Origin of the sequence: Alteromonas gilva, assembly GCF_028595265.1 — a bacterium.
GTDB classification, from domain to species: domain Bacteria; phylum Pseudomonadota; class Gammaproteobacteria; order Enterobacterales; family Alteromonadaceae; genus Alteromonas; species Alteromonas gilva.
Genome location: NZ_JAQQXP010000001.1, coordinates 1,095,215 through 1,325,900 on the forward strand (window position 1 = coordinate 1,095,215; position 230,686 = coordinate 1,325,900).

187 protein-coding genes, 1 tRNA gene, 1 other RNA gene and 3 pseudogenes (1 of these 192 only partly in view) are annotated in these 230,686 nt (G+C 48.8%); 96 read left to right on the top strand and 96 right to left on the bottom strand.

The annotated features are described in order from the left end of the window. From epd to OIK42_RS04885, 4 genes are all read left to right on the top strand, one after another. Window positions 1-594: the 3' portion of an erythrose-4-phosphate dehydrogenase gene (epd, locus tag OIK42_RS04870; RefSeq protein ID WP_273638824.1), read on the top strand. Its footprint begins 423 nt before the window's first position; 594 of the gene's 1,017 nt are visible here — the last part of the coding sequence; its start codon lies off the left edge, out of view; its stop codon occupies window positions 592-594. Window positions 595-629: 35 nt separating this feature from the next. Beyond that, window positions 630-1,805, top strand: coding sequence for a phosphoglycerate kinase (locus OIK42_RS04875; RefSeq protein ID WP_273638825.1), 1,176 nt, complete (start codon window positions 630-632; stop codon window positions 1,803-1,805). A gap of 209 nt (window positions 1,806-2,014) precedes the next feature. Further along, a complete protein-coding gene (locus OIK42_RS04880; RefSeq protein WP_273638827.1) occupies window positions 2,015-2,911 on the top strand; it encodes a fructose bisphosphate aldolase in 897 nt (298 codons plus the stop codon). 473 nt (window positions 2,912-3,384) lie between these two features. Then, window positions 3,385-4,536, top strand: a complete 1,152-nt coding sequence (locus tag OIK42_RS04885) for a GGDEF domain-containing protein (RefSeq protein WP_273638828.1) — start codon at window positions 3,385-3,387, stop codon at window positions 4,534-4,536. Window positions 4,537-4,562: 26 nt separating this feature from the next. On the opposite strand, the gene ppx is transcribed toward OIK42_RS04885, so the two are convergent. From ppx to OIK42_RS04900, 3 genes are all read right to left on the bottom strand, one after another. Beyond that, window positions 4,563-6,095, bottom strand: coding sequence for an exopolyphosphatase (gene ppx, locus OIK42_RS04890; RefSeq protein WP_273638830.1), 1,533 nt, complete (start codon window positions 6,093-6,095; stop codon window positions 4,563-4,565). After that, entirely contained in the window at window positions 6,092-8,164 is a 2,073-nt protein-coding gene (gene ppk1, locus OIK42_RS04895; RefSeq protein ID WP_273638831.1) for a polyphosphate kinase 1, read from the bottom strand. The genes ppx and ppk1 overlap by 4 nt, the downstream gene beginning before the upstream one ends. 108 nt (window positions 8,165-8,272) lie before the next feature. After that, window positions 8,273-8,779, bottom strand: coding sequence for a glycine cleavage system transcriptional repressor (locus tag OIK42_RS04900; RefSeq protein ID WP_273638833.1), 507 nt, complete (start codon window positions 8,777-8,779; stop codon window positions 8,273-8,275). A 152-nt stretch (window positions 8,780-8,931) separates the two neighbouring features. Between OIK42_RS04900 and OIK42_RS04905 the strand changes: the two genes are divergently transcribed. The 6 genes from OIK42_RS04905 to OIK42_RS04930 all read left to right on the top strand — a co-directional run bounded on the left by OIK42_RS04905 (window position 8,932) and on the right by OIK42_RS04930 (window position 17,351). Beyond that, entirely contained in the window at window positions 8,932-11,082 is a 2,151-nt protein-coding gene (locus tag OIK42_RS04905; protein ID WP_273638835.1) for an ABC transporter permease subunit, read from the top strand. Further along, window positions 11,075-12,661 carry a phosphate ABC transporter permease PstA gene (pstA, locus tag OIK42_RS04910; RefSeq protein ID WP_273638837.1) on the top strand — a complete coding sequence of 529 codons (1,587 nt, stop codon included), beginning with the start codon at window positions 11,075-11,077 and terminating at the stop codon, window positions 12,659-12,661. The genes OIK42_RS04905 and pstA overlap by 8 nt, the downstream gene beginning before the upstream one ends. Window positions 12,662-12,665: 4 nt before the next feature. Next, on the top strand, window positions 12,666-13,472 hold the full coding sequence (pstB, locus tag OIK42_RS04915; RefSeq protein WP_273638839.1) for a phosphate ABC transporter ATP-binding protein PstB: 807 nt from the start codon (window positions 12,666-12,668) through the stop codon (window positions 13,470-13,472). Window positions 13,473-13,494: 22 nt separating this feature from the next. Beyond that, the gene (gene phoU / locus OIK42_RS04920; RefSeq protein WP_273638841.1) at window positions 13,495-14,211 is read left to right on the top strand and encodes a phosphate signaling complex protein PhoU; all 717 of its coding nucleotides are present in this window, start codon (window positions 13,495-13,497) and stop codon (window positions 14,209-14,211) included. Between the two features lie 303 nt (window positions 14,212-14,514). Further along, the gene (locus OIK42_RS04925) at window positions 14,515-15,783 is read left to right on the top strand and encodes an inorganic phosphate transporter (RefSeq protein WP_273638843.1); all 1,269 of its coding nucleotides are present in this window, start codon (window positions 14,515-14,517) and stop codon (window positions 15,781-15,783) included. Window positions 15,784-16,145: 362 nt separating this feature from the next. After that, window positions 16,146-17,351, top strand: coding sequence for a porin (locus OIK42_RS04930; protein ID WP_273638844.1), 1,206 nt, complete (start codon window positions 16,146-16,148; stop codon window positions 17,349-17,351). Window positions 17,352-18,086: 735 nt separating this feature from the next. On the opposite strand, the gene OIK42_RS04935 is transcribed toward OIK42_RS04930, so the two are convergent. The 5 genes from OIK42_RS04935 to OIK42_RS04955 form a co-directional block, all read right to left on the bottom strand. Next, window positions 18,087-19,034 carry a cell envelope integrity protein TolA gene (locus tag OIK42_RS04935; RefSeq protein WP_273638845.1) on the bottom strand — a complete coding sequence of 316 codons (948 nt, stop codon included), beginning with the start codon at window positions 19,032-19,034 and terminating at the stop codon, window positions 18,087-18,089. A 22-nt stretch (window positions 19,035-19,056) separates the two neighbouring features. Next, window positions 19,057-19,719 carry a hypothetical protein gene (locus OIK42_RS04940; RefSeq protein ID WP_273638847.1) on the bottom strand — a complete coding sequence of 221 codons (663 nt, stop codon included), beginning with the start codon at window positions 19,717-19,719 and terminating at the stop codon, window positions 19,057-19,059. Then, entirely contained in the window at window positions 19,712-20,254 is a 543-nt protein-coding gene (locus OIK42_RS04945) for an RNA polymerase sigma factor (RefSeq protein WP_273638849.1), read from the bottom strand. Before OIK42_RS04945 ends, OIK42_RS04940 begins: the two co-directional genes overlap by 8 nt. 75 nt (window positions 20,255-20,329) lie before the next feature. Continuing rightward, complete coding sequence (locus OIK42_RS04950; RefSeq protein ID WP_273638851.1) at window positions 20,330-21,238, bottom strand: hydrogen peroxide-inducible genes activator; 909 nt, start codon at window positions 21,236-21,238, stop codon at window positions 20,330-20,332. A gap of 331 nt (window positions 21,239-21,569) precedes the next feature. Continuing rightward, a complete protein-coding gene (locus OIK42_RS04955) occupies window positions 21,570-21,995 on the bottom strand; it encodes an organic hydroperoxide resistance protein (protein WP_273638853.1) in 426 nt (141 codons plus the stop codon). A gap of 111 nt (window positions 21,996-22,106) precedes the next feature. Here OIK42_RS04955 and OIK42_RS04960 point away from each other — a divergent pair, with 111 nt between their 5' ends. Next, window positions 22,107-22,559, top strand: a complete 453-nt coding sequence (locus OIK42_RS04960) for a MarR family winged helix-turn-helix transcriptional regulator (protein ID WP_273638855.1) — start codon at window positions 22,107-22,109, stop codon at window positions 22,557-22,559. Between the two features lie 5 nt (window positions 22,560-22,564). Here OIK42_RS04960 and OIK42_RS04965 read toward each other — a convergent pair whose 3' ends face one another. Both OIK42_RS04965 and trhA (OIK42_RS04970) read right to left on the bottom strand, forming a co-directional pair. Continuing rightward, complete coding sequence (locus OIK42_RS04965; protein ID WP_273638857.1) at window positions 22,565-23,035, bottom strand: protein-tyrosine phosphatase family protein; 471 nt, start codon at window positions 23,033-23,035, stop codon at window positions 22,565-22,567. A 25-nt stretch (window positions 23,036-23,060) separates the two neighbouring features. Further along, window positions 23,061-23,705 (bottom strand): PAQR family membrane homeostasis protein TrhA, encoded by a 645-nt coding sequence (gene trhA / locus OIK42_RS04970; protein WP_273638859.1) that lies wholly within the window; start codon window positions 23,703-23,705, stop codon window positions 23,061-23,063. A 242-nt stretch (window positions 23,706-23,947) separates the two neighbouring features. Between trhA (OIK42_RS04970) and OIK42_RS04975 the strand changes: the two genes are divergently transcribed. Then, window positions 23,948-24,622: an RHS repeat-associated core domain-containing protein gene (locus OIK42_RS04975; RefSeq protein WP_273638861.1), complete on the top strand. Its 675-nt coding sequence runs from the start codon at window positions 23,948-23,950 to the stop codon at window positions 24,620-24,622. 312 nt (window positions 24,623-24,934) lie between these two features. On the opposite strand, the gene OIK42_RS04980 is transcribed toward OIK42_RS04975, so the two are convergent. The 4 genes and pseudogenes from OIK42_RS04980 to OIK42_RS04995 all read right to left on the bottom strand — a co-directional run. After that, window positions 24,935-25,132 carry a hypothetical protein gene (locus OIK42_RS04980; RefSeq protein ID WP_273638862.1) on the bottom strand — a complete coding sequence of 66 codons (198 nt, stop codon included), beginning with the start codon at window positions 25,130-25,132 and terminating at the stop codon, window positions 24,935-24,937. Window positions 25,133-25,251: 119 nt separating this feature from the next. Continuing rightward, complete coding sequence (locus tag OIK42_RS04985) at window positions 25,252-25,632, bottom strand: DUF4168 domain-containing protein (protein WP_273638864.1); 381 nt, start codon at window positions 25,630-25,632, stop codon at window positions 25,252-25,254. 737 nt (window positions 25,633-26,369) lie between these two features. Continuing rightward, the gene (gene istB, locus OIK42_RS04990; protein WP_273638866.1) at window positions 26,370-27,146 is read right to left on the bottom strand and encodes an IS21-like element helper ATPase IstB; all 777 of its coding nucleotides are present in this window, start codon (window positions 27,144-27,146) and stop codon (window positions 26,370-26,372) included. After that, window positions 27,130-27,522 (bottom strand): annotated as a pseudogene (locus OIK42_RS04995) (IS21 family transposase); the annotation flags it as partial. The pseudogene OIK42_RS04995 and the gene istB, both read right to left, overlap by 17 nt. A 61-nt stretch (window positions 27,523-27,583) precedes the next feature. Between OIK42_RS04995 and OIK42_RS05000 the strand changes: the two are divergent. Further along, window positions 27,584-28,506: pseudogene (locus OIK42_RS05000) on the top strand (IS256 family transposase). 127 nt (window positions 28,507-28,633) lie between these two features. Here the strand turns inward: OIK42_RS05000 and nhaC are convergent. From nhaC to OIK42_RS05055, 11 genes are all read right to left on the bottom strand, one after another. Beyond that, complete coding sequence (gene nhaC, locus OIK42_RS05005; protein ID WP_273638868.1) at window positions 28,634-30,121, bottom strand: Na+/H+ antiporter NhaC; 1,488 nt, start codon at window positions 30,119-30,121, stop codon at window positions 28,634-28,636. 212 nt (window positions 30,122-30,333) lie between these two features. After that, entirely contained in the window at window positions 30,334-30,948 is a 615-nt protein-coding gene (locus OIK42_RS05010; RefSeq protein WP_273638870.1) for a YigZ family protein, read from the bottom strand. 104 nt (window positions 30,949-31,052) lie between these two features. Then, complete coding sequence (locus OIK42_RS05015; RefSeq protein WP_273641407.1) at window positions 31,053-31,481, bottom strand: RidA family protein; 429 nt, start codon at window positions 31,479-31,481, stop codon at window positions 31,053-31,055. A 204-nt stretch (window positions 31,482-31,685) separates the two neighbouring features. Next, window positions 31,686-33,383, bottom strand: coding sequence for a M1 family metallopeptidase (locus OIK42_RS05020; RefSeq protein ID WP_273638871.1), 1,698 nt, complete (start codon window positions 33,381-33,383; stop codon window positions 31,686-31,688). 162 nt (window positions 33,384-33,545) lie between these two features. Continuing rightward, window positions 33,546-34,190: a GntR family transcriptional regulator gene (locus OIK42_RS05025; RefSeq protein WP_273638873.1), complete on the bottom strand. Its 645-nt coding sequence runs from the start codon at window positions 34,188-34,190 to the stop codon at window positions 33,546-33,548. Between the two features lie 250 nt (window positions 34,191-34,440). After that, window positions 34,441-35,127, bottom strand: coding sequence for a cupin domain-containing protein (locus OIK42_RS05030; RefSeq protein ID WP_273638875.1), 687 nt, complete (start codon window positions 35,125-35,127; stop codon window positions 34,441-34,443). 927 nt (window positions 35,128-36,054) lie between these two features. Further along, window positions 36,055-37,422 (bottom strand): AAA family ATPase, encoded by a 1,368-nt coding sequence (locus tag OIK42_RS05035; protein ID WP_273638877.1) that lies wholly within the window; start codon window positions 37,420-37,422, stop codon window positions 36,055-36,057. Between the two features lies 1 nt (window position 37,423). Then, window positions 37,424-38,404, bottom strand: a complete 981-nt coding sequence (locus tag OIK42_RS05040; protein WP_273638879.1) for a reverse transcriptase family protein — start codon at window positions 38,402-38,404, stop codon at window positions 37,424-37,426. Between the two features lie 740 nt (window positions 38,405-39,144). Next, on the bottom strand, window positions 39,145-40,212 hold the full coding sequence (locus OIK42_RS05045) for a phosphotransferase family protein (RefSeq protein WP_273638881.1): 1,068 nt from the start codon (window positions 40,210-40,212) through the stop codon (window positions 39,145-39,147). Window positions 40,213-40,220: 8 nt separating this feature from the next. After that, the gene (locus OIK42_RS05050; protein ID WP_273638884.1) at window positions 40,221-40,985 is read right to left on the bottom strand and encodes an SDR family NAD(P)-dependent oxidoreductase; all 765 of its coding nucleotides are present in this window, start codon (window positions 40,983-40,985) and stop codon (window positions 40,221-40,223) included. A 21-nt stretch (window positions 40,986-41,006) separates the two neighbouring features. Further along, on the bottom strand, window positions 41,007-41,459 hold the full coding sequence (locus tag OIK42_RS05055; RefSeq protein WP_273638886.1) for a MaoC family dehydratase: 453 nt from the start codon (window positions 41,457-41,459) through the stop codon (window positions 41,007-41,009). A gap of 112 nt (window positions 41,460-41,571) precedes the next feature. Between OIK42_RS05055 and OIK42_RS05060 the strand changes: the two genes are divergently transcribed. Genes OIK42_RS05060 through OIK42_RS05080 form a run of 5 tightly spaced genes read left to right on the top strand, consistent with a single transcriptional unit; the run spans window position 41,572 to window position 46,974 of the window. After that, the gene (locus tag OIK42_RS05060) at window positions 41,572-42,363 is read left to right on the top strand and encodes an SDR family NAD(P)-dependent oxidoreductase (RefSeq protein WP_273638888.1); all 792 of its coding nucleotides are present in this window, start codon (window positions 41,572-41,574) and stop codon (window positions 42,361-42,363) included. Beyond that, a complete protein-coding gene (gene surE / locus OIK42_RS05065; RefSeq protein WP_273638890.1) occupies window positions 42,360-43,193 on the top strand; it encodes a 5'/3'-nucleotidase SurE in 834 nt (277 codons plus the stop codon). Before OIK42_RS05060 ends, surE begins: the two co-directional genes overlap by 4 nt. Then, window positions 43,186-45,075, top strand: a complete 1,890-nt coding sequence (locus OIK42_RS05070) for an AMP-binding protein (RefSeq protein ID WP_273638891.1) — start codon at window positions 43,186-43,188, stop codon at window positions 45,073-45,075. The genes surE and OIK42_RS05070 overlap by 8 nt, the downstream gene beginning before the upstream one ends. Before the next feature lie 17 nt (window positions 45,076-45,092). Next, window positions 45,093-46,538, top strand: a complete 1,446-nt coding sequence (locus OIK42_RS05075) for an aldehyde dehydrogenase family protein (protein ID WP_273638892.1) — start codon at window positions 45,093-45,095, stop codon at window positions 46,536-46,538. After that, window positions 46,528-46,974: a PaaI family thioesterase gene (locus OIK42_RS05080; protein ID WP_273638893.1), complete on the top strand. Its 447-nt coding sequence runs from the start codon at window positions 46,528-46,530 to the stop codon at window positions 46,972-46,974. The genes OIK42_RS05075 and OIK42_RS05080 overlap by 11 nt, the downstream gene beginning before the upstream one ends. Before the next feature lie 179 nt (window positions 46,975-47,153). On the opposite strand, the gene gloA is transcribed toward OIK42_RS05080, so the two are convergent. The 17 genes from gloA to OIK42_RS05170 form a co-directional block, all read right to left on the bottom strand. Then, window positions 47,154-47,684, bottom strand: a complete 531-nt coding sequence (gloA, locus tag OIK42_RS05085) for a lactoylglutathione lyase (protein ID WP_273638894.1) — start codon at window positions 47,682-47,684, stop codon at window positions 47,154-47,156. Between the two features lie 181 nt (window positions 47,685-47,865). After that, window positions 47,866-49,965, bottom strand: coding sequence for a hypothetical protein (locus OIK42_RS05090; protein ID WP_273638895.1), 2,100 nt, complete (start codon window positions 49,963-49,965; stop codon window positions 47,866-47,868). A 178-nt stretch (window positions 49,966-50,143) separates the two neighbouring features. Then, on the bottom strand, window positions 50,144-51,433 hold the full coding sequence (locus OIK42_RS05095) for a TRAP transporter large permease (protein ID WP_273638896.1): 1,290 nt from the start codon (window positions 51,431-51,433) through the stop codon (window positions 50,144-50,146). After that, complete coding sequence (locus tag OIK42_RS05100; RefSeq protein WP_273638897.1) at window positions 51,433-51,933, bottom strand: TRAP transporter small permease; 501 nt, start codon at window positions 51,931-51,933, stop codon at window positions 51,433-51,435. Before OIK42_RS05100 ends, OIK42_RS05095 begins: the two co-directional genes overlap by 1 nt. 4 nt (window positions 51,934-51,937) lie before the next feature. Continuing rightward, on the bottom strand, window positions 51,938-52,963 hold the full coding sequence (locus OIK42_RS05105) for a TRAP transporter substrate-binding protein (RefSeq protein WP_273638898.1): 1,026 nt from the start codon (window positions 52,961-52,963) through the stop codon (window positions 51,938-51,940). 397 nt (window positions 52,964-53,360) lie between these two features. Continuing rightward, on the bottom strand, window positions 53,361-53,837 hold the full coding sequence (locus OIK42_RS05110) for a hypothetical protein (RefSeq protein ID WP_273638899.1): 477 nt from the start codon (window positions 53,835-53,837) through the stop codon (window positions 53,361-53,363). Between the two features lie 521 nt (window positions 53,838-54,358). Next, window positions 54,359-55,153, bottom strand: coding sequence for an IclR family transcriptional regulator (locus tag OIK42_RS05120; protein ID WP_273638900.1), 795 nt, complete (start codon window positions 55,151-55,153; stop codon window positions 54,359-54,361). Window positions 55,154-55,321: 168 nt separating this feature from the next. Next, complete coding sequence (locus OIK42_RS05125; RefSeq protein ID WP_273638901.1) at window positions 55,322-56,524, bottom strand: 3-oxoadipyl-CoA thiolase; 1,203 nt, start codon at window positions 56,522-56,524, stop codon at window positions 55,322-55,324. Between the two features lie 11 nt (window positions 56,525-56,535). Continuing rightward, complete coding sequence (locus OIK42_RS05130) at window positions 56,536-58,047, bottom strand: 3-hydroxyacyl-CoA dehydrogenase (RefSeq protein WP_273638902.1); 1,512 nt, start codon at window positions 58,045-58,047, stop codon at window positions 56,536-56,538. Between the two features lie 9 nt (window positions 58,048-58,056). Further along, window positions 58,057-59,688 carry an electron transfer flavoprotein-ubiquinone oxidoreductase gene (locus OIK42_RS05135; RefSeq protein ID WP_273641408.1) on the bottom strand — a complete coding sequence of 544 codons (1,632 nt, stop codon included), beginning with the start codon at window positions 59,686-59,688 and terminating at the stop codon, window positions 58,057-58,059. Between the two features lie 118 nt (window positions 59,689-59,806). Beyond that, a complete protein-coding gene (locus OIK42_RS05140; protein WP_273638903.1) occupies window positions 59,807-60,733 on the bottom strand; it encodes an electron transfer flavoprotein subunit alpha/FixB family protein in 927 nt (308 codons plus the stop codon). 1 nt (window position 60,734) lies between these two features. After that, complete coding sequence (locus OIK42_RS05145) at window positions 60,735-61,484, bottom strand: electron transfer flavoprotein subunit beta/FixA family protein (RefSeq protein WP_273638904.1); 750 nt, start codon at window positions 61,482-61,484, stop codon at window positions 60,735-60,737. A gap of 9 nt (window positions 61,485-61,493) precedes the next feature. Beyond that, window positions 61,494-62,609 (bottom strand): acyl-CoA dehydrogenase family protein, encoded by a 1,116-nt coding sequence (locus OIK42_RS05150; protein ID WP_273638905.1) that lies wholly within the window; start codon window positions 62,607-62,609, stop codon window positions 61,494-61,496. Window positions 62,610-62,621: 12 nt separating this feature from the next. After that, on the bottom strand, window positions 62,622-63,818 hold the full coding sequence (locus tag OIK42_RS05155) for an acyl-CoA dehydrogenase family protein (protein WP_273638906.1): 1,197 nt from the start codon (window positions 63,816-63,818) through the stop codon (window positions 62,622-62,624). 94 nt (window positions 63,819-63,912) lie between these two features. Next, window positions 63,913-65,175 (bottom strand): acyl-CoA dehydrogenase family protein, encoded by a 1,263-nt coding sequence (locus tag OIK42_RS05160; RefSeq protein WP_273638907.1) that lies wholly within the window; start codon window positions 65,173-65,175, stop codon window positions 63,913-63,915. A gap of 39 nt (window positions 65,176-65,214) precedes the next feature. Beyond that, window positions 65,215-66,192: an NADPH:quinone oxidoreductase family protein gene (locus tag OIK42_RS05165; RefSeq protein ID WP_273638908.1), complete on the bottom strand. Its 978-nt coding sequence runs from the start codon at window positions 66,190-66,192 to the stop codon at window positions 65,215-65,217. A gap of 3 nt (window positions 66,193-66,195) precedes the next feature. Continuing rightward, window positions 66,196-67,257, bottom strand: a complete 1,062-nt coding sequence (locus OIK42_RS05170) for an alcohol dehydrogenase (RefSeq protein ID WP_273638909.1) — start codon at window positions 67,255-67,257, stop codon at window positions 66,196-66,198. A gap of 266 nt (window positions 67,258-67,523) precedes the next feature. On the opposite strand from OIK42_RS05170, the gene OIK42_RS05175 reads away from it, so the two are divergent. From OIK42_RS05175 to OIK42_RS05190, 4 genes are all read left to right on the top strand, one after another. Beyond that, complete coding sequence (locus OIK42_RS05175) at window positions 67,524-69,617, top strand: 3-hydroxyacyl-CoA dehydrogenase NAD-binding domain-containing protein (protein ID WP_273638910.1); 2,094 nt, start codon at window positions 67,524-67,526, stop codon at window positions 69,615-69,617. Window positions 69,618-69,635: 18 nt separating this feature from the next. Beyond that, window positions 69,636-70,820 (top strand): acetyl-CoA C-acyltransferase, encoded by a 1,185-nt coding sequence (locus tag OIK42_RS05180; RefSeq protein WP_273638911.1) that lies wholly within the window; start codon window positions 69,636-69,638, stop codon window positions 70,818-70,820. Window positions 70,821-70,871: 51 nt separating this feature from the next. Further along, a complete protein-coding gene (locus OIK42_RS05185) occupies window positions 70,872-72,065 on the top strand; it encodes an MFS transporter (RefSeq protein ID WP_273638912.1) in 1,194 nt (397 codons plus the stop codon). Window positions 72,066-72,222: 157 nt separating this feature from the next. After that, a complete protein-coding gene (locus OIK42_RS05190) occupies window positions 72,223-74,586 on the top strand; it encodes a TonB-dependent receptor (protein WP_273638913.1) in 2,364 nt (787 codons plus the stop codon). A gap of 329 nt (window positions 74,587-74,915) precedes the next feature. Here OIK42_RS05190 and trhA (OIK42_RS05195) read toward each other — a convergent pair whose 3' ends face one another. Then, window positions 74,916-75,791, bottom strand: coding sequence for a PAQR family membrane homeostasis protein TrhA (gene trhA, locus OIK42_RS05195; RefSeq protein WP_273638914.1), 876 nt, complete (start codon window positions 75,789-75,791; stop codon window positions 74,916-74,918). A gap of 194 nt (window positions 75,792-75,985) precedes the next feature. Between trhA (OIK42_RS05195) and OIK42_RS05200 the strand changes: the two genes are divergently transcribed. Continuing rightward, window positions 75,986-77,026: an extracellular catalytic domain type 1 short-chain-length polyhydroxyalkanoate depolymerase gene (locus OIK42_RS05200; RefSeq protein ID WP_273638915.1), complete on the top strand. Its 1,041-nt coding sequence runs from the start codon at window positions 75,986-75,988 to the stop codon at window positions 77,024-77,026. A gap of 162 nt (window positions 77,027-77,188) precedes the next feature. Here OIK42_RS05200 and OIK42_RS05205 read toward each other — a convergent pair whose 3' ends face one another. Both OIK42_RS05205 and OIK42_RS05210 read right to left on the bottom strand, forming a co-directional pair. Beyond that, entirely contained in the window at window positions 77,189-78,220 is a 1,032-nt protein-coding gene (locus tag OIK42_RS05205) for a zinc-binding alcohol dehydrogenase family protein (RefSeq protein ID WP_273638916.1), read from the bottom strand. Window positions 78,221-78,594: 374 nt separating this feature from the next. Next, window positions 78,595-78,671: transfer RNA gene (locus OIK42_RS05210), tRNA-Ile, on the bottom strand. Window positions 78,672-78,937: 266 nt separating this feature from the next. On the opposite strand from OIK42_RS05210, the gene OIK42_RS05215 reads away from it, so the two are divergent. Further along, on the top strand, window positions 78,938-79,267 hold the full coding sequence (locus OIK42_RS05215; RefSeq protein ID WP_273638917.1) for a hypothetical protein: 330 nt from the start codon (window positions 78,938-78,940) through the stop codon (window positions 79,265-79,267). A gap of 95 nt (window positions 79,268-79,362) precedes the next feature. Here the strand turns inward: OIK42_RS05215 and OIK42_RS05220 are convergent, their stop codons facing one another. Continuing rightward, window positions 79,363-80,025, bottom strand: coding sequence for a hypothetical protein (locus tag OIK42_RS05220; RefSeq protein ID WP_273638918.1), 663 nt, complete (start codon window positions 80,023-80,025; stop codon window positions 79,363-79,365). 310 nt (window positions 80,026-80,335) lie between these two features. Between OIK42_RS05220 and OIK42_RS05225 the strand changes: the two genes are divergently transcribed. The 7 genes from OIK42_RS05225 (at window position 80,336) to OIK42_RS05255 (ending at window position 85,448) form a co-directional block, all read left to right on the top strand. Further along, window positions 80,336-80,680, top strand: coding sequence for a DUF3718 domain-containing protein (locus OIK42_RS05225; protein ID WP_273638919.1), 345 nt, complete (start codon window positions 80,336-80,338; stop codon window positions 80,678-80,680). A gap of 63 nt (window positions 80,681-80,743) precedes the next feature. Then, window positions 80,744-81,625, top strand: a complete 882-nt coding sequence (locus tag OIK42_RS05230) for a LytR/AlgR family response regulator transcription factor (protein ID WP_273638920.1) — start codon at window positions 80,744-80,746, stop codon at window positions 81,623-81,625. A 121-nt stretch (window positions 81,626-81,746) separates the two neighbouring features. Then, window positions 81,747-82,112, top strand: a complete 366-nt coding sequence (locus OIK42_RS05235) for a CidA/LrgA family protein (protein ID WP_273638921.1) — start codon at window positions 81,747-81,749, stop codon at window positions 82,110-82,112. Then, window positions 82,112-82,852, top strand: a complete 741-nt coding sequence (locus OIK42_RS05240; RefSeq protein WP_273638922.1) for an LrgB family protein — start codon at window positions 82,112-82,114, stop codon at window positions 82,850-82,852. Before OIK42_RS05235 ends, OIK42_RS05240 begins: the two co-directional genes overlap by 1 nt. A gap of 129 nt (window positions 82,853-82,981) precedes the next feature. Further along, on the top strand, window positions 82,982-83,980 hold the full coding sequence (locus OIK42_RS05245; RefSeq protein WP_273638923.1) for a response regulator: 999 nt from the start codon (window positions 82,982-82,984) through the stop codon (window positions 83,978-83,980). Next, window positions 83,980-84,474: a PAS domain-containing protein gene (locus OIK42_RS05250; protein ID WP_273638924.1), complete on the top strand. Its 495-nt coding sequence runs from the start codon at window positions 83,980-83,982 to the stop codon at window positions 84,472-84,474. Before OIK42_RS05245 ends, OIK42_RS05250 begins: the two co-directional genes overlap by 1 nt. 176 nt (window positions 84,475-84,650) lie before the next feature. Continuing rightward, the gene (locus OIK42_RS05255; protein ID WP_273638925.1) at window positions 84,651-85,448 is read left to right on the top strand and encodes a DUF2884 family protein; all 798 of its coding nucleotides are present in this window, start codon (window positions 84,651-84,653) and stop codon (window positions 85,446-85,448) included. Between the two features lie 14 nt (window positions 85,449-85,462). Here OIK42_RS05255 and OIK42_RS20455 read toward each other — a convergent pair whose 3' ends face one another. From OIK42_RS20455 to zapD, 5 genes and pseudogenes are all read right to left on the bottom strand, one after another. Further along, window positions 85,463-85,870, bottom strand: a complete 408-nt coding sequence (locus tag OIK42_RS20455; RefSeq protein ID WP_510166950.1) for a methyl-accepting chemotaxis protein — start codon at window positions 85,868-85,870, stop codon at window positions 85,463-85,465. 123 nt (window positions 85,871-85,993) lie between these two features. Next, window positions 85,994-86,767: pseudogene (locus tag OIK42_RS20460) on the bottom strand (PAS domain-containing protein); the annotation flags it as partial. A 422-nt stretch (window positions 86,768-87,189) separates the two neighbouring features. Beyond that, window positions 87,190-88,053, bottom strand: coding sequence for an aspartoacylase (locus tag OIK42_RS05265; RefSeq protein WP_273638927.1), 864 nt, complete (start codon window positions 88,051-88,053; stop codon window positions 87,190-87,192). A gap of 13 nt (window positions 88,054-88,066) precedes the next feature. Then, window positions 88,067-88,294 carry a DNA gyrase inhibitor YacG gene (gene yacG / locus OIK42_RS05270; protein WP_273638928.1) on the bottom strand — a complete coding sequence of 76 codons (228 nt, stop codon included), beginning with the start codon at window positions 88,292-88,294 and terminating at the stop codon, window positions 88,067-88,069. A gap of 2 nt (window positions 88,295-88,296) precedes the next feature. After that, on the bottom strand, window positions 88,297-89,052 hold the full coding sequence (gene zapD, locus OIK42_RS05275) for a cell division protein ZapD (protein ID WP_273638929.1): 756 nt from the start codon (window positions 89,050-89,052) through the stop codon (window positions 88,297-88,299). Between the two features lie 299 nt (window positions 89,053-89,351). On the opposite strand from zapD, the gene OIK42_RS05280 reads away from it, so the two are divergent. From OIK42_RS05280 to OIK42_RS05290, 3 genes are all read left to right on the top strand, one after another. Continuing rightward, on the top strand, window positions 89,352-89,657 hold the full coding sequence (locus OIK42_RS05280) for a DUF883 domain-containing protein (protein ID WP_273638930.1): 306 nt from the start codon (window positions 89,352-89,354) through the stop codon (window positions 89,655-89,657). 15 nt (window positions 89,658-89,672) lie between these two features. Next, window positions 89,673-90,323: a hypothetical protein gene (locus OIK42_RS05285; RefSeq protein WP_273638931.1), complete on the top strand. Its 651-nt coding sequence runs from the start codon at window positions 89,673-89,675 to the stop codon at window positions 90,321-90,323. A 93-nt stretch (window positions 90,324-90,416) separates the two neighbouring features. Then, window positions 90,417-90,683 carry a hypothetical protein gene (locus OIK42_RS05290; protein WP_273638932.1) on the top strand — a complete coding sequence of 89 codons (267 nt, stop codon included), beginning with the start codon at window positions 90,417-90,419 and terminating at the stop codon, window positions 90,681-90,683. Between the two features lie 11 nt (window positions 90,684-90,694). Here the strand turns inward: OIK42_RS05290 and coaE are convergent, their stop codons facing one another. From coaE to OIK42_RS05320, 6 genes are all read right to left on the bottom strand, one after another. After that, the gene (gene coaE, locus OIK42_RS05295; RefSeq protein WP_273638933.1) at window positions 90,695-91,306 is read right to left on the bottom strand and encodes a dephospho-CoA kinase; all 612 of its coding nucleotides are present in this window, start codon (window positions 91,304-91,306) and stop codon (window positions 90,695-90,697) included. Between the two features lie 6 nt (window positions 91,307-91,312). Further along, window positions 91,313-92,188 carry a prepilin peptidase gene (locus tag OIK42_RS05300; protein WP_273638934.1) on the bottom strand — a complete coding sequence of 292 codons (876 nt, stop codon included), beginning with the start codon at window positions 92,186-92,188 and terminating at the stop codon, window positions 91,313-91,315. Window positions 92,189-92,238: 50 nt separating this feature from the next. After that, the gene (locus tag OIK42_RS05305) at window positions 92,239-93,456 is read right to left on the bottom strand and encodes a type II secretion system F family protein (protein ID WP_273638935.1); all 1,218 of its coding nucleotides are present in this window, start codon (window positions 93,454-93,456) and stop codon (window positions 92,239-92,241) included. A 67-nt stretch (window positions 93,457-93,523) separates the two neighbouring features. Beyond that, the gene (locus tag OIK42_RS05310) at window positions 93,524-93,943 is read right to left on the bottom strand and encodes a pilin (protein WP_273638936.1); all 420 of its coding nucleotides are present in this window, start codon (window positions 93,941-93,943) and stop codon (window positions 93,524-93,526) included. 231 nt (window positions 93,944-94,174) lie between these two features. Further along, entirely contained in the window at window positions 94,175-95,035 is an 861-nt protein-coding gene (gene nadC / locus OIK42_RS05315; RefSeq protein ID WP_273638937.1) for a carboxylating nicotinate-nucleotide diphosphorylase, read from the bottom strand. Window positions 95,036-95,048: 13 nt separating this feature from the next. Further along, window positions 95,049-95,567 carry a retropepsin-like aspartic protease family protein gene (locus OIK42_RS05320; RefSeq protein ID WP_273638938.1) on the bottom strand — a complete coding sequence of 173 codons (519 nt, stop codon included), beginning with the start codon at window positions 95,565-95,567 and terminating at the stop codon, window positions 95,049-95,051. An 88-nt stretch (window positions 95,568-95,655) separates the two neighbouring features. Between OIK42_RS05320 and ampD the strand changes: the two genes are divergently transcribed. From ampD to OIK42_RS05375, 11 genes are all read left to right on the top strand, one after another. Next, window positions 95,656-96,225: a 1,6-anhydro-N-acetylmuramyl-L-alanine amidase AmpD gene (gene ampD / locus OIK42_RS05325; RefSeq protein WP_273638939.1), complete on the top strand. Its 570-nt coding sequence runs from the start codon at window positions 95,656-95,658 to the stop codon at window positions 96,223-96,225. Then, complete coding sequence (ampE, locus tag OIK42_RS05330; RefSeq protein ID WP_273638940.1) at window positions 96,222-97,082, top strand: beta-lactamase regulator AmpE; 861 nt, start codon at window positions 96,222-96,224, stop codon at window positions 97,080-97,082. The genes ampD and ampE overlap by 4 nt, the downstream gene beginning before the upstream one ends. A 539-nt stretch (window positions 97,083-97,621) precedes the next feature. Next, window positions 97,622-98,374 carry a GntR family transcriptional regulator gene (locus OIK42_RS05335; protein WP_273638941.1) on the top strand — a complete coding sequence of 251 codons (753 nt, stop codon included), beginning with the start codon at window positions 97,622-97,624 and terminating at the stop codon, window positions 98,372-98,374. A gap of 176 nt (window positions 98,375-98,550) precedes the next feature. Then, window positions 98,551-101,223 (top strand): pyruvate dehydrogenase (acetyl-transferring), homodimeric type, encoded by a 2,673-nt coding sequence (aceE, locus tag OIK42_RS05340; RefSeq protein ID WP_273638942.1) that lies wholly within the window; start codon window positions 98,551-98,553, stop codon window positions 101,221-101,223. 20 nt (window positions 101,224-101,243) lie between these two features. Continuing rightward, window positions 101,244-103,238 carry a pyruvate dehydrogenase complex dihydrolipoyllysine-residue acetyltransferase gene (aceF, locus tag OIK42_RS05345; protein ID WP_273638943.1) on the top strand — a complete coding sequence of 665 codons (1,995 nt, stop codon included), beginning with the start codon at window positions 101,244-101,246 and terminating at the stop codon, window positions 103,236-103,238. Window positions 103,239-103,373: 135 nt separating this feature from the next. Next, complete coding sequence (lpdA, locus tag OIK42_RS05350; protein WP_273638944.1) at window positions 103,374-104,792, top strand: dihydrolipoyl dehydrogenase; 1,419 nt, start codon at window positions 103,374-103,376, stop codon at window positions 104,790-104,792. Window positions 104,793-105,026: 234 nt separating this feature from the next. Next, window positions 105,027-106,040 (top strand): alpha/beta hydrolase, encoded by a 1,014-nt coding sequence (locus OIK42_RS05355; protein WP_273638945.1) that lies wholly within the window; start codon window positions 105,027-105,029, stop codon window positions 106,038-106,040. Window positions 106,041-106,287: 247 nt separating this feature from the next. Then, a complete protein-coding gene (locus OIK42_RS05360; RefSeq protein WP_273638946.1) occupies window positions 106,288-106,998 on the top strand; it encodes an SIMPL domain-containing protein in 711 nt (236 codons plus the stop codon). Window positions 106,999-107,063: 65 nt separating this feature from the next. Beyond that, window positions 107,064-107,345: a DUF1289 domain-containing protein gene (locus tag OIK42_RS05365; protein ID WP_273638947.1), complete on the top strand. Its 282-nt coding sequence runs from the start codon at window positions 107,064-107,066 to the stop codon at window positions 107,343-107,345. 60 nt (window positions 107,346-107,405) lie between these two features. Then, window positions 107,406-108,224 (top strand): HDOD domain-containing protein, encoded by an 819-nt coding sequence (locus OIK42_RS05370; RefSeq protein WP_273638948.1) that lies wholly within the window; start codon window positions 107,406-107,408, stop codon window positions 108,222-108,224. Between the two features lie 419 nt (window positions 108,225-108,643). Further along, window positions 108,644-109,393 (top strand): DUF481 domain-containing protein, encoded by a 750-nt coding sequence (locus tag OIK42_RS05375; protein WP_273638949.1) that lies wholly within the window; start codon window positions 108,644-108,646, stop codon window positions 109,391-109,393. Here OIK42_RS05375 and OIK42_RS05380 read toward each other — a convergent pair. Continuing rightward, window positions 109,378-109,611, bottom strand: coding sequence for a hypothetical protein (locus tag OIK42_RS05380; RefSeq protein ID WP_273638950.1), 234 nt, complete (start codon window positions 109,609-109,611; stop codon window positions 109,378-109,380). The two genes, OIK42_RS05375 and OIK42_RS05380, sit on opposite strands and share 16 nt — an antisense overlap. Here OIK42_RS05380 and OIK42_RS05385 point away from each other — a divergent pair. Further along, window positions 109,610-110,347: a DUF481 domain-containing protein gene (locus OIK42_RS05385; protein ID WP_273638951.1), complete on the top strand. Its 738-nt coding sequence runs from the start codon at window positions 109,610-109,612 to the stop codon at window positions 110,345-110,347. The two genes, OIK42_RS05380 and OIK42_RS05385, sit on opposite strands and share 2 nt — an antisense overlap. 133 nt (window positions 110,348-110,480) lie before the next feature. On the opposite strand, the gene OIK42_RS05390 is transcribed toward OIK42_RS05385, so the two are convergent. From OIK42_RS05390 to OIK42_RS05400, 3 genes are read right to left on the bottom strand one after another with little or no spacing between them, the layout of a single operon-like run. Then, on the bottom strand, window positions 110,481-111,383 hold the full coding sequence (locus OIK42_RS05390) for a sugar phosphate isomerase/epimerase family protein (RefSeq protein WP_273638952.1): 903 nt from the start codon (window positions 111,381-111,383) through the stop codon (window positions 110,481-110,483). Beyond that, complete coding sequence (locus OIK42_RS05395) at window positions 111,383-113,110, bottom strand: GMC oxidoreductase (RefSeq protein WP_273638953.1); 1,728 nt, start codon at window positions 113,108-113,110, stop codon at window positions 111,383-111,385. The genes OIK42_RS05390 and OIK42_RS05395 overlap by 1 nt, the downstream gene beginning before the upstream one ends. 15 nt (window positions 113,111-113,125) lie before the next feature. Then, on the bottom strand, window positions 113,126-113,713 hold the full coding sequence (locus OIK42_RS05400; RefSeq protein ID WP_273638954.1) for a gluconate 2-dehydrogenase subunit 3 family protein: 588 nt from the start codon (window positions 113,711-113,713) through the stop codon (window positions 113,126-113,128). Between the two features lie 750 nt (window positions 113,714-114,463). On the opposite strand from OIK42_RS05400, the gene OIK42_RS05405 reads away from it, so the two are divergent. From OIK42_RS05405 to OIK42_RS05425, 5 genes are all read left to right on the top strand, one after another. Then, on the top strand, window positions 114,464-117,484 hold the full coding sequence (locus tag OIK42_RS05405) for a TonB-dependent receptor (RefSeq protein WP_273638955.1): 3,021 nt from the start codon (window positions 114,464-114,466) through the stop codon (window positions 117,482-117,484). A 147-nt stretch (window positions 117,485-117,631) separates the two neighbouring features. Next, the gene (locus OIK42_RS05410; protein ID WP_273638956.1) at window positions 117,632-118,624 is read left to right on the top strand and encodes a LacI family DNA-binding transcriptional regulator; all 993 of its coding nucleotides are present in this window, start codon (window positions 117,632-117,634) and stop codon (window positions 118,622-118,624) included. A gap of 74 nt (window positions 118,625-118,698) precedes the next feature. Beyond that, window positions 118,699-120,624 carry a sialate O-acetylesterase gene (locus tag OIK42_RS05415; protein ID WP_273638957.1) on the top strand — a complete coding sequence of 642 codons (1,926 nt, stop codon included), beginning with the start codon at window positions 118,699-118,701 and terminating at the stop codon, window positions 120,622-120,624. A gap of 132 nt (window positions 120,625-120,756) precedes the next feature. Continuing rightward, window positions 120,757-122,559, top strand: coding sequence for a sodium:solute symporter family protein (locus OIK42_RS05420; RefSeq protein ID WP_273638958.1), 1,803 nt, complete (start codon window positions 120,757-120,759; stop codon window positions 122,557-122,559). 128 nt (window positions 122,560-122,687) lie between these two features. Continuing rightward, window positions 122,688-123,695 (top strand): MBL fold metallo-hydrolase, encoded by a 1,008-nt coding sequence (locus OIK42_RS05425; protein WP_273638959.1) that lies wholly within the window; start codon window positions 122,688-122,690, stop codon window positions 123,693-123,695. A 214-nt stretch (window positions 123,696-123,909) separates the two neighbouring features. Here OIK42_RS05425 and serA read toward each other — a convergent pair whose 3' ends face one another. The 6 genes from serA to ssrS form a co-directional block, all read right to left on the bottom strand. After that, window positions 123,910-125,139, bottom strand: coding sequence for a phosphoglycerate dehydrogenase (gene serA, locus OIK42_RS05430; RefSeq protein WP_273638960.1), 1,230 nt, complete (start codon window positions 125,137-125,139; stop codon window positions 123,910-123,912). A 171-nt stretch (window positions 125,140-125,310) separates the two neighbouring features. Next, the gene (gene rpiA, locus OIK42_RS05435) at window positions 125,311-125,964 is read right to left on the bottom strand and encodes a ribose-5-phosphate isomerase RpiA (protein ID WP_273638961.1); all 654 of its coding nucleotides are present in this window, start codon (window positions 125,962-125,964) and stop codon (window positions 125,311-125,313) included. A gap of 105 nt (window positions 125,965-126,069) precedes the next feature. Further along, on the bottom strand, window positions 126,070-126,687 hold the full coding sequence (locus OIK42_RS05440; protein ID WP_273638962.1) for a 5-formyltetrahydrofolate cyclo-ligase: 618 nt from the start codon (window positions 126,685-126,687) through the stop codon (window positions 126,070-126,072). A gap of 44 nt (window positions 126,688-126,731) precedes the next feature. Further along, on the bottom strand, window positions 126,732-127,676 hold the full coding sequence (locus OIK42_RS05445; RefSeq protein WP_273638963.1) for a nucleoside hydrolase: 945 nt from the start codon (window positions 127,674-127,676) through the stop codon (window positions 126,732-126,734). 46 nt (window positions 127,677-127,722) lie between these two features. Beyond that, the gene (locus tag OIK42_RS05450; protein ID WP_273638964.1) at window positions 127,723-128,619 is read right to left on the bottom strand and encodes a ribokinase; all 897 of its coding nucleotides are present in this window, start codon (window positions 128,617-128,619) and stop codon (window positions 127,723-127,725) included. Window positions 128,620-128,639: 20 nt separating this feature from the next. Further along, window positions 128,640-128,821, bottom strand: a non-coding RNA gene (gene ssrS / locus OIK42_RS05455) — 6S RNA. Between the two features lie 251 nt (window positions 128,822-129,072). On the opposite strand from ssrS, the gene OIK42_RS05460 reads away from it, so the two are divergent. From OIK42_RS05460 to OIK42_RS05485, 6 genes are all read left to right on the top strand, one after another. Continuing rightward, window positions 129,073-129,633: a UPF0149 family protein gene (locus OIK42_RS05460; protein WP_273641410.1), complete on the top strand. Its 561-nt coding sequence runs from the start codon at window positions 129,073-129,075 to the stop codon at window positions 129,631-129,633. A gap of 79 nt (window positions 129,634-129,712) precedes the next feature. Then, complete coding sequence (pepP, locus tag OIK42_RS05465) at window positions 129,713-131,032, top strand: Xaa-Pro aminopeptidase (RefSeq protein WP_273638965.1); 1,320 nt, start codon at window positions 129,713-129,715, stop codon at window positions 131,030-131,032. A 50-nt stretch (window positions 131,033-131,082) separates the two neighbouring features. Then, a complete protein-coding gene (gene ubiH / locus OIK42_RS05470; protein ID WP_273638966.1) occupies window positions 131,083-132,294 on the top strand; it encodes a 2-octaprenyl-6-methoxyphenyl hydroxylase in 1,212 nt (403 codons plus the stop codon). A gap of 13 nt (window positions 132,295-132,307) precedes the next feature. After that, entirely contained in the window at window positions 132,308-133,483 is a 1,176-nt protein-coding gene (locus OIK42_RS05475; protein ID WP_273638967.1) for an FAD-dependent monooxygenase, read from the top strand. Between the two features lie 135 nt (window positions 133,484-133,618). Then, window positions 133,619-134,986: a M24 family metallopeptidase gene (locus tag OIK42_RS05480; RefSeq protein ID WP_273638968.1), complete on the top strand. Its 1,368-nt coding sequence runs from the start codon at window positions 133,619-133,621 to the stop codon at window positions 134,984-134,986. A gap of 23 nt (window positions 134,987-135,009) precedes the next feature. Beyond that, window positions 135,010-136,290: a M24 family metallopeptidase gene (locus OIK42_RS05485; protein WP_273638969.1), complete on the top strand. Its 1,281-nt coding sequence runs from the start codon at window positions 135,010-135,012 to the stop codon at window positions 136,288-136,290. A gap of 111 nt (window positions 136,291-136,401) precedes the next feature. On the opposite strand, the gene OIK42_RS05490 is transcribed toward OIK42_RS05485, so the two are convergent. The 3 genes from OIK42_RS05490 to OIK42_RS05500 form a co-directional block, all read right to left on the bottom strand. Then, complete coding sequence (locus tag OIK42_RS05490) at window positions 136,402-136,569, bottom strand: hypothetical protein (protein WP_273638970.1); 168 nt, start codon at window positions 136,567-136,569, stop codon at window positions 136,402-136,404. Between the two features lie 189 nt (window positions 136,570-136,758). After that, window positions 136,759-139,551, bottom strand: a complete 2,793-nt coding sequence (locus OIK42_RS05495; protein WP_273638971.1) for an ATP-binding protein — start codon at window positions 139,549-139,551, stop codon at window positions 136,759-136,761. 122 nt (window positions 139,552-139,673) lie between these two features. Next, window positions 139,674-140,525, bottom strand: coding sequence for a LysR family transcriptional regulator (locus tag OIK42_RS05500; protein ID WP_273638972.1), 852 nt, complete (start codon window positions 140,523-140,525; stop codon window positions 139,674-139,676). 136 nt (window positions 140,526-140,661) lie between these two features. On the opposite strand from OIK42_RS05500, the gene gcvT reads away from it, so the two are divergent. The 5 genes from gcvT to OIK42_RS20465 all read left to right on the top strand — a co-directional run bounded on the left by gcvT (window position 140,662) and on the right by OIK42_RS20465 (window position 147,117). Beyond that, window positions 140,662-141,756, top strand: a complete 1,095-nt coding sequence (gene gcvT, locus OIK42_RS05505) for a glycine cleavage system aminomethyltransferase GcvT (protein WP_273638973.1) — start codon at window positions 140,662-140,664, stop codon at window positions 141,754-141,756. A gap of 26 nt (window positions 141,757-141,782) precedes the next feature. Next, entirely contained in the window at window positions 141,783-142,175 is a 393-nt protein-coding gene (gene gcvH, locus OIK42_RS05510) for a glycine cleavage system protein GcvH (RefSeq protein ID WP_273638974.1), read from the top strand. Between the two features lie 91 nt (window positions 142,176-142,266). Continuing rightward, on the top strand, window positions 142,267-145,164 hold the full coding sequence (gcvP, locus tag OIK42_RS05515; RefSeq protein WP_273638975.1) for an aminomethyl-transferring glycine dehydrogenase: 2,898 nt from the start codon (window positions 142,267-142,269) through the stop codon (window positions 145,162-145,164). A gap of 215 nt (window positions 145,165-145,379) precedes the next feature. Next, window positions 145,380-145,487 (top strand): glycoside hydrolase family 97 C-terminal domain-containing protein, encoded by a 108-nt coding sequence (locus OIK42_RS05520; RefSeq protein ID WP_273638976.1) that lies wholly within the window; start codon window positions 145,380-145,382, stop codon window positions 145,485-145,487. Between the two features lie 337 nt (window positions 145,488-145,824). Further along, on the top strand, window positions 145,825-147,117 hold the full coding sequence (locus OIK42_RS20465; RefSeq protein WP_273638977.1) for a PAS domain-containing methyl-accepting chemotaxis protein: 1,293 nt from the start codon (window positions 145,825-145,827) through the stop codon (window positions 147,115-147,117). 545 nt (window positions 147,118-147,662) lie between these two features. Here OIK42_RS20465 and OIK42_RS05530 read toward each other — a convergent pair. Beyond that, window positions 147,663-148,976 (bottom strand): porin family protein, encoded by a 1,314-nt coding sequence (locus OIK42_RS05530; protein ID WP_273638978.1) that lies wholly within the window; start codon window positions 148,974-148,976, stop codon window positions 147,663-147,665. Between the two features lie 122 nt (window positions 148,977-149,098). On the opposite strand from OIK42_RS05530, the gene OIK42_RS05535 reads away from it, so the two are divergent. Then, the gene (locus OIK42_RS05535; protein ID WP_273638979.1) at window positions 149,099-151,222 is read left to right on the top strand and encodes a methyl-accepting chemotaxis protein; all 2,124 of its coding nucleotides are present in this window, start codon (window positions 149,099-149,101) and stop codon (window positions 151,220-151,222) included. Between the two features lie 629 nt (window positions 151,223-151,851). On the opposite strand, the gene OIK42_RS05540 is transcribed toward OIK42_RS05535, so the two are convergent. From OIK42_RS05540 to OIK42_RS05570, 7 genes are all read right to left on the bottom strand, one after another. Then, entirely contained in the window at window positions 151,852-152,754 is a 903-nt protein-coding gene (locus tag OIK42_RS05540; protein ID WP_273638980.1) for an aspartyl protease family protein, read from the bottom strand. Window positions 152,755-152,818: 64 nt separating this feature from the next. After that, window positions 152,819-158,578 (bottom strand): tetratricopeptide repeat protein, encoded by a 5,760-nt coding sequence (locus OIK42_RS05545; RefSeq protein ID WP_273638981.1) that lies wholly within the window; start codon window positions 158,576-158,578, stop codon window positions 152,819-152,821. Between the two features lie 11 nt (window positions 158,579-158,589). Continuing rightward, on the bottom strand, window positions 158,590-160,878 hold the full coding sequence (locus tag OIK42_RS05550) for a VWA domain-containing protein (protein WP_273638982.1): 2,289 nt from the start codon (window positions 160,876-160,878) through the stop codon (window positions 158,590-158,592). Window positions 160,879-161,043: 165 nt separating this feature from the next. Then, complete coding sequence (locus OIK42_RS05555; protein WP_273638983.1) at window positions 161,044-162,693, bottom strand: BatA domain-containing protein; 1,650 nt, start codon at window positions 162,691-162,693, stop codon at window positions 161,044-161,046. After that, window positions 162,693-163,592, bottom strand: coding sequence for a DUF58 domain-containing protein (locus OIK42_RS05560; protein WP_273638984.1), 900 nt, complete (start codon window positions 163,590-163,592; stop codon window positions 162,693-162,695). The genes OIK42_RS05555 and OIK42_RS05560 overlap by 1 nt, the downstream gene beginning before the upstream one ends. Before the next feature lie 2 nt (window positions 163,593-163,594). Further along, window positions 163,595-164,602: an AAA family ATPase gene (locus tag OIK42_RS05565; protein WP_273638985.1), complete on the bottom strand. Its 1,008-nt coding sequence runs from the start codon at window positions 164,600-164,602 to the stop codon at window positions 163,595-163,597. After that, window positions 164,592-166,103 carry a hypothetical protein gene (locus OIK42_RS05570; protein WP_273638986.1) on the bottom strand — a complete coding sequence of 504 codons (1,512 nt, stop codon included), beginning with the start codon at window positions 166,101-166,103 and terminating at the stop codon, window positions 164,592-164,594. The genes OIK42_RS05565 and OIK42_RS05570 overlap by 11 nt, the downstream gene beginning before the upstream one ends. Before the next feature lie 157 nt (window positions 166,104-166,260). Here OIK42_RS05570 and OIK42_RS05575 point away from each other — a divergent pair, with 157 nt between their 5' ends. Further along, window positions 166,261-169,020 (top strand): M16 family metallopeptidase, encoded by a 2,760-nt coding sequence (locus OIK42_RS05575; RefSeq protein WP_273638987.1) that lies wholly within the window; start codon window positions 166,261-166,263, stop codon window positions 169,018-169,020. A 262-nt stretch (window positions 169,021-169,282) separates the two neighbouring features. On the opposite strand, the gene OIK42_RS05580 is transcribed toward OIK42_RS05575, so the two are convergent. The 4 genes from OIK42_RS05580 to OIK42_RS05595 are packed head-to-tail and all read right to left on the bottom strand — an operon-like array spanning window position 169,283 to window position 175,531. Continuing rightward, window positions 169,283-170,707, bottom strand: coding sequence for a sensor histidine kinase (locus tag OIK42_RS05580; RefSeq protein WP_273638988.1), 1,425 nt, complete (start codon window positions 170,705-170,707; stop codon window positions 169,283-169,285). Window positions 170,708-170,765: 58 nt separating this feature from the next. Further along, a complete protein-coding gene (locus OIK42_RS05585; protein WP_273638989.1) occupies window positions 170,766-171,788 on the bottom strand; it encodes an AAA family ATPase in 1,023 nt (340 codons plus the stop codon). An 11-nt stretch (window positions 171,789-171,799) separates the two neighbouring features. Further along, the gene (locus OIK42_RS05590; RefSeq protein WP_273638990.1) at window positions 171,800-172,471 is read right to left on the bottom strand and encodes a response regulator transcription factor; all 672 of its coding nucleotides are present in this window, start codon (window positions 172,469-172,471) and stop codon (window positions 171,800-171,802) included. Between the two features lie 54 nt (window positions 172,472-172,525). Further along, window positions 172,526-175,531 carry a TonB-dependent receptor domain-containing protein gene (locus tag OIK42_RS05595; RefSeq protein ID WP_273638991.1) on the bottom strand — a complete coding sequence of 1,002 codons (3,006 nt, stop codon included), beginning with the start codon at window positions 175,529-175,531 and terminating at the stop codon, window positions 172,526-172,528. A gap of 346 nt (window positions 175,532-175,877) precedes the next feature. On the opposite strand from OIK42_RS05595, the gene OIK42_RS05600 reads away from it, so the two are divergent. From OIK42_RS05600 to OIK42_RS05640, 9 genes are all read left to right on the top strand, one after another. Beyond that, complete coding sequence (locus OIK42_RS05600) at window positions 175,878-176,882, top strand: proteasome-type protease (RefSeq protein WP_273638992.1); 1,005 nt, start codon at window positions 175,878-175,880, stop codon at window positions 176,880-176,882. A 95-nt stretch (window positions 176,883-176,977) separates the two neighbouring features. Continuing rightward, window positions 176,978-177,784 (top strand): transglutaminase domain-containing protein, encoded by an 807-nt coding sequence (locus OIK42_RS05605; RefSeq protein WP_273638993.1) that lies wholly within the window; start codon window positions 176,978-176,980, stop codon window positions 177,782-177,784. Between the two features lie 238 nt (window positions 177,785-178,022). After that, window positions 178,023-178,244: a hypothetical protein gene (locus OIK42_RS05610; RefSeq protein WP_273638994.1), complete on the top strand. Its 222-nt coding sequence runs from the start codon at window positions 178,023-178,025 to the stop codon at window positions 178,242-178,244. 22 nt (window positions 178,245-178,266) lie between these two features. Beyond that, window positions 178,267-178,488, top strand: coding sequence for a hypothetical protein (locus tag OIK42_RS05615; protein WP_273638995.1), 222 nt, complete (start codon window positions 178,267-178,269; stop codon window positions 178,486-178,488). 22 nt (window positions 178,489-178,510) lie between these two features. Then, the gene (locus OIK42_RS05620; protein ID WP_273638996.1) at window positions 178,511-178,675 is read left to right on the top strand and encodes a hypothetical protein; all 165 of its coding nucleotides are present in this window, start codon (window positions 178,511-178,513) and stop codon (window positions 178,673-178,675) included. A gap of 245 nt (window positions 178,676-178,920) precedes the next feature. Then, window positions 178,921-180,096 carry a PQQ-dependent sugar dehydrogenase gene (locus OIK42_RS05625; protein ID WP_273638997.1) on the top strand — a complete coding sequence of 392 codons (1,176 nt, stop codon included), beginning with the start codon at window positions 178,921-178,923 and terminating at the stop codon, window positions 180,094-180,096. Between the two features lie 341 nt (window positions 180,097-180,437). Continuing rightward, window positions 180,438-182,534 (top strand): diguanylate cyclase, encoded by a 2,097-nt coding sequence (locus OIK42_RS05630; RefSeq protein ID WP_273638998.1) that lies wholly within the window; start codon window positions 180,438-180,440, stop codon window positions 182,532-182,534. A gap of 134 nt (window positions 182,535-182,668) precedes the next feature. Next, window positions 182,669-182,851, top strand: a complete 183-nt coding sequence (locus tag OIK42_RS05635; RefSeq protein ID WP_273638999.1) for a hypothetical protein — start codon at window positions 182,669-182,671, stop codon at window positions 182,849-182,851. Window positions 182,852-182,853: 2 nt separating this feature from the next. Then, window positions 182,854-183,258: a VanZ family protein gene (locus OIK42_RS05640; RefSeq protein ID WP_273639000.1), complete on the top strand. Its 405-nt coding sequence runs from the start codon at window positions 182,854-182,856 to the stop codon at window positions 183,256-183,258. A gap of 68 nt (window positions 183,259-183,326) precedes the next feature. On the opposite strand, the gene OIK42_RS05645 is transcribed toward OIK42_RS05640, so the two are convergent. Beyond that, entirely contained in the window at window positions 183,327-185,294 is a 1,968-nt protein-coding gene (locus OIK42_RS05645; protein ID WP_273639001.1) for a RecQ family ATP-dependent DNA helicase, read from the bottom strand. Window positions 185,295-185,825: 531 nt separating this feature from the next. On the opposite strand from OIK42_RS05645, the gene OIK42_RS05650 reads away from it, so the two are divergent. From OIK42_RS05650 to OIK42_RS05665, 4 genes are all read left to right on the top strand, one after another. Then, a complete protein-coding gene (locus OIK42_RS05650) occupies window positions 185,826-186,803 on the top strand; it encodes a DUF1852 domain-containing protein (protein ID WP_273639002.1) in 978 nt (325 codons plus the stop codon). Between the two features lie 28 nt (window positions 186,804-186,831). Beyond that, on the top strand, window positions 186,832-187,863 hold the full coding sequence (locus OIK42_RS05655) for a methionine synthase (protein WP_273639003.1): 1,032 nt from the start codon (window positions 186,832-186,834) through the stop codon (window positions 187,861-187,863). A gap of 200 nt (window positions 187,864-188,063) precedes the next feature. Further along, window positions 188,064-189,413, top strand: a complete 1,350-nt coding sequence (locus tag OIK42_RS05660) for an MATE family efflux transporter (RefSeq protein WP_273639004.1) — start codon at window positions 188,064-188,066, stop codon at window positions 189,411-189,413. Between the two features lie 160 nt (window positions 189,414-189,573). Next, complete coding sequence (locus OIK42_RS05665) at window positions 189,574-190,128, top strand: sugar O-acetyltransferase (protein WP_273639005.1); 555 nt, start codon at window positions 189,574-189,576, stop codon at window positions 190,126-190,128. A 39-nt stretch (window positions 190,129-190,167) separates the two neighbouring features. Here OIK42_RS05665 and OIK42_RS05670 read toward each other — a convergent pair whose 3' ends face one another. The 4 genes from OIK42_RS05670 to OIK42_RS05685 form a co-directional block, all read right to left on the bottom strand. Then, window positions 190,168-190,701, bottom strand: coding sequence for a DUF3237 domain-containing protein (locus tag OIK42_RS05670; protein WP_273639006.1), 534 nt, complete (start codon window positions 190,699-190,701; stop codon window positions 190,168-190,170). Window positions 190,702-190,951: 250 nt separating this feature from the next. Beyond that, on the bottom strand, window positions 190,952-192,709 hold the full coding sequence (locus tag OIK42_RS05675; protein ID WP_273639007.1) for an amidohydrolase: 1,758 nt from the start codon (window positions 192,707-192,709) through the stop codon (window positions 190,952-190,954). A gap of 23 nt (window positions 192,710-192,732) precedes the next feature. Then, window positions 192,733-194,430: an amidohydrolase gene (locus tag OIK42_RS05680; protein WP_273639008.1), complete on the bottom strand. Its 1,698-nt coding sequence runs from the start codon at window positions 194,428-194,430 to the stop codon at window positions 192,733-192,735. Window positions 194,431-194,487: 57 nt separating this feature from the next. After that, window positions 194,488-196,887 carry a TonB-dependent receptor gene (locus OIK42_RS05685; protein WP_273639009.1) on the bottom strand — a complete coding sequence of 800 codons (2,400 nt, stop codon included), beginning with the start codon at window positions 196,885-196,887 and terminating at the stop codon, window positions 194,488-194,490. Between the two features lie 1,270 nt (window positions 196,888-198,157). On the opposite strand from OIK42_RS05685, the gene OIK42_RS05690 reads away from it, so the two are divergent. The 5 genes from OIK42_RS05690 (at window position 198,158) to OIK42_RS05710 (ending at window position 204,210) form a co-directional block, all read left to right on the top strand. After that, entirely contained in the window at window positions 198,158-199,210 is a 1,053-nt protein-coding gene (locus OIK42_RS05690) for an AraC family transcriptional regulator (RefSeq protein ID WP_273639010.1), read from the top strand. A gap of 540 nt (window positions 199,211-199,750) precedes the next feature. Further along, window positions 199,751-200,890 carry an ornithine cyclodeaminase family protein gene (locus OIK42_RS05695; protein ID WP_273639011.1) on the top strand — a complete coding sequence of 380 codons (1,140 nt, stop codon included), beginning with the start codon at window positions 199,751-199,753 and terminating at the stop codon, window positions 200,888-200,890. Window positions 200,891-201,049: 159 nt separating this feature from the next. Then, window positions 201,050-201,475, top strand: coding sequence for a Rid family hydrolase (locus OIK42_RS05700; RefSeq protein WP_273639012.1), 426 nt, complete (start codon window positions 201,050-201,052; stop codon window positions 201,473-201,475). 20 nt (window positions 201,476-201,495) lie between these two features. Continuing rightward, the gene (locus OIK42_RS05705; RefSeq protein WP_273639013.1) at window positions 201,496-202,788 is read left to right on the top strand and encodes an NAD(P)/FAD-dependent oxidoreductase; all 1,293 of its coding nucleotides are present in this window, start codon (window positions 201,496-201,498) and stop codon (window positions 202,786-202,788) included. A 42-nt stretch (window positions 202,789-202,830) separates the two neighbouring features. After that, window positions 202,831-204,210: an APC family permease gene (locus OIK42_RS05710; RefSeq protein WP_273639014.1), complete on the top strand. Its 1,380-nt coding sequence runs from the start codon at window positions 202,831-202,833 to the stop codon at window positions 204,208-204,210. A gap of 84 nt (window positions 204,211-204,294) precedes the next feature. Here the strand turns inward: OIK42_RS05710 and OIK42_RS05715 are convergent, their stop codons facing one another. Beyond that, window positions 204,295-205,239: a helix-turn-helix domain-containing protein gene (locus OIK42_RS05715; RefSeq protein WP_273639015.1), complete on the bottom strand. Its 945-nt coding sequence runs from the start codon at window positions 205,237-205,239 to the stop codon at window positions 204,295-204,297. A 624-nt stretch (window positions 205,240-205,863) separates the two neighbouring features. Further along, window positions 205,864-206,772 (bottom strand): 4-hydroxyphenylacetate catabolism regulatory protein HpaA, encoded by a 909-nt coding sequence (gene hpaA, locus OIK42_RS05720; RefSeq protein ID WP_273639016.1) that lies wholly within the window; start codon window positions 206,770-206,772, stop codon window positions 205,864-205,866. Between the two features lie 230 nt (window positions 206,773-207,002). Between hpaA and OIK42_RS05725 the strand changes: the two genes are divergently transcribed. From OIK42_RS05725 to OIK42_RS05755, 7 genes are all read left to right on the top strand, one after another. Further along, on the top strand, window positions 207,003-208,721 hold the full coding sequence (locus OIK42_RS05725; protein WP_273639017.1) for an FAD-dependent oxidoreductase: 1,719 nt from the start codon (window positions 207,003-207,005) through the stop codon (window positions 208,719-208,721). Beyond that, the gene (locus OIK42_RS05730; RefSeq protein WP_273639018.1) at window positions 208,718-208,936 is read left to right on the top strand and encodes a DUF2783 domain-containing protein; all 219 of its coding nucleotides are present in this window, start codon (window positions 208,718-208,720) and stop codon (window positions 208,934-208,936) included. The genes OIK42_RS05725 and OIK42_RS05730 overlap by 4 nt, the downstream gene beginning before the upstream one ends. A gap of 38 nt (window positions 208,937-208,974) precedes the next feature. Then, a complete protein-coding gene (locus OIK42_RS05735) occupies window positions 208,975-209,937 on the top strand; it encodes an MBL fold metallo-hydrolase (protein WP_273639019.1) in 963 nt (320 codons plus the stop codon). A gap of 37 nt (window positions 209,938-209,974) precedes the next feature. Beyond that, on the top strand, window positions 209,975-211,297 hold the full coding sequence (gene fahA, locus OIK42_RS05740) for a fumarylacetoacetase (protein WP_273639020.1): 1,323 nt from the start codon (window positions 209,975-209,977) through the stop codon (window positions 211,295-211,297). Window positions 211,298-211,332: 35 nt separating this feature from the next. Further along, complete coding sequence (locus tag OIK42_RS05745; RefSeq protein WP_273639021.1) at window positions 211,333-211,887, top strand: VOC family protein; 555 nt, start codon at window positions 211,333-211,335, stop codon at window positions 211,885-211,887. 29 nt (window positions 211,888-211,916) lie between these two features. Continuing rightward, window positions 211,917-212,546 carry a maleylacetoacetate isomerase gene (gene maiA / locus OIK42_RS05750; protein ID WP_273641412.1) on the top strand — a complete coding sequence of 210 codons (630 nt, stop codon included), beginning with the start codon at window positions 211,917-211,919 and terminating at the stop codon, window positions 212,544-212,546. Window positions 212,547-212,618: 72 nt separating this feature from the next. Then, window positions 212,619-214,040 carry an aldehyde dehydrogenase family protein gene (locus OIK42_RS05755; RefSeq protein ID WP_273639022.1) on the top strand — a complete coding sequence of 474 codons (1,422 nt, stop codon included), beginning with the start codon at window positions 212,619-212,621 and terminating at the stop codon, window positions 214,038-214,040. Window positions 214,041-214,084: 44 nt separating this feature from the next. On the opposite strand, the gene OIK42_RS05760 is transcribed toward OIK42_RS05755, so the two are convergent. Continuing rightward, entirely contained in the window at window positions 214,085-214,780 is a 696-nt protein-coding gene (locus OIK42_RS05760; protein WP_273639023.1) for a helix-turn-helix transcriptional regulator, read from the bottom strand. A 128-nt stretch (window positions 214,781-214,908) separates the two neighbouring features. Between OIK42_RS05760 and OIK42_RS05765 the strand changes: the two genes are divergently transcribed. Beyond that, window positions 214,909-216,207: an aspartate aminotransferase family protein gene (locus tag OIK42_RS05765; protein ID WP_273639024.1), complete on the top strand. Its 1,299-nt coding sequence runs from the start codon at window positions 214,909-214,911 to the stop codon at window positions 216,205-216,207. Window positions 216,208-216,212: 5 nt separating this feature from the next. Beyond that, window positions 216,213-217,238, top strand: coding sequence for a phosphotransferase enzyme family protein (locus OIK42_RS05770; protein ID WP_273639025.1), 1,026 nt, complete (start codon window positions 216,213-216,215; stop codon window positions 217,236-217,238). Window positions 217,239-217,449: 211 nt separating this feature from the next. On the opposite strand, the gene OIK42_RS05775 is transcribed toward OIK42_RS05770, so the two are convergent. After that, complete coding sequence (locus OIK42_RS05775; RefSeq protein ID WP_273639026.1) at window positions 217,450-217,692, bottom strand: YidH family protein; 243 nt, start codon at window positions 217,690-217,692, stop codon at window positions 217,450-217,452. A gap of 525 nt (window positions 217,693-218,217) precedes the next feature. On the opposite strand from OIK42_RS05775, the gene OIK42_RS05780 reads away from it, so the two are divergent. The 3 genes from OIK42_RS05780 to OIK42_RS05790 all read left to right on the top strand — a co-directional run bounded on the left by OIK42_RS05780 (window position 218,218) and on the right by OIK42_RS05790 (window position 222,390). Then, window positions 218,218-219,396: a pectate lyase gene (locus OIK42_RS05780; RefSeq protein WP_273639027.1), complete on the top strand. Its 1,179-nt coding sequence runs from the start codon at window positions 218,218-218,220 to the stop codon at window positions 219,394-219,396. 354 nt (window positions 219,397-219,750) lie between these two features. Further along, a complete protein-coding gene (locus OIK42_RS05785; protein ID WP_273639028.1) occupies window positions 219,751-220,143 on the top strand; it encodes a YybH family protein in 393 nt (130 codons plus the stop codon). Between the two features lie 267 nt (window positions 220,144-220,410). Further along, complete coding sequence (locus tag OIK42_RS05790) at window positions 220,411-222,390, top strand: class I adenylate cyclase domain-containing protein (RefSeq protein WP_273639029.1); 1,980 nt, start codon at window positions 220,411-220,413, stop codon at window positions 222,388-222,390. Window positions 222,391-222,457: 67 nt separating this feature from the next. On the opposite strand, the gene OIK42_RS05795 is transcribed toward OIK42_RS05790, so the two are convergent. Then, window positions 222,458-223,420, bottom strand: coding sequence for a carbohydrate kinase family protein (locus OIK42_RS05795; protein WP_273639030.1), 963 nt, complete (start codon window positions 223,418-223,420; stop codon window positions 222,458-222,460). A 201-nt stretch (window positions 223,421-223,621) separates the two neighbouring features. Then, window positions 223,622-224,821 (bottom strand): ROK family transcriptional regulator, encoded by a 1,200-nt coding sequence (locus OIK42_RS05800; protein ID WP_273639031.1) that lies wholly within the window; start codon window positions 224,819-224,821, stop codon window positions 223,622-223,624. 261 nt (window positions 224,822-225,082) lie between these two features. Here OIK42_RS05800 and OIK42_RS05805 point away from each other — a divergent pair, with 261 nt between their 5' ends. Beyond that, entirely contained in the window at window positions 225,083-225,424 is a 342-nt protein-coding gene (locus OIK42_RS05805; protein WP_273639032.1) for a Fis family transcriptional regulator, read from the top strand. 81 nt (window positions 225,425-225,505) lie between these two features. Here the strand turns inward: OIK42_RS05805 and OIK42_RS05810 are convergent, their stop codons facing one another. The 3 genes from OIK42_RS05810 to OIK42_RS05820 form a co-directional block, all read right to left on the bottom strand. After that, window positions 225,506-226,033, bottom strand: coding sequence for a hypothetical protein (locus tag OIK42_RS05810; RefSeq protein WP_273639033.1), 528 nt, complete (start codon window positions 226,031-226,033; stop codon window positions 225,506-225,508). A 171-nt stretch (window positions 226,034-226,204) separates the two neighbouring features. Further along, window positions 226,205-228,070 (bottom strand): GGDEF domain-containing protein, encoded by a 1,866-nt coding sequence (locus OIK42_RS05815; protein ID WP_273639034.1) that lies wholly within the window; start codon window positions 228,068-228,070, stop codon window positions 226,205-226,207. Window positions 228,071-228,238: 168 nt separating this feature from the next. Continuing rightward, complete coding sequence (locus OIK42_RS05820) at window positions 228,239-229,222, bottom strand: DUF4382 domain-containing protein (protein ID WP_273639035.1); 984 nt, start codon at window positions 229,220-229,222, stop codon at window positions 228,239-228,241. Window positions 229,223-229,571: 349 nt separating this feature from the next. On the opposite strand from OIK42_RS05820, the gene OIK42_RS05825 reads away from it, so the two are divergent. Beyond that, window positions 229,572-230,606: a GGDEF domain-containing protein gene (locus tag OIK42_RS05825; protein WP_273639036.1), complete on the top strand. Its 1,035-nt coding sequence runs from the start codon at window positions 229,572-229,574 to the stop codon at window positions 230,604-230,606. Window positions 230,607-230,686 lie beyond the last annotated feature (80 nt).

Consider the following 230,686-nt stretch of genomic DNA (forward strand, 5'->3'; position numbering starts at 1 on the left):
CTGTTGCCGGAGCACACCGTGGTGTCGAACGGTTCATGTACTACCAACTGTATTGTGCCGGTAATTCAGGTGCTCGATGAAGCCTTTGGTGTTGAGAGCGGCACGATTACCACCATTCATTCCTCAATGCACGATCAGCAGGTGATCGACGCGTACCATCCGGATTTACGTCGTACCCGTGCAGCAAGCCAGTCAATTATACCGGTCGATACGCGTTTAGCGCGCGGTATTGAGCGTATATTGCCGAAATTTGCCGGTAAGTTCGAAGCTATCGCGGTGCGCGTACCGACCATTAACGTTAGCGCCATGGATTTGAGCGTTACCCTGGCAACGCAAGTGACCATAGAGCAGGTAAATCAAGCCCTCAGTAGTGCTCGTACCGGGCGACTTGCCGGTGTACTCGACTATACCGAAGAGCCCTTGGTGTCGGTAGATTTTAACCACGATCCGCATTCGTGTATTGTAGATGGTACACAGACCAGAGTGAGCCACCGTCAATTGGTGAAAACTCTGGTATGGTGCGACAACGAATGGGGTTTTGCACATCGAATGTTAGATACCGCGCTGGCTATGTACCAGACAGGAACCAAATAATTTTTTGAATTTAACGAAAATGAGAAGGAAACGCTATGTCAATCCCAAGCATGTCTGATATTGATTTGTCAGGAAAACGTGTATTGATTCGTCAGGATCTCAATGTGCCGGTAAAAGACGGCAAAGTGACCTCGGATGCGCGAATTAAAGCGTCGCTGCCGACCATCAAGGCAGCCCTGGAAGGTGGCGCTGCGGTTATGGTGATGTCACACCTTGGTCGCCCCACAGAAGGCGAACCAGCCGACGAGTTCTCATTACAACCGGTGGTTGATTACCTTAATGATGTGCTCGATACCGACGTATCCTTAGTAAAAGATTACCTCGACGGCGTAAACATTGCGCCGGGTCAATGCGTGATCCTCGAAAACGTGCGATTTAATAAGGGCGAGAAAAACGACGACGAAACATTGGCCAAACAATACGCAGCGTTATGTGATGTGTTCGTTATGGATGCATTTGGCACAGCGCACCGTGCGCAGGCCTCCACCCATGGGGTGGCTAAGTTTGCGCCTCAAGCTGTTGCCGGGCCGTTACTGGCCGGCGAACTCGCGGCATTAACCAAAGCGTTAGATAACCCGGCGCGTCCCATGGTAGCTATTGTGGGCGGCTCTAAAGTATCCACCAAGCTGACAGTGCTTAAGTCGTTGGCGGAAAAAGTCGACCAGTTAATTGTGGGTGGCGGTATCGCCAACACATTTATTGCGGCCCAGGGGCACAACGTCGGGAAGTCGCTGGTGGAGATGGATTTAGTTGACGAAGCCAAACGTCTTATTAAACAAGCGCAGGATAATGGCGGTGATATTCCGGTACCGACTGACGTGGTTACCGGTAAAGCCTTTGCAGAAGATGCCGCGGCCGAACTTAAAGGCGTTTCTGACGTCGCTGATGACGATATGATATTCGATATTGGCCCCGACAGTTCAGCCGCTTTAGAAGATATTCTCAAGAATGCAGGTACCATTGTATGGAATGGTCCGGTGGGGGTTTTTGAGTTTGATCAGTTCGCTAATGGAACAAAAGCGTTATCACAGGCTATTGCAGAGAGTGATGCGTTTTCAATTGCTGGTGGTGGTGATACGCTAGCAGCAGTAGATAAATACGGAATTGCTGACAAAGTGTCTTACATCTCAACCGGTGGTGGCGCTTTTCTGGAATTCCTGGAAGGGAAAACCTTACCTGCAGTAGCGATATTAGAAGAAAAAAACCGCTAACAGAGTAAGACGTACCCCACAGCGGTATGCACAATAACAATAATAATATGCCGCTGTGACCTGCACAAGGATAACGCAGGATTTGTCCCGCAACAGCATTTGTCACCCCAGATGAATCGCGGCAGACGGGACAAACATGCCTATTGAAAAAAGCTTTCTCTAAACCCTACAACCGTTATAAAACGGTATAAAAATAAGGAGTGTTGCCAATGGCTTCACAGGCTCAGCAAGCTATGCTGGATAAAATTCACACCCAAAAAGGCTTTATTGCTGCATTGGATCAAAGTGGCGGTAGTACCCCAAAAGCGTTGAAGTTATACGGCATCGAAGCGTCAGAATATTCTGGCGATGATGAAATGTTCGATATGGTGCATGCCATGCGTACCCGTATTGTTACTTGTAACGCTTTTTCCGGTGAGCGCGTTGTTGGCGCAATCTTGTTTGAGGATACGCTGGATCGCGATATCGAAGGGCTGTCATCGGCTCGCTATTTATGGCAAAAAAAGCGTGTTATTCCTTTTTTAAAAGTCGATAAAGGTCTCGAAGCTGAAGCCGATGGCGTGCAGCTGATGAAACCCATCCCGCAACTTGATGAGCTGTTGGCTAAAGCGAATGCGCAGGATGTGTTCGGCACTAAAATGCGCTCAGTGGTAAAGCTGGCTAATCATGACGGCATAAAAGCCATCGTAGAACAGCAGTTTGCCATTGGTAAACAAATTCTGGCTGCTGGTCTTGTGCCTATTATCGAGCCTGAGGTGGATATTAACAGCCCCGAAAAAGCGGCTGCCGAGGCCCTACTGAAGCTGGAAATTCTGACGCAGTTGAATTTGCTTGACGATCAAAAGGTCATGCTAAAACTGACGTTACCTGAACAGGCCAATTTTTATAAGGAATTGGTGGATCACCCTAACGTAATAAAAGTGGTGGCACTTTCAGGCGGCTACTCCCGTGATGAAGCTAACGCAAAACTCGCCCACAATCAGGGCGTGATAGCCAGTTTTTCCCGTGCTCTTACAGAGGGAGTTTCGGCGCAGCAAAGCGACGATGAGTTTGAGAAGAGTCTGAACGATGCTATTGAGAGTATTTACCAGGCATCGCTAACTTAATACCTGCCTAACCATGCTTCACCGACTACTAACCACTGTTAGTGGTCGGTTTTTGCTGACGTTAACAGCCCAAAAATAATCCAGCGATTGCTGCAATCACCGCGACTGCCCTGATGGTACTATTTCGTCAGTCTCAACTTGCTTTCAACCTGCTTTACTGCCGAGCACAACAGCAGACAACGCTTTCTGCCAGAACCGCCTCGCGCTTGGTTATGTGCAGTGGTTACTGTCTAAAATTATTTTGTGATTTTTACGGTCTGTTTTAAAACGTCTTACGTATTAAGCGCTATTCATAACCTGACGAAGTGTTTTTATTTCTTCATATTTCGCTGTCAATTTAAGAATACGATTTTAGCGAAACAAGCAATAGATAAAGTACAAATAATGGTCTATATTCTGTTATTCAAAATTAACAAGGCTTTTTATGTTTTGGTTAATGCGCAACTAAACATCAGGCAAGGACGCACAGTTTAATGCAGTACACACAAACGTTCATCCAGGTAGGATTGCTTGCTGTCGTAGCCTTTATTGGCATCGGCTTTACGTTTGCTTTACCTACTCCCCGTCATCATCTTAAAGCGAAATCAGTTGTTTACGCGCGATGGTTTTTGTTTTCATCCTGGTTAGTTGTGGCGTTTCAAGGGCTCGCTCAAAATGGTTATGGCAATATTGGTTTGCCCGGAGTGTATGGCGCGGCGACGCTGAGCGCGTATTTGCTGCTGATGTCGGTCAATAAACGTTATGGCCATGAAATTGCGCGCATTAAGAAATATGCGGCGGCGCTGCACATTGTTATCCTGATAGGCGTCACTCTGGTCCTGAAGTTTGCGCAGTATCAACCCTGGCTCGCGCACGCGCTGGCGCTAAGCAGCATTGCGTTTCCTGTTTGGCTGGCCCAAAAACGGGTACAGCAATCGCTCAATAAAGAAACCTTCGGATCGCGACTTTTATACAGCGTTTTGTGGCTCGTATTGTTGATGGTGTTGGTGGCGGTACCGGTTTACCTGGGCAACATTGCCCCGCAAAGTCCCTATCATCTTACGGCGACCTTTGCGTTGATTCTGGTTATTATGCTGACATTTATGCTGTCCTTTGCCGCCAACATTTTGCAGTCCCTGTTGGTCAAGTTACATTCTCTGGTGCATACCGACCCGCTGACGGGAGCTAAAAATCGCTACTTCTTTTACGAAACCGCGCCGAAATTAAGCGCACATGCCCGGCGTAATAACGAAGTGCTATCGGTGGTTGCATGTGACATCGATCACTTTAAATCAGTCAATGACGAGCATGGCCACGTAGTGGGCGACATTGCCCTCAAACGCTTTTGTGAAATCATTCAGGAGCAATTACGGTTGGAAGACACCCTGATAAGGATGGGCGGCGAGGAGTTCTTAATTTTATCGCCGCAGTGTGACGGTGAGCAGGCCAGGCTCATGGCCGAACGCCTGCGCGAAACAATTAGCGAAACCAAAATTACGGCGCGTGATGTGACTATTTCACTCACTGCGTCCTTTGGGGTGATTGAAATGCCGGATAACGCAGATTTGTTAAGTGCAGTAAAACACGCCGATCTAGCCCTTTTCGATGCCAAAGCGAAAGGCCGCAATCAGGTTATTATGGTATAGCCTGATTGGCTGGGCAGAGTTGTTTATTAGCTCACTGTTAGCGTAACGTTGACGGCCTTCAAATAGTGACTTTCACGTTCCAGATCTGCAGCCATAATCGGCTTTGAGGCCAGCCAGTCCTCTGGAAATGTTAAGGTCAGGCTGTGCTTATCGGCGTCGACACTAAACTCGGGTAAAAAGCTTTCCTGGCGTTTAATATTGAGTAATACACTGACACGTAACACTGCAATTAAACGGCCAATTTCCTCATTACTGTATTGGGTAAAAGCAGCCACATCCGGAAGCCGAATTTTTTTACGGTGGAAACGTACCAGTGTTGCAAGTAATTCCTGTTGGGCCTGGTTAAACCCGGGCATGTCTATATTTTGTAGTATGTACGCCGAGTGGCGTTGTACGCCCCGGGTGTTAATCTGTAAGCCCACTTCATGCAGCAACGCCGCCCAGCCGAGAATTGCCGGGTAGTCACTATGATTGAGCTTCCATGGCTGTTGAACAGCACTGAATAAGCGTTTGGTTGTACCGAGCACCAGGTTAGCCTGGGTAGTATCGACATCGTACCTGACCGCCAGACTCGCCGCCGTCCGGCCGCGAATATCATTGTTGTGCAGTTCATCTTCCATCTGGTAAAGCACGCCTTCTCGCAGCGCCGCTGGCGAGTATTCAAGTTCCTCGATTTTTAGCGCTTTGAATATTGCGATGAGCACGCATAATCCGGCGGGAATCACTTTTCGGCGATCCTCACTGATGGCGGGGTGAGTAAGATTATCGATATGACCGGCGTCAATAAACTGCTTCATAACCTGCTTAAGGGCTTTTAAGGTCACAGGCACTTGCATGCCAGATTCGTTGTCAGTTTTTTGTACCAGATTGTACAGGGTTTTAATGGTGCCAGAGGTGCCTAAACAATGCTGCCAGGCTAAACGGCGGTAACGCTCTTCTATGGGCTCCATTTGTTGTTCGGCAGCGGTGATTGCCCGCTCAAACGCTTTTGCTTTGAGTTCGCCGTTGGCGAAAAACCGCTGCGTAAAGCTCACGCAACCCATTTGCAAACTACGGCATAGTTTTGATGTGAGTCCCTCACCGATTATAAATTCGGTTGAGCCACCACCGATATCCACGACCAATCGTTGACCGTTGTCATGATTGGTATGCGCCACCCCCGAGTAAATCAGGCGGGCTTCCTCAGGCCCGGAAATCACTTCAATCGGGTAGGGCATGATTTCCAGCGCAGCAGAAATAAACCGATTGGCATTAACGGCTTTACGCAGCGTGTAGGTAGCTACAATACGCACCGAGTCAGGCTCGAAACCCTCCAGGCTTGCGGCAATAATACGCAGGGTTTCAAGGCCTCGCTCCATGGCTTCGTCAGACAATACATTTTTGCTGTCCAAACCTTCTGCAAGTCTCACTTTTTGTTTAACGCGGTGCAGTATTTGCACCGAGCCTGCGACAATACGGGCCACCACCAGGTGAAAACTGTTAGAGCCAATATCCAACGCGGCAACTTTGCTGGATTCGCGGCTGTCTACACTATCGAGTGACTCATGCTGGGTTGTCATTTATCTGTTTCAGCCTGTTTTAAATATGAATATATCTCTTCCTGAGAACGCAGCTTTTTGCGATTTCCACGCTTAACATAGAGGTTTAGGTGGTCTTTGTCGATAACCCGCGCTTTGAGGGTATCCTTAAACTGAATTTCCATAATATCAACAATCCGTTGCTGTAGAGCAGGATCGTATATTGGCGCGCCTACCTCAATACGATTATCCATGTTGCGGGTCATCCAGTCAGCCGAGGAGATAAATACCTTTCGGTTGCCACCGCCATTAAAAATCATCACGCGGGGGTGCTCAAGGAAACGGTCAACAATTGAGGTGATGGTAATGTTTTCACTCAGGCCCGGAATCCCCGGCCGCAGACAGCACATACCGCGCACAATGCCGCGAATTTTAATACCGGCCTGACTGGCGCGGTATAAATCATCAATCAGCTCTTTGTCTTCCAGGTTGTTAATTTTAAATGTGATGGCCGCTTCGTGGCCTTCCTTCAAAAACTGTATTTCCTGGCGAATGAGGGATTGTATTTTGGTCCGTGCGTTTAACGGTGAAATTTGCAGGTGCTGAAATTTATAGCGGCGATACGGGTAGTTGATTAAGTCAAATACCGCATTCCCTTCTTCGGCCATTTCCTGATTCTTGGTAAACAGGCTGAAGTCAGTATAAATCTTGGCAGTTTTCTCGTTAAAGTTACCCGTACCGAAGTGCGCATAGTGCATTAATTTGCCGCGTTCCTCGCGTGACACTATACATAATTTAGAGTGGATCTTTAGCGAAGGTACGCCCAACACAACCCGTATACCGGCGTCAGTCATGCGTTTAGACCATTCAATATTGGCCTCTTCATCAAAACGGGCGCGCAGTTCTACCACCACGGTCACTTTTTTACCGTTATCAACCGCATCAATTAATGAACTGACAATGCGCGATTGACTGGCTACCCGGTAGATGTTCAGACGGATGGATTTAACATTAGGGTCAAACGCCGCCTGACGCACAAACTCAGTAAAGTGTAAAAAACGATGATAGGGGTAATACAACAGGATATCGTGGGCTGAAATGGCATCAAATACCGTGTTGTAACGGGAAAAGTCACGGCTATCAATCGCCGGTAGTTTACTGTTTTCGAGATAATCACGCCCAACATTGGGGAAGCCAATAAAGTCTTTAAAATTACGATAGTTGCCCGCGGCATTGAGGGTATCAAGCTTGGTTACCTTAAGCCGCTTCTGCAGATCCTCGACCATGTCCTGGGGCATATCCTGATCGTGGATAACCCGCACGGGCTCAGCGATGAGGCGCTGTTTCATACTTTCGGACATTTTTTCTACGTAACTTTCGTCAATCTCGTCGTTAATTGAGTATTCGGAGTCGCGGGTCATTTTAAATGAATACGATTCGAGCGTATCAAACTTTACAAATCCGCGAAACACGTCTTCAATCGACAGCTGGATCATGTCATCGAGCAGTATTATATGTTTGTTTTTACGGCTTTTTTCTGGCGGAATAAGGTGAAAACGCGAAATCTCTGAAGTAGGGATCTGCAGCGCAGCAAAGCGCGGGTTACGACCTTCACGTCGCAAAGCGACATATAAGTACACGGCTGTGCCATTTAAGCGGCTGAGCAGGTCGGTTTTTTTATCGATTAGAACCGGTGCAATATGGCGCAGTACTTTATTGACAAAATAGTTACGCACCCAGTTACGCTGGTAGTCGTTAAGCTGGTGCTTTTGCAATATATGAATATTGTAGCGGGCCAGATTTTTAACTACCTGGTTATGGATCTTGTCGAATTTTTTAGACAGCTCACTGACTTTCTTTTGTATTTCGAACATCAACTGACGCTGACGCCGGCCTTCTTCTTCGTTATCTTCATTGTGAGCAATAAGAATGAGCCGTTTAACATCGGCTACCCGGACCCGGAAAAACTCGTCCAGATTATTCGAATAAATACCTAAAAATCGCAGGCGCTCTACGGCTGGGTTATTTTCGTCGGCGGCTTCCTGCAGCACACGCTCGTTAAATGACAGCCAGCTGAGTTCCTTGGGGTAGTATAAATCGGTTGGTTCCATATTAATAAATCGCTATTTCTACAGAGATAAAAAGGCGTTAATGTGCCAGCCAAGTGTGACAGGCTGTTGACGATATAAAGGCCTTGTAAGGCCCTGGTTATTTTTGCGTCAAAGAGTGGTAGTAATATCGACCACCAAATCGTTAGCCACTGCCTCAAGGGCATCTTTAACGTCATCCTGATTTACCTCTGCCGGTACTTTAACCTGCAGGCGGGCTTTAAACATTTCACTGCCCCAGTTAGGCGCACTTTCGCAGGTGGAATCAAAGTGCATAATGTTAAGGCTGAACCGGTGCAATACGCTGGTGATCTCCTGCACAATGCCAGGCTGGTCATTCCCCATGACCTCAATAGTGAGCAAATCATGAGCGGTATCGCTGGTTTCGGACACCGACTGCGACTGAACCTGTAATCCCTCCAGGGCGTTTAACGCTGTAATTAAGTCCTGATGCTTATCACCTGGTACCCGAGCTTCAACAAAGCCGGCAAACTGACCGGCCATATGGGCAAAGCTGCTGCCTTGCCAGTTACCGCCATATTCGTATACTTTCTTAGCAACGGCATCCACCAGACCGGGCCGGTCTTTACCGATAATCGTGAAGATGACAGGCTTCATCCTCTTACTCCTTTGTTATTGCTTCCTGCGTGATAAAGCGCGGCTTTAGGTACAGGAATTTAATAGAATTGGTGCAACTTTCACTTGATCTTAAAATATCACAACTTACACTGCTGGGCAGTGCAATTTCACGTAAATCGTGGTTCTAAATCATGAATGTAGCAGCTCAACAGGCAAGTATCCTCAAAAAGCGCTATCGCCGCGATAAAATCGCCCGGTATGTGATCACCGCTTTTGGGTTTGTTGTGCTGCTGACCATGGTAATTCTTATATGGCATTTGTTTACTCAGGCTTCCGGGGTTATAAAGACCCCCAGTGTTAAAGCACAACATCAGGTTGCCGCGCCCGAACAAGGGAAGTTTTTATACGTTGGCGATGTCAGCAATGGCCAGGCGGCGTTAGTTGCCGGCCAGGAATGCGGGATTTGGTTGGCGCGAATGCACGACAACCAGTTGACTGCGCGCGACTCGGTTCGTCGTCCCTGCTCTCATACATTAGGTGCAGTCACGTCATACGGGCAAGCATATGTGACTGATGTTTCTGCATCAGGTCAGGTAAGACTGCTTCCTGTGCCACCCGCTAACAGGCCTTTGCAGCACAACAGAGTTGTTGAGCCTGCTGTGGCCAGCGAAATTTCTTTTGCACTGCCCGCAGGACTCTGGGAGCGGCAGCTAGGCTGGCAGTTAACAATGGGCAAACGCTGGATTGTCATGCAGGTAGAGACAGCTGACAGCCAAATTATCCAGTGGATCAACCGCGATAATCCTGCGCAAATTATCCGTCACGAGTATGCGGCAACGCAGCGTATAGTCATGTTGCCCGATACCAGCCAAATTGTATTAATTAACGGCGCAACGCTCACATTTGTGGATCAGTATGACCAGCGTTTAGATCAGGTAACGCTTGAGCACGATATTACCTGGGCAGACACCATCGTTAAAAATCGCTCGCTGTATGTAGGGTTGTCCGATAATACCCTGATGCGGCTCAGTGTTTACAACCAGGCCGGTGTTTTGCGCTATCAGCCTACCTATACGCTTTCGTTGCAAGCTGGCGAACGTCCGCTGGCGATGGCCTCTCATGCCAGTACCAATGGCCTGGCCTTAGTTACTGACCAGCATCAGCTATTGCTTATAAACCGGGTCAGCGGCGACATCGTTCAACGCATCCCGCTGGCAATCCAGCCCACTGGCGTAAGCTGGTTCGACTCGCGGTTATATGTCTATGGCGGTAATAATTATCTGCAAATGAACATTAATGATATGGGCGGCCTGACCACGTTTAACAGTTTGTTCGCGCCACAAGTTTACGAGGGGTATCCCAACGCCGATCAGATCTGGCAAACCAGCAGCGCCACCGACTACCAGGAAACTAAAATGAGTTTGATGCCGTTGCTGATTGGCAGTTTAAAAGCCTCGTCACTGGCATTGTTGATTGCTATTCCGCTGGCTTTTGGTGCGGCTGTCTATACGGCTTATTTTGCCCAGTCGCGGGTGCGTGACAGTTTGAAACCCACCATTGAGATGCTCGAAGCCGTGCCCTCGGTGTTGATTGGCTTTATTGCCGCCATCTGGCTGGCACCGCTGGCAGAACGGTTTTTATTTTCGTTTGCAGTGTTTCTGGTCACCTTGCCCGTGATGTTATTACTGATTGCGTTGGTACAGCACCGCATTGCCGAAAGCTTAAGTGGCAAATTGCAAACCTTTGCCGAAGTGTTGTTTCCAACGCTCGGCATTTTGTTATTTGGTTATGTCTGTGTGGTGTGGGCGCCGGAATTGCTTTTATTGTGGCTGGGCCTGGATGATTTCACCTTCTTTGCGAATGCCTTTGAGGTGCCGGTAGGTAAAACAACTATTTTGGTAGCCATTGCGCTGGGTCTGGCTATTTCGCCGAGCATTTATTCGCTGGCTGAAGATGCCATAAGTGGAGTGCCAGCGAGTTTAAAGCAAGCGTCTTATGCCCTTGGTGCGACGCGTTTACAAACCTTGCGTCGGGTAGTATTGCACGTGGCATTACCCGGCATTGTTGCTGCTGTGATGTTAGGCTTTGGACGCGCGTTTGGCGAGACCATGATTGTACTGATGGTGACAGGCAACACGCCTATTGCCGATTGGGATTTGCTCGCCGGGTTGCGGGCACTCACTGCTAACCTGGCCATTGAACTCCCCGAAGCCGAAGTGGGTAACATTCATTATCAGGTGTTATTTTTAACTGCTTGTATTCTTTTCAGCTTTACGTTTGTGGTGAATACACTTGCTGAACTGCTGCGGCAGCGGTTGCGTAAGGTTGCTAATTATGGGTAAGTGGTCAATTCGTCAGCTGCTCAGTCATCGTCAACAGCAATCGTATGTCATTAATCTGGGGGCGTTCTGCGCCGCCTTGTTAGTGGTTGCACTGGTTTGTCTTTTGGGGCTCATTACGCTGCGGGGCGTTGATTACTTCTGGCCCCGGCCGGTAGAGAGCATTACCTTTACGTCCCCGACCGGCGAAGTGAAAAACGTTTACGCACAAATTGGCGAGCGCCATATCAATAGTGCTCAGCAAAACGCAACTGCCGAAGTGCTGTTTCAGTATTCTGATCAACACCACCCCTATGGTCGTCAGGTATTAATTGAAAGCCATAATATGGGGCAGGTGAGTAGCGCGCCGCTGGCGGCCAATATTTTGCTGACCGACGGTACCCGGGTGTTTAGCCAGCCAATTGATATTTTGCTGCCGAACGGCGAGAAAGCATCATTGCAACGCTTTCAGGAAGTGCGTGATACCGTCGGTCATATTCGTCAGCAAATAGAATCCTTGCGAGAAACAAGACTCGCGCCCATTCACCGTAATCTGGCGCAGCTCGACTTAAAAGAGGTCGAAGCCAATGCGCCGGCCCGCTTGCGGCTTTATGAGTCGTTTGACCACTGGCAGCAGGAAGTGTTGCGTTTTGAGACTCAGCTTCGTGAATACCAGCTTCATACACGGTTTAGTGATGGCGCCGAATTTGTGATACCCATCGACAGTATTGCCCGGCTCAGCTATCCGGGGCAGCTGGATGTGCTGGGCAAACTCAAGTTGGTCTGGTCGGGGGTTGGTGACTTTCTTACCCAGGCACCCAAACAAGCCAATACCGCCGGCGGCGTATTTCCGGCCCTGTTTGGTACCGTCCTGATGATATTTGTGATGACCATTCTGGTAACCCCTTTTGGGGTGTTGGCCGCGGTATATCTGGTTGAATATGCGCCCAATAACCACTTTACCTCAGTGATCCGTATTTGCGTCAGCAATATGGCCGGTGTGCCATCCATTGTCTACGGCGTTTTTGGCCTGGGCTTTTTTGTGTATTCCGTGGGTGGCAGTATTGATGAGCTGTTTTTTAGTGACTCGCTGCCAGCGCCTACCATGGGGACTCCGGGCGTATTTTGGGCGTCACTGACGATGGCTATTCTTACCCTGCCAGTGGTGATTGTGGCAACCGAAGAAGGGCTTAAACGCGTGCCAGAAGGTTTACGGGCCGGCAGCTACGCGTTAGGGGCAACCAAACTGGAAACCATCTGGCATACTGTACTGCCCATGGCCAGCCCGGGGATTATGACCGGCGTTATACTCGCCATTGCAAGAGCTGCAGGAGAAGTCGCGCCACTGATGATGGTCGGTGCGGTTAAGTTTGCGCCGAATCTGCCTTTTGATAGTGAGTTTCCGTATTTTCACCTCGATCGGCAGTTTATGCATTTAGGGGTATTAATTTACGACGGCGCGTTTCACAGTCAAACAGACGTGCGCAGCGCTTCACTTATGTTTGCCAGCTGTTTATTGTTACTGTTAGTGGTATTTGTATTAAACATCGTCACGGTTATTTTGCGCCGACGTTTGCGTAAACGCTATTTGAGAGGTTATTAGCACGATGCTGAAACTGTTCGAACGGGAACAACTGGACTTAGCCAGGTTGTCACCTGAGCAATCTGCTATGGATGTGCGTGACTTGAATTTACGCTTTGGCCAAAAGCATGTGCTGCACAATATTACCATGCGTATTCCGAAACACCGTATCACTGCTTTTATAGGGCAGTCGGGGTGTGGCAAGTCGTCGCTGTTAAGCTGTTTTAATCGTATGAACGATCTTATTGATACCAGCAAAACTGAGGGTGAAATTATTATCGACGGGCGTGATATCAACAGCAAAAAAGAGAACCTCTCGTTGCTGCGCTCGCAGGTGGGTATGGTATTTCAGCGGCCTAATCCCTTCCCCATGAGTGTGTATGAAAATGTGTGTTACGGCTTGCGTTTACAAGGGGTTAAGCAACGCCGCCAGCTTGATGATGCGGTGGAACAAGCCCTTATCGAAGCAGCACTGTGGGATGAAGTAAAAGATCGTCTTTTTGAACCGGCAACGACCTTGTCAGGCGGACAACAACAGCGCCTGGTGATTGCCCGGGCGCTGGCATTAAAACCATCGATACTGTTGCTCGATGAACCTACGTCTGCGCTCGATCCGCTCACCACCCTGATCATCGAAGAACTCATGGCAGAGCTTAAAAAACGCTGCACCATTGTGATTGTCACCCATAATATGCAGCAGGCCGCGCGGGTATCCGATTACACTGCCTTCCTGCACCAGGGCGAGCTGATTGAGTACAGCGACAGCGATACGCTGTTTACCATGCCCGATAAAAAACAAACCGAAGACTACATTACCGGCCGTTACGGTTAATGCGGAGCACAGGAACCCAATAATGCGACAGGTTGAACTTAACACTCATATTTCAGGCCGGTTTAATATTGAACTGGAGAATCTGCGTAATTCGGTTATGGCCATGGGCGGCGAGGTAGAGCAGCAGTTGACCGACACGTTAAAAGCCATCAACACCAATAATCCCGGCCTGGCCGAAACGGTCATTGTTAACGATCTGAAAGTAAATTCCATGGAAATTCAGATTGACGAGGAGTGTTTACGGATCATCGCCAAGCGCCATCCCACGGCCAGCGATCTACGCCTTATCATGACCATTTCTAAAGCCATTACCGATATTGAACGTATGGGCGACGAAATTGAACGTATTGCCAAGCTGGTTACCCGTAATAAGATCCCCGCATCGGCATCCATCAAAAGCAGCATGCTACAAATTGGTCAGCAGGTGAAGGCGATGATGAGCGGTACCTTTGACGCCTTTGCGCGCCAGGACGAAGAGGCTGCTTTGAGTGTTTATGAGCAGGATAATCAAATAGATAGCGAATATAAAGCGCTGCTGAATTTCACTACGCTGGAAATGGCGCGCTCCAATGATGACATGGAGGACTGGCTGGAGGTGTTGTGGGCATTGCGTTCGTTGGAGAGAATTGGCGATCGCTGTAAAAATATCTGCGAGTACATCGTGTCGTTAACGCGGGGCCGCGACGTGCGGCACATGCCGCTGGAAAACTTGCAACAGAAACTCGATGATCTAAGCTAGATAGCGGCAAATTATCAGCCGGTTGTCATAAAACTGAAACATTTGGTGCAAAAATGGCCAAACAGTACGAGTGTGTCCTTAAATTACCGCTAATCGTTAAATTTACCCTTTGGCTGGGCGGCACTTTACGCTATGATTCGCCGCAACCGAAAATAGTAGTATAAAAATCAACCGAAAATGATGCTTATAGTAACACCGCTGCCAATGCACAGCAGAACAGCAATTTCTGCACAGCCGCAATTGGTACAGTTCGAAACACGACAATTAACGTCAAATAGCTAAGCACAACGGGAGCAACTGTCAGTGGATATTATTCAAAGTTATGGCATGGTTCTGATTATCATGGCCGCCGTTGTTGGCTTCGTCATGGCCTGGGGCATTGGTGCAAACGATGTTGCCAACGCAATGGGCACCTCTGTTGGTTCTAAAGCCCTGACCATCAAGCAAGCTATCTTCATTGCGATGATATTTGAATTTGCCGGGGCGTATCTGGCAGGGGGAGAAGTCACCTCAACCATTCGCAAAGGCATTATTGACAGCGCCTATTTTATTGATATTCCTGAGTACCTGGTACTGGGGATGATCTCTGCGCTATTTGCCGCCGGGATATGGCTGGCGGTCGCTTCATACCTTGGTTGGCCGGTATCAACCACCCATTCGATTATTGGTGCCATTGTCGGCTTTACCGCCGTTGGTGTCAGCGTTGATGCGGTTGCCTGGGGTAAAGTGGGCGGAATTGTCGGCAGCTGGATTGTTACCCCGGCCATCTCAGGGGTGATTGCCTATCTTATTTTTATGAGCGCCCACAAGCTCATTTTTGCCACCGAAACGCCGTTTGCTAATGCACGCCGGTATGTACCCATATATATGGGCTTTGCCGGCTTTGTTATGGCGCTGGTGACCATTAAGAAAGGCTTAAAGCATGTCGGTTTGGAATTGTCTTCTACATCGGGTTACGTGGTAGCCATTGGTATTGGGGTATTGATTGCACTGATTGGTAAATGGCTCATTAACCGACAACACTACAGCCACTCGGCGAATGTTGAAACGCAACGTGCTAACGTTGAGAAAGTGTTTGCATTACTGATGATAGTCACCGCTTGCTGTATGGCGTTTGCGCACGGTTCAAACGATGTGGCCAATGCCATTGGTCCTTTGGCTGCAGTCGTAAGTGTGGTCTCCTCTGGCGGAGAAATTGCCTCAAGTGCTAAATTAGCCCCCTGGGTACTGCCATTGGGTGGTTTTGGTATTGTGGCTGGCCTGGCACTGTTTGGTCACCGCGTTATTGCCACCATTGGTGAAGGGATCACGCATCTGACACCCAGTCGCGGCTTTGCGGCAGAAATGGCCGCAGCCTGCACCGTGGTAATCGCCTCTGGTACCGGCTTACCTATTTCTACCACACAAACGCTGGTCGGTGCCGTATTAGGGGTGGGCCTGGCGCGTGGTGTGTCAGCGTTAAACCTCGGTATCGTGCGCAACATTGCGATATCCTGGATTGTAACCCTGCCTGCCGGTGCATTGCTGTCGATTATTTGTTTCTTCTTCCTGAAAGCAGTCTTCGGCGTATAGCAGCACAGTCTGCCTTGCAAAGGCATTTACGTTTTTAACGCGTGGCTCATATTGGTCCACGCGTTTTACTTTGCAGCCCTCTTCGATTTGCCCCCATCTTTTTTGCGTAGAGTCTCTCACGTTTGTCACGCTGCGTTCACAGCCGTTAGTTGGGGCGTTCATGCCTTTGCATACCAGCAGCTGTGGCGCGCTAACAACTTAGTCCAATGGCGCGAACCGTAGCTCCGTAGAGTTCAAACTGGATAAACCACCAAAATATGACACTTTAGTTAAAATTTTATGAATTTTATTTGACAATGCCGGGCCAATCCTTAGACTCCGGTTCCTTATTAGTCACTGTATGTTAATAAGAGTTGGATGTTGTGATTGCCGAGAAGAAAATACGATATTTTTATTATCCGCTTTTAGCCGTTTTGCTGGTTGGTCAGAGTGTTTGTGCCGAACCACTGGATGCATCGGTTTCTTACCAAAAAAATGGTTTTACTTTTGAAACCGCAGACAACAACTTTAAAATGCAAATACAAGGGCGTATCCAATCACGTTTCGCAACGCCTTCTGACAGCCAGCCGACCGCACTGGATGATTACACCAGTTACTCGTCGGGCGGCGATGAGTTTGGCATTAACCGTGCGCGTTTAAAAATTAAAGGCCACGCTTACCGACCATGGCTTAAATTTGCCATTGAGCATGACTTCGTCAACAGTCGACTGCTTACTTACACTGTGAATGTTGAAAAATATGACTGGCTTAAATTTAAGGCCGGGCAGTGGAAGTTTGAGTATTCCAGAGAGCGCAGTATCAGTAGTGGCGGCCAGCAGCTGCTCGACCGTTCCATTATAAATCGCATTTTTACCATCGACCGTCAGCAGGGCGCAGCGATATATGGCGATCTGGGCGGCCAGGATATGACCAGCTTTAGTTATTGGCTGGGTATTGGTACGGGCAATGGTTTAGGCAGCAACCGTAACGATGGCGGCGCGCCGCTGTACTATGGCCGGTTACAATGGAATATTACCGGTAAAAACTTTGGCTTCAAAGCCAGCGATCTGCAATTTAGCCAGTCGTTAAAGGCCAATGTCGCCGTGGCGTACTCGTCTAATGAAAGTGCCTTTACGCGCTTTTCATCGTCGGCAGGTGGTCAACTGGAAGGGTTTGATGCCGGGATTGCCAATCAGTATAAGATCGATCAGTACAACATTGATTTTGCGCTCAAGTACCGTGGCCTGAACGCGCAGGGTGAGTACCACGAGAAAACCATCACCGACAGCGCACAGCAGGATGCTGAAACAGATTACCGTGGCTTCTATGTGCAGGCCGGTTACTTTGGACATGCCGCCTTTGAGTGGTGGCCTAAACCGTTAGAGCTGGCCCTGCGTTACGCCACTTACCACGAAACAGACAACCTGCTTGATGAGAAGCACTTTGAACGCGCAGTGGCGGCTAACTGGTTCTTTAACGGGCATAATAACAAACTCACTGCCGACATTACCCAGTTTGATATCGAACAAGTCGCACTGGGTTCGGTAGATGAAGTGCGTTACCGCCTGCAGTGGGATTTGTCTTTTTAAGCCGGCAACTTCGACGCCAGGGTGGGTAGGTACTCAGTCGAGGAGCATTACTCAACAAGCAAGCTCACACAATGTCAGGCGTGATGCTTGCTGATAACCGGTGCTTAATACCACCGGTAGGGCGTAACACGGCGCATCTTTCATCGCCAGGTGTATAAATGAGTAAATGCGGGACATAAAAAAATCCGATGACATGATATCATCGGATTTTCTCTACAGCTGAATGACATTTGTAATGCCAAATGCCATCACTCCTTTACGGAGCCATATGCTAGTGCTAGTCGTGTGCCAGAAGCTTCGACTTTTTCTCGATTTTACAATCCAGAATACGTTGTGCATTTTTGCGCCCAACGTAGGCGGCGACTGCGTATGGGTGCTTGCGTTTAAAAATTTTTGTGAATGCCTTTAGCATGGTAAGCCCCCTTTGTTAGTTCTTCACTCTTTAAATTTACAATATTACAGTTATGTGATCAAGTTTATTTTGCCGCGTAAGGGCTTTATTTAGCATCATTTAAGGTCAGCTTTGCGGTAGGGTTATGAAATTTATGATTTATTTTTATTTTTGTGGCGTTTGATTTTATTTTAAAGACAGCCGTTATTTAACGCATCGTCGCTGTTACACGTGCTTTTGAGGGGGTGATGTACCGGCATAAGACCGGTACAAGGGGTAAATACGGCGAGATGCGATACCAACCATTCCGCGAGCATCGCATTCCCGGCTCTGTTACAAGTCCGTTAAAAGGAATATACCTGCGCGTTAGCCAGAATGTCACTGGGGGATATATCTTCGGTAACGCAACGTTTGACGTCTTTTTTGCTAAAGATATACACCTTGTCTTCGGTTTTGCCTTCGTTATTCATGGCAAAATTATCCAGTACAAAGGTAATGTTTTCGTTATCGGGTAATTCTCGTAGCCCGGCACCAAAACTACAAAGCGTGTCACCAATGCTGGCCTCAAAATTAGCCAGGAAGGTTTTATAAGCTTCTTCCTCAGCTTGTTTTTGTTTTGCCATCTCAGCCTTTTTCTCGGCCGCCAGTGCCTGCGCTTTTTCGGTGATTTGCTTTTCTTTGCTTTGCAGCATGGCAAACTCTTTTTCCACTTCCTTTATTTCGGCTTCTACTTCTTTGCGGCGCTCGTTATCGGCCGTACGCAATTCAAACTCTAAGTCGCGATTGCGTCGTTCCAGCTCACGCATTTCCCACTCAAGTTCGCGGTGGTCACTGCGAAACTCGCGCAGGCGATCGTCGGTATCGTTAATAATACGCTCGACTTTGCTTATCACGCGCTCTGCGGTTTCTGCCCAGTCGGTCTCGGTGATAAACTCAAAGTTGTCGCTTCTGATCACATGTACTGACTCAGAGTGTGCCTCAGAATGCGGTGCGTCAGGAGCCGGTGGTGGCGGTGGCATACTACTCACGAATTGGCCGAAACTGAATCCCCGTCCCTTGATGCCGGTATTAATGGTAAATACCACACCTTGTTTGGCCAGATAGGTGGCATCAATACTGCGGTATCGCACGGTATTTTTGCGTGTGTCCTGCTTTAACGCGGTCTCGATAACACCCGACATAATCGTTAGCTGACGGTCGAGTTCATTTAAATCTTGCGCCTGTGTTACAGGGCTAATGAGCGTACTACTGATTATTGAGCCAAGTAGCGCGGCTTTTGCAAATGTTGTCATACCAGATTCCTGTAATGTCGGGTTATTCGGTAACAGTTGAGTAGCTATCGTCGATAGAATTAATTTCACGCTGTAGTTGGGTTAACTGCCGCGCGTAATAGCGCTGATCATCGTTGCGCTGGTCGTTAATAAACTGCACTAGCTCAGCGAAGTCCTCGCGGCGCTCTTGCCGGCTGGAGGTAAGCAAGTACTGGGCAAGTTGAGTGCTGCTTTCCTGTTGCTGTTGTTGCAATGCATTAACGTACTGGGTAAACATGGCCTGGTTCGACTGTTGATAGTCATTGAGTCTATCGTTAACCAGCGCGGCGACTTCTGCTTCGGTGGGGCCCTGGGGGGCTATTTGACCAAAGCTCATTGTCACCCGGCCATTATCTACCTGTACGGAGAAGCCGCTGATCACCATGACCATTGCCGCAACCGACATCGCCATACTGACCGCCGGTAATCCCTGCCACTGCCACCACCGGGGTTTATCTGGCGCGATAAACGTCGCGTTTTTATCCCAGGCTGGCATGGCGGGCGCACTAAATTGTTCAGCTGCTACGTGCAGCGCAGTGGCAGCTTCAACGCGTTTGGCAAACTCAGTATCGTGTATACACAGCGCTTCAAACTCGGCGCGTTCATCTTGTGTCAGGCTGTTTTCGAGCCATTGAGCAAATAAATACTCAGGGTTTGAATTAACCATGTTCTACCTCCAAATCCAGCTTTAACTTTGATAAGGCGCTGTACAACCGGGACTTTACGGTATTGCTCGATAAGCCCAGCTGATCGGCGATTTCATCAAAGGTAAACTGACCAAAAAATTTCAGTTCAATAACAGCACGTTGTGCCAGCGGCAAACGTTGCATGGCAGTGGTTAACGACTGACTGGTTGTGTCAGTGACTAACTTATGCTCGGGTGTAGGCCGGTCACAGCTGAGCTCTTCAGTATCGTCCAGCGGTGAATCCGGGCGTTTACGCCGGTAAAATTCTATACATCGAAAGTGAGCAATACGAAACAACCAGGCCTTAAAGCTGCCGTCGCCACGAAAGTTCGACAAACTTTTAAACACAGCAATAAAAATATCCTGCATTAAGTCGGCGGCATCATGAGGGTTGCCGGTCATGCGCACGCCGTACTGGTAAATCGCTGACTCGTAACGTTTGATTAGCGTGAACCAGGCCTTTTTATGCCCTTTTAATGCTTGTTCTATGAGTTGTTCATCACGCTTTTCAAACACCGGTTATTCCCATTTTTATGATTGTGTTGTGGGTATAGTCGGGGGGCAGGGCAAAAAAGTTTGCCCTGATACAAATTATTTTAAGATAGGCACTGGTAAGAGGGGCGAAATGATTTCGCCAACCCGGCGGAACAAGCGCATGCGGGTAGTCCCTGAACGCCACACCAAACCAATTTCGCGGTACGCGTTGTCTTCGGCTGCGAACGAGGTTAAGTCGGTGTTTTGCAGTATTTTTTGATTAATGGCTAGCTCGGGTAAAAATGTATAGCCTAATTTGCTGTTGGCCAATTGCACCAGGGTATAAAGCGAGCTGGCCGCCAGCGAGCTTATTTGGTCGGTGTGCTGCAAATTACAGGCACTGACAGCGTGACCGGTCATGCAGTGTTCCTGTTGCAATAAAAAGATACTTTTTTTGGGCAGGTTGGCAATATCGAGCGGGGTTGGTAGTTTGTTCGCTAATTCTTTGTGGGCAATCAGGTGGAACGGATCATGACCCAGCACCATTTGTTTGCAACCCGGCGTTGCCATAGGCAATGCCAGCACCAGTAAGTCCAGGCTTCCATCAGTAAGTTGTTGCAGCAGGTTGGCGGTGGTGTCTTCCTGCAGCTCCAGCTGAATATCGGGTAAAAAAGCATTAAACGCGCCGAGCATGGCTTCGAATAAAAAGGGCGCGATGGTTGGAATAACCCCCAATTTTAATTTGCCGCGCTGCCAGTTGCCTGCGTTTTGTGCATGCTCTACCAGCTCACCGGCTTCTTGCAAAATTACCTGAGCGCGCTCCACCACATCGATGCCCAGCGAGGTAAACACAAAGGTTTTATGCTCACGCTCTAATAACTGACTGCCAAAGTGCTCTTCGAGGTTTTGAATCGCCGTACTCAACGTCGACTGGCTCACGTTACAACGCTGTGCGGCGCGGTGAAAATGCTGTTCCTGATAGAGTGTTACCAGGTAATGCAGGTGTTTTAGGTTTGGCCATTTCATAGTTGTATTGTCGATTATTATTCTTTGTTTTAATCTATTATATAGATAAGGGCGCGAATTGCCAGTGACAACGCTAAGCCGCAGGACTTAAAGAAAAGGGTAAGCTAGGGGGCGGTGAGCCATTGACCAAACGTTCTTAAACGTACCGCAGAGAGGTATTGTTCGGTTGAGTAAAGTGCGCGACGCGCTGAGTAGAGGAAGTCATAAAATAGCGTGGTAAATGCCGTGGCAACAACAACCTGTTGCCACCACGGCCTGCACTCATGCGCGGAGCAATTACGCCAGGCAAACCAGGCATTGGTTGCGAAGCGAGTGCAATAAAATTGGCGTGTTATACGATATCGAATTCAACTTCGATATTGCCACGAGTGGCATTCGAGTAAGGACAAACAACGTGGGCTTTTTCAACCAACGCGGCTTTGTCGGTATCCACATCGCCAAGATCAACCGTCAGTTTTACTTTAATAGCAAAACCGGTCGCAATAGGACCAATACCCACTTCACCGGTCACTTTTACATCTTTAGGAAGCTTTACTTTTTCTTGTCCGGCAACAAAACCTAACGCACCTATGAAACACGCAGCATAACCGGCAGCAAACATTTGCTCTGGGTTTGTGCCCTTGCCATCATCACCACCTAAACCTTTAGGTACAGACAAGCCGGCTTCTAGACGACCGTCGTCTGATGCAATTTTGCCGTCGCGACCACCTGTTGCAGTGGCTACGCCTGTATACAGAACTTCATCTAATTTATGCATAATTGTTTCCTCTGGGTTGTGAATTATTTTGTATGCAAAATAAATGTAGCAAACTATAGGTTGCCTGACAACTACTTTGCATGCAAAATAGTTGTCAGAGGTAACCTAATAATGACCGAAGATGATTTGCTAAAGCTGGATAATCAGCTTTGCCACCGCTTTTATGCTGTGTCGAACGCTTTTACCCGCGCATACCGACCACTGTTAAAAGAGCTGGATATAACCTACCCACAGTACCTGGTGATGCTGGCCTTATGGGAAACGCAACCGTTGGCAATTTCCGCATTGGTTGATAAATGCAGAATTGATGCAGGCGCGTTAACCCTTATTCTTAAAAAGTTACAGCAAAAAAACTTAATAGCCATTATACCAAGCGATAATGACAGGCGTGTTAAGCAGGTAATGCTGACTGAGACAGGCGTTTCAGCGAAGGCGCAGGCCGTCGCGATTCCCAAACAATTGCTTTGCCAGATACAAAATCTGAATATGTCAGAAATTCAACAACTCACCACTCTTATTGATAAGTTGTACTGTGAATTAACGGCAGACAACAATAAAACCTAGCTAGATTAACTAACAATGGCGGCGGCTTGTTGTAATTCCCGGCGCGATAACTGATTGGCTTTATCGCCGCCAAAACTGTGCACGACGTTGTAGGCGCTGCCAGCGGGGATGCGCTGGTGGATGCACAGCGCATACAAAAATAACCGGCAGCGTTCGCAGTTGCCATCGCAGTGTAAATAAACGCTGCCTCCCTCACGAAGTGTTTGCGCGACCTCTGCCAGATACTGTTGTAAAAAGGCTTTTTCAGTGTCGTTACTGACAAACATATCGGCAACGTTAAAAGGCAACCAGAGCCACTTAAGGCCTTTGCTTTCGACATCCGTTTTGAGTTGAGGTTTGTTTTCATCAGAGGTTTGAATGGAAGCAATATGAGAAATCCCCTGATCACGCAATTTTTCAAGGTAGTCTGGCGTTGGCCGCGCGCCTAGCGTGAGGCGGCCATTACCTAATGTAAACCAGGTCAGGTTAGTGCTCATAGCTCAGTTATCGGGTTGGTTGCTGTTACAGCACATAATAGTAAATTGAAAAGTAATGGCAACTGCAACCACCAATCACAAACAAATGCCAGATGGCATGGGTGTATCTTTTAGATTTGGCAACGTAAAAAAATACGCCAATACTAAAACACAATCCGCCCGCCACTATTAACCATAGCCCTGCGTGTGGCAACGCCTGATAAAGCGGGTAAATAATGCCTACTGCGAACCATCCCATCACTAAATAGGTGAGCACCGACACTTTAGGAAAACGATGCCGGGCGATAAGCTTAAAGGTGACGCCGGCAATAGCCAGCAGCCAGATGAATACGGTAGCGGCGATGCCCAGACTGCCGCCGATGGCAACCAGCGTCAGTGGGGTATAGGTACCAGCAATCAGTAAGTAGATTGAACTGTGATCAAACAGTTTTAGCAAGCCTTTGGCATTGGAGTGCGTCACACCATGATAAATGGTCGATGTCAGAAACATAAAAACCAGTGTGGTGCCGTAAATAGCCGACGCGGTGATGCTAACCGAAGTTTCAGCGCGCAGTAGCATAAATACCAGGCCCACAATGGCTGCGATAAAGCCCAGGCCATGGCTGATGCTGTTGAGCCATTCTTCTGCCACTGAATAGGCACGCTGAGTAACATTAGCGACTGTTGTCATAGAACTCCCTGATCAAATGAATACCCAGTGTAATATTTCAGCGAACACTTGTACACTGAAGGTTTGAGCTGTTGGTAGATATTGAGCGCTGATATTTGAGAGATTTAGGTTCAGTGAGCTTTCGTTCAAACGCGTGAACCCCTCGCCATACTTGGTCTTCGCAGCTAAGTGAGAAGTATTCTGTTTGAATTGTGATACTAAAATTGGAGAAGTTTAGGGGACTTTAGGAGCGGTCTCCAACAATGTACTACAAAGCACGGATTTATCATCCAAAGCTCGGGCGCTTCCTTCAGACTGACCCTGTGGGTTATGGGGATGGAATGAATTGGTACACTTACGTTGGCAATGATCCTGTGAATTTGATTGATCCTATGGGTACAAGTTCATGCAATCCACAAGAAACCGAGTGCATTGAAGTTCTTGGCCAAAGAATGCCTACACTAGCAGGTATAACCGAGAAAATTACTTTAACTGGTGACGCTGCCCAAAGAGCAATGAGTAGCATAAGAAAGCAAATTAATGAAGATTTAAAAGAGATTGAAAAGAACATAAAGTCAGAAATTGGGCGTATTGAAGGTAGGATTGAAAATATTGACCAATGCTTAGCAGATAACTATGGTGCTTCTTATGATGTGGCTAGGGCCACAGCAATATTGAGTGTACCTACTTCGTCTCAAATAATAGCTACAGCAGTTGCTAACAGAACTCAAAGGATAGCAAGCATTAAAGGTACGTCAATGTTGAATTATGAACCTGAATACTGGAGAAGCGGCTCTCCGAGGACGGGAGGAAGAATACTTGGCCTAAATTCAATACTAAAAGGCGCAGGAAATGGCATAAAAGCTGTAGGATTTTTTTCACAAGGCTATGTTTTTGGGGCAAATATCAACTGTGGATTAGGAATTACGGTACAATGACAAGCGAAAACGCTAATAATACCTCATCAAAGATACGTAAATTAATTTTTAATATATTAGGCTTTATCCTAGGATTCGCATTTATAACCGAGGGTATTGTAATGTTCATTATACAAGATGAGATGCTGTACCTAATTTCTAATATTTCAGCAGTGATTTTTGGGGTGTCAATAATTGTCTTGGTTTTAAAAAAGTGAGGTTCGGCATACTACGTGACTGTTAAGAAATATATAGGGTAGAAATCTGACTATTTACCTAATAAAAAACTATAGAGCTTTGAATCCAAAGCCTCGCTCGTGCGGGGCTTTGTTTTTACAGAAGGCTGATGACTTGTTGAAATTCTCCATTGCGCCAATGGCCGAGAGATTTCTTGCCATCGGGCGTGATGCGTTCGAGGTAATCTGGGAAGTCTATATTTTTTCCATAAAGCGTTTGTCCCTGAGCTAGCAAATCACAGCTTAATTTCCCGGATTGGCTATCACGTGCAACCGCTTCAGATAAAGTAAGCATTCGGCGGGAAGGACACACTCGTGCCCTTCATAAACTGCATTCATAAATCGTTGACATTTACCCCATGCCGGGGGCTGGCTGAACCCCCCTTGAGCAACGCGGTGCCGGTGCTAATCTGGTTAGCTATTGTCCTGGGCATTTGCATTGGCAATATCAATAATCCGTTGGCGCAGGGTTTCGTCACTGCGTAGTAGTTGTGCGATGGTGGTGTAGGTTTTGACCTTTATGCCAGCATCCTGAATTTCCGTGACGATTTCTTGTTTAGCTGTTTGCTGGATTTGCTTTTGTTTTTCAGGGGCTTGCTCTTCCTTTAACTGCACCTGATATTTGTTGGCGACTTTCTGGACTGCGGTCATCGCTACCGTAAACTTTTCAAGCGTGACATCATCGAAGCGCACGGTCTGAGCTGTGGATTGCTCAGCTTGTTGTGCCTGAGCGGGCATGGCTGATAGTCCAGCGACAGCGAGTGATAGTGCGAATGTTTTAGCTAAAATTGTCATAGCGTTACTCCAGTTGGATAAAAATACCTCATTGCAGGAGCGTTATCTGTGATAACGCTCCTGCAATGCCAACATATCGGCCATAAAAGATCAATGATTGTGCGTATGCCGCGGTCGCCGATAGCTTTGACGTAACGCTCAGGAGATTGTGCTCGTTGAGCTGGTGTGGCTGTCAGTTCTGATTGAATTCGACCATGCAAATGCAGGTAACAAATTGGACAAAAAAAACAAATAGGACAAAAGCAAATAGGACAGTCACAGTCTTCATTATGAGTAGGATTGACGCAAGTCTAAAAGGCAAGGTGCCGAAACTGACTGTGGAAGCGGCAGTACTTGGAGCGGGTAGTGTAAATAGCAACTTTTACGATAAGGTCGAATTGACACCTGTAAAGCCTGAAGAAAACGATGAATAAAGGATGTCAGTTTATGATTCAGATGTTGAAATCCAGCTCAAAACGACGTTTTATTGAGCTGATTATTTTGTTAGCAATTTCAATGTCGTTTTTGTTCTTCTACGTCAAAAATAAATTGTCAGAAGTTGAAGTTGAGAATGGAGTTTTGTTTGACCATTCTTGTAAACTTACCAACGACACTGCGAATATTTACCTTCATGAAGTATATTTAGAATCTGGAGCTAAATTTAGCATTAGGACAAAGAGTTATGATTGTGTCAACGGCAGTTTAAATTTGACCCCCTTTGGAGTTAATTCGGCAATATAATTCTGACCCCCTTGGGATTAAATTTCACCGAGTATCGGTGCAATGCCTATCTTCTTTTTTTCCTTCAACCGATAGCTTTCACCACTGATTTGAATCACATGGCAATGGTGCAACAGGCGGTCTAACATCGCAGCTGTTAATGTCGTATCGTTGGCGAATGCAGCGGCCCACTGACTAAATGGTAAGTTGCTGGTCAGTAATGTGCTGCCGCGTTCATAGCGTTTTGCTACCACGTTAAAGAAAAAATTGGCTTCCTCACGGCCGAACGGTAAGTAACCGATTTCATCGATGATGAGCAACTTTGGACTCATTACAACGCGCTGTAGGTACGTTTTTAGCTTGCCTTGATTATGCGCTGTCGCCAGTTGCAGCATCAGATCTGCGGCGGTGATAAAGCGCACTTTCGTGCTGGCCATGATGGCCTTATACCCAAGCGCAATGGCCAGGTGCGTTTTACCAACGCCACTGGGTCCGAGCATGACTACGTTCTCATGCCGCTCTATGAAGCTCAGGCCAGACAGCTCTGTCAGCTGTGCTTTAGGTACGCCGCTGGCGAAGTTAAAATCATACTCTTCAAGCGTTTTTATGTTGGGTAAGCCAGCGAACTTGAGCAGGGTTGCCTTGGTGCGTTGTGTTTTGGCTTTAAGCTCTTCAGCTAAGAGCTTCTCGATGAAGTCCGCATACGAGCCTTCCTGAGCGATGTGATGCTCAGCTATTGATGGCCAGGCTTCAGGCAACGCGTATAAACCAAGTTGCCGGCAAGCATCGGCAATGCGCTCAGACTGTAAGTTCATGCGCACCTCGCAACATCTGGTCATAGACACTAAGTGGGTGCTGCAAGCTCTCGTAAGGTGTTGGCACACGACACGATGCGTGTGGCTGGTATGCACTGCCGATCTTCATCGGCAACGGCAATAACGCCTCTTGCTCCGTTATTAAACGCTGGTTTGGCACCTCTCCGGTCGTACCATGAACCCGTGCATTCGCCACCTGCGTAAGCCAGCGTCCGACATAGCCGTTCGCGGTTTGAACATCCAAGCGTAAGCTTGAGGTTCTTAACGTTGCTTGCAACGGTATGACGAAGCTGGATTTAAGGTAACGGTTAAAGCGCTCAACCTTGCCCTTAGTTTTAGCCCGGTAAGGCCGACAAACGCGTGGGTTAAAACCGAAGTCGAGAGTGTAAAAATATCTGTGTAAGTGGCATTCTTAACCTGTTGAGAGGAAATACAGAATGCCAATATCAGACAAACTGATCGATCAGCTTCTTGAAGGCTGTAACTCCCCTGACGATATTCTCGGCGAAGCCGGATTACTTAAGCAACTGACCAGGAAGGTTGCTGAGCGAGCGTTGAGCGCTGAGATGGAACAACACCTTGGCTACGCCAAACATGCACCGGAGGGTAAAAACTCCGGCAATTCCCGTAACGGTAAATCCAGTAAGAAGGTGCGCTCTGTGCACGGTGAAATCGAGCTGGATATTCCACGTGACCGCAATGGCAGTTTTGAGCCGCAGCTGGTCAAGAAAGGCGACAAGCAGCTCAATGGTTTCGATGACCGCATCATCTCGTTGTATGCGCGAGGCATGACAACCCGCGATATCCAGGCCCATTTCGAGGAATCCTACGGCGTAGAAGTCTCACCAACCTTTATCTCTCAAGTTACCAATGAAGTGATGGATGAAGTAAAGCAATGGCAACAGCGGCCACTGGACGCGCTGTATCCTGTGGTTTACTTAGATTGCCTGGTGGTACGTAGCCGGGATTCGGGCGCGGTACAGAACAAATCGGTTTACCTGGCGCAGCTACACTGGCTGAAGCGGAGTTGGCCCTGGCAGAGTTCGCTGAAAAATGGGATGACCAACATCCAACGATTAGTCTGTCCTGGCGCAATAACTGGGAACGTCTGAGCGTCTTCTTCGACTATCCGCCAGAAATCCGTAAGGTCATTTACACCACCAATGCCATCGAATCTCTGAACGCTAGTTTACGGAAAATTACCAAGACCAGACGGTCGTTCCCGACTTACGATTCAGTGATGAAAATACTGTATCTGGAGCTCCACCAGATATCGAAGAGGTGGACAATGCCAATTAGAGATTGGAAAGCGGCCATGAGTCAGTTTATGATTATGTACAGTGACCGCGTATCACTATGATAAACAGCCACTTACACAGAAGATCTTACAGTCTCTGCTGTGAGTTCAATCGGACTGTACGACTAAGTTGGACAATGTCAGTTTTTCGCTCTTAGTTGAATTTGAACCAGTCCGATTTCATAACACCCTAACTTGCCACCGGCGTGCCATCATCATTAAACTTTGCAATATCAGCCCCTGACGACTCCCATTCTTCGCGTTCCTCGTCAGTTGCTTTGGGTGAGTACCAGCCTGCGAAGGCATAAAATATGCCTATGATTGGCGCTGTCCAGCAAGCAAAAGCCAGTGGTATGTAGAGTAAGTTTTCCAGGTTAGCGCCGGAAATTCCAAGGCCAAGGGCAGAGATAACAAACGCACCGCCGGCATTCCAGGGGATAAGGGGTGACATGAGCGTACCGCCTTCCTCAATGCCTCGCGACAAGTTCAGCGTTGAATATCCCATGCCGCGATAAACAGGTGAAAACATGCGCCCGGGTAATGCCACCGACAAGTAAGGGTCGCCTGCCACCAGATTGGTTGAAAACGCGGTGCCTACCGCTGCAACCTGTGTACCGGCAAAGGTTTTTACCTTGCCCTTTATAGTATTAATAATGCTTCTTAAACAGCCGGTGGTTTCCAGTGCACCACCAAAACTTAAGGCAATCAGCACCAGTGATATTGTCCACATCATCGATTGCACGCCACCACGATTAAGCAAGTTGTCTATTTCGCTGATATTCGTTTGAATGCTGTAGCCGTTATTGGCGTAGTCAAACACCGACTGCAGGCTTTGCCCTTGCATAATCATGGCAAATGCGCCGCCCACGACAACCCCTGCAAATAGCGACGGGAGTGGCGGGAACTTCTTAAGCGCCAGTACCATTACCACTAAAGCAGGCAGTAACGCCCATGCAGAGATATAAAAATTGTCCTCTAATGCGGCAGTGATACCTTCTATTTTTTCAAACGATACGCTTTGTGTATCAATAACAAAGTAACCCACCCCAACATAAATCAGAAAAGCAATAACCATGGCCGGAATGGTGGTGGCCATCATATTTTTAATGTGAGAGAACACATCTGTGCCGGTTACTGCGGGGGCGAGGTTAGTGGTATCAGAAAGGGGCGATACCTTATCACCGAAAAACGCGCCAGACACCACCGCGCCGGCAGTCCAGTACATGGGAATATCGAACCCGTCACCGATACCCATTAAAGCCAAACCAACGGTGCCTACACTTCCCCAGCTCGTGCCGAGCGACACGGCGACCACCGCACATATCACCATGCCTGCGGCAAGGAAGATCTCGGGGGAAAGCGTTTTTAATCCGTAGTAAATAATGGTGGGTACTGTGCCGCTGGCAATCCATATGCCGATGATCATACCCACTACAATAAGTACGCTGACGGATGGCAACGCCACATGTATCACATTGAAAATACCTGCCCGAATATCTTCCCATGTCAGACCAAGGTAGATACCCACAAAGCTGGCCAGTGCCACACCGATAGCCAGGGGGATATGGGGTTCAAATACACCAAAATAAAATATCTGTGTACCCAATATTATGAGTGTCAATACAACAGGCGTTAGTGCAAGCAATAGACCTGGCGTAGCGTTCTGCTTCTCTTTCATACTGCTTCCTTACAATTTGACGCTGGTGACGTGAGTGAGCCTCCAGGCAAAAAACCATACGGGGGAGGTTTATCAGTTAGACTCGTAAATTTTGTACACTAAAAGCATGCATACGGCGCTTAGCGCGGAATAGATCGGTAAAGTGTGCGCTGTGCCTGCGACCACCTGAGGAAGGTAAAAGGAGCTACCCCTTGTTTTACGCTTGTACTCCCTTAAACCTCTTGTGCCACCTTATCAGTCACGATATGTATACCCTGATTGCGGCACATGGCTTTAAATTCTTCTACGGCAGGTGCGGGCAGGGCGACCTGGATGGTGACTTCATGGGTATACTGGCAATCGCTTACTTCGCCCTGTTGTTGGGTTACCCAGTGGCGAATAAACTGCTCGTGTTTAAAATCAGCCTGAACGACTAACTCTGATAAAGCAATATGTTGCACAACGCTGAGCTGCTCCATAACTTGTTGCGCCGCGCCTGAATAGGCCCGCACCAGGCCGCCAGCGCCCAGTTTTATGCCGCCGAAATAGCGGGTAACAATGAGCATAATGTCGCCCACATCTTTGTGTTGCAGTACATTTAATATAGGTTTGCCGGCAGTACCACTGGGTTCGCCGTCATCGGCGCAAGCTACGCTCACAGGCATGGCTGGGTTGCCTAATAAATAGGCCCAGCAATGATGGCGGGCATCGGGGTATTCGGCTTTCTTGTTGGCAAGTAATTGCATGGCCGCATCACGCGTTGGTGCTGCTGCGGCAAAAGCAAAAAATTTACTCTTTTTTACTTCAAAGAGTATTTCGAGTGGGGTATCTGGCGTTTGGTATGACATCGGTGCGTAGTGTAACCGAAATTTGGGGTAACCAACATCGTTGTACGAACAAAGCGGCGCATCGCATTGAATGCACCGCAAAGATAAACAATGGTTGATTGGTTCTACATGCGTCGCTTATGTGCCATGCATTCTACTTCTACCATCGCGCCCATGGGTAAACCATCCACACCAAACGCACTGCGCGCCGGGAGTTGACCGCGACTAAAATAAGTAACGTATACGGCATTAAAATCAGGCCACTGCTGAATATCGTCAATCATGACCGTACATTTGAAAATATCTTCCATGGCCAGGCCAATGTCCGATAGTGTGCGTTTAATGTTTTTCATTACCTGATGTGACTGCGCGGTTATCGTCTCTGGCATATTACCATTTTCATCGAGCGGTACCTGGCCCGATAAATACACAATGTTATCTACCTGAGTGGCTAATGAATAGGGTGCGCTGTCGTCTGGATGAGGATAGTTTTTTACCTTAGCCACAGTGGGCAGGCTTAATCCTGCAAGCATTACAATCAGGGTTAACTTCATTAAGTTCACCGCTAGCTCCTGTCTGTCGTTGTATTATTTTTATATAAAAGTATTGCAGCGTAATAGTTACGCAGCGGCGCAAAAACAACAAGTACCTGGTGGCAATTTCAGCTAAATCCCCTACTTTTTACGGCAGGCTTCAATTAAATTATGCCCCCGACACAGCAGCGCTTAAATTGCGCTGTCGGGAGGGCGTTACGGTTTTTAGTTGATAGCATCATAGCGTGCTTCGAAACGCAGTAATTTTCCGTCCGGATCGACAATCACTACATCCTGTGGTGTGACTTGCACGCTATTGTCGTCAGGCAACTGCAACGTGGTCACCTCACCGTTTACCGATACTTCAACGGGCATCGGAAAGGGGGCGTTGTTGGCTACTTGCCAGGTTAAGGTTAAACGTTCATTGGTACGTGTTTGCTGTAACACTGGCAGCTCTGGCTGATACAGGTAAACGTTAAAAAACCAGCTTAAATCGTTGCCGGTGATGTTATTCACAATAGTAATAAAATCGTTGGTATTGCGGTAAAGAGGCGTAAAGCTGCCTGGCTGCGGCGTTGCGCTGCCGTAAACCAGTTCTTTTACGGCGCCAAAAAATGCGTTATCGCCAATCAGATAGCGCAGCGTATGCATTATCCATGAGCCTTTATAGTATATGTCCAGTGCCGGGCCGATACCCTTTTCGTACACCTGCTCTACTTCCATGGTTTTGTTCGACACCAGCGGGTGAGTGTTTATCAGCCCTTTACGCTGTTTATTGAGGTAACTTTTGTACGCCACATCGCCATTAAGGTACTGGGCGTACAGAGGCTGCATATAACTGCCAAGTCCTTCGTGGATCCACATGTGATCCCAGTTGTCGTTGGTGACCTGATTACCAAAATATTCATGGGCAAACTCGTGTTGCAACAACCAGTCAAAGCCAAACTCATCTTTTTTATAATCGTTGCCATAAGCATTAATGGTTTGATGTTCCATGCCTAAGTGGGGCGTTTGTACTACGCCGACTTTTTCATCAGCAAAGGGGTAGGGGCCAATCATACGCTCAAAAAAGGTCAGCATAGCGGGTATTTCATCAAACAGCCGCTGGGCTTTTTCGTCGTTGCCCGGCAGGTGATAGTACATGATAGGGTAGCTGTTGCCGTAGATGCTCTGATAGGTATTTTGAATCACCTTATAAGGGGCGATATTCATCGCAATACCATAAGTATTGTGGGGGGATTTTGTTTGCCAGTGCCAGGTTACGGTAGTGTCGGTTTCTGTGGTGGAATGCAAAACGCCGTTACTGGCAGCCACTAACCCTTTTGGCACGGTAAAATACAGATCAGCGCGTTCAGGCTCACCCATAGGCTGGTCGATACAGGGCCAGAACAGGTCGCAGCCTTCGCCCTGCACTGCGGTAGCAAGCCACGGTTCGCCCTGCGGGGTTTGCTCCCACATTACACCGCCATCCCAGGGCGCGTTCAGCGGTGTACGAGGATGGCCATGGTAGCTAATTTTAACGGCTACCGGATACTGATAAGGCGAGGCTGGGGTTATGACTAATTCGCCATTGTTGTTGTAAAAATGCCGGGGCGCTACGGCCTCACCGTTTACCCATACGCCATCAATGTTAAACACGGTATCCAGGTCTACCGACAGTGACGGTTGTGGTGTGCTGCCATCGAGGGTGAGGGTGGCATCACCAAATAAGACTTCGTTGGTAAAATCAAACGCAAAATGTAATTCGGCATGCTTAAGTATTACCCCTTGTTGCAGCTCAGGCACTGCGCCGCCACTTTTTAACGTGTAGGGCGTTGAGCGTTCCTCGGCGTCTGCCCGGGCCGATGGCGCTGAGCTACTACAAGCGCTTAAGGTAATCATTGCTGACAACAACAGGGTAAAAAGGGGGAGGTGACCTTGCATGGAGAATACTCCGGTAATGCTGTTTTTAATTCTCGTTGCGCCATTATAACGGCAAACGTTAAACAAGACCCGAATTCAGAGGATTAACGTGTAAGTTTAGTAAGTTTTTATTATTAAAAAAGGCGGCCATGCCGCCCGTTGGGTGTTTGTTATGATTACGCGTTATTCAAACAGCTCTCCGCGTAAATCAAGTAAGGTGCTGTGAGTATGCTCTTTAAGTAGCTTTTTCACCATTTTCGGCTCTTTGTTCATCCATGCGTTATAGATTTCCTCGTGCTCACGAAACGCAGCGGCTTCACGGTCGGGCGGCTCAAGATGCCGTCTGACATAACGCTCCGACAACAAATGCACTTTAAACAGCAACTCCTGGGTGATGTTACGCCCGGCCGGTGCTGACAGCGCCAAATGAAATTCCCGGTTAACGGTAACCGCTTCCGGCGTAATGTCGTAAGCCAGGCGTTGTAAGCGCTGAAAAATTTCTGTTAGCTTGGCTTTATCAGCCTCGGTTGCTTTTTTACAACCCTGAGCGGCGGCTTCGGGTTCCAGTGTTGTGCGCAACTGGAACACGTCTTCGGCTTCAGCCAGACTCAGCGGCCTGACAATAAAACCCCGGTTCGGGTGCGATACTAATAGTCCATCCTGCTCCAGCCTGGTAAGGGCTTCGCGCAATGGGATTTTACTGACTCCCAGATCCTGAGAGAGAGCGTCCTGACGAATTGGTTTTGCCGGGAACATATCGTTGGCAAGGATACGCTCACGAATAATTTCGTAAGCCTGTTCCGACAATGTTTTAACCACAATTGACATTGATAAATGACTCCTAAATAGAAGTTTGGTGTTTCATTATTATTTTAGTGATGACTTCACCATTTTTTGCGGTGAGCCTCTTCTCATACAGTATACTATCTGGTCATCTACTGATACATTCCAGTTGGCTAACTGCTGGCATTTTATACAGCAGTTAAGGATAAACCGCGTATTGATAATAAAAACCAATTAAAACCACCGTATTGGTTAGCTATTTACCGGTGATCATCGGCCTGTATCTGTCAGCCTGTTAGTCTATAAAGCGATCGCCCAGTAAGTTTGCGCCCATATGACCTACTTTTACGTAAATCAGCGCCCCCTCGTTGCGGGTAAACGGGGTATGCTGGCTGTAGCGGGGGTTACGCAACCAACTGCCGGCCGGGTAACTGCCATGCTCATCGTTAAACACCCCTTCAAGTACCAGGATTTCCTCGCCGCCGGGGTGCGTATGCCCACCAAACCGGGTATTCGGTTGCCAGCGCACCAACGCTGTGTTAACGCCGTTATGCTCATGCAGCGGCAGTACACTCAGCCCGTCAGTCTGACCGGGTAGCCAGCTGCCACTCGTGGTGTCGGTAATCAGTTTTTCGCTGTCATCTGCACCAAACTGCCAGAGTTTAACGAGTATCGTGCAGCCTTCGGCAGAGAACGGCGTATGTGAGCTACCCGGTGGGTTGCGTAAGTAGCTGCCGGCGGGATAGTCGCCGTGTTCGTCGCTGAACGTGCCCGACAACACCAGAATTTCTTCGCCGCCATCGTGGGTATGACCACTGTAACCCGCGCCCGGCTCGTAGCGCACGATGCTGGTGGCGCGGGCAACCTCGCCACCGGCACGGTCGAGCATCATGCGGCTCACGCCATTCAGAGGCGAGGGGATATATTTATAGTTTTCGGGTAGCACCACCACGCGCTGAGAAAAGTCGCTGTTTACTTGCATTGTATTTACCTTTGTCACATCTGTGCGGGTTATTACGTAAAAACGGCAAAAAAGGCCATAACACCCAGGCACAAGTATCATCTCTGGTTATTCGGGCAAAAGTCGTCATTACGGTAAACCCGCGGTCGTGCGGCATCCTCCTGATAGTAAGGACCGGAGTAAACGGCTGTAGTTTACAATATCGCAAGGTACGAAAACGAAATTATGAAAAGGCCAGAGTGGACTGAACGAGTATCGTAAAGTTTACGCGTTCTGTGAATGCCGCTGATTTTCGCAGATATCGATGTTTATCACTGCAGATAATCGACAGGTGTTTTGAGGGACCTGCCGATTATGAGTCTCAAATTCAGCTTACACGTCAGCACAGGCTCAAGCAGTATCCGAACATCAAAGTGATATACATCAACTTTCAACTCAAATTGCGTATGCTGCCGGATTAAGAACTCATGAGTTTCTAACGCTTGCCAGAGCAGAAGAGCGAATCCCTGATAAGCGTCCAGCTTTGGAGTTTAAATGGTCAGGGCGCGAAGGCCAGCTGTACACGGTTCAGGGTAAAGGCGGGGTGATACGCCACGTAATAATTCCTAACGACTTGGTAGTGCAACTCGAAAAACGCAGATTTAACAATCCAGTTACTGTCAGAGACCGAAGAATAAACTACCTTCAGCGCTAAGATATTGGGGCAGGGAAGCGATGGTCAGACTCGTTTAGTAAAGCATCCAAGCGTGCTCTCTTTTTCTCTACTGGTGCCCATGGCTTGCGACATAGCTATGCGCAAGAGCGTATGAGCGAATTAATGGCGTTAGGGTTTAGGCGAGCTGTTGCTCTGGAAACTGTTTCACAAGAGATGGGTCACTTCAGGCCTGAGATTACGGAAGTTTATCTATAGTTAGCTTTCTTATGCTCAAAATACATGGCATCCACAATCTATATATTTAAGAATTTCATTATACTTTCCCGAAAGGTACTAACCTCTTCTGACTTTAATTCCTCTAGGTAGTTGTAAAGCCATTCAGGACTTCGATGCTGGGTATTAGCGTGAACTCTTGTCAATTTCCAAAATAGGTTGCTCGCTTTCTTTCTATAGTTCCCACCCTCAATTGAGTCAACTCTGGGTAATTGCTCATCTCCCTCCAAATATTTTTCATATATAGCTTTCTCAATGCTTGGGAAAGGTAGTAAAAGGACGTCTTTCCTGTCTTGGACATACCTTTCTTCTTGCTGATCTCCATCGAGAACAGCTAACACATTTTCTTTACTGGAAAAGAAGTTCTGGGATTCATTGCGGTCAATCAAGTCAACTACTTGTGAAGCGCCTGCAATATGAATTATTTGGTATTCATGAAAAACAGTACTTTCGTTGTTTGATATAAGAAAGTGTAAATAATGCGCTAATCGCTTGTCTTCTGTAAGAATATATTTTCCATAATCCTTAAACCCATACATAACGCTTTTCACAAACTCATATGGTCGGCATTCAATCTCAGTTTTTCCAGATTCTTGATTTGCTTCCATATAGAAAATTTCCCCTGGAAGAAGAGTCTTCATAAGAGCAAGGGAATGCGTAGTGAAAACTATATTCACTTCATAATCTTTGCAGAACTCTCTTAAGCTTTCTATTAAGTGAACCTGTGCGCGGGCATCAAGAGAAATGTCAATTTCATCAATTACAATAAGCGTCTTTCTCTTTTTAATATGCTTAAATAGACTTATTACAAAATACTCCCCAGAACTAAAGTAATCCTCTCTGATATAAAATCTTTCATCCTCATCCCTTAAAACAAAATAGTATTCTTGATTTTTAATTTTTACTTTTTTTAAGTTTGAGAATCTGGTCGTTTGATAAACTCTGTTGAGGAACTCTATTAGATCGTCTGGAGTGGAATAATCACCGATGGCAATTTTGCTTCTTATCTCCTCATCAAGATCGCTTAATCTTCTGAAGTGATGAAATCTTTCTCCATGAGGTAATGCCAGTTCTACAACAATTGAATCGATAACATCTTCATTGATGTATTGCTTTGTATCGACTATTGAAAGTTTTTTATTGAAACTGAATTCAAAATTAAAATCGGCCCACTGATAGAAGATCTTGCTCTCATCATTAAAAATGTAAGGTGCAGCTGTCTCTACGAAAGTACTATGTGTTGAAAGATTTCGTATAGCTCTGATGAGAGTCGTTTTCCCAACCCCATTTTCACCTGCTAGGCAGGTTAGGCCATGAATGGCAAGATTGGTTTTGAATTCGAGGGACTTAATGTGTTGTACATTTCTTATGGTTACTTCAAAGTCCATCTTATTTCACCGACTTCCTAATAAACATGTCAATGACCGTATTTCCATATTTCTTTTTTAACTTTGAAATATAATTTTTGTCCATCGAATTGAGTGATATCAGTTTTCCTGATAGAGAAGAAATTCCTATATCCCTGAGCGACGAGTCACCATCACTATTTGACTTGATATTTTTGCTGACATAATCTTTAAACTTTTCTTCATCATTTATAAAAAAATGAAGCATGGTTTCAACGTTTTTCTTGTCTTTATTTGGAATCGTTACTACACCATTGGGCAAAATGTTGAAGCCTAAAATTTTAATCCGTTGACCTCGCAGTTGTACTTTTCTCTTAGCCAGGTTTAAAAATATCTCTGGATTAACCTTGTTGCTTAGTAATTTTTGAATTTTTTCTTCTATTTCTGGTAGAAAAGCATCGGTTTGAGAGGAGATTATAATGTCATCAGCATATCGGGTGTAAGTTAATTCTTCTTTCTTGCATATATTCTCTAGGGCGTTGTCAAATTCGAAAAGGCAGAGATTGCTCAAAATTGGAGAGGTTGCGAATCCCGCAGGTATATGGTCATCAACCACTGTTAAATCCAGGAGTCTATCTCTGTAATCTACGATGTCGAGAACAGGAGTGTTTTCTAGTTGTACTTCAATTGTATGGAGGATGTTTTCCTTCTTGAGACTTCCAAAAAAGTCCTTAATGTCTGCTTGGTAAAATACGCGATTATTAGCATGCTTTTTTACAGCTGTTCTTGTTGACTCCCCTTTTCTATATGAAAAAACAACGTCTTTATTGAATTCTGCGTATTCAAAAACTGCATGGTTAAGGAATCTATGGATCTGTTTTAATTTCGAGCTAGGAGCATACACAGTTCTTTTCTGAAGTGGGATTTTTTTAAATTCACTTTCTATGTCCAGCGTCAAGAACTCATCAAAGGAAACCTTGTTGTGAAATGTAGAAATGAAGATTTCTTCAAAGCTCCTTTTCATACCTAAATACCTTATTCCTTAAAATCAATTCAGATGTATTTTCTGCCGATGGGTCTTCTTACAATATCACAAGTTGAAGGAAACAAAATATTTACATTGAAATAGCGCTAGACCTATTGATAAGTCATTAAAGCTACGATGGAAAGCGGAAAGAGGGAGAAGTAAACTCACGACAGTTTGCATTACATACTTGCGCTACGAATATTTTGATTCCCAAAACATCGTAGCGCAGTTGTAATATGACTCATAGCTCGTAGGGACCTTCATTTGTGACTGGAGATGCTCCTAGTCGAAGGTATGCATATAATATATACGCTGTTCTATTTTCAATCAAGTCATTAAATCGTGGATTGTACTGTTACTTTAGAATAGATGACGCTAATCTATAAGTAGCACAGAGGTACCACCAACAGGCAGTTGATCTCTCCTCACCGTTTAACCATGAGTGGTGCACTTATTATATGAATTCGGGAGTAGTAACTATCGTCGAAGAGTAGAAAAAATGGTGGCCCCACCCTGACTTGAACAGGGGACCTGCCGATTATGAGTCTGCAAGCGCAAATGCTACTAAACTATGGATTTACCGACATTTCATTTATCTTCACCTGAGTAAGGAGATTCTCCTGCTGGCCAGTATTCAGCGGCAGTTGTAAACCGTGGTCATACTTTTTGGTTAAGACTTATCGCTTCAATATACTCGCCAGCGGGCGCTTGACGCAGCGAGCGCCGGTGGCGCAGTGTTAATCGAGCAGTGCTTTGGCGGTGGTAGCCAGCACACCCGCTCTTGCGCCAACGTTTAACGCATTGGCAGAGCTGGCGTTACCGGCGATAGCGCGGGCATACACGCCCTGTAAAATTGCCGCCAGGCGAAACATCGAAAAGGCAACATAGAATGGCCATTGTTCAATGCCGCTTCTACCACTGGCCTTACAATAGGCGTCAATAAACGCCTGCTCTGAGGGGATGCCACGTGCTGCCAGATCCAAACCCACAATACCTTTGGTACCGCTGTCATTCGCCGGCAGGTGATAGGGAATACAACAATAGGCTAAATCCGCCAGCGGGTGGCCCAGCGTGGAAAGTTCCCAGTCGAGCACTGCCGACACCTCGTGGCGTTGTTCATCAAACAGCAAGTTGCCAATGCGATAATCACCATGAACCAGGCAGGTGGCCGGATCATCCGGAATATTCTTTGGCAGGTAGTCCATTAGAAAACGCATAGCCTCGCCACCGGCTTCACCGCCCGCGGGGGGCTCACAAGTTTTGCTGTATTGTTCGCTCCAGCGCTTGATCTGCCGGGCATAGTAGTCGCCGCCGCGCGCATAATCCTGTAAGCCAACAGCCGCTAAATCCACACTGTGTAAGCGTGCCAACGTGGTGGCCATACTCTGGTAGAGCTTGCTGACTGTCGTTGCCGGTAAGCCGTCGCAGCGGGGATGCTCAATCAGCATGCCGGGGATATATTGCATCACGTAAAATTCGGTACCAATGATGGTCGGATCCTCGCAATAACAAACCATTGTTGGTACTGGCACGGCAGTGTTTTTTAACGCATCCATTACCTGATATTCGCGGTTGATCATATGCGCAGACGGTAGCAGTTTACCTGCCGGTTTTTTACGTAATACCCAAACATGGTCGTCGGCGCTGATTTTAAAGGTTGGGTTAGACTGCCCGCCCTGAAACTGCAGCACAGAAAAGCTGCTAAAGGTGCTTCCCAGTTGCGCTTCTAGGTACGCTTGCAGCGCTGCCTGCTCAAAATTATGCGCCGGTAACACGTCTACCAGTGTTGCCTGATGATTCGTCACGTGAGCTCCTAACTTATCGTGGTGCCGCCATCGGCAACCAGTAATTGGCCGGTCATATAAGCCGATGCGTCGCTGGCCAGAAACTGGGCGATGCCGGCGATATCCTGTGGCTGGCCCAGGCGGCGCAGAGGCGTTTGATTTTCTACCATTGCTTTGCGCTTGGGATCCTCCACCAGTGCTTTGGCGAAGTCGGTCACCACTATGCCCGGTGCAATCGCGTTCACGCGCACATTTTTTGGGCCCCATTCTACCGCCAGATTGCGGGTAAGTGCGGCTTCGGCAGCTTTAGACATGCCGTAACAGCCAATTTTATCGTTCCCTTTTATGGCGGCGATACTCGACAGTAATATCACTGTGCCGCCGCCAGACGAAGCCATATGTGGCAGCACCATATTGCACAGCCAGAATGTGCTTTTAACATTGGTGTCCATAATTTTATCCCAGGCGGCGTCAGTCAGTTCAGACAGCGGGCCGTACACCGGGTTGGTGGCTGCGTTACACACCAGAATATCGATGCTTCCCCATGTATCAAGGGTGCGTGCCACCAGCGCTTCTAATTGCGCTTTGTCGCCAATATGGCAGGGGATCGCGATGGCCTCATAACCTTCGGCTTTCAGTGTTTGGGCAACTTCTTCACAGACTTCAGCTTTACGGCTGGAAATCACCACCCTGGCACCGGCATACGCATAGTGCTGGGCAATGCTCAGACCAATGCCTTTGGTTGAGCCGGTGATTAAGGCCACTTTGCCGGCGAGAGAAAATAAGTTTTGCATAATAAATCCTTATTAAAGTGCTTATGGGATCAACAGGGCCAGGGTACGCGCTACCAGCGCTGGCTTTGACTGCTGATTAATATTCAGCGTGGCATCAACGGTTAACAGGATGCCCTGAGGTTTGGGTCGAATGTCGTGCAGGGCAAATTGTGCCTGCACTTTAGCGCCAACCATCACCGGGTTGATAAAGCGGCAATGCTCCAGGCCATAGTTAATTTTGCTGGAGACGCCTTTAACCCTGTACACCTGTTGTGCCATGCCTGGTAATAAAGATAGCAGCAGGTAGCCGTGGGCAATCGGTTTGTCAAAGCCTGCCGCGCGGGCATCGGTGGCGTTCAGATGAATACCCTGATGGTCATCGGTCACCTCAGCAAATGCCGTGACCAGGCGTTGTTCAACCGTATGCCAGCGACTGCTACCCAGTAATTTGCCCCGGTACTCACTGAGTAAATCCATTGATTCAATAATAATCATTTATTTTCACTTGCGGTATCTAGTTTCGTATAGCAGAATAAACAAATCATTTACATTGTGCAATGATGCATTTTTCAAAATTAACAAAATCGCAAAAAAGGGCGTTAACGGCATGGGACGATTTAGCAATAAGGTCGCTATTATTTCGGGCGCGGGTAGTGGTATCGGCGCTGCTATCGCGGCGCGTTTTTGCGCCGAGGATATTGCCGGCCTGGTGCTGCTGGATAAGCATGCCGCAGGCCTGCAAGCCACTGCTGAAGATCTCCCGGCGAATACCAAGGTTATTTCCAGGGTGCTCGATGTTGCCGATGAGGCCGCGGTGGTCGATGCGGTGGAGGCGACTTTTGATACCTTCGGGCGAATTGACGTGCTATGCAACAACGCCGGTATAGCCTGCAGTCGTAAGCTGGCCGATGAACAGGATCTCACCGAGTGGCAGCAGGTGATGGCAGTTAATGTGTATAGCTGCGTGGCGTTGACGTCCCATGTTGCCCGCTATATGGGTCAGCAGCCGTCGGGCGGCGCTATTGTTAATACCGCCTCGGTCGCCGGATTACGCTCCGGTGCCGGTGGTAATGCCTACAGTGCGTCAAAGGCGGCAGTGATCAACTTTACCCAGACCGCAGCCTGCGATCTGGCTAGCAAGCATATCCGGGTGAATGCGGTATGTCCGGGGCTAATAGAAACCGGCATGACATCGCCTTTTTTTGCTATCGCCCGGGAAAAAGGCGTCGAGCATCGCCTTGGTGAGCGTTGTGAGTTAAAACGTGCCGGCCAGCCTCAGGAAGTGGCCGCTGCCATTGCCTTTTTAGCCAGTGATGACGCCAGCTACATTACCGGCCAGGCGCTGGCAGTAGATGGTGGCAACAGCGCCTCGTTGAATATGCCGGGCATGAAAGTATGACAGCGCCGTCAGATTTCAAGGCCATGGACAGGTTTGCAAACAAGCTGTGCCAGCGTGTTTTGCTGACCAATGACGATGGTATTCATGCGGTGGGGCTGAACCACTTATTTGGGTTAGCCGCGGCGCTCGCTGACGAGGTGTATCTGGTGGCACCTGAGCAAGACTGTTCAGGGCAAGCGCAGTCATTAACCCTGCATACGCCGCTGCGTGTGCAGGCGTACGATACCCACCGTTATGGGGTGAGTGGTACGCCGGCAGATTGCGTGCTGGTGGGGCTCAAAGATATTGTGCCAGGGCCCGTTGATTTGGTCTTAAGTGGCATCAACCGCGGCGCTAATGTGGGCGATGCGGTGAATTTTTCCGGCACGTTAGGCGCTGCAAAAGTGGCTGCTCAGTTTGGTGTGCCGGCCATTGGATTAAGTCAGGCGTTTAAACATCCCGAGCACATATTCTGGGATAACGCGATCACGTTTACGGCCATCATTGTGCGCCAGCTTTTGCAATGTCAGTGGCCTAAAACGCCCTGTGTCAATGTGAATTTTCCGGCGGTTCCCGCGCAACAGGTTGAAGGGATCAGCTGGTGTGAAGGCAGCGAGGGCAGTATTCGTAATGTGCTGGTGGATAAACGAATGGATCCGCGCAACCGACACTACTACTGGCTAGATTTTGAGCACGACTACAAGCAGGTCACTGCCGCTGAAACGGATATTGCCACCATGCGCCGCCGTCACATTGCCGTGCAGTGTCTCAATCAGGCCAATCCATTTGCTACAGGTATCGCCGTAATTCCCGACTTTGCAAATTCTAAAAAAGAGATGCCATATGACTGACTTACCCGACTTTAAAGAAAATCCGTGGGCGACACCACAAGTAGCAGTAACGCGTCGCGAGGATGGCTGCTTAATTGTAGATTGTGGTCGCACGCCAAAAAACAGCTACCCGAATTTGATTGCCATGCTCAAACGCACCGTAGCAACCTTTCCTGAGCGGTCATTTTTAGCAGAGCGACGTGACGATGGCAGCGATAACCCCGAGTGGACTCATATTACCTACAAGGAAATTGACCGTCAGGCGGAGGCGATAGCGCAGTGGTTAATATCGTTGGGTCCCGAGCCTGGTAACATGATGATCCTTTCGCACAATACCCTGGAACATGGTGCAGTTAACTTAGCCGGTATGATGGCACGCTTCCCGGTAGCGCCGATTTCACCCAATTATTCGTTGCTGTCGAAAGACTTTACAAAACTCAAAGCGATTGCTGAAAAGTTATCACCTAAAGTTATTTTTGTGCAAAATATTGAGCACTACAGCCGCGCCCTGCGGGCGTTGTCGTTAGACAATTGTACTGTCCTGTACGCCGAGGGCAGTGCGCCGGATGATATTGGGGCAGTGTCCTTCGCTGATGCCGTAACAACGACGGTAACCGAGGCCGTTGCCGAGTCGATTGCGCGGATCAAAGGCGACGACGTTGCTAAAATATTGTTTACCTCCGGCTCTACCGGCGACCCCAAGGGGGTCATCAATACGCACACTAATTTGTGTTTCACCCAGGCTTCACTGCTCACCATTATTGATGTTGATGAGGTCAATAACCCGCCCATCTTACTCGACTGGATGCCCTGGCATCATACCTATGGGGGCAATCAAAACGTTAACCGGGTAATCAAAAATGGCGGTACTTTATATATTGACGACGGTAAACCACTGCCAGGACTCTTTGAAAAAACACTGCGAAACATAAAAAGCGTCACACTGAATAGCTATACCACTGTACCAGCGGTGTATGCGTTACTGGTGGATGCCATGGAGCGTGATGACGAACTGCGTAAAGCGTTTTTCCATAAGCTTGAGTGGTGCAGTTATGGGGGCTCTGATATGCCACAGGAAACCTTTGATCATTTCCAGCAGCTGGCTATCCGGACAACCGGCCAGCGTATTACTATGATCACAGCGCTGGGCGCCACTGAAAGTACCGCAATTACCACTATTGTGCATTGGTCTACCAGCAAGATGGGCAGCATTGGGTTACCCTTACCCGGGGCAACGTTAAAGTTAATTCCGCAAGACGATAAGTATGAATTGTGCGTAAAAGGGCCGCAGATTACGCCCGGATATTATAACGGCGAGCACCTTAACCGTAAGGCGTTCGACAATGAAGGATATTTACATACCGGCGACGCAGTGCGCTGGCTTGATCCTGAGCAACCGCTGCTGGGTTTGCAGTTTGCCGGACGCGTAAGCGAAGACTTTAAACTGCTCAATGGTACCTGGGTACACACCAGTATGTTACGTATTGATTTGCTCAGTGAGCTGGCACCACTGGTGTTTGATGTGGTGATCACGGGGCAGGATAAACCCTATCTGGGCCTACTGATTTGGCTAAATGAAGATGTGGTACGCCGGGTGTTTGGTTTGGCAGAAGCCAGCACCGAACAACTGGCGCAACACCCCAGAGTGATGGCGCGTATTCAAACATCGCTCCGGCAACATAATGAGCAACACAGCGGCGCGTCTGTGTGTATTGAGCGGGCATTAATATTAACCACACCGCCCTGTATGGATAGTGGTGAAATGTCGGATAAACGCTCTATCAACCAACAAAAAGTACAAGCGCTTCGTCCGCAGGCCGTAAACGCCTTGTACGTCGATGAGCCGGGTGCAAATATACTCACTGAACTGCGTCAACCTGCGCATCAGGCGGCTTTGAATTAGCAAATAAAGGACATCACATGAATGCCAACACTACAGAGTTTTATATCAATGGCCAATGGGTGGCGCCGCTCAATGGCCATACCCGACCGCTAATTAACCCTGCTACCGAACAACAGTATGCAACAGTGGCCATGGGCGATACCGGTGATGTGGATGCCGCTGTCGACGCCGCGAAAGGGGCATTCAGCAGCTGGTCGAAGACACCGGTTGCAGAGCGTATGGCATTGTTTGAACGCATTATTGGCGGTTATAAAAAGCGCTTTGCCGAGATTGCACAAGCCATTACCCAGGAAATGGGCGCGCCGGCATCGCTGAGTCAAAGTGCCCAGGCTGCTATGGGCCTCGGTCATTTTGCAGCCACGCTGAACGTGTTAAAAAACTTTGCCTTCAGCCAGCGTCAGGGCACCACAGAAATACGTAAGGAGCCCATCGGCGTAGTGGGCCTTATCACGCCATGGAACTGGCCGATGAATCAGGTGATATGCAAAGTGGCACCGGCCCTCGCCGCAGGCTGCACCATTGTGTTAAAGCCCAGTCAGGATGCCAGCCTGAGTGCGGCGTTACTGGCTGAAATACTCCACGAGGCAGGTGTTCCCGCGGGGGTGTTTAACGTAATTCAGGGGGCCGGGGCAAAAATTGGCGACTACATGAGCCGCCATGCCGATATTGATATGATCTCGTTTACCGGTTCTACTCAGGCCGGTACTCAGGTTGCCAAAGCCGCTGCCGACACGGTAAAGCGTGTGGCACTGGAGCTGGGCGGTAAATCGGCCAATATTATTCTGGACGATGCCGACATCACCCGCTCTGTTACCAACGGCATAAAAGCGGTGTTTGCCAACAGCGGGCAAACCTGTACCGCGCCTACCCGTATGCTGGTGCCAAACAGTTTACTGCCACAAGCACTTGCGGTGGCGAAAGCGGTGGGAGAGGCATCAATAAAGGCGGTGGGCGACCCTACCAGTGATAAAACAGGCATTGGCCCCGTGGCACATCAACGCCAGTTTGAGAAAATTCAGGAAATGATTGCCAAAGGCATCGATGAAGGGGCCACACTGCTCTGCGGAGGACTGGGTAAACCCGCAGGACTTGAGACCGGGTACTACGTAAAACCCACCATTTTCAGCGATGTCACCAATGATATGACGATAGCGCGGGAAGAAATATTTGGCCCGGTACTGGTCATCATTGGCTACGAGGATGACGCCGACGCGGTGCGTATTGCTAACGACAGCCCTTACGGTTTAAGTGGTTATGTGTCGGGTACTGACGTAGACAGAGTCAGACTCGTGGCCAGTCAGATGCGAACCGGCATGGTGCATTTAAATGATGCCAAGCCCGATTTGCAGGCCCCCTTTGGTGGTTATAAGCAATCCGGCAATGGCCGAGAGTGGGGCGAATACGGCCTGGAAGATTTCCTCGAGGTGAAATCAGTACTGGGATGGCACAACGATGCTGAATAATCAGTCAGGTACACTGCCTGATATTGCCTACCAGCTGATGGAAACCGGCTACCATAAGGTACTGGATTATCAGCATCATGATTGGGGGTTGGGATTTTCCACGCTGACAATGCAGGTGACAGCGAAGCATCTGAATATGGCTGGCGTAATTCATGGCGGCGTGCTCACGGGCTTACTGGATATTGCCTGTGCCCAGTCCGGGATATATTTTCCGGATGAGAAAATTATCAGGCGTTCGGTCACGTTGTCGCTAACAACTACCTTTACCGGCCAGTGCAATAGCGGTGTCGTCACAGCAACCGGCAGGGTGCGTGCCCGAGGGCGCAAAATTTACAGCGCCTCGGGGGAGGTCAAAGATGAGCAGGGTAACCTGCTGGCCTTTGGCGAGGGGACTTTTCGTTACCGCAGTAATGCAACGATCCCCGCAGGTACCTGAGCGACCAACCGCTTAGCGGGCGACTCGATACACGCTTTGCAGGGCTGCGTTATTGCAACGCAGACCTATACAAACAGTGTTCGCCCGGTTCAGCACAACGTTATTTCAAAAGCCGCGACCACAAAGCCATCATCACAAAGCTGTCATCAAGAAGTGCACTTAGCCGCGCTGATCCGCTATTAATTAACGGCGGCCATGCCTTTTGCATCAAAAATTTCAATCCAGTAACCATCCGGATCTTTAATAAAGGCGAGGTTATTCATGCTGCCGTCGGCCAGACGTTTTTGAAACTCAACACCTAACTCTTCAAAGCGCTGACAGGCGCCTTCTAAATCAGGCACATGAAAGCCGATATGACCAAACCCGCGGGGATCGCTGTTGCCGTTGTGATAGCTTGTTGATTCTGCGGTATCGCCCCAGTTATGGGTTAGCTCAAGCATTGCCGGACGGGCAAATGTCTGTTCAGTGCGCTTGGCAACATCATCGCTGATATCGCTGAAGTCTTCACCGGCGCAAAGAAAATACAAGCTGAATTGCATTTCCGGGAAGTCGAGTTTGCGTAATAACGTCATGCCCATTATACGGGTGTAAAAGTCCAGTGAACGGACTGGATCGGCAATACGCAGCATGGTTTGGTTAAACACAAATCCGTTTGTTGCCGGATCCTTCTCTTCACATAAACCATCTGCTTGTTCAAAATGTCGGGTCATTTGTGGGCCTTTTTTTAAACTGTGAAAAACTAAATCTGGGGGCAAAAGCAGATTTCACAATGCCTGAAATCGCCAATGCCTGCTGCAGTGCCAAGCTATTAATTCCACGGCCAATAATAGCTAGATTACATTAGGAATGTAGAATACGAGTATATAACTGTGATCATTTAAAAGCCTGAAGTTAATAACGTCTCCATCTGAACTCATTCATTTTTGTACCTCTCGCAACTTCAAAACGGTCATCGAGCTGAACTAGCTTTTCATATTCACCAGGAAAGAACTTTTTGAGTCTGGCAGCTCTAGCGTAATGGTTGGGCTCAACGTTTTTTATTGCTGGAATGAGAAGACTCAGGCTTTCATGAAGCTGGCCATTTTTGTAACTGTCTTCGAGTAACAGATCGACAGCATCCGCTCCCAGGTTATCCAGCACCGGCGATAGATCAATGTTTAACAAAAGTTCTACTGCTTCCGGGGAACTTAACGCGGCAGCAGTGAACAGATCATTGCCAAATTTATCTTTAACACCAAAATCGAAGCCTTCATTTTTCAGCTTCTGCCAGTTGATAACCGACAGGTGCTGAAACATCAGCAGGTCTGATGGTGGCAATGGGTTTACTCTGGCCTGCCAGATTGGTAGGGCTTGTTCTGTATGTTGTACTAGTGCAAATATCAAACTATCGGTTTCAGCTTCAGTCAGTGGCGTTGATGAACTGTAATCCAGGGCTTTTTGAAACTGCTGCGCTTTGAGCATTGCAACAAAGTCACTTTGTCCGTTTTGGCCTGTGTAACCTTGTAATGAGGTTTTGCGCCATAAGTTAACCAGCACCGGATCAATATCATGTAATCTTTCAGCTGTGTTGCCACCTTCTTTCGCAATACGTTTAATCAGCGCATAGACTTCACGGTGATCCATAAAACCTTTTTCAGCCAACAATGCTTTTTCTATCGAAGCACAAGACGCTGATTGCGCATTTAACGCGGCTTTTTTTTGCTCCACAGCGTCAATTGCCTTAGATACCTTTGAATTATCGGCTGGAACCTGTTGTATATAATAACTGGTCTCGACAAGATCTGCCTGACGCAGCGCTTTTTTAATGTCTGGTGCCAGTTGATGGAATAATTGAAAAGTTTGTCTGTTTGGCGCTTCAAAGATAATGGTAGGTTCGTTATTGATTTCATAATCAAAGCCATGCGCTTTGTAGCCTTTATCCATGAGGTAGTTTATCGTCGCCAGATATCTATCCGGTAAGCGCTCTGCATCGGTATAAGCATCCGGTTCATCAGGTAAATTGATTATGGCTATATCCAGCCCTGTGATGATGCCTAACTCGTTACTTGGGTGCACACCATAAGTTGCTAATAGTTGAAGCAGTTTTACGTTATGTCTGGCCGCCGCCAGATCAGCCAAATTTGCATAGGCGTCATGACGGCTTTGTGCTATCACCGGCATATCTTCCAGTGCGGTGGTTTGTTCTATAAGAAGAGCTAAATAGTCATACGGCAAATCGTTGCGAATGGCAGCAGCAACATCATTAACGTTGAAATTTTTTAACGATACGGCTTGTTCGAATTCTTCAAGACTTAATTTTTGTCCCGACAATACAAATAAAATAGATGGTGACAATACCAGGCTGCCGTTCACTGCGAGAGGAGATTGCAAATAGGTATTAAAGGTTTCATCGTTTTCGAGCAAGGCGAATATATCTGTTTTAGTCATCTCGCTGTTCAGAGCAAAGTTCATGCTTAGGCCCAGAGCTTTACCCTCTAATCCCTGTAATCCTTGCACAATGATCGGCAGGTTTTCAGCCGAAAAGTTGTCGATGACTGATAGACCGCGCCAATGATTTAAGATCCCGGGAGACGTGGTGAACTGGTATTTTTCAGACTCTATGTTGGTTTGTGCTTGCAGAAGTAAGTCTTCATAGCTGTGGTAAAACGTTTTATATTGGTCAGAATAACTCAATAGCTCGCGCACTGTTTTACCATGTCTTAATTCTTGTTCGAGTGCCTGAACCAGAATTTGATGGATATTTCTAACCTGACTATTAAAATCCAAACGACTTTCTTTGCACTGGGCATTAGCTGTGGTTAGTTCTTTGAGCTTTTGTGAGGCTGATTTTTTGCCCGTAGTTGGAATTACAGTGTCACTCCCCTTGTCGCTTTTTGCCGGTGAGGTGCTATTGAGACTAGTGTTTTTATCGGGTGAGACGTGTTCTGAGTAGTAAAAATACAATAGTCCGGCGACGGCTACTATTGCTAAAGCTAAGATAAATTTCTTCATTACGATGATTCTTCCCTGTTTTTAAATTTCCTATGTAGATGGACCACACACAAATCATTCCTTTATGGTTATTACTCTGCCGAACAATATCAAAAAGAGCTACCACTATTAAAGCGGTAGCCCGGTATAAACAGATTATATTGTTATAAACGTAAAGATGTCTGGAATTGTGGAGACCTTAGCCGGTCAGGCCGGGGAGCCATAGTGCCAAACCCGGAAACAGCAGGGTGAGGGCGAGTACCAGCAGCAGCGAGCCTATAGGCATTAGCGCGCCGTTCATAACGGTGCCCAGGGGCATATTACCAATATGTGAAACCACATAGAGTACGCCGCCCATAGGGGGCGTGATAAGCGCCAGGTTGACATTGATTAACAGCATCACCGCGATCCAAATGTTATCCCAGCCCATGTGCGCGATCACTGGTATCAGTAACGGGATCACCAGGTACATCAGCGCCAGCACTTCTAAAAACATGCCCAACACAAAAAGCACCAGATTAATGATAATCAGCAATGCGATAGGCGAGATATCCAGCGCAATAATGGCGCTCAGCACTTCCTGTGGTATGCGGCCAAAAATCACGCTGTGGCCTAAGATAGCGCCGCCAATAATGATCATGGTCACCATGGCGGAGGTTACCGCCGCGGCCATCAGTTGCTCCCACAGCGTTTTGATATTCAGCGTGCGGTACACAAAAAAACCAATAATCAGGCAGTACACCACTGCTACGGCTGCGGCTTCTGAGGCGGTAAAAATACCTAAGTATATGCCACCAAGAATCAGCACCGGTGCCATGATGCCCCAGAACGCTTCTTTGACGGCGTGGCGTTTGCGTTGTGAGGGTTTTTCACTGGGCTTGGTGTGCTCGGCATGACCGGTGTAGATCATAAATAACGAATACAATGCGATCAGCAATAACCCTGGCAGCACACCCGCCATAAACAGTTTGCTGATAGACTCATCGGTAAGGTATCCATAAACAATCATCACAATGCTGGGCGGGATCATACTGCCTAACGTGCCGCCAGCCGTTATGGCCGAGGCAATCTTGGCTTCGCCGTAGCCAGCTTTACGCAGCTCCGGTATAGCGATAAGCCCCATGGTTGATGACGACACAAAGCTGGAGCCGGTCATGGCCGAAAAAATACCGCTGCTGCCAATGGTGGCTACGCCCAGACCACCCCGAAGGCGCCATAAAAATACTCCGGCGGCATCGAACAGGCGTTTGCCCATGCCGGTGGCCGATATCAACTGGGCAGCGAGTATAAACAGGGGAATGGCCACCAGAATGTCTGAGTCAATCGCGGCATAGGCCTTTTCGACGGCAATATCGGTAGCAATATCAGGGCCCACATAAGCACTGAGCAGTAAGATAGCCAGAAAGCCCAAACCAAAAGCAACCGGCAGGCCGCTCAGCAGTACCAGCATAAATACCAGCATACCAAGGAAGATCATTAAGCCATCCATTACATGTGCTCCTGTGTGAAGCTATCAATGCAGAGGTTGAGAAACTGCAAACACAGTAACACGCCGCTGATCGGCACGAGACTGGCGGGTAACCAGAGTGGGGTTTGTAATAATCCGGTGCTGGTATCGCCGATGGCATACACAAAGCTAACCATATCGACGCCCTTCACCACGAATATCAGTGCATAGCAAAAACCCACGAGATGAGTACTTATCTGCATTCGCCGGCGGTTGGTCGGGCTGAGCCTGTCGACAAAAAAAGTAATCGCAAAGTGACTGTTCAGTTGCAGCGCATAGGCCGCTGCCAGAAAGCCGACTGCCATCATCAGATACACCGAAAACTCTTTGATCCAACTGCTGGAATGGCCGGTGGTGTAGCGAATAAACACTTCATAGAACACCACTAACGCCAACACAAAAAGGCAAATGGCAGCTAACCATGCACCGGCTTTACATAGGGCATCAATGGCGTATTGAAAGGCAAAACGATGAGTTCGCATGATACTACTCCACAGCTTGTTCGGGTTGAGGCAGATTAAGTTGTAGCAGTCGACGGGCCTGGGGGCCGTTTTGTTCGGCCCAGGCGTGCCACACGCCACTACTTACCGTTTGGAGCTGTTGGCGAGTGGCGGCTGGCATGGCCTTAAAAATACCGCCTTGTTCTGCGATGGCGTTGGTAAAGCGTGCTTCCATGGCGGCTGAAGCGGCGAGTGAATAGGCTTTTTGTTTTTCGCCTTCTTCCATCATGATGGTTCGAATATCCTCAGGTAAGGCGTTCCACACGTCCAGGTTGACAGTCAGTAACACAGTGGGAAAGCTCATGTTGGCTTTCGTTACATAGCGGGCGACTTCGTGATTGCGCTGGAAATACCCGGTGACGATGCCGTTAATAGTGGCGTCGGCTACGCCGCGCTTCAGGGCCATGTATTGTTCGCTCTGAGCTATCGAGGTATCAGGCGCAGCCTCTAATCTTAGTAGCAGATCGGTAAACATGGGGCTGGTGGCTAAAATGCGCAGGTTTTTCATATCGGCTGGCGTATTTATTAACCCACGGGAGCTAAAAATATCCACACCGCCGCTAAAACTAGGGTAAATGAGCTGCAGATTCTTCTCTCGCATGGCCTGGTCGATGATCGCCAGCGATTCACCGCTGTAAGCCTTGGCGGCCTGCTCCATGGAGTCGAAGGCAAAAGGCAGATACACGCCCTGCAACAGCGGTACCGTTGCCATAAGCCGGGGTTGCAGGATAACGCCCATATCAATTAAGCCCCGCGACACAGCCCGGTGCATATCCTTAGGGCCGTAGAGTTGCCCTCCGGGGTAATCAATAATTTTTATTCTGCCGCCGGCACGCGCGTTAACGGCGTCAATCCAGGCACTGCGCGACTGAGACAAAAAATGCTGAGGCGGACCCCATGATGCGATGCGTAATATCTTTGGTGACTGCTCTGACTGGCTGTAAGCCGCCGAGGATAACAGCAGCAGGCCAGACAAACACAAGACTGCCATAAGATTAATAAAATTATACATTTCGATATATCATTTCGCTATGTGGAATTATTGTTTCATTTTATTTCCTTAAGACGATGGATGTCAACAACAAGTAACATTTGTTTTACATTAGAAAGACAGGTCACAGTTAATGCGAAAGCGCGAGGGGAGTTGCCGTATGCGGTAGCAATTTAGCGATATCCATATGGATATTTGAGCAAATTGTACCAGACAGAATTGAACTGCAATTTTTTAGTGAGTTGCGCCCGGCTAGACAATAGCTATCGTCACGCAGCTATGACATCGAATTTGCGCCGCAATCAGCGTAAACTTTTGCCGCAATCTTTTTTCGGACGTGAATTGTTGAAAGATACTACTTCTGTGAATATTTCATAAAAAGAGGCTATTTTGATAGCCTCTTTTAAACAGAGAACAATTAGTACCTGTAGCCTATGCTGAAAAACGGATATGTATCATCGTCATAAACGTTTAATGTGGCGCCGAGTGTAAGACCAGACTTACTGCGATTGTTAAAGTAGTATTTGTAACCTAGAGATAGTCCATAATCTTGTTCTCTTTTAACCTCAAACTGATCTGTGAAGTAGTTTCTTTCATTGAAATAGCTTCTTTCATTCAAAACGCCATAATAGAGATTGATTGAATGGTGCTTCTGAAGATAGTAATTAAAACCTCCGCCAAAGCCATATTCTTCATTGGTTCGGCTTGAATAAGAAAATACGCCTGCGGCCAGATAAACATCAACATCTTCGAAACGGAGCGGCAAGTGTATTTGAGTTCCTAATCCCCCATATTCAATACCGACTCCAAATTCAAGAAAAGGTCTCTCGCTGGCATATGAATCAAATGACAGAAGTGTTGAGCTTAACGCAAGCGTTAACAATGTGTTTTTCACGTAATATCCTTATAAATACTTCTTTAAAATAACCGCTATTGGAAATGGTAAGTTTTTATTAGTTCCCGAACTCAGATAATAAGTATACCGTTTTTATGTCTTTGTACTTCCCTTTCTGGCTATCCATCCTTGGCATCCAACCCCGTAAACGACTCATGTAGCCATTTACGTCCTGCTTTTTAGCAACAAAACGCCAGGCCTGTGCGCCGGTCACGCTGTTGCTACACAAAGTGCTGTCATGGTGTTATTTTTGGGGAAAGGCCAATCGGCCTTATGGTTTATGATTTTCACTACATGAATGCGCTTCGAACACGAAGTCAGTTAAGCCTCGGGGCGATCAACGACTGTCAGAACAGGGATATTATCGACTACCGTTCTTCTATCGGCCATGATCTGGATTCATTGATTAGGTTGCGGGTCTCACCGCGTTTCAGCGCTTCAACAATATGAGAATGTAGCAATTGTTTCCGGTGTGAGTGTTGTAATGCCAACGCGCTTGCGGCGCACTGCAGGCAAACAGGCTATACGCCAGTGCCTACGATGTCGCGCGCAACATGAACAAGCTGCGGGCCAACGCTGTTTAATGCCATATCTTCGGAGACTAAATAGGTAGGTCCACCGCAGTTTAACGCCATAACGCGGCCGTCCTGCAAGCGGATTGGCACGCCAACGCTGTTGACGGCGCGATCCCATTCGCCGAACGAGGTCACAAAGCCGTATTCTTCGTAGCATTTAAATGCGTTGTCGAGGCTGGCTTTATGCTGTGGCCATTTGTCGCCGGCACGGGTTTCAAGCTCCTTCATCACCACTTCCCGTTCTTCCAGTGGCATGCCGGCCAAATAAGCACGGCCCGCCGCTGAAGTAGGGATAGGCAGGCTGGAACCCACATCCATGCGCAGCGCCTGGGCATCGTCACCACGGCAGTTTTCAACATAAATCATGGTAAGACGTTCGCGGATGGTGAGGCCTACCGACAGGTTAACCCTATCAGCGAGTGCCTGCATCATGGGCTTGGCTATCCGGCGAACCTGTAAATTAGACGTGTACGCATAACCGAGCGCCAATACGCCGGCATCCAGCTGGTACTTTTCCAACTGCGTAGAATAAGACAAATAACCCAGCTTGCTTAAGGTATAGGTCATTCTGGAGATGGTGGGTTTGGGTAAGCCGGTAATCCGGGCCAGATCCTGATTGCCCAGCACGCCGCCTTGTTGGCTAAACGCCCTTAATACATCCAGTCCCCTGGCAAGTGACTCAATAAACTTGCGGTCGTTGGTATCATTTTTTTTACGCGGAAGGTCACTAAACTCGGTCATACAAAGTGTTACTCTTTTTCTAAGCTTGCTGAGAAATAGCCAAACAGGTAGCGTTTGTCAGGGTGCTCAAGGCTTCGAATTATTCATATTATTAGCGAATATTCTCTTTGAACCTGAGTATACACTGGATGTCTGGCTTTACAAATGCCCGCGTTAACAGGCGTTTGACTAAACGCGTTCTATTACCATGGCTACGCCCTGACCAACGCCTATACACAGGCTAACAACAGCGAAGCGCCCTTGTGATGCCTCTAACTGACGCAAAGCCGTGAGCAGTAAGCGAATGCCCGAGGCACCAAGAGGGTGCCCGACAGCAATAGCGCCGCCATTGGGGTTCACGCGCGCATCATCAAAGCTAATGCCGAGTAATTGCAAACAGCCTAATACCTGCACTGCAAAAGCTTCGTTAATTTCAATAATATCCATATCATCAAGAGACAGCTTAGCCCGCTTGAGTGCTTTACGTATGGCGTACACCGGGCCAAGCCCCATTACCCGCGGTTCTACGCCGGCTACGGCAGAGGCGACAATCCGCGCCCGTGGTGATATCCCCAGCTTATCGCCGGCTGCCAGACTGCCAAGCAACAATGCCGCGGCGCCATCATTGATCCCCGACGCATTGCCGGCGGTAACCACGCCACCGGTAAATAGCGGTGACAATGACGCCAGTTTTTCAGCGCTTGAGTCGGCACGGGGGTGTTCATCTTTGGTCATTTCACTCATTACCCGTCGCTTCGCGGTAGCAACAGACACAGGCAGTATTTCGTCAGCAAAGAAACCATGGCTGTTTGCCCGCTGGTATTTGTGTTGCGAGGCAAGGGCAAAGGTATCACTTTGCTGCCGGGAAATGTTGAGCTCGTGGGCGATATTGTCGGCGGTTTGCGGCATGGTATCATCGCCAAAGTTGGCGCTGATCTGCGGGTTAGGAAAGCGTGCCCCAATCGTGCTGTCGAAAACACTGATATCGCGGCCAAATGGCTGACTGTTCTTGGCCATCACAAAGGGCGCCCTGCTCATACTTTCAACGCCCCCGGCAATTAGCCACTCGCCCTCATTGCAGGCAATGGCACGACTCGCTTCAATGGCTGCCGACAAGCCACTGCCGCACAAGCGGTTTTGGGTTTGCGCCGCCACCGTTACCGGCAAGCCAGCCAGTAGCGCTGCGTGACGGGCTACGTTACGGGCATCCTCACCGGCCTGATTGGTGCATCCTATTACCACATCTTCGATAGTTTCCAGAGGCATATCCTGGCGGCTTAGTAACCCCTTGAGACAGAGTGCCAGCAAGTCGTCTGGCCGGGTATGCGCCAGGGCGCCGCCATGACGACCAAAGGCCGTTCGCAATCCGTCATAGATATAAGCATGTTGCATAGGCAAACCTTTTATTGTTTTGTTGGTTGGTATTCGGTCAGCACGCACCGCACCAGGTAACGACTGGGTCGGTAGCGGGGATCGCCGGTTTGAGCAAACAGCGCATTAAGAATTGTCAGGACACGCTCATAACCAATGCGTTCAGCCCAGGCAAATGCGCCAAAGGGATAGCCCAGTCCAAGCTGCATGGCGCTATCCACGTCGCGGGCACTGGCAATGCCTTTGTGTACAATGTCGCAGGCAATGTTAATAATGCAGGCCAGCGTCCGCTGACTAACAAACCCATCGCTATCGTTGATCGTCGCAACTTGTTTACCCGCAACAGCGAACAGTGCCTGTGCATTGTCGGCAAATTCGTCGCTGGTTGATTGGGTACGCATGAGTACCCGCAGCGGTGATTCGGCGAACAGCGGGTCCACAGCGATGGTGCGCTGCGGATCAACACCTAACTGATGCGCCATACTGGTAGCGTCGATGCCCCAGGGGCTGATTAAAATAAGCGCCTGATCTGAGGGCTGGACATTGTTTTCAATGGTTACCCCGGTACTGGCCAGCAACATCGCTAACTGCTGAGCTTCCGGGGTATCCGCCCGGGCAATCCAAACCGGTTTGGGCGCATATGCCGGTATTGCCGGAGACGTTGGCTCAATTGGCTTGCCGTCCTCATATGCGTAAAAACCTTTACCGCTTTTGCGGCCATATAATCCAGCCTGTACGCGCAATTCAGCCAGCGGGCTGGGCCGATAGCGTGGGTCGTGGTAGAACTGCTGGTAAATGGATTCTGTCACGCGATGTGAAACATCCAGCCCGGTTAAATCAAACAAGGCAAAGGGGCCCATTTTAAAACCGCACTGGGTAGTAAGAATGCGATCGATAGTGGCCACATCGGCGACTTGTTCGGCCAGTATGTGCAATGCCTCGCCGCCGTAGCCGCGGCCCACATGGTTAACTAAAAAGCCGGGCATGTCTTTTACCGTCACCGGGGTATGGCCAAACTCGCGCGTTAACGCAATCAGTTGTTCGCCGACATGCGCTGCGGTTTGCATGGCGCTAATAACTTCGACCAGGCGCATTAACGGCACCGGGTTAAAAAAATGCCAGCCGGCAACCCGCTGGGGATGCTGGCATCCGCCAGCCAGACGGGTGACCGACAATGATGAGGTATTGGTAGCTAAAATGCAGGTGTCGGAAACGTGTTGCTCAAGTTCGGCAAACAGGGCCGCTTTTGCCTCGTGTTGCTCCACGATGGCTTCAACCACCAGATTGCAGTCAGCCATGGCCGCAAGTGCCTTGCTGTCGATGAGCGTGAGGTTAGCTAACGCCTGTTCGGCTGTGATCTCAGCGAGCTGCCCTTTGTCGGCTTGCTTGCGGAGCATTTTATCAATAAATGCTTTGGCATCGCTGAGTGCCTGCGGTTGGGCATCGGCTAGGATGACTCGTTTACCACAGCCCAGCAACACTTGTGCAATGCCGCGGCCCATGGCACCGGCTCCTACTACACCAATCTGCTCAATCGCATTCATAACCACGTCCTACATGTTGGGATAATTGGGGCCACCGGCGCCTTCAGGCACCACCCAGCAAATATTCTGTGACGGATCCTTAATGTCACAGGTTTTACAATGCACGCAGTTTTGGGCGTTGATTTGTAGCTCGGGGCCGGCACTGCCCTCGACGATTTCATACACGCCCGCCGGGCAGTAACGCTGGGCGGGTTCGTCATAGCGAGGCAGATTCACCTGCACCGGAATCGAAAGGTCTTTTAGCTGCAAATGCACCGGTTGATCTTCTTCGTGGTTGGTATTGGACATATACACCGAAGAAGATTTGTCGAAGCTCAGTTTGCCATCGGGCTTAGGGTAGTCTTTTGCCGGGCATTCGCTGGCGGGTTTGAGCTGCGCGTAATCGGGGGTTCGATCGTGCAGTGTCCAGGGCACCTTGCCGTTAAACAGATTTTGCTCAAGCCAGTTATAAGCGCCGCCGATCAGCGTGCCAAATTTATGCAGTGCCGGGCCAAAGTTACGGCTGCTGTGCAGTTCCTGGTGTAACCATGACTGTTTAAAGGCTTCGGTATAGCCGCTCAGGGTTACGGTTTCTTTGTCCTGGCTTAATGCTTTTACAACGCTTTGTGCTGCCAGCATGCCCGATTTCATGGCGGTATGGGTACCTTTGATCTTGGCAAAGTTTAATGTACCGGCATCACAGCCAATGAGCAGTCCACCGGGAAAAGCCATTTCCGGCAGCGCGTTTAAACCGCCTTTGGCAATGGCTCTGGCCCCATAGCTAATGCGCTTGCCCTGGCTCAGTACAGCGGCAAAATGCGGATGGTGTTTCATTTGCTGAAACTCATCAAACGGACTCAAATGCGGGTTGCTGTAATTTAAATCAACAATAAGGCCAACCACCACCTGGTTATCCTCAGCATGATACATAAAGCAGCCGCCGCTGGTATCACCGTCCAGTGGCCAGCCAGAACCATGCACCACCAAACCGGGCTCATGCACAGCAGGGTCGACTTCCCACAATTCTTTGATGCCAATAGCGTAATGCTGGGGATCGCTTTGTTCATCAAGCTTAAACCGCTCAATTAACTGCTTGCCCAGATGACCTCGGCAACCCTCCGCAAATAAGGTGTAGCGGCCATTTAATGCCATACCCGGCATGTAACCGTCTTTGTGTGTACCGTCTTTCGCAACGCCCATATCACCGGTGAGTACGCCTTTTACCGAGCCGTCGTCGTGATAGGTGATGTCGGCAGCGGCAAAGCCGGGGAATATTTCTACGCCGATATTTTCGGCCTGGTTGGCCAGCCAGCGACAAAAATTACCCAGGCTGATGACATAGTTACCGTCATTATGCATCGGCGCAGGGATCGCCCAGCCGGGAATTTTGGTGGCGCGTTCATGGTCTTTAAACAGGTAAAGTTCATCGCGGGTAACCGGCGTATTAAGCGGTGCGCCGAGGGTTTGCCAGTCGGGGATAAGTTCGTCGAGGGCACTGGTTTCAAGAATGGCACCCGAGAGTATGTGAGCGCCTACTTCAGAGCCTTTTTCCAGCACACAAACACTGATCTCCTGATCGTTGGCGTTAGCCATTTTTTTGATTTGATAAGCGGCCGAGAGGCCGGCTGGCCCAGCGCCGATGATGACAACGTCGAAATCCATCGATTCTCGTTCCACAGCGAATCCTCAGGTTAGTGATAAAATAGGCTGTGCGGCAGGCGCCGGTCACAGCGAGTTGGGCGTATAGCAGACCAGCAGGTTATGCCGGTCGCTGGCCGAGTTAAAGTGCGTTTTCCAGCTCGGGTAATACGCTAAACAGGTCGCCCACCAAACCGTAATCAGCAACCTGAAATATCGGTGCTTCTTCGTCTTTGTTGATGGCTACAATCACCTTGGAGTCTTTCATACCGGCGAGGTGCTGAATGGCACCGGAGATGCCTACCGCGATATACAGATCCGGGGCGACAATTTTACCGGTTTGACCCACCTGCATATCATTGGGTACAAAGCCAGAATCCACAGCTGCACGTGATGCGCCAACTGCGGCGCCCAGTTTGTCGGCGACACTTTCCAGCAAGGCAAAGTTTTCACCATTGCCCATGCCACGACCACCGGAGATGATCACGCTGGCGCTGGCAAGCTCAGGGCGTTCTGACCTGGCTAGTTGCTCGTCAACAAACTCGCTCTGGCTGGTGTGCACAATACCGCAAGTCTGCACAGGTGCGCTGTTATCGGTCATACCTGCGGCGTCAAAGGCACTGGTACGCACGGTGAGCACTTTTTTGCTGTCCAGCGATTGCACCGTGGCCATGGCGTTACCCGCATAGGTGGGGCGGGTAAAGGTATCGGCGCTAACAATGGCGACGATATCGGAAATCTGTGCCACATCCAGTAAGGCTGCGACGCGAGGCATCACGTTTTTACCCGTGGTGGTACCCGGCGCCATAATGTAGTCATAGTCACTGGCCAGTTCGGCAACGAGCCTGGCGGTGTTTTCGGCCAGCTGATGCGCATAGGCTGTGTCGTCGGCCACAATTACGTCGCTGACGCCACTCACTTTACCGGCCTGTTCGGCCACCGCCTGACAGTCACTACCAATCACCAGCAGGGTAATGGGCAGATCAAGCTCAATGGCGGCGGATACCGTATTCAGGGTGGCGGGTTTTAAGTCCTGATTGTCATGTTCTGCAATGAGTAAAATGGCCATATCAAATCACCTTGGCTTCGTTTTTGAGTTTGTCTACCAGCTCTGTTACCGACGCCACTTTAACGCCGGCGCTGCGTTGTGCGGGCGGTGCCACACTAACTAAGCGGGTATGCGTGGCTAGCGTTACACCGAGTGACTCAGGCGATAGCGTTTCCAGAGGCTTGCGCTTGGCTTTCATAATGTTGGGTAACTTTGCGAAACGCGGCTCATTAAGACGCAGATCGGTGGTCACCACAGCCGGCAATTTCATTGCCAGTGTTTGCAAGCCACCGTCTATTTCGCGGGTGACTGTCACGGTGTTATCCGCTACGTTAACCTTTGAGGCAAAAGTGGCCTGGGGCATATCACACAGTGCAGCGAGCATCTGACCGGTTTGATTGTTGTCCGAATCGATGGCCTGTTTGCCCATAATGACCAGTGATGGTTGCTCCTGCTCTACCACTTTTGCCAGCAGCTTAGCCACGTTGAGAGATTCGGTTTGCGCGTCTGCTTCGACCAGAATAGCCCGGTCAGCACCCAGTGCGAGTGCGGTGCGAAGCTGCTCCTGAGCATTCGATGGACCTACTGACACCACTACAATCTCGCTGGCGATGCCTTGTTCTTTTAAACGCACGGCTTCTTCCACGGCAATTTCGCAAAAGGGGTTAATGGCCATTTTTACATTGGTTAAATCAACGTCACTACCATCAGGCTTAACGCGGATCTTGACGTTGTAATCGATGACACGTTTTACCGTAACAAGTACTTTCATGGCGTTCTCCTATGCTGCCTGGCGTTGTTTTACCAGGTTGTCGAGGTGGCAATCCATGGAGCCAAACAGGCTGTTGATCATGGTTAAACGCTTGAACATGTGACCCACATCGAGTTCGTCGGTAACGCCCATACCGCCGTGCAGTTGCACTGCTGTCTGGCCGACTAATCGCGCTGCCTGACCGATTTTCCACTTTAAAAACTGACTGGCTTTGTTGGCGGCAGCGGCATCACCTTCGCCAATCGTGATAGCGGCGAAGTACACCATAGAGCGTGCCTGCTCGCATTCCATAAACATGTCTACCATGTTGTGCTGCAGCACCTGAAATTTGGCGATAGGAACGTCAAATTGCTTGCGTACTTTGGTGTATTCCACGGTGGCCTTGAGCATTTTATCCATCAGCGCGACGGCTTCGGCAGACACTGCGACAATGGCGTCGTTTAACACTGCATTGATGGTGGCTTCGGCATCATCAGAGTCGCCCAGGCGGGTAGCGCTCACATTGTTAAAGGTTAGATCGCTGGCGCGGCCGCCATCATTGGTGGGGTAGTGATGGGCACTGATCCCTTCTGCATCAGCATCAACCAGATAAAGACCAATCGCATTGTCATTGCGCGCTGCAATAACCAGTTTGTCGGCACTGGCGGCATTTAAGACCACGGATTTTTTACCGCTAAGCACGACATCGCTGCCGCTGCCCGCGGCTTTAGTTGTGATGGCGCTGATGTCTGTTGGAGCCTGGGCTTCCCAGGCGGCAAAGGCCAGTTTAAGCTCGCCGCCGACAATGCCACCAATCAAAGCCTCTTTTTGCTCTGCAGTGCCGCAGCGCTGAATGGCGTTTCCAGCCAGAATGACGGTTGATAAATAAGGCTCTACCAGCAAGCCTTTGCCCAGTTCGGTCATTAGCACCATCACGTCGGTGGCGTTGCCGTCGAGACCGCCAAATTCCTCTTCGAAGGGCAGTGCCAGCCAGCCCAGTTCAGCAAATAACTGCCAGTTATCTTCACTGTAACCTAACTCTGATTTACTGTGTTTCTGGCGTGTTTCAAAGTCGTACTTATTGTGGATAAACTTATCCGCACTGTCCTGCAGCATTTGCTGGATATCGTTTAATGCAAAATCCATAATTTATCCTCCTTACAAACCAAGCACTTGCTTGGCAATAATGTTCTTTTGAATTTCGTTACTGCCACCGTAAATGGTGACTTTGCGGTTGTTGTAATAGTGCGGTGCGGCGTTGGGCGCAAAGAAAGGCTCAATGCGCGGTTCGTAACCGGCTTCGTCATATTGCTCGGGAACAAAGGGCAGCGCATAGATCCCCGCCATTTCCACATAGAGCTCGTCCAGCGCCTGCTGAATCTCCGTGCCTTTAATTTTTAAAATGGACGACTCAGGTCCCGGTGCACTGCCGGTACTAACCGACGACAACACGCGCAGGTCAGTAAACTCCAGCGCTTTGAGCTCCATTTCTACCTGTAATACACGGGCCATAAACACGCTATTGTGTTTGAGATCAGGGCAGCCTTCTGGTGGTGTGTCGAGTAAGTCATACAAAGCATCAAGGCGTTGCTTGGATACCGCCACGCCCGCGATATTGGTGCGCTCGTGCGTCAACAATACCTTGGCATAGGTCCAGCCTTTACCTTCTTCACCAATTAAGTTCTCTACGGGCACTTTCACGTCCTGAAAAGCGACTTCGTTGACTTCGCGACGACCATCTAAAGTAATGATGGGTTTAACGCTCACGCCCGGCGAGTTCATTTCAATTAATAAAAAGCTGATGCCTTTTTGTTTGCTGTCTTCTTCGCTGGTGCGTACCAGGCAAAAAATCCAGTCGGCGTGGTGGCCCAAGGTAGTCCAGGTTTTGGTGCCGTTAACCACGTAGTGATCGCCATCGCGCACTGCACGGGTTTTTAAACCGGCTAAATCTGATCCTGCGTTGGGTTCTGAATAGCCCTGACACCACCAGGTGTTGGAAGCCAGAATATCGGGTAAAAAGCGCTGTTTTTGTTCGTCGTTACCGAAGGTATAGATGATTGGCGCCACCATAGAGTAACCAAACGGAATTTGCCGTGGGGCTTTAGCTTTGGCCATTTCAGTTTGAAATATGTATTTCTGCGTGGATGTCCAGCCGGTGCCGCCATGTTCTACCGGCCAGTTGGTGCCTGCCCAGCCTTTTTTATACAACGCTTTTTGATACGCAACGGTGACATCGGCGTTAAAGGCGAGACCGTTGTTAATGTGTTCCTGTACTACCTCTGGTAGCTCTTCGCGGAAGAAGGTTTGCACTTCCTGTTGGAAGGCCAGTTCCTGTTCGGAAAAGTTAATATTCATAATACTGTATCCTGCAAAAGTGACGCCCGTTAAAAGGTTATTAAGTCATCATTTGCAGTATACAGTTTCACATAGCGAAATCAATAGTTCATTTTTAAATAATTTCGTCATATTCAGGGCGAAAATAAAAATGATCTAATTTGATGTTTTCGTTGTTGCTGCGCTTTATTTCCATGCGGGCTATTTTGCGGATATGTACTTCATCCGGACCATCCGCATAGCGCAGTGCGCGCCCTTGCGACCACATATCGGCCAGTGGCAGATCTTCGGATGTTCCCATCGCACCAAAGGTTTGCATGGCCCGGTCAACCACCGTGGTGTGCAGGGTTGGGATGAGTGCTTTGATCAGCGAAATATCATCTGCGGCCGCCTTAGCGCCGACCTCGTCAATTTTCCACGCTGCTTTTAATACCAATAGCCTGGCCTGTTCAATTTCGATCCGCGATCTGGCAATCCAGTCGGCTACTGCGCCATGCTGATATAAAAACTTGCCGTTGGTTTTACGTTCCTGGGCCCGGCCAATTAATAGTTGCAGAGCGAGTTCGGCCTGGCCGATGGAGCGCATACAATGGTGAATCCGGCCCGGGCCCAAACGCGCCTGCGCCATGGCGAATCCTTGCCCTTCTTCGCCGAGTAAATTACTGGCGGGGATGCGTACGTTATCAAACAGAATTTCACAGTGACCATGTGGGTTGCTGTGATTCATTACTTTCAAATTGCGCAGTATCTTAACCCCCGGAGTATCCCTGGGGATAAGCACCATACTTTGCTGGTGGTGAGGATTGGGGTTATCCGGATCGGTCTTACCCATTAATATAAACAGCCGGCAGTTCGGGTGAGCAGAATTTGAAATATACCATTTTCGCCCTGACACCACGTATTCGTCACCATCGCGAACAATCCGGGTTTGTATATTGGTGGCATCGGATGAGCCCACATCGGGTTCGGTCATGGCAAACGCCGAACGTATTTCGCCGTTAAGCAGAGGTTTGAGCCAGGTTTCACGCTGTGCTTCAGTGGCAAACATGTGTAGTAATTCCATGTTGCCGGTATCCGGGGCGTTGCAGTTAAAGACCTCCGAACTCCACGATACCCGTCCCATAATCTCGGCCAGTGGCGCATATTCAAGATTGCTCAAACGGGTGCCTGGTTCATCGTCCTGCAAACCGGGCAAAAACAAATTCCATAACCCTTCGCTTCTGGCCAGGGCTTTTAGATCGCTCATAAACGATACCGGAAACTGGCCGGCTTTTATTTCATCGCGATGCTGTTGCAAGCGCGGGTAAATATGGTCATCCATAAAACCGTTAAGTTTTTGCTGGAGCGTTTTAACGCGTTCGCTGTGTTCAAAATGCATAGCTACCTCGGTAGGTTTTGTGAAGTAATTGAAGAGCCATTAAGGGGTAATAATGAGCTTGCCACGGGCTTTGCGGTGCATGACGGCGGCAAAGGCTTCGGCGGTTTGCGCCAGCGGGTAGGTGGCATCAATATGCACCTGCACTTTGCCGTCTTTATACCAGGCGAGTAACTCACGCATGTTGTCGGCATAGGCGGCCGGGTCGCGACGGGTAAAAGCACCAAAAAATACCCCGACAACCGCGTATTCTTTGACTAACGCTAAATTGACCGGAAATTTTGGGATATCGCCACCGGCAAAGCCAACCACCAGCAGGCGTCCGGCTGGCGCCATATTACGGCTACAAACATTAAACAGCTCGCCGCCAATAGGGTCGTACACCACATCTACCCCTTTACCCTTTGTGAGCTCGCGTAATTGGGTGTGCAAGTCGTCGCTGTTATAATTAATGAGGACGTCGGCGCCGTTTTCTTTAGCCAGATTTAGTTTTTCATCGGTAGAGCAACCGGCAATCACCGTCGCACCCATGGCTTTGCCGATTTGTACTGCCGCCAGTCCGGTTCCTCCGGCCGCGCCTAACACCAGCAGGGTTTCACCCGGCTGCAGGTTGGCCCGTTGCTTAAGTGCATAGTGGGCAGTCCCGTGGGCTAAAATTAATCCGGCGGCCTCTTGCATAGGAATATGGTCGGGCACCGGGATGAGACGCGCTGCCGGCACACTAATTTGCTCGGCGCAGGCACTGTAATGAGTGCTAAGCCCCACCACGCGATCGCCTTTTTTAAGGTGCGTAACATTCTCTCCCACGGCTTCGACAACCCCGGAAAACTCGGCGCCAGGCACAAACGGCCGTTCGGGTTTAGCCTGATAGAGGCCTTGCACTAATAATGCATCGGGAAAATTAACCCCGATGGCAGCCACGTTAACCAGCGCTTCGTCGGCCCCGGTGTCAGGCGTTGGCCAGTCTTCAAAGGCTAACTGCTCAAGAGGCGCAAAATCATGACATACAATTGCTTTCATCGCTTATTCTCCGTTGTTGTCGGGAACCAGTACCACACGACCAGCGACCTTTCCGTCACGCAAGTCTTCGAGGGTTTGCTGGGCACAGCACATGTCTCGTTGCGAGATTTTGATCGGCGCGATTTTACCGGCGTGAACCAGTTCCATGAGTGCATGCATATCATCGAGGCTACCCACAAAGGAGCCTTTAATGGTGATGGCTTTTAACGGTAGTAGGGGGATAGAAAGCGGCATGGCACCGCCAAATAAACCAACCACCACCAGCATGCTGCCTTTATTAAGTGCCTGTACGCCAAAACCGGCACTGCGGTCAGAGCCAACAAAATCAACGGCAGCAGCCACCCCACCGTAGGTGCGCTTAATCAAAGCGCCAAGGGCACTTTTATCTGAAGGGTCGATAACTGAGTCGGCCCCTTCGGCAAGGGCCAGCTCACGTTTTTGGGCGTCGATGTCGGCCACGATGATCTCGCAGTCAAGCAGCGCTTTAGCGACCGCCAGACCACTTAAGCCCACGCCGCCCGCACCAATAATCAGCAACTGGCGACCTTGCACCAGATCTTTGATTTGATTAATTGCGCTGTAGGCCGTGACACCGGAGCACGCATAGGTGCAGCCCAGTTCAGGTGACAGGTTGTTGAGTGGAAATGCGTATTTACTGTGTGGCACCACCACATGATCGCTAAATCCACCGTCTACCGCTATACCTAATGAGCGGGGCTGATAGCAAAGGTGTTCTTGATTGGTTTTGCAAAGTGGGCACTTTTGACAGCCGATCCAGGGGTAAACAATGACCTTTTCGCCAATCTTAGCGCTAGAGTCATCGCCACAGGCAACCACTTCACCGGCTATTTCGTGACCCAGCGTAAACGGCAGTTTATGGCTGCCACGCATATCAATTTTATGGTTTCCGCCCAGATCAAAATAGCCATCCCACACGTGTATGTCGCTATGACATACGCCACAGGCATCGATTTTTATCAGGACCTCCTCGCCCTTTGGCTCGGGCGTGGAATACTCATTGGTAGTCAGTGCCTGACCGTAGTCTGCAAACTGTTCGCTCTTCATAGTCGCCTCAAATTAGTCAAAATCCATGTTTCGCGAAATATACTACCGCATAGCGAAACTCAAAGTCTATATAATTGTCTACATAAACTTAACAATTGCCACAAAGTAACATGCTCTGGCTGCCCAGGCGCCTTTTTAAACCGCTTTATATGATGTTCTGATATTTGATAAAATGATATTTATATACCGCATAGTGAAATTGTATTTTACAAAAATGATTTCACTGCGTTACTATGATGGCAAATAATTCATACAGGAAACCCATTATGACTTCTGCTGTAACGATGAATATCGTCGACAACATCGCTGTAATTGAAGTAGATAACCCGCCGGTGAATGCCTTGTCGTTTGCTGTGCGCAGCGGTCTGCAAAGCTGCGTGCGCGAGGCCGAACAACACCAGAGCGTTGAGGCTATTGTGCTGAGCTGTCGGGGCAAAACCTTTATTGCTGGTGCGGACATTACCGAATTCGGCAAACCCATGCAGCCGCCAGCCTTGCCTGATTTACTCGCCGATATGGACACCATTTCAAAACCTATCGTTGCGGCACTGCATGGCACAGCCCTGGGCGGCGGCCTGGAGGTGGCATTGACCTGTCATTACCGGGTGGCGTTAGCGTCAGCCAAAGTCGGTTTGCCCGAAGTGTTGCTGGGTTTACTACCCGGCGCTGGCGGTACCCAGCGACTGCCGCGGATTGCCGGTGTTGAACTGGCGCTTGATATGATCACCAGTGGTCGCAAGGTCAGCAGCACTGAAGCGGCCAAAGCCGGGTTGGTAGATAAGGTGGTTGACGGCGACTTGCTGGACAACGCCATTGCCTTTGCCAAACAAGTGGTAGCCGATGGACAACCCCTCAAGCGCATCAGTGATATGACCGCGACGGTGTCAGATCCGGCGGTGTTTGATGAGTACCGCGCCAAGCTGGCTAAAACACGACGCGGCTTTGATGCGCCGCAGTATTGCGTGGATGTAGTGCAGGCCGCGGTTGAATGCGATTTTGCTGAAGGTTGTAAAAAGGAACGTGAGCTGTTTTTAAAATTAATGACCGGCACGCAGTCCCAGGCTCAGCGCCACCTGTTTTTTGCCGAGCGTCAGGCTGGTCACGTCGTGGGCCTGGACAAAGCCACGCCAACCCGGGAGGTTAACAGTGTGGCCATTATTGGTGCCGGTACCATGGGCAGCGGTATTGCAATTAACTTTCTGAATAAAGGCATGCAGGTAACGCTGCTCGAAATGAGTCTTGAAGCTCTCGAGCGGGGTATTGAACATATTTACGCCTACTATGATGGACAGGTTAACAAAGGCCGTATTACTCAGGACCAGGCTGATGCGTCAAAAGCCTTGCTGTCGGGCACGGATGCCTACGCCGAACTCGACAGTGTTGATCTGGTAATTGAAGCCGTATTTGAGAATATGGGCGTTAAAAAAGACGTGTTTACCAAATTGGATAAATACTGTAAGCCCGGTGCCATTCTGGCCAGTAATACCTCTACGCTGAACATTGATACCATTGCTTCGTTTACCTCCCGTCCGGAAGATGTCATTGGCTTACACTTTTTTAGCCCGGCAAACATTATGCGTTTGCTGGAAGTCGTGCGCGGCGAAAAGACCGCCGATGACGTGATGGCCACCGCCATGAAGCTGGCGAAAGACATTAATAAAATAGGCGTGGTATCGGGCGTTTGCGATGGCTTTATTGGTAACCGAATGCTCAAAGGTTATGGCCGCGAGGCAGGGGCTTTGTTGCTGGACGGCGTTGCACCGGTGCGCATCGACAAAGCCCTGTACGATTTTGGTATGGCAATGGGGCCCCTCACTATGGGGGATTTGGCGGGTCTTGATGTGGGCTACCGGGTGCGCAAAGAGCGCCGTGAGCGCGGCGACGACGTACCGGTTACCGATGGCGCCATTGCAGACCGTCTTGTTGAGGCGGGGCGGTTAGGACAAAAAGCCGGTAAAGGTTATTACCACTACGAAGCTGGCTCGCGCACGCCGATCCCCGATCCGGAAGTGGATGAAATCATTCAGCAGGCCATGGCTGCACTGAACCGCACCGCCAAAGACATTAGCGATGAGGAAATCGTTAAGCGCCTGATTTATCCATTGATCAACGAAGCAGCACTTATTCTTGACGAAGGTATCGCCCAGCGCCCCTCGGATATCGACGTGGTGTACATCTATGGCTATGGCTTTCCGGTTTACCGCGGTGGCCCTATGTTTTACGCCGATACCGTCGGACTCAAAAATATTGTAGCGGATATGGAAGACTTTAAATCGCGCTACGGCGATGACTGGGAGATTGCCCCGTTACTTAAACAACTCGCCGAACAAGGGCGCAAATTTGCCGATCTGGCTAAGTAATTACCAAGGAGAATAATCGTGACAGACGCTGTAATTGTAAGTACTGCCCGCACGCCAATAGGGAAGGCCTACCGGGGTTCACTGAACAACACCCATGGCGCAGAATTAGCCGGCCATGCCATTGCCCATGCGGTGCAACGAGCAGGGATTGATGGCGCCGAAGTCGAAGACGTTCTGATGGGCTGTGGTCTGCCTGAGGGGGCAACCGGCGGTAACATTGGTCGTCAGGCGGCGCTCATGGCGGGGTTACCGGTGACCACCTCGGGTGTCACTATTAACCGCTTTTGCTCATCGGGTTTGCAGGCTATCAGTATGGCGGCCCAGCGAATTATTGTTGATGGCGTACCGGTTGCGGTAGCAGGCGGTCTGGATTCGATTTCGTTGGTGCAAAATGCGCACATGAATAAGTTTCGCGCTCACAGCGAAGCATTAAAGGCAAAGCATGAGGGCATTTATTTATCGATGATTGAAACGGCCGAAATCGTAGCCAAACGTTATGGAATAAGCCGCGAGCAAATGGATGACTATGCACTGCAGAGTCAGCAACGTACGGCGGCAGCGCAGCAAAATGGCATTTACGATAACGAAATTGTGCCAATGGATGTGGTGCATGCGCAATATGACAAGGCCACAGATAGCACTGAAATGGTCAATACCACCATCAGTAAAGACGAATGTAACCGGCCGGGCACCACCCTTGAAGGGCTCGCCGGGCTCAAGCCGGTGATTGACGGCGGCGTGATTACTGCCGGCAATGCCAGTCAGCTTTCTGACGGCGCGTCGGCCAGTGTGTTGATGTCAGACAAACAAGCGGTGCAGCGTAATCTGCCGGTTTTGGGCACTTACCGCGGTATGGTGGTCACCGGGTGTGAACCCGATGAAATGGGGATCGGACCGGTATTTGCCGTGCCCAGGTTGCTACAACGCCACGGCTTAACCGTTAACGATATTGGTTTGTGGGAACTCAACGAAGCCTTTGCTGTGCAGGTATTGTACTGCCGCGATCGTCTGGGCATTGATAACGACAAGCTCAATGTTAACGGTGGCGCGATTTCTGTAGGTCACCCCTATGGCATGAGCGGTGCCAGAATGGTGGGGCATGTGTTACTTGAGGCGCAGCGACGTAAGGCTCGCTATGCAGTGACCACCATGTGTATTGGCGGTGGTATGGGCATGGCGGCGTTATTTGAAGTTAACTGCTGATCGGGTGACCGCTGACACTGATAAGCTGAACTTCAGGACAGGGCGGTTGCCATGGTAACCCTGGTACTGTTTATTGCGCTGCTGGCCACCGCCATGGGGCAAAGTGTGGTGATGGCCATTTTGCCCTCTCTGGGCAGAGAAGCCGGGCTGTCAGAACTGCAGGTGGCGACTATTTTGTCGTCTTCTGCTTTGATCTTTGCTGTGGGTACCACGCGCTGGAGTAGCTACGCCGCCCGGGCGGGGAACCGGCGCACATTATTGTACGGGTTAGGCGGATATACGCTCGGTACGTTTTGCTTTGCCACCGTATTCTGGCTTGGCCTGCAACAAAGCTTAACCGGCTATGGCCTGTTTGCATGCTTACTTGCTGCCCGCATGGCTCAGTCGACAATTATGTCGGCGACACCGCCGGCGGCACTGGGCTATATCATGGGTTACGCCCGCGCCAGAGACTTACATTTGGTAGCGTCGTTAAGTCGGGTGACCTCTGCAAACAATCTGGGGCAGGTTTTGGGGCCTGGCCTGGCCGGACTGCTAGTGGTTTTCGGACTGGTTGCACCCTTGTACGCCATTATTGTACTAACGTGCCTGGCGCTGCTACTGGTTTGGTTTAAATTACCCGAGGAAACCGCCGCGCCGCAGGCCACAGACAGTGCAGACTCACCCACCGCGCCGGGGCTTATTTTACCTGCATTGCCCTTAATGATGTTCGCGGTGGTCATTTTTATATGTTTGGCGATGCTGCAACAAACCCTGGGCTTTATTTTTATTGATCACTTTGGACTTACCCCGGTGGAAGCAGCACAAGCGTCTGGCACCGCCATGATGTGCTGTGCGCTGGCGGCGTTAACCGTGCAGTGGACTGTTGTGCAAAAGCGCTGGCTGGCGTTACTGCCCGCGCTGATAACGGCTGCAATACTAATGACACTGGGTTATGCCTTAATTACTATAGCAACAGCCCTGTATGCGGTATATGCCGGTATGGTAGCCATAGGTGGTGGACTCGGCATTGGCTATCCAAGTGTTACGGCGAGTGCCACACAGCACTGTAAGCGAGCACTGCGGGCCAGGATCACCGGACTAATGACGGCCACTCCGGCTATTGGTTACGTGATAGGGCCGCCTGCTGCGGCCATGCTGTATCAGGTAGATTTTCATCTGCCACTAATAACTTGTGCTGTACTGAGCAGTTTATTGTTCATTGTGCCCGCCCAACTCTCCCAGCATCTGCCCGCCCCAAAATAGCATAAAAATCGTTCAAATTAGAATAATAAGTTTTACATAGCGAAACAACATTCCAATATATTGACACTTGTTTTCGCAAGTGTTAGTTTTGTGTTCAGCTGATAACATACTATTAACAATGCTTGTCGCAGACATGACTTGGACCAGAGGAAAAAACATGTGCACCACCAGTGTAAGTAGGAAGAACACCACACTTTTTAATTATTCGGCTGTAGCCCTGTGCTTGTCGGCGCTGTTGCAGCCCGTTCAGGCACAACAACAAGAACAGGAAAAGTCAAATAAGAGTACTGATAAGTTATTTGAAACCATCGAAGTGACCGCCCGTAAGCGGGTGGAGTCGATTCAGGACGTGCCGGTCTCAATTACCGCTTTTGGCGAAAGTCAGCTTGATGCGATGAAATTTCGCAATATGAACGATTTGTCGGTCGGTATCGCAAACGTCATGCTGGACGACGTAGGTACCGCCAGAGGTGTGGCGAACTTTTCGATTCGCGGCCTGGGCATTAACAGTTCGATTACCTCTATTGATCCTACGGTTGGGGTGTTCATTGATGGGGTGTTCATTGGCACCAATGGTGGTGTAGTGGTTGATATGTTTGATATCGCCAGGATAGAAGTGCTGCGCGGTCCACAGGGCATTTTGTTTGGCCGTAATGTTACCGGTGGCGCCATATTGATTACCACCAGGCAGCCCGAAGATGTGGTGAGCGGCAAAGTGCGCGCATCGGTAGCAGGCGGTGGCCCGGGTGGTTTAAATAAAACGGTGCAGGGGGCCATTAATATTCCACTGGCGGATAACCTCTACACCAAACTATCGGTGTATCACAATGATGATGACGGTTGGTTTGAAAACAAATTTGATGGCAGTGATCATGGTGCGGTAAAACAAACCCTAATCCGCTCGACAACCCTCTGGGAACCCACCAGCGATCTCAGTTTTACCTTAAAATATGAAAATCTGGATTTAGATGGTGACGGCCCGTCTGGCCAGAACCATGTGAACGGGATGGGTATCAGCCCGACCCTGGCATTTTCTGGTGGTCATCCGCTGGCGCCTTACGCGGTGACGTTTGACCGTGATAGTTTCGATATTGCCATTAACGAACCGGGATATCAGCAAATCGAGACTGACTTGTTATCGCTGAATATGGACTGGGATGTGGGGGGCGGCACCATGACCTACATTTTTGGCTGGCGTGACTATTACTCGCCAACCCGCGGCGACATCGACGCTCAACCATTTACCCTGTTCCATTCCAATTCATGGACGACCAGTGAGCAATTCAGCCACGAACTGCGCTTTAACAAAGATATAGGCAAAGCCAATGTCACAGCAGGGCTTTACCACTACACCAATGACATGCTGTATCACGAACGTCGTGAGTTACCGTTAACCACGGTGATGGCAGATATTAATGCCGACGGCACGCCGGATTTACTGGCAGCCGGTATTTATCAGGATGGCGGTGGTCTGCATGATACCAAGAGTGTAGGGGCTTTCACGGCGGTTGATTATGACTTGTCTGAGCAATGGACGGTGTCAGCCGGGCTACGCTATACGCGCGAAGAAAAAAGCGTGCAAATCGCGTCGATGAATTTGAACGTGAGCAGTATTAATTCTGGCTTTATCATTCCCCAGGGACCGGTTTGTAATATTTACGAATCCAATGACTGCGTATTTGACTTTACCGACAATAAAACCTGGAGCAACGTGTCACCCAAAGTCGGCGTTCGTTACGAACTCGATAGTGACACCAATCTCTTTGCCAGCTGGTCGAAAGGATTTCGTTCAGGGGGCTATAACCTGCGTAACACCGCTGACATCAGCACGCCTGAGTTGAAAGAGGCCAACGGCCCGGGTCCATTTGATGAAGAAGAAGTTAATAACTACGAAGTGGGTTATAAGGGCGATACTGAGTGGGGCCGTTTTAATGCCGCCGCATTCATCACTAAAATAGATGATATGCAACGCGAGGTGAGCTTACCGGCACCGGATGGCTCGCTGGTACAAATCATCAAAAACACCGCAGAAGCGACCCTCACCGGGATTGAATTTGACGGCATGGTGCGCATTACCAGTAACCTGGTTGCAATGTTTAATTTAGGCTTGATTGACGCCGAGTACGATGAGGTGATTTACGATCTCAATGGCGATGGTGTGGTGGATGGTGACGACAAAGCGCTGGAAATTCCCCGCGTGCCTGAAGTGACCTACAGCGTTGGGCTCAACTATGACCATGAAATCGTTGATTGGGGCATACTAACCAGCCGTATTAACTATTCGTATCGGGATAAAACGTTCTACACCGATAACAACCTGGGTTACATCGACGATCAGAAGATCCTCAATGCCGGCCTGGATTTTGAAACGGAAGACATGTCGTGGGTGGTAAGTATTTTTGGTAAAAATCTGCTCAACGATGTAAAACAGGGCAATGATACCCAGCTTAGCTTTGGTACCTTCTCGCCACTGGCAAAAGGCCGCGAGATTGGCGTAGAAGTGACGTACTACTTTCAATAACAGTTAACGAAGGTTCTACACCTTAACAGACAGCGCGCGTGGCATCATCCATGCGCGTTTTTTGTGGTGAAAAATGCAGTCGGTAATTCGAGCAGGTCTGTGATTTATACCGACGGTAGATAGCCTTAGAAGTTATGTTCCCGATAGCGTTAACCAACGCAAGCATTGGGGGTTAACCAGGCTGTAAACGTGATGGTCGATTCCGCTAAGCAACACGCCCATGCGTTAGCAGGCCTCTTTATGGAATCGCTGTCCTTCGATCAGCAGCTTTTAACTTATTATTTTAATTCGGGTGTCCTGGCAGTAAAATATTCACGATGATCGTAAATCTATTCATTAAGGTGGTAAAAGTCTTCTCTATAATATTTAACTTTAATATTTTTGGGTTTAAGTTTTTCTGGAAATTCTTTTTTAATCCAAGCTTCAATGTCGTTAAATATTTCTTCTTTTGTGTAGGATTTAAAGATAATGTTTTCCGTGGTGAATTTAGCCCAAATAAAATTAGGGTAATATTTTACAATAAGCACTAGCCTTGAACTTATTGGGATCTGTGAAAGTGTATAAATACCATAGAGATGCACAAGAGCAGCGGCAGAAACAAAGAGATGAAAAATTTCGTGAGCGTGAATAACTCCCTCTATTGGATTTGGCCATCTTAAAAAGTCGATTAGGGCACCTAAGGTATAAATAATACCACCCAGAAAAATTATTTTAACTGTTGCTATATGAATGTCTTTTACAAACCAAACTGTCAATAAACTCATCCACCCCATCCCTATAAAAAATGATAAGATCAACCACTCGGGCATTTCTTCAAAATAGATTGCAGTTAATGTAAGTCCGGTAACCGCCAGGATCCAAATAAGAATGAGGGTCAACCAACGTTTATAGCCTCTTAAAAGGATTATTTGAAAAGGAGTAAAAGAGCCACTTATCATTAAATAAATGCCAGAGTGGTCCAAAATTTGTAGAACAAAATTACCTAGACTGCCATTTTCCAACAGATGATATACTCCGGACATGGAAAAAAGAAAAACAGCACAAAATACATATAAACTGATCCCGGAAACTCGCAATGTATTTCCACGGGAATCAAAAATAATTTTAAGTCCGACGATTAGAAAAATAACAGCTGTGATTAAGTGGCTCAAAGAGCTTATTGGTTCAGAAAGTCCGAGGATAGGTACAATTTGTTGTTTAAGCATTAATTAAGGTTAACCTATCGCTTAAATTTAATCTATGATGATTTAATTAATTGATTTGAAATCAATGGTATGTATTTTTTTATGTGTAAATGGAGATTTTAATTCAACGTTTTTTGATACGAATGATGTAATAACAAGCTCTTTCACCTGCTTTTTATACTCTCAGACAAGGGAGTGTGATAGTATCTGTGTAAGTGGCATTCTTATTTTTGTTGAAAAATACAGAAAGCCAATATCAGACAAACTTCTCGATCAGCTCCTTGATAGCTGTGAGGCATCCGATGACACCATCGCATAATATCAGTCATCTTTGTGCCCTTGAAAATTTTGGCTCAAATCCCGGCGCACTGCGTGCAGATATTTATATTCCAAGAAATTTCCCAAAAAACGGCCCGCTTGTCATTGTCTTGCATGGCAGCACACAGTCAGCCGAGATTTATAACATCGGGTCGGGCTGGTCCACACTTGCTGATGAATGCGGAATAGCGTTGTTGTTTCCGGGACAAAGGCGGTCTAATAACCCGCTTGGCAGTTTTAACTGGTTTGAGAGCGTCAATAGTCAGCGCGGCGCTGGCGAACCGCTGTCTATCAGTCAGATGATCAAGCAGGTAGTTGAAGAGCATCATGTCGATCCTTCCCGAGTGTTTATCACCGGAATGTCATCGGGCGGTGCCATGACGTCTGTGATGCTTGCTACCTATCCGGAAGTATTCGCGGGAGGAGCGATCATCGCGGGGCTACCCTATCGCAGCGCAAATAATATGATGGAAGCATTCGCTCGCATGAAGGGGTTTGGAGGTCCATCGGATAAGAAGCTAAACGCATTGGTACGTGGCGCTTCGAAGTCGAACGGCCCTTGGCCAACTATCTCTATCTGGCATGGCGACAAGGATACGACTGTTGATAGCTCGAATGCCGATGCCATCGCCCGGCAGTGGCAAAAGATCCATCAAGTCGAAGGAGCGCCAACACGTGTGGAGACGGTCAACGGCTTTCCCCGAAAGGTGTGGTGCAACCGCGATGGGCGAGTGTTAATTGAGGAATATACCATTGCGGCAATGGGTCATGGCACGCCGATCAGTGCAAAAGGTATCGAAGGACTTGGTGAGCCTGGAAAATACATGCTGGATGTTGGCATTTCATCAACCCGTCTTATAGCCAATTTCTGGGGGTTAACCCAGCCTGAGACAGCTGGCGTAACACAAAAAATAAGAACCACGAGCTCGTGTCTATAGCCTTTTAACCTGGTTAGTCACACCGGCAATCACTGGCGGAATGGCTCAATCAGTAGCTAAATGCTGCGCGTCTGCATATGCGCAGAGTGGGTGTCTTAAGATGCTTAAACTGGCAGTGCGTGAGTACTGTATGTGTACTCACGATGCCATTGTTAACTTAAACTAGTTAAAACCTTCTAACACTATCTTGCCTATTGAGCTCCCTGACTCGAGGATTTCGTGTGCTTTTAATATATTTTTGGCATTAATAGCCCCAAGGTTCTGGTTAACTGTGGTTTTGATGATGCCTTTGTCGATTAAGCTTGACACTTCGGTTAACAGTTGATGCTGGGCTATCATATCGTCGGTTTTAAACATGGAGCGGGTAAACATAAACTCCCAGTGCAGCGACAAACTTTTGCGTTTTAATTTGATGATGTCCAACGATTTGGGATCATCAATTAAGGCAATTTTGCCCATCGGTTTTAACACACTGACATAATCATCTAAATAAGTGTCTGAGTGGGTTAAGCTTGCGACATGCGTGACCGCACCAATATCCAAAGCTTCAATTTGGTCAACTAACGGTTTGCTGTGATCGATAACGTAATCTGCCCCCAGAGATTTGACCCAGGCTTGCGTTGACTGGCGTGATGCCGTGGCAATGACCGTTACATTGGTGAGCTGTTTAGCCAGTTGGACCATAATGGAGCCAACGCCACCCGACGCACCTACAATTAGTAATACGTCATTACTCTCTTGTTGCACGCCTGCCTGTGGATATTTTTCCAGCGCTAAATGTTCAAATAATAGCTCCCAGGCCGTGATGCTGGTTAACGGCATAGCCGCCGCTTCTGAGTCACTTAAACTCTTGGGTTTGTGCGCGACGAGGCGCTCATCAACCAGTTGATACTCGGCATTGCAGCCTTGCCGATTTAAATCACCGGCATAAAAGACCCTGTCACCCGGAGAAAATAATGTGACATCGTCACCGGTTGCGATCACTTCACCCACCGCGTCCCAACCTAAAACTTTATGGGAGTCGTCGGTCGATGAAACATTTTGCCGAATTTTAAAGTCGACGGGGTTAACGGCGATGGAGTGGACTTTAATAAGTAAGTCACGCCCAGTCGCGACAGGCTTCTCAAGTTCAATATCAACGAGGGAATCTGAACTTAATTCGGGTGAAGAGTGTTTGTAACCAACAGCTTTCATTTTATCTCCGCATAGTAATTTGTGTTAACTGGCATTCAGAATAGCGAGTGTATTATCAAATATAAACAGCGTAACGGTTTGCAAAGATCATTCTTGAGTTAATCGCAGGGTGCGTTCTCTGCAACTGGAAAGACTGTTGCAGGGAGTATTATGGTTTTGTAGAGGAATAGTAAAACCGTTGTATTTTGTTGGCCTCTCGCAGAGCCTCGGGTTGGAACTTCCGTGTTTACTTCAGATTCTTAAGTAATGAGAGTCGCAGGGCTGCACTTAGCGCGGTCTGTAAACGATGCCGGTAGTAATGCAAAAAAAGCAAGAGAATATCTGGCTAACCCAGGCTTTATCAGCAGTCACTTTTGATGAAAAGAAGCAAGAAATGGTGGCCCCACCCTGACTCGAACAGGGGACCTAACGATTATGAGTCGTGTGCTCTAACCAACTGAGCTATAGGGCCATTCAGAGAGTTGTTATGCGCTGTTTTCACAGGCGGGCGCAAGTATAAGCAGTTTTTTTATCGTTGTCACCCCATGTTGTAACGAGTTGATGTATTATTATACTGATAACGAAGAATATTACCCAAACAACAGATAAATTTGGTTAAGGCAGTATTTTCGTTACTGACGTGACACGAGCAAGGTGCAAATAGTGTAAGAGTCTGCTATCTTTCAGCTACTTAAGTGTTCGTTAGCCATGGCTTGGCATTTGTATTGGGAGATAACAATGACTGAAAAGCCTTTTTTGATCAGTGGCCGCAATACCATTATCCATAAAATCCGGAAATTTGATTTGCTGCTTATTAATGGCGACGATGTGCCGCCGGTTGTTGTCACCTTTCGGGGTATAAAACAGTACGAAGGTAAAATTCCTGAAAACAAGCGTGAAGCTAAAATGATGGATATGGAGCTGGTTGATGTTACCGCAAGCGATGTGTTTGGTGACGAGAAAACCCTCATCTTTGTACAAACGCTGAACGGTAAAGAGTATAAAATCGATTACTCCAAAGCTGGAACCTCGTTATTTATCCGGGTTCATCAGGACAGTATTTTTTAACATCGGCCATTGTACTGCAGCGTTGGTGAAAACCACTACGCTGCCAGCCTTTCGACCTAATCAGTAATGTTAGGTTGCCGGATACTATTGTATTGCTAACCCAGGTTTCCCCAGCCAAGCGGGTTTATTGAATTATATCCCTTTATTTTCTTCGGTCGGCCCTTAAGCTGCACATACTGTGGGGCGAAAATATCAAACTGACAAATATCCTTGGGGGTGGTTTCTGAAGGATTAACGTCGGAAACGATACCGGCATAGCGTAGCCCCTCAGCCACCAGTTCTGAACAAAACCATTGATTGAGCTTTTTGCGGTTGTAGGTTAGCCAGTTAAACCAGCGATGATCATCAAACACGTCGATGGCGGCACCAAATAATTGCCACACATCATACCCCTTACCATGTTGTTGGTGCAGAAAGTCATGAAAGTGTTGCCAGTTATCCTGTAACTGCGCTTTTGCGTTATTGTGCAGGGGTAACCACCAGACATCTCCCTGGTAATGCTTAACCCGCTCGCTCACGTAGTTATACATGACGCCTTTTTTACCTTTAATCGACGTTGCCTCGATCATGGTTAAATCGTGGCGCCCCTGCTCTGTGGAATGGATGGCCGGGGTATCGACCACCAGTGCCGTATGGGTGACCTGAGCACGGGTGGTAAATTTAGTCCAGCGAGAAAATAAGCTGGTGCCGCCAAACGCAATAATGTCGCCGGGCGCTATCAGGTGTTTAATGTCATGGTAGTGTTGTTGGCTAAGCATACAGTTCCGTTTGCTGCTGAGCTACTTAAGTGAAAGCATTATGGCGGTCATTTAAACCCGCATGCTGCTCCCCTTGCTCCCTCGCAGTGCCATTGAATGTTACAAAGTGTGTGGTACACACGACTAAACCCAGTCGTTTCCCGACCGTTTAACTGCAGTTATATCCCGTTTGTCGCAAAATCTCAAATACACATGTTTTTAACGTTTTGATCGCAACCTTTTGATGCGCTGAGCCTACTGTATAGGTGCAAAAGGAAGAATTCTGATTGTTTCTTCCTTCATTGGTAAGCAGCAATTTGAGGATAGCATCATGCAAGTAATTAACAGAATAGTTCGGTCAGCAGTAGTGGTAGGTTTTGGTTCGGTAATGGCATTAAGCAGTGCGTCTGCTGTGCAGGCAGCGCCACTATCAAAAGATATGGAAGACAAGCTGGTTGCCGTATGTCAGGCCATTAAAGACGATAACCGACTGGCGTTGCGACGCGCAGTAGACCGCAGCGGGGTGAAATATACGCAACTGGCCCGGGGGTTGGTTTGTGATGGTATGGATATGTATAGCTTTGCCATGCATCACGGCGCAGATAAAACGGGCAGTATTATTGCCGAGCGAACCCGTCTTGATGAGCAGTACAAAGGTATGATGGCCAGGCTGTAACGATTATCCCACCCTGGAGTTGGGGCTGTGTTGCAGCAGCCCCTTTTTTAATCGGAGCAACGAATGACTCAACACGCTTTACCGGAACACAGTGTGCGCTTTATTGCCAAACCGAGCGCTGCTATTGATAAGTTTGCGCAGAGTTTGCCGCAGCTATTGCCGGTTTCGTTTGAGTTTGACTACACCGACGACCTTCAGGAAGCCATCATTGCGCAATTAACGGCGTGTTCGGGTCATTACGGTTATCATAACGATGGCAAGGCAGAGTCCGGTCCGCGGTTAAACATTGTTGTGGTCGACGACAGTTCCATGGAGGAACTGCTCAACGTTGGCAGACACGGTGTGCTGAGCTTAATGTGTGGCTGGTCAAATCAGGATGCCATTAACGCGTTCGAGGCCGGGATCAGTGCTTATTATAGCCTGGAGGCTTCAGCAGAAGTCAGAGGTAAGCAGTTAGCTAAGCTTGTTAAGCAGTATCAGGTGCGTGTTGAGGCGCTTAAATGGCGGCTGGCGAGCGAACAACTTATTCGCCAGCGCGCCTGCTCTCAATCGCGTTTGTTGTCCGAACTCACCCGGCAAAAAACACGCTATGCCTCACCTGATCATCACATCGCGCTGCGCTGTGGTGCTGATTGGGAATATGTACACTGGCAGAGTATTCGCTACGTTGAGGCCGCCGGTGACTACATGTGTGTGCACACTCAGGAAGAAACCCTGGTTGTGCGCTCAACGTTAACCGAATTAGCACAACGCCTGCCGGAGGATGCATTTACCCGGGTCAACCGCTCAATCATTGTCAATACGTTCTACGTGAAGCGGCTGGTGCAGCTTAACGCGCGGGCCAATTATGTCGAATTACGCGACGGTAGCCGGCTAAAAATAAGTCGCCGCTTAATGCCGCATTGCCACCGCAGTCTGGCTGCTGTTATCGGTAACCCGGCATAAGGTCATCATCGCGTCGTTGTGTTATACAATCAGCGCGTGTCGCGGGTCTAAGACTGAAGTCTTCTTTTGTTTTCTGTTAATCTCGTTACTATTCCGCTCTTTCGTTTTATGTGTGAACCTTATGCAACAACTTACAGCGAGTATGGCAGGTTGGTTAGTCATTATTGCCTGCTATTTAGTTGGCGAGTTTTTAGTACTGGTGTTTAACGCACCAGTGCCTGGCGCCCTCGCAGGGCTGCTTATATTGCTGACTATCCTGTTACTGCGTCAGCGCTCAACACCGGCAATTAGTCGTGCTGCGCAGCCGCTGCTCACGCACATGTCGGTGCTATTTGTGCCGGCGGTCATTGGGGTAGGGTTATTCTGGGATATTGTGCTGTCAAATGTGCTGGGCATTACACTGGCACTGGTGGTTACCACTGTTGTCAGTTTAGGCCTCACTGGCTGGGTGGCGCAATGGCTGCTCGATAAGCGCGGGCAAAACTAATGTTAAGGGCCGAGCTGGCAATTTCTCAAATCGGTGCACGTCTGCAAGCAGTGGCTGAACAGAGCTTAACCGCCAGTGCGGGCCTGTGGCTGGCCGCTACACTGCTGTTCTACTTCATTGCGTTGCAGCTCTTTCGCCGTTGTGGCGGGCATCCGCTGTTGCACCCGCTTTCTCTTACTGTTTGTGCAGTGGCTGCAGTGATGTGGATAACCGGCACCAGTGCTGCCCAATATCGCCACGATGCAGCTCTACTGCAATGGTTACTCGGGCCGGCGACGGTTGCTTTGGCGGTGCCGATGTTTAACCAGTGGCAAAAGATCAAAAGTTTGGGCGCACCTTTATTGCTTAGTGTGGCCGTTGGTGGCATCGTAGCGCCGATGCTGGCCTGGGGCGTTATTTATCTCACCCATGCGCCGCTGGCGATTCAAATGACCATGCTGGTAAAGTCGATTACCAGTCCGCTGGCCATGGAAACCGGTGCCGCCATTGGTGGCGTACCGGCATTAGCGGCGGTATTCGTAATTGTCACCGGTATCGTAGGCGCCGTGGCGGCGCCAGTCACGTTTAAAACGCTGACGGTTAAGCTCCCTGAGGCCCAGGGCGTAGCGTTAGGCGCCGTGTGTCATGCCGTTGGTACGGCTAAGGCATTGCAAACCGGTCCGGTGCAAGGTGCGCTGGCAACGGTGGGATTGTGTATCAATGGCATTTTTACTGCGCTGGTTTTGCCGCTGTTGTTTTAAAAGCGCGCAGTGATGTGGCAGTTAAACTGCGCCTTTTTATTGATTTTTGGCGGTCTGCTGCTATTTGTTAAAGAGCGTGCTTAACGCGATATCCTGTTACGGCACTTTAAATTCTCAATGTGGACAGCCATGTACTCTGTATTAATCTGTGATGACTCGCTGGTAGCTCGAAAGCAAGTAGCCAAATGTTTGCCGCAAGATTGGAACGTGGCCATTCATTTTGCCAAGCATGGTGGTGAAGCCATTGACGCCCTTACCGCTGGTAAAGGGCAGTTGCTGTTGCTCGACCTGAATATGCCGGTGATGGATGGTTATGAAACACTGCGTACCATTAGTGAGCGGCGCCTCAACACTCAGGTGATTGTTGTGTCTGGCGATGTGCAGCCGGAAGCCTACGAGCGGGTAAAGCAGCTTGGCGCATTGGACTTTATTCGTAAGCCGGTCAACGCCGCAGAGCTGCTTGAGGTCATGACCCGGCATAAACTGCTTGATGCAGATAAAGCCGATGAAGACAGTGAATTTCCGCCTCTGGATCCGGAAATCCGTGACTGCTATCAGGAAATTACCAATATTGCCATGGGACGTGCCGGTGATCACCTGGCGCGTACGTTGAATGTGTTTGTTCATTTACCCATTCCTAACGTTAACCTTATCGAAGTGTCAGAGCTTCATATGCTGCTCAGCGACATTGAAACCCACGAGCAGGTGAGCGCCGTGTGTCAGGGGTTCGTAGGGCCCGGAGTACAAGGGGAGGCGCTGTGTATTCTCAGCGACTCCAGTTTGGGCGATGTGGCTAAAATTTTGAACGTCACCGGCGAGGTTGACGATCAGAAACAGCTTGAGTTGCTCATGGATGCGGCGAGTATTCTGATCGGCACCTGTTTGAGCGGTATTGCCGAACAGCTCGACATCAGTTTTGCACAGGGGCAGCCGGTGGTTTTGGGGCAGCACCGTAATATTACCGAGATCATTGCCACCAATAAGCTCAAATGGAAACGCACACTGGCAATTGAAATTTCCTACGGTCTGGAAGGTTACAACGTCGTGTGTGAACTCATATTGCTCTTTACCGAGAATTCAATGACCACGATGAATTATAAGCTGGCTCACTTGTTGGAGGATTTTTAATGTCGAAAGACGCCCTCGATGATGTTCTTGAGTTTCATTGGATCATAGACATGCTGCAAACGGTGGATGTCGGCATTGTTGTATTAGACCGCCAGTTTCGGGTAAAAATGTGGAACGGCTTCATGGAAAGCCACAGCGGCATGCTGCCATCCGACGTGCGCGATAAAACCTTATTCAGCTTATTCCCCGATATTAACCCAGAGTGGTTTGGGCAAAAAGCCAAGCCGGTTTTCGAGCTGAAAACCCGCGCCTTTATGCTGTGGGAGCAACGCCCCTACCTGTTTAAATTTTCAAACTATCGTCCTATTACCGGCACCGAAGAGTTTATGTATCAGAATATCATTTTGTCTCCGTTGGTCTCAGCCACCGGCAAGGTCGAACATATCAGCATGATGATTTACGACATGACTGATATTGCCTCGGGTAAAAAGCAACTCGAAGCCTTGCAGGTATTGCAAAGCGAAGAAAGCGAGCGCGGTGGCTCGCCGTTCTGAAGATGCTGCTGCGTTTCTCGCTATAATGTGACGTATTTTTGCGACTAACCACCGCGCATTGCAGCAGCCCTGGCATTGGCCCACATTAACGACACTGTTCAGCCTGATTTTTAGTGCTCTGGTCTAAAGCGACTTTTCATTTATCGTTTTGCTCTCACAATATCGGTATGAAAAGTATGTGCAGAATTCTATTATTAGTGCTGTGTGTTGCTGGTAGCGCTGTATCGCAACCGGTGGCGGCGCACTATTCATGCGATGTAGACTTAAACTACGGCGTGGTGGTAGAGGGCGAGCGAATTCGTGTTCTCAAAGACTACTTCACCGTATATCAGATTAACCATCAGCAGCAACTGTTTGTTGGCGGCAACTGGCTCAAGCTGGATGATCAGCAAGCCCGTTTAGTCACCGACTATGCCACAGGCCTGCATGCCGTGATCCCGCAAGTAACCTTGCTGGCCACAACCGGTATAGATTTAGCCGCTGAGTCAGTTGAGCAAATGTTTACCTCACTATTGGGCAATGAACACGATAGTTACGAAAAGCTCAATGCGGCAATGAAACATATCAAAAAAATGGTGCGGGTGAAATTTCGTTATAAGCACACATTTTACTATCTTGGTCCAAGCTACATAGAAGAGCTTGAGGAGTTCGAAGACAATGAACTCATGGCGCCGTTATCGAAAACCTTAACCACCTCGGTAGGCAGTATACTCACCATGCTCGGCGCGATGGACTCCGACAGATTTGTTGTCGATGAAGTTGAAATGGCAACCATTAATGAGCGCCTGGCACACTACGCCGCCACGTCAGACTCAATAGGCCCGCCAGCGCTCACGACTTTGCCTGAAAAGGCCCGGTGGTATTGCGACTTTTTCGTCAAACTTGACGGCATGGAACAGCAAATGAAGCGCGCAATTCCGGAACTTGCCGAGATTGATCTCATCACCTTGCCTCAACATCAGGAGTCAAATTAAGCCATACGTAAACGCTACTTCAGTATTGACGAAACCGATTGAGAAACATTCACTGCGCCAACATGTATTTCGTGCATTACATTTTGCACCTGAGCAATTTTGTCGTTAGTTTCTTCTACGTTCCGCTTAACGCTTAGCATCTGCCCTGAAGCTGTTTGTGATAACTCTTTATTTTCGTTGACGACCAATTCTATTTCGACAGTGGACGAACTGGTGCGGCTGGCAAGTTGTCGCACTTCGTCTGCGACCACGGCAAAGCCGCGTCCCTGATCACCCGCTCTGGCAGCTTCAATTGCAGCATTAAGGGCAAGCAGGTTGGTTTGTTCAGCAATTGAGCGAATTGTTGAGACAATATTCTCAATTTTGTGCGATTGCTCGTTGAGCTTCTGCATCAGGCCGTTGGTAGTATCAACATCACGCATAGCATCTGTGGAGGCTGTCACTGACGTACGTAATAGCTCTGTACCCTGTTGCGCAATTTGGGCCGTTTCCTCTGCGGTGGCAAATGACAAGTCTGCCGCTTCAGCTATCAGTTGTTTTTCTTTAACCTGATGGGTAACGTTGCTGGCAAACTTCACCACTTTCGTTACGGTACCGTTGCTATCGAATATGGGGTTATAACTGGCTTCAAGCCAAATGCTGTCACCCTGGCTATTCTTACGTTCGTAAAGACCCTGAGCATAATTGCCTTTGCCAAGAGAGGCCCAAAAATTTGGATTTTCCCTCAGAAATTCTTCTGTGCAGAATAGTCGATGATGCTGTCCCTTAATTTGTTCGAGCCTGTAACCGACTGTTTCGAGGAAGTTCTGGTTAGCCTCAATTATGGTACCGTCAGGCATAAATTCAATTACCGCCATGGATTTATCCAACGCAGTACTGACGGCTTGTAAGCTTTCTTTTTCTACCACCTTTTGCGTGACGTCATAGGCAATTTTGAATACTGAACGCACGGAACCACGCTGATCTAATACCGGTATGTATGTCGCCTCCAGCCATACTATATCGCCATTGGCTTTCTTACGTTTAAAGGTTCGGCTTTGTTTTTCACCAGTATTGAGCTGCTGCCAGAATTGCTGATATTCGGGGGAGGATGCAGTATCACCAACGCAAAATATCCGGTGGTGTTCGCCGATAATATCATTTTTAGCGTAACCCATTAGCGACAAGAACTCATCGCTTGCGTTGATAATCGTGCCGTTGGGAGAAAACTCAATGCTCGCAACGTGTTGATTAATTGAATTAATTAATTGTTGCTGAAAGTCAATGACGTTTTGTTTTTCAGTCACCTGGACTTTATGTTTTGCTGCTGATACTAACACTAGTTATTCTCCAAAAATCAAATTGAAGAAACCATCTCTGTAATACTGTAAAGCTCTTCCCTGAAGATAACGATGCAATACTTGTGGCCTTCGTTATCTGCGGTTTCGAATTGTCCGAATCTTCAGTATGTAATTTGTTAATAGCGTCGCTCTACACCGCTTTCATTACAACATTCAGGACTGGCATAACTAAAAATAGCGCAATTATAAATTTTTACGTATTAACATTTAGTATGGTAAATGTGATGAGGGTGTCCTGAACAGGTGAATCAATATTCGAGACAGAGGACATGATTGAGCAGAGCACGCGCAAGGATTATATCCGCATACTGCTGTCGCATTTCGCAGCAGTATGCATGCCTCGTTGCGGCTCTATTGACAGACCGGGAGCGTCCGGTTTCGCAATATTGCCGCCTGGGCTATTACAGAGTGGCTTTAACTGCCGTGGCAAACGCGACGTGGAGTTTGTGATAGGCCGCTTCGTTGATAAAGTGAGGATATATGGTGTCACCCTCCCAGGTTTGCTCGTCGCTGTTAAACAGTTGAAAGACCGGGTCGCCGTGGTTGAGCGGTTGAAAATCCTTGTCTTGCAAAGCAGGGTGGATCATGGCTAAACGCTCTGAATCGCCGTCGAGCGGGTAGATAATGTTTTCGCCAAACCGAAATACCTCGCAGGCGGGCAGGCCAGGCACGTTTTGTTGATTGTATAAACCCACAAAATCCAAAACCGTTAATGCCATTTGGGCCGTGAGCGCGTAGGTGTCGGCGCGCAATAAGCCCTGGGGTTGGGCACCCACTTCTATCATAATACCGCGCTTACCAAGGGTGCACAGATAACCATGCTCGGCGGCAGGTTTCTCGTCTTCGACCAGTATATTCGCGGTTGGCATTTGTTGCTTTACGTATCGGGCCAACTGAGTGTGAAACTCATCGGTTTCGAGAATAATCAAAGTGGCGCCCATAGCGCTGGTCGTGTTGTGGATATCAATGAGTAAATCGATATTTGATGCGCCCTTTGGCCCCCATTGTTGATTAAGGGTGTGGGCAAGTTGCGCCTCAAGGCTTTCAGGTGTCTTACTTAATAGCGCCGGAGTGAACTGGCGGTTTAAGTCTTCTTCCACAAAACGGACATTGGCCTTCATCGCTGCTTTGTTTGCCAGGTAACAATCAATATTGAGCTTGCTGTAACCGGCGGGCAAACCAAAGCGTTGCCAGTTTTTAACGAGCTGAATACCACTTTGTTCGTTACCATGGGTTGCACCCACGAATGTAATATTACGGATCATGATTAATGCGTGCCTAATGTTTAAAAAAGTCGCTGTGCTGCTCACTGAGCATGGCTTCGATATCTTCAGGATCGATACCACTGTCCAGAGCAGAGTCTTGCACGGGCGTAGAGATGACTTTATCTTCGTCGGCCCATTCACCTAAATCTATGAGTTGGCATTTTTTACTGCAGAACGGGCGGTACTCACTGGCGGCAACCCATTCAACATCTTGCTGACATGTTGGACATTTTACTTTCATGATTAACACGCTGCTAATTCAAATTGGACATTTTGTTCGACGGAGCCAGACTGGCCGTCAGGTGGAGAATAATACATAAATCTAATGGCATACCGGTACTTATTTCCACTCAGCGTTGGAAAATAGTCAATATCGGTGGCGCAGCGAATGCGGACCAATTCGTTTTTCGCTTCAGAAACACCCTGATAAAAACCATTTGTTGCTTCAGTGCGCACAAAGGCCGCTCGTTCTCTTAAAAACGACAGGGCAATGCTGATGGCTTCCTCAGTGAGTGCGAAACACTCCGTCCATTGTTTAAGATCTTGCTGGCGCTGTGTAACAGGCCGGTTGATCCAATAGTGTAAGTTTGGCAAATCGAAACTACAGGTACCGCCGGGGATCGCAAAACGCTGTTTAATGCTGGCTAAAAATTTATCGTCGCGCAGCATAGCACTGATTTTTTTACTGCTTTTGAGTTTATCCCGCACGTTAATAATAGAGCGCAGGGTATGCTGTAAGGCGTCATTATCGATATTCGGTAGTTGCGACCAATGCACCAGGTTTTTTTCGTGGGCATCGAGATCTTTGAGAATATCAGTACGAATATCAATGCGCTCAAACAGGTCGAGCAGGGTAAAAAGTTGCTCAAAGAAATACAGCGCTAAACCCTCGTTCTGACCGGCTGCGCCCAGTTTAAGTTGGCTCATTAACTGCTCGATGCGCAGGTAGTTACGAACTTTTTCTTTCAAAGGGAATTCGTATACTGTGGAGTTAGACATTAAGTTCCTCTCAAATTATTCGTTCTAGACTACCAGTACGCCCTGAATTTTACCAATTGAATCAGCTGAGCAGCTCGACTTAACTGCGCTCGAATACTCAACACGAACACCTTTTAAACTGTTTGTAATTTAAGCCACCGAAAGCAAGAAGGAATTACATTGCTGCCCTGCAGATTTTACCTATAAATTATACAAGGCTTTGGGATTTATTTGAATAGTTATTAAATATCATTGGGTTAGCGTGTTGGAACAGAGGATGCATCATTCACTGTAGATTCATTAACCCAAAGGAGCTAACAATGGCTACTGCAAAATCTACAGGAAACGGTAAAGACAACCAAGGACATCCAATGACAGATAAATTGCAATCATCACTGCACGAATCGCTGGACACTATTGCTGAGAAGGCCGCGTCTGCAGAAGAATCGCTACGTAACTCCGCTTCAGCCTCGGCCGAAAATATGGCTGAACGCCGCCGTGCGGCGAAAGAAAAATGGTTAGGGTCAAGCGTACGTAACTACGCCGTTGAAAATCCGGTTGCGGCGGCGGGTATCACATTTGCAGCGGGTATGCTGGTCGCATCATTGCTCAAGAAAAGCAAATAGGATGACTAATCGCCCATGAGCAAATCAACGCATGGTAAGGACACGCAGCACACGTCTCAGCAGCGCCCCGATGGCGCTGCTGAGGCGCGTGCGTATGGGCAAGAGGCAGCCGGACAGAGGGCACAACCTACTGGTGACGCTCACTCGCGTGCGCAAAGCCCTGATGCCAATGCCACTGGTAAGGCCACGAGCGCCACTGACAAGGCCGCGAGCGGCAATGAATCGAGTGCCCAGTCGGGCACGGCCGGACAGGTCAAAGATGATATTTCGATACAGGAAGTCATTGATACTTTCAGCGACCTGATTGCAGCCAAAAAACTGCAATGGCAGGCCCAGTGGGCGCTCGTTGTGGCCGAGACGCGTTTGTTACGGCAGTCACTGTTCGTTACCGTGCTGGCCACCCTTGCAACTTTTGCTTTCTGCTTAGTGTGCTGGTTGATTGTTAATGTCGCTGCGGCAGTCATGCTGAGTAACTCAGGCATGCAACCGGCATTTGTGGCGCTGATACTCTTGGGAGTTAATGGTCTGCTAATGGGCGTGGCATGGCGCACTGCCAGATCGGCATTCAAGCACCTTACCCTTACGCCTCTCATTAACGCTGGCCGCGGCGAACCGGAATCACCCGGTTCAGCACGTGATGCACAAGCGCCAGAATCGCGACCTTAATCAGCGGGCGCTCAATGCCTGATAACGTGTGCACAGCGTTATTATCGACAGTCATCATCGCATCAACATCGAGTCAATAGAGCGAGGAAAACTATGACCAACCTGTTTCTACGTCAATCTTTGCAGCAGCGTGAGCACTGTGTTCATCAGTATCAGGAGCTTAAGGAGCTGGGCAAATATTGCCAGGAAGACGCAATCACCGCGTCAAAGTTATTACTTGCAACACCGCTGGGTTTGCTGGGAAGCTTCAGTGCCGGCGCCGTGCAGGGCTGGCACTCAGACGATCCCGAAAAGCGGCACAGAAAGCGTAAAGCGCTGTGGCGATTTGCCCGAATGTGGGTGCAGCAAACGTTGCTCTGAGTGAATTACGCTCACCTGGCGTCAGCTAACGCTATATAGCGCTGGTGGCAGGCTTCTACCTGTTGGCGTGTGAATGCGATATCGCCACTATTATCAATAATGTCATCGGCCGCGTCACGTCGTTCATTGCGGCTAACCTGTGACGCCATAATGCCCTTAATCACTGTTTCGCTGCTACCGTCGCGCCTGAGTGCCCGGCTCAGTTGCAAGGACTCAGAGCAATCCACTACGGCAATACGGTCTACCATGTGCTGCAGGTTATTCTCCAGTAACAGCGGCACCGCCAGAATAGCATAAGGCGCTGTCACAGCGTTTATCTGTGCTTGCATGGCAGTGCGAATGAGCGGATGCAGGCAACTGTTGAGCCATTGCTTTTCGCTGTCGTTGGTAAATACGCGCTGGCGCAGGGCGCTGCGATCGAGTTGACCCTCTGCGGTAAGTACGTCAGGACCAAAATGTGCGGCAATGGCTGCCAGTCCTGTCGAGCCGGGCGCCACTACCTGGCGGGCAATCACATCGGCGTCAATAATCGGCACGCCGAAGCTTGCGAAGGTGTCGCTGACCAGCGTTTTGCCCGAACCTATACCACCGGTTAAGCCCACAATTAAAGCCTTGTCAGCCACCGTGACTTACCCCATTATCCAGTTAAAGTAGGCGGTGGTGATGGTGTCCTGATACATCAGGGTCAGCCAGCCCGCAATGGCCAGATAGGGGCCAAAAGGTATCGCCATATCTTTGCCCTGTTTTTGGCGAAGCATAATAACGATACCGAATACGGCACCAACGAAAGAGGACAGCAGGATAATCATCAGTAATCCCTGCCAGCCAGTAAAGGCGCCCAGCGCCGCAAGTAGCTTAAAATCCCCATAGCCCATGCCTTCTTTGCCGGTCAGCAGTTTAAATGCCCAGTAAATGCTCCACAAAATCAGATAGCCGATTGCAGCACCAAGAATCGCGTCGGCAGGGGCGACAAATACAGGGTAAATGCTCGCCAGTAAGCCTATCCATAACAGCGGCAGGGTTAACTGGTCGGGCAGTATCATTTTATCCAAATCAATAAAGGTCATCGCCACCAGCAACCAGGTAAGTACGATACCTACAAACGCTTCAGGTGATGGCCCGAAATGAGCTGCTATCCACACACTCAGCAACGCTGTAAGTAACTCGACGACCGGGTAGCGAAAGGATATTGATGTTTTACACTGGCTGCACTGCCCGCCGAGTAGCGCGTAACTAATCAGCGGGATATTTTCCCAAAAACGAATTTTATGGCCGCAGCCGGGACAGGTGCTGTCGGGCTTAACCAGGTCGAAGCGTTCCGTATGCACGGGTGGTTCATCGGGTGAAAAGTAGCTTTGGTATTCGCGCTGCCAGTCGCGCTCCATCATGACGGGAAGTCGGTAGATCACAACGTTTAAAAAACTTCCCACCATTAAACTGACAATACCTACGAGGGTATAAAAAAACCATGGTTGGGAAAGGCAAAGATCAATGACAGATTGCATGGCTGTTCTTTTAAATTAAACCTGTTTTCAGAATAACAGGTTAGGTTTATTTACACTACCATACCCATTTGGAATATTGGCAGGTACATTGCCACGATCAGGCCACCAATAACGACACCCAGCACCGCCATAATCATAGGCTCCAGCAGGCTGGTAAGGCCGTCAACCATATCGTCGACTTCTGCTTCGTAGATGGTTGCAATTTTACTGAGCATCTCATCGACCGCGCCCGACTCTTCGCCAATGGCAATCATTTGCGTCACCATGTCCGGAAACACACTGGTACTGCGCATGGCCGTATTCATCTGAATACCACCGGCAACTTCTTTACGGATAAACAAAATAGCATCGCGGTAAACGGCGTTACCAGAAGCGCCTGCGGCAGATTCCAACGCTCCAATCAACGGCACGCCGGCAGCGAATGTAGTGGCCAGGGTTCGCGTAAAACGGGCAATGGCGGCTTTTTTGAGTATTTCGCCAATGACAGGCACTTTTAACAACCGGGCATCAATTCGGTCACGCAAATCTTTTGAGCGGGCATACCATTGCTTAAACAAAAAGCCTGCGACACCCATGCCGGCAAATAAGAATACGCCGTAATCCTGAACAAATTTGGATATGGCCAAAACAAACTGGGTAAATGCCGGGAGTTCCGCGCCAAAGCTCGAAAAAATCTCTTCAAACTGAGGGACCACAAACACCAGCAGCACCGTGGTGACTATAAAGGCGACAACCACCACAGCAATGGGATAAAACATCGCCTTTTTAATTTTTGACTTAAGCGCTTCGGCCTTCTCTTTGTATACGGCAATACGATCGTAAATGGTTTCCAGCGCGCCTGATTGCTCACCGGTCTCTACCAAATCGCAGTACAGGTCATCAAAGTGTTTTGGGTGCTTGCGCAGTGCCGTTGACAGTTGATTACCGGCTTTTACCTCATCACCAATTTGGCTAAGCACTTTGCGGGCTTCTGCTTTTGAATGACCTTTGGCCAACATATCAATGGTTTGGATGAGGGTTACACCGGCACCGAGCATCGTCGCCATTTGGCGGGTTATTACACTGATATCGGCGGCATTGAGCTTTTCGCTGCCCCGACCGAATAAAGGCTTGGCGAGTTTTCTGACTTTGGTGGCCGAAATGCCGCGCCGACGCAGCAGGTTCTTTGCTTCCTGCACAGATCTGGCGCTGGTTTCGCCTTTAATCGTCTGGCCTCGTTGGTTCTTACCTTGCCAGGTGTAGGTAGTTAGCGCCTGTTGTTTAGCCATTGCCGATTTCCTTCACTCAGAATGCAAAAAGCCCAGCAGGGACTGGGCTTTTGTTACCGTTATCGAATTAGCACAGTGTTGCGTCTGAGCAAGATTCTGTCCAGGTAACCACGCCGTTAGCGAAGCCAGCGGTAAGTGTATAAGTTTCAGTACCTGCCAGGCCACCAGTGTTAGCTGCTGTGGCAACCAGAGCGCCTGTAGCGGCATCCCAGGTTACAGATGATACCAGCGCACTTGGGTTAGTCAGGTTAGCCGGCACTCCGTTAGAACCAGCAGTACAAGAGGCCAGAGCGCCTTCAGTCTGGGCACATACTTCTATCGCTGTTTTGTGCGCCTGAGTAGCCATTACTACTTCTGAGAAACGCGCTTTCTTGGTGTAGTTTTGGTAAGCAGGTAGCGCTACCGCTGCCAAAATACCGATGATCGCAACAACGATCATCAATTCAATTAAGGTAAAACCTTTGTTGTTTGATTTGATAGAGTTCATGATTATATCTCCGGGCCGCAAAAGCAGTTAAATTAGTTGTGTTCTATAAAGTTTAGAGTTTATACCTGAGCCGTCGTCACTACGTCCCCGGTACCTGATTCTCAGTATAGAACCAACCGGTGAACTGACAAGTATCGACAAACATACGCAAGTGTATAAATCAGCCACATTACGGCATACGGCTAACTACGTACCTCTGACTAAGCGTTTCCAATCAACCTGTTGGGTTTGCTACAGATTAATGCGTAACGACAAATCAATTGCTTTGATATGCTTAGTCAGTGCCCCTGAAGAAATATAATCTACGCCTAATTGTGCCAGCGAAGTTAGTCGCTCAGAGGTAATGTTACCTGACACTTCCAGTTTACAGCGTTTTGCATTAATACTAACTGCGCGTTGGATCTGTTCGTTGCTAAAATTATCCAGCATCACAATATCGGCACCGGCCACAATGGCTTGTTGTAGTTCATCAAGGTTTTCAACCTCGACTTCCACTGGCTTACCGGGGGCCAGTTGTTTGGCTGCACTGACAGCCGAAGCGATGCCGCCGCAGGCCATGATGTGATTTTCCTTAATTAAGAATGCATCGAACAAACCAATACGGTGGTTTTTACCGCCGCCACAAGCCACCGCATATTTTTGCGCAAGGCGTAATCCGGGTAAGGTTTTACGCGTATCGAGAATGCGGGTGGGCGAGCCAGCCAGCAGGCTCACGTAAAAAGCGGTTTCGGTCGCCGTGGCCGACAGTAACTGTAAAAAGTTTAAGGCGGTGCGCTCGGCCGTTAACAAGGATCTGGCGGAACCAGAAAGACTGACCAGCACCGTATCAGCAGTAATTTTATCACCATCTTCGACATGCCAGTGCTGGGTTAAACTGGCATCCACCAGACTAAACGCGGCTTTGGCCCAGGCCACTCCGCACACCACGCAATCTTCGCGGGTAATAATGGTTGCGTCGGCCTGTTGTTCGGCTGGGATGAGGTTAGCGGTAATGTCGGCACTGATGTCTACATTGCCGCCGAGATCTTCGGCTAACGCGAGGTTGATTTGTTGAATAATATCTTGTTGTGGGGGCAGAGATTGTTGGCTCACAGTAATGCTTCTTTTATAAGGTACGTAAGATGAGGGTCTTGCCTCGTTGGGTGAATTCTAACTGTTTTAGGGCGCTCATACCCAGCAAAATATGATCGCTTTGCATGCCGGGATTAATGTTGGCGTCTACATTATATAAGGTAATGGCGCCAATACCGAGCTTAGCGATTTCTGTCTGGTATATCCGCACCGTACCATTGGCGGTTGAGGCGAGACCAGAGCGGCCACGTTGCAGGCCAAGCTCATCGGCCAGATGCGCCGGTACAGCGACGCTGGTCGCACCGGTGTCGACCAGAAAAACAACGGGTTGTTCGTTGATCGTGCCACTGACCACATAATGGCCCTGACGGTTTTGTTCGAGGCGTATTTCGACTTGCTCACCCGAGCGCAGGCTGACAGGCGCCTGGTTGGGATTCACCTGTTGTTCCAGCAAATCACCAAAAATGATGACCAGCAGGCCAAATAAACACGCCCAGGCTAATACAAACATCCATTTGGCGGTAGAGCGGGTGTCAGTTGAAGGTTCAGTCATTTATCGCCCGGTTAATTTATATTGTGATTCGCTAACTTCGCTGTCACACTATTCTAATGAATTAATTGTAAAATTCATTATGAAAGGCATGATCAGTTCTTCTTATATATATCGCGATGCCATCGTAAAAACATCGCCGTTTTATGATGTGCGGCCCGATGAACAGGATGTTTCGTTACTCGTGGTGCATAATATTTCGCTACCACCTGGCGAGTTTGGTACGGCCGGTGTGGAACAATTGTTCACTGGTACCCTTGATCCCGATGAACATCCGTTTTACGCCGACATAGCCCATTTGCGCGTGTCGGCCCATTGCGTTATTCGCAGAGACGGTGTTATTGAGCAGTATGTGCCCTTCAACTGCCGTGCATGGCATGCCGGTATTTCGAGCTTTCAGGGCCGCAGCAAATGTAATGATTATGCCATTGGCATCGAAATGGAAGGCACCGACGAGACAGCCTATACCAAGGCTCAATACGCCAGTCTGATTACCTTGAGTGAAGCCATCATAAAGTGCTATCCGCACATTACGCTGGGCAGAATAGTTGGCCACAATGACATTGCGCCGGGCCGTAAAACTGATCCAGGCATTGCTTTTAACTGGCCTGGTTTTCGCCAGGCGCTGAGTGAACGAATTTATAAAGGGACACAACGATGATATTGATCAGTTTACTGCTGGTGCTGGCGCTGGAAAGAGCGTTGCATAAACAACCGGTATGGCATATCGAAACTCACTTAAGCAATTACCTTAGCTGGGCCGGGGAGCAACACTGGATTAGCCGGCAAACACCAACGGTACAGTTGGTCATACAAATAGCATTACCCGTCATCATTACCTATGCGATCGCGCAGTGGCTATTTGGCGGTTTTATTAGCTTTATACTGCAAAGCGTAATGTTATTTTTATGTTTGGGTAGCGAAAAGCTGCGCGCAACCTATCGCTCATTTTTACAGGCTGCAGAGCGCGGCGATAAAGAGGCGTGCTACTTATACACCGAACAACTGGGGCACTGTACTCAACTGGATATTGAGGAAGGGACTACCACTCAGGGCAAAAGCTTTGGTCAGCATTTGTTGTGGTTAAACTATCAGCATTACGCCGCGGTTATTATTTTCTTTACGGTGTTTGGTGCCGCTGGCGCTATGTTGTATGTCACCAGCCGAGAGTGTTTTCGTACCTGGTGCGAAAACGACAATGAACAAAGCCGGGCGCTGGCAAAGTGGCAGCATGTTCTTGATTATGTACCGGTACGCATTACAGCGTTTGGGTTGTTACTGGTGGGGCATTTCTCACGCGCCCTGCCGGTATGGTTAACCTATCTTACCCACCCGGGCATTGCCAACGAAAAAGTGCTTACCGAGGTGGCATCAAATGCTGAAGACGTGGTTCTTACCGAAGCACAACAGGCCGATCCGTCGTGTGAACCCAAAGCGATGGTGACGCTGGCTAAACGCAATATCATGTTACTCCTTTCTTTAATCGCTATTCTTACCATGCTGGGTGTTGTTAACTAGCTAGACCTGCAGGGCTGTTTCGCGATTAAAATGCTTTCATTTAGACCAAAATTCGTACATCAAACGTCAACATACCCCGGGTACTGATCTCTTTACGATTGCTTGCGTAGCAACCTAAGGCAGTTCAGTACCTTAGGTTGCAAAAACCGGCACCAACCGACGTTGTTAGTAGGCGAAAAAAGAGCAGCCCAGGGCGCACTGCAGGCGACTCGTTTGGTGGGCAATCAGATGCGCTTTCAGGCTGATTGGTAATAAAGAGAACAAATGTAAAACACGGATTTAGCGTACGTTACTGGCGATAAATCAGACTCCTGATATGGCGCTGAGAAGCTGGTGCGACCAGTTAATAAAATCAAATATTTGTTAAATATTTCAAAACATAAGGTGTTTGTAAAAGAAACATTATAAAACATCGACTATGTTTACTATTTACCTCGCTGATAATCTGCTCTACACTAATTAGATAGGTAAAATGGTAATACCAATTAGTGGCTTAGCGCCATTTTGTTTACAAAATCAGCGGAGTATTGACTCGTTCCATGCAATCCGGTCGCAGAAAATTAGCCGATGTGATAACCGAGCAACTGGAGTCGATGATACTCGACGGCAGCTTGCTGGCGGGTCAACGCATGCCACCGGAACGGGAGTTAGCGGAGCAGTTCCAGGTATCGCGCCCGTCGTTGCGGGAAGCCATCGGAAACTTGCAGGCGCGCGGGTTGGTTGAGCGTAAACAGGGCGGCGGCACCTTTGTAAGCCGGCAGTTAAACTCGGCAATGACAGACCCTTTGATGGCGCTGATAAGCGGCCGTCCAGAGACCCAGTTTGATTTGTTGGAATTTCGCCATGCATTAGAAGGAATGGCTGCTTACTACGCAGCACTGCGTGGCCAACCCGAAGATTACGCGGCGCTGCGCGAAGCGCTCGAATGTATGCCGCGGCCAAACCGAACAGAATCAAAACGTGAGCAGGCCGAATGCCTGGGGCGTTTTTATGTGATCATGGCACGCGCCTCACACAATATGGTGCTGTTACATGTTATGAGCACCATGCAAACGATGCTGGTCGACAATATTGAGCGAAACCTGGAAATGCTGGCGTTGCATGCCAGTGAAGAATCCGGCGACGATATTGCACGACAGCGCAGAGAAATTGTTGAAGCCATTATCAGCCGTGACCCGGAAGTAGCACGTCAGGCCTGTAATGCGCACCTTGCTTACATTGAAAAAACTTTGTTAGCAATAAATCAGCGAGACAGTCGCGTGCAACGAGCGTTGCGCCGACTGGAAATTTAAGAACGCGTAGCTGTGCTGAACATTATTATACAGCATAGTTGGGTAAGTATTACAAAACGGGCATGGGCAGCAGTTTCGCCACATGTCAGATAATTGTTAGTATTTCATCCGCCATATAGCCGTTGGTTGTATAGAGTGTGGATGTATTTCTATATCAGTAACTATAGGATGGCACCATGAGTGATATGATGCACCAAGATGTTGACCCGCAGGAAACCCAGGAATGGATCGATTCATTAGAGTCGGTTCTTGAAGCAGAAGGGGTAGAACGCGCGCACTTTTTGTTAGAGTCTCTTATTGAGAAAGCCCGCCGCAACGGTGCGCACTTGCCGTACGACGCTACCACTGCCTACATCAATACAATCCCGCCAGGCCAGGAGCCTACCATGCCGGGAGATCAAACGATTGAAGGCAGCATCCGTAATGCGTTGCGTTGGAACGCCCTGATGATGGTGTTACGCGCATCGAAAAAAGATCTGGAGCTGGGCGGTCACATTTCGAGTTTTGCCTCGTCTGCCATGCTATATGATGTGGGTTTCAACCACTTCTTCAAAGCGCCGAACGACAAAGACGGCGGTGACTTTATTATGTATCAGGGCCACGTGTCGCCGGGTATTTACTCGCGCGCCTACATCGAAGGCCGTTTGACAGAAGACCAGCTGGATATGTTCCGTCAGGAAGTAGACGGCAAAGGCCTGTCATCGTACCCGCATCCTAAGTTGATGCCTGAATTCTGGCAATTCCCAACGGTATCGATGGGCTTAGGTCCAATGCAGGCAATTTACCAGGCACGATTCTTAAAATACCTCACTAACCGTGGCTTAAAAGATTGTTCTGATCAGCGCGTGTGGTGTTTCTTAGGTGACGGTGAGATTGATGAGCCGGAAAGCTTGGGCGCCATCGGTTTAGCGTCTCGCGAAGGACTCGATAACCTGACTTTTGTTGTAAACTGTAACCTGCAGCGCCTTGACGGGCCTGTTCGTGGTAACGGCAAGATCATTCAGGAACTGGAAGGCACCTTCCGCGGCGCAGGCTGGGAAGTGATCAAGGTTATCTGGGGTCGCTACTGGGATCCGCTGTTGGCCCGTGATACCTCGGGTAAACTGCTGCAAGTGATGAACGAAACCGTTGACGGTGAGTATCAGAACTACAAGGCCAAAGGCGGTAATTACACCCGCGAAAACTTCTTCGGCAAATACCCGGAACTCAAAGAAATGGTGTCAAATATGTCTGATGAAGACATTTGGCGCTTAAACCGCGGTGGTCATGATCCGGTGAAAGTGTATGCTGCTTACGATCGCGCCGTAAACACCAAAGGCCGTCCACAGGTTATCCTGGCGAAAACCGTTAAAGGTTATGGTATGGGTGCAGCCGGTGAAGGTAAGAACATTGCCCACCAGGTGAAGAAAATGGATATGGAAGCGGTTAAACATTACCGTGACCGTTTTAATATCCCGGTATCAGACGAAGCACTGAAAGATCTACCGTATTACAAGTTCGAAGAAGACAGCACGGAGATGAAATATCTGCGTGAGCGCCGTGAAGCACTGAAAGGCTACATGCCGCGCCGTCTGCCGAAGTCTACCGAAGATTTACCAGCACCGCCAATGAAAGCGTTTGATGCGGTAACCAAAGGCTCCGGCGATCGCGAAATTTCAACCACCATGGCATTTGTTCGCGTACTGACCGCCTTGTTGAAAGACAAGCAAATTGGTAAGCGTATTGTGCCAATTATTCCGGATGAAGCCCGTACCTTCGGTATGGAAGGCTTGTTCCGTCAGGTGGGTATTTACTCAAGCCAGGGGCAGAAGTACGAGCCGCAGGATTCCGATCAGGTAGCTTACTACCGTGAAGATCAGAAAGGTCAGGTACTGCAGGAAGGTATCAACGAGCTGGGCGCCATGTCTTCATGGTTGTCGGCGGGTACCTCTTACAGCACCAACGATCTGCAGATGGTACCGTTCTACATTTACTACTCTATGTTTGGTTTCCAGCGTGTGGGCGATCTGGCCTGGGCCGCTGGTGACAGCCAGACTCGTGGTTTCTTAGTGGGCGGCACAGCCGGACGTACAACGCTGAACGGTGAAGGTTTGCAGCACCAGGATGGCCACAGCCATACACAGGCAGCGCTTATCCCTAACTGTGTCAGCTACGATCCAACCTACGGCTACGAAGTGGCAGTAGTGGTGCAGGATGGTTTGCGACGGATGGTTGAAGAGCAGGAAGACGTGTTCTATTACATCACCGTCATGAACGAGAACTACAAGCAGCCAGCCATGCCTGAAGGCGTTGAAGAAGGCATTATCAAAGGTATCTACAAACTGGACACCGTTGGTCATGGCAATGCCAAGAAAAAGGTCAAACTGCTCGGTTGCGGAACCATTTTAGAACAGGTTCGTGCCGCGGCGACCAAGCTGCATGATGACTACGGCGTAGCCGTAGAAGTGTACAGTGTACCGTCGTTCAATGAACTGGCCCGCGATGGTCAGGATTGTGACCGTTACAACATGTTGCATCCTGAGAGCGATACCAAAGTACCGTACATCACAAAAGTCCTTAGCGATGGTTTTGACGGTCCAACGATTACGGCAACCGACTACATTAAAAACTACGGTGAGCAGGTACGTGCATATGTACCGGGTGCATACCGTGTGCTGGGTACCGACGGTTTTGGTCGTTCAGACAGCCGGGCAAATCTGCGTCGTCACTTTGAGGTGGATGCTGAATACGTGACCTTTGCGGCACTGTATGAGTTGTTCAAGCAAGGTGATTTAGACGGTAAGACACTGAATAAAGCCATGCAGGATCTGGGTATTGACCCGGACAAAATTAACCCGCTGTACGCATAAGCTCAGGGAGACTGCAAACGATGTCAGACATTAAAGACGTATTAGTACCGGATTTAGGTGAAGATGAAGTTGAAGTCATTGAACTGTGCGTATCACCAGGCGATTCGGTAGAAGCCGAAGACGCCCTGGTTACAGTTGAAAGTGACAAGGCCAGCATGGACGTACCGGCTCCTTTTGCCGGTACGGTAAAAGAGCTGTGCGTAAAAGTGGGTGACAAAATCAGCCACAAAGACCTGCTTGCCAAGCTGGAAGTTGCCGGTGATGGCGATGATGACGCGCCTGCCGAAGAAGCACCTGCGGCTGAAGAGACTTCAGCCAAACAGGAAGAAGCTCCGGCCCGGGAAGAAAAGCAAGACACAGCACCTGCTGCCAGTAACAGTGGCGGCGGCAGTGAAACCATTGAGGTGACAGTGCCGGATATCGGCGATGCGGCCGATGTGGATGTCATTGAAATATTGGTCAGCGTAGGCGATACGGTAGAAGCCGAAGATGGCCTTATTACCCTTGAGACTGATAAAGCCACCATGGACGTGCCGAGCCCTAAAGCCGGTAAAGTGGTTGAACTGAAAGTAAAAGAAGGTGACAAGGTAAGCGAAGGCTCACTGGTATTGCTTCTTGAAGTCGCTGGCTCTGGCAGCTCAGACAGTGCGCCGGCTGAGAAAGCGGAGTCAGCCCCTGCGGCTGAGTCGTCACCTGCGGCTGAAGAGCCTGCCGGTGAAGAAGAAATTGAAGTCACCGTACCGGACATTGGTGATGCATCGGATGTCGATGTTATTGAAATTCTGGTTGCAGAAGGTGACAAGGTTGCCGTTGAAGACGGCCTTATTACCCTTGAAACCGATAAAGCCACTATGGATGTGCCGTCACCTAAAGAAGGTGTGGTCACCAAAATGCTGGTTAAGTCGGGCGATAAAGTCTCTAAAGGCGACAAGGTGTGTATGCTTAAAGTGGCCGGTGCGGCCAAACCTGCTGCCAAGTCTGAGCCCAAAAAAGAAGAGAGCAAACCTGCAGCCGAGGCGAGCAAGCCTGCTGAGCCTAAAAAGGCACCGGTACCGCATCATCCGTCGGCGGGCTCTAAGCCTAAAACAGGTAAAGTGCATGCCTCGCCATCGGTGCGTCGTGTCGCTCGCGAGTTCGGTGTTGACCTGACAGAAGTTGAGGGCAGCGGGCCGAAAAACCGGATCCTTAAAGAAGACGTGCAAAACTACGTGAAGGAAGAACTGTCACGGCCGCGTACTGCACCGGCAGCAGCTGGTGGTAGCGGTGGTGGCCTGCAGGTGCTGGCACAACCTAAAGTAGACTTTGCTAAGTTTGGTGAAATTGAAGAAAAACCACTAACGCGCATCCAGAAGATTTCAGGGCCTAACCTGCATCGTAACTGGGTTACGATTCCTCATGTAACGCAGTTCGAAGAAGCCGATATTACCGATCTGGAAGCGTTCCGCAAAGAGCAGAATGCCATCGCTGAAAAGCGTAAGCTGGGCATTAAGATTACCCCGCTTGTGTTTATGCTTAAGGCGGCGGCTGATGCGCTGCGCGCCTACCCAATCTTTAATACTTCACTGGGTGAGTCAGGCGATACGCTGATCCAGAAAAAGTATATCCATATTGGTATTGCGGTTGATACTCCCGGAGGCCTTGTCGTACCGGTGGTGCGCGATGTCGATAAGAAGGGCATTCACGAGCTGTCAGAAGAGTTAATGGAAATCAGTAAAAAAGCCCGTGACGGTAAGCTTAAGGCCGCTGACATGCAGGGCAGCTGTTTTACAATTTCCAGCCTGGGTGGCATTGGCGGTACCGCGTTTACACCAATTGTAAATGCGCCGGATGTGGCTATCCTTGGGGTATCGAAATCTGACATGAAACCCAAGTGGAACGGTAAAGAGTTTGAACCTCGACTGACCGTCCCGTTATCGCTGTCATACGACCATCGTGTTATTGACGGCGCGGTCGCAGCAAGGTTTGCTGTACACTTGAAGTCAGTACTGGAAGATTTACGCCAGTTGATTTTGTAAATCACGCATCGCCCCGCCGCTGGTGGGGCGAATAGTTTACTGAATTCCTCACTTTACCTTTACTGCTCAAAAGCAGCTGGTTAGAATTCAGATACTTATAAATATATCGATGAACAGGACAGATTTGAGGTCACGATGAGCGAAATTAAAACGCAGTTAGTGGTATTAGGCGCTGGTCCCGGCGGTTATTCAGCAGCCTTCCGTGCAGCTGATATGGGAGTTGAAACGATTCTGGTTGACGCCAGAGAAACCCTTGGTGGCGTGTGCTTGAACGTAGGATGTATTCCTTCAAAAGCCCTGCTGCATGTAGCGAAAGTGATGAAAGAAGCCAAACACCTGTCGAGTCACGGTGTGTCTTTTGGTGAGCCTGAAATCGATTTAGACAAAATCCGCGCTTACAAAGACGGCGTGGTAGGTCAGTTAACCAAAGGGTTAGCGGGCATGTCGAAAATGCGTAAAGTTAAGCACGTACAGGGTTACGGTAAATTTACCGGCGCCAACACTCTGGAAGTGGAAGGTAAAGACGGTAAAACCACCATTACTTTTGACAACGCAATTATTGCTGCCGGTTCTGAACCGGTATCACTGCCGTTCATTCCGGAAGACGACCGCGTAATCGACTCAACCGGCGCGCTGGAAATGAAAGACATTCCCAAGAAAATGCTGGTACTCGGTGGTGGTATTATCGGTCTCGAAATGGGCACAGTGTATGAAGCCCTGGGTTCCAAGGTTGATGTGGTCGAGTTCCTTGATCAACTTATCCCGGCCGCTGACAAAGACATCATGAAAGTTTTCATGAAGTCGTATAAAGACAAATTTAATGTGATGCTTGAAACCAAGGTCACCAACGTCGAAGCCAAAGACGACGGCTTGTATGTTACTTTTGAAGGCAAAAATGCGCCTGCTGAACCGGTATGCTACGACAAAGTGCTGGTAGCGGTTGGTCGTAAGCCAAATGGCGGACTGGTTGCTGCGGATAAAGCCGGCGTTAAGGTAGACGAGCGTGGTTTCATTTCTGTTGATAAGCAAATGAAAACCAACGTGGGCCATATCTACGCCATTGGCGACCTGGTTGGTCAGCCTATGCTGGCACACAAAGCCGTACACGAAGGCCATGTAGCAGCTGAAAACATCGCGGGTAAGAAACACTTCTTCGACCCACGTTGCATTCCATCTGTAGCCTACACTGAGCCAGAAGTTGCCTGGGTTGGTTTAACCGAGAAAGAAGCCAAAGAGCAGGGCGTTAGTTACGAAACTGCGACCTTCCCGTGGGCTGCTTCAGGCCGTGCGATTGCCTCTGATGCTACCGACGGTATGACCAAAATGATCTTCGACAAAGACTCAGGCCGGGTGATCGGTGGTGCCATGGTTGGTACTAACGCTGGCGAGATGTTGGGCGAAATTGGCCTGGCAATCGAGATGGGTGCTGACGCAGAAGACGTGGCGCTGACCATTCATGCTCACCCTACGCTGAATGAGTCGATTGGTCTGGCATCAGAAATCTTCGAAGGAACCATCACTGATATGCCAAACCCCAAGGCAAAGAAAAAGTAACCCGGCACGCTCGGCGTGTTGAGGTCACCGGGCGTTGATAGCCCGGCGCTGATAAAAGGCTGTCTCTGTTGAGGCAGCCTTTTTTGTTGGGAGAGTCTTAAGGTGAGTGCTTTATTTGCTCTGCTCGCAATAGCCCTCTGTTCCGCGGTAGTTGCAAATGAAACCCCAGCAGGTTAATTTTTAGTTAACAATGCACATTTAGCCTGCCAGCACACAAAAAGGACGCCATAGCCGATGAAGTTAGTACCATTACTGATCGCAGTGTGTCTGGCCTGCGTGGCGTTTTTCAGTACTGCCCACAGCGATAGCAATAAGGCCCCCGATCCTCAGGCGCCATTAACTGTGCGCACCAATGTTACCCTGACCGCCGACCATGAATTGCAGGCAGGGGTGCCAGCGGGTAAATTAACCGGCCCTTTTGAGTTTAAGAGCCAAATCTTTGCCGGCACAAGCCGGCGTTACTGGATCTTTGTACCGGACCAATATACCCCCGAGGAGCCTGCCAGCCTGCTGGTGTTTCAGGATGGCCAGCGCGCGACCAATCCCAATGGATCTTTGCGTATCCAAACGGTGATGGCCAACCTCATTGCACAACAGGCCATGCCCGTTACCATCGGGTTATTTATTACGCCTGGCAATTTGTCGGTGCAGTATCCCGATGATTTGGGCTGGAGCAATCCTGATCACCGCTGGCAGGAGTATGATGTGGTCAGCGATGCTTACGTGCGCTTTTTGATTGATGAGATCATTCCGGAAGTGGCGTCCCAATATCATTTAACCAGCGATCCGCGGCAGCGCGCTATTGGCGGCACCAGCAGTGGCGCGATAGCGGCCTTCACTGCCGCCTGGTTCCGGCCTGATTATTTTCGCAAGGTTTACAGTGCAATAGGCAGCTTTGTATCGATTGGTTTTCGACCGGGTGAGTATAGCCAGCAGAACGGTCAGCAGAACGCGCTGCAGTACGGTGGTCAGAGTTATCCGGCATTAATTCGTCGTGAGCCGATCCGGCCATTACGTATTTTTATGCAGGACGGCATTCATGATCTCGATAACGAATGGGGCAATTGGTTTTTAGCCAACCAGCAAATGGCCGCGGCATTCAAATATGCTAATCGTCACGCCGACAATACGGGTGTAGCGGGGCCGCGTTATGTATTAAAAACCGTATGGACCGACGGTGAACACAACGACGCTCACCCGGGGGCGCTGCTACCAGAAGCCTTGCGCTGGCTATGGGCCGAACACTAAACGTTTTGTTTGCAGAGATAGTGTTTAATACCATGCTCCAGCCCATCGTTTAAACTGAGTGGCGTGATTGTAGTTGCGGTATATCGCAGAGCAGCAACTCTCCCCCCGCAACTACAGTAAGCAGTTATGCTCGATGAAAGACCTGATTGATCGCGACTTTGCCATGATTTTGCCATGACTTCTTTCTATAGTGCTTGGCTCGATAAATAGTTTTCCCAACATCATTTTTGCAACAAAGGAACACACAATGAAACGATCATCGGCTTCTATACTGGCTGCGGGTATGATTTTAGGTCTGGCGATATTAGGCGGGCTGGGCGGCAATGCAATCATTGCCGCTAAACAATGGGAACGCTCTGTGCTGGTAAAAGGCCTGTCGGAGCGGGAGTATGTTGCTGATCAGGTTATCTGGCCGATTCAGTTTGTTGAAGCGGATAACCAATTAACATCGCTGTACAAGACAATGGCCAGCAACAGCGAAAAAGTAAAACAATACTTAATTGAGCAGGGGATTAGCGAGGATGCAATCAGTATTGGTTTACCTGAGGTCACTGATAAACTGGCCCAGCAGTATGGCAATACCAATGGCGTTAAGTTTCGCTATAGCGGCATACAAACGGTTACGGTGTACTCTTCACAAGTCATGCAAGTACGTGGTGTGATGCAAAATTTAACCGCTTTACTGGCCCAGGGTGTGGCACTGAATACCAACAATTATAATGCCCGTACTGAGTTTATTTTTACGCGCCTTAACGACGTAAAACCTGAAATGATCGAAGAGGCAACCCTCAATGCCCGGGAGGTAGCCGAAAAGTTCGCCGCCGACTCAAACAGTCAGCTGGGTAAAATTAAACGCGCAAATCAGGGGCAGTTTTCGATTTTTGACAGAGACAGCCAGCACCCCCATATAAAAAAAGTACGGGTGGTTTCTACTATCGAATATACACTGGCTGATTGAATTCTATACTTTAATATCGAACAGCCATGCTAAACTTACGTTATTAATAGTTTTCTAATATATCTATGGCAGATGATAAACAGCCTTCGCAATTAGAGCTCTTTACTGTACCCAGCCCTTGTATCGGGCTGTGTGAGAGTGGTGCAAAAGGTTACTGCAAGGGCTGTTTTCGCTCCCGTGAAGAGCGACTGTATTGGTTGCAGGTAGACGATGTCACACGACGGATTATTTTAGACGCGTGCAAACGGCGTAAGCGGTATCATAACCGACGTCAGGCAAAAGAAACTGCGTCGGTTGATGCGCTGTCACTGCAGCAGGACCTGTTTAACCCCAGTACAAAAGGTTAGCCGGTCTGCTTTTGCTATGCGGATGTTTAAAAGTTAGCACTAAAGATAAGTCAAAAATTAATGAAGCAATATATTCAATACGCTACTAAATCTTTCACGTTACCCGATATTTGTACGCGATTACGCGGGGTACTTGATGATCCGCGTTCTGATGCGGAAGATATCGCCAACCTGATCAGTGTCGACCCTTCAATGACGGCGAAGTTACTCAGATTAGCCAATAGCTCACTTTTCCGCTTTCCTTCTCAAATAGAGTCCATAACAAAAGCGGTCAGTATTATTGGTGGCGAAGCCTTATACAACCTGGTGATCGCCGAAACTGCCAATATCGCGTTTAAACATTTCGATAACGAATGTCTTAGTTTAGATAAACACTGGGAACAATCCGTTTATACCGGCATGGTGGCTAAGTATCTTGCCAGGGAAATGAACTTGCGCGGCAGCGATCGCTTCTTTGTGATGGGGATATTGCAAAATTTAAGCGAACTGGTGATTGCCAAACATGAGCCGGCTAAATATCAGCAATACAGTAAAGATGATAATCCGCTACCGCCATGGGAGCGGCAAATTTCCCACTTTGGTTTTTACTTCAGCGAATGCAGTGGCGCCATCATGGAGCACTGGCAACTGCCAATGCCGCTGTTTTACCCCGTGAAGCATGCACACAATAAGGCTAAATTGGCTAGCGACTTAGACGTGTCTTTGTTAACCTGTGCAATAAGGCTTGCGACCTTTCATTATCAGCGGGAGCAGTATCCGGGGCTGGATATTATCTCGCCAGATATGACCAGGTTGATGCCTTTAGAAGAAGAAGTGCTGCATAACGCCATTCTGTTCGCACAGAAGGAAACTAATAAGGTGTCAATGTCGGTGTTGTAGTGCTCCGGGCCTGTTGATTGTTGCTGTGCGCTGTTGAGTCCGCCGCCGGCAATTGTGGGTCGTTTAGGCAAGGCGCCGGTTTACAGGTCCATGGACTCAATCGAAAACAGCCAAGGCAGTATAAATGATGCAGTGGCGCTCGCTTAGTGGCGCTCACTTAGTGGCGCTCACTTTGAGGCGCTGTCCGAAGAGGTCGTCATGAAAGCGTTTTATTCTTTGTTACAGCTTCTTTGACTCACAATCACTGGTTGTGCAGCGCTGTACCGGGGTTAATGTGCTTTCATTTAGACCCAAATTTGCAAACCAAGGGGTTACAGGCCCTGGGTAGTTGAACAAAAAATATAAATTACACTTCCATGATGCACCGTTTATTAATCTGTATAGCGACCGTCGTCCTTGCGCTGTGCACGGGCTCAGTAGTGGCTGCCGATAAAGATCTTATTCGCACACTCTACCATGCTGACTTTTTGGATTATGACGACGAAATTGAAGACACCTTCTCTCTTGATGGTGAGCTGGGGGTTATTTTTGCAACCGGCAATACCAATGCCACGTCAATCAAAAGCAGTCTGCAGGGCGAACTGGAAACTCAACAGTTTCTGAGTCAGTTTTGGGTAGAGTTTTTGTATAAAGAAACCGAAGTGGATACCGAGTCCGGTACCGACGACCAAACTACTGCTCAGCGCTTATATACCTACATGCAATCAGACTACAAACTGAACCAGGATAACCGGCGATTGTTTGTGTACGCCGATTACGAAGACGATCGGTTTAATGGTTATGACTACCGCTCGTCGGTTGCTGGCGGTTGGTCGCAGCAAGTATGGAAAAACGAAATCAGTAACTTCCGCTTTAGTCTCGGTCCTGGTTATAGCTTTGCTAAACTCAATAATGGCGAGCGCGCCGATGATATTGATGGGTTTATTGTACGTGCTTCCGCCGAGTACCATTACAAATGGCCAACCGGGGCCAGGATGCGTCAGTTTGTTAGTACCGAGGCCGGTGGTGATAACATTAAATCCAGAACTGAAACGTCGCTCAGTGCCAACCTGTTTGAATCCTTAGCACTCAAGCTGTCGTTTATCCTCCAGCATAATAGCGATCCGGCTGGCTCCGCACCTTCGCTTAACAGTGAGTCTTCGGTCACTATTGTCTATCGTTTTTTCTGAACATTCATGCCCTGCAGAATTGATTTTGCGCTGATATGATTTAATATAGCGCCTTGTTGAGCGGCTTTATGTTTGGCGTTTAAAAGACTAAAAGGCGGGGCGGGATAAGCCATTAACGCCCCCGTGTTGATAGACATAGTAAACGCTAAAGATAAACTCGCTAAACCGGCACCGAGGGGAATGCTGGTTATCAGGACATTCAATATTAGGACTTTCATGAATAAACTACTTCTTGCCGTTGCTGGTGCCTGCTTAGCAACTGGCGCCATCGCTCAGGATCAACCGAAATCATTTACAATGGATGGTGAGTTTGGCCTTATTGTTACCACGGGTAACACTGAAACCTCGTCAGCCACGGCGGGTATTACGGCCCAACAAGAGTTGGACTCCTGGAGTAACGACTATCAAATCGAAGGCCTGTACAAGCAGGAAACCGTTGAGCAAAACGGCGAAGAAGTCGAACGTACATCGGCGCAAAAGTTTTTCGCCTCGGCGCAGGGTAACTACAAGCTAAACAATCCGGATCACCGTTTGTTCGTGTTCAGCTCGTACGAAGATGATCGCCAGAGTAACTTTGATTACCAGGCAACGCTTGCCGGCGGTTGGTCTCAAAAGCTATGGAAAACAGATAAAACAGCCTTCGAATACAGTGTCGGTCCTGGTTATGCCTGGTCTGAGACCCAGGAAGGCGAGGACACCAGTAGTTTCATTGTCCGTGGCTCAGCGGCTTACAAGTGGTTTATCTCCGATACGGCTAAATTCACCCAGACTGTCAGTACCGAGGTGGGTTCCGAAAATACCAAATCACGTGCTGAGTCAGCGTTAACTGCTACTATCAGCGGCTCATTATCCATGAAGTTGTCGATTCGACTGGATCACAACAGCAAGGTTGCGCCTGGTATAGAGAAACTCGACACCGAATCTGCCGTCACCCTGGTATATAACTTCTTCTAAGTCATTTCGCTATCCCGATCGCTATTGCCGTCATCCCTGATAAGTATACTAAAAATCCGGGATAACGGCAGAGCCGGTGTAATCCCATACTCAGTGAGTATGGGATCTATGTTTATCTTTATGTGGAACAGTATTACTGACTGATTATGGTGTCGAAGCCGGCTTTAGATTCGGCCACGGCTTCCATTGGTGTCATGCCATTTGGGTATACTTCCTGTTCAATGACAATCCATTCTGCGCCGCCATCATTGACGGTTGCCTGGTAAATAGCCGACCAGCTAATGTTGTCCTGGCCAATGATCGGGATATAGTCACTGTCTTCGGCAACATCTGATTTAAAGTGCGTAGTCAGGGTGCGGCCCGGATAGTTTTGCACAAACGCAATGGGATCTTGTCCGGCATTAATCGTCCAGCCTACGTCCTGTTGCAGGATCACCGACTCCGGTGTGTGCTCAGCAATATACTCTAAAAAGCTGCTGTCACCGTAGTCTGCCCATTCCTGAGCATGATTGTGAAAGCCAACCTGCATGCCCAGGGGCGCCAGTTTGACTGATAGTGTGGTGAGATCGTCTGCAAACGCTTGTACATCATCTTTGCTAAATGCGCGATCTTCCCACGGAACAATTAACGCTGAGATACCTAACGCCTGGTAAAAAGCGACGGTTTTGTCAAAGTCTTCATCCAACTGATTAAAGGGCACATGTGCACCACTGGCAGTCAGGCCAACTGATGCCAGATAAGCTTTAAGACCTTGTGGATCCTGGGCATAGGGGCCAAAGTCGCCAGCAAACTCAACGCCATCAAAGCCGAGCCCGGCTAATTTGCTAAGCGTGCCTTTAAAGTCGGCTTTTAGGGCATCTTTTACAGACCACAATTGCACGCTTATTTGCGGGGCCGCGGCTTGTTGAATCGCTGTGTCGCCACTTTGTGAGGTCGTCGGACTGGTAGTCTCTGGCGCACTGCATCCCGAGGCGAGTGCTGCCAGTGCCAGAGAAGCACTCATGAATAGTGGTTTAGCTTTAAGTGTCAATGTCATTATAGTCGTCCTGCTTTTACTTCTTTTACAGCATAATCCACCGCGCGGGCGGTGATAGCCATAAATGTGAGTGAAGGGTTACCTACACCTGTTGAACAGAAGCTTGCGCCATCGGTTACAAACAAATTAGGTACATCGTGAGCCTGATTATAGCCGTTAAGCACGGAGTCTTTAGGATCCCGTCCCATTCTGGCAGTACCCACTTCGTGAATAGCAAGCCCTGGCGGCTGACCAAGTACTTGTCGTTTTATGTTGTGGTACCCGGCTTTTTTCATCATCCGCTCTGCCGTGTCCAGGGCACCTTCTACCATTGCATTTTCATTATCCGACCATTCACAGTTGAAGTGAAGTTGTGGAATGCCCCATTTGTCTTTTTTAGTGCTGTGAAGCGAGATTTGGTTGTCGCGGTTAGGCAGCATTTCGCCTTGCCCCTGCAAGCCAATACCCCAGGGACCAGGATTATGCATTAACGTTTTAAAATCTTCGCCAAAGCCATCCATGGTACCCATAGACTGCCAGTCAGAACGCGACGCAGTGCCGGCCAGCGCATAACCCCGCTTAAAGTTTTTATGATAACGTCCCGGCTCGTAATGGAAGTTTGGAATATATAAAGAAGCCGGTCGACGGCCAGAATAATACTCGTCTTCGTAACCATCGATGCTGGCGGTTACCAGTGCGTTATAGTTGTGATCCATCAGATAGTGGCCGAGCACACCGGAACTATTGGCAATACCATTCGGAAAACGGCGTGACTTGCTGTTCATCATAATCTGCGTGCTGCCTAAGGTCGAAGCACATAAGAATACAATTTTGCCAAAATATTCGCGTTGCTGAAGAGTATCGTTATCAATGACGCGTACACCTTTAACACGCTTGGTGTTGTCATCATAAATAAGACTTTCAACCACGCTGTTGGGGGCTATATAAAGATTTCCGGTGCGGGCGGCAGCTGGCAGGGTGGCACTTTGAGTAGAGAAATACGCACCAAACGAGCAGCCTTTCTGGCATTCGTTTCTGGCCATACAGCGCATGCGGCCTAAATCAACCTGGATTTTTTCTGGCTGGGTAAGATGGGCGCAACGGCTGATAATGACTGGTTTGTCAGGCTCAAGCGCCTTCATTTTGGCTGTGAAGTCGATTTCTGGTTTGGTCATTTCAAACGGCGGCTGAAAGATACTGTCAGGCAACTGGGGCAGGTTTTCGGCGGTGCCGCTAATACCAACAAACTTTTCGACGTACTCGTACCAAGGAGCGAGGTCGTTGTAACGGATCGGCCAGTCGTTACCGTGCCCATCGGCCTTGTTAGCCTCAAAGTCAAACTCACTCATGCGGTAAGACTGGCGGTGCCACAATAACGACTTTCCACCTAATTGATTGGCACGGATCCAGCTAAAGTTGGTGCCTTTTTCTGTACTGTAAGGGTAGTCTCTGTCGTTACCAAAAAAGTGTTTGGTACCGTCGTGAAAAGCGTAGCACTGCTTTTGGATTTTGTACTCATCTTCTATCAGGTTATGGGCTACTTTGGTACGATTCTCATACTCCCACGGTGGGCGAGCCTCGCTGATATAGTCTTTACGGTGCTCAACGACCCGGCCACGTTCTATCATTAAGGTTTTAAAGCCTTTTTCTGTGAGCTCTTTGGCTGCCCAGCCGCCAGTGATCCCCGAACCTATTACAATAGCGTCATAGATTTCAGATGATTCGTCGATGTAGGTTTCTTTGTTCATATTACGATACCAAAATTAATAATAGGCTTTTGAGCTGTACGCACTGCCCACTTTAGAAAGTGCTACGGAGCCCTTGAATTCACCGGGTACGGCAAGATAGGTAAGTTCTTTGGTCGCGCCGGGCAGTGAGGTGTAATAACCAAACACGATGAGGCCTTTAATTTGTTTAAAAGCGTCTTTGTCCTGGCGCGTAAACGGCCCGGATGCCGCTTCCAGATCGGTGAGCAACTTTATTTGTATGTCGGGCGAAAGGTTTTCGAAGGGGGCGTCACCATATTGGTCGCCAGCCGCGGAAATCTTCTTAAGTATGGCGACTGCCTCATCCTGCACAGTGCGGGGAAAAACCACTCGTAACTGATGATCAATAAAATGATGGCAGTTTACATCTGCGGCACCCGGTGTAGAGGTTGCCGGAATGGTAAGCTGGCAAATCTGGCGCAGTGCTTCAAGTTGCGACGTAGAAAATAATCTGCCTGTGGTATTGTTCTGAGCTGCATTAAACGTTGCGGAGGACGCTATAGATGGCGCAGACAATAGTGTACTGGCCACTGCGCTACCTGCGACAGTAGAAATGACTTTTAAAAGTTGTCTTCTGTTTATCATGTGCATGTGCTTTCTGTTAGCGATAGTAAAAAAAGCCGGTTGCCAACTGGCCAATGTGTAAATGGAATTAACATTTTGCATTACAATAACGGTTTGTGTAACCGGTTTCAATTGGTAGCTTTGAAATAATTTTATACGCTATGTATGCTTGAGTTACTTTAATAGTTTCTGTTTTTTTCACTCGAAAACGTTTTAAATTATTGATATTTAATTAATTAATGTTTTTTGTTGCCTTGGTTGGCGCTGTGTAAACCTTCGATTACCGCTCTCTGTTTGTAAATTGATTTCGGGCGATTTTGTTAAATTTATCATCGTTTATAGACGTTTATCGTTTTCATAATGTAAAAGCCGCCTTGCACATCCGCTTTATGCTTCATTTTTAAGCGATAAAAATAGCTAATATGATAACCGGTTACATTAAGTTGAATACGCCATTATGTATTTCGTCGATATAAAACGGCGTTTCGTCTCCGCTGCTCACATTCTGTTAACCGTATGTTCATTAATAAATGAGATAGCTTAATGATATGTTATATAAGGATTAATTTCGTTTTTTTGATATTGTTTTAAAGGCTTCATGGTGCTCGGTGCGATCATTTTTCTGTAAATGGATTGTTATTGAAAAGTACTTTGTTGTGTATTACATTGCGCATCTTTGAAAACGGTTACATTCGGGTTGGCGCATTCTGGATAGCCAGCAGAAAGGTTGCCGAGACAAAGCATTGCCTTTTAGTAACGTAGGGACCAAACATGAATTTACTTAGTAACAACACACGCAGTTTTACCCGCTCCACACTTGCACTGTGTATTATTGCTTCCATGCACCAGGGGGTAGCAATAGCTCAGGAAGCAGAGGAGGGCGCTGTTCCTTCCGATGCTGAGATTGAAGTAATCAATGTCAGCGGGATCCGGGGGTCTCAAGAAGCATCGATTTTTAATAAGCGAAACGCTTCAACGGTTGTTGACTCCATTGCAGCAACGGATATCGGTAAATTGCCCGATGTCACTATTTCTGATTCGCTGCAGCGTATTTCCGGGGTTCAGATTCGTCGTTCGGCGGGCGAAGGTGCTTCGTTAAACATTCGGGGTCTGCCGCAGGTAGTAACGCAGCTAAACGGTGAGCAGTACCTTGGTGCTAATTCGGTGGTTTCTACACAGCCAAACTTTAGTGATATTCCGTCTCCATTGTTTCGCGGTGCCGACGTCTTTAAAAACGCGACCGCAAATCTTGGTAATGCGGGGATTACCGGTACGGTTAACCTAAAAACTTACCGTCCGTTTGATTTTGATGAAGGTTCCACCTTCAGTGGTGCGGCCGAAGTGCAACGTGGTGATGAAACCCGCGAAAGTGATCCTAACCTTTCTGCACTTTATAACTGGCAAAATGGCGATGTAGGTTTTATGTTGTCGGGGAACTACGCAAATGTAAACCTGGCTAATTACTATAATGGTCTAAATACCGGCTCCCCCGGCGATGCAGGCTGGACCGACAGAACCAGTGCAGCTGATATTGGCGCGCCCGGCAGAGATGGCAGGGTAATCCTCGGCGCTCAGGGCTTTTCTGCCTGGAATCAGGCCACTGAACGCGAACGGATTGGCATCAATTCGTCGACCCAGGTAGATCTGGGCGAAGGTTTTGTATTTACGGCCGACTTCTTTTACACCGAACAAGAAGAATACAATCGCAAACTTGGCATGAGTGCCACGAATAAATGGGGCCCGCGAGGCTGGTTTACGCCTACTGAAGAACGTCCAACCGGCGCTATGATCGATGGCGGTGAAATGTACGCCTGGCAGAGCGCTGAGCTGTACCCGTCACGATTGAAGTCATTTACCCAAAATGACGTATATAACAACCGCTCAACTAACTTAAACCTGCAGCTGGACTATGACAACGGCGGTGCGTTTAGCGGTCAGTTTCGCGCTATCATTGGTCGTGCTAGCCAGGAGCATCGTCATGGTTACAACGAAGGTGACTTAACCAATGGCCAAACCACACTGGGCAGAACCACTAATCTGATACCGGCCGACAAATGTGGTCCGGATGATGAGGTCGTTGGCGATCAGGGGGGGTGTTTGCAGGCAATCAACCCGCTGGGTTACAGCGAAGCCCCTCATCTTAGTTATGATACAACCGGTGAACATCCGGTATGGAGTGGTTTTGATCGTCAGCTAGCCGGAGGTTTGGGCGCAGGCGCAACGATTGCCGACTACATGGGCAATCTGGCCAGCTATAATGTTGGTGCATTCAGCTCCGAAAACAACGAAAACGCCGAAGGCGACGTTAACGCGTTTAGTATGAAAGGTAAGTACCTCTTTGATAGCGGTAATATTACCAGCCTCGAAGCGGGCATCCGCTACGGTCAGCGCGGTGCAGATTACGAGCGTTATCACCTGTTCTCGCCAGTGCAAACGGCTGGCTGTATGGCTCAGTGGAAGGCTACCGACGTGCTGTTAGGTGCCGATGCTCCGTCATGTTCAGATGGCGAAATGGTTAACGGCGAGTTTATGCCTTACGCTGCATTGGAGAGCATTCCGCTGGATCAATACAATAACGTAGTACAGGTTACCGATTACGGTCCGGTAAGCGGAATTCCAGGTGCCTGGGCCGTTGATCCGGCTGATTATGACGACCCGGAAGCGTTTCATAACCGGGTATTTGGTTCTTCCACTCGCCAAATCGTGCCAGGTTCGAGCTTTAGCGCGGATGTGGCTGAGCTGAGCTACTTTTTGCAGGTAAACTTTGAAGGTCTCGACGGCTTGCTAAGTGGTAATGCGGGTGTCCGGGTGATTGAAACTGACCTCACTGTTAAGCAAAATATTGCCGGCGATAACCTGCCATACAGTGGCACGGCCATTGATACCGGTGACGTGCTGACGAAGCGTGATTACACCGATGTATTACCGTCATTAAACTTGTCGTACAGCGTTACTGATGATGTAGTGGTGCGTTTTGCTTACTCCGAAAACATGACGCCGCTAAACCTGAACCAGTACGGTGAAGGACTCACTCTGAACAATGCACTGGATTCTGTCGCTGGCAGCCCAACCGAGGGACAGTTTATTGTCACTGGCGGTAGCCTGGCGGGTAACCCTGAGCTGGATCCATGGCGCTCAACTAACTACGATCTGTCGGTTGAATGGTATACCGGTGCCGCAAGTATGGTCAGTGCCGCGATTTTTCGGGTTGAAATTGACAGCTTTACGGTATCGGAAACGGTTGATATGGAAATGCCCGATGCCGACGGTGTAGTTCGTCGTTCAGTACCCATCAATACGCTGGTGCAGGGCGAGGGCGGCACACTGGAAGGTTTTGAAGCGGGCGCTAAGCTGGCATTCAGTGACTTTGTCGACAGCGGCAATCTGCTGGCCAGTTTTGGTGTGGATACCAACTTCACCTATTCGCCCAGTGAAGGTTCTGGTACCGATATCTATGGCGAAGAGAACATGTTTAACGACAACTCTGAGCGCCAGTTTAATATGATTGGCTGGTATCAGGGAGATCGTTTTGAGGCTCGCATTGCATACAACTATCGCAGTGAGCGACTCGCCGGTCAGGGCGGCTGGGGTGCGCTGAATCTGTATCAGGCGTCGACCGCGTATGTGGATATTTCCGCCAGCTACGATATAGACGATAATTTTACGGTATACGCACAGGGATCTAATATTACCGGCGAATACGAAGATTATTATTTACAGTGGCAGGATCAGTATGCTTTTCAGAACTACTATGAAACCCGCTACATTATGGGTGTAAGAGCTAAGTTCTAATTAAAATGCATGTTAGTTAGGGGTACGTTTAGTGCCCCTTATGATTTACACTGCTCAATAAACTAACAAAATACTCGGTAAACCGGGGTGTTCGGATCCCAGGACGTCATTTGACAAGGCTTTGAACATGAAAACCAGAAATGAATAATGGCTACAATACGTGACGTATCAAAAGAATCAGGCTTATCTATTGCTACGGTTTCCAGGGCAATCAGCAACCCTGAAATGGTCTCTGAGGAAAGCCTTCGCAAGGTCAACCTGGCGATAGAAAAGCTCCAGTACCGGCCTAACTTATCGTCACAGAAATTTCGTTTGCAGCGAACCAACACCATAGTGGTTTTGGTGCCAAATATAGCTAACCTTTTTTTTGCTCAGTTAATCAGTGGTGTCGAAGACGTCGCTATTCGCAAAGGCTATAACGTACTGCTAGGCGACACCCGGGATAACGTAAGCCGCGAAGAAGAATTTATTAGTCTGGTGGATACCCGCCAGGCCGATGGTTTGATTCAGCTTAGACCCAATTCACCCACCAAAATGCTGCCCTCAGCCAATATTAAAGCCGTCAATGCGGCCGGATGTTCGGGAACGCCCTCTTACTCTGTTCGAATTGATAACATCGAAGCGTCGTCAAAAATAGTTAAATATCTGTTAGATCAGGGGCATCAGCGTATCGGCGTCATTTCGGGGCTGGGCGATAACCCACATTCTGTTGACCGATTGCAGGGCTATAAGAATGCGCTGGCCGCGGCGGGAATAGGGTACGACGAAGAGCTGGTTATCGAGGGCGATTTTACGTTTTGGTCGGGTTATAACGCGGTAAGACACTTTGTCGCAATGCCGAATCGTCCTACCGCTTTGTTTTGTATGAGCGATGAAATGGCAATTGGCGCCATAAAAGGATTAAAAGAAAGCGCCCTGAGTGTGCCAGGGGATATGTCTGTTACCGGGTTTGATGATTTGGCGGTGTCTAATTACAGCGACCCGCCGCTCACCACGGTGCGTCAGCCTGCCACACAAATTGGCGAAAAGGCCGCCGAGCTGCTCTTTCAGCTGATTGAAGGTGAAGCGCCTAAACTCAAAGAATATATTTTGCCTTTCGAACTGATAATTCGTGAAAGCACCCGTCCTTATTCCTGTTAATGGGCGGGCCATAGCGCTATCCCATGCTCTCAAAGTGGTATAAGCGGCGTAAAATTACAATAAGGATCACTATTATGACTAAGCGTCTGTTCACTCTGGCGTTAAGCCTGTTGTCTGTGTCGGTTGTGCAGGCTGTAACATTGTCACCATTGTTTTCTGATCATATGGTACTGCAACGTGATAAAGCCGTCATGGTATGGGGAGACACCCTGCCGGGACAATCGGTTAGCGTATCGATTGATGGCCACACGCAGCAAGTTCAGGCCGATAGCCAGGGGCTTTTTAAGCTCAGGTTAACGCCCCATAGTAAAGGCGGGCCCTATCAGCTCACTGTTACCGCCGATCAAACCATAGTGCTCAATGATGTTTGGTATGGCGATGTGTGGATTGCCGGCGGACAATCAAATATGGAGTGGAATCTGGGCGATGAAACGGTCGGTCACGAACAAGAAATCGCTCTTGCGGCCAGCCGAAAAATCCGTTTTTTTGATGTGCCCAATACGCTTTCTCCTGTTCCAGAAACGCAACTCCCAAACAGTGAATGGCTTGTTGCCAATCAGGACAATGCCGGTTCCTTCTCGGCCGTAGCGTGGTTTTTTGCCCGCCAACTGGCCCAGCAAGAAGATGTTATGGTGGGGATTATCGAAAGTAACTGGGGCGGCACGCCGGCCGAAGCCTGGACCGATGTGAAGGTGTTAAGTTCTGTGGAGGGCTATCAGGCTAAAGCTGAACAAGTGCAACAGACCACCGACTGGCAACAACAACTCGTCACCAACGAACAAATGAGTCAGCTTAAATGGCAGCGCATTGGCAATACTGAGGAGGCTATCGCCACTGGCGCTGCCGGGCTGGATTTCGATGACAGTGAGTGGCCCGCAACCACCTTACCAAATGTTCAGCCTTTTCATGATTTTACCTGGCTGCGCCACCACTTTACTTTGACCGCGGCGCAATTAGAGCAAACGATAGAGATTAATCTTGGTGACATCGTGCAAAATGCCATGGTGTTTTTGAATGGCAAGCTGCTTGGCACCGAAGATTGGAGGAACAGCGATTCGCATTATGTGTTACCCGCAAGCCTGCTTAATGAAGGTCGCAATGTCTTTACGGTTCGGGCGACGAATGACTGGGACAACAATGCATTCGTCGGAAAACAAGGCCAACTGTGGCGTAAAATTGGCCGGCAGAAAATCGATATTGCGGCGCAATGGAAGGTGAGTAATAAGGTTGAAGCGCCCATGCCCGAGGTCAAAAACTACAGCTTTACGCCCGGTTTTTTATACAACGCCATGATCCATCCGTTGCTGCCGTTTACCAGCACAGGTGTTATTTGGTACCAGGGAGAAAGCAATGTCGACCAGCAGGCTTACTATGAGGGGCTATTCGAGGCAATGATCACCAATTGGCGTGATCGCGCCGGTGATGCTGAATTGCCGTTTTTATTTGTGCAGTTAGCGGCTTATTTACAGCCCGAACCGGTGCAGCCTGACAGCGCCTGGGCGTATTTACGCGATGCTCAGCGAGGTGCTTTGTCATTACCTGCTACAGGTATGGCGGTAGCGATTGATGTAGGTAATCCCGACGATATTCACCCCCGCAACAAACGCCCGGTTGGCGAGCGACTGTGGCGCCAGGCGGCAACACGGGTTTATGGTTATGATGTAGTCGACTCTGGTCCGGATTTTCGCTTTGCAGAGCCAAATGGGCAGTCTTTAGTGCTGCACTTTGACAACGCTAAAGGTCTGCAGACCATCGATGGGAAGGCGCCTGGCGCGTTTATCATTGCCGGTGACGACAAAGTGTTTTACCCCGCATCGGCGAGCATTGAAGGCAATACTATTAAAGTCTCCAGCGCCAGCGTAAAAGCGCCAGTGGCGGTGCGCTATGGGTGGGCCGATTACCCGAATGTTAATCTGATCAACAACCAGGGCTTACCCGCAGTGCCATTTCGTAGCGACACCTGGGCGGCTTCAACGGTGAGCGCCGCAAACGACAATTAAGACAGCTCCCCGCCGGTTGTTTATAGACTGACACTGTAATCCGGGGGATTTGTGTTGAAAAAATAGTGCAATAGGCATAAGTTGTCGCGCAGTTATTTGTCGTCTCTACACCGTCGCTTTTGGCCGGGACTTATGCAATTGTCATTTTTGGATATCGCTATAATCACTGTTTATATTGCGGCAGTGGTGAGCCTTGGCATCTTTGCCTCGCGGGCTTTTGGTCGTTCGGCTCGCGGGTATTTTCTGGCCGGCAACCGAATTCCGTGGCCGGTACTGGGCATGTCAAATGCCTCTGGGATGTTTGATATCAGCGGCACCATGTGGATGGTGTCACTGCTTTTTGTGTATGGCGTTAAGAGCATCTTTATTTCCTGGCTCTGGCCGAGCTTCAACCAGATATTTCTGATGATGTTTTTGTCAGTGTGGTTGCGACGTTCTGGAGTAATGACGGGCGCAGAATGGATCCGGTTGCGATTTGGCGAAAGTCGTGGGGCCAATCTCAGTCACCTGATTGTGGTGGTCTTTGCACTGCTTGGTGTATTGGGCTTTTTGGCCTATGGATTTATCGGCATAGGCAAGTTTGCGGCGGCGTTTTTACCCTGGCAACTATCCACCCAGAACCACCTCAATGAAATTTGCTACGGGCTGATTATTACTGCCCTAACGGTTATTTATTTGCTCAAAGGTGGGCTCGGCAGTGTTGTCATAACCGAAGTGCTGCAATTTGTGGTCATGACCATTGCCTGTATTGCGATTGGAGTGATTGCAATGATAAAGGTAACGCCTGAAATGCTCGCTCGCGCGGTTCCGGATGGCTGGATGACCCTACACTTTGGCTGGGAACTGGAAATAGACTGGTCGCAATTATTGCCGTTGGCCAATGATCAGATTGCCAGCGACGGTTACTCATTTTTTAGTGTATTTATAATGCTGGTGCTGTTTAAAGGTATCCTTCAAAGCCTGGCAGGCCCGGCGCCAAACTACGATATGCAGCGCATTTTGTCGGCGCGGAGTCCTTCTGAAGCCGCCAAAATGAGTGGCTTTGTCAGCGTGGTGTTGTTGTTTCCGCGCTACATGATGATAACCGGCTTAACGGTTCTGGCCCTGGTGTTCTTTACCCCACAGCTTAAAAGTATGGGCAGCGGGGCTGATTTTGAGCAAATCCTGCCATTTGCCATTACCAACTTTTTGCCTGCGGGGGTGCTCGGGCTGGTTGTGGCAGGGTTACTGGCAACCTTTATGTCTACCTTTGCTGCCACCGCTAACGCAGCGCCTGCGTATATCGTTAATGATATCTATCGGCGTTATATTAACCCACAGGCAAGCGAACCACGGGTCATGCGGTTAAGCTATATCGTTACTGTCGTGTTTGTGATCCTGGGCTGTGCCGCCGGTATTTTTATGTCGTCGCTAAACAGCGTAGTGATGTGGCTGGTGTCTGCACTTTACGGCGGCTACACCGCGTCAAACCTGCTTAAATGGTATTGGTGGCGCTTTAATGCCATCGGTTATTTTGGCGGCATGGTGGCCGGACTATTCATTGCCATTCCGTTGATGTTTACCGCGCTATCACCCTTGTATGTATTTCCGGTGATGTTTGCCGTGTGTCTGGCTACCTGTATTGTCGGGAGTTTGTTAACGCCAGCTGATGATATGCGTGTGTTGAAAGCTTTTTACCTGAAAACCCGCCCCTGGGGTGCGTGGCAGCCGGTAATCGCTGCGCTGCAAAAAGACAATATAAGCTTTACGCCCAACCGGGATATGCAAAGAGATCTTACTAATACTGGAATCGGCCTGATATGGCATACCTGTTTAGGACTATTGCCAATCTTTTTGGTGGTAAAAATTTGGCATGCGTTCTTTGTGACTGCGGCCATTGCTCTGGTGACATCGGTGTATCTGAAAAAGCACTGGTGGAATAAATTAGCCGATTAATCGCCGGGTACATAAAAAACAATCAGTAGCGCTGCCACTATAGGTTTATCATACCGTTCAACGGCATTTTTGACCGGCCTTGGTTAAACGTTAGAATGTGCCAATACTTTTTTTATTAAGGTAATAACATGCCTGTTACCAATCGTTTATCCGGCGTTTTCGCCGGCGTCCTGCTGTTTGGCTGCACCGCTAGCGCGAGTGACTTTGACGTTGTACCGCTGGGCGTTCAGGGCGGCTTAAACGAAGCCAACCTATCCAGTTACCTGGTGTCTGTGGCAGCTAAAAATCAGTTTTTGGCGCTGGATGCTGGCACCCTGAGTAGCGGTATAGACAGCGCCTTTGCACGTAATGCGTTTGCCGAAGTTGCATGGCAAAGCGGCTCCCCTTACAGCGCCAAAGGGCAATTGCTGCGGGATCACATTAAAGGTTACGCCATTTCTCACGCGCACGTTGATCATATTGCCGGCCTTGCTATTAACGCCACTGACGATGCTAAAAAACCGTTGTATGGCTTCTCTGATACCCTCAACAAGCTTCGCGACCACCTGTTTAACTGGCAGTTGTGGCCCAATTTTGCTGATCAGGGGGCAGAATTTGCGTTGGCAAAATATCGCTATCAGCCGTTGTCTGCTGGTACACCCGTAAACTTAGATGAGCTGGGTATGCGCCTGACCGCTTATCCGCTGAGTCATTCCGGGAGCTCATTGTCGGCGGCGTTTTTACTACAACACAACAATGCTGCATTGTTGTATCTGGGTGATACCGGCCCTGACAGTATCGAAAAAGGCCAGCAACTTTATGCCGTATGGCAGCAGGTGGCGCCACTGGTTAAACAAAACCAGTTAAAAGCACTGTTTATTGAAAGCTCATACCCCAACAGCCGGCCAGACGATAAACTATATGGTCACCTGACACCACGTTATGTGCTGCAAGAACTGACCGTGCTTGCCAGTTTGGTTAATCCGGAGCATCCGGACATCGCACTAAAGGGCCTTAAAGTGGTGATTACCCATATTAAACCCTCCTACCTTAAGAGCGAAAATAGCCAGACTATCATTCAGCGCGAACTCACCCGTGCAAACAATCTGGGGGTTGAGTTTGTGTTTGCGCAGCAAGGTGAGCTTTTACACTTTTAAGCGGGGCTGGTTTTACCAGGAAAACAGGGCATTGGGATAATAGAACGAAGCGAAATACACACCGTGCCCCGCTAAGCGTTTAAGCTTAGCCAGAACGACGGTGTGGATAGGAAACCGGCGAGGGCGCTATCTATCCGGTATTGGCCTACCCGGTATTAGCTTACCGGGTGTCAGTTTACCGGGAATTGGCTCGCCGTTAGTTTCTGCGCCAGAATCAATGCAGGACGCGGGTTTTAATGGTGCCGCTGATTTGCATGAGTTCAGACAGGGCTTCATCAGCTTTGTCGGCTTCGACATCAATCACCACATAACCAATTTCGGCGTTGGTTTGCAGGTACTGCGCTTCAATGTTGATGCCTTTTTGAGCAAACGCCTGGTTGATTTGAGTTAATACGCCCGGACGGTTTTCGTGAATATGCAGTAACCGTGAACGTTTTACGTTTTCAGGTAACGACACCTCAGGGAAATTAACCGCCGACAATGTTGAGCCGTTGTCGCTGTATTTCGCCAGCTTACCCGCTACTTCAATACCGATATTTTGCTGCGCTTCCTGCGTACTGCCGCCTACGTGTGGCGTTAATATCACATTGTCGAATTTACGCAGTGGCGACTCAAACTCTTCGTTGTTTGATTTTGGCTCAACCGGGAATACATCGATAGCGGCGCCGCCAATGTGACCCGATTCTAACGCGTCGGCCAGCGCGTCAATATCAACAACGGTTCCCCGTGAGGCATTAATTAAGATACTGCCGGGCTTCATTTGAGCAAGTTCGGCTTTACCAATAAGATCCTTGGTTTGCACGGTTTCAGGCACGTGTAAGGAGACAACGTCAGACATGGCTAAGAGTTCGTTAAGGGTCTTAACCTGTTCAGAATTACCCAGCACCAGTTTATCTTCGATGTCGAAGAACCGCACTTTCATACCCAGGTGCTCTGCCAGTATCGACAATTGCGTACCAATGTGGCCATAGCCAACGATACCCAGTGTTTTGCCACGCGCCTCATATGAACCTTCCGCGCTTTTATCCCAGCCACCACGATGCGCTTGCGCATTTTTTTGCGGGATCCGGCGTAACAATAAAATTAACTGACCCAGCACCAGTTCAGCCACTGAACGGGTATTTGAGAAGGGCGCATTGAATACCGGAATACCACGGGCCTGAGTGGCTTTTAAATCTACCTGATTGGTGCCTATACAAAAGCAACCCACAGCCACCAGTTTACTGGCTGCTTCAACCACTTTCTCACTGATATGAGTACGCGAACGCAGACCAACAAAATGCACGTCTTTAATTTTTTCAATTAATTCATCTTCGGGCAGCGAGGTTTTTAAATACTCGATATTGGTATAACCGTTCGACTGCAGGGTTTCCAAGGCGCTTTGGTGTACACCTTCCAGCAGTAAGATTTTGATTTTATCTTTAGATAATGAAAATTTGCTCATTGCATCGCTTCTCAGTCAGGGAGTTAAAGAGACATCTGGACGTCTATATGGGTAAAATACCATAAAGCTGACAGAAGGTGAAAGCGCTTTATGGCATTTCTGCCGCTTTGCGAGGCCAAGGCTGATACCATTTTGTTATATAACCTTGCCATCAGGATTAATGTGGGGTAATTACCGTGTCGCTACGCCACCTTCTGTTGCTACCAGCACAACATCGGCACCCCGGATACCAAAAATACCGTTGGTTACCACGCCGGGAATATTATTAATGGCTTTTTCCATTGCGACCGGATCTAAGATTTCCAGGTTATGTACATCCAGAATCACATTGCCGTTATCGGTGACCACACCCTGGCGGTACTCAGGATCGCCGCCAAGTTTAACCAGCTCACGGGCAACATAAGAGCGCGCCATGGGAATTACCTCTACCGGTAAAGGAAATTTACCTAATACGCCAACTTCTTTGCTGTCATCAACAATACACACAAAGGTTTTAGCCACCGCAGAGACGATTTTCTCCTGCGTGAGCGCAGCGCCACCGCCTTTGATCATGTGTTTGTGCTCAGTGACTTCATCGGCACCATCAACATACACAGACAGGCTATCTACATCGTTGAGTTCAAATACTTCGATACCGAGGGCTTTAAGACGTTCAGTTGAAGCCACTGAACTGGATACGGCACCGGCAATCTGATGCTTAATATCTGCCAGGGCATCAATAAAATGATTTACCGTTGAGCCCGTGCCTACGCCAATGATGGTGTCGGGTTCTACATATTTTACTGCAGCGCGGCCAACCGCCTGCTTCTTGGCATTTTGATCCATGCGTTTATTCGCTATCCGCTGATAAAAGAGGCCGTATTTTAGCCGATATACGGCCAGATAAACAGCATTTCACACATAAGGATTGGTCGGCCTGTGGCCTTAAGATCAAATGTTTAGTGACAAGGTAATAATTTGGCCGGGCGTCACGATACAATCCAGAGGAATGTCCCAGCTTTGCACAGGCAACGTATCAACCTGCTGGCAGTCATGGGCTATTCCCACCAATAGCGGACGCCTTTTAAGACGATACACATGGGCTAAGGTGCGGTCGTAAAACCCTCCGCCCATGCCCAGGCGGTTACCCCTGGCATCAAAACCGACTAACGGCATTAACAACATGTCATGTTCGTGCAGTAACCGGATCTGGGTCGAGTTTAATTCAGGCTCGTGAATACCAAACCGGTTGGCTGTCATTGGGGTAGTGGGTGTGTAGTTTTGAAACAATAAATGCTTGCCGGTAAAGGGGTGCAATAATGGCAGCGATACCGCTATTGTCTGCTGGTGACACGCCGCCAGGGTAGGGCCCAGCATTATTTCACCATCATTTGCTAAATATCCCGCAACACGGCGGGTTTGGCTGGTAAACATGGTGAACAATTGTTGGCACACCGCCGTTGCTGCGTGCTGTTGGGCCGTGTCGCTAAGCGCGCGACGACGCTCGCGGAGGGCTTTGCGCAATTGCTGACGGCTGGTTAGAGCAGATCGAGGAGCGTTAATGGTCATGCCTGGCACCATTGGCCTGCCAGCAATCTGGCAGGCCAGAGTCGTTAAAGGGCGTAGGTATCGATAAACAGTTGGAACAGTTCGTCGTGCTTCACGCCAGTAGCAGCCTGCACAAAGGGGGCTTCGGTCCAGAGTGGGCTGGCTGTGGTACCCGGCGGCGCAACAATGGTCTGACCGCGATTTAAGTCGTCGGTGGAAATGCGAATATTGCCGCGGGTAAACTCAAAGAGTTCCGGCGCCACCAGTTGCGCTAATGGGAACGCATCGTGAAAGAAACACACTTTTTCGTCGCGGTTTTGTGAGTAGAAGTCGATATAAAACTGTGACGCCTGCTGCACAAATCCGCCCAGGGTGGGGTTCTTTGCAGCGAGGATGTTAACAAACTCAGGATCCGTTGGCGCAAATAAGGTGACATCCAGGCCAAACATTTTTACTTCCCAGTCGGCTGAAAACACAATATCGGCGGCGTGCGCGTCATTCCAGATATTGGCTTCGGCAACCGGGGTAACATTACCCGGAACAAAGGCTGCGCCACCCATAATACTGATACCTTTTACCAGCTTGGGCAGGTCAGGCTCCAGTCGCAGTGCCATAGCAATATTGCCCAGCGGGCCAATGGCAACCAGGGTAATTTCGCCCGGATGCTGTCGGGCCTTATCGACAATAAATTGCGCTGAGTCACGCGAGTCCAGCTCGCGGGTAGAAGGCGGATAATTGATATTGCCAAAGCCATCATCGCCATGCACAAAGTGCGCGTATTCCGACTCCGGACCCACCCATGGCATCGCCACCCCTTTGGTAACCGGAATATCCTGACGCCCGGCAACATCACACAGGGTTAAGGCATTACGGGCAGCCATAGCAACCGGAATGTTGCCATAAACAGTGGTCAGACCCAACACTTCGATGTCTGGGTGCTGAAACGCAAAAAAGATAGCCATGGCGTCGTCGATGCCGGGATCCGTGTCTAAAATAATCTTATGTGTCATTGTTTTCTCTTTTCTATTCTTTAGCTGTCGTCAGTGTCGGGTTCAGCTATTTAGTATATTTTGCCAAAAACCGGTCAACGTCTTTCACAGCCGGAATAGACTGCGCAGCGCCCATGCGGGTGACCGATATTGCTGATGCCGCACAGCCGCGCTTTAACGCCTGACGTGCATCGGCATGCTGGCTGTATGCAGCTAAAAAATAGCCTATAAAGGTATCGCCGGCGGCAGTGGTGTCAACTGCGTCCACAATAAAGGCGTCAACCTGAATGGTTTCATTGTTCTTAAGCATGATGACACCGGCTTTGCCCAGCGTAATAATGACTTCGGCATGTGACCACTTGGTTTTAAAGTGGGCAATAATAGCATCGAGTTCGTGTTCGCCGCTTAGCTCAGCGGCTTCAACCTCGTTAACCACCAATAAATCGATACATTCATGGGGCAGTGATTTAACCGACTCGCTCATGGGCGCCGGATTAAATGCCACACGGAGTTTTTTTTCTTTGGCCAGTTGCAACATCTCTGCTAAGCCACTGGTTTCGTTTTGGGTAAGTACCCAGTCGCTCGGCCGGGTTTTATCCAGCGCATGGAGAATATCTTTACTGCCAATTTCCTGATTAGCACCACCAAATAACACAATGGCATTTTCGCCGGAGGGGATAACCTGAATAATAGCGTGGCCAGAGGGGCTTTCTACACACTGTAAAAACTGACAGTCGATACCGTGTTTAATGAGTGTTTGTTTAAAGGCGCTGTCGGACTGGTTGATTTTGCCAACGTGTTTGACGTCGGCGCCAGCGGCTGCCAGGGCAATTGACTGATTGGCCCCTTTACCACCAAGTAGTTGCTGATAATCCTGTGAGGCGATGGTTTCGCCCGGGTTAACAAAGTGATCTACCTGATAGACGTGGTCAATGTTTACCGAACCGAAGTTTATTATTGCCATTGATGATTCCGTGGAAAATGGCGCCTCCCGAAGTGCCGTTGTCTATTGTTCGCCCTAGAACCGAAAAGTTCAGGGCGGAAGTATCTTTGTCACCGTAGGCTTCTCGATACATGCCGAGCTTGCACAATAGTGACACGTCAACCTCCTAGGTAAAAAGCATCGGCCAGGGACATGAATAGACTGGCGAACACTCCAGGAGACATTGTTATGTGCGATTTGCAAAGGATTCAGTTTACCCCCTCTGCGCCGCTATGCAAGTAACAGAATTACTTGCGAACCCTGATCATAGTAGAATCAAACGCTAACCGCTACCTAACAATTGGTATATGATATTCAAGTGGTCACTTTGCGTACCAAAGTCGGCTTGTTTTTGTACACCCCCCTATAACTTTGGCATTGGGCAGGTGCATTTGATAGCATTGGGCAAAACATCTACGGAAACCCCACGTGAATATGACCACCGATTTCGACACTTTAACTCAATGCCTCACCGACAATGAAATGGTTGTCGATGGCGCTGAAATTCATGGCATGATGTGCGGTATGTTGTGTGGCGGAATGGCTCTTAGCGAGCAGCATTGGATGGTTGTGTTGCAGGACACCATGAACCAGGGCGAGCCGCTTGCTGAGCCTGTGGTCAAACAACTACAAACGCTGTTTAACCAAACCTGTCAACAGCTGGTCGATGGCCAGTATGGTTTGCAACTTATCCTGCCGGACGATTCGCAGCCCATCAATGACCGTGGCCTGGGCCTCATCAACTGGGTGCAGGGATTTATGGCCGGTTTTGGTTTATACCAGCAAAAACTCAGTAATTGCTCCGATGAAGTTCGCGAAGCGCTGGAGGATTTCTCCGATATCGCCCGCATGGAAGAACCCATGACCGACGATGAAGAGTCTGAACAGGCACTGCTCGAAGTGATGGAGTACGTGCGCATTTCGGCCTTACTGTGCTTTAATGAACTTGGCCAGTCTTTGCTGGAAGATCAGCAGGACTCACCGTCGGTTCACTAGTGAATTGAAGGGGCCACCCTCCAGGTTATCAACGCTTATCCGGTAAACAGGCGCCAGCCAATCAGTTTGTGGAATCACTATGCTCAACGCCAAACAGTATCGCCAGCGGCAAACCCGTCTACTTCGTCGTATGCCGCCAAACAGCATAATGTTAGTACCCGCGGCGCAGCTTGTGACGCGCAGCCGCGACACAGAATATGTATTTCGCCAACACAGTGACTTTTGGTATTTAACCGGCTTTAATGAGCCAGAGGCGTGGTTGTTATTGTCGAACCACGAACGCTACGGTGGTGATTACCGGGTCATGGTGTGTTTAGCCAAAGATCCGCACACGGAGATATGGCAGGGGCGTCGCCTTGGACCGGAGCAGGCGGCAGAAACCTTTAAACTCGACGAAGCTTACCCCACCGATGCGCTGAGCGAGCTGTTACCCGAATGGCTGGATGGCCACGAGGCACTTTATTTTGCGCAGGGCGAGTGTGACTTTGCTGATGAAGTGGTGTTTACCGCGTTAGCGACGTTGCGTGACGCACCTAAACAAAATCGTGCGCCCCAACAACTTATCGACAGTCGTCCCCTGTTACATACCATGCGTATGCTTAAATCCCGTGATGAAATTGAAGTGATGCGCACAGCCGCCGAGATTTCAGCACGAGCCCATTGCCGGGCAATGCAGTTTGCCCAACCGGGGTGTTTTGAATATCAGCTTGAAGCCGAGCTACACCATGAATTTGCCATGGCAGGTGCGCGCCAGCCCGCCTACGGCACCATTGTGGGGGGCGGCGAAAACGCCTGTATTTTGCACTATACCGAAAATAGTGATGAGATTATGGACGGCACATTGATCCTGATCGATGCGGGCGCAGAATATAATGGCTATGCTGCCGATATTACCCGCACGTTTCCGGTTAATGGTACCTTCAGCGCGCCGCAGGCCGAGCTTTACCAACTGGTGCTCGATGCACAACTGGCGGCGCTCAATGAGATTAAAGCCGGCGTTACCCTGCCCGATGTGACTCAGGTCGTGATTGGTGTGATAACCGAGGGTTTGTGTAAACTGGGGCTGATTAGCGACAGCGTGGAAGAAGCCCTGGCGGCACAACATTGGCGACGCTTTTTTATGCACGGCCTGGGTCATTATCTGGGGTTAGATGTACACGATGTGGGGGATTACGTGCACAACGGCGAACCTCTGCCGCTGCAAACCGGCATGGTGATTACCGTTGAACCAGGTATTTATATTCCAAACGATACGGATATTGCGCCGCAATATCGTGGCATTGGTATCCGTATTGAAGATAATATTGTGATTACCAACGACGGCTATGACATGCTCACCGGTGGTGTGCCCAAAACCATTGCTGACATCGAAGCATTAATGGCACAGCGCACAGTATAGCGCTAATCAAAAAATACAGAAATAACAGGCTGACGGAGCAACTAGCGAAGGTGAAACACTCGGATATTGTGATTGTAGGCGGTGGTGCCGTGGGTGCAACACTGGCCCGAAGTCTGGTCAACGAGGGACGACACAGCGTGACACTTATCGACGCCAATCGATTTAGTCATGAGTCCACGACGCACCCTGGTTTTGACGCCCGGGTAATTGCCCTGGCCAAACGCAGCGAGCAGGCTTTACGCGCGCTGGGTATAAACTTAAGCAAAGCCCATGCAACGCCTATCGAGCATATTCTGGTATCTGATCAGGGGTTTGCAGGGCAAACCCGCTTACATGCAAGTGATTATCAGCTCGATAGCTTTGGTCAGGTAGTGAGCATTCAGGCACTGGGTCAACAGTTGTTTCCGGCGCAGCTGCCAGGTTTAACTTTGCTTGAAGGCATCACCGTAGAGCAGGCTGAGCAGCAGCCGCAACAGGTACACCTGAAACTTAGCGATGGCGGTGAGCTGTCGGCAAAATTAGTGGTGGTAGCCGATGGCGGGCGCTCAGCATTAACCGGCCAGCTGGGTTTTACCCGCAGCCACAAAGACTACGGGCAGTCGGCAGTGATTGCTAATCTGCGCATGAGCGAGCTCCATCAAGGCTGGGCGCACGAACGCTTTACCGCAAATGGCCCGCTGGCACTCTTGCCGTTTGCCGATGACACCACGCCGGAACATGGCGGGTGTTGTTATTCGTTGGTGTGGACACTTTCGCACGACGAAGCGCAAGCGGCACTTACCTGGTCGCAAGCTGAGTTTATAACGCGCCTGCAACAACACATAGGCTATCGCCACGGTGTCATCAGACAGGTCAGTAACCGGTATTGTTACCCGCTCACTTTGCAACAAACGCAGGCGTTTACCACGCACCGGGCCGTGGTGGTCGGCAACAGCGCGCAAACGCTGCATCCTATTGCCGGACAAGGTTTTAATCTGGGGCTGCGTGATGTGCTGGACCTGGTTGAGGTGCTTGGCACGGCCGAAGACGCGGGCGCATTCAGTGCGCTTAATGCCTATCAGGCAGCGCGCCAACGCGATAAAAACCTGACTATCGGCCTTACCGATGCGCTGGTGACGGTGTTTTCTAATCGCTTAACGCCATTGGTTGCAGGACGTAACCTGGGCTTGCTGGCGATGGAATTTTGCAAACCTCTGTCACAGCGTTTTGTGCAGCAAACTATGGGTTACGGCAATGCTGCCGCGCCATTAATTTCCAAATAAACAGGATTCGAGTATGTATCAGGCTGATGTCGCCATTGTGGGCGCAGGAATAGTAGGGCTGGCTCTCGCGCGAGCATTAAAGGATACACCCTTGTCGGTGGTGGTACTCGATAGCTCACCCATTACCAAGCCGCTTTCTGAGCAGCCCGAATTGCGTGTTTCGGCGATTAATGCAGCGAACCAGGCGGTACTGCAGGATCTCGGGGTGTGGAGCGAACTGGACAGCGAACGGCTGAGTTGCTATCGCCAGATGCAGGTCTGGGATCAGGATAGTTTTGGCCGTATAGAGTTTAGCAGCGAGGAAATGGGCACCTCAGAACTGGGGCATATTATTGAAAACCAGTCATTGGTGAATGCCCTATACAGCCAGGTGAGTGCGCAGCAAAATGTACAGGTGTTGGCGGCCACGCAAATTAGCAAGGTGTTGTCGGGCCAGGCTGAAACCATGCTCATGCTGGATAATGACGATGTGGTGTCATGTCGCCTGTTAGTGGGCGCTGATGGCGCAAATTCGGCCATTCGTAAGTACGGCAAGTTTCCCCTTACCTTTAAAGACTATGAGCATACTGCCATTGTGGCGACCATCCATACCGAACAGCCCCATGCGCACATTGCGCGCCAGGTATTTACGCCCGACGGGCCGCTGGCTTTATTGCCGCTGAGCGATCCGCATTTATGTTCTATTGTGTGGTCGCAAAACCGTGAGCGCGCCGATGCTTTGTTAGGGCTGTCGAACAACGATTTTGCCAACGCCTTACGCGTGGCCATTGATGGCGATGTGGGCGGTATTACCGTGCAAAGTGCGCGCATGCATTTTCCGTTGACCATGCGTTACGCCCGGCAGTGGTTAAGTGACGGACTGGTGATTATTGGTGACGCTGCCCACACTATTCATCCGCTGGCCGGACAGGGCGCTAACCTGGGCCTGCAAGATGCCTTTGCACTGGCTGAATGTTTGTCTGACCTCTGTGCTGCGCAGACGGCGTTTTATGAAGCCCGTCACTTACGGCCCTTTGAACGGGCCCGTAAAGCAGAAGCGATGAAAATGATTGCCGCCATGGAAGGGTTTAAGCAACTATTTGCTGGCAATAACCGCCTTAAAAAGTTGATCCGGGGCGTGGGAATGTGCACTGCCGATGCGATTCCCGGTGTAAAGCAACGTTTTATTACCCAGGCCATGGGCTGGTAAAACCGGCGCCCTGTCTGCGTTTTGCCCGCTCACCTGGCATTAGTGAATGAGAGTATAGCGCCGCCTTTATTGCAACTTTGCCGGTCTGCGCATACATTAGGTGCTGCATGACAGATTGAAAGGAGTTTCTTTAGAATGCGGTTTTTAATAATACTAATAAGCGGGTTTCTTGCCATAGGCAGCCCCGCAACCACGCAAGCAGAGCCCGCCGAGTCCATATTACCCCTGCGCGATCGTGCAGCGCTGAAAGATTCACTCATAGAGCAGCGCGTACAACAAGTGTTACCCGGACTAATGAACCAAACCGGTATCGATATGTGGTTGATGATCAGCCGCGAATACAATGAAGATCCGGTGCTGCGGACGTTTTTACCTGCCACCTGGTTAGAGACAGCCCGGCGCACCACCATGTTGGTAGTGGCGAAAGATAAACAGGGTAAAGTGCATACTCTGGCGGTGGCACCCTACAATGTGGGCAGCATGTTTGAGCGCGCCTGGGACAAACAGCAACAACCCGATCAGTGGCAGGCACTCAATGCCATTATTGATCGCTTCGATCCCAAAACGATAGGTATTAATCAATCAACAATCTGGGCTCACGCCGACGGTATTACTACAACGGATCACGACAGGTTGTTAAGCGAATTAAAGCCGAAGTACAAGCAACGGGTGGTGTCAGCTGAGCCGCTGGCAGTAGGCTGGCTGGAAACCCGCACGCCACAGGATGTGGCTCAACTGAAAAAGATGGTTGCGGTAGCGCATCAGATCATTGCCGAAGGGTTTTCGGCCGATACGATTACCGTGGGTGAAACCACCACCGAAGATTTAGTATGGTGGTTTCGCGAGCGCGTTGCAGCGTTAAAGCTCGATACCTGGTTTCATCCATCGGTGTCGATTCAGCGCAGTGATGATGCCGGATTTGATCACGAGTCTACTTTTGATGCCGATCCGGACGCGCCACTGGTGGTGATGCCCGGCGATTTGCTGCACGTGGATTTTGGTATTACCTATTTAGGCATGAATACCGATACCCAGCAGCACGCCTATATTTTGCGGCCGGGTGAAAACAAGGCACCACAGTTCTTACGCGATGCGCTGGCCAAAGCGAATCAGTTACAGGATATATTTACCGCTGAATTTGCCGCTGGCCGAACCGGTAATGAAGTACTGGCCAGCAGCCTGAAAAGAGCCAAAGAGGCGGGACTTAAACCCACCATTTATACGCACCCGCTGGGACTGCATGGTCATGCCGCCGGCACAACCCTGGGGATGTGGGATAAGCAAGGCGGTGTGCCCGGTGACGGTGATTACCCATTGCACCTGAATACCGCCTACAGCATAGAGCTTAATAACGCCGTTATGATAGATGAGTGGAATAAGGAAATTCGTATTATGCTCGAAGAGGATGCCTTTTTTGATGCCTCCGGGGTTTGGTATTTTAACGGAAGGCAGACACAGCTGATAGAAGTACCGTCGCATGCTGTTTTCTCCCATCAATTTTGAGCACTACTGATTTAGGCACAAATATGAATAAACGCAGTTTCTTAAAATTAACCGGTTTGGCCGGTGCCAGCATGCTGGTTGCGGGTAAAACACATGCCGCAACCGATATAGCAGGGCTGGATTCTTTGTCGTCACTGGTAGGCGATGTCGCCCCGATCAGCACGGCAGAGCGCCAGGCTCGCATTGCCAAAGCTCAGGAATTAATGGCCAGGTTTGATATTGACGCGGTGGTGTTAGAGCCGGGCGCCGCAATGATCTACTTTACCGGTATTCAGTGGTGGCGCAGCGAGCGCTTAACCGGCGTGGTGATTCCAAAGCAGGGCGACATTGCGGTGGTGTGCCCGTTTTTTGAAGAGCCGAGCATTCGCGAGTCGCTTGATGTGGGTGAGGATGTACGTGTCTGGCAGGAGCATGAAAGCCCGTTTGCGCTGGTGACAGACATCCTCAGCGACCGCGGTATTAACAAAGGCCGTATCGGCTTTGAAAACAGCGTGCGCTTTTTTGTATCAAACGGTATTTTAAACGTTAAACCAGGGTTTACGGCCGCCAGTGCCGAGCCGGTTACCCGTGGTTGCAGAATGATGAAGTCGGCCCACGAGCTGACGATAATGCACAAGGCCAACGAGATAACGCTGAAGGCCTATGAGTTTGTTTATGCGCGACTGCGCAAAGGCATGACCCAGGGCGACGTTAAAACGATGATGAGTAAGGCCATGACGGCTTTAGGCGGCAGCCAACCCTGGAGCATGGCGCTGTTTAATGAGGCCAGCGCTTATCCACATGGTACGCGTCAAACGCAAATTATCGAAGACGGTTCGGTGGTACTCATGGACTGTGGTTGCGCGGTACATGGTTATCAGTCAGATATCAGCCGTACTTTTGTGTTTGGCAAGCCCAGTGTATTACAGAATAAAGTTTGGAATACGGTACGCAAAGGACAGCAAATTGCCTTTGAAGCGGCCACTATTGGCGCGCCTGCTGGCAGCGTTGATGATGCCGTACGCAAGTATTACTCGGCGCTGGGCTACGGCCCGGATTACATGTTGCCCGGCCTGTCACACCGAACCGGTCATGGCATTGGTATGGAAGGTCACGAAAGCGTCAATTTTGTCAGGGGAGAAACCACACCACTGCAAGCCGGGATGTGTTTTTCTAACGAGCCCGGTATTTATTTACCCGGTGAATTTGGCGTTCGACTGGAAGACTGTTTATACATGACCAGTAAAGGCCCTGCATGGTTTACCTCGCCGCCAGATTCGTTAGACAGCCCGTTGGGCAAACTCGAACCACTAAGAGTAAGTTAACCCTCCCACTGCTGTAATAGCGCGGGCTTTGCATTAAAGCCCGCCACTACCTTGCCCAACGGCCAAATACTTTGCTGCTTATAACCACTAGCGAGTGGCTAATGCTGCTCGTTAGTTGCTGAACAATACTGGCTCGCTACAGGGAACATAAAATGGTGAGTCGGCGGGTTCGGGCCAGTTGGTAGAAATGACGTCAGGGTTATGCATAAAAGACACCCCCGCGCCGGTGACTGCTGTAAGTTGCTCTTCGTTGAGTACTGTCTGGTTATCAGGTTGCATAATGATCTCCGTTAATGAATAAACACTGCACGGTTAAAGTAGCGCGTTTTTACCTGAGTTGGAGCTGTCCGTAAGAGCGGAAATATGCCAGTTTGTGAGGTTTAATAGCCTCGGCACGTCAATCCGTTGTTGTCGCTAAACTCGGCACAGCAGCGCAGCATAACAGCACTGTGATAACAACAGCGTGTGTTAACCCCGTAGCAAGTTGCTAACCGTATCCAGTAGCGTTTTATTTTGTAACGGTTTAGACAGGTAGGCATCCATACCAGCATTAAGGCAATGTTGTTTGTCTTGAACTGACGCGTTAGCCGTGCAGGCAATGATAGGTTTATGTTTACACTGCTCGCCGGCATCGCCATTGCGGATGGCAGCCGTTGCAGCAAACCCGTCCATTACCGGCATTCTGCAATCCATCAGGATTAGTGCTATATCAGGATTGCTGCTAAGCATGTGTATTGCCTCTTGGCCATTGCCCGCGCTCAGTACGTTGTAGCCGGCATTTCTAAGCACATCGCGGGCTATTTCCTGGTTAATCTCGTTATCTTCTACGATTAAAATAGGCCCTGCGTTTACCTGGTTTTCCTGTGGTGCAACCTCTCGTTGTAATGCAGTCTGCGCGCTTTCATCAGACATCATAGCGGCGCGTAGCTCTCCTCGTAGCAATGGCTTGTGTATTACCGCGTAAGGCAGTGGCAGCGGCGTATTGTTTTGCACCTCGTTAAACGCCTGACCGGCAAAGACAACAAGGTTCGCAGGCACTTGCGCCGCCACGTCTTTGTATTGTGGACTTTGTAGCCACTGCCTGAACGCTGAGTAACACTCGTCGTCGATGATGAGCCAGTTTAAATGAGGCGTTTTTTTACTGCATAACTCGGCCAGCGAAGCCGGGTTGGGTAACAGAACATAGCGGATTTTCCACGCTGAGAGTTGCAGACAGAGTTGCTCGGTTTGCCGGTTGTGAGGCGCGATAATAATAACACCGCCCTGACCCGCTAAAGGCTCCACGGTTCGTGGCTTTTGCAGCATTACCGTTGCGGTAAAGGTACTGCCTTTTTGCGGTGTACTTTCAACCGTTATGGTGCCTTTCATCATGGTGCACAGGTTTTGGCAAATAGACAGCCCTAATCCGGTACCGCCATAATTACGGGTGGTTGAAGAGTCGGCTTGCGTAAAGGGGGTAAATAAGGTTTGTTGCTGTTCATCAGTGAGCCCGATGCCGGTGTCGGCAACGGTAATTTCCAGCATAAAAGCGTCTGACTCCATTGGCAGACCGCGTAAACTCAACGACACGTAGCCTCGCTGAGTGAATTTAATCGCGTTAGACAGCAGGTTGGTAATGATCTGCCCGGTGCGCACTTCGTCTCCCACCACGTCTGTAAATGGCAAACGGCTTAAATTAACTACCAGTTCCAACGGTTTGTTAGCCAGTGCCGTTTGTTGTTCATAAACAACCCGGCTCACCAGTGCGTCGAGGTTAAAGGTGGCTTGTTCGAGCTCGAGCTTATTGGCTTCTATTTTAGAAAAATCCAGCACGTCGTTAACAATTGCCATGAGCGAGCGAGCACTGGTGCTGGCCAAATCGAGGCGACGTAACAACTCTGGATCAGAGGTTTTCTCGGCGGCCAGTTCTACCATACCCATAATACCGTTTATTGGGGTTCTGATCTCATGGCTCATTGTGGCCAAAAAATCACTCTTTGCGCGGTTAGCCGCTTCGGCTTCATTTTTGGCCTGTTGCAGTGCCTCACGACTGTTTTTTATGTCGGTAATATCGGTGGCCACAGCCAGAATAAAGGCTTCCCCGCGGTTGTTTTTAAAACGGGTTTTGGTGGTCCAAAGCGTGCGTAACTCGCCGTTAGGAAAGTGTATTTCTTCTTCGGTTTCGGAATATCCATTGGCAAAGGCCAGAATGTCGTACTTTAAGAACGCCCGGGCTTGTTCCTGGTCGTAGGCTTCAATGGAGGTAGTGCCGATAATATTGTTGCGCTCGGCCTCGGGGTAAAGTGACAAAAATGCTTTATTGGCCACGACAATACGATAGTCGGTGTCTTTAACGAGCAAGTAAACGGGAAGGGTGTCGAACACCAGTTTTTGAAAACTGGCCTGCTCAGCCAGTGCCAGCTCGATATTTTTTTTGTCGGTAATATCGCTATGCGTGCCCGACATATACAGCGGTTGATTGTTGCTGTCCCACTTCAATACCTTGCCGCGATCGCGAACCCATACCCAGTGACCATTTTTATGCCGCATCCGGCATTCACAGTCATAATAGGTCAGTTCGCCGCTAAAACACCGGGCCAGCAGTTCGTTAGAACGTTGTTTATCTTCGGGATGAACCAGCGCGTACCAGGTGTCGATGCTAATGGGCTCAAGTTCCTCAATAGTATAACCGACAATCTCGGCCCAGCGCTCGTCGATCTGGGTTTGACCGGTATTGACCTGCCATTCCCAAATACCGGCGCGGGTAGCTTCCAGAATAAAACGTAATCGGTGTTGGGTATTAAGGTGAGATTGCACACTACGACGCGCTACCGCATGTTCCAGCAGGGTGGTAACGGTAGCCAGATAACGTTGCAACTGGGTAAATACGTGCTCACAAAATTCGTTGGTACCATCACGCAACACACACAGGCTGATATCCACATTTAAGGTATTGCTGTGGGTTGTCACCACTGCCAGTACACTGGCATTTTCGAGGGCAAAATCTAATAGTTTGGTTTGGCAACTCCACTGGCTTGTTGCCCTGAATTCCTGTAACAGGCTTTCGACCAGCGCGGCATCAACGTGACCGTCGACAGTTTCATATAGCAATTGCCACAACGCGCGGTTATGACACACCAAAAAACCGCCGGAGAGGTTTAAATGATCGCACATTGCCGCAAATAGTGGAGATAGATGATTGCGCTCCTCGTCGGCAAGCGGCTCAACTAAAACTGAATTAAGTGCTGCATTGTATGGTGCATCTATGGGTGAGTTGAGCATGTCAATTTACTCAGGTTTGTCACTGGGCTCAAGTCCTGTAAACCAATTATTGAAACAGTGATTAGGTGCGCGTGTTACCTGAGTATAGTCGACTGTGGATAATCACCAAACTTCCCTGGTGTTTATCTTTCACGAAGTCGCTGGGTAATAAAGTCGGCCAGGGTTTTACACACCACGGGGTGCTGGGTTGCCTGCATAAACAAACAAACATTAATGGCGCCCAATGGCGGCAAAAAGCGGTGGCGGACCTGCGTTAAACTGGCCGGCATACTGGACTTGGCCAGTGCGGTAATGCCCAGTCCCTGCTGAATAGCCGCGACCAAACCAGACAGATCGGCATTGGTGTAGCTGATTTTCCAGGCCCGGGTTTGTTGTTTTAACTGGCTGATAACCCGGCTGCGATACATGCAGCCATCGGGGGCCAGCACTAACGAAATTGCCCGGGGCGACAGCGGGTGAGCGGCGTCACCGACCCACACCATTTCATCTTCCAGAATAATCTCGCCGTCGGTGGACTCAGCCGGGTTAGCCAGCGCCAGGATGACATCGAAATCGTTTCGCCGGGTAGGGCTGAGCAACTCACGGCTCAACGCCGATGTGACCTCCAGCGATACATCCGGGTAGCGCTTGGAAAATTCGCCAATTAACCCCGGCAGCAAGGTGGAGGCAAATTCATTAGGAATGCCCAGACGTAAACGGCCGCGTAAAGGCGTAGGGTCGAGACTGCGAAAAATGCTGTCGTTAAGTTCCAGCAACTCTTTTGCCTTGGGATATAACCAGTTGCCATCGGCGCTGGGCATATGGCGCTGGCCCACTTTGGTAAACAGTTTTTTGCCCAGTTGTTCTTCGAGTTTTTTAATTTGCAAACTAATAGCAGGCTGGGAGCGGCCCAGCCATTCGCCGGCTTTGGCGTACCCGCCACGCTCAATAACGCCCACAAAGGTGCGTAGGTTATCCAGTGATAGCTGCTTCATGAAAGATTAGTAATTCTGATATTTAGCTCTAAGTATATAAGATATTTAAATGTATTGATAAGAATTTCCAATTTGTTGTAGTGCCGATGCCTCCCTATACTTTTGCTTAATTATTATCATTTACGTTGAGCCCGATATGAGCAGCGCTACTACACAACGCACCGCGTTACATGCTAAGCACCTGGAGTCTGGTGCTAAAATGGTTGATTTTCACGGCTGGGATATGCCTTTGCATTATGGCTCTCAAATTGAAGAGCATAAGGTTGTGCGTCAGGATGCGGGCATGTTTGATGTGTCGCACATGACCATTGTGGATGTGACCGGTGCCCAGGCAAAAGACTATTTGCGCCATCTGCTGGCCAACGACGTAGACAAGCTTAAAGACAAAGGCAAAGCCCTTTACAGCGGCATGTTAAATGACACCGGCGGCGTGGTAGACGACTTAATTGTGTATCACTTTGACGCCACCAACTACCGTATGGTGGTAAATTCGGCGACCCGTGAAAAAGACATGAACTGGTTGTTTAAACAAACCGACGGATTTGATGTAACCATTACCGAGTGTCCCGACTTTGCCATGATAGCGGTACAAGGCCCGAATGCTAAAGCCAAAGCAGCAGAAGTATTCTCCACCGCGCAAAACGAAGCCGTAGCAGGCATGAAGCCGTTTTTTGGTGTGCAGGCCGAAGACTTATTTATAGCTACCACAGGTTACACAGGCGAGGCCGGTTACGAAATTATGGTGCCGGTAGAAAAAGCCCCGGAGCTGTGGCAAAGCCTGCTAAACGCCGGCGTTAAGCCCTGCGGGTTGGGCGCACGTGATACCCTGCGTTTAGAAGCCGGGATGAATTTGTACGGCCAGGACATGGACGAAACCATTTCGCCATTAGAGGCCAACATGGGCTGGACCATTACCTGGGAGCCTGGCGAGCGTAACTTTGTGGGCCGCAAAGCACTCGAAGCATTAAAAGAGCAGGGCACGCAAAAACTGGTTGGCCTGGTAATGAAAGAAAAAGGCGTACTGCGCGCTGGCCTGACGGTGAAAACCGACGAAGGCGAAACCGGCATTATTACCTCGGGTACCTTCTCCCCAACGCTGGGACACGCCATTGCCATGGCGCGAATTCCTGCGACTAACAGCAGCACCGTAGAGGTGGAAATGCGTAAAAAGTGGGTTAAAGTAGACGTGGTTAAGCCCAGTTTTGTCCGCAATGGAAAAAGCGTTTTATAACAAATTAACGAACAGCAGGAAGACACATGAGTACTATCCCAAAAGAATTACGTTACGCAGCGTCGCATGAATGGGTTCGCCCTGAAGGCGACGGTGTTTACACCATTGGTATTACCGAGCACGCGCAGGAATTACTGGGCGACATGGTGTTTGTTGAGTTACCGGATGTTGGCGATCAGGTTAACGCCGGCGACGACGTAGCCGTGGCAGAGTCAGTAAAAGCGGCGTCTGATGTGTATTCGCCTATCACTGGCGAAGTACTGGCCATTAACGAAGAGCTGGAAGACTCACCAGAGCTGGTTAACTCAGACCCGTTCGGTGACGGCTGGATGTTTAAGGTGAAAGCCGACGACGAAGCCGAAATTGACGAACTCCTTGATGCTGAAGCGTACGCCGCCAGCATTGAAGACGACGAGTAAGTCGCAGGATATTAGCGATAAATAAAGGGGCGGGGTGTGCCCCTTTATTTGTTCTTGGTTTAATTATTTCATTGCAGATGCTTAACGAATTATGTCAAACGCTTCAATTTCACTGGCTCAGTTAGAGCAAAAAAACGCCTTTGTTGGCCGTCATATTGGCCCCAGCGAAGCAGAAATCCAGCAGATGCTGGAGAAAGTGGGCGCCAGCTCATTAGATGACTTGATGGACCAAACCGTACCAAACAGCATTTGTTTGGATAAACCCATTGAAACCGGTGAAGGCGCAACCGAAGTTGAAGCCCTGGCAGCGTTAAAAGCTACCGCCGCTAAAAATACCATTAACCGCTCGTTTATTGGCATGGGTTATTACGATACCCACGTACCGAACGTGATTTTACGTAACGTGCTGGAAAATCCGGGTTGGTACACGGCGTACACGCCTTATCAGCCAGAGATTGCCCAGGGCCGCCTGGAAGCCATCTTAAACTTTCAGCAGCTTACTATTGATTTAACCGGTTTGGAGCTGGCCTCAGCCTCATTACTCGACGAAAGTACCGCCGCGGCCGAAGCCATGGCACTGGCCAAGCGCGTATCGAAAAATAAAAAAGCCAACCTGTTTTTTGTGGCCGACGATGTTCACCCGCAAACCCTTGACGTGGTAGAAACCCGCGCTGAAATGTTTGGCTTTGGCATTATTACCGGCCCGGCTGAACAAGCCGCCGAGCACGAAGTGTTTGGTGCGTTGCTGCAATATCCGGGCACCACCGGCGAAGTAAAAGACTTAGCCGACATTATTGCCGCCGTACAGGCCAATAAAGGCATTGTGGCAGTTGCCTCAGATTTAATGAGCCTGGCGTTATTAAAATCGCCCGGCGAACTCGGTGCCGATGTAGCCTTAGGTAGCGCCCAGCGTTTTGGTGTACCCATGGGATACGGCGGCCCGCACGCGGCGTTTTTTGCCACCCGTGATAAGTTTAAGCGCTCATTACCCGGGCGTATTATTGGCGTGAGTAAAGATACCCGTGGCCGCAAAGCCCTGCGAATGGCGCTGCAAACCCGCGAGCAACACATTCGCCGCGAAAAGGCCAACTCCAATATTTGTACCGCGCAGGTATTGCTGGCCAACATGGCCTCGTTTTACGCCGTATATCACGGTCCTGAGGGCATTAAAACCATTGCCAGCCGTATTCACCGCTTTGCTGACATTGTGGCACAAGGCCTTACGCAAAAAGGCCTGGCGTTAAAGCACAACAGCTATTTTGATACCCTCACGGTGCTGGTGGACAACAAAGCCGATGTGCTTAAAAGAGCCACCGATGCTGGCTTAAACCTGCGTGCCGACTTAGACGGCGCTGTGGGTATCGCGCTGGATGAAACCACTACCCGCGCTGACGTACTGGCACTGTTTAACGTATTGCTGGGTGATGATCACGGCTTAACCGTAGAAGATTTAGACGCCGAAGTGACCACTCAGGGCCGCCAGTCGATTCCGGCTGCGCTACAACGCACCAGCGATTTCCTGACTCACGAAGTATTTAACCGCTATCACTCCGAAACGGAGATGCTGCGTTATATTAAAAGCCTCGAAGATAAAGACTTAGCGCTTAATCACTCAATGATTTCACTGGGCTCGTGCACCATGAAGCTCAACGCCACCGCCGAGATGATCCCGGTAACCTGGCCTGAGTTTGGTCAGTTGCACCCGTTTGCACCGGTAGATCAGGCCGCCGGTTATCAGGAAATGATCAGCGAGCTAAGCGATTGGCTGATTAATATTACCGGCTACGATGCGCTCTCTATGCAGCCAAACTCCGGTGCCCAGGGAGAATACGCAGGCCTGCTGGCCATTCAGCGTTATCACGAAAGCCGCGGCGAAGGTCACCGTAATGTGTGCCTGATCCCAAGCTCTGCCCACGGCACCAACCCGGCTTCAGCGCAAATGGTAAGCTTAAAAGTTGTGGTAGTGGCATGTGATAAAAACGGTAACGTGGATTTAAACGATTTACGCGCTAAAGCCGAAGAAGTAGGCGATAACTTATCCTGCGCCATGATTACCTACCCATCTACCCACGGGGTGTATGAGGAAACCGTGCGTGAAATCTGCGATATCGTGCACAACTACGGCGGCCAGGTGTATATGGACGGTGCCAACATGAATGCTCAGGTAGGTATTACCGCGCCGGGCTACATTGGCTCTGACGTATCGCACTTAAACCTGCATAAAACCTTTTGTATCCCCCACGGTGGTGGCGGCCCGGGCATGGGCCCAATCGGCGTAAAAGCCCATTTGGCACCTTTCCTGTCGAACCACAGCGTGGTGAATATTGATGGTGCCGGAGACAACTGTGGTGCCGTATCGGCAGCGCCATGGGGCAGTGCCTCAATTTTGCCTATCAGCTACATGTACATCAAAATGATGGGCAGTGCGGGCCTGCGCAAAGCTACCGAAGTGGCGATTTTAAACGCCAACTACGTAGCGCGCTCGCTGGAAGGCCATTACCCGGTGCTGTACAAAGGCCGTAATGGTCATGTGGCGCACGAGTGCATTATTGATTTGCGCCCGTTAAAAGAATCATCAGGCGTTACTGAACTCGACATAGCCAAGCGCTTAAACGACTACGGCTTCCACTCGCCAACCATGAGCTTCCCGGTAGCCGGTACGCTGATGATTGAGCCGACCGAGTCTGAGTCTAAGTTCGAGCTCGACCGCTTCATTGAAGCCATGGTGCACATTCGAGAAGAAATCGCCAAGGTAGAAAGCGGCGAGTGGGATGCCACCGACAACCCGCTGCACAACGCGCCACACACTCTGGCCGACATTTGCGACAACGACTGGAACCGCAGCTATGACCGCAACACCGCTGCGTACCCGGTACCCACCGTTGCCCGCAACAAGTTCTGGCCAAGCGTTAACCGTATCGACGACGTATATGGCGATCGCAACCTTATGTGTAGCTGCCCACCGCTTGAGAGCTATATGGAAGAGTAGGTGTTTTGATAACGACAATTGAAGTTGGATACTGCAATTGAAGTTGGAAACTAACTAAGTATGAAAGGCGAACCAGATGGTTCGCCTTTTTTGTCTCTGAATATTAGTAAGCCTCAGCTAACCCCAAGTACTCTTTAAGCCTATCTTTGATGAATGTAAATATAGGTCTAAAAATCTCAATGTTTACCGCGGGCAAGTTAGGGTAGGCTTACACCATGGCCAGACGTCAGGGCAGCAGTTGGTATGTAGTGGCCGTAAATGGCGAGGAAAGCACAAAAGAGCTAGCTGTTAACCTGCTTATGCTGGCGGGTAAAACGGTGTAAATGTTGTTTGATGATGCAAACAATAAAACCCAGTGCAAACGTGCATCGATTCCTGAAGACGGCCAGTTAACCCTGTCTTTAAATGGTCAGGGCGGCGCCGTTTTGGTGGCGAACTGACGCCCAACGGATTCATACCCATCACCCATGATGTCTTAAGGTTCGGGTATCATGAGAACTAGCCTTTCATGCGCTTCAATTATCCGCATCCAGCTCGACCGTTGAAGAATTTCTACAACATCACGTATTTCGACTATTGTTGAATAGTCAGACAACGAAAATCTGGGCATTATTTGCACAGAGTGAGTGAGATCCAGTGTCGCGTTTAAATAGGTGATTTATGCTTTTTCGAAAAAAAGTGGTTGAAGATAACAGTGTTGTCATGCTCGAAAATAATCAGGACAGTGCTGCGCTGGATGCGATTAAACAGCATGTGGGCATGATTTCTTTTAAACCTGATGGCACTATCATCGACGCTAATGACTTGTTGTTAAAGGTCGTCGGCTATCAGAGTGAAGAGTTAGAGGGCAAACACCACCGAATATTGTGTAACGCCAATTATGCAAGCAGTGAAGAATACCAACAATTCTGGAGAGATCTTGCTCGAGGTGAGTTTAAAAAAGGTTGTTTTTTACGTCGCAATAAACATGGCGACTGCGTGTGGTTGGAAGCGACCTATTTCCCGGTAAAAAATGCCCAGGGAGAGGTTGTTCGCATTCTTAAACTGGCAAACGATGTGACTGCCAAACAACGGGAGTTAATGGATAACCTGGCTAAACTGACCGCCCTGGATCGCTCCACTGCTGTCATCGAATTTAAGCCTGACGGCACCATTGTTAATGCCAACCAAAACTTTCTGGATACCATGAAAGTCAGCCTTGATGACATTAAGGGTAAACATCACCGTATTTTTTGTGACGACAAGTTTTATAAAAATAACCCTGACTTTTGGGAAAAACTGGCACGGGGTGGATTAGAAACCGGCCGGTTTCAGCGCATTGATAGTCAGGGCAATACAGTGTGGTTAGAAGCAACCTACAACCCGGTGTTCGATGAATATAACAAGGTCACCAAGGTACTGAAGTTCGCTACCAATATAACCAGTCGGGTAGAGGCCGCTCGCAACGCCATTGCGCTGGCCAGTGAAACGTCTGAAAAAACCGCCGTACATACCGACGATGCAGTGAAGTCGTTGAGCGAGGCCGAAAGTTTGTCGGCAACTATTCAGAGACTTGTTACTGGTGCCACACAAAGTAGTGAAAAGTTGTCTCAACAGTCCGCTGACATTCGTAATATTGTTTCAACCATTCGTAGTATTGCTGAGCAAACCAACCTGCTGGCATTGAACGCCGCCATTGAGGCTGCGCGTGCAGGCGAGGCGGGCAGAGGCTTTGCTGTAGTGGCTGACGAAGTGCGCACGCTGGCTGCCAGAGCGGCAAGTGCAACGGAGGAGATTGAAGATGTCGTCAATACCAATGCGGTGTTAATTGCCGACATCAACGAGCAAACTCAATCTATTTTCACCAGTACAGAAGAAAGTCAGAAAGCTATTGAATCAGTATCGCTTAACGTTAAAGATGCGCGGGATGGTATGGACAGTTTGGTTGCGGAAATTCAGGGGTTAATTCGTTAAGAATAGCACTCAATTTTGGTTAGGTTTCACCGCTTTATAATCTAATCTTTGGTGGCTTGATGCTTTTCTTAGCGCATAAAGCCAGCGAACAGCCGTATAAAACGCGCGATGACAAGGTCATCGCCAAGCTACAGGAAGCCGTTGAGCACTATCCCGCCTACGCTATGTAAAATTCTAAAACGCTGAAGACAAGGTTGGTACCATAAACCAAATTTCACTCAGTAAATCCGACAAAGTATATTGATGAATTATCGCTAACTGATTTCAGTTCAGTGCAGGTCAGTTTAATGCTTATTGGTTTTGTCTGGGGCGTTGTTCACCACTGAGCGCAGCGTTAACCGTCTGCTGCGTATTTAGCAGACCTTTTTTTATCGGGAGTGACAGGTAGGAGTCCGTATACACACCTGTCACGTTAACTCAGCACGCAAATCAACACTGGCCTGTTGGCGGCTTAAATCAGCATTAACTTGCAGGACTTATTCGTAGCTGCCTTAGCGTTATTGTGGCTAAAACTCAAATAACACCACACAATTAAAGATTAACTCTTAAAAATAGTAGCCTAGGTTAATGTTAAAGCGGCGCTCGGTTTCGGCACTGTTACCTGAACCACTCCCCCCAATAAAAGGCTGATTTCTGGCATGCACCAGGTCAAAGAAAGTATACAGTCCTCCTGCAGCAACAGAGAAGCCTGTTACGTTCATCATGGTATCCCGGCTGTTATCTGACTTATCGTACACGAGGCCATAGTTGTTATAAAATTGCAGTCCTGTTACCGGGCCCCATTCGAGGGGTAAACTGTACGCCAGGTTAAACGTACTCGTTTTCGCGCTAGCTGCAATACTGTCGTAAAACGCATAGGCACCAACAGCAATGCGGTTAACATTGTCAATATTATAGTGGTATTCCCCGTGCTGAAGTTGCAAATTCCAACGATTGAAAAAGCTATTTAAATGCAGTGCCCAAGCATTGTAGTCACCCGCACGTTCTATTCCATCATGCAAGCCTCCAGCTAGCGCAGACACGCCTATTTCAGTAATAAAGTCACTGCTGTGGGCGAATTGGTAAGCAAAACGTCCAGACAACGTGTTGTACTCACCCAGGGGCTGCGTGGGGTCGTCATAAATACCATCGTCATTCAATCGGTACCCGACGATGTCGTAAGAGTATCGATCGGCACGGCTACTAACATAACCATCTACGCCACCTAGTTCATCATTTTTAAAAAAACCCAGATCCAGCTGCCAGTTGTCGGCCATCTGACGTTTAAACACGATACCCAAATCGTGGTCATCCTCCAATCCCAGATAGTAATTAGTGCTAAAGAAATAATTGTGAGAGTTATAAGAACCATTACCAAAGGGGACTTTAGTAATACCGGCCTGCACCTGCCAGTCTTCACTTAGTTGGTAGCCAGCATAAGCGAATTTTACGGCCGTCATATAATCAAAGAAACGGATCTCGGCATTTAATATTACGTCACCTATATTTCCGCTTAAATTTAACCTGAAAATATCAAAGTCAAAGTCACCGCCCCGATTTTTGTTACCGTCGTTATAAGAGGTGTGGCTATAGTTGGTGCGAATAGCCCCCCCTAGCCTAATTCCGTCACTTCGGTCATCGTTTTGTTCTAGCATTGCTAGCCTGGTTGACTTCTCATCATTGTCTTGTTGAACGTTTTCAATGTTGAGTTTTTGTTCTGCCAGTTGCCTTTCTTGCTGCTCGATTTTTTGTTCAAGTTTTTGTAGCAGTTGTTTGAGCTGTTGCAACTCCTTACGTAACTCATCTGTATCAGTCGCTTTAACAGGCATAGCGCTAAAAATCAGGATGAAACATATCGCTAAACGGTGGTGGCAAGACATAGAAATACCCAACTAAAGATAAGTGTAATTAACTTGAAAAATAGCATAGTTGAAAACTGGATAAAGACCCAATCTCATCCATACTAGATTTGCCGTTGGGTGCAATAATAGTGGAAAAGTTAATGAGCATTCTAAAATTTAAAGCGATGCGCAGCCAGATTTCAGTTGTAGCTGGCAGCTGTTTAATTGCTGCTGTAGCAGCGTGTATTTTGTTCGGCATGATGTTCTCACATCAGCTATTCCAATTTAACCGTACAAGCAGCACTGACTTGTTTGAGCGTGAAGTTAAACTGTCACTGAGCAATCAGTTGCTGGTACAGGCAAATGAAATTGAGCAAGCCATTATGCAGTCGCTTGGTGTTGCAAAGGGCTTAGCGGATAGCATGCAATCGTTGGTTGAATCTGATGCTATTAACCAACTGAGTAGAACAGACATTAGTAAATTGGTTTACACAGCAATTGAGAATAACCCCAAGGCTTTAGGCGCCTACATTGTTTGGGAGCCGAATGCCATTGATGGCAAAGATGCAGACTATGCCGGAGAAGGTAAGCATTCTACTGCAGCGGGTCAATTTGGTCCCTATTGGACTCGCAACCAAGCTAATAAGCTAGAGGTAAGGCCTGTTACAACTAAAGATCTATACAGCGAAACAAAAGACGCTCAAGGATTGCGAGTCAATGAGTGGTATTTGTGCCCTCGGGACAAAAGATCCTCATGTGTCATTGATCCTGCGGTATGGAATGTACAGGGAGTACCTACATTAATGAGTTCAATTGTTCATCCGGTAATAGTGAATAAGCAATTTATGGGTGTGGCAGGCGTCGATGTTTCTATGGCTTTCTTAAAAAAGGTACTCGAAGATTTAGACAGCAACTTGTACCAAGGCGCAGGTGAATTACGCATTGTTTCTTATCGTGGTTTTTTGGTTGGGAGTACTGATAACCAGCAAATGGTTGGCAAGCCTCTGGACAACAATGAATGGCAGCTATTGCGACCTCAGATGAAGTCTGAAGCAGGAAGCTTCAACAAACAGGGGGACGATTTTGTTGTAACAGTACCCATGCCACTTAGCGCTTTTGACACACCCTGGTTGTTGGAGTACCGGGTGCCAATATCAACGGCATTAGCGAAGCTGCTCGAACTGAATGACTCACTCGACAGTCGATATAACCAGAGTGTATTTTGGCAGATACTCATTGGCGTGTTGGTTGCGCTGGTTGGTGCTTTTATCCTGTTTGTTGTCGCAGGACGTTTGGCGAAGCCATTACAGCAACTAACCGTTCTGGTAGATAGTTTGGCCCAATCAGAAGGGGATCTTACCAAACGCATTGGTTTAAGACGGCATGATGAAATTGGTCACCTTGCAGCGGCTCTCGACTTGTTTCTGGATAAAACACACCACATAGTGCGTGACACAGCGCAACTGGTAAAACAACTTCAGAATTCTTCTGTAACCAGTGCTGAAATTTCACAACGCACACACCAGGAAGTCGCTTTACAACAACGCTCGATAGAGCAGGTTGCCACTGCAGTAACAGAAATGTCGAGCACCGCGTCAGAGGTTGCGGGTCAGGCTACCTTGACCGCTGAATCGGCCCAATACGCCGCTGACTCCGTCCAGCTAGGAGATCAGGCTGTTTTGGGCACGGCTAACGTTATCGCCGAACTAGCTGAAAGTATGCAAAATGCGGGCACCATGATGAGTGAGCTCGAGAACGCGAGTACCAGTATAAATAGTATCGTTGAGGTCATCCGCAATATCTCTGAACAAACAAACCTGCTCGCACTGAATGCGGCTATCGAAGCAGCAAGAGCCGGAGAGCAAGGGCGGGGCTTTGCGGTGGTCGCTGATGAAGTTCGCAGTCTGGCCTCAAGAACTCAGGCTTCGACAGGTGAGATTCAATCTCTGATTGGTGAGCTAACAGGTAAAACTCAAGCCGTTGTGCGCGCCATGCAACAAAACCAGCAAATGACAGTTGACACCCAGCAGCAGGCCAAAGAAGCGCAACAGAAACTTGATCATGCGATCGGTGAAACTCACCGCATCAGCGATGCTGCAACCCAAATTGCCAGTGCCGCAGAGGAACAAAGTGTTGTTAGTGAAGAGATCAGTAAAAATGTGGTGGAGATTAGTACTGCAGTGACTAGTTTAAGTAAGGCTGCAACGGATGCCGCCGAACAAAGTCAGCTAATTTCAAGTATTGCGAAGGATATCAATACTCAGATGAGTCGCTTTAAATATTAACAATGTGCCGAACGACCAGCTCAATTCGGGCTGGCCATTAAGTTGTATGAATTTGATTCGCAAGGGAAACAGTCGTTTTTTGTTGAGCCGGCGCTCTAGCCAATAAAAAGCGACGGTCAGTGTTGTTGGGCTTGGTGTGTAGTTTTGGTTGCAGTGCTATTACTGCCTGATTTCGCAATCGGTATTAAAATGCACTGCGCTTTACTTATTTTTGCAGTTCAAACATCTCTATCACTTTACTGATTTGTCCCTTGTTGTCAGCCAACCCTGTGTAAGTAAAACTCGTTTGCCCATCCTGTTTATGTATGGGTGGGACAAATAAATAGTAAAGAGTAGCTCTACAGCTAAGGACGGAGCGAGTTCATATTGTGTTGTTTCAATGTTACCTCGATGTCTACAAACTGCGCGTTGACGCCTGTGTTTGTTATCGTGCCTTGTTAGGAGATTACCTTAATATTGAGGTGGGTAAAGCCTGAATTGCCAAAGCGCTTTGCTCAGTGGCAACGCATTTTGTGTATGTGTTGATCTGACGCTAATTAGCGATTGAGTCATAAGTGGCTGGATAGCAGTCCCGGTAAGGAACTGCATTTGCTGTCAACATTATAACAATGCCGCTTATCCGGATGTTTTTACACTGTCGGGGCAATGCTAGCTAAATGCGCCTGTGTTGTTAACTGCGGTAAATAAATAAGGAGTTCCTGCTTTGGAAAGTCGATGGCAAATCCGATGAGGCTATTTAATACATCGACACCCAGAATTAGTGACGGTGCCTGACCATCATTATCGATGGTAAAGCGGATCGGCACCTCACGCATGGTAATACCGCCTAAAGAAATCGTATCAACCGTTGCTTTTTTAATCCTGTTCGTGTCTGTCGTCGCCCCGAGAATCGCGCCATCGTCTGTTAAGTGCGCGTCTGTCGTTTGCCAACCAAGCGCTTTAATTGTGGCAAGATTCGCAATACTGGCTGCAGCACCGGTATCAATTAGTGCCGGGATTTCTACACCGTTCATTTTCACATTAACGTGAATAAGCAGGCTATCATCTTCGATTGCCGGAATAGTAATATAATGACCAGCTACCTCTCCGGATGGGGCTGTTTTCAGTTTGTTCGCTGCAAGATCAAAAATTAAGGCACCGTTTGAAAACAAGTCCATGCCAATGATCCCCGCTGCTTCTGTGGAACCCGTATTCGGCATTGCGAGGAGCCCCACATAGCTGATGTCGAATAGCTTACTTTTAAAAGCATCAACCGGGTAGGCTTGAGCGGCAATGCTCCCGGTAGCGCCAGTAATGGTCAAACCGCTGTCAAAACTCTCCAGCTTCAGACGTTCCGCCAGTGCCGGCATCATCAGGCTCGATTCTGCACCGGTGTCCACCACCATATAGTAAGGCCCCTGACCATTTACTTCGGTCGCAATGACAGGGCGATTACGTGAGTCGTAACGGATCTCCGCTGACTGCGATGCGGTTTCGAGCGCACGTGTGCCTGTCGAAACGGCGAGTAATGTCATTAATAACCACAGTTTCATAACAGTCTCCAATAATTACTATTGGATGACTGTACTTAGTCAAGCTTACCCAGACCTTGCACTATCATGTATCAGTAGAAAGTCTGTTAAGAAGTGACTCTTTGATGCCATCATTTAGTGCTGAAGCTGAAATTGCCGTATGCAGAGTCTGTTTCCAGTCATCCGTCGCATCCTTGATGAGCATGTTAAACCAGGGCACCAGTGAATACTGATCTTTAACCGCTGCTCGGGGGCCATATAAATAACGCAGCAATTCATCAACTTCACGATTAAAGCCGCTGTCATCAGAGCGGGGCGTAGCAGTTTCCAGAGCCAGTATGACTTGTTTAATGGCGGCTCTATCGTCGAGCAGTACGTCACGCTGGTATCTGGCAAGGGCGAAACGTAAAACCGGTGAGCGATCATCACCGTCCCATTCATCACCGGCCCATTGCGCATAGTCCGAAACCGGATTATCTGTTGACGACCCCATTTGACTCCAGGCCATCAGGTTGAATGCCTGCCAGTAGGCTTTCAGTTCCTTTGTATCACCGAAAGCCTGCTGGCTTATTCTAAGTGCTTCTTTCAGGTAAGTGGCTGCCAGTGTTCTATTTTTCCAGCGAACGAGTTGTGCAACGATATCGGACAAAGTTGGCGCATTGAAACGGTTTTGTACTATTCGGGTTTGCATCGTCAGTGTTGGGTAATTCATCTGCCAAACCGCGGCAACCAGAAGTTCGCCAGCGTCATGATAGAGCCCTGAACGGGAGAATACGTCCGCGAGGCCCAGGCGCAAATAAACCGAGGCATTCTGCATCGCAGCGGTGTGCTTCCGGAGTAAACCAAGTGCCTCAGCACTCACCGTAACATTGCTAAGTGGTAATGCTGTGACTAACAGCTGGAGGCTATGAGGCGTAAAATCGGGCTCGGCGAGCCGGGCCAGCAGTCCGGAGACTTTTTTATCCAGATTGCCTTGCTTTAACCACCCTGTGGCGATAAGTGTATAAAGCCTTTGCATCGTTCTTCTGCGTTCAGCAGGAAGCGCTGTCAGCCAATTGTTAAACATGTCCGTGGCTGACGGTGTCGCTGCAATGTCAGCCAGAAAGTCTTCACCGATGGTTGCATCGGATAAAGGTAGCCCTTGCTTGTCATAAATCTCATGTATCAGCTGTTCTCTGCTAAGCAGCTTGCCGTCTAATTGCTTACCCCCTTCAATGCCGCTTCGCCAAAGCGTATTGAGTTGACGAGTGCCCTCATGGTGGTCTTGTCTAAACGTATTCACAATGCCGGTTATATCGGGTTCGGATACTCTTTGCGGCGTTGCGACCAGTTCGCCGCCCCGCCGTGCTTTTAATGCTTTCACCATTTCATCTGCAGGATAAAGGCGTGCATATTCGGCAAAAATTAAGCTGTACAACGATGTCAGGCTAGTATCCTGAGCCCCTGATGATAAAGATTTATTCAGCCAGCTCACCAGGGAGTCAATGTCGGTGATCGCGGTGCCAACCGGCTCAGCCTGTTGGCTGTCTTTCGCATGATTTAGCTGGTGCAGAAAATAAAGCAGATGCAGATTGTCGGTGCTCGCATCAGCGTTCAGCTTGGCAGCAACAACAGACTCAAGGGCATCAAAGTGACGTTCCCGCCACAGCAGGTTTGTCAGGCGATTGAAAATGCGTTCATCAGCCGGGAGACGTTCATGCAGGGTGTACAGAAGATCTATCTGCGAGCGGATGCTCTGTTCGGTGGGAATTATCGTGTTAATAAAAAACTGCGCATCTTCCGGTGTTATCCGGTCATTCGCAAAAAAGCGGGTAACGTATGACCGACGCTCGTCCTTGAAATATTGCTGAGTGACCTTGGCAAAGACGTTAACATCAATGCCTGCCTTACTTAATTGCAGCAGAGCCGTAAATGCTTTTGTCATATTCCCCGTGTAAAAGGCCTTAAGGAAATGCGGTAACTGTTGGCACTGGGCTGATATACCAGCAATGGCGTTAGCCTCAGACAAGATTATCTGCTGATTTTCATCAGCCGCATTAAGCAGCATCAGTTTCGGGGCCATCGCAGAGCAGATGGGTTGGTGGTTACCGTTAGTTGTCACATAGCTGTGCAGCAATTCTGCCACGTGTTCACTGTGTGCCTTTGAAACGGGCGTGTCGAATACCCGTTGTACAATGTCATCTCTGATCGGTACGAATGTGCCGGTAACCTTATAGTTTCGCTCAGTTTTTTGCCAAAGTGCAAGTAACTCAGAGGGAGCAAGCTTACTGAACAGCAGCGCACTAAACGCATCATCCTGAATCAAATAAGGCATGCCGGGCAGAGGCGGCGTACTGATATGTTGCATGGCGAGCGAAACAAATTCACTATCCGACAGCAAGGGCACCGCGAGTTTGTCTTGGAGCTTACGGAAAGTCTCTGGCAAATACCGTTGCAGCTGCAACATCAGCAGTTTTGGGTTGGGAACATTAGAGACTACCGACCAAAAAGTGCTGCTAAACGTGCCGCGGGGCATTTTATCGATAGCATTAAGCAGTAAATCAAAATAGTTGCCCCCGGTTAGCGGGGTGAAATCACCATCCGCTCTTATTGTGGCAGTCAGCGATGCCGCCAGGTCTGTTACTAACTCCCAGTCTTCACTGTCAAACGCGAGTGCCAGAGTGAGTTTGACATTGTTTTCCGCCCGAGCCTGCCTGTTAAGATCCGCTATGGGATTGATTAAGTCTTTGCTGTTGTGCTCAGGTAAATCCGCAAAAACCGGGGTAAAATCTGCAAACCTGGACGTTAGTTTTGTAGTAGCGCTTTGCCACTGCGGCCAAAGGTGCCGGGAGAGGGCAATCCGCTGCATCAAGTCGGTAATCATAGTGATACGCGGATAAGCGCTCATAACATCGACGGACTGACCTGGTTGATGCATATTATCGAAAGACCACTGCAGCATTGATTGTAATGCCGACATGACCTTCGGTGCCTGCTCATCGCTCAATGTTAGCAACAGCCCTTCCGACAATGTGGCGTAATATTTATAACTGTCAGACGTGCGCTGCATTGCGAAATCTGGCTGATAGTTTGGCGCCTGACCAATGAGTTGCTTTAGCCCTTGCCAGTACCAGTATTCGGCCATCGCTTTTTCGTCGAACTGCTCCTGCAAAATGGCCGTTTTTCGCAAGAGTTCTAAATTGGTTTGATCAACCAGTAGTGCTTGTTTGAAATACGTGAGTGCCGCGCGGTCCAGATGCTGACTGGCATAGGCGTCGCCTTTCAGCTGTTTGACATTCAGAATGCCGGGTATCTCTGTCATTAACGAAAAGGCATGTTCTGCACTCTGCACATCCCCATCGGCAAGCAGGGAACGGCCAAGATCGGCATACAATGCCGGTGGGAAGTCATATTGCAGTGCCAGCAGTCGCCGGCCATATTTTAATTTCTTTTGCTCATTGCCAATTGTCGGACCGTGAGACTGGCTGCTTGAAGCCTTGCCGCTGAATTGCGAAATCATGCCCCTGAGTAACGTTGCACGTTGTGTATCCGAGCTGGCAAGAAGCAAATTGTTGATACGTTCGGCAGTATCAAATTCGCCCTGACTTTGCATAATATCTGACAACACGATAAGGGATGAAACGCCAGACTCTGACAACGCCAGGCGTGTTAACAACTGCCGGGTTAACCAGTTTAGGGTGTTCACTTTAAGGGCGGGTGGTAAGTTATCGTTGCGAGAGCCAGGTGCAGCATCAAACAGGTTGAGTAAGCCGTCGATCGCTGTTATGTATGCCGAATCAGTTTTAGCGGTAACGAGGCAGGTTTGCAGTAACCTGACAGCCTGTTCAAACCGGCCTGTATTTTTGTAAAGCTCCACCAGCTGTAACAGGGCATCCGGGTTTGCATTGCTTTCGATAGCTTTTCTGTACTCTGACATCGCCTGTTCGGGCAACCCTGCCATGGAATAGATGCTGGCCACGAAAGCATGATCATCCGAATGTCCATTTTCGGTTAGCGTGGCGAGAAGGTTGTTGACCTGCGCCAGTCGGTGTTGCTGAGGGGAGGTACCAGCATCGCTGTCGGCCTCAAACGTATTATGGCGTAAACTATTCAACGTGATTTGCTGCCAGTATTGCGATGCTTTACCGGGATTCAGTACTGCCAGTTGTTTCCAGACTTCATTGAGTTTGATGTATTGTCGACTGCGTCCAAACAGGCTGGCAAGCAATTCAAGACGTTGCGTTTCGGGCACTGTCTTATTGGTTGCATATTGATTGATGGCAGCTTCGGCTTTATCTATGTGGCTGTCGGCCAGGTACAAGGCGATAAGCAGGTTTAACTCATGGGCACCCAGCGAACCGGCTTTCAACTGCTGTTCCAGTTTCACAATCTTGTTACGCAATGCGCCGGCTTTCTGGGTCGCTTTAACTAGCAGATTTTCAAGATAAAACTTACGGGCTGGCAGGGTTGCCTGTTGCCACAACGCCTCCCACTCCGCCACAGCTAAATCTTCCCGTCCGGCAGCTATGGCCAGTTCGGCAAGATGCAGCCGCTGATCATAAGAGAGCTGACCGCCGGCTTCTTTATAGTCGAGCAGAACCTGCAGTGCCTGACCAGCCTCGTTTAGCTGCTCCAGGGCATTAACGATGAGCAGTCGCGATGGGCTCTGTTGCTGAACCGTGGCGTTTAGTTGCGCCAACGTTATCCGGGCTGCCGCCTCATCGCCTGTTTCGAGGTAGGTGTTAAACACAAAATAATTTATCTCGGGATCGGATTGGGCGCCGGTGATCCGGGTGGTTACCATGCGTATGGCATCATCGCGCATGTTCATCGCAATCATCCGTCGCGCGGCACCTAAAAGTGCCTGTTTATCCTCTGCGTTCGCGCTACCGAAATCCTCAAATACCTGCTTCGCAGCCGCAATCGCGCCCTGATTTATCAGTTGAGCCGCAAGCCCGTAATAGCCTTCAGGTGCGTTTGGGTTTTCCTCTATCTGTTGACGATAATATGCCGTCAATCCATCCTGATTACCTGAAAGGGCTAACAGCGAGGCTTGGCGTGAGCGGATAGCTGGTAAATGGCTGGTTTCAGTCAGTGTCAGCGCGTCATTGAACTTGCCTGCTTGGAGCAGGAAATCCAGATAGAGAGGCGTGATAAAGGGATCGTTGTGATATTCTGACAGCGACGTTAATACCGCCTCTGTTCGACCATTTTGTCTTACCGCCTCAGCGTAGAGTGCCAGAGCATAGCGTTTATCAGAGTTGCGCTGGGCCAGTGTAAAACCGGTCCAGGCCGCCTGTTCTGCCCTAAGGTTCTCGCCGGTTTCGAGCAACCAACTTGCCAGTGTTAGCTGCGTGGATACCGATTTCTGGGCAGTGCTGTCCAGGATCGCCATTGCCGGCGTAATGCCAGATTGAATACTGACCACCTGCGCAATGTTCGCTGCCAGACGTGGATGCTGACCGGCAAGCCGTGTTAGGGCGGCAGGGTTATCTTGCAGCAGCGCAAGCCGCACGTCGATACGTCGTTTTTCAGTATCGCTCAACGCATCACTGGCAGACAGGTCGGCGTAAATTTTTATCGCGCCAGGCAAATCTCCCAACGCCTCGAAAGCTTCTGCGGTAAGCACATCAGGGGGGTTTTGTTGCGTCAATGCCGCGTTGACTGCTTGCAGGTTACCTTCCTCCCATGCCGACAGCACGCTGTGCCGGGCAGAAGCACGCAGAGATTGCCTTGGCGTCAAAGCGCTATTGACTGAGACTTGCGTCGAGCCCGACGTATCCGTCTTTACCGGCATCGCATTCAGCGGCATGGAGCACCCTGCTACAAAGAGGGCCAGTGCAATGGGCTTTAATCGAAATTTCATACTACATTCCTTCAAAAGCGCGTTTTGCGGCGTGATGGCCACCGGCGATAAATGGTTTCTGACAGATAAAGCATCAGCGCCAATGCCAGTGTAAACGGCATCAGTGCCAATGCTTCGGGGTAGGCTTTAGCCGCTGAAGCAGACGGTTTCAGATCCGACTCGGGGCGTAAACGTTGTCCGCCGGAGCCATTCACGACCTGCGCCAGTCGTTGTGTAAACACCGCATCGTGCTGAAATTCGGGACGAAGGTCGCTGTGCGATGGCAATGCTGAAAAATAGTCCTGGTCTGACGTGGTGACGTTTATTTGAGCGGCTTCATCCCGTGGCAGGGGAATTTTACCGGTATACAAGCCTGGTGCCCTGAGACGAAGCGAGCCCTGCTGCCAGTTGTTTTCGTGCGGCCGTTTCCATTGCAAATACGGGCTGTGACTGTCTATTGTACTGAAGTGTACATCGATGTGATCAGATGTGCGGGTCGTTGTAAGGACAGATTTTTGGGCCAGTGCCGCGAGCGAGGCAACGACATCCCCCATTTTTTGACCATATTCAGCGTTATTCGCCCAGCTAACGGTCCCTTTTCCAAATAGCTCGGTCATCAGTGCAGAGACTTTACCCGCGCCTGGTTGCCAAGAGGCAAGCAGCACATCCTCACTGTTGTCGATGGTCCATTGAGCAATCGCTGTCGGCTTTAATGGTGCGGCAGTGTAACCTTGCAGTAGCGCCGGGAAAGGACGCGCTGTCGTGGTATCGCGAACCGTAAACTGACCTTCTTTATACGCGGATGCCGGTATTTTGTCGGTGCGCCGAAAATTAAGTTCAACCATGCTGAACTCATTGTTAACGGCATAGAAACGCCCTTTTCCCCAGTTTGCCAGATTTGCCATCTTTTCTTCACCGGAGGCATTTTCTCCGACCAGAACCGTAGAAACATTAATCTGATCTGAAGCGATATACTGCAACAGCTTCTGGTAGTTTTGTTCTTCGACGGCCGCATCGGTAATAAGCAGAATATGACGGTATTTATTGTGACTGTTTTTGAGTCCGAAATAGGCTTCCTCAATGGCTGGAAACAACTCACTGCTGCCCTGAGCTTGCAGTTTACCGATCGCACGTTCAAGTGATTCAATATCCTGCACCGGCTGCACGGGGACTGCCCATTGGCGGGTGCCATAGAATTCTACAATGCCTGCCTGATCCTGTGGTTTAAGTTTTCTTACTGCCAGACGGGCAACCTGCTTGGCCAGCGCTAAGGGTTGTCCTTGCATGGAACCTGAGCTGTCGATGATGATAGCCAGCGAGATGCCAGGTTCTCGTTTTGTTTCGGTATTATCAATAGTTACCGGCAGTAAATCAGCTAACGGACTGCCCGCCAGGCCATTGGTAGAAAAAGCCTGTTCGCTGCCGGTATAGAGTAGCCCGGTACCCTTGTTTATGGCCTCCACCAGAGAACGTTGTACCGGTGCGGGCAGTGCAGAGCGACTGGCATTATTCAGTACCACGGCTTCAAAGCGGCTAAAATCCATGGTATCGGTCCAGGGAAACGGCGCCACAGATACCCTGAAGGCTTTACCTAACAATGACTGCAGGTGTTCACCATCGGCGTCATTATCTGTTCCTATCAGAACCGGTATCGGTGACTGCGCAGTAAGCATCAGGGATCTGCTGTCCACGATCTGTTTATTGCTGTTGGTCAGCTCAACAACCCAGGTTGAAAAGGGTGTATCAGTAGCGGGCAACTTAATGACCGGTGAATACAGGTTGTTGTCAGAGGCGTTGCCGAGTTGGGTGGTAAGGACTTCGCCGCTTTTTTCCGATGTCAGCCTTACCGTCAGTGACGCTGCTTCACTGGCTCGTGCGATAACATTGATGCTTACCTCTGGAGACTGACCCGGAAAAAAAGGCGCATAGGGCATGTTCTGAATCGTTGGCCGGGGGGCAACAGGGATTGTCTTTACCCAGTTCAGGGCAACATCACGGGCTTGCAGCGCGGCCATTACCGGCTCCCAGTGATCATCAATGGCGTAACCATCGCTGAACAGCGTAATAATACCGCTTTTGCCATAGGGCACAGAGGCCAGAGCCATCATCACTGCGCGGGTCAGGGAATAGGACGGCATCACCACAGTAATTCTGTTGTCGAACGGCGTAGCGTTTCTGCCAAGCACGATGACATCAGCATTGCTGTCGTCAATCCCATGCAAAAATTGCCTTGCCTGCTCGGCTACGTCCTGCGTAGGGGAGTCACCCATACTCGGACTTTTATCCACAATGACAACCTGGTGTACCGCGTCAGATTTCATTAAAACAACCGGTTCCATCAAGGCTACCGAGACACATAGCATCAAAAGGCAACGCAGAAGAGGCAGTGCCCGGCTGCTCCCTTGGCGAAAATACCAGACAACAGGAAGAAGTAGTAACAACGCCACATAGGCAGGCTGTAGAAATGAAATACTCATGGTGTGCTCCTAAACCCAGCGACCGCGCTGAATCATCAGCCATTCAACGAACAATAAGCCTAAGACTGTCAGAAGCATCAGTGTCAGCCAGGGAAAAGCGGATTCGGGGGCTTCCATCGCGGATGGTGATGTCTGGCGCGCTTTCGCCACCTGTTCGGATACAAAAGGTGATTGTAGAGAGGCCGTGAGTGTGAGGTTGCCGTTATCGTTCAACGCTCCACCATAGAGCGGATAATGGCTGACCGAATCGCGTCCTGATACAGCGTAATCTGGTGGCGTCGGTGCAGTTTCACCAATCGCCAGATAGGGAGGCACAACGGCGAAATCTGCCAGCCAGTTGATGGCTGTGGATAACAGTAGCAGCGGGTCTGTACGTTGATTGTCGACTAACGTCCCAAGTTGTTCCATGGGCAAGCTGACCGCCTTGGACTGCGCCAACGCAACGTTCAGAATCGGCATCTCAGAGGTGGGTGTTTGCAGCGGCCAATGATTAGCCTGCCAATAATGCCGCAGCAGCTTTTCATCCTGCGGATGCGGCGTAAAAAAGGTGACAGCATTGGTGCTGTTATCGGCGTACACAGTGGCGCCAGTATCAGGACAGGTGGTGTCTTGGCTGGCACAAATGCTGACAATAGCCTTATCAGGATCAACCGTTAATTGCGGATTGGCACTGACGAATTGCAATACCCATTCTGGTAAACCGCTTTGTAACGCGACGAATATCCGGGACTGAGCGGGCAGTGTAATTGATGCGATATCATCCGCGTTAAAGTCGTCTGAATGATTAATCGAGACTGTCAGGCGTTGCGGTTGCTCTGAAAGCGCGATGTCCGAAATGATAAACTGGTTATCCGGCAGGGCACTGATACGGGATGCCTCGAGCAGGTTGTCGTTCAATGTGACTGAAAAGTCGGCAGGCGTAAAGCGCTTGCCAGAGGTGCTCAACAGCGTAAATGCCACCCGTGCAACCTGTTGGGCGTTGTTCATGTAGCGTTGTTGTCCGATGGCGGTAATACCTGCGTTTGCTGAGATTGCGGCAGAAACATAATCTTTTTGAATGACCATACCTTCAGGTGCAACATCGTTCTCAAATGCCGGGCCGTAATAGTGAACAATCACGCGCCGCCCGTTATATAACTCAGGCAGCTGTTCGAGCCAGTCTGGGAATGCTGAAACATGAGAAGATGCACGGACTTTGTTGAACGATGTTGCCAGTACGGCGCTTGACGTATCGGTTGTTAGTATTCTTGCCGGGACAGCGTCACCAATCCATAGCTCCCGGTTTAACGACGACACAGAGGCGAGATTAGCCTTAAGCTGTGCTTTGGCGTCTGCCATGTTGTCACCGGCGTGCATGGCAACTGAAGTATCTAAGTAGTAAACATGCAGCGTCTCGCTGTTATCGGCGAATCTGATTCCGCTGATTGCCAGCCATAATAACAAGGCAATCAGTAAGGCCACCAGAAAACTTAGCCAGTGCCTGAAGCGCTGCCAGAGTGTATTGGCCGACGCTTGCTGCAGTGCTTCCTGCCATAATTGCACTGAAGCGACCCGCATAACTACTGGCCGGGCTTTCAGGTGTTGTAATGCGACAAGCAGTGCAATAAGTGAAAACGCGCCAGCCAGCACCAACCACCATGGCAAGTTAACAAAACTCATCAGGCTACCATCCCTTTTTCAAACAGTGCACTAAGCTGCGCGAGAATGGCGTCACTGGCATTGAGCTGCAACAAACCCGTACCGGTATCACTAGCATATTGGGAGAGCTGTTGATTAAATTGCTGATACACCTCGGTGTAGGCCTTGATGACGGCGGGAGAAAGTTGTAAATCAACCGTTGCCGCCGACTCCGCGTCTTCAAAGCGCACATCACTGCTTGCCTGCAAGCGGCTGGGATCTGCATCCCAAGGCTGAGTAACCTGTATGAGCAGTTGGTTATGATGAACCTGAGACAGGGCATCAATAACAGCATCAATACCGCGATTATTAAAAAAATCCGAAATCACCACCACCAGTCCTTTACGCAGCGGGTAACCCGCAAACTCAGTGAGTGCGGCGGTGATGTCTGAATCATTTATCGGCTGATGATGTTGTAGCTGTTCTGCCAGTGTAAACAACTGATGTTTGCCAGACAGGGTTTTAAACTGGTTGTTCAGTTTCGCAGCGAAAGGGAATAAACGTACGGCATCCTGTTGCTGCAATGCAATAGCGCCCAGCGCGAGGGCGCAGCGTTGCGCTGCGCTGAATCGTGACGGCGTTTCACAGAACAGGCTGGCAGAATGATCCAGCAGAATGTAAACCGGCAGATTTTGCTGTTCTTCAAATACCCTGACGAACAGGCGTCCCAGTCGTTGATAAATGTGCCAGTCGATTGCCCGGAGTTCATCACCGGCAACATACGGTTTGTAATCCGCGAATTCAAGACCTTGCCCCTTAGCGTTGGCTTTCTGCTCAGCCAGCCTTCCGCCTTTGCCGGCCTGGGCTATACGGAGACTGAACTGATGAACCTGTTCAATCAGCTCAGCGTCTATAAGCGGATGTATCGCATCACCTGACATACTCAAAAACCAGTTAGCAGATTTTTGATCAGGGTATCAGCTGACTGACCCGTTGCCTGTGCTTTAAAATTCAATACCATGCGGTGACGCAAAACAGGTATCGCAATTTTTCTGATATCTTTTTCAATGACTTCAAAACGGTTATCCAGCAGGGCTATGACCTTGGCGGCCAGCATCAGGCTCTGGATCCCGCGGGGAGAAGCGCCCAGACTGACAAATTCATTCACAGACGATGAAGCGTACTGACTGTGTGGCTGCGTGCCCATAACCAGTTTTATTGCAAAGGCTTTGGCCGCTTCAGAGACCTGTACATTGCGCACAATGGTGCGCATGCGGATAAGTTCTGCTCGGTTTGATACAGCCTTAAGTTCAATGTTGGCGCCGCTGGTGGTTCTGTCGATAATCGTGTGATAGTCCTGTTCGGTAGGGTAGCCCACCTCTAGCTTAACCAAAAAACGGTCGAGCTGGGCTTCCGGCAACGGATAAGTGCCTTCCTGATCAACCGGGTTCTGGGTTGCCATAACGCAAAATGGTTCATCGAGCTTAATTGTTCGTTTACCCACGGTGACCTGTTTTTCCTGCATGACTTCAAGCAGGGCCGATTGGGTTTTAGGCGTTGCGCGGTTAATTTCGTCAGCGAGAACCAGGTTTGAAACAATCGGGCCAGGCTGGAAAGTCAGATCGTGACCGCCGTTTTCATTTTCCAGTAACACCGATGCGCCCTGAATATCTGCGGGCATCATGTCTGGTGTGAACTGAATACGGGAGAACGGTAAATCCACTGAACGGCTGATTGCGCTCACCAGCATGGTTTTGCCCAGACCGGGTACGCCTTCAAGCAGCACGTGACCGCCAGCACACAGGGCGGTCAGTACACCTTCGACAACCGCTTGCTGACCGACAATCATCTTGCCGATTTCGTCTTTTATCGCCGTAAAGGTGTCGCAAAAAAACTCAATATTTTGCCCTGTCTCGTTGGCAGTCGGGGTATTGTTGGCGCTAATTGTCATTGGCGTTCTCGTTATGTGGTGAAATCTGATGCTGTTGCCGGAAAAAATTGCTGAGCAACTGTTTTTCCCAAAACTGTGTTGGTGGCTTCTGGTTTACTGGCGCTGACTGCATTGTTTGTCCCCGCAACGCCGACTGTTCTGTGATTGCAGTCTGCTCTTCAGACGGCTGTTGCTCGGGGGATGACTTGTCGCGACCGGGCCCCGGCGTGCCAATAAACTGATCTTCCATCGGTACAGCCAGCATCAGTTGATTGATACCTCTGGACGTTTTCCTGGCTTCATCGCCCTGCGAGTTGTTGTTCTGACTGCTGTTGTTTTGTTGAGAGCCTGAAGATTGTTGCTGACCTGCTTTTTTACTGTTGTTCGGCTTTTTAGCATTCCTCTGCGCTTGTTGCGGACCAGAAGGTAGCGCAGGCGGTTGGCCGACCGGTCTTTGCTGTTCATCCCGCTGAGCAGAATGGTTATCCGTTGACGCCTGGGTGTTATCGCTGGCTTGAACCGTATCGGCTTGCTGATTTTCCTGCTGTGGGCCAACCTGGGCGCTGGCAGACGGGCTGCCTGTGTCTGTCTTTGCATTGGCTGAGCGTGTAGCTGAACCTGGCGGCGGTGGCTGTTTGTCGGTGTCTGGCTGCGTTGCGTTGTTAAATGCCTTTGTTGATTTTGCTCCTTCAGTCGCGGCACCTGCGGTATTTGAGGTTGCTCCGGTTTCTGCCGCACCTTCGGATTTTGTTGCCGTGGTCGTCTGACCAGGAGTGGCAGTAGCGGGTGCTTGTTGGTTTGGTCGTCCCCCGGCATTTTCTGGCCGGGAGTTAGCGAACATCTGAGCTGTGGTCGTGCTATCTGCCATATCAGTGGTCGCGACATCCTGTAACAGGTTGTCCTGCGGTACCTGTTGGTCAGATGCGCCGAAAACGGCCTCAGTGTTCAGTACTGCGCCAATCAGTAAAAGCACGGCAGTAAGAATAGCCAGACCATTGATGATCAATTGTTTTGTTGTCAGTGAGGGCGGCGCCACCGGAAAGGGAACCAATTCGTATGCTAAGGCGCGCGGTACCGACGCACTACAACTGGCAAGCGCAGCGAGCTCAAAGTCTGTTGGGGCGGAAAGCTGGCGAAATTCGTCCGCTATCTGTAAATCATCGTTTAACCCCAGTTGCTTGTCGTATAACGCCAGGGACTCCTTTCTTGACGTTTGGGTCGTCGCGCTAACCACTCGCAGTGTCAGTGAGTAGACCAATACAGGTACTACAATAATGCTGCACGCAAGCATCGTGATTGCCGTTGTCACCGACGGAGCGGCTAAATACACCTGCAGCAAACCTACGAGCGGTGACACCCAGAGTGCCCGACAGGCATTGTTGAGCGCTTTCTGACGATTGCAGTCTACCGCGGCCCGGCGAAAAAACGCCGCACCTTTCTGAGCGAGCAGATTAAGTTGTAGCTCTGTTTGAGATGCGTTTATTGGTTGCAATTCCCAGCCCGTGTGACGTGTAGAGTCCATGTTTCTATTTCACAACAACAAACTTGCACCAACCTTACAGACTACCCGTAAAACGGCATTTTCGCACCATTTTTACACAGTTTCATTGAGTAAGACTCGTGCAAGGTTGATATGCATTAATGGCATGAAGCCGGTAAGTTGTTCAGGAGAAAAAGGTTTGTTCAAGAGTAAGAAAATCCCCATGGCTATTATGCTGGGAGCCCTGTTTTCGGTTGCCGGGTGCAGCAACGCTTCACTCGTTCCGCAAGTTCAGGCGACGCCAGCTTTCAACGCCGTCGATATCCAGTACGAGAGATTCACCTTAGCCAATGGACTGACGGTTCTGGTGCACACCGATCACAGTGTGCCGAATGTCTTTGTCGGCGTCTGGTACAAAGTAGGTTCGAAGAATGAAGCTGAAGGTAAAACAGGGTTTGCCCATCTTTTTGAACACCTTATGTTTCAGGACACTATTCACCGTCAGGGCGAATACTTTGTCCCTCTTGAACAGGTTGGGGCGGTAGACATTAACGGTACAACCAATATGGACCGGACCAATTTTTATCAGACTGTCCCCTCTAACGCTATTGATGTAGCGCTATGGATGGAATCGGATCGAATGGCGTATCTTGGCGATAGCGTCGATCAGCGGTTTCTGGATGAGCAGCGGGCGGTGGTAAAGAATGAAAAGCGTCAGGGCCAGTTGCGGCCAGGCGCCAATGTTTACGAACGCTTTCTGGAGAACTTTTACCCTCAGGGACATCCTTATGACCACAGCACCATCGGTTCGATGGCGGATCTGGATAATGCAACCTTGCAGGATGTGACGGACTGGTATGAACAGGCTTATGGCGCATCGAATGCCGTGCTGGTTTTATCCGGTGACATCGATCTGGAAACAGCCAGACAGAAAGTCAGTTATTACTTTGGCGATGTTCCCGCCGGTGAACCCATGGATAAGATTGAACAGTGGATCCCGGAACTGACGTCGGTAAAGAAAGATGTTATTTACGATAAAGTACCCACCGTGAATCTTAGCCGTATCTGGCCTTTGCCAAATAATAATAGTCAGGATACCACCATCATGGAGTTGGTCGCCCGCAGCCTTGCGGGAGGGAAAAATACCCCGCTTTACGATTTACTGGTTGATGAAAATGACATTGCTCTGGGCGTGCGTGCACATGTGCAGGCCAATGATGTTTCCAGTACTTTCTCACTGGATATTGCACTGAAACCAGATGCAGATATCAAACTGGCCAATCAGTTGATTGATGATGGACTGGCTGAATATTTTCGTCGTGGTCCCGGGCAGGAGAAGCTCGATGGGATTGGTCTGGCTGGCGAGATTGCGTTGCTTCGTTCGATGCAAAGTAACCAGGCAATAGGCACTCACCTGATCGACGGTGAGGTTCATCATAACAATCCGTTGTTTTTAAACAAACAACGCAGTTGGATCCATGAGGCCACTCCTGAACAGGTCAGAAAAACGGCACAAAAGTGGCTGGGCAAACCTTACTATGATATTCAACTGCTTCCTCAGCCGGATGTAAAAGACATCAAAGCGAAGGTCGATCGCACAACGATACCATCCGCCGGCGAATTTACCGGTAAAGTATCGTTGCGAGAGATTCAGACTGCCATGCTGGACAACGGCCTCAAAATTGTGGTCGCCCGGCGTGACAATCTGCCGCTGGTGGATGTATCCATGCAGTTCAGCACTGGGTCTTTAGTGGACAACCAGTATGCGCCGGATACAGCAAGCAATGCTTTTAGGCTGATGACAACCGGCACGGAGCAATACTCCATGGCAGAGTTATCCCGCAAGCTGGATGCACTGGGAATGCAGTTTAACAGTGGTGCTGGTACGCGTGAAAGTGGCGTTAGTTGGAATGGCTTGAGTGAAAACCTGGATGCAACCTTTGCGCTGGCCGCACACATCATCCGCCATCCAGCTTACCCGGAAGCAGAAGTTAGAAAAGTCCTGCAAAATATTGATACCGCACATGAAGCCTATGAACAGAACCCGATGCAGGCCGCCTCAGAGGTCTATTCGAAGGCGATTTGGGGAAGCACTCATCCATTTGGCAAAATCACCAGCCGCGAAGAAGCGAAAACCCTTAGCCGCGAAATGATTCAGTCTTTCTATGAGCATGAGGTTGGTCCTGAAGGGGCAACGCTGTACCTGGTGGGCGATGTAACACTTGAGACAGCAGAGAAACTGGCGAATGCCTATTTTGCTGACTGGCGAAAATCCTCACGTACAAAAGTGCCTGAGATCGCTCCCCCTGTTAGTCAGACCGGTAAGGTGATATTGATTGATGCGCCCGGAGCCGTTCAAAGCAGTATCAGTGCCGGTCATATTGTGGGTAAATTTAACCAGGACAGTTCGGCCATTGAGTCTCTAATGGATGCGGTGCTCGGCGCTGGTTTTAACAGCCGTTTGAATATGAACTTGCGCGAAGACAAAGGTTGGGCCTACGGATTCCGAGGTGGGATCAATAACGCGCCAGACAGGCCTCGCGTATTTACCGCTAGCGGCACAGTGCAAGCTGATAAAACGGCCGCATCCATGCTGGAGATCCAGAAAGAAATCAGTGCTTATATTAGTGATAAACCGGTCTCGCCAGCAGAGTTAGAACGTGTTCGGGATGCAGCCGTGTATTCGATTCCACAAGGCTTTAATAGTAATGGCGCCATTCTGAAAACACTGATTAATGCAGATCTGTATCACTTACCTTACCGACGGGTAGAGACTGCTGCTGAGCGTTTGTTGGCGGTAACCGCTGACCAGATTACATCCCTGGCCAATAAAACCTATCGTCCGGATGATCTGGTGTGGGTGGTCGTCGGTGATCTTAAAAAAATAGAGCAGGATATTCGCGATACACACCTCGGCGACGTGGAAGTGTGGGATGTTTACGGCAACAAATTACGTTAAACCAACTGGTTTTTAGTGTCACCCTGACCTTTGGCCCGGCTTCTTAACGAACCGGGCTTTTTTACAGGCTCATTGCCTTTTTTAATCGTTAATAGAAGCAATCGATTGGTGATCGGCGCAGGCAACAATACCGCCGCTACTCACTATTTGCGTTGCAAGCCGTGGCGGTATTCACTGGATTGCGCAAGGTTGTTTAACGTCATTTAGTCAGTAGCGCAGTGCCGGGGAGGAACTCACGTGCACCGCCCCATTGATACAATAGCTATAGTGACGAGGTGTGGAACTGCAGCGTAAATCGCGCACCACTGCCGCTTGCGTTTTCAACCGATACCGAACCACTATGCAGTTGGGCGATGGCTTTTACGATGGCAAGGCCCAGTCCGTGACCGTTGCGGTTGGGTGGAAATTTAGCAAAGGGTTCAAACAGATTACCCAGTTTATCTAATGGGATCCCAGGGCCATGATCCCGCACACTGACGCAGTAGTCGGTCTTCACGTTTAGCGTGACGGTTTGTCCGGGCGAAGAAAACGACACGGCGTTGTCTACCAGATTGGCGATGGCCACCTCTATCAGTCCTTCGTCACCGGGCATAATAATGGCTGGCTGTTCGACGTCTAAACAGAGTTTGACCCCTGAGGTTTCGGCGAGTAAATGGCGCTCTTTAACTACCCGCTGACAACACTGTACTAAATCAATCTCATGCTCATGATTTTTAGGCCCGCCAATGCGCATCAGGCGTAGCAGTTGATTTACCAGATGGGATAAACGTCTTACATCATCAATCAGCTTCTCTTTGAGGGAACCTTCATCCATCATCTCCAGCCGGGTGCGCAAAACGGTTAACGGGGTACGCATCTCATGGGCTGCGGTAGACAGGAAAAAATTATGCTGTTGCTGGGTTTCATCAATGCGGGACAGCATTTCGTTAACCGCTTGTACCAGAGGAAGCACTTCTTTGGGCAAGCCTTTTTCAGGGAGCTTCTGATGGAGGTTTTTCGGATTAAACGAGTAGGCCACTTTGGCCACTTTGTTCATCAGTCGCCAGTTAAACAGCAGAATGACAGCAGTAATAATAAATACGCCGGCCGCCGACAGAATAAGGTTGGCGCCCACATCCACAACCATGCGCTGATAAAATGCCCATAGCGGACTTTCAGGGGGCGTCATGGCAACTTTAATCCCTGAAAATTCAAGATAAAATCCGTAGTCATTGCAGTTGCTGTATTGAATATAGCCGTGATCCCCCTTATTCGAAATCGAATCATAGTACGACGTGCATAAGTTGCTTTTGTTGACATCCCTGCTGATTTTATCGATGTCATCGAAACGCAAGGCTGAATAGTAGCGGGGGATTCTGCCATTGCTAAAGGTTTCACCATCGACGATAAAAAAGTAACTGAAATCCGGGTTATTCTGTTTGAATTCGTTGAGAGACCCTGAGAGTTGGAATGACTTATTAGTCGTCTTTCCTTCATGTCTAGCGTCCATAAACTCCCGAATTTCCCGGCGTACCTTTTCATTGGTGTATAAAAAAGGGGACGGTTCGGTGACATTGAGGTCGGAGATAGGTAAATAAGCAATGTAATAGATTGTTGCCGAGATGAAGACCAGAGTTAAAATCAACATCTGCCCGATCATAGAGTGATGGATTTGTCTGAAGAAACCAAGTGTCAGGAACCGTGTCATAGCCTTGTCTTTGTTCGAAGTGAAGCCTCATCAAGAGGGCAAGATTACACAGAGTGTATCATGGACTTTGTCGTTTCGAATCGGGCCTGGGCAGGCGGGCCTGTATATCTTCAATGATGGCATCTGCGCTGATCCCTGCGGCCTGAGCTTTAAAATTGCAGGCAACCCGGTGACGAAGCACAGGCAGAGCCACTTTTTCTACGTCATCACAACTCACGGCGAAGCGCCTTGCAAGCAGGGCTCTAACCTTTGCAGCCAGCATCAGACTTTGGATGCCACGTGGGGACGCACCCAAAGCAACATATTGATTAACCATATCTGTTGCGTATTCACTGCCAGGTTGAGAGGCCATAACCAGCCTGATGGCGAAGGTTTTCGCCGCATTAGGAACGGGAATGTCCCGCACTGTCTGACGTAGCTCGCACAGTGCTTTGGCAGAGGATATCGCCTGAACATCGATTTTTGTGTTGCTGGTGGTGCGGTCGATAATTGTGTGATAATCCGACTCGGATGGATAGCCCACGATCAGTTTAAATAGAAATCGGTCGAGCTGTGCCTCCGGGAGCGCATACGTGCCTTCCTGATCTACCGGGTTCTGTGTTGCCATGACGCAAAACGGGTCGGGCATTGTTATGGTTCTGTGTCCCGCTGTGAGCTGTTTTTCCTGCATGACTTCAAGCAGGGCTGATTGGGTTTTCGGTGTGGCCCGGTTTATTTCATCAGCCAGAACCAGATTGGCAACAATGGGGCCTTCCTGAAAGGTGAGTGTATGATTACCGCTGCCATCATCAACCAGCACGGAACTGCCTACGATATCTGCGGGCATCATATCCGGCGTAAACTGAATGCGGTTAAACTGCAGGTTCACCACCTGACTCAGGGTGCTAACCAGCATGGTTTTGCCCAGCCCGGGCACGCCTTCGATAAGCACATGACCGCCTACCATCAGTGCTGTCAATACGCCGTCAACGACGTCAGCCTGACCCACAATCACTTTATTAATTTCGTTGCGGATCGTTTCAAACGTTTCGGAAAACTGGCGCACACGATGTGTGGCATCTTCAATAGAGTGTAATGTCATAAATGCTCTGACTACGCTTTAATAAGACTGTAGCCCAATCCTCGTGTCGTTTGGATTTTTATGTCGTCGGTGTGTTCAGACAGATTTTTTCTCAGTCGACTGACCTGAGATTCAAGGGAGTTTGAAGAGACAAATTTGTCATAACCATACACTTTTGATTCGAGGGACTCCCGCGATACCAGGCTGCCTGGTCTTTGCATCAAAGCTTCCAGTACCAGCGCTTCTGTGCGGCGTAGATTCAGCACTTCACCGTTGACGGTAAAACTGCGGCTTTCAACATCGTAATTAAGTGGTCCAAAGGTTTTAACGTCACGTTGAACTTTAATTGGTTGCTTTAGCGCATTGCGAATGCGGGCAAGTAATTCTCTGGGTTCAAAGGGTTTGGGAATATAGTCGTGAGCACCGGATTCAAGTCCGCGAACGCGATCATCCACGTCGCCTAGCGCTGTCAGCAAAATGACTCGCTGCGGTTTGTTATTCTCTTTGAAGTAGCGAAGCATGGTCATGCCTTCACCATCAGGTAACAGTCGGTCGAGCAGCACAAGATCAAACGTATTTTCGTAAACCGCGGTTTTTGCTATTGCAAGGGTAGGGGCAAGGTCGACAACAAAGCCATTTTTTTCCAGATAAGCAACCAGTGTTTCCGCTATGTTCTCATCGTCTTCAATCAGCAATAATCGCATTTGCATGTCTCTTTGGCGTGAAATAAGCGCCTCATTAGAGGCGCATTTACTTTTTTAAAATTCGTACTGGAGCTCCATTGAGAGAGTACGACCAGCCGTGTTATAGCGCGCTGCATCATACGGCAGGCTGCCCACAACGACCATTGGCGGTGTTTTATCGAAAATATTTCGGCCTGAAAAATTCACACGAAGATCATTCGTCAACTGATAGTTGACGGTTAAATCAAACGTGGTCATTGAACTTACTTCGATCACATCTTCAGGGTTTGTCACATTACCGCTGCTAAGAATCGCTTCGTTGTCATTAATATAGTTTGGTAAATAATAAACCCAAAGTGTGGTTGTAAGGTCACCAAAGTAATAATTTAATGAGGCGTTAATGCGATAATCATCAACCCCGCCGATTCTACCTAATCTGGATAGTGGCGTACTGTCGCTAATCGCTCTTATCTCGGATTTCAGGTTATCAAGATAAGTGATTCTAGGATTAAATGTACCTACCTCTGTTCTCACAAAATAGCCGACTTCGTACATGATGGAGGAGAATTCAGACCCTGTCTGGTTGAAGGTCATATTTCTCATCTCCGTGATCTTTCCGTTTTCGTCACGAGGATAGTATTGTTCCAGAGCATAAACGCTGGACTGAGGGATCAGTCGTATTAAATCCGCAACTACTGCGTATTCGTTCTCGATTTTAATCTTATTATAGGTCACATCTACGGTGAGACCCGCCAGGGCATCTTGTGGATACCACGATAACGTGTAGGCTTCCTGTTTAGATGTCTCTGGTTTTAAGTCCGGGTTAGGCGCCGATACTCGTGACGCGTAATAACCGTAATAATCGTCTCTGTAGTCAAAATCACAATCGTTATTTTCACGACAGTCATAACCAGGGTCGTTAGTTATTTGTGTCGAGTATTCCGTAGTGCCGGCTACACTAAACATATTCGTATAGGGTGGGGCTTTAAACCCTTCTGACCATTTAGCTCTGAAGGTGATGTCGTCGGTTGGTTGCCAGTTAAAACCGTAAGATGGTGTATTTTTGGCAAAGGTATTTTTACCATAAATTAATTCGCCACCTAAGTCTGGGTTGATATTGTCAACGGTACCAATTACCCCTTCGGTATTGTATTCATCGCGTCTTGCGGCAAGGCTTAACGTCAGTGAGTGGAGTAGTGGGAAGGTAAAGTCTCGTCCAAAAACAGGAATCGATGTTTCAATGAAGAAACTTTCGCGCGTTCTGTGCATCGCTTGACCAGTAAATATTGCGATTTCGTTACTGTCTACACCGTCGTCATTGTATTCGCCACCAATAGCATAGTTAATTTTGCCGGCGGGTAATTTAAATACAGAGCCTGTCAGGCGAAGTTCGTAGTTCTCAAGTTTGGAACCGCGCTGTTCGGTAGCCTCTCGGTAATAGAAAGGATCGAAGCTCCCGCCACTGCCATCTACGGATGATTTCCATGGATTAAATGCAACAGTTGGATCTGAGCTGGTCAGCGCTTCACACTGGCGGTCAAACAGGTCCTGATAAAATGCTAATTGGTCACCGGTATAGTTTCCCTGCGCCAAATCGAAGTTAAAACAGCTCCATCCATTTGGATTGGTAGTATCTTTATTGATAGAAACAATAGAGCCGGTTGCGTACCTTTCACCTGTCGTGGTCGAACGAGAGCTGGAATAAATGAATTCGGCTTTTGTATCTTTATTTATTTCGTAGGTTAATCCCAGGTTAAAGCTCCAGGCATCATTAGTACTCTTGCTGTAGCCAGGTTCAACTTCGCCAGCTGCTAATTCTGCTTCAGGGTGATAAAAAGCTGTAATCCCTGGGCTCCATGCCTGTACATAGTAGGCAGGGAAAGGGTTGTAAGCCTGACCTGGCGCAAGTGCTAAGCCGATCCCTTTGAAATTGATTTGGTCTTGTGATGTATCATTTTTCGTATACAGGCCGTTCCCGTTAATACTTAAGTGCTCTGTCAGCTGTTGCTCAAAACTTACAGAAACGCTTTTACTCTCAGAGTCAGGACCACCTAACCGAGGCACATAGTCACGCATTGCGCTGCCATCTACCATAGTCATGTCATCTAAGGTAGGTTGGCCGGTGAAGCCATCAGGTACGGTATATGCCTGTGTGAGTGTATCTACCAGACCTGTATCTGGGTTGTATACAGTGATTGAATTATCAACGAAGGCGGGTTGTCCACCGGCCGAAAAGGAACGACGGTCATAGAATGGATTGTCATTAAAATAAGGCGCGTAGTTGTTTGTCACATAGCCTGTTTTACTATTTATAACCGGCTTTCTTTTGGAATAATCGAGCGTCAGTGACACATTACCTGACGTCCAGGAACGGCCTGTGTAAAGGCTAATGCTGGAATTGTCCGCACCATTGTTTGAGTCTTCGTGCTGAACGGTTACCGTAGAGCCTGAATAACCACTTTTCAGAATAAAGTTTATTACACCACCCATTGCATCGGCACCGTAAACGGCAGATGCACCATCGGTAGTGATCTCAACTCGCTCAATGGCACTTAATGGAATGCCGTTCAGGTTGACAAAGCCGTCTTCAATACCCGCAGCGCCGGCGATTCTTCGGCCATTGACAAGAATGAGTGTACGACCTGCTCCCACCCCCCCAAGGTTGGCAGCAGAAACACCCAGAGCACCGATGGTTGACATGCGACCAGCGGTATTATCAGCAACAGCCAGCGGGCCTTTTGGATTGAGATTAGCCATACCACCAATGGTGGCAAGGTTTTGTGGTAGTGTACGAATAAGTTCCTCTACACTGGTCACCCCGCGGCGTTTAATGTCTTCAGCGGTGATAACGTCAAGTTTATTTACCACGTTGCCTTTTTTTAAACGAGAACCGGTTACCAGAATGCGATCTTCTATTTCCGGCGACTCGGGTTGCTCAGACGCATCCTGCGTCTTTACTTTGCTATCTTGCGTAGATTCGACGGAAATTTCTGATTCCTGAATGTTCGCAGCAATGGATGATGTATGTATTCCCAGTACCGCAATCGCGATCAGCGACAGCGGGAATTTTTTGTTATTCACTTATTGGTTCTCCGAATTGAGTGTTGTTCCCATTCGAGCAGGCATTTTTATAATTGTAATTCTCTCGACCTTATAATGAATAACCTAAGAACCTTGCATGAACCTGACTCACTTATTGCTTGCTATTAATACGGACGGCTAATGATTAATCTACGCAGTGTTATTCAGCACCAGGGCATATTGCAGCAGATGTCTTTACTATCAAAAGCAAATTTTTGTAATCTAAAACTACTTTCACCGTCGCTGTAAATAAAGTGTGTCAGCATTGGCTCGGGTAAAACCGGCTTGTGTTGTAGTGAACAGGAATGTAGTTTATGCTTTTTAGCTCCTTGTTGTGAGATAACCTATGACTTATTGTTTGGCGCTAAAAATGAATGAAGGCATGGTCTTCGCTTCTGACTCCAGAACGAATGCCGGTGTGGATCAAATCGCCTCTTTCAAAAAAATGCGCACCTATAATAATGGCACCGATCGTGTAATTGTAACCTTAACATCGGGCAACCTATCAATTACACAAAGTGTGGTGAATCTCATTGAGCAGCGCGCTAGCGATCCGGATGTGGCCAATATCTGGAATGCTAAAACCTTATTTGATGTTGCCACCCTGTTTGGCGAATGCCTGCGTGAAGTCAGAAAAGAGACCGCCGCTTATCTGGATCAGACCAAGGTGGATATGGGCGTAAATTTCATTGTGGGTGGCCAGGTGGCGGGAGAGCCCCAGCGGTTGTTCCTGATTTATTCTGAAGGCAACTTTATTGAAGCCACCGAAGAAACGCCGTTTTTTCAAATTGGTGAAACCAAATACGGCAAACCGGTGCTCGACCGGTTTATGCAGCCCGAAACCACGCTGGTTAATGCCATAAAATGTGCCCTGGTGTCGCTCGATTCTACAGTGCGTAGTAACATCTCAGTGGGGTTACCTATCGATTTGGTGAGTGTAAAACCCAACCATTTTGAGTTTAACAGCCAGTATCACATTACCGAAGATGACGCGTATTTTTCGCATATCAGTACGTCATGGCGTGAGGGCCTAACAACCTTGTTTGACGGTTTGCCAGCGCCCGAAGGGTTTGATGACAATACCAAGGTAATGCGTGCCAATGAGTCTGATAAGCCGTTGGGTACGCCTGTTGGGCAAGCTGCAGCACCTGCCTCAGAGGTGGCAGAGGAACCACAAAACAGTCCATCCTTAGCGCAACATCAATCAACACCGGCAACGAGTTTAATGCATGCGGCGCAAAATAACCTGCCTGCACAGCATTCGCCAACGGTAGCGCCGAATCAACAAAACACGCAAAACAGCCCGGTGTCGGCGAACAACACAATAACAGCGGGTAATACAAACCGCTAGTTGTGTCATCTAAACGCTGATACTGTTAATACATTATCGCTGAGTCGCTATTTTAAGGCGGCTTAGCAAGCGACCTACAAGGAAATAATCTGGGTATGTGGTTAAGAACAGAGTGCAATCTTACCTTTGATATAACAATACCTACCCCGTTTATTTTGATGTTGCGGCCTCGGAATGACTTAAGCCAGTGGGTGGCCAAGCAAGCCTATACCATTACGCCGAATGTGCCCGTTACCGAATACACCGACAGTTTTGGCAATGCCTGCCAGCGGCTGGTGGCGCCGGTTGGCACGTTTTCGGTGAGTACGTCTGCAACAGTGTTAACCTCACCAGCGCCCATAGGCGACCGCTGGGCAGGTTTTAACGATGTAGAAACCTTACCTAATGAAGTACTGGGCTACCTGTTACCCTCGCGGTATTGTGAATCGGATCGTTTTGTTGAAATGGCCCACAGTATCGTTACCGGTTGCGTGCCGGGGTACGAGCAGGTTGCGGCGATAGAAAACTGGATTCGAACCCACGTGCGCTTTAATCCCGACTCCATGTACTTTCAGTTGTCTGCCACAGAAGTTAATCAGTCACGCGAAGGCGTATGTCGGGAGCTGGCGCATTTGGGCATCGCAATGTGTCGTAGCCTGTGTATTCCTGCCAGAATGGTGGTGGGGTACTTACACGGACTAACCCCAATGGATATGCACGCGTGGTTCGAGGCCTACGTGGGTGGGCGCTGGTACACCTTTGATGCCACCCAGCCCGACTCAAGCGGTGCGCGCGTAGCGATTGCCTTTGGTCATGATGCCTCTGATGTGGCCACCTTTACTCAGTTTGGCCCCGCCGTGCCCCCTAAAAGCATGACCGTGGATGTGCGTGAAATCGCCCCGCCCGAAGATGTTACCCCCTAACGCGTTACAAAGTGCGCAGCTTTTAAACCCTCTAGCCCTGTCTTGTTAAAGGTGGGGCAGATCGAGTCAGTTGCCAGGCAACGTGCTCAGGCTGCGTGATTACGCCGTTCTAACGACTAAAAGCCTCTTTATAGAACCGCCAATACCCCACCAGATAATTCTGGCTTCAGGTACAGTGTTTATTTTTTCTGCCGTCGCTAAGATAAAATCTCTACGGTGAAAGAAATGGAGAGAGTAAATGCAAAACTTAACAGAAAGAGAGCTCTTAGTTATCAGTGGTGGCGAGGCTGATTGGGGAGAAGTGGCTGCCGGCGTTGGCGCAGTTACGCTAGCGGTAGCGATCGCTGCTACGCCAGTAGGGGTAATAGGTGCCGCGTTGGCAACCGGTATATCGTATTTTGGAGGAACATTGGTAGGTTCAGGTTTAACCGGCGGTGATGTATGGGGCTTTGACGGTTAGCGCAGCACGGGATGGAATAGCTATGATACCAGTGTTAATTGGGATAGGGGTTGGATTAATGTTATGTGCCATGCTGGTGTTACCTTACCTGAAACCAGCAAAATTTAATCCTTACCTTTTTTATTCGCTGTCTTTGCTGACCGTTATCAGTTTATTTATAGCCCAGGAATACGTATACGCTCTGGTGTTACTGGCTGTGTTTGTTGTTGCTGGTATGGCATTGAGAATTGTACAACAACGCTAATACAGATGAACGGTGAAGGCGAATGAACCCTAAAATACTCATATGGCTTTCTAACGCAGTATTTATAGCGGTCATTGCGGCCTTATCTATGCAAGACAGGCTGGCCTGGCCGACTTTATTGCTGGTGTTTGCCGTTAAATTAGAAACCGCAGTAATTAACTATTATGTGTTTTATAAAAAACAATAATAGCGATACAAGTGGCCTGCTCAATCTGAGTAAAGAAATACAGAATGCCAATATTCAACACACCTACCAGGCTCACACTGTGAAGGCGATGATGTAGCGGAAATCTTCGCAAGGTGAGCCTAACCGCAAAAAATGCCGTACCAACATTTACTGATTAGTTGCACGCCATACCGCAGTACTTAGGGGTGTGGTTTTTATTGCGTGAACTAAAAACGCGAACACTGAATAAGGTAGGTACCCCCATTATGCAAAAAAGAATCATACGACAAAAAATAGCATTGCTTGTTACGCTGTTAGCGGCCTCATTCGTTGCTGCTGCACAGTTTGGCTCGTCTGCTCAGGTTGAAATGAAGGGCAGTGAGGGGACGTCGCTCGTTGGCCATGTTAAGTCATCGTTCGACCACCCCTGGGCAATGACATTTTTACCCGATGGTCATAGTTTGGTAACCGAAAAGGCCGGCACTTTGTGGTTACTCGATGCGGATCAGCAAAAACGTTTTACTGTTTCTAATGTGCCTGATGTAACTGCCCGGGGGCAAGGCGGACTGGGTGATGTCATAGTTCATCCGGAGTTTGCCACGAACAACACCATTTATATCTCCTACATTGAACGCGACCCCAAAGACGATGCGTTCAGTGGCGCCGTGATTGAGCGCGCCACCCTCAACATTACCAATAGCGCTGCAAGCTTATCGAATCGGGAAATCATTTGGCGTCAATCGCCCAAAGTGACCGGCAACGGGCATTATTCGCATCGGATGGTGTTTTCGCCTGATGGTTATTTGTTCATTACGTCCGGAGAGCGACAAAAATTTACGCCAGCGCAAAACATGGCGATGAACCTGGGTAAAATCGTGCGCTTAAACGCCGATGGTAGCGTACCCAAAGATAACCCTTTTTATGGCAACGGCAGTGTTACTGCGCAAATATGGACGCTTGGCCATCGTAATCCGCTGGGCATTGATTTTGATGAGCAGGGTAATCTGTGGTCGCATGAAATGGGGCCGCGTCATGGTGATGAGCTGAACATCATTGAGCGAGGCCGCAACTACGGCTATCCCATGGTGTCGCAGGGAGATCATTATTCGGGCGTAAAAATTCCTAATCATGAAGATTACCCTGTGTTTAAATCGCCGGAACTGGCCTGGGTACCCGCCATAAGCCCTGCTGGTTTTATCATCTATAAGGGTGATTTATTCAGTGACTGGGCAGGCAATGGCTTTATCGGTGGCTTGTCATCCAAAGCCCTGGTCCGTGTGGCCTTTAACAAGGACGACGATGGCAAGTGGAACGTGACAGAGGCGGAACGCTACGAGTGGGGTAAACGGGTTCGCGAAGTGGAGCAGGACAGTATGGGTAACATCTATGTGCTGGAAGACAAGGAAGGCGGTCGCTTAATAAAACTGCAACACAGTCATTAGCAGTTAATCACGGCGCACTGAATGGCAAAGACAAGGCGCGAACCGCACGGAACGCGCCTTTTGCCATTTAAGCCTGGTGTTTCGCTCCGCACCAGCAGGCGCTCTGTGCTAGGCCGCACAAACAATCCTGGCGCCAGCTGTTTTTTCGGCCAGGAAAAAGCTAAATGACTCACAGCCAGGTCAAAAATTTTGCCGGTACTTCAACTTTCCAGCCTCTCACATTAATTTAACCAATAACACAAAACGAAAATCGCCTGTGTGGGAGAGCAGTTATTGTTCACACCATTAAAAGAGCGTGTATAGTGATGCGATTATCCATACCGTGTAGTTGAGGGTTTGTCATGTCATGTGGTTTCAGGCGCTGGTGGCTTGTGATTTCCTTGTCGATATTCATGGCGTCACCCGCCTCAGCAGAGCCAAAGCCAGCGAGTGATTTGCCTGAGCAGATAGCAAAAGCACGCAGCGCCGGCGATATGCAAGGTGCCGATGAACTGGCAACGCGTTTCGTTACCCTTGCACAAGAACAAGGTGATGCCGGTCTTGAGGCGCAGGCCTTATTTCAGCAAGCGCGAAACGCCATGGAACGCAACCGCTATAGTGACGCGCAGAGCAAACTGGCGCAGGCAATTGAGCTGTATCAGAGTGTTAATGACCAAAAGGGCTTAGGGCAGGCATATCGCCAAATGGGGTTAACCTATCGCTATCAGTCAAACTACTCCATGGCATTGCAATACGTGTACTTGTCGATGCAGATTTTTCAGCAGTTAGACGACTTAGACGCCATCAGTTCGGCGCATAACAGCATTGGCGTTATACTGGAAAAAATGGGCTATTACGAAGAAGCGCTGCAGGCCCACCAGAAAGCGTTGGAGCTGAATACACAACTCAATGATATGCCTGGGGTTGCCAGCGCGCTGTATAATATTGGCGACCTGCGCCGGGTGATGGGCGATCTGGATACGGCACTAATTTACTTTGAGGATGCCCTGCAACTGGATATTGCGTCAGGCGATCAAAAAAATATCGCTTACAGCCACAACAAAATAGGGTATTTACTCAATACCATGGGGCAACACGAGCGGGCGCGTACCCACATTCTCAAAGCGTTGGAACTGTTTCGTAAAATTCAAACGCCACGAGATACCGACTGGGCCTTATCGTCGCTCGCTCAATTAGAAATGGACAGTGGTAACCTTGAGGCCGCCAAAACGTTAATTGATGGCGTGATTGAGCGCGCAATCGAACACAACTATCGCAGTTTGTTGGTTGACGCCTATGAGGTTGCCGCCGAGCTTGATTACCGGCAAAAAAACTACCCCTCCGCTTTGACTTATATTGCCGCCGGGCTTGAGCAAGCCAAACAAAATAAAGAGCTTGCCCATGAGTCAGACTTTGAAGCCCTGCGAGTTAAAGTACATTTAGCCAACAACTCGTTGCAGCAGGCGTTTGAGGCGTTACAAAGACAAAAGCAGCTCGACGATCAGCGTTTAAATGACGTGCGTGTTGAGGGCATTGCTAAAGTGCAAGCTCAGGCAGAATTTGTGCGACGAGCCCATCAAATCGAATTACTCGAAAAAGAGCAGGCACTGGAGCATACGTCACGCATTTTATGGATGACCGCTGCAATTGCGGTGATCTGTGTATTGTTGCTGGTTTTGTTACTCTACGGCCGTTTTATGCAGCGTCAGGTTAATCGTCAGCTTGAGCAAAAAGTCGCGCAGCGCACCCAGGAACTGGAGGTTAAAAACCAGCAGCTCTCAGCAGCGTATCGTGAAGTCGAAGCCATCAGTCTTACCGATAAGCTTACCGGTTTGCATAACCGCCGCTTTTTAGAAAACCATGTAGAACCAGATTTAGAAAGAGCCCTGCGACTTTATTACGACTGGCATAGCGGTAAAACAGGTAAGCCGACCGAAGCAGATATTGCCTTGTTTATTATCGATTTGGACGACTTTAAAGAGGTAAACGACTCCTATGGGCACAACGTCGGCGATACCATACTCACACAGCTTGCCCAACGTATGAGTCAGGTGTTTCGTCAGTCTGATTATTTAGTGCGTTGGGGGGGCGAGGAGTTTGTTGCCGTGGCGCGCTTTATCAACAGAGAAGAAGCTGCGCTACTGGCGCAAAGAATGCTGGAGATAATTAATAAGCAAGAATTCATGATTTGCGCCAGCGACACGCTCAGACAAACCTGCTCTATTGGCTATGTGTGTTTTCCGCCGGTCCTCCAGGCCAATAGTAATCAGATCAGTTTAAAGTCGCTGATGGCAGTGGCTGACAGTTGTCTTTATGCTGCCAAATCGGCCGGTAAAAACGCCTGGGTCGGTGTTGAGTCTGCCCATGATCCTATTTTATTTAATGATGATGCTACGCTGTCGGGGATAGATAACTTGCTTCAGAACGATAAGGTGATTATTCGCCGCTCTTGTGGGTAGTCGGCAATAATCGCTGTCGCTGTGCGTTATCAGCATGCTGTTCGGAGAGAGTGGAGCTGTTCGGAAGTTCAGTTTAAGGTTTTTGCTATTTTTGGCATGCTGAGAGCCTGACAAATTAAAAAGTCGCCAAACCAGTGACAAATTTCAGTGAACATAAACCAGACGCCGGGAGCGGAGCAAATCCTTCGCTGGTATTTATCGGTGGTGCATTGGTTGGCGGTTTAATTTATGACGGCGTTAAGGCAGCCTACCAACACCTCAAAAATGCAGAACCACGCGAATCTACCGGCGGTAATATGCAGCGTGGCAGACGTTAAGTGTGTCACAATCTTGGGCGGGCGCGGGAGGTAAGCAGCCATACACAAGTGCCTTTGCACTCCCAATAGGGGGTTGTAGTGTACTGCTATGTATTGCTATTGAGTTGCTGTATCGCCCTTACATTTACCGTGAGCACCTTCAGGACTTTGGCATCGCTGACTCTGGCGTAAGTTTTTTTAGTACCATTGCGGCGTACTTTGTTTTGTCACTGTATGAAAAAACGTCGAGGCATCTGCTGGCAGCGCTGTATGTGACCATTGGTGCCTGTTTGTATGAGCTTCTCCAACTCTTAACGGGGCTCGGCGTTTTCAGCGTGTCTGATCTGATTGCGTGCATGCTTGGCGGCTTTGCAGTAGCTGCCTATATCTGTATTGAGCGCCGTTACCGCCGGTGTATTACCCCCTAACCCAATGCCTACTTAAACGCCCGTGGGAGGTGTAATGACTGGCTTTGCCTCGTGCGCCAGGTAAGGCGCTAACTCTGCGCCGGCATTAATGATTTCACCATGGCTTTTACGTCGGCATAGCGACAGTGTTCGCAGCTTCCATAACCGGTGACTTGCTTTATTTTGAGTCGCGCAAACAGAGGCATGGCCATTGCGGTTAAAAAACGGCAATACATCGACTCAGTGAGTGGCCCGTCATACTTATCTTTCAGATGCGCGTTTAGCGCCTTCATTGCGGTTGAAACCCCGTTGCTATCGGGCATCGGGATCGGGCTGGAATAGCTAAGTCTGGCGACTTTGCCCTGGCAAACGCTGCAATGGCCGCATTGTTGTGGCGCTTGCGTATCATCAAAATAGGCCGATAAATTAAAGTTTAAACAGCTATCCAGCTCAAAAAAGCGGACCAGAGCAGCAATACGCTTTACTTCTTTGTGCTCGTTATCGGCAAAATACCGGGCCAGTGTTTGCGGGAGGTCCGGCGCGCGTAGCGCTGGTGGGTTAACCTCGTATACGTCGGTCATTAACCGGGTGACTACTTCAATGTGCTGCTGGGCGTGTAAATACTCCAGTGCTTTTAACACTCGGGCGCGCTCTGCGCCGTAGTGCTCAAAAATGCTGTCAAAATTTACCTGACCCCAGGTTTTTTTCATGTCGGTATGGGTAAATACCGCGTTGAGAAAATCCCTGCGCTCTGCAGAAAACTGGCCTAAGATAGCCGTTTTATCCGTAATAAAGCGGTATTTGTATTCGGCAAAATACGAAAATAGCGGGCGTATTACCCTGGCTAATTCCAATTGCACCAATAGGGTTTTTAACGGTAGCTGACGAATATTACTTAAGGTTGATAAGCTATTGAGTTGGGTTTCCCACCTGTAAGGACTGGTATCTGCGTTATCTGCACTGTGAGAGGCAATATCGCTAAGTACCTTTTGAATCGAGGGCAGGTCAGGGGTGTCGCCGTAAACAAAATTCTCAATGGTCACCAGGCCATCCAGGTTGGCTAACACCGTACAGTTAGCGGGCTCACCATCACGGCCGCCACGACCTATTTCCTGGCTGTAATTTTCAATGGATTTGGGCAAATCGTAATGCACCACAAAACGAATATCCGATTTGTCGATGCCCATGCCAAAAGCAATGGTGGCGACCACCACTTGCAGGCGGTTTTGCATAAAGTCTTGCTGAATGGTTTGCCGTAACTCACCGTCTAACCCGGCATGATAGGCACTGGCGGCAAAACCGTTTTGTTGTAAGTAACGCGCCACTTGTTCAGCGGTGTGCTGCAACGTAACGTACACAATACCAGCGCCCGATTGCGCGGATAATGTTTGCAACAGCGCCTGATTTTTTTGCGCCTCGCTGACCGGCAGAACGTTAAGGTTTAAATTAGGCCGGTAAAAACCGGTTTGCACTATATCCTCGTCGGCTATGGCAAAGCGGCGTGCCATGTCCTGTTTCACTTGTTTGGTCGCTGTGGCGGTTAACAGCAGCACTAAAGGAATGTTTAAGTCTTGCTGATAAGCGGGTAGTTTTAAGTAATCGGGCCGAAAGTTGTGTCCCCACTCAGATATACAGTGGGCCTCGTCTATTACCAGCATGGAAACTTCAACTGAGGCGATAAACTGTCTGAAACGCTCGTTTTTAAACCGCTCTACCGACACCATCAAAATTTTGCACTGTCCCGAACGTATATCGCTCATAACCTGCTTGTTTTGCTCGGGCGTTAGCGTTGAGTCGATGCTGGCAGCCGCGATGCCTTTGCTATGTAAAAAAGCGAGCTGATCTTTCATTAAGGCTAACAGTGGTGACACAACCAGGGTTAAATGGGGCAATTGGGTTGCCACAAACTGGTAACACAACGACTTGCCCGAACCTGTGGGGAATATGGCCAGTGCAGAACGCTGATTTAATAAGCTATCGACAACCTCTTGCTGACCGGTACGAAAAGACGAAAACCCAAACAAGCTGTGTAATGTCGACGTGTGCTGTGATGTCATTGGCGTATTCATTCCCTGGCAATGAGCTTTAAGGCGCCGGTAATAACCCTGGTGCGCCCTGATAGGTAGCTCTTACAGATGGCTGGTAAACATAAAAATGCGGTGCCTGCCGGCACTGGTTACGTAGTGTCGCTGGCGATTGGTGTCACCGCGGATATCGTATCAAACCGGCGGTGAAGCGAAACTGATCTTATGCGTTGTTTGCATTCTACCATTAAGCACCTTCCTACACAGGTACTTATGCAAGCGCCTTCACACACGTGTATCACGCCCTCTGTTACGCTGTTGACTTATACTTTCACGGCCTCATAGCGGCAGTGAAAGGGCTTCCAAAATGAATGCATGATTAAAGTTCATGAATTAATGCAAATAAGTCATTTTTGTTCATGTGAATGTTCGCGTATAACTCTTCCTGTGCTCATAACCGTGGTTAAGGCAACAGTTTGCCTGGTCAGGCTGAGGCTTAAAAAAACCAGTAAGAGTAGGGCACACATCCCGGTTTTATCTCACAAAATAGAATGCGAAAACACCATGAATAAAGACGTTACATTTACGATTAAGAGCGTTTGTTTTGATGAAAATTACTATCCATCAGACAATACCCGCATTACCACTAACTTTGCCAACCTGGCCAGAGGAGAGATGCGTCGCGAGAACCTGCGTAATACCTTAAAAATGGTGAATAACCGATTTAATGCCCTGGCGCACTGGGATAATGTTCACGGTGATCGCTATGAGGTGGAACTGGAAATTATTTCAGTGGAAATCGATGTGGCAGGCAACGGTGAGTCGTTTCCTACTATCGAAGTGCTGAAAACGAATATTTTTGACCGCAAAACCGGTAAGCGCATTGCTGGTATTGTGGGCAATAACTTTTCGTCCTATGTGCGCGATTACGATTTTAGCGTGGTGTTGCCAGCGCATAATAAAAACCAGTCACAATTTAGCATCCCGGATACCTTTGGTGAGCTCCACGGCAAAATTTTTAAGCATTTCGTGAATTCTGAAGTGTATAAGACGCATTTTGAAAAACCGCCGGTGATCTGTCTGAGCGTGTCAGAAAACAAAATTTATCATCGTACCGAAAACCAGCACCCGATTCTGGGGGTGGAATATCAGCCCAATGAATCGTCGCTAACCGAGCAGTATTTTCAAAAGATGGGTCTGCAAGTGCGTTATTTTATGCCGCCTAACAGCGTGGCTCCGCTGGCGTTTTATTTCTTTGGCGATCTGCTCAATGATTACACGCATCTTGAACTCATTAGCACTATCAGCACCATGGAAACGTTCCAAAAAATTTACCGGCCGGAAATTTATAATGCCAATGCACCAGCGGGAAAGCGTTATCAACCTAATTTAAAACACCCGGATCATTCTCTTACACAAATACAGTACGACCGTGAGGAGCGCAGTCATTTGGCGGTTAAGCAAGGTAAATTTGTTGAAGAACACTTTATTAAACCGTACCAAACCACCCTTGAGCAGTGGTCTGCCAGCCGTACATTGTAATTACACCAACTAAAAAGCATGACTTAATATGAACACAACTTTGCCTACATCCATCGCCGGTAGCTTGCCTAAACCAGCCTGGCTTGCCGAACCTGAAACCCTGTGGTCGCCCTGGAAATTAAGCGGTGACGAACTCATAGAGGGCAAACAGGACGCGCTGCGTTTGTCATTACAGGCTCAGCAACAGGCCGGTATCGATATCATTAGTGACGGCGAGCAAACCCGCCAGCATTTTGTGACAACCTTTATCGAACACTTAAACGGGGTTGATTTTACCCAGCGCAAAACGGTTAAAATTCGTAACCGTTACGATGCCAGCGTGCCGGTGGTAGTCGATGCCGTTACCCGGCCCAAATCGGTCTTTGTCGACGATGCCAAATATTTGCGTCAGCTTACAAAACAGCCGATTAAGTGGGCACTGCCGGGGCCGATGACCATGATCGACACCCTGTACGACGACCACTACAAAAGTCGCGAAAAGCTGGCCTGGGAATTTGCCAAAATTCTCAACCAGGAAGCCAAAGAACTTGAAGCTGCCGGGGTTGATATCATTCAGTTTGATGAGCCAGCCTTTAATGTGTTTTTTGACGAGGTGAACGACTGGGGAATTGCTGCACTGGAAAAAGCCGCCGAAGGTCTCAAGTGCGAAACCGCCGTGCACATTTGCTATGGCTACGGCATAAAAGCCAATACCGACTGGAAAAAGACCCTCGGTGAAGAGTGGCGACAATATGAAGATGTGTTTCCAAAACTGCAACGCTCGGTGATTGATATTGTGTCGCTGGAGTGTCATAACTCAAAGGTACCCATGGATCTCATTGAGCTCATCCGTGGTAAAAAGGTCATGGTAGGGGCTATTGACGTGGCTTCTCATACTATCGAGACCGCTGAAGAAATCGCCGATACCCTGCGTAAAGTATTAAAGTTTGTCGATGCGGATAAGCTGTATCCGTCGACCAACTGCGGTATGGCGCCGTTACCTCGCCAGGTGGCCGACGCTAAGCTGCGCGCCTTAAGTGCCGGCGCTGCGATATTAAGAAACGAACTGGCAAACCAATAATGTGAGGGGTATAACGCCCCTTTCCGGCCAGTGATCTTGCCTGACGCCACCATTATAGTGTGGCGTTTTTTGCGTTAAAGCGCAGCGTAATTTGTGCGCGGTTTTGCAAAAGGCGGTAAGACTGGCGGCTTGCTATTCAAATCCTTTCCGGCGTATTCGACGTAAGGCTATAGGGTATCAGCAGTAGCAGGCGCTTTTAAATGGCATCATCAACACAGCAGCGTGACCTGACATCCGGGACCATACTCGGTCAGTTGGTCAGAATGACAGTACCCATGGTGTGGGGAATCGTTGCGGTCATGTCCATTGGCCTGATCGACACCTACTTTGTTGGGCAACTCGGCACACAGGCGCTGGCGGCACTGGGCTTTGTGTTTCCTGTGATGTTAACCCTGACCAGCCTGGCGATTGGCTTAGGGGCTGGCGCCGCGTCGGTGATTTCCAGGGTGATTGGCGCCGGCGATCAGCATCAGGTAAAGCGACTGACCACCGACGCCTTGTGTTTGGGGCTGGCGGTGGTAATGCTGGCATCCGGGCTTGGCATGCTCACTATCGAGCCGTTATTTTTGCTGCTCGGCGCCAGCCAAGGTCTTATTCCGCTGATTTCATCCTATATGATGGTGTGGTATCCCAGTATGGTGTTGCTGGTGATTCCGATGCTGGCCAACAGTATTATCAGAGCCAACGGCGACAGTTTTTATCCCAGTGTCATTATGATTATTGCCGCTGTTATTAATGGGATCCTCGATCCTCTGTTAATACAAGGGCTATGGCTTTTTCCCGAACTCGGATTTGCCGGTGCCGCCTGGGCATCGGTGGGCGCCAGAAGTTTAACCTTACTGGCATCGCTACTGATTTTAATGTACCGCGAACGCATGCTCAGCTACAGCTTGCCCTCAGCTGCAAGCCTGCTCAGTTCCTGGGCCAGTATTGCCAGAATAGGTATTCCGGCGGCAGGCGGTAACATGGTTAATCCGGTGGGCGTGGCGATTATCACCGCTGCCATCGCCTTGATTGGTCAGGAGCAGGTAGCAGGATTTAATGTGGCCTCACGCATGCAGGCGTTTGCTGTGATCCCCATGTTAGCCCTGTCTGCCTCTATCGGGCCTGTTGTGGGGCAGAACTGGGGCGCCGATTTAAAACATCGCTCAGCGCAGGCCCTTAAAGCCAGTTTTATCTTTTCACTGTTATGGTCATTGTTGCTGGCAGTGTTGTTCTGGCTGTTTGCTGCGCCGCTGGCGGGGCTTTTCTCCAGCGACCAGCAGGTGATCACCATTGCCTGTCAGTACCTGCATATTGTGCCATTTAGCCTGGTGGGGTACGGCTGCGTGATTATTGCCGCAGCGGCGTTTAATGCTATCGACAGGCCCATACCAGCCCTGGTTTACAACCTGCACCGCACGTTTATCTGGCTGGCACCACTGGCCTGGCTTGCCGCGGCGTTATCAACCGTTGAAGCGGTGTTTTGGTCTGTTGTGTTAGCGAATATTGTCGGTGGCGCGGCCGCTGTAGCACATGCCTGGCACTTTTTTCGCAAGCACATCGAATAAACAAGGCTGCGTATCAGCGGGCTTTTTAGTTAAAGGGTGCTAAGTCCAATCGCAGGTAGGGGTTAATATTTGCAGCAACAGCCTGTACGCTGAGCAGATTAATGAATGCAGCGCATAGCCAGCACAATTGGCGAGCATCAAAACGAACGGAGTGTAAAAAGTGAACGCATATCAAAAAATGGTAACCGGTGAAAAGTACTGCATTAACGATCCGGATCTGGTTGAAACGCGCTATAAAACCCGCGATCTCACCGATAAAATTAACGCCCTGGGGCCACGCGAGGTGGTGCAGCGTACTGCATACCTGAAAGACCTGTTTGGTGAGATGGGCGACAATGTTCACATTGAAAAGCCCATTCGCATCGACTACGGCATGAACATTAAAATGGGCAGTGATGTGTTTATCAACTTTAACTGGACCGTGCTCGATTGTTGCCCGGTAACCATTGGCAGCAGGGTGTTTATTGGCCCCAATACCTCTTTTTATACCGCTCATCACCCCTTAAATGCCGCAGAGCGCGCCGAGCATATTGGTTTTGCTGAACCTATCACAATCGGTAACGATGTCTGGATTGGCGGCAATGTGACCATTTTGCCGGGCGTTACCATTGGCGATGGTTGCGTGATTGGGGCTGGAAGCCTGGTTACTCAGGATATTGCACCGGGCATGATTGCCGTGGGCAGCCCCTGTAAAGCGGTAAAGCCGGCGCCTTAAAATAACGTGGAGCCACCCTGGTGTTGTATCAGGGCGCCGTTAGAGTAATTCCCACACCCGTATAATGACCGCCGGGTCGTCCTCGAAATTTGGGGCAGGCTCCACAGTCCCTAAAAAAATGGCATTGTTCATCCATTCGTAAGGGCTGCCGAGTGGCGCCTCAAAGTTTAACACGCTGCGTGCATACTCGTTTTTAGGATTATCCGGTGTAGGGCGGGGGGCGATAATAGCGCTGTTATGCACCAAAATAACATGCCCATCAGTGGTTTTTATCGCATAGCGTGCTTTAAGCTCCTGACTGCCATCGGGACGGCCCAGTTGCCAGTCACCGCCGCCGGATAACACTTCGGCGTTAATCTTCGGTCCTTTTACGTCACCGCCGGTGATCCATATAATCCCCCGCTCACCATACTTACTCGGCCCCACTGTAGCGCGGTTCATATCTATAGTAACCCGCGACTCATAAACAAAACGGGTGTCAAAACGATCGTCCCGATTCGGATTTTCCTGTGCGCTGACAGAGCGCACTATAATCAATAATAAAAGTGTACCGAAAAGTTGTATTGCTCGCATATTAGCTTCCTTTTTACGCATACTGCAGGAGGGGGGTTAAGCACGAAAAGTGCGATACTATCATTAGCAAAAGTAAATTAAACATTGGTGTTTTCTACTGCGGCATCAGGGTTTGTATTATTTTTGCACGCTTTTTTATGTAAAATGATTTATAACCCGTTATTCGCTATTGCAGTTTTAGCCGGTCAGCAACAGGCGACCGGCAACGCAAGACTGGGCAACAAGCATTGCCCAGTGCGCGATCCTCAGTTTATTGCTGGTAGATTTTCTCGCCACCAATAAACGACATTTTTACCTGCGTGTTGTGAACATCATAGATAGGAATATCAAACGGGTTGCGATCCAATACGATAATATCAGCGAGCATGCCTACTGCAATAGCCCCGGTTTTATCGCGAGTGCCCATCTGTTTTGCGGCATTCACCGTGTATAAGTCGATGGCCTGTTTTAGTGTGATACGTTCCACCGCACCCAGCATTTCGCCACCACCACCAGGCTTTTGTCGGGTAACCAGTGTTTCAATGCCTAACCAGGGGTTTACTGATGGAACCACTGCCCAGTCAGAGCCAGGCACAACCAATGCCCCTGCATCAATGGCGTCTTTAACCGGCGTCCAACGCTTCATGCGTTCTTTACCCACAGCCTTTTCAATGTCAGGAATTATCGGGTTCGGGAACCAGATGTAAGGTGACATTTCAAACGTTGCGGCGATGTCGCGAGCACGGTTAATATCGTCCATATTTACAAAGCTATTATGGGCGATGTCGTGCAGGTTCCCACTAAAACCATTTGCCTTGCGTGTTGCCGCGATACCGTCCATTGCACTTCTTACCGCTGCGTCGCCAGCAGCATGCATTTTCACGGTAAAGCCACTGTTGTCTGCTTTAACCAAAATACGATTCAGTTTTTCCTGTGGGATCATGGTGATCCCTTTATCGCCATGGCCTGCGTCATTATGCGCGCCCTGGTAAGGCTCGAGCATGGCGGCAGTATGACCATCCGTAGGTACGCCGTCTAACGCGAGTTTAATGCAATCAGGCTTGATGTTATCGCGAGCAAATTTGTTGCGATTAACACGCATTTTAGCCAGTGCATCATCAAGTTCTTCGTCACTGTCGACACCCACAAGGCCGCGTCCCCACTGACACGCTCTTACTCTTAGCTTTAAGTCGCCTCGATCTGCCAACGTTGTAAATGTAACTAATTCATTTTCACTCACGCCTGCGTCGGTAAAACCGGTGATACCATAAGAAGAAATCAGATCGATAGCCCATTTTAACGCTTCAGCTTTGTCTTCTTCGCTGGGAGGCGGGATAACCATTCGTACTAAGCCTGTGGCCGTTTCTCTTAAGATTCCGGTGGGTTGGCCATTTTCATCTTTTTCGATAACGCCGCCTTCCGGGGTTTTTGTTTCTGCAGTAATTCCCGCCAGCTCTAATGCTTTTGAGTTAACCCACAGACTGTGGTAGCTGATATCCGTTAGCGCGACAGGATTGTCAGGAGCTAGTTTATCGAGCATTTGACGACTTGGCTTTTGGCCAAAAGAGGCTGAATCCCACTGACCGCCTTGCACCCATTCGCCTTTTTCAGCTTTTGCGACACACTCACCTATGGTTGCCAGAGCAACTTCGGCTGAAGAGCCTTGCGGCCATGAGCAGCTTTGCGCTTTTTGGCCGGATCCCATCGCATGGATATGCATATCATGCAGGCCCGGAAATACAGTGTCCCCTGCGAGATCGATAACTTTGGTAGTACTCGATTTCAGGTCCGTTAAGTTTTCCGTTTTGCTGATCGCGACGATAACGCCATCATCAACCGCAATCGATTTCGCCCAACCATCGGTGGTATAAAAGTGACCGTTGGTGAATATTAAATCGGCCGAATCAGAGATCGCAGCGGCAGACGCTGCCGAGTCTGTTTTTGCGGCCGGTGTCGCATTTTCTGCCTGGCATGCAGGAGTACTCATCAGTACAACCGACATTGCCAGGGCATGTTTAAGCTTCAACATTCTTTAATCCTCGTTGTTAAAAATTATTCTGATTGATAAACCGTTTCACCGGCAATCACTGTTTTTAGTATTTTGATGTTATGTAATTCAGTAGTAGGAATTTTAAATGGATTTTTGTCTACAATAATCAGATCGGCATACAAGCCGACGGAAATACTGCCAACTTCATCACTTTTACCAAGATGCTTAGCTGAATTTACGGTGAATAAATCGATAGCCTGTTTGAGGCTGATGCGTTCCTGAGGCGCTAATACATCTTTACCTCCGCCTGGCTTTTGGCGAGTCACCAGTGTTTCGATAGCAATCCAGGGGTTCACGGAGGGGACCACAGCCCAATCTGATCCAGGTACGACTAATGCGCCAGCGTCTATTGCATCTTTAACCGGGATCCAGCGCTTCATTCGCTCGTGTCCGGTGGCTTTAGTGATATCAGGGATAATAGGGTTGGGGTACCAAATGTAGGGTGACATTTCAAAAGTGGCTGCAATGCTGCGGGCGCGTTGAATATCATCCATTTGAACAAAGCTGCTATGGCCTACATCATGCAACACCCCGCTAAATCCATTGCTCTTGCGAGCAGCTTCAATGGCAGTGAGACCGGCTTTTACGGCTGCGTCTCCAGCGGCGTGAAATTTTACACTTAAGCCCTTGTTGTCAAAGTCTGTCACCAGGGCATTTAATTTTTCCTGTTCAATTAACAATAAGCCTCTGGTGCGCTCCTCTGATGCATGGCTATTGTCCTTGTATGGGTCTACCATGGCTGCAGTGTGGCTGTCGGTCGGCACACCGTCTAACACAATTTTCACGCAGTCAGGACTAAATCTGCTGCGGCTATAAAGATTGCGCTGCTCTATGGGATCGGCAGAAACCTGCTCGTCGGCAGCCGAAAATACAATGGAGCCATACAGGTTGCAACCTCGCACACGCTGTTTGAGTTTGCCCGCGTCATACAACGTGGCATAGGCCTTCATCGCCACTTCGTTGACACCAGCATCGGTGTAAGAAGTAATTCCATTTGACAACATAAGTTGTGTCGACCATGCCAGTGCTTCGACATTTTGCGCTTGCGTATAAGCCGGCACATTTTTGTAAACGAGCCCGGCAGCGCTTTCACGTAATAAGCCGGTGGGGAGTCCGTTGCTGTCTTTTTCAATGATGCCACCTTCGGGGTTTGGTGTATCGGCGGTGATTCCAGCTAGCTCTAAAGCGAGGGAATTTGCCCAGGCGCTATGACCACTGATATCTCGCAGTACGACAGGATTGTTGGGAGATACCTCGTCAAGAAACTTCCGGTGTGGCGGTGTCTGCCCAAACGATGCCGCATCCCATTGGCCCCCGGTTATCCACTCATTCTCCTTACGTTCAGTGACACATGCTGCTATTTTTTGTTGCACGGTCTCAGGTGATAACCCTTGCGCAAAACGACATTGAAACTTATGTAAGCCTGAGTTCAGTGGGTGTACATGCATATCATGGAAACCCGGTAACACCGTCGCGCCATTGAGATCTACGACTGTACTCGACGAAGTCAGGTATTGCTCAGGATCAAAGCCGATAATAATACCGTCTTTGATGGCAACAGATTCTACCCATCCGTTGGGTGTATAAATGTCACCGTTTGTTAGTATTAGGTCTGCACTTGAAGCGGCGGAAAGGGCGCAATGCGATAGCATTGCGCAACCCGCTAAAAGACAGCTTTTAATCATTTTTTTGATTAACATAGCGATTGTCCAAGGTTTTCTGTTAACTAAAGCGTAGCTATTTAATTTTCCTGAAAATTAATATCTGTAGCTTAGGGTAACGCCGTAAGTGCGCGGCCGAAGCGTCGTCGAGGTATAGAGACTCTGAGCATTAATTGGTGGCGTACCCAATAAGATGCTCGACCATTCGACTGTTGGGCTTGCAGTAAGCGAGGTTACGGTGTTTGAGTTAAACAGATTGTTGACGAACAACGAGATGTTGTAATCATTAATAGTGACACCGGTTCTGATTGACAGCAGGTTGGTCGCGGGTTGTTCAAAGAAGTTGTTTGGCTGCGCGCCATTGGCTGGATTGTTGCCTGCAACCATGTCAGTTTGTTTGGACTTGAAGTTATAGTCCAGTCGGGCGAAAGCATCGTATTTATCTAGCAGAGTAAAAAAGTACTCGGCCGAAATGGTGCCCGTCCAGGGGTTTCCTACTACATGGTCGCCCTTACTGACAATGTTAAACATGGCTGCCGGGCCACCAATGACATTTTCCTGGAACTCAGCATTGGTATAGCCTAAAGCCATGTTAACTATCAAATCTTCGGTTAGCATCGCTTCCAATGCCAGATCAAAGCCATAGCTTTTAGCGCTACCCTGATTGGCAACAAAGGTGAAGCCGCAGCTTTGCAGGTTTACGCTTTGCTGAATATCTTTCCAGTCAATATAGAATGCACTCGAGCTTAGTCGAACTGCACCGTCATTAAAGCTGTTTTTGGAGCCAACTTCATAGTTCCATAAACTGTCAGACTTATATAAAGGTGGGCGATCTTCTAAACCCAGGTTGGCAAAATCTCCGGCACAGGGCGCACCCACTTTGGAGTTATAACCACCAATTCTATAGCCTTTTGACGCTGAGCCGTAGATCATATTATCTTCATCAATAGTATATTTGATGCCAAGCTTAGGGGTAACCGGGGTTTCACTTTGTGAGCCTTCATCGGTGACTGGTGCCCCAACGACCGCGCCACGATAGTGGCCACCCGCTTCAACCTCTGTGTCGGCGACACGTAACCCGGCTGTCAGGGTTAGTTTTTCGGTCACGTCGTAATCAACCTGGGCAAACACCGACAGTTGCTCTTCATTTGAAAAAGCAGGATCAATGACAGACGTGTAACGACCTTGATCCAACGGGCCGAGAATAATGCCGAACAAGAAATCGGGAATATACTGGTCGGTTACAAATTGCTTAGACTCTTGCTCTAACTTAGAGTAAAAGGCGCCCACAACCCAGTTCAGATCTGACATACCGGTTGACTGAATTCGCAGTTCCTGCGTCCAGTTCTTTTGAGCGTTTATCTGTTCCGCTGTAGCTTCAACGCCTTCAGGGAAGAAGGGGTTCCCAGCCCACAGACCTTGCTCGAAGGCGGTGTAGTCGTTAAGTGCATAGGCATCACGATCAAAGTAAGACGTATTTGAAAGTATACTCATTCCAGATAATTCCCACTCAACTTTCAAAGCAGATAACGTGAACTCATCCTCACTGGGTGAACTGATGGCATTACCACTTCTGTATTCACCTTCATCCGGGTCAGATAAGGCTTGCCAATAGGCACTGGTGTCATTGAGTTTGGCTTTTTGATAAAACACAGAGGGTGTGATGGTCAGGGCGTCAGTGGGTTTATATGTAATTGCCAGCCGTCCGGTCCTGGATTTTTCTGAGTTGGCATTTTCATCAATGGTGTCGCCGGCTACGGGGAGAGCGGCTGATGGATCCGCGGCTCTTTGCCAGTTCACCCGGTCAATCCAGCCGCCATCTTCTCGTTGCCAGAGGCTGAGTCGATAAGCGAGTTTGCCCTCAATAATTGGCGCCCCGTAGGCAAAGCCAAACTCCTGACTCATTTCACCGTCTTCGGTGTGAGCCAGCTCAGTACGCAAATACGTTGTGTCGTCATACAGATCAGGGGTGGGCGCTATAAACCGCACGGTACCGCCCATAGAGCCGGCACCAAATAAAGTGCCTTGCGGGCCGCGCAATACTTCGACCCGGTCTAAATCGAAAATTTTCGGAAAACTGTTAAACGAACTATAGCCTAATGATCTCGACTGTATCGGCGTATCATCAATATAGATACCGGTAGTTGAGGAGCCGGCTGATGATGATATGCCCCTGATAGAAATACTGCTGCGCTGGGTGTTTGAACTGTTAGTTCGGCTAAAATTCACACCCGGTGTACGGGCAAAGATATCATCTACCTTTCTAGCGCCAACCTTATCCAGTTCCGCACCACTTAACGCCGTGATACTCACCGGTACTTCAGCAAGGCTTTGCTGACGATGTTGAGAGGTAACCATAATTACCTCAAGTGTTTTATCTTTGTTTGTCGCTTTATCTTCAACCGCTTGTTCTTCCTGAGCCGCAGCGAGTGAACTATTAACGGCTAATAAAAATGCGATGGTACAACTAATCTTTGTAAGTCTGAATTCTTTCATCTCATTGTGCTCCCAAATGGTTTTGTTCCTGATGCTCTGATTAAAACGTGCTGTTGTTATTGTTGTTGGCTTGCACTTATTGATTGCTGTTTTGGCGTAATCAGCCTCCCTTTATGCATTAGTTTTTCTAATTTTAATTGGTGTGCAAATCGTAGTGGCTGACACTAAGTAAATAGCTTTAAGCACGGCGCCGTTAACCAGTCGATTTACTGAATGACGACTTTTTTTCGATTTGCGATGTAATACATCGAGCAAATGTTTCAGCGAACAACGTAAGCTATTTTTGCTATCGAATAGGACCGCTATCGTGTAAGTGACAGGTGCCGATAGCAGCAATTTCCGCTGTTTGCAAAACTGCCGGGTTTGGCTGAGTTGGTATAATTCGATTGACTGGCTGCAGCGTTTTCTGGCGGCTAAAAGATTAATCTGACTACCTGTTGGATGCTGCTGAACTCGTCCGGTCGATAGCGAAATCTCCCCAGCGAGGTGCTGCTTTAATGCGTTTAAATTCGACCATGAGGCGTAAATTTTTGCCCTTAGCTCAGCACCTGATAAACACATTGATGCACTCAGTTTTAGCTGAATTGCTGATGATAACGACATCTTATTTACCCCATTAATCTTGTGAATGTGACTTTATTTTAATCAATATAAAGAACTTAAAATCTGATTTGTTACCAAATCCTATCTTTAAGTTAACAATGGCTATCACTATTGGGTTAATTTGCATGATTTGTGATCCGTTTACCCATCGCTAGCTCGCGTTTAGAAATAGCATCAGTCTTGTTTAACACAGTAAGACTGGGCTTATTTAAGGCTGTAACCTGGTTGGCGAGAAGGCTAAAAAAGCTGTGTTTTAAGCCGTTATAAAAGCACTACTGATATTGTCTTAAAGTCAGTGAAAGAGAGGTTATGCAATTGTATTTACTCCTGGCAAGTGCATTAGTTAAGGTTTGTTGCTACGCGCAAGTATGCCCACGAATACCGACAAAAATCGGCAGCATTTACAGTCATAGCCGCAGGAGATGTTGACGATTTCGCTGTCTAATCGGTACCGGGCTGTTGGTGGGTGATAATAGTAGATATTATACGTTTTTTCATTGGCTCTCTTGCATTTTGAATTCTTGTATGCAAAAAATCTGTCAGGTGTGAATGGCGGCTGATCTTAGAATATATGTGTAACGGTGGTTGTCGTAGAGTTGAATTAAATGTTATTAGTGTTAAAAAATCTAATTAAAAAGTAACTGTCGTCGCGAAATAGAAGTTAATTATGCGCAATGTGAAGGCTACATTTAAAAACGCAAAAGAACCGCAGATTTGGTCGAGTGTTATACGCAGTCTGCAGTTACCGCTTGCCGAATATGGTCTGAAGATCGAAGAGTTGCTAACGGTCTGTGGTGTCGATCCTGATGCGCTGAGTCATCCTCATAGTCAGTTACCGCTAAGCCGTTATCTGGATATTCTCAATATGGCTGCTGCCAATTCTGGTAATCCTTTGTTAGGTATTGATTTGGGCAAGCGAGTCGGCCCGGAAATTTTAGGGGCGTTAGGGTTTTTATTTTTAACCTCCCGCACCTTGTATGATGGACTCAAAGCACTATGTGACTATCAAAACCTGTTGCAGGAGTCGACGTCACTGGTGTTACAACGCGAGGGTAACAAATACGCGTTTCGCTATGAAATTTATGGCATGGGACATACCAACACACGTCAGGACGTTGAGTTTAGTCAGGCGTTGATATCACGCTTTATTCGTCTTTATTCAAACAATCAGATAGAGCCAGCGTACATCTCTTTTCGTCATGCAGCGTCCGATACTATCGCGAAATATGAACGACTGTTGTCAGCGCCTTGTTACTTCACGCAAAACTCGAACAGTGTTTACATAAATCAAAAAGATATTTATCACCGGGGTCTGCGATACGACCCCGATCTGACTCAAATCCTGAAGGACTATCTGGATAATGACCTCAAAGAAAAGCGAACAGTTATAACCTTTGTTGATCAGGTAAAAAGGGCAATATTAGCGAATAATTCGGCCGATTTACTCACAGCTGAAAAAGTCGCCAGACAACTAGGGCTCTCGCAAGCTACTTTATACAGACGGCTCCAGCATGAGAAAGCCAGCTTTAAAAAGATCCTCGATAGCGTATTTTACGAGCTTGCCTGTGGCTATCTCAAGGAAACAAATCTCACTATTTATCAAATCAGTAATCTTATTGGCTTTTCTTCTGCGGCCAGTTTTTCCCGGGCTTTTTCGGTATGGAACAGTGGTCAGTCTCCGAAAGAGTTCCGCAATGCTGTCGGTCAGCAGTCTGATTAGTGCAACTTCCGTGCATTGGCAGGACTGCTAAAGTCTGACGCCTAACAGGATAACCTTGGGAAGTCGAAAATCCCCCCGTGCTGCTATACCTGCCTGTGCCCTTTGTTTGTATTTTGTTCAGTTTGCTCGGTTTATGCACGCATAGTCAATTTTCACTTTCGCTGGGGTTCAAGAATTGGCTGTATATCTGTGGTGTACTAAACGTCGCTTCTGACCAGTAGTGACAAACTATCTCCTACATGAATAAAAACATCATCCGGGCGATACAGTCAAAGCGCAAAATAAAACGATTAGCTTTGAGACTACGACCTGTTTTCGTTGTTAACAAAGAACGAATAGCCGTCACTTTACTGGCAGTAAGTACAGATTTTGATTGTTAGGTTCAGACTTGACCTGATGCTCAGGGACAAGCTGTGAACAATCGAAAAAGCATTTGGCGTTATGTAGAAGTACTCATCAAGGTGACACAAGAAAGTTTGCCCTTAGTAGCACTATTTTTGCGGGTCCTAATGAAGTACGTCTGATCTAGAGGATACTGTTTTGGCTGATAACACTAAGATCGATTTCATCTATCTTTCTGAACCCGATATGATTCGTGCCGGCGTTACTGATATGACCAAGTGCATCCAGGCAATGGAAGAAATGTTTGTTTTGCTGCACACCGGTGACTACAGAATGGCTGGCCCGAACAGCGACTCTCATGGCGCAATGATCACCTTTCCTGAAGAATCGCCCTTTCCAACAATGCCAAAGCCAACGGCTGACAGAAGAATGATGGCAATGCCAGCTTACCTGGGAGGAAACTTTCAGACCTGTGGCGTGAAATGGTATGGCTCAAACATCGCTAACCGTGAGAAAGGTCTGCCACGCTCCATTTTAATGTTCATATTAAATGAAGCAGACACCGGCATTCCTTTGGCGTACATGTCTGCGAACTTATTGTCAGCTTACCGTACCGGCGCTATACCAGGTGTTGGTGCCCATCATCTGGCCCGGCAAGATGCCAAAGTAATTGGTTTACTCGGACCAGGGGTCATGGGTAAAACATCGGTTGCAGCATTTATCGCCGCCAGACCAGGCATCAATACCATCAAAGTGAAAGGGCGTGGACAGCGCAGTTTAAATAGCTTTCTGGCCTGGGTGAAAGAGAACTATCCGCAAATTACCACCATTGAAGTGGTTGACGATATCGAATCGGTCGTTAAAGACGCGGATATTGTCACCTTTTGTAACTCTGGCGAAACTGGCAACCCTGCAACATATCCGCACGTAAAACGTGCCTGGCTAAAACCCGGCGCATTTTTAGCTATGCCCGCCAGTTGCACGCTTGGTGAGGATTTTATCTCACCGGACATACGCAAAGTCATGGACAGTAAAGGGCTTTATAAGGCCTGGTTTGAAGAGGTACCTAAACCTGCCCATAACCATATTCCGTTAGTGGGTATGCAGTTTATGGACATGATCGAAGCCGGCAAGCTGGTCGATGAAGACATTGAAGATCTTGCGGCTATCGTAGCGGGCGCTACGCCTCCAAGAAACAATGACGATGAGATTATTGTTCTGTCGGTTGGTGGTATGCCCATAGAGGATGTTGCCTGGGCGACGTATGTGTATCGCAATGCCATTGAACAAGGAATTGGCATTAGTCTGCCGTTATGGGATGAACCGGTACTACGGTAATGCCTGTGATTGTTGCAAGCACAGCATCCTGTGTGTGGGGAAACGATGGATAATTTTCTGCAACCTTTGTCTTCTGTGAGATGGGTTAACACATTACCGGTTTTCCGGATTAAAAGTACTAAGTAGTTCAATTTATTTAGATTTATGGGCTTTAAAACGATGACAAATATCATTAAAGTAAAAACAGGTAATAAGTTAGAAGAAGAGGCAAGCTATTCGAGGCTTGTTGCGGTTGATGACTGGGTGTTTGTGTCAAATACCGCTGGCAGAAATCCACTCACCAAAGAGATACCGGACGATATCCTTGCGCAAACCGACCAGGTTTTTGCCAATGTCGAAAGGGCGTTATCAACTGTCGATGCAACACTGGCTGATGTCATACGCTCGCGGGTGTTCATTCACGATGCCACAGATGTGCCAGCAGTTATGAGACACATAGGGAAAAAATTTAAAGGAATAAATCCGGTCACCACGGTAACGTGCCCGCCAATGGCGGGAGCCAGTTACAAAGTAGAACTGGAGGTAACGGCTTACCGAAATGCCAGTAAGGCGAATATTCAGGAAATAAGTACGTCGCTTACATAGGCGCTAAAGCGGAATCCTTTATGACCAAAATGCTTGAAACAATACACACATCAAAGCAAATGCCTAAATCGACGACGGTAGTCGTTATTGGCGGCGGTATTGTTGGTGTGGCTGCAGCGCTAACCCTGGCAGAACGTGATATCCCGGTGGTATTAATAGAAAAAGACCAGATAGGGTGCGAACAGTCTTCCCGTAATTTAGGCTGGATTCGTAAAACGAGTCGCTACGCAAAAGATATTCCATTGGCGCTCGCGGCTGATTCTATTTGGGCCTCGATGCCCGAGAGAATTGACAGCCCTGTTGGTTATCGTCGTGAAGGCATCATGTTTTTGGCCAAAGACGAGGCCCAGCTCGGCCTCTATGATGAATGGTTAAAATCAGTGGCGGGGTTTAAGCTTGGTTCGCGGTTATTAAGCACCGCAGAAATTGACCAACGTGTACCAGGCGGCAATAAAAAATGGGCAGGCGCGGTTTATACCGGCAGTGATGGCTATGCTGAGCCTGCTGTTGCCACAACGGCAATGGCCCGTGCGGCAATGAAAAAAGGTGCTGTAGTGTTGCAAAATACGGCAGTACGTACGCTCGTTACGCGTGCTGGCAAAGTCACCGGCGTAGTGACCGAAAACGGAAGTATAGACTGCGATCAGGTTATTCTGGCGGGCGGGGCTGGCTCCCGTCGGTTTTTGGGAAATATGGGCATAAAACTGTCGACACTGCCGCTGATTTGCTCGGTAGTGCGTACATCAGCGATTGATGGACCGACATTAAGTGCGGTTGGCGGACCGGATTTTTCCTTTCGTAAACATCAGGACGGTGGTTACATTATTACTCAACGTGGCGCTTTAAAGGCACCGCTCACCCTCGACCATTTGTTACTGGGTTACCAATACCTCGACCAACTCAAAAACCAAAGGAACTTTTTGCGAATAGCATTGGATAGGACGTTCATCGAAGACCTCAAACTAGCCCGGCGCTGGAGCTCGACATCAGTATCACCATTTGAAAAGGTGCGAGTCAATAACCCGGCTACGGTGACTGAACTTAACCAGGAAGCGATGCAAAATCTACGCGCAGCATGGCCTGCTTTTAATCAGGCACAGATTGCTGAGGCATGGGCTGGCCTTATCGACGTGACACCCGACTCCAACCCGGTTATTGACAATATCGACGCCCTTCCGGGCTTAACAGTGGCGACGGGCTTTTCAGGCCATGGTTTTGGCACCGGTCCTGCGGCAGGTCAGTTGGCTGCGGATCTGGCGACCAACGCATCGCCACTTGTTGACCCATCTCCTTATCGTTTCGATAGGTTCTAGTGCAGGCGCACAATAATAAAAAGAATGTAAGGTGCATAAATAATGAAGAGTACGCAAAGCAAATATACCACAGCTCAAAGTGAACAACGTCGTTTGTTGGGGTTACCCACCATGCTGGCGATTTGTGTAGGGCTGGTTATTGTCCAAGGGTCTATGATATCTGTACTGCAGGGTGTCGGGCTCGGTGGCGGGGCTTTTTTCCTGGCAATGTTGTGTGCGTTGCTGATTGCACAATGCAATGCGATGAGTTTTGCCGAATTATCTCTGATGTTTCCTGGCGAGGGCACCCTCGCCACCTATACACAAAAAGCACTGGGACATTTCCCGGCCATTGTGGCCGTTTTTGCGGGCTATGTAGTGGTGGCAATGTTTGCCATTCCTGTAGAAATGTTTCTGGTGCAAGTGATGCTATCAGAACTTATCCCAGGCTTTGCTTACATGCAGTATATTCCTCTGCTATTTCTTGGTCTGTTAATGATGACCAACCTTATTGGTGCTGATGTCTTTGCTAAAGTGCAGAATATACTGGCTTTCGTACTGGTTGCTGCGCTCATTCTTGTGGGCAGTGTGGCTATTTCCGGCAGCGTTGAGCGGCCGGTATTCGCCGACAACGCACTCTCGGAGCATCCGCTGAGTTTTGCCGGGATTGACAGTGATTTTATAGGTTTTATCGCTCTGGCGATGTGGATCATGGTGGGCGTTGAGTTTATTTGCCCGATGATCGACAAAGTAAAGCACCCGGTGAAAAATATTCCCCGCGCAATGCAATTATCGTTAATGGCGATTTTTCTGATATTTGTGGTGTTTGCCTACGGGGCGACACTTTACTTGCCCTCGTCAGTACTGATTGAGTCACCAATCCCTTTTCTTGCTTATACGGATAAGATATTCGGCGAAACAGGCTTGATTATCGCCACAGTACTTGGCCTGGCTGCTACCTGTAGTACCATCAATACCGTGCTTGCATCGGTGCCGAGAATGCTCCACGGAATGGCATTGCAAGGCCAGGCGTTTCCTCAATTGTTGGCTACCAACCGGTATAATGCGCCTTGGGTAGCAACCGTTCTGATCGCGGGGTTAACGTTAGTGCCGTATTTATTACTGGATACTGACTTATTAATTATTATGGTCATATCGGCAACGTCCAGCTGGTTAATTGCCTATATCATTGCACATATTAACGTCATTAAGTTACGTTACAGTATGCCCGGTCATGCCCGTCCTTATCGTAGCCGTTTCTTCCCGGTACCACAGTTGGTTGGTATAGTCGCTATGGTAATTGTGCTGCTCAACAATGCTCCCGAGCCGGCGATGAGCCAAAAAGTGTTTATGATAAGCGGTAGTATTTTATTTATTGTGGGGGTAATTGCCCTGGTTTGGGTGAAGTTTTATATGAAGAAAAACCTGTTTGAACCGGAATAATAGCGTGCTGAGTTATCGCTTAGTGTCGTCACGTTACCGGGCAAACCAGCGGTGTCACTATGTGTCCACCGCTAGCCGCGAGATTCAGGATTTAAGCGCCTGAAGGCGGAATTTTCTTGGTGTTAAATTAAAATGAGCCTTAAAACAGCGGTGAAAATGCGAAACATCTGAAAAACACCACTCAAGGGCAATATCAGTAATAGACATGTTTTGTAGATTAGGTGAGGCGAGGGCTCTCTTACAGGCTTCAAGGCGTTTTAATTGAATATAACGCGATACCGATACGCCTTCGCTGACAAATAATTGATGTAAGTAGCGTTTACTGATCTTTTCTTCTTTAGCAATAAAGTCTGGTGAGAGCAACGGGTTATCGAGGTTTGCAGAAATCACATTTTTAATGGATTTTAGATAACATGCTGCAGGGGTTGAGTCAGTATAATCAGGTTTAAGCTCAATGGCACTGAGCGCAGTGGCGAGCAGCTCCAGTAGTATATGCTCAATTCTTACCACGATGTCTGGTGAGATAGTATGCACTTTATCTATCAGGTTAATGACATACTGACTGACCAGCGCATTGGTTGTGACCGCTTTTGAAAACAACAATCCTAAAAAGTGCTTAATATTCGGGCAGATTTTGTTCATCTGCTGAGCCGGAATGATCAATACCGCATGTTTATTTAGCTTTTCGAACTGTAATTGGAAAGGTTCTTCCATGTAACAGATAGTGAAGTCACCGGGCGTTAACTCGACGACCTTACTGCGGTGTTCTACCCGGCTATTACCCCTGAGTTGAAACTTTACCAGGTATTCTTTGCCCGATAATTGCGCGTACTTGTCGTAGGCAGAAGAATCGATGCATACACCGTTGCTTTTCACCGTACAAAGACGAATGTGATTCAGGTCACTTTGCTCAATTTCGCCGATAAAGTTATTGTTACTATTGCCCTGACGAACGATATTCATCGGTGGCAATATCTCGCTGACATCAGTTATCCAGTCTTCAAACTTGGTGGCAATTTCAACGCTCATGATAAAAATATACCTCTTAATTCGATACGGATAATGGCAATATTTATGCAAAATCATGATTTTGCATAAATTACTGCTGGTAAATGACAACAGAGCTCATGAGCCCTGCGCCTTATTTATTATTTTTAGAACATAATGCCAGGCAATAAACATTCCGGGCCGCGTTCCTGCAACGATCTGTACCAATGTCCAAAAACTAGAAGCCTGACCACGTTTTGGTAGGTTCAGATGGCAGCACATTGGACAATCTGGATTCGCGATCCGAGCGCACAAAAAGATGTGTTTGTTACGCTCTGCTTCAGCAAATTCGGTACTCTTAATATTCAGAATACAGCAACAACTGCGCTGAATTTATCTATCTCTATCAATTTATTACCTATTTGATTCAATGCCTGGGAGGCATTATCGTAACGGGGGATGCCTGTACGTTGCGACGCTCTCATCAGCGCAGGTAATAGTTGTCGTTAATACGTGCAGAAAATTGCTGTTGGTTGAAAGAAGGTGCGTTGAGGAGCGGTACTTCATTGTGCCGTTGAGCAGCGGCTTTCTATGGTAAGGCAGATTTCGTTCAGGATAACGAAGTTTGGCGTCGCTCAGATGCTGACTTGTGTTTCAGATGTCGCCTTACTGACTGGCATGTTTACGAAATTCCAGTGGTGTCATATGCATTTCCTTTTTAAAAAAACGGGTGAAATAAGCCGGGTTACTAAAACCCATCTCAAACGCAATTTCAGTAATGCTTAACTGGGTGAATGTCAGTAAACGCTTAATTTCCTGCAGGCGGCGCTGTCGTACATTTTGTTTTGGGGAGCTGTGCGAGACGCGCTGACAAATCTGCGTTAGTCGTGATTCTGATACACCAATTTTGCTGGCATAGTCTGGCACTTTCATGGCCGTTTTGTAGTGTGTTTCAACCTCACTGGAAAAACGCTTATAAACGCGGATATCGTCATTGCTGATGGGCATACTGCTAATGCGTTCGTGATTGAGCCGGATAATATAAATCAGCATAAGACTAACATGACTTTGCAGCGCGGCAGCGCGTTCAGGCATATCAACCTGCCATTCATCTGCGATATCAGACCAAACCCGGGTTAGTTTTTGCCATAGGTGATCTTGCTCGGCTGCTATGGCGCTCTGCGACAGGCAAATGCCCTGAGATAAGCCGATATCCTGTTGCTGGCTGAGACTTTGCGAAAACAACTGCCAGACAAGGGATTGGTGAATGGTGAGGACATGGCCACTGACGTCTTTTTGCGTGCAAAATGAGTGGGGTATTGCAGGTGGGGTTAAAAACAAACTGGGGCCAGACACCCGGAAAATCTTGTCATCAATGTGAAAATGGGTATCACCTGAGTCGATAAAATGGATTTGTAAATGCTGAGCATGACGATGAACAGACATGTCCCGCCCAAAAAAACTCGCCAGGCTGGTTAATGAATCGTAATGAATCGAGGCGTCAATAAAGCGTCGATCGTAATCTTTGCCAATATTGATATTAGGGATCCACTCGCCTGTTTTATACCCTGTCATGACCACACCCTACTGCGCTGATTCTGCTCTTCATTACTTTCCTGCTTTTAATGCTCATGACTAGCCATATGGCTAATTAATACTGAAAAGTGCAATTATGCAACTCAAAATGACAATTTCAGTTTTTATTATTGCTATATCGTTAATGAGTTACATAGATTTAACAATCTTGCCAGCTCTGGCTGGATGGCCTTAACCCTGATTGTAAAGTGCAACTGGAGATCACTAACGTGTCAGCAAAGTACCCTGAGCTTGGTGCCGCAACGAGTAAAGCCCGACTGTCACGGGCGGAGTATAAGTTTGTTGAACCACCCGAGTTAACCCGCAGCAGTATGACGCATGTGCCTGTCATTATTGTTGGCGGAGGACCCGTTGGCCTGGCCACTGCTGCTGATTTAGCCGGGCATGGTATTAACACGATTATACTGGAACGTTCCAATACTGTGAGCGACGGCAGTCGGGCTATTTGCTGGGCAAAACGGACGCTGGAAATATTAGATCGCCTTAACGTGGGTGAGAAGATGAAGCGTAAAGGCGTCGTTTGGGATATTGGCAAAGTGTTCCTGGGGGCCGATACCAACCCACTGTACAGTTTTGATCTGTTAGCAGATAAGCAGCAAAAAATGCCGGCATTTGTTAATTTGCAGCAGTTTTATCCCGAAGAATACCTTATCGAGTTGCTCGAAGCGCAGCCGAAGACCCAACTTCGATGGCAAAGTGAAGTTGTCGATGTTGAAAATGACGACGATAAAGTGACTGTCAGAGTGAAAACACCTGCCGGAGAATATCTGTTGTCCTGTGACTATCTGGTTGCAGCCGATGGACACCGCAGCGCTGTGCGAAAGATACTCGGGCTTGATTTTGTCGGCAAAGTGTTTGAAGACAATTTTTTAATAGCCGATGTACGGATGGATTATGACGGACCCGCCGAGCGCCATTTTTGGTTTGATCCGCCATTTGATGGCGGTCAGACGGCGTTGTTGCATCGACAGCCTGACAACATCTGGCGGATTGATTTTCAGTTAGGCTGGAACATCGACCGAAAGGCGGAATTGTGCCCGGAAAAAGTAGGCAAGAAGATTGCGGCATTTTTGGGAGACGATGTTGAGTTTGAGTATGAATGGGTCAGCATCTACACGTTTTCATGCCTTAAAATGGATAAGTTTACGCATAACCGGGTGATATTTGCGGGCGATGCGGCCCATCTTGTTTCACCGTTTGGCGCAAGAGGCGCCAATGGTGGCATTCATGATCAGGATAATCTCGCCTGGAAACTGGCGTTTGTATTACAAGGTAAGGCACCTGAAGCGTTGCTGGAAACCTATAACGAAGAGCGTAGCTACGGTGCTGATGAAAACATTCGTAACTCTACTCGCAGTACCGATTTTATTACGCCAAAAACACCGGTAAGCAGAGCCTTTCGCGATGGTGTTGTTGAACTGGCGAAAAGTATAGCCTTTGCCCGTGCATTCGTTAATAGCGGTCGCTTATCAATGCCTTGCACGCTGGATCAGTCATCGCTCAATACGCCTGATGAATCCCCGTTTAGTGCCAGACAAAGGCCCGGATCTCCATGTATGGATGCCCCGGTTACTCTCGATGGGCAGGCTAGTTGGCTACTCAATCATTTGGGCTGGCGTTTTATCGGGCTCTACTACTCAGATAGCAACGAACGCCCGTCCTTTGAGGCCTTGTTAGCCACCTCGTCGGTGCCGGTTGATGTGCTGATTATCCATCAGCAGGGGCACCGTGGAATGGTTGATAGTCAGCGTCTTATTGCCCGTCATTATGATATGACGCCGGGTACCTTCTACCTGATCAGGCCGGATCAGCATATTGCGGCGCGGTGGCGCGAATTTGATGCCGGCAAAGTCATTGCGGCGTTAACCAAAGCCACTGCGGCAGATGGTTTACTCAATACAACTGCCATTGAGGTGAAGACACCATGATACAACAAACTTATCAATTTTTAACCTCGCAGATAAATATCGACAACCCGGACGATTTTTATGAAGAGCTGATCAACGCGCATGAAAATTTGACTAACGACGAGAGTCAAAAATTTAATGCCAAATTGATCATGGTACTGGCCAATCATATTGGCGATCGCGATGTGCTGACTGAAGCGCTCGACTGCGTGAAAAATTCTTACACACGCGTTTAACCGGATTAACTTACATCAACATCAATGGAGACACATACATGTCGAAGAAAGCATTTGCTTCATCTGCAGATTTAGGTGAAAAGCAAGAAACTCTTGAGGTCCTGGGCGAAGGGATCTATGCCCTGACTGCAGAGGGCGATCCGAACATTGGCGCTATTGAAGCGGAAGATTTTATCGTTGCGTTTGAAGCGCGGGCAACCCCTAAAGCCGCATCTGATTGGCTGGAAAAGCTCAGAGCGCATACCGATAAACCAATCCGTTATCTTGTACTGTCTCACTATCACGCGGTGCGGGTGCTCGGGGCTTCGGCGTTTAACGCAGAGTCTATTATCGCACATGAAAATACCAAGCTTCTCATTGATGAGCGTGGAGTGCAGGATTGGGACAGCGAGTACGGGCGTATGCCTCGTTTGTTTCGTGAGCCGGACGGGATACCGGGGCTGACGCATCCGGATATTACATTTAACGACAGGTTAGAAATTCCCTTAGGCGGAGAACGGGGTAGTTTAATCCTGCAATACTGCGGGCGAGGCCATACGGCCGGCGACATTATTGCCTGGTTGCCAAAGCAGAAAATTCTGTTTGCGGGTGATTTGGTGGAAGCCGAAGCCGCGTTGTATACCGGCGATGCCTTCCACATGGACTGGTCGAGTCACACGCTTAATAACATCAAAGCCCTTGAGGCCGAAGTGCTCATTGGTGGTCGTGGTGCCGTTGTTAAAGGCAGAGAAGCCGTTGATGCCGCTATCGAACAAACCCGCGACTTTCTTAACGGCATGATCGACAAAGTTGGTCAGGTGCATCGCGCAGGCGGAACCGTAAAAGAAGCTTTCGAAGCCACCCATGAGTTACTGGCACCAAAGTTTGGTCAGTGGCCAATCTTTGAGCACTGTTTGCCGTTTGATGTGCAACGCTTATGGGATGAGCTGGATGGCATCGACTGGCCGCGGATCTGGACCGCTGAACGCGATCTGGAAGTGTGGGACAAACTGCAGGACTAGTCAGACGCTCGTTGGTAATACGATATAGGACATACACATGATAAAACTTAACGAAACGCATGATCCTGCATTGGTGAGCTGGGTACCCAGCGCCAATCAGGCAAACTGTGAATTTCCAATTCAAAATTTACCCTTTGCGAGCTTTACAGTGACGGGCTCTGACGAGCTGTATCGTGGTGGCGTGGCCATCGGCAATCAAATTGTTGACCTCAATGCTTTAAGTCGTACAGGCTTATTGGACGGAGCGGCTCAGGCGGCGTGTGAGGCGGCCTCACAGTCAACCCTGAACGACTTTATGCGAATGGGGCGCGAGGCGTCAGCGGCATTGCGTTTGCAGTTATCTCGTTTATTGCGAAAAGGCACGTACGCGGAACCGGTAGTGGCTGAATGCCTGGTGCCGCAAGAGACGGCGCAATACCAAACGCCTTGTCAAATTGGTGACTATACAGATTTTTATACCTCTGTTTTTCATGCCACGAACGTGGGTAAGCAGTTTCGCCCCGACAATCCGCTATTGCCCAACTATAAATGGATTCCCATCGGTTATCATGGCCGTTCCTCGTCCATTGATGTGTCAGGTCAAACTTTCCACAGGCCTTATGGGCAGTTAAAAGCACCGGATAGTGATACGCCCTGTTTAGGCCCGAGTCAACGGCTGGACCTTGAGCTTGAAATGGGCATATTCATCGGTGCTGAAAATACCTTTGGGAAGGCTATTAGCATTGACTCAGCAGAGCAGCATGTGTTTGGTTTGTGTCTGTTTAATGACTGGTCGGCGCGGGATATTCAGGCATGGGAGTATCAACCTTTAGGGCCTTTCCTGGCAAAGAATTTTGCTTCAACGGTGTCGCCCTGGGTAATTACCATGGAGGCGCTGGCGCCGTTTCGGACGAGCTTCGAACGGTCGCAGGATGACCCACAACCCTTACCCTACTTATCATCAGAAAGTAATAACCAGCATGGCGGAGTGGATATTAATATCGACGTGCTGATCCTTACTGAAAAAATGCGCCAGGAGGGGTTACCCCCGCAACGGATCTCATCGTCTAATTTTAAGCATTCATACTGGACGGTGGCGCAAATGGTTGCTCACCACACAGTAAATGGCTGCAATCTGCGCGCCGGCGATCTCTTTGGCAGTGGTACCCAGTCCGGGCCCAATCCCGAGGAGGCGGGTTCATTGCTGGAGTTAACCGCCGGTGGTAAGCAACCCCTTAAGCTTGATAATGGCGAAAGTCGCACGTTTTTAGAAGATGGCGATACCATTATTTTGCGCGGTAACTGTCAGCGTGAAGGGGCGGTAAGCATTGGCTTTGGCGAAGTGTCCGGGACAGTATTGCCAGCACATCCCGCGCAGTAATTGGGATTTTCTGAAATAGGTGTTGAGGATAGTAAATGATGTCTGATTTAACAGTTGAACAGATTCACCATGTGGCATACCGGTGCAACGACGCAAAGGAAACAGTGGAGTGGTATGGCAAAAATCTGAACATGGATTTTGTGTTGGCAATTGCTGAAAACCATGTACCGTCTACCAAGGCGCCAGATCCATACATGCATATCTTTCTGGATGCTGGTAACGACAATGTATTGGCTTTTTTTGAGTTACCGACTCACCCTGAAATGGGACGCGATCCAAATACGCCAACATGGGTTCAGCATATTGCGCTGAAAGTCAAAGACAGGGAAACCTTAATAGCCTATCGCCAACGCCTTGAGGCTAACGGTGTAGAGGTATTGGGTGTTACCGATCACAGTCTTTTTCATTCGATTTACTTTTTTGATCCTAATGGTCACAGGCTCGAACTGGCGGCACCCGACCCGCAGGAAAAGGAGAAGCTGAGTCGATTGAATGCGGTTAAGTGGCAGATGCTTGAGGAATGGTCGAAAACTAAACGGGCACCGAAACACGCGGCGTGGCTGCATGAAAAAGCATTAGGTGAAGGCTAATTACTGAGAGCATTACAACGAGGCTAATGATGCAGCTTTATTCTTATTTTCGCAGTTCGGCCGCGTATCGGTTGCGTATAGCATTAAATCTTAAAGGGATTAAATACGAGCAGATACCAATAAACCTGGTGACAAACGAACACCGTTCAAGCGCGTACCTGAAGGTAAACAATCAGGGATTAGTGCCAGCGCTTAAAGTAAATGAAAATCAAACGCTTGTACAATCTGGCGCGATATTGGAGTGGCTCGAGGAGAATCATCCGCAGCCCCCGTTATATCCGTCAGACAACAATGAAAAAGCGAAGTTGAGAGGATTGTGTCAGGTTATCAGCTGCGATATTCATCCGCTCAATAATTTAAGGGTGTTGCGTTATTTGCGCAATGAGCTGGGGCTCAGTGAACAGCAGAAAACCCACTGGTATCAACACTGGATTGCCCAGGGGTTTGAGGCGCTCGAAGCACATTTAGTGGCAACGCCTTATGCCATGGGTATGCAGGTCACAATGCTGGATATCTTTTTGATTCCGCAGGTTTATAACGCGTTAAGGTTCGGCCAGGATATGTCTGGGTTTGCCAATATTATGGCCGTATACAATGCCTGTAATGAACTGGATGTCTTTAGAACTGCCGCACCGGAAGTACAAGTAGATGCCAGCTAAAACAATTGCCGGAAGTGCCAGTAAGTTGAGCCAGACCGGTAACATACAACAACGGTAATAAGGGTGAGATTTATGCAACGATACAAAACAATAATAGACGGACGGCAATGCCATACTGATAAGCATATAGACGTGCTGAATCCGGCGACGGCAATGCCATTTGCGCAAATGGCGCTATCCAGTGTTGAGCAGGTTGATGAGGCAGTTCAGGCGGCTGCAGTGGCGTTTGAGTCATGGCGTCAGACTTCGGCCGATGAGCGCAAAGAATATCTGCATCAGCTAGCGGCACTGTTAGAGCAAAACATGCCCGAATTAATGGCGCTGATTACACAGGAAACCGGCAAACCGCTGAACGGATTGCATGGCGTCGGCGCGGGCATGGAAGTTGGCGGCGCCGCCGCTTGGATTCATGTCAATGCCGATTATGACTTGCCGGTTGAGGTGTTGCAGGATAACGATACTGCGCGCATTGAATTGCATCGTAAACCTTTAGGCGTTGTGGCGTCGGTAACGCCCTGGAACTGGCCGCTATTAATTGCTTCCTGGCATATTACCCCTGCTTTAAGAGCCGGCAATACAGTAGTGATAAAGCCGTCGCCACTGACGCCTGTGACGACAGCCCGCTTCGTAGAGTTGGCCAACACTGTGTTACCGCCTGGCGTGCTGAATTTGGTCGCCGGTGGCGCAGAAGTTGGTGCCAGGCTTACCTCCCATCCGAAGGTTGCAAAGGTTATATTTACTGGTTCAACACCTACCGGTAAACGAATCATGCAAGGTGCTGCAGAGCACCTGCAACGCCTGACGCTGGAACTGGGCGGCAACGATGCCGGGATTGTGCTTAGCGATGTTGATGTAAAGGCGGTGGCCCCCAAACTGGTTGCTGCCGCACTAAACAACAACGGCCAGACCTGTGCTGCACTCAAACGACTGTATGTACATGATAGTATCTATGAAGCATTGGGGCAGGAAATTGCCAATGTTGTCAGTAAAATCACCCTCGGCAATGGCCTGGAAGATGGCGTGGAATTAGGCCCGCTGCAAAACAAAACACAATTGAATATCGTTTCGACGCTGGTGGAAAAGGCCCGTCAAAACGGCGCCAGAATACTCTGCGGTGGCGAACCGTTTGGCAACAGTGGCTTCTTTTATTCGCCCACAGTGCTGCTGGACGTGGATGATCAGGATGCGGTGGTCAGTGAAGAACAGTTCGGACCGGTCATTCCGCTAATCAGATATACCGACATTGATGATGCCGTTGCCAGAGCCAATGCATTGGATGTGGGATTGGGGAGTTCGGTATGGTCACAAGATGTGAACCAGGCAACAGAAATTGCTCATCGGTTGGAAGCCGGCACGACATGGATAAATGATCACGGCACCATTCAGCCCGATATGCCCTTTGGTGGTGTTAAACAAAGTGGTATGGGCGTAGAGTTTGGCCTTCATGGGTTACACGAGCTAACACGACTGCATGCGGTTAAAATCGCCAGGTAAATGAAAAGTCCGGTTTGCTTTGCGCTGCCGGACTTGCCACCGCGTTACAGCTCCGCCATGATTTGGGCAGTGAGTTCGGTGCGTGATTGTACCGATGCTTTACGGTAAATATGGTGCAAGTGTGTCTTCAGCGTTGCAATCCCCATATTAATTCTGCGTGCAATTTCCTTATTGCTGGCTCCGGATATCAGCAGTTCCACGACATCCAGTTCGCGGTCGGTCAGGCCGTAGTGTTGTTGTAAAGCACTGCGTTCGTTTTCACGTTTAGGCAGGTAAACCATATTTAAGGTGTACTCCAGAAAACCATGGATAGCCTCTAACAGTTCAATGTCCCGGGCGCTAAAATCCTCTAAATGCTTTTCACGCAGTAAACTAATGACGGCAATGATTTCCTGGCGGGCATTGCGCAGAAAAATATCGGCCACATAGCGGTGTCGATAAGGCTGCATGAATTCCTGGTAATAGCGACTCGCAAGGAGTTCATGTTGTGGGATCTGTGAGTCCAGCGTAACAATCCTGACGTCAGAGTCCTTAAAATTAGAGGGGTTGAGGGGATCAAGCGTAAAATAAAAAGAGGTGTAGGCCTTTTCTATTTCAGTGGGAGTATTCGATAAATAGGCGCATGAATGCTGCATATCCGGCTGAACTAAGAAAAAGCCGGAACCACTGACCTCTATGAGATTATTAATCACTTCCAGGCTTTTAGCTTGAAATAAACTGGGAAACTGACTGCTTTGCAAACTGTTACTACCTGATTGATGATAAACGCATTTTTAGAGTTTATCTCAACTCAACCATATGGTGGATACCTTATGGTTTTTTTTTCACCTAAGATGCATCTATCACTATATTTTAAGTGGATGTATCTATGCAAAGCCAAACGCAGTCTTTACTACAGCGACGTTACAATACCATGGGTAAGTACTCGCCGTTATTCTATGAACAGCCTATCCATCTTGCACGGGCTGAAGGTGTATGGATGTACGATCAACAGGGCAATCAGTTTTTAGATTGTTATAACAATGTCCCTCATGTGGGTCATTGTCACCCTGCAATTGTCGACGCGATAAGTCGGCAAATGAGCACATTAAACATTCATACACGCTACCTGCATGAAAATATTGTTAATTACATCGAGCGGCTCACCGCCACCTTTGACAATGGACTCAATGCCGCGATGTTAACGTGCTCAGGCAGTGAAGCTAACGAACTGGCTTTACGAATGGCCCGGTTTATCACGGGAGGGAAGGGCATTATTGTGACGGATGCGGCTTATCATGGTAATACCGAAGCCGTTGGCGAACTGGGTACCGGCTTTATGCCTGAAGCTAAACTCACCAAACGTGTGCGTTCATTTCCTATCCCGGATACCTATCGTGGACTCGAAGGAGTGCATGATGAAGCACTCAAAAGCGCCTATCTCAGTCATATTCAGGCTGCTATAGAAGGGTTTGAAGACGACGGAATGGGCCTGGCAGGCATGTTAATTTGCCCGGACTTTGCCAATGAGGGATTACTTAATATTCCCGATGACTTTTTGAAAGAAGCGGCACAGTTGGTCAGAAATGCTGGTGGGCTGATTATTTTTGATGAAGTCCAGGCGGGGTTTGGTCGCACCGGAAAACACATGTGGGCTCATCAGTGGCACGACGTTGTACCGGACATTGTGACGCTGGGCAAGCCGATGGGCAATGGGTTTCCTTTGGCAGGCCTGGTCTCGAATTTGGATAATGTTAATGCCTTTAGTCAACATGCTATGTACTTCAACACGTTTGGTGGCACGCCTGTAGCCTGTGCAGTAGGTAATGCGGTGCTGGATGTCCTGGAGCAAGAAAACCTGCTCTCTAACGCAGTCACGACCGGTGAGTATGTGACGCGTGGTTTGCGCGCATTGCAAGATAAGTATGAATTGATCGGGGATGTGCGAAGCCTTGGCATGTTCTTCGCTGTAGAGCTGGTGCACGATCGAATTACCAAAACGCCGGCAACTACAATAGCGAAAAAGATCGTTAACTACCTGCGTAATCAAGGTGTATTGATCAGCACGATCGGCCCGCATGACTCGGTACTGAAAATACGCCCGCCTATGCCTTTTCAACCAGAACACGGGGACCGCCTGTTGCACACATTAGAGCAGGCTTTTCAGACTCTTATACAGGACGTTTAATTATTATGACCACTTCAGACGATAATCGTTTAGCGCACTTTACCACCGCGGCAAAAATGTCTTTGCCACACTGGGGCATTAAAAATGCCACTATTGCACTCATAAAGTATCGGGAAAACGCCGTTTTCAAAGTGACAGACCCTAACGGTCAGTGTTATGCGTTGCGACTACACCGCCCTGGCTACCACGAATACGCTTCGCTGCTATCGGAACTGCAATGGATGGATGCCTTGTCTGAATATGGCATTGCCACCGCCGAAGTAGTCAGGACCACAGAAGGTGAGCTTGTCGCGAGAGTGGTTTTGCCGGCAACGGGTGAAGATATTTACGTGGATTTATTTCATTGGGTTGATGGTGAAGTGATTGGTTCAGTAGAAGACGGCGTTGCATTGTCACTGGATAGTATCGCTACGCTTTATTACAACATTGGTGAAATCGCCGCACAGTTGCACAATCAGTCTTCAACGTGGACCCTCCCGGAAGGTTTTACCAGGCACGCCTGGGATCTTGACGGATTACTCGGCGAAGCACCGCTGTGGGGACGTTTTTGGGAGTTAGAGCTGCTCACTGAAGAACAAAAGAGTATCTTCATACAAATGCGCAATAAGGCCACTGAGCTTTTGCAGGGAATAGCAAAAACACCCGCAAATTATGGGTTAATTCATGCGGACTTTGTGCCTGAAAATTTAATGCTGGAGCAAGGCAGGTTGCGCCCGATCGACTTTGACGATGCGGGGTTTGGCTGGTACATGTTTGAACTCGCAACCGTATTGTACTTTATTCAGGACGAGCCCTATTTTGAAGAGGCGAAGACCGCTTTATTTGAGGGGTACCGGGCGAAGCGTACTCTACCTGATGAAGAGGAAGCACTATTGCCGCTGTTTCTGGTACTGCGAAGTGTCACCTATGTAGGCTGGTTACGAAGCCGGCAGGAGACACAAACGGCAAAAGAACTGGCGGGAGATTTGATAGCTCGCGCGCTACGTCAGTCCGAACAGTTTTTCACATGGTTCGACATCGTTAAATCATAGTGAGCGTGCAGACGCTGAGCCAACGTTGTACAAGATGGTAACGAAGGTTTGTTTATAATTGGCATCGTCGATGGATAAGCAGGCTCGCAACGTAATAAACCTATTCACGCCCTTTCAGTCGCAAACGAATTTAATGCTGTGTACTTATTGGGCGTCGTTTTGCCCGCCCAGTTGTTATTTCTAATGGCGAATATCGAGCCAGCGAGATGTACTACTTAAGTCGCGCATTTACGCTTTGAAAACGAAAGCCGCCGACTATTAGCACCACAGCCCCCAGCGCTACCAAAACCCACGCAATAGCAATGTAGGTGTTAATAGACGAGAAAAACTGAAACAGCACCGCTGCTGCACCAAGTAGCGATAAGCCTGTCCGGATATAGGCTAAAAACGTGCGTTCATTAGCGAGGCGAGTGCGCTCAAGCGCCAGCTTGTCGCGTATGTCGGTGTCGGTCATACGTGTTTCCTGTAACAGTGGATAGCATTATTAGTGTAACTACAGACACTCCTGTCGCCAACAGAATGCTTATTGACAGTGCGTTGAGATGATTGACTTGCTGTATTGCCTAAATTTACGCGTCTCTTACTCATGTTGTAAAGTCCTATAATAATATAAATGTCGATTTGAGCCGAGTTAGGATTGCTCCTTCTATTTTAAATTTAAATCAATGGTTTGGATTTCATCGAGTGATTATTTTAATTCTAACTTGTAAAAAATAACCGCAAAATTGTTAAATAAAGATCAAAATAAAGCATATAAAATGATAATAAATCATTTATAGTTAGTATTAGTCCGTTAAATTCCTAGTGAGTAGCCAGGTAGTTATCTGGCGAAGATAGTGTGAGTCATTTTCGTTCAGTGAGGTTTAGGAGCTCGCCAAATATGGCGTGAGAGTAGTGTTAGCGGCTTTATAAGGAGAGGCTTTTCATTGTATTGAGTCGTCGTGACGGCCTCTTTATTAACACTGTTATGGAGATGACAATGAAAAAATTGATCTATGTTTTACTGCTGTTGGTTTATACCACTGGTAGTTACGCGGCTCTCTCATCAGGGCGTTACGTTATTGTATCAAAGCTGAATGGCAACGCTCTGGATGTGGAAGATTTTAGTACTGAAGGTGGCGCTAATGTTATGACCTGGCTTACGCTGGGCAACAGTAATCAACAATTCGACGTGACTGAGCTAGGTGATGGAACCTATTCCATCCGGGCTGTGCACAGCGGTATGTCACTGGATGTCTGGGAGTGGAACACCGCGGATGGCGCCGAAGTCCGGCAGTGGAGCTATTCAGGCGCCGACAATCAGCGATGGTGGATTGAGGAGCGTGGCGCTGGATATTTTTCAATTATTTCTAAGCTGAGCAACCGCGCTATTGATATATGGGAAATGAGCATGTATGCAGGTGCCGATGCCCGTTTGTTTAGCTACTGGGGAGGCGATGGCCAGCTCTGGACGTTTCAACGGGTGGGCAGTTCAGCTGAATGCTATGCCGGGGCTACTTTAACCCATCGCTTTGTCGATTGTGGCGGCAAAACTATCGGTTTGAGCTGCAATGGGGATAGTGAATCCCAGTCACCTGTATTAACGTTACATAATTCGTCGGTGCGCAATGTGAGGATCGCCGCAAATGGCGGGGCTGACGGTATCCACTGTACAGCAGGTAATTGCACCATGGCTGATGTCACCTGGGAAGATATCTGTGAAGATGCGGCGACGAATAAGTCTGAAGGCGGCACCATGACTATTGCCGGCGGCTCGGCCTATAACAGTAACGGCGGGTATGGTGGTAATCCGGATAAAATTTTTCAGCATAATTCTAAAAACAGCACTACCATTATTTCTGGTGGTTTTACCGCCTACGGCCAAAACGGTAAATTGTGGCGCTCGTGTGGCAACTGTTCTAACAATGGTGGTCCCCGTAATGCACTAATCTATGACGTGACAATTAGCGGTAGCATTGGCTCTGTAGCCGGAGTGAACAGTAATTTTGGCGACAAAGCAACAATCCGCAATTTGCGCATTCAGGGGTATTCTCCAGGCAGTCCTAAAGTGTGCGAAGAATATCTGGGTGTGCAAAGTGGCCAGTCCTCAACCAAATGGGGAGAGTTCTGGAATTCTGCCTATTGTGATGTTTCACCTGCAGATGTCTCCGGTTTTTAGTATCAGCTTTATCGCCGCGCCATCGCGCGGCGATATTTCTGCCTGCAGATCCGCACAAAGAGCAATCGTTACAACGTGACTGACATTAATGTTACTTACCTTGCAAAAGGATAAACACATAGCCGTTGACTTTTTTCGGCAGACAATTAATACTCTGGACACAATTAAACGCACACACATTAATGATGTTTAACCTCCCGGCACCCAAAGCATTGCTAGTTAATATTATTACTCTCGTTATTCTTAGGAATGGGCGGGAATGTTAGTGCGTTATTAAAAGAATCACTCAAACCCGCCGCCAAGGCGGGTTTTTTATTGGCTTGTCCTGGTGGTAATAAATAAGAGACGACAGCCATGAACAACTCAATATCTTATGTCTTAAAACGCATCCATGACGCGGTTAACAGTGACGATCTGAACACACTCTCCGATTGTTACGGCGACCAGGCTAACGTGGTTGCCACCCCCTTAGCCGGCGCTGCTCAGCACGATTGCGTTAGCGCCTTACAGCATTTCCAGCAACGCTTTATGCCTGAGCAACTGGTAACCACCGGCGATGAAGTTGTTATTGAAGCCGGTGATGTAGCGTTAGTTATTGCCAAGTTGTACCTGGTGCCCAAAAATGCACCAAACGCTTTACCCATTGAGAGTAAACGAGCTGTGTATGTTATGCAGAAACAAGCCGATAATGAATGGCGCTGTATTATCGATAACTTTTTTGGTACCGATTTGCTGGACTTTGCCTAGGCAGATTTTTCAGCGGTGAGTAAAGCAAGTTGAAGGCGTGGGAAATGTCGGTATATTGATGTCAGGGCCTGTAAAAATAGTAAGCAACAGTTGCTCATCAGAGCTTTAGCAGGTATTGGTTAACACCACAATGGCTCACCAATGCCGCGGTATAAAACCGGTCGTGTGTAAGACGTTGAGAAAAACACGACAAACTGAAACTGGCGCTAGGCAGAATGGCATGAAAACAGCTATTCTGTAGGGAGTCTGTTAGGAAATAGTGGTGAAATGAGTTCACAACAACCGCGAACGGTTAAGCAAAATCTGACAATCCGCTTGTTGCGGGTATTGCGTTACAACAAGGCAAGAATTGAAAGAGCTTTGGTATTGCTACCTGAAGAGCATCGGCCGTTGTTTCATGTCTTGCCTTTTTTACTGCATGTCAATCACCCGGACTTACCTGGTTATGTAGCAGCCGAGGGCGAAGCTTGCTTTGGTCTTAACAACTATTCCCTGCGTGAAGAGGTCAGGCAGTCGATCGCGGCTGTTTTTCCAGAACAAGCAGCGCTACTTGAGGATCTTAAAGCCATCTGGCCCCGTCAACGCGCTATTGATGCGCTGGTACTGATGGGGAGCGTTGGTACCATTGCGCAATCAGATAAGTCAGACTTTGATTACTGGGTGTGTGTTGATAGCAACAAATTAACACCCACGGCAATGGCGCGGATGCAAGACAAGTTAACAGCGCTGGAGCAGTGGGCGCAAGACAGCTTCGACATCGAAGTGCATTTTTTCTTATCTGATATTGAGAAAGTGAGGGATAACGATTTTGGTGTTGCCGAGGGCGAAAGCGCAGGCTCTGCGCAAGCGGTATTTTTAAAAGCCGAATTTTATACCACAAATATTGTGGTCGCCGGTAAAGCCCCTTTTTGGTGGCTCACGCCGGATAGTACAACCGAAAAGCAGTACTATGCGTTACTCAACCAACTGGAAGCTGGCGGCTCCCCGGACCTCGACTGGTTTATGGACTTAGGCCATCTGGATAAGCTTGACGTTAACGAGTTGTTTGGCGCGGCTATCTGGCAGCTCGGCAAAGCCATGGACTCGCCGTTTAAGTCGGTATTGAAAATGGCTAAGCTCGAGGTGTTTTTGGACAATCTTGAGCGCGAACAACCTTTGTGTAATTTACTTAAGCAACGTGTTCATCATGGTGATGAAGCGCCGGGTAATGTCGCCAATATCGATCCCTATGCGCTGATGTTCGATCAGCTTATTGCTCACTATGAATCTACCCAACAGCCGGACGTTGTCACGCTGTTACAGCAATGCTTGTACATTAAGTGTGGGTGTAAGCTTAGCCAGCCGGTCGAGGAAGGTGAGGTGAATTTTAAACGCCGCATCATCGCCGGCTACGTAAAACGCTGGGGCTGGAACCGCAGCCAGCTGCGTCACCTCGACAATGCAGACAACTGGACCTTTAGTGAGCTGGTGCAACTGAGCCGCCGCATTCATCGATTCCTGATCCAGTGTTACCGGCGGATGTCGGCGCAATTAAAAATGGACAGCCAGTCGGTAAGCAAAGAAGATATGACGGTACTGGGCCGACGCCTGGAAGCTTACTATGCGAAAAAAGAACACAAGCTTGATTTTTTGCGCATTGGTTTTGATGACAAAGTGAATTGCCCGGTGATTACCGTTAAGCAACATAAGTTAAAAAATGGTCAGCCGGTATGGGCCGCCTATTATGGCAATTTGTTGGGTAAGCAGGGTAAAGCTCAGGATAAAACCCGGGTGTACACCGCCGAGACGCCGGAAGGCTTAATGTTATGGTGTGTGTGTAATCGGGTATTAAATACTGACACTAAAGTGTTACTCGATTATGACACAGAGCCGGTTGTGGATAATGATTTAAAGTCACTGATTAAACACTTTGTGGATATTTTCCCGCCGGTGCGCGTGAATGCCGTATCCCGGCAAGACCTTCTTGAGCCAGCCTATATTAAGGCGTGTTTGGTTATTTTAAACTTTACTACAATGCGGATAAAGCCCACGGTAGAGGAGGTCACGGTGGTCTATTCCACCTCCTGGGGGGAAACTTTCCTGGTGCCCGGTAAAGAGGCTATCGACAAACTGTGGTTTGAATTACAAGAAGTTTTTCCACGCCCGCCTTGCTATGTATTTGTGCCGGACGGTATGCAACGTAAAAGAATTTATCAGGCATTTACCGACACCACAGAGTACGAATTCGAACTGCTGAATTACTGGTAGCGTGGCGGGTTTTAAAACAGGGGAAGCCGGCGCGCCTGCGAAAAAGAAGCGCGCCGGGTGAAAACGGTTACTGAATATCTTTAGCCGTTGGCAACGCCTCAAATGCTCCGAAGTGAGACACCGCGTGCGCGCCGCAGGCGGTGGCAAACCGCAGTGCATTTGTCACCGCATCCTGATTGGCTAACCAGTTAGACAGTTCATCATGGTGATGGACTTGCCCCGCGAGCTGAAACAAAAAACCACCGACAAAAGCATCCCCTGCAGCGGTGGTATCGACCGCTTTTACGGCGGCAGGGTGAGTGTAAGTGCCGTTTGTGGTGTTAGTGTAAAACGTGATGGGTTCGGCGCCGTTGGTGATCAGCACCAGTGATACGCCCTGTTTTAGCCACTGTGCAATTTTGTTGGGCGTTTCGGCTTCGCCATAAAGCTCAATCAGTTCTTCTTTGCTGGCTTTAATGATGTCTACCTGTCCGGCAAGATCAGCGATTGTTGTAGGCGCCAGAGACGAGTCATCCCAAAATGCAGGGCGCAGATTAATGTCGAGAGTTAAAATACTGCCCGCTGATTTAAACTTTGCAATGGCCTCAGCAGTGACAGTGCGTAGCCTGGGGATGCACACCGAGCCAGAGCAAAAGCTAACAATACGGGGAGTGTCAAAGAGCGCTGGCACTAAGTCACCGGGGTGTAAATCGGTATGCGCCGCGTTGTCGATATAAAAGTCAAAGGAGCGTTCGCCATCAGCGTCTAAACCCACGAAAGCCAGTGCGGTTTTCCCGGCGTCGGAGTAAGTGGTAAAGGTGGTTGTTACGCCCAGATCCGCGAGTGTTTTCATCAGGTAATGGCCAAACTGATCATTGCCTAATTTACCCAGTAGGGCACTGTTACCGCCTAGCTTGGCGACTGCAACGGCTACATTGGCGGGCGCACCGCCGGCAAATTTGCGAAAGCTTTCATTGCTATCATCAATGCCCGGCTGGCCTTTATTCGACAGCATGTCGATTAACGCCTCACCCATACATAATACTTGCATTATTTAATCTCCAATGTCGTTCAGCCGGTTAACCGGTAGCAATGTGTGTACGAATAGCTCAATACGAGTTTAATACGCCAACCGATACCCTAATAAGGGCAATCCCATAAGGGCAATCCCATAAGGGCAATCCCATAAGGGCAATGTAGTGCAGTCGTTAAATTAAATCAATAAAGTTTATTTAATTTTTGTTGAGCAGGTTCAGATACTGTAAAGCGCCAGTAACGGCAAATTTGCGCACCCCAGGGATTGCGCGCCAGCGCCTATTGAGCCCGGCTTTATTTGCAAGGGCGACAGGCCGCGCATATCGGCACCGGTAAGCTTGGCCTGACAACGACTGACAATACGCGCTTTTATATTTTCAGGTATGGCACCGTCAATAACGATTGCATCGAGATCCAATAACGCCTGCGCGCTAATCGCGGTATGCATCAGGCCATCGGCCACCTGTTCTAGCCAACCATTTAATACCGGTAAGTTATCTGGCCATTGCAATGGCTGTTGATGCAGAAAGTGAGTATCAATGGCTCTGTGCTTAAGCGCTTGTTCAAGCAGATAGAGTGAAGACTGTTCAATTAATTGCTTATTGCTTGCGCCGCTGAAGGTAGGCAGTGAGCCAATGGCGCCGGCATTGCCGGTGCGTCCGGTATGCAAATGGCGATTAAGTACCAGCCCACCGCCGATAAAGGTACCGATAAAACAATACAGATAGTCGGTGAGGTCGTTGTGTTTGCCAAACCAGAGCTCGGCGGCACAGGCTGCGGTGTCATCGTTGCATAGATACACCGGCAAGTCGGAAAACCGCTCAACTTCTGCCAGCATATCGATATCTTTCCAGGCCAATAATTCTGCCTCGGGCGCACCGGTTTGTTCGCTCCAGCGCCACAATTCAAAGGGTATCGCGACACCGATACCACTCATGCGTTGTTGCTGGTCATCGCTTAAAGGTGCGATGAGTTCACTTATTGCCTGTGCCAGGAACGACCGCATCGTGGTGACCGAGGGGTAATTCCATGGTTTGCTGCGAGCGTTTACCACGTTGCCGGTAAAGTCAATCAGGGTTATGTGGATGTTGCGCCGGCCAATTTTAATGCCAATGCCAAAGGCACCCTGTGGGTTAAGTGAAAAGGGCACTGTGGGCTGCCCCCGCTTGCCTCGTTGCGGCGCGCCGCGTTTTACTAAGCCGTCTTCTTCGAGCTTATTAATGATCACAGTGGCTGCCTGAGCCGACAAGCCGGTTTCCTTTGCAATAACAGATTTAGGCAGTTCTTTGTGGTGCCTGATCAGCGACAAAATACGCCGCTCGTTAGCGGCGCGCAGTGCTGACTGGCCTTTGGGCAACGTCGATTTTTGCCATAAAGGCGAGACGGGTTGAGAACTGGTTAGTGCGTAACTTGACATTAGATCCTGCTCACTTCTTTGTTCCACGCATTGCAACACGAGCTCTGGCATTGCAACTATCCGGGCTGGAAGCGCTCAGCGTACCCTAAAGACATTTAATTTAGTAATAAAAGTTGATTAATTACAGGCGGTGAGAACGCATCAGTTTATCTGTTCATCGCTATAATGTCGGTGATTGGCGAGGCGTGAACATGGTCTGATGTGGTATTTGTTGTCAACTCGCTGTACCCTCCCATGGCAGGATAAAAGCCAGAGCACCCTATGAAAAAAACCGACAGGAAACGCGACAATGTATTACGAGAAACGCTCACCGAAGTCTGTGAAGCTGCGCTTGAACGCTACCCCGGCTTTGTGTGGCTGACGCATTTTGCCAACTATAGTGAGTTTCCTGACTCGCTGTCGGTTTGGTGTATTTTTGACACGGAAGCGCAGCTCGCCAGCGCCGACACCGCTAGCTTAACCGCCTTGATAAACCATCAGCTGGAGCACGTGGGTATTAAGGTAAAAAACATCCAAAAACATGTCAGCTTTGACACCGAGGAGGCATGCCGTATTGCTCATGGAGGAAACTGGAAACGGCGCTTTAGCAGTCAGCAACACTGATCTAACGCTGACACACGCAGGTTGGCATTATCCAGCAGCGCCAGTTAGGGTTGTTATCCGCTCACCCAGTCTTTTGCAGGGTTACTCTGCGCTATATTGCTCGTGTTTGTGAATGACTATCCAGCCGTCAATGTAAATTGTGTGCGGGCGACGAACAGTGTAAATGTCGCCGGCGGCATACATCGCAGCTAATTTCTCGTGACTCACAAAGACCTTTTCAACCCGATAATAATTACGTAGCGTGAGGGCATGATCGAACTGGAAATGCTGGCGCGGCGATACCGGCGTTGTATGGCCTATATTTCCTGCTTTAAATACAATACCATCGGTCTGCACTGCCAGTACTTTCATGGGAACATAGCGATATTTTTGATTACTGTCGGGATCTATGGCGTGGAAATCGACAAAGTAAAAATCACTTTTTTGCGGCTGATTAAAAATTTTGTCTGCCTCAATGTGCTCTGATAGGGCATACAACTGGTACAGTGACACTACCGCCAGCACCAGCGCTATCTCGTAATGTGCTTTGAAAAACTTCAGCACTGAACGCATAAAACGCAGTAGCAGTCTGTCGTGGTGATCTGAATAGTGTACAGCGCTAGCATTCATAACGAACAGCCTTATTTACAAGCGTTAGTTTGTTGCCATTGGCAGGGACTGTTTGAACAAAATTCCGTTTCATTGGTGTTTGCGCTGTGTGGGCAGTTTGATGATATGTTGCGCAATGTTAGCGCCAGGTGCAAGGGCAAATTTGACTATCGCCTGTTCGACGTAGCTTAATCAGGCACCAGAAAATTGCGGCAGAGATGCAATGCCTACCTGGTCGCGCCCTTTGTTTTTGGCATCATAAAGGGCCATGTCCGCTTGATTCACCAGCTCAATAAAGTCGCTGTAGGATTCTTTAAATTCGGCGACACCAATACTCACGGTGACCAGGTCGATGCTCATATCGGTCACCTCAGAAGTCGTCTTAATTGCGTTACATAATCGGTTAGCCAGAATTGCGGCTTCATCTGCGGTGGTATTGGGCAATACAAACAAAAACTCTTCGCCACCAATACGGCCGACACAGTCACTGCTGCGTAAGCTGCTACTGCATTGATTGGCAATGAACAGTAAAACATTGTCGCCTTCATTATGACCAAATTTATCATTGATCGATTTAAAGTTGTCGATGTCTAACATTAAAACTGACAGCGGCTGATTATAGCGTTTACTGACCGAAAAGCTTTGCTCGCCGATCTCCATGATTTTTCGCCGGTTGTTGATCCCGGTGAGGACATCATGATTAGCAAGTTGCCGGTTCTTTTTATACAAACGGTAGATCACAATTACTGTCACGGCAAACACTAGCACCAGCGTGACTAAGCCTGCCATTAACCAGGTTTGAAATCGCTGTTTTTGCTCGTTTAACGCTAATTTAGCCCCGAGAACTTCGTTCGCATGATCAAGCTGCTGGTTTCTGAGTTGTTCAATCTCCAGGCTAAATTCACTGTTGAGGCGCGCTGCTTCTGAGGTCATATCAAGCCGGGCTTTTTTTAGCAGGGCGCGCTCGCCTTTACGCATATTTTCGAATGCGGCTTTGTATTGCCGGGCGTCGTAAAGAATGTTGGCATAGATCACATGGGCATCCCACAACCCGGCCAGATCGTCAGTGCCTTGCACTAAGTCGACAGAGTTCTTTCCATAGATCAGTGCTTTTTGGTTATAGCCATTGTCATTTAATAAGCTGGCATAGTGCACGTATGCATTGGCAATATCAGGCACATTGCCCAGTTGCTCACGTAATGTCACTGATTTCGCTATCCATTCAAGGGCTTCTTCAGGGGAGCCATCTTTGTCAAAATAATACGACATCAGTAAATAGGCATACGCCAGCGCAGACGTATCTTCTAAGTGCTGAAAAACAGTAATGGCTTGCTCCAGTAACGCAAATGCCTGAGGCCTTTCACCTACAATATTGATCATCTGGCTACGAGCCATTGTTGCATGTGCTTTCAGTAATCTATTGGCATCACTGTAGCCCGCTTCGGCGCGTTGATAGTGGGTTAACGCTGCTTCGTAATCCTGCAACTGGTAGTTTACGTCACCCAACAGAAAATCGGCTAGGGCGGTAATCGTGGGCCAGCTTTTTCGTTCAGCCTCGACACGAATTTTACCCAGCTGATCAATAGCTTGTGTGTAATGTTGTTGATAGGCATGGTTTATAGCACGGTACATTTTTATGATGGCAAGCCACTTGTCATGCTGCTCAGTGTTGGCAGCATGTTGTGATGCTTGGCTCAACGCACTTTCAAAGAGTGGATCGGCCTTGGCATAATGGCCGTTATCAAACTGCACGAAGCCCTGCAAAAATGTCTTAAGACCGGCTCCCTGCGGATCTGTTTCGGCTGGCAGTGTTTGTGCTAAGGGTTGCAGTAAATCTGTGCGGTTAAATAAAAAGTACAAAATGGCAAGTTGTTGTTGATTATGAGAAATCTCAGGTTGCTCGTTATGCTCTTTCAGCAGTGCCTGTTGAGTGGCGGTGAACGGTTGACTTTGATATGCAGTAGAAAAAAGCTCTAATTGAGCATAGACCCAGGGAGTAAAAATAGACACGCTCACGGCAATACTGATCAGTGATAATTTTCTCAATACTGCAATCACTACTAACTCCATGTAACTTTTATGTTATTTCATCAACGAAACCATCTTATGTTATTACTTTTACACTATTCTGGTTAAATATAAAACAGTTTATTCGTCTCAGAGGAGTTTACCGGTGAGGCATGCTGAGATGGTACAAGAAGTCCGTTTCCTGCACCGGGTTATTGATTATTGAAGCGTTACGGTAGTTTCTTCAGTTGCGGTCACCGAGGTCTCAATGACTGCCTGAAAGCTGAACACATCACTGTTTTCATCGCTTTCCGGCTGGTCAAACAAAGCGAGGCAGCTAAATGCAACGGTATACTCATCTGCGGGTAAGTAACCGGCGACAAACTCATAAGATTCAGTGTCGGCGTTATAGGTAACACTCGCTATGGCAAAAGGCGCAATTTCGTTTGCATCAGCCGGCGAATCAGCATCATCACCGAGCAATTCAGGGTTCAGATCACTACCGGTGTACAGATAAACGGCATTACCTTCATCGATATCAGCTTTTGCTGCGCAGGCGCTGTCTAACAGTAAGTCCTCGCTGACGGTGCCAGAGAGTGTGCCTACTGAGTCATTGGCAACCAGGCGCACGCCGCGTGGTTTGAGGAAAATAGTATTGGGTTGACCCACGGGATCCACCAGGCTTTTTCGTAAATCAAATTCAACGGTATAGGCCGCGGCGACGCCGGGTAACACCTCAATACCATCCAGCTTGAGTTCGTTACTTGGCACCGACAGCTCGTAGGTGCCATCATCCATCACAATATAGGACGCATCGGTAACCGCCAAACGAAGCTGAGAATAAGTCCCTGCGGGTATGTCGGTATCGTCAACGATGGTGACAAACGACTCGCCCTGGTAGTTGAGTAGGTCGATAGCCCTGGGGTCACCGTTTTCATCCCTTACATCAAAGGTTTGATTGCCATCGCCACCGATCAACTCGACGCTATTAAAATAAACAACGACTTCGCTCGCCTGGTCGACGGGCGCATCGGAAACCGCCAAACTGAATGTTGCGGTGTCAGGCGTTTCTGGTGATGGTTCGTTGTCACTACTGCTGCTCCCGCCGCAGGCAAATAAGGATGATGAAACGAGGGTAATTAAGGCGCCTTTTACAAGCGGTTTTTGTATTGCATTCGAAATGAGGTGTGATTGCTTATTCATTTCTTACTCCTGCTTTACTGGTTAATTGCTGATGTTGCAATGCGCTTATGTATGAACATGTTTCATGTAGTCTTTCAAATCTTATGCCACCCGGTAAATATGTCTTTTTAACAATAGGTTGTATTTCGTATAACGTTCTGAGCTGTAAGTTTTACGACATGGTGTTGCACATTTGCGTCACTATGCGGATGGGGAGTTGTGCGATCTGAACCCTGCCTATCTGCCTATGTCAACACGCGAATGCGACTAACAGCGACCGCATAAAAATCAACCATCGGTTACATTTTTTATCAATAGCGGTGGCATCCATGTGCTAACCTCACAAAATGGGCAATAGGTAATTTGAAGTATGCTTGATAGCAAAAAACACAATCATAAAATCAATCTGCAGTTTATTAAGGTGTGCTTTGTTGTAACGCTACTCGGTACCCTGGTGCGCCCGTTGTTTATCGATTTGCCTTTCATTTTTACTGGCATAGGCTTGCTAAACCTACTCAGTATCTTGGTTATTTATGTTGTGGTTAAACGCCATTGGTGTCAGCGATTTGAGGCATTAAGCGTCTTTTTAATTGGCGTGGGTACGGTAACCCCGCTGATGGTCATTTCTGGCGGTATTAACAGTCAGTTTGCGCCAATCATCCCGTTAATTCCGTTAGCAACAGCGCTTATTGGTGGTGTCAGAATGTCCATGGTAGTGTCGGTTTTGCTTATTGGGTTGATTACATTATTTGTTGTTTTTCATTCTCAGGTGGCCGATTTTACGCAAGACTCGAGTAGTCAGGCGAAAGTGGTATCCCGCGCTGTATGGTATGGTTTAACGCTGTGCGCAACCTGTTACTTTGGAATCTTCTTTTATCGTCGCAATCAGTATCTGCAACAACAGCTTGAGAAGATGGCGACAATGGACGAGCTGACTGGCGTATTCAACCGGCGGGGCTTTATGGCGTTAGCCAGGCAGCAACTGACCATGGCGTACAGAAACCAGCGCCCGTTTTGCATCATTTTACTGGATATCGATCATTTTAAGCATATCAACGACACTCACGGCCATGATGCGGGTGATATGTGCCTGTCAGCGGTTGCCACCAGTATTGATAATGAACTTCGCGAGCAGGATATTTTAGGTCGCTATGGTGGTGAGGAATTTATTTTGTTTTTGCCAGACACCAACTTGCAGCAGTCCAAACGGGTTGCTGAGAAAATCCGCCGCGCCATTGCGTTAATGGTTACCGGTGATGAAGGATTGCGACTCACCGTCACTCAGGGTATTGCCGGATACGAGGGCGGCAATTTGGACGATATAGAACACTATATTTCTCTGGCCGATGAAGCGCTTTATCAGGGCAAAGAAAGCGGTCGCAACAAATGGGTGTTATCTGCCTAAGCAGGTTAATTACTGGTAAAAACGAAACTGAGCAGACGGTGGATTGTGTTTTAGTGGCCACCTCATATACTAAGCGCTGA

What these genes read in the sequence shown, in the direction of transcription:
- OIK42_RS04875 (WP_273638825.1), top strand. Translation starts at nt 630, where the DNA reads ATGTCAATCCCAAGCATGTCTGATATTGATTTGTCAGGAAAACGTGTA.
- OIK42_RS04880 (WP_273638827.1), top strand. Translation starts at nt 2,015, where the DNA reads ATGGCTTCACAGGCTCAGCAAGCTATGCTGGATAAAATTCACACCCAA.
- OIK42_RS04885 (WP_273638828.1), top strand. Translation starts at nt 3,385, where the DNA reads ATGCAGTACACACAAACGTTCATCCAGGTAGGATTGCTTGCTGTCGTA.
- ppx (WP_273638830.1), bottom strand. Translation starts at nt 6,095, where the DNA reads ATGACAACCCAGCATGAGTCACTCGATAGTGTAGACAGCCGCGAATCC.
- ppk1 (WP_273638831.1), bottom strand. Translation starts at nt 8,164, where the DNA reads ATGGAACCAACCGATTTATACTACCCCAAGGAACTCAGCTGGCTGTCA.
- OIK42_RS04900 (WP_273638833.1), bottom strand. Translation starts at nt 8,779, where the DNA reads ATGAAGCCTGTCATCTTCACGATTATCGGTAAAGACCGGCCCGGTCTG.
- OIK42_RS04905 (WP_273638835.1), top strand. Translation starts at nt 8,932, where the DNA reads ATGAATGTAGCAGCTCAACAGGCAAGTATCCTCAAAAAGCGCTATCGC.
- pstA (WP_273638837.1), top strand. Translation starts at nt 11,075, where the DNA reads ATGGGTAAGTGGTCAATTCGTCAGCTGCTCAGTCATCGTCAACAGCAA.
- pstB (WP_273638839.1), top strand. Translation starts at nt 12,666, where the DNA reads ATGCTGAAACTGTTCGAACGGGAACAACTGGACTTAGCCAGGTTGTCA.
- phoU (WP_273638841.1), top strand. Translation starts at nt 13,495, where the DNA reads ATGCGACAGGTTGAACTTAACACTCATATTTCAGGCCGGTTTAATATT.
- OIK42_RS04935 (WP_273638845.1), bottom strand. Translation starts at nt 19,034, where the DNA reads ATGACAACATTTGCAAAAGCCGCGCTACTTGGCTCAATAATCAGTAGT.
- OIK42_RS04940 (WP_273638847.1), bottom strand. Translation starts at nt 19,719, where the DNA reads ATGGTTAATTCAAACCCTGAGTATTTATTTGCTCAATGGCTCGAAAAC.
- OIK42_RS04950 (WP_273638851.1), bottom strand. Translation starts at nt 21,238, where the DNA reads ATGAAATGGCCAAACCTAAAACACCTGCATTACCTGGTAACACTCTAT.
- OIK42_RS04955 (WP_273638853.1), bottom strand. Translation starts at nt 21,995, where the DNA reads ATGCATAAATTAGATGAAGTTCTGTATACAGGCGTAGCCACTGCAACA.
- OIK42_RS04960 (WP_273638855.1), top strand. Translation starts at nt 22,107, where the DNA reads ATGACCGAAGATGATTTGCTAAAGCTGGATAATCAGCTTTGCCACCGC.
- OIK42_RS04965 (WP_273638857.1), bottom strand. Translation starts at nt 23,035, where the DNA reads ATGAGCACTAACCTGACCTGGTTTACATTAGGTAATGGCCGCCTCACG.
- trhA (WP_273638859.1), bottom strand. Translation starts at nt 23,705, where the DNA reads ATGACAACAGTCGCTAATGTTACTCAGCGTGCCTATTCAGTGGCAGAA.
- OIK42_RS04975 (WP_273638861.1), top strand. Translation starts at nt 23,948, where the DNA reads ATGTACTACAAAGCACGGATTTATCATCCAAAGCTCGGGCGCTTCCTT.
- OIK42_RS04980 (WP_273638862.1), bottom strand. Translation starts at nt 25,132, where the DNA reads ATGCTTACTTTATCTGAAGCGGTTGCACGTGATAGCCAATCCGGGAAA.
- OIK42_RS04985 (WP_273638864.1), bottom strand. Translation starts at nt 25,632, where the DNA reads ATGACAATTTTAGCTAAAACATTCGCACTATCACTCGCTGTCGCTGGA.
- istB (WP_273638866.1), bottom strand. Translation starts at nt 27,146, where the DNA reads ATGAACTTACAGTCTGAGCGCATTGCCGATGCTTGCCGGCAACTTGGT.
- nhaC (WP_273638868.1), bottom strand. Translation starts at nt 30,121, where the DNA reads ATGAAAGAGAAGCAGAACGCTACGCCAGGTCTATTGCTTGCACTAACG.
- OIK42_RS05010 (WP_273638870.1), bottom strand. Translation starts at nt 30,948, where the DNA reads ATGTCATACCAAACGCCAGATACCCCACTCGAAATACTCTTTGAAGTA.
- OIK42_RS05015 (WP_273641407.1), bottom strand. Translation starts at nt 31,481, where the DNA reads ATGAAGTTAACCCTGATTGTAATGCTTGCAGGATTAAGCCTGCCCACT.
- OIK42_RS05020 (WP_273638871.1), bottom strand. Translation starts at nt 33,383, where the DNA reads ATGCAAGGTCACCTCCCCCTTTTTACCCTGTTGTTGTCAGCAATGATT.
- OIK42_RS05025 (WP_273638873.1), bottom strand. Translation starts at nt 34,190, where the DNA reads ATGTCAATTGTGGTTAAAACATTGTCGGAACAGGCTTACGAAATTATT.
- OIK42_RS05030 (WP_273638875.1), bottom strand. Translation starts at nt 35,127, where the DNA reads ATGCAAGTAAACAGCGACTTTTCTCAGCGCGTGGTGGTGCTACCCGAA.
- OIK42_RS05035 (WP_273638877.1), bottom strand. Translation starts at nt 37,422, where the DNA reads ATGGACTTTGAAGTAACCATAAGAAATGTACAACACATTAAGTCCCTC.
- OIK42_RS05040 (WP_273638879.1), bottom strand. Translation starts at nt 38,404, where the DNA reads ATGAAAAGGAGCTTTGAAGAAATCTTCATTTCTACATTTCACAACAAG.
- OIK42_RS05050 (WP_273638884.1), bottom strand. Translation starts at nt 40,985, where the DNA reads ATGCAAAACTTATTTTCTCTCGCCGGCAAAGTGGCCTTAATCACCGGC.
- OIK42_RS05055 (WP_273638886.1), bottom strand. Translation starts at nt 41,459, where the DNA reads ATGATTATTATTGAATCAATGGATTTACTCAGTGAGTACCGGGGCAAA.
- OIK42_RS05060 (WP_273638888.1), top strand. Translation starts at nt 41,572, where the DNA reads ATGGGACGATTTAGCAATAAGGTCGCTATTATTTCGGGCGCGGGTAGT.
- surE (WP_273638890.1), top strand. Translation starts at nt 42,360, where the DNA reads ATGACAGCGCCGTCAGATTTCAAGGCCATGGACAGGTTTGCAAACAAG.
- OIK42_RS05070 (WP_273638891.1), top strand. Translation starts at nt 43,186, where the DNA reads ATGACTGACTTACCCGACTTTAAAGAAAATCCGTGGGCGACACCACAA.
- OIK42_RS05075 (WP_273638892.1), top strand. Translation starts at nt 45,093, where the DNA reads ATGAATGCCAACACTACAGAGTTTTATATCAATGGCCAATGGGTGGCG.
- OIK42_RS05080 (WP_273638893.1), top strand. Translation starts at nt 46,528, where the DNA reads ATGCTGAATAATCAGTCAGGTACACTGCCTGATATTGCCTACCAGCTG.
- gloA (WP_273638894.1), bottom strand. Translation starts at nt 47,684, where the DNA reads ATGACCCGACATTTTGAACAAGCAGATGGTTTATGTGAAGAGAAGGAT.
- OIK42_RS05090 (WP_273638895.1), bottom strand. Translation starts at nt 49,965, where the DNA reads ATGAAGAAATTTATCTTAGCTTTAGCAATAGTAGCCGTCGCCGGACTA.
- OIK42_RS05095 (WP_273638896.1), bottom strand. Translation starts at nt 51,433, where the DNA reads ATGGATGGCTTAATGATCTTCCTTGGTATGCTGGTATTTATGCTGGTA.
- OIK42_RS05100 (WP_273638897.1), bottom strand. Translation starts at nt 51,933, where the DNA reads ATGCGAACTCATCGTTTTGCCTTTCAATACGCCATTGATGCCCTATGT.
- OIK42_RS05105 (WP_273638898.1), bottom strand. Translation starts at nt 52,963, where the DNA reads ATGTATAATTTTATTAATCTTATGGCAGTCTTGTGTTTGTCTGGCCTG.
- OIK42_RS05120 (WP_273638900.1), bottom strand. Translation starts at nt 55,153, where the DNA reads ATGACCGAGTTTAGTGACCTTCCGCGTAAAAAAAATGATACCAACGAC.
- OIK42_RS05125 (WP_273638901.1), bottom strand. Translation starts at nt 56,524, where the DNA reads ATGCAACATGCTTATATCTATGACGGATTGCGAACGGCCTTTGGTCGT.
- OIK42_RS05130 (WP_273638902.1), bottom strand. Translation starts at nt 58,047, where the DNA reads ATGAATGCGATTGAGCAGATTGGTGTAGTAGGAGCCGGTGCCATGGGC.
- OIK42_RS05135 (WP_273641408.1), bottom strand. Translation starts at nt 59,688, where the DNA reads ATGGATTTCGACGTTGTCATCATCGGCGCTGGGCCAGCCGGCCTCTCG.
- OIK42_RS05140 (WP_273638903.1), bottom strand. Translation starts at nt 60,733, where the DNA reads ATGGCCATTTTACTCATTGCAGAACATGACAATCAGGACTTAAAACCC.
- OIK42_RS05145 (WP_273638904.1), bottom strand. Translation starts at nt 61,484, where the DNA reads ATGAAAGTACTTGTTACGGTAAAACGTGTCATCGATTACAACGTCAAG.
- OIK42_RS05150 (WP_273638905.1), bottom strand. Translation starts at nt 62,609, where the DNA reads ATGGATTTTGCATTAAACGATATCCAGCAAATGCTGCAGGACAGTGCG.
- OIK42_RS05155 (WP_273638906.1), bottom strand. Translation starts at nt 63,818, where the DNA reads ATGAATATTAACTTTTCCGAACAGGAACTGGCCTTCCAACAGGAAGTG.
- OIK42_RS05160 (WP_273638907.1), bottom strand. Translation starts at nt 65,175, where the DNA reads ATGCATTTTGAACACAGCGAACGCGTTAAAACGCTCCAGCAAAAACTT.
- OIK42_RS05165 (WP_273638908.1), bottom strand. Translation starts at nt 66,192, where the DNA reads ATGAAAGCAATTGTATGTCATGATTTTGCGCCTCTTGAGCAGTTAGCC.
- OIK42_RS05170 (WP_273638909.1), bottom strand. Translation starts at nt 67,257, where the DNA reads ATGAAGAGCGAACAGTTTGCAGACTACGGTCAGGCACTGACTACCAAT.
- OIK42_RS05175 (WP_273638910.1), top strand. Translation starts at nt 67,524, where the DNA reads ATGACTTCTGCTGTAACGATGAATATCGTCGACAACATCGCTGTAATT.
- OIK42_RS05185 (WP_273638912.1), top strand. Translation starts at nt 70,872, where the DNA reads ATGGTAACCCTGGTACTGTTTATTGCGCTGCTGGCCACCGCCATGGGG.
- OIK42_RS05190 (WP_273638913.1), top strand. Translation starts at nt 72,223, where the DNA reads ATGTGCACCACCAGTGTAAGTAGGAAGAACACCACACTTTTTAATTAT.
- trhA (WP_273638914.1), bottom strand. Translation starts at nt 75,791, where the DNA reads ATGCTTAAACAACAAATTGTACCTATCCTCGGACTTTCTGAACCAATA.
- OIK42_RS05205 (WP_273638916.1), bottom strand. Translation starts at nt 78,220, where the DNA reads ATGAAAGCTGTTGGTTACAAACACTCTTCACCCGAATTAAGTTCAGAT.
- OIK42_RS05215 (WP_273638917.1), top strand. Translation starts at nt 78,938, where the DNA reads ATGACTGAAAAGCCTTTTTTGATCAGTGGCCGCAATACCATTATCCAT.
- OIK42_RS05220 (WP_273638918.1), bottom strand. Translation starts at nt 80,025, where the DNA reads ATGCTTAGCCAACAACACTACCATGACATTAAACACCTGATAGCGCCC.
- OIK42_RS05225 (WP_273638919.1), top strand. Translation starts at nt 80,336, where the DNA reads ATGCAAGTAATTAACAGAATAGTTCGGTCAGCAGTAGTGGTAGGTTTT.
- OIK42_RS05230 (WP_273638920.1), top strand. Translation starts at nt 80,744, where the DNA reads ATGACTCAACACGCTTTACCGGAACACAGTGTGCGCTTTATTGCCAAA.
- OIK42_RS05235 (WP_273638921.1), top strand. Translation starts at nt 81,747, where the DNA reads ATGCAACAACTTACAGCGAGTATGGCAGGTTGGTTAGTCATTATTGCC.
- OIK42_RS05240 (WP_273638922.1), top strand. Translation starts at nt 82,112, where the DNA reads ATGTTAAGGGCCGAGCTGGCAATTTCTCAAATCGGTGCACGTCTGCAA.
- OIK42_RS05245 (WP_273638923.1), top strand. Translation starts at nt 82,982, where the DNA reads ATGTACTCTGTATTAATCTGTGATGACTCGCTGGTAGCTCGAAAGCAA.
- OIK42_RS05250 (WP_273638924.1), top strand. Translation starts at nt 83,980, where the DNA reads ATGTCGAAAGACGCCCTCGATGATGTTCTTGAGTTTCATTGGATCATA.
- OIK42_RS05255 (WP_273638925.1), top strand. Translation starts at nt 84,651, where the DNA reads ATGTGCAGAATTCTATTATTAGTGCTGTGTGTTGCTGGTAGCGCTGTA.
- OIK42_RS20455 (WP_510166950.1), bottom strand. Translation starts at nt 85,870, where the DNA reads ATGCGTGATGTTGATACTACCAACGGCCTGATGCAGAAGCTCAACGAG.
- OIK42_RS05265 (WP_273638927.1), bottom strand. Translation starts at nt 88,053, where the DNA reads ATGATCCGTAATATTACATTCGTGGGTGCAACCCATGGTAACGAACAA.
- yacG (WP_273638928.1), bottom strand. Translation starts at nt 88,294, where the DNA reads ATGAAAGTAAAATGTCCAACATGTCAGCAAGATGTTGAATGGGTTGCC.
- zapD (WP_273638929.1), bottom strand. Translation starts at nt 89,052, where the DNA reads ATGTCTAACTCCACAGTATACGAATTCCCTTTGAAAGAAAAAGTTCGT.
- OIK42_RS05280 (WP_273638930.1), top strand. Translation starts at nt 89,352, where the DNA reads ATGGCTACTGCAAAATCTACAGGAAACGGTAAAGACAACCAAGGACAT.
- OIK42_RS05285 (WP_273638931.1), top strand. Translation starts at nt 89,673, where the DNA reads ATGAGCAAATCAACGCATGGTAAGGACACGCAGCACACGTCTCAGCAG.
- OIK42_RS05290 (WP_273638932.1), top strand. Translation starts at nt 90,417, where the DNA reads ATGACCAACCTGTTTCTACGTCAATCTTTGCAGCAGCGTGAGCACTGT.
- OIK42_RS05300 (WP_273638934.1), bottom strand. Translation starts at nt 92,188, where the DNA reads ATGCAATCTGTCATTGATCTTTGCCTTTCCCAACCATGGTTTTTTTAT.
- OIK42_RS05305 (WP_273638935.1), bottom strand. Translation starts at nt 93,456, where the DNA reads ATGGCTAAACAACAGGCGCTAACTACCTACACCTGGCAAGGTAAGAAC.
- OIK42_RS05310 (WP_273638936.1), bottom strand. Translation starts at nt 93,943, where the DNA reads ATGAACTCTATCAAATCAAACAACAAAGGTTTTACCTTAATTGAATTG.
- OIK42_RS05320 (WP_273638938.1), bottom strand. Translation starts at nt 95,567, where the DNA reads ATGACTGAACCTTCAACTGACACCCGCTCTACCGCCAAATGGATGTTT.
- ampD (WP_273638939.1), top strand. Translation starts at nt 95,656, where the DNA reads ATGATCAGTTCTTCTTATATATATCGCGATGCCATCGTAAAAACATCG.
- ampE (WP_273638940.1), top strand. Translation starts at nt 96,222, where the DNA reads ATGATATTGATCAGTTTACTGCTGGTGCTGGCGCTGGAAAGAGCGTTG.
- OIK42_RS05335 (WP_273638941.1), top strand. Translation starts at nt 97,622, where the DNA reads ATGCAATCCGGTCGCAGAAAATTAGCCGATGTGATAACCGAGCAACTG.
- aceE (WP_273638942.1), top strand. Translation starts at nt 98,551, where the DNA reads ATGAGTGATATGATGCACCAAGATGTTGACCCGCAGGAAACCCAGGAA.
- aceF (WP_273638943.1), top strand. Translation starts at nt 101,244, where the DNA reads ATGTCAGACATTAAAGACGTATTAGTACCGGATTTAGGTGAAGATGAA.
- lpdA (WP_273638944.1), top strand. Translation starts at nt 103,374, where the DNA reads ATGAGCGAAATTAAAACGCAGTTAGTGGTATTAGGCGCTGGTCCCGGC.
- OIK42_RS05355 (WP_273638945.1), top strand. Translation starts at nt 105,027, where the DNA reads ATGAAGTTAGTACCATTACTGATCGCAGTGTGTCTGGCCTGCGTGGCG.
- OIK42_RS05360 (WP_273638946.1), top strand. Translation starts at nt 106,288, where the DNA reads ATGAAACGATCATCGGCTTCTATACTGGCTGCGGGTATGATTTTAGGT.
- OIK42_RS05365 (WP_273638947.1), top strand. Translation starts at nt 107,064, where the DNA reads ATGGCAGATGATAAACAGCCTTCGCAATTAGAGCTCTTTACTGTACCC.
- OIK42_RS05370 (WP_273638948.1), top strand. Translation starts at nt 107,406, where the DNA reads ATGAAGCAATATATTCAATACGCTACTAAATCTTTCACGTTACCCGAT.
- OIK42_RS05385 (WP_273638951.1), top strand. Translation starts at nt 109,610, where the DNA reads ATGAATAAACTACTTCTTGCCGTTGCTGGTGCCTGCTTAGCAACTGGC.
- OIK42_RS05380 (WP_273638950.1), bottom strand. Translation starts at nt 109,611, where the DNA reads ATGAAAGTCCTAATATTGAATGTCCTGATAACCAGCATTCCCCTCGGT.
- OIK42_RS05390 (WP_273638952.1), bottom strand. Translation starts at nt 111,383, where the DNA reads ATGACATTGACACTTAAAGCTAAACCACTATTCATGAGTGCTTCTCTG.
- OIK42_RS05395 (WP_273638953.1), bottom strand. Translation starts at nt 113,110, where the DNA reads ATGAACAAAGAAACCTACATCGACGAATCATCTGAAATCTATGACGCT.
- OIK42_RS05400 (WP_273638954.1), bottom strand. Translation starts at nt 113,713, where the DNA reads ATGATAAACAGAAGACAACTTTTAAAAGTCATTTCTACTGTCGCAGGT.
- OIK42_RS05405 (WP_273638955.1), top strand. Translation starts at nt 114,464, where the DNA reads ATGAATTTACTTAGTAACAACACACGCAGTTTTACCCGCTCCACACTT.
- OIK42_RS05410 (WP_273638956.1), top strand. Translation starts at nt 117,632, where the DNA reads ATGGCTACAATACGTGACGTATCAAAAGAATCAGGCTTATCTATTGCT.
- OIK42_RS05415 (WP_273638957.1), top strand. Translation starts at nt 118,699, where the DNA reads ATGACTAAGCGTCTGTTCACTCTGGCGTTAAGCCTGTTGTCTGTGTCG.
- OIK42_RS05420 (WP_273638958.1), top strand. Translation starts at nt 120,757, where the DNA reads ATGCAATTGTCATTTTTGGATATCGCTATAATCACTGTTTATATTGCG.
- OIK42_RS05425 (WP_273638959.1), top strand. Translation starts at nt 122,688, where the DNA reads ATGCCTGTTACCAATCGTTTATCCGGCGTTTTCGCCGGCGTCCTGCTG.
- serA (WP_273638960.1), bottom strand. Translation starts at nt 125,139, where the DNA reads ATGAGCAAATTTTCATTATCTAAAGATAAAATCAAAATCTTACTGCTG.
- rpiA (WP_273638961.1), bottom strand. Translation starts at nt 125,964, where the DNA reads ATGGATCAAAATGCCAAGAAGCAGGCGGTTGGCCGCGCTGCAGTAAAA.
- OIK42_RS05440 (WP_273638962.1), bottom strand. Translation starts at nt 126,687, where the DNA reads ATGACCATTAACGCTCCTCGATCTGCTCTAACCAGCCGTCAGCAATTG.
- OIK42_RS05445 (WP_273638963.1), bottom strand. Translation starts at nt 127,676, where the DNA reads ATGACACATAAGATTATTTTAGACACGGATCCCGGCATCGACGACGCC.
- OIK42_RS05450 (WP_273638964.1), bottom strand. Translation starts at nt 128,619, where the DNA reads ATGGCAATAATAAACTTCGGTTCGGTAAACATTGACCACGTCTATCAG.
- OIK42_RS05460 (WP_273641410.1), top strand. Translation starts at nt 129,073, where the DNA reads ATGACCACCGATTTCGACACTTTAACTCAATGCCTCACCGACAATGAA.
- pepP (WP_273638965.1), top strand. Translation starts at nt 129,713, where the DNA reads ATGCTCAACGCCAAACAGTATCGCCAGCGGCAAACCCGTCTACTTCGT.
- OIK42_RS05475 (WP_273638967.1), top strand. Translation starts at nt 132,308, where the DNA reads ATGTATCAGGCTGATGTCGCCATTGTGGGCGCAGGAATAGTAGGGCTG.
- OIK42_RS05480 (WP_273638968.1), top strand. Translation starts at nt 133,619, where the DNA reads ATGCGGTTTTTAATAATACTAATAAGCGGGTTTCTTGCCATAGGCAGC.
- OIK42_RS05485 (WP_273638969.1), top strand. Translation starts at nt 135,010, where the DNA reads ATGAATAAACGCAGTTTCTTAAAATTAACCGGTTTGGCCGGTGCCAGC.
- OIK42_RS05490 (WP_273638970.1), bottom strand. Translation starts at nt 136,569, where the DNA reads ATGCAACCTGATAACCAGACAGTACTCAACGAAGAGCAACTTACAGCA.
- OIK42_RS05495 (WP_273638971.1), bottom strand. Translation starts at nt 139,551, where the DNA reads ATGCTCAACTCACCCATAGATGCACCATACAATGCAGCACTTAATTCA.
- OIK42_RS05500 (WP_273638972.1), bottom strand. Translation starts at nt 140,525, where the DNA reads ATGAAGCAGCTATCACTGGATAACCTACGCACCTTTGTGGGCGTTATT.
- gcvT (WP_273638973.1), top strand. Translation starts at nt 140,662, where the DNA reads ATGAGCAGCGCTACTACACAACGCACCGCGTTACATGCTAAGCACCTG.
- gcvH (WP_273638974.1), top strand. Translation starts at nt 141,783, where the DNA reads ATGAGTACTATCCCAAAAGAATTACGTTACGCAGCGTCGCATGAATGG.
- gcvP (WP_273638975.1), top strand. Translation starts at nt 142,267, where the DNA reads ATGTCAAACGCTTCAATTTCACTGGCTCAGTTAGAGCAAAAAAACGCC.
- OIK42_RS05520 (WP_273638976.1), top strand. Translation starts at nt 145,380, where the DNA reads ATGGCCAGACGTCAGGGCAGCAGTTGGTATGTAGTGGCCGTAAATGGC.
- OIK42_RS20465 (WP_273638977.1), top strand. Translation starts at nt 145,825, where the DNA reads ATGCTTTTTCGAAAAAAAGTGGTTGAAGATAACAGTGTTGTCATGCTC.
- OIK42_RS05530 (WP_273638978.1), bottom strand. Translation starts at nt 148,976, where the DNA reads ATGTCTTGCCACCACCGTTTAGCGATATGTTTCATCCTGATTTTTAGC.
- OIK42_RS05535 (WP_273638979.1), top strand. Translation starts at nt 149,099, where the DNA reads ATGAGCATTCTAAAATTTAAAGCGATGCGCAGCCAGATTTCAGTTGTA.
- OIK42_RS05540 (WP_273638980.1), bottom strand. Translation starts at nt 152,754, where the DNA reads ATGAAACTGTGGTTATTAATGACATTACTCGCCGTTTCGACAGGCACA.
- OIK42_RS05545 (WP_273638981.1), bottom strand. Translation starts at nt 158,578, where the DNA reads ATGAAATTTCGATTAAAGCCCATTGCACTGGCCCTCTTTGTAGCAGGG.
- OIK42_RS05550 (WP_273638982.1), bottom strand. Translation starts at nt 160,878, where the DNA reads ATGAAATCTGACGCGGTACACCAGGTTGTCATTGTGGATAAAAGTCCG.
- OIK42_RS05555 (WP_273638983.1), bottom strand. Translation starts at nt 162,693, where the DNA reads ATGAGTTTTGTTAACTTGCCATGGTGGTTGGTGCTGGCTGGCGCGTTT.
- OIK42_RS05560 (WP_273638984.1), bottom strand. Translation starts at nt 163,592, where the DNA reads ATGTCAGGTGATGCGATACATCCGCTTATAGACGCTGAGCTGATTGAA.
- OIK42_RS05565 (WP_273638985.1), bottom strand. Translation starts at nt 164,602, where the DNA reads ATGACAATTAGCGCCAACAATACCCCGACTGCCAACGAGACAGGGCAA.
- OIK42_RS05570 (WP_273638986.1), bottom strand. Translation starts at nt 166,103, where the DNA reads ATGGACTCTACACGTCACACGGGCTGGGAATTGCAACCAATAAACGCA.
- OIK42_RS05580 (WP_273638988.1), bottom strand. Translation starts at nt 170,707, where the DNA reads ATGACACGGTTCCTGACACTTGGTTTCTTCAGACAAATCCATCACTCT.
- OIK42_RS05585 (WP_273638989.1), bottom strand. Translation starts at nt 171,788, where the DNA reads ATGACATTACACTCTATTGAAGATGCCACACATCGTGTGCGCCAGTTT.
- OIK42_RS05590 (WP_273638990.1), bottom strand. Translation starts at nt 172,471, where the DNA reads ATGCGATTATTGCTGATTGAAGACGATGAGAACATAGCGGAAACACTG.
- OIK42_RS05600 (WP_273638992.1), top strand. Translation starts at nt 175,878, where the DNA reads ATGACTTATTGTTTGGCGCTAAAAATGAATGAAGGCATGGTCTTCGCT.
- OIK42_RS05605 (WP_273638993.1), top strand. Translation starts at nt 176,978, where the DNA reads ATGTGGTTAAGAACAGAGTGCAATCTTACCTTTGATATAACAATACCT.
- OIK42_RS05610 (WP_273638994.1), top strand. Translation starts at nt 178,023, where the DNA reads ATGCAAAACTTAACAGAAAGAGAGCTCTTAGTTATCAGTGGTGGCGAG.
- OIK42_RS05615 (WP_273638995.1), top strand. Translation starts at nt 178,267, where the DNA reads ATGATACCAGTGTTAATTGGGATAGGGGTTGGATTAATGTTATGTGCC.
- OIK42_RS05620 (WP_273638996.1), top strand. Translation starts at nt 178,511, where the DNA reads ATGAACCCTAAAATACTCATATGGCTTTCTAACGCAGTATTTATAGCG.
- OIK42_RS05625 (WP_273638997.1), top strand. Translation starts at nt 178,921, where the DNA reads ATGCAAAAAAGAATCATACGACAAAAAATAGCATTGCTTGTTACGCTG.
- OIK42_RS05630 (WP_273638998.1), top strand. Translation starts at nt 180,438, where the DNA reads ATGTCATGTGGTTTCAGGCGCTGGTGGCTTGTGATTTCCTTGTCGATA.
- OIK42_RS05645 (WP_273639001.1), bottom strand. Translation starts at nt 185,294, where the DNA reads ATGACATCACAGCACACGTCGACATTACACAGCTTGTTTGGGTTTTCG.
- OIK42_RS05650 (WP_273639002.1), top strand. Translation starts at nt 185,826, where the DNA reads ATGAATAAAGACGTTACATTTACGATTAAGAGCGTTTGTTTTGATGAA.
- OIK42_RS05655 (WP_273639003.1), top strand. Translation starts at nt 186,832, where the DNA reads ATGAACACAACTTTGCCTACATCCATCGCCGGTAGCTTGCCTAAACCA.
- OIK42_RS05660 (WP_273639004.1), top strand. Translation starts at nt 188,064, where the DNA reads ATGGCATCATCAACACAGCAGCGTGACCTGACATCCGGGACCATACTC.
- OIK42_RS05670 (WP_273639006.1), bottom strand. Translation starts at nt 190,701, where the DNA reads ATGCGAGCAATACAACTTTTCGGTACACTTTTATTATTGATTATAGTG.
- OIK42_RS05675 (WP_273639007.1), bottom strand. Translation starts at nt 192,709, where the DNA reads ATGTTGAAGCTTAAACATGCCCTGGCAATGTCGGTTGTACTGATGAGT.
- OIK42_RS05680 (WP_273639008.1), bottom strand. Translation starts at nt 194,430, where the DNA reads ATGTTAATCAAAAAAATGATTAAAAGCTGTCTTTTAGCGGGTTGCGCA.
- OIK42_RS05685 (WP_273639009.1), bottom strand. Translation starts at nt 196,887, where the DNA reads ATGAAAGAATTCAGACTTACAAAGATTAGTTGTACCATCGCATTTTTA.
- OIK42_RS05690 (WP_273639010.1), top strand. Translation starts at nt 198,158, where the DNA reads ATGCGCAATGTGAAGGCTACATTTAAAAACGCAAAAGAACCGCAGATT.
- OIK42_RS05700 (WP_273639012.1), top strand. Translation starts at nt 201,050, where the DNA reads ATGACAAATATCATTAAAGTAAAAACAGGTAATAAGTTAGAAGAAGAG.
- OIK42_RS05705 (WP_273639013.1), top strand. Translation starts at nt 201,496, where the DNA reads ATGACCAAAATGCTTGAAACAATACACACATCAAAGCAAATGCCTAAA.
- OIK42_RS05710 (WP_273639014.1), top strand. Translation starts at nt 202,831, where the DNA reads ATGAAGAGTACGCAAAGCAAATATACCACAGCTCAAAGTGAACAACGT.
- OIK42_RS05715 (WP_273639015.1), bottom strand. Translation starts at nt 205,239, where the DNA reads ATGAGCGTTGAAATTGCCACCAAGTTTGAAGACTGGATAACTGATGTC.
- hpaA (WP_273639016.1), bottom strand. Translation starts at nt 206,772, where the DNA reads ATGACAGGGTATAAAACAGGCGAGTGGATCCCTAATATCAATATTGGC.
- OIK42_RS05730 (WP_273639018.1), top strand. Translation starts at nt 208,718, where the DNA reads ATGATACAACAAACTTATCAATTTTTAACCTCGCAGATAAATATCGAC.
- OIK42_RS05735 (WP_273639019.1), top strand. Translation starts at nt 208,975, where the DNA reads ATGTCGAAGAAAGCATTTGCTTCATCTGCAGATTTAGGTGAAAAGCAA.
- fahA (WP_273639020.1), top strand. Translation starts at nt 209,975, where the DNA reads ATGATAAAACTTAACGAAACGCATGATCCTGCATTGGTGAGCTGGGTA.
- OIK42_RS05745 (WP_273639021.1), top strand. Translation starts at nt 211,333, where the DNA reads ATGATGTCTGATTTAACAGTTGAACAGATTCACCATGTGGCATACCGG.
- maiA (WP_273641412.1), top strand. Translation starts at nt 211,917, where the DNA reads ATGCAGCTTTATTCTTATTTTCGCAGTTCGGCCGCGTATCGGTTGCGT.
- OIK42_RS05755 (WP_273639022.1), top strand. Translation starts at nt 212,619, where the DNA reads ATGCAACGATACAAAACAATAATAGACGGACGGCAATGCCATACTGAT.
- OIK42_RS05765 (WP_273639024.1), top strand. Translation starts at nt 214,909, where the DNA reads ATGCAAAGCCAAACGCAGTCTTTACTACAGCGACGTTACAATACCATG.
- OIK42_RS05770 (WP_273639025.1), top strand. Translation starts at nt 216,213, where the DNA reads ATGACCACTTCAGACGATAATCGTTTAGCGCACTTTACCACCGCGGCA.
- OIK42_RS05775 (WP_273639026.1), bottom strand. Translation starts at nt 217,692, where the DNA reads ATGACCGACACCGACATACGCGACAAGCTGGCGCTTGAGCGCACTCGC.
- OIK42_RS05780 (WP_273639027.1), top strand. Translation starts at nt 218,218, where the DNA reads ATGAAAAAATTGATCTATGTTTTACTGCTGTTGGTTTATACCACTGGT.
- OIK42_RS05785 (WP_273639028.1), top strand. Translation starts at nt 219,751, where the DNA reads ATGAACAACTCAATATCTTATGTCTTAAAACGCATCCATGACGCGGTT.
- OIK42_RS05790 (WP_273639029.1), top strand. Translation starts at nt 220,411, where the DNA reads ATGAGTTCACAACAACCGCGAACGGTTAAGCAAAATCTGACAATCCGC.
- OIK42_RS05795 (WP_273639030.1), bottom strand. Translation starts at nt 223,420, where the DNA reads ATGCAAGTATTATGTATGGGTGAGGCGTTAATCGACATGCTGTCGAAT.
- OIK42_RS05800 (WP_273639031.1), bottom strand. Translation starts at nt 224,821, where the DNA reads ATGTCAAGTTACGCACTAACCAGTTCTCAACCCGTCTCGCCTTTATGG.
- OIK42_RS05805 (WP_273639032.1), top strand. Translation starts at nt 225,083, where the DNA reads ATGAAAAAAACCGACAGGAAACGCGACAATGTATTACGAGAAACGCTC.
- OIK42_RS05810 (WP_273639033.1), bottom strand. Translation starts at nt 226,033, where the DNA reads ATGAATGCTAGCGCTGTACACTATTCAGATCACCACGACAGACTGCTA.
- OIK42_RS05820 (WP_273639035.1), bottom strand. Translation starts at nt 229,222, where the DNA reads ATGAATAAGCAATCACACCTCATTTCGAATGCAATACAAAAACCGCTT.
- OIK42_RS05825 (WP_273639036.1), top strand. Translation starts at nt 229,572, where the DNA reads ATGCTTGATAGCAAAAAACACAATCATAAAATCAATCTGCAGTTTATT.